Source organism: Lacihabitans lacunae (assembly GCF_042649125.1).
Taxonomy (GTDB): domain Bacteria; phylum Bacteroidota; class Bacteroidia; order Cytophagales; family Spirosomataceae; genus Leadbetterella; species Leadbetterella lacunae.
The window spans coordinates 4,901,022-5,085,467 of record NZ_JBHRYQ010000001.1; the positions used below are offsets into that span (position 1 = coordinate 4,901,022).

At 37.1% G+C, this 184,446-nt stretch carries 145 protein-coding genes, 1 pseudogene and 1 riboswitch (1 of these 147 cut by a window edge); of the genes and pseudogenes, 59 read left to right on the forward strand and 87 right to left on the reverse strand.

The features are described 5' to 3' along the window. A protein-coding gene (locus tag ACFOOI_RS20775; RefSeq protein WP_379840017.1) for a hypothetical protein crosses the window boundary here: on the forward strand, positions 1 to 413 show its 3' portion. It extends 58 nt beyond the left edge of the window; only the last 413 of its 471 coding nucleotides appear in the window; its start codon lies beyond the left edge, outside the window; the stop codon is at positions 411 to 413. Here the strand turns inward: ACFOOI_RS20775 and ACFOOI_RS20780 are convergent, their stop codons facing one another. Further along, positions 414 to 884, reverse strand: a complete 471-nt coding sequence (locus ACFOOI_RS20780) for a nuclear transport factor 2 family protein (RefSeq protein ID WP_379840018.1) — start codon at positions 882 to 884, stop codon at positions 414 to 416. It abuts the gene before it with no gap. A 127-nt stretch (positions 885 to 1,011) separates the two neighbouring features. Here ACFOOI_RS20780 and ACFOOI_RS20785 point away from each other — a divergent pair, with 127 nt between their 5' ends. Next, positions 1,012 to 2,286 carry a hypothetical protein gene (locus ACFOOI_RS20785; RefSeq protein ID WP_379840019.1) on the forward strand — a complete coding sequence of 425 codons (1,275 nt, stop codon included), beginning with the start codon at positions 1,012 to 1,014 and terminating at the stop codon, positions 2,284 to 2,286. On the opposite strand, the gene ACFOOI_RS20790 is transcribed toward ACFOOI_RS20785, so the two are convergent. After that, entirely contained in the window at positions 2,278 to 3,495 is a 1,218-nt protein-coding gene (locus tag ACFOOI_RS20790; RefSeq protein WP_379840020.1) for a hypothetical protein, read from the reverse strand. The two genes, ACFOOI_RS20785 and ACFOOI_RS20790, sit on opposite strands and share 9 nt — an antisense overlap. Before the next feature lie 116 nt (positions 3,496 to 3,611). Beyond that, positions 3,612 to 3,733, forward strand: a riboswitch (SAM riboswitch). Between the two features lie 119 nt (positions 3,734 to 3,852). Between ACFOOI_RS20790 and ACFOOI_RS20795 the strand changes: the two genes are divergently transcribed. Then, positions 3,853 to 5,139 (forward strand): O-acetylhomoserine aminocarboxypropyltransferase/cysteine synthase family protein, encoded by a 1,287-nt coding sequence (locus tag ACFOOI_RS20795; protein ID WP_379840021.1) that lies wholly within the window; start codon positions 3,853 to 3,855, stop codon positions 5,137 to 5,139. Between the two features lie 51 nt (positions 5,140 to 5,190). Then, on the forward strand, positions 5,191 to 6,210 hold the full coding sequence (locus ACFOOI_RS20800; protein ID WP_379840022.1) for a homoserine O-acetyltransferase family protein: 1,020 nt from the start codon (positions 5,191 to 5,193) through the stop codon (positions 6,208 to 6,210). Here ACFOOI_RS20800 and ACFOOI_RS20805 read toward each other — a convergent pair. The 10 genes from ACFOOI_RS20805 to ACFOOI_RS20850 all read right to left on the reverse strand — a co-directional run bounded on the left by ACFOOI_RS20805 (position 6,207) and on the right by ACFOOI_RS20850 (position 21,376). Next, the gene (locus ACFOOI_RS20805; RefSeq protein WP_379840023.1) at positions 6,207 to 7,085 is read right to left on the reverse strand and encodes a transglutaminase family protein; all 879 of its coding nucleotides are present in this window, start codon (positions 7,083 to 7,085) and stop codon (positions 6,207 to 6,209) included. The genes ACFOOI_RS20800 and ACFOOI_RS20805 overlap by 4 nt on opposite strands. Next, positions 7,075 to 9,630 (reverse strand): circularly permuted type 2 ATP-grasp protein, encoded by a 2,556-nt coding sequence (locus ACFOOI_RS20810; protein WP_379840024.1) that lies wholly within the window; start codon positions 9,628 to 9,630, stop codon positions 7,075 to 7,077. The genes ACFOOI_RS20805 and ACFOOI_RS20810 overlap by 11 nt, the downstream gene beginning before the upstream one ends. Before the next feature lie 64 nt (positions 9,631 to 9,694). After that, positions 9,695 to 13,063 (reverse strand): transglutaminase family protein, encoded by a 3,369-nt coding sequence (locus tag ACFOOI_RS20815; RefSeq protein ID WP_379840025.1) that lies wholly within the window; start codon positions 13,061 to 13,063, stop codon positions 9,695 to 9,697. A 170-nt stretch (positions 13,064 to 13,233) separates the two neighbouring features. Further along, positions 13,234 to 15,447 (reverse strand): SulP family inorganic anion transporter, encoded by a 2,214-nt coding sequence (locus tag ACFOOI_RS20820; RefSeq protein WP_379840026.1) that lies wholly within the window; start codon positions 15,445 to 15,447, stop codon positions 13,234 to 13,236. Positions 15,448 to 15,602: 155 nt separating this feature from the next. Beyond that, entirely contained in the window at positions 15,603 to 16,769 is a 1,167-nt protein-coding gene (locus ACFOOI_RS20825; RefSeq protein ID WP_379840027.1) for an aminotransferase class V-fold PLP-dependent enzyme, read from the reverse strand. Between the two features lie 102 nt (positions 16,770 to 16,871). Continuing rightward, on the reverse strand, positions 16,872 to 17,771 hold the full coding sequence (locus ACFOOI_RS20830) for a cupin-like domain-containing protein (protein ID WP_379840028.1): 900 nt from the start codon (positions 17,769 to 17,771) through the stop codon (positions 16,872 to 16,874). Between the two features lie 472 nt (positions 17,772 to 18,243). Beyond that, entirely contained in the window at positions 18,244 to 18,531 is a 288-nt protein-coding gene (locus ACFOOI_RS20835) for a rhodanese-like domain-containing protein (RefSeq protein WP_379840029.1), read from the reverse strand. Between the two features lie 84 nt (positions 18,532 to 18,615). Then, the gene (locus tag ACFOOI_RS20840; RefSeq protein ID WP_379840030.1) at positions 18,616 to 20,253 is read right to left on the reverse strand and encodes an ABC-F family ATP-binding cassette domain-containing protein; all 1,638 of its coding nucleotides are present in this window, start codon (positions 20,251 to 20,253) and stop codon (positions 18,616 to 18,618) included. Positions 20,254 to 20,460: 207 nt separating this feature from the next. Then, positions 20,461 to 20,997, reverse strand: a complete 537-nt coding sequence (locus ACFOOI_RS20845) for an MOSC domain-containing protein (protein ID WP_379840031.1) — start codon at positions 20,995 to 20,997, stop codon at positions 20,461 to 20,463. A gap of 1 nt (position 20,998) precedes the next feature. Then, on the reverse strand, positions 20,999 to 21,376 hold the full coding sequence (locus tag ACFOOI_RS20850; RefSeq protein WP_379840032.1) for a group III truncated hemoglobin: 378 nt from the start codon (positions 21,374 to 21,376) through the stop codon (positions 20,999 to 21,001). Positions 21,377 to 21,450: 74 nt separating this feature from the next. On the opposite strand from ACFOOI_RS20850, the gene ACFOOI_RS20855 reads away from it, so the two are divergent. Continuing rightward, on the forward strand, positions 21,451 to 22,728 hold the full coding sequence (locus ACFOOI_RS20855; protein ID WP_379840033.1) for a GWxTD domain-containing protein: 1,278 nt from the start codon (positions 21,451 to 21,453) through the stop codon (positions 22,726 to 22,728). Next, positions 22,701 to 23,510, forward strand: coding sequence for a 23S rRNA (guanosine(2251)-2'-O)-methyltransferase RlmB (rlmB, locus tag ACFOOI_RS20860; RefSeq protein WP_379840034.1), 810 nt, complete (start codon positions 22,701 to 22,703; stop codon positions 23,508 to 23,510). Before ACFOOI_RS20855 ends, rlmB begins: the two co-directional genes overlap by 28 nt. Here the strand turns inward: rlmB and ACFOOI_RS20865 are convergent. Together ACFOOI_RS20865 and rfbC are read right to left on the reverse strand one after the other, a co-directional pair. Then, positions 23,507 to 24,280 (reverse strand): CpsB/CapC family capsule biosynthesis tyrosine phosphatase, encoded by a 774-nt coding sequence (locus tag ACFOOI_RS20865; RefSeq protein WP_379840035.1) that lies wholly within the window; start codon positions 24,278 to 24,280, stop codon positions 23,507 to 23,509. The genes rlmB and ACFOOI_RS20865 overlap by 4 nt on opposite strands. Positions 24,281 to 24,529: 249 nt before the next feature. Continuing rightward, a complete protein-coding gene (gene rfbC / locus ACFOOI_RS20870; protein WP_379840036.1) occupies positions 24,530 to 25,072 on the reverse strand; it encodes a dTDP-4-dehydrorhamnose 3,5-epimerase in 543 nt (180 codons plus the stop codon). A 122-nt stretch (positions 25,073 to 25,194) separates the two neighbouring features. Here rfbC and pyrF point away from each other — a divergent pair, with 122 nt between their 5' ends. Continuing rightward, positions 25,195 to 26,025: an orotidine-5'-phosphate decarboxylase gene (gene pyrF, locus ACFOOI_RS20875; protein ID WP_379840037.1), complete on the forward strand. Its 831-nt coding sequence runs from the start codon at positions 25,195 to 25,197 to the stop codon at positions 26,023 to 26,025. Continuing rightward, positions 26,022 to 27,296, forward strand: coding sequence for a DUF2851 family protein (locus tag ACFOOI_RS20880; protein WP_379840038.1), 1,275 nt, complete (start codon positions 26,022 to 26,024; stop codon positions 27,294 to 27,296). Before pyrF ends, ACFOOI_RS20880 begins: the two co-directional genes overlap by 4 nt. A 7-nt stretch (positions 27,297 to 27,303) precedes the next feature. On the opposite strand, the gene ACFOOI_RS20885 is transcribed toward ACFOOI_RS20880, so the two are convergent. Further along, a complete protein-coding gene (locus ACFOOI_RS20885) occupies positions 27,304 to 28,779 on the reverse strand; it encodes a CCA tRNA nucleotidyltransferase (RefSeq protein ID WP_379840039.1) in 1,476 nt (491 codons plus the stop codon). Between the two features lie 175 nt (positions 28,780 to 28,954). On the opposite strand from ACFOOI_RS20885, the gene coaBC reads away from it, so the two are divergent. The 8 genes from coaBC to ACFOOI_RS20925 all read left to right on the forward strand — a co-directional run bounded on the left by coaBC (position 28,955) and on the right by ACFOOI_RS20925 (position 38,837). Further along, complete coding sequence (gene coaBC, locus ACFOOI_RS20890) at positions 28,955 to 30,157, forward strand: bifunctional phosphopantothenoylcysteine decarboxylase/phosphopantothenate--cysteine ligase CoaBC (RefSeq protein WP_379840040.1); 1,203 nt, start codon at positions 28,955 to 28,957, stop codon at positions 30,155 to 30,157. Beyond that, on the forward strand, positions 30,154 to 31,059 hold the full coding sequence (porD, locus tag ACFOOI_RS20895; protein WP_379840041.1) for a type IX secretion system protein PorD: 906 nt from the start codon (positions 30,154 to 30,156) through the stop codon (positions 31,057 to 31,059). Before coaBC ends, porD begins: the two co-directional genes overlap by 4 nt. Continuing rightward, complete coding sequence (locus ACFOOI_RS20900; protein WP_379840042.1) at positions 31,056 to 31,808, forward strand: SDR family NAD(P)-dependent oxidoreductase; 753 nt, start codon at positions 31,056 to 31,058, stop codon at positions 31,806 to 31,808. Before porD ends, ACFOOI_RS20900 begins: the two co-directional genes overlap by 4 nt. 623 nt (positions 31,809 to 32,431) lie before the next feature. Then, entirely contained in the window at positions 32,432 to 34,858 is a 2,427-nt protein-coding gene (gene pheT, locus ACFOOI_RS20905; RefSeq protein WP_379840043.1) for a phenylalanine--tRNA ligase subunit beta, read from the forward strand. 2 nt (positions 34,859 to 34,860) lie between these two features. Further along, a complete protein-coding gene (locus tag ACFOOI_RS20910) occupies positions 34,861 to 35,247 on the forward strand; it encodes a hypothetical protein (RefSeq protein ID WP_379840044.1) in 387 nt (128 codons plus the stop codon). 15 nt (positions 35,248 to 35,262) lie between these two features. Continuing rightward, positions 35,263 to 35,550 carry a cell division protein ZapA gene (locus ACFOOI_RS20915; protein ID WP_379840045.1) on the forward strand — a complete coding sequence of 96 codons (288 nt, stop codon included), beginning with the start codon at positions 35,263 to 35,265 and terminating at the stop codon, positions 35,548 to 35,550. An 87-nt stretch (positions 35,551 to 35,637) separates the two neighbouring features. After that, on the forward strand, positions 35,638 to 37,203 hold the full coding sequence (gene rny, locus ACFOOI_RS20920) for a ribonuclease Y (RefSeq protein ID WP_379840046.1): 1,566 nt from the start codon (positions 35,638 to 35,640) through the stop codon (positions 37,201 to 37,203). A gap of 350 nt (positions 37,204 to 37,553) precedes the next feature. After that, on the forward strand, positions 37,554 to 38,837 hold the full coding sequence (locus ACFOOI_RS20925) for a citrate synthase (protein ID WP_379840047.1): 1,284 nt from the start codon (positions 37,554 to 37,556) through the stop codon (positions 38,835 to 38,837). A gap of 53 nt (positions 38,838 to 38,890) precedes the next feature. Here the strand turns inward: ACFOOI_RS20925 and ACFOOI_RS20930 are convergent, their stop codons facing one another. The 5 genes from ACFOOI_RS20930 to ACFOOI_RS20950 all read right to left on the reverse strand — a co-directional run bounded on the left by ACFOOI_RS20930 (position 38,891) and on the right by ACFOOI_RS20950 (position 42,217). Continuing rightward, positions 38,891 to 39,238: a LytR/AlgR family response regulator transcription factor gene (locus ACFOOI_RS20930; RefSeq protein ID WP_379840048.1), complete on the reverse strand. Its 348-nt coding sequence runs from the start codon at positions 39,236 to 39,238 to the stop codon at positions 38,891 to 38,893. Positions 39,239 to 39,375: 137 nt separating this feature from the next. Further along, positions 39,376 to 39,918 carry a hypothetical protein gene (locus tag ACFOOI_RS20935; protein ID WP_379840049.1) on the reverse strand — a complete coding sequence of 181 codons (543 nt, stop codon included), beginning with the start codon at positions 39,916 to 39,918 and terminating at the stop codon, positions 39,376 to 39,378. A gap of 23 nt (positions 39,919 to 39,941) precedes the next feature. After that, positions 39,942 to 40,388 carry a DUF3299 domain-containing protein gene (locus ACFOOI_RS20940; protein ID WP_379840050.1) on the reverse strand — a complete coding sequence of 149 codons (447 nt, stop codon included), beginning with the start codon at positions 40,386 to 40,388 and terminating at the stop codon, positions 39,942 to 39,944. 1 nt (position 40,389) lies between these two features. Beyond that, the gene (locus ACFOOI_RS20945) at positions 40,390 to 41,577 is read right to left on the reverse strand and encodes an ABC transporter permease (protein ID WP_379840051.1); all 1,188 of its coding nucleotides are present in this window, start codon (positions 41,575 to 41,577) and stop codon (positions 40,390 to 40,392) included. Positions 41,578 to 41,581: 4 nt separating this feature from the next. Then, entirely contained in the window at positions 41,582 to 42,217 is a 636-nt protein-coding gene (locus tag ACFOOI_RS20950; RefSeq protein ID WP_379840052.1) for an ABC transporter ATP-binding protein, read from the reverse strand. A gap of 199 nt (positions 42,218 to 42,416) precedes the next feature. Between ACFOOI_RS20950 and ACFOOI_RS20955 the strand changes: the two genes are divergently transcribed. Next, the gene (locus tag ACFOOI_RS20955; protein ID WP_379840053.1) at positions 42,417 to 43,052 is read left to right on the forward strand and encodes a peroxiredoxin; all 636 of its coding nucleotides are present in this window, start codon (positions 42,417 to 42,419) and stop codon (positions 43,050 to 43,052) included. 55 nt (positions 43,053 to 43,107) lie between these two features. Here ACFOOI_RS20955 and ACFOOI_RS20960 read toward each other — a convergent pair whose 3' ends face one another. From ACFOOI_RS20960 to folP, 8 genes are all read right to left on the reverse strand, one after another. Next, positions 43,108 to 44,385: a type IX secretion system plug protein gene (locus tag ACFOOI_RS20960; protein ID WP_379840054.1), complete on the reverse strand. Its 1,278-nt coding sequence runs from the start codon at positions 44,383 to 44,385 to the stop codon at positions 43,108 to 43,110. 10 nt (positions 44,386 to 44,395) lie between these two features. Further along, positions 44,396 to 46,306 carry an ABC-F family ATP-binding cassette domain-containing protein gene (locus tag ACFOOI_RS20965; RefSeq protein ID WP_379840055.1) on the reverse strand — a complete coding sequence of 637 codons (1,911 nt, stop codon included), beginning with the start codon at positions 46,304 to 46,306 and terminating at the stop codon, positions 44,396 to 44,398. A 115-nt stretch (positions 46,307 to 46,421) separates the two neighbouring features. Further along, positions 46,422 to 47,357, reverse strand: a complete 936-nt coding sequence (locus ACFOOI_RS20970) for a hypothetical protein (protein WP_379840056.1) — start codon at positions 47,355 to 47,357, stop codon at positions 46,422 to 46,424. An 18-nt stretch (positions 47,358 to 47,375) separates the two neighbouring features. Then, positions 47,376 to 49,013, reverse strand: a complete 1,638-nt coding sequence (locus tag ACFOOI_RS20975) for a SusD/RagB family nutrient-binding outer membrane lipoprotein (protein WP_379840057.1) — start codon at positions 49,011 to 49,013, stop codon at positions 47,376 to 47,378. 20 nt (positions 49,014 to 49,033) lie between these two features. After that, positions 49,034 to 52,270 (reverse strand): SusC/RagA family TonB-linked outer membrane protein, encoded by a 3,237-nt coding sequence (locus tag ACFOOI_RS20980; RefSeq protein WP_379840058.1) that lies wholly within the window; start codon positions 52,268 to 52,270, stop codon positions 49,034 to 49,036. Between the two features lie 318 nt (positions 52,271 to 52,588). Next, complete coding sequence (locus ACFOOI_RS20985; protein WP_379840059.1) at positions 52,589 to 54,652, reverse strand: fibronectin type III domain-containing protein; 2,064 nt, start codon at positions 54,650 to 54,652, stop codon at positions 52,589 to 52,591. A 183-nt stretch (positions 54,653 to 54,835) separates the two neighbouring features. Next, complete coding sequence (locus ACFOOI_RS20990) at positions 54,836 to 56,623, reverse strand: T9SS type A sorting domain-containing protein (protein WP_379840060.1); 1,788 nt, start codon at positions 56,621 to 56,623, stop codon at positions 54,836 to 54,838. A gap of 103 nt (positions 56,624 to 56,726) precedes the next feature. Then, positions 56,727 to 57,575 (reverse strand): dihydropteroate synthase, encoded by an 849-nt coding sequence (gene folP / locus ACFOOI_RS20995; protein ID WP_379840061.1) that lies wholly within the window; start codon positions 57,573 to 57,575, stop codon positions 56,727 to 56,729. A gap of 38 nt (positions 57,576 to 57,613) precedes the next feature. Between folP and ACFOOI_RS21000 the strand changes: the two genes are divergently transcribed. Genes ACFOOI_RS21000 through ACFOOI_RS21010 form a run of 3 tightly spaced genes read left to right on the forward strand, consistent with a single transcriptional unit; the run spans position 57,614 to position 59,831 of the window. Further along, positions 57,614 to 58,162: a DUF1599 domain-containing protein gene (locus tag ACFOOI_RS21000; protein ID WP_379840062.1), complete on the forward strand. Its 549-nt coding sequence runs from the start codon at positions 57,614 to 57,616 to the stop codon at positions 58,160 to 58,162. A 3-nt stretch (positions 58,163 to 58,165) separates the two neighbouring features. Continuing rightward, entirely contained in the window at positions 58,166 to 59,281 is a 1,116-nt protein-coding gene (locus tag ACFOOI_RS21005; RefSeq protein ID WP_379840063.1) for a BT_3928 family protein, read from the forward strand. A gap of 25 nt (positions 59,282 to 59,306) precedes the next feature. Further along, positions 59,307 to 59,831 carry a shikimate kinase gene (locus ACFOOI_RS21010; RefSeq protein WP_379840064.1) on the forward strand — a complete coding sequence of 175 codons (525 nt, stop codon included), beginning with the start codon at positions 59,307 to 59,309 and terminating at the stop codon, positions 59,829 to 59,831. Positions 59,832 to 59,906: 75 nt separating this feature from the next. Here the strand turns inward: ACFOOI_RS21010 and ACFOOI_RS21015 are convergent, their stop codons facing one another. Both ACFOOI_RS21015 and ACFOOI_RS21020 read right to left on the reverse strand, forming a co-directional pair. Beyond that, a complete protein-coding gene (locus ACFOOI_RS21015; protein ID WP_379840065.1) occupies positions 59,907 to 61,421 on the reverse strand; it encodes a hypothetical protein in 1,515 nt (504 codons plus the stop codon). 94 nt (positions 61,422 to 61,515) lie between these two features. Continuing rightward, positions 61,516 to 62,883, reverse strand: coding sequence for a hypothetical protein (locus ACFOOI_RS21020; RefSeq protein WP_379840066.1), 1,368 nt, complete (start codon positions 62,881 to 62,883; stop codon positions 61,516 to 61,518). A 250-nt stretch (positions 62,884 to 63,133) separates the two neighbouring features. Here ACFOOI_RS21020 and proS point away from each other — a divergent pair, with 250 nt between their 5' ends. After that, the gene (proS, locus tag ACFOOI_RS21025; RefSeq protein WP_379840067.1) at positions 63,134 to 64,606 is read left to right on the forward strand and encodes a proline--tRNA ligase; all 1,473 of its coding nucleotides are present in this window, start codon (positions 63,134 to 63,136) and stop codon (positions 64,604 to 64,606) included. 28 nt (positions 64,607 to 64,634) lie between these two features. Continuing rightward, complete coding sequence (locus tag ACFOOI_RS21030) at positions 64,635 to 65,093, forward strand: FKBP-type peptidyl-prolyl cis-trans isomerase (protein ID WP_379840068.1); 459 nt, start codon at positions 64,635 to 64,637, stop codon at positions 65,091 to 65,093. An 82-nt stretch (positions 65,094 to 65,175) separates the two neighbouring features. On the opposite strand, the gene ACFOOI_RS21035 is transcribed toward ACFOOI_RS21030, so the two are convergent. Then, positions 65,176 to 66,135, reverse strand: coding sequence for a methylenetetrahydrofolate reductase (locus ACFOOI_RS21035; protein WP_379840069.1), 960 nt, complete (start codon positions 66,133 to 66,135; stop codon positions 65,176 to 65,178). Between the two features lie 141 nt (positions 66,136 to 66,276). On the opposite strand from ACFOOI_RS21035, the gene ACFOOI_RS21040 reads away from it, so the two are divergent. Further along, positions 66,277 to 66,861, forward strand: coding sequence for a hypothetical protein (locus ACFOOI_RS21040; RefSeq protein ID WP_379840070.1), 585 nt, complete (start codon positions 66,277 to 66,279; stop codon positions 66,859 to 66,861). Here ACFOOI_RS21040 and ACFOOI_RS21045 read toward each other — a convergent pair. Beyond that, positions 66,858 to 69,131, reverse strand: a complete 2,274-nt coding sequence (locus ACFOOI_RS21045; protein WP_379840071.1) for a TonB-dependent receptor — start codon at positions 69,129 to 69,131, stop codon at positions 66,858 to 66,860. The two genes, ACFOOI_RS21040 and ACFOOI_RS21045, sit on opposite strands and share 4 nt — an antisense overlap. A gap of 127 nt (positions 69,132 to 69,258) precedes the next feature. Between ACFOOI_RS21045 and ACFOOI_RS21050 the strand changes: the two genes are divergently transcribed. From ACFOOI_RS21050 to ACFOOI_RS21075, 6 genes are all read left to right on the forward strand, one after another. Beyond that, positions 69,259 to 72,468, forward strand: coding sequence for a UvrD-helicase domain-containing protein (locus ACFOOI_RS21050; protein ID WP_379840072.1), 3,210 nt, complete (start codon positions 69,259 to 69,261; stop codon positions 72,466 to 72,468). Positions 72,469 to 72,569: 101 nt separating this feature from the next. After that, the gene (locus tag ACFOOI_RS21055) at positions 72,570 to 74,162 is read left to right on the forward strand and encodes a peptide chain release factor 3 (protein WP_379840073.1); all 1,593 of its coding nucleotides are present in this window, start codon (positions 72,570 to 72,572) and stop codon (positions 74,160 to 74,162) included. Between the two features lie 80 nt (positions 74,163 to 74,242). Continuing rightward, complete coding sequence (locus ACFOOI_RS21060) at positions 74,243 to 74,989, forward strand: acyl-CoA desaturase (protein ID WP_379840074.1); 747 nt, start codon at positions 74,243 to 74,245, stop codon at positions 74,987 to 74,989. 209 nt (positions 74,990 to 75,198) lie between these two features. After that, positions 75,199 to 75,978: a glycoside hydrolase family 25 protein gene (locus tag ACFOOI_RS21065; RefSeq protein ID WP_379840075.1), complete on the forward strand. Its 780-nt coding sequence runs from the start codon at positions 75,199 to 75,201 to the stop codon at positions 75,976 to 75,978. Positions 75,979 to 75,988: 10 nt separating this feature from the next. Further along, positions 75,989 to 77,641 (forward strand): glucose-6-phosphate isomerase, encoded by a 1,653-nt coding sequence (gene pgi / locus ACFOOI_RS21070; RefSeq protein ID WP_379840076.1) that lies wholly within the window; start codon positions 75,989 to 75,991, stop codon positions 77,639 to 77,641. 178 nt (positions 77,642 to 77,819) lie between these two features. Continuing rightward, complete coding sequence (locus ACFOOI_RS21075; RefSeq protein WP_379840077.1) at positions 77,820 to 79,637, forward strand: LysM peptidoglycan-binding domain-containing protein; 1,818 nt, start codon at positions 77,820 to 77,822, stop codon at positions 79,635 to 79,637. A 90-nt stretch (positions 79,638 to 79,727) separates the two neighbouring features. Here the strand turns inward: ACFOOI_RS21075 and ACFOOI_RS21080 are convergent, their stop codons facing one another. From ACFOOI_RS21080 to ACFOOI_RS21105, 6 genes are all read right to left on the reverse strand, one after another. Continuing rightward, positions 79,728 to 80,201 (reverse strand): DUF456 domain-containing protein, encoded by a 474-nt coding sequence (locus ACFOOI_RS21080; RefSeq protein ID WP_379840078.1) that lies wholly within the window; start codon positions 80,199 to 80,201, stop codon positions 79,728 to 79,730. Next, entirely contained in the window at positions 80,201 to 81,442 is a 1,242-nt protein-coding gene (locus ACFOOI_RS21085; protein WP_379840079.1) for a pyridoxal phosphate-dependent aminotransferase, read from the reverse strand. The genes ACFOOI_RS21080 and ACFOOI_RS21085 overlap by 1 nt, the downstream gene beginning before the upstream one ends. A 4-nt stretch (positions 81,443 to 81,446) precedes the next feature. Continuing rightward, positions 81,447 to 82,388 carry a phosphoribosylaminoimidazolesuccinocarboxamide synthase gene (locus ACFOOI_RS21090; RefSeq protein ID WP_379840080.1) on the reverse strand — a complete coding sequence of 314 codons (942 nt, stop codon included), beginning with the start codon at positions 82,386 to 82,388 and terminating at the stop codon, positions 81,447 to 81,449. Between the two features lie 70 nt (positions 82,389 to 82,458). Next, positions 82,459 to 83,103: a hypothetical protein gene (locus ACFOOI_RS21095; RefSeq protein WP_379840081.1), complete on the reverse strand. Its 645-nt coding sequence runs from the start codon at positions 83,101 to 83,103 to the stop codon at positions 82,459 to 82,461. After that, positions 83,104 to 84,066, reverse strand: a complete 963-nt coding sequence (locus ACFOOI_RS21100; RefSeq protein WP_379840082.1) for a VWA domain-containing protein — start codon at positions 84,064 to 84,066, stop codon at positions 83,104 to 83,106. It lies immediately after the preceding gene. Then, on the reverse strand, positions 84,063 to 86,543 hold the full coding sequence (locus ACFOOI_RS21105; RefSeq protein WP_379840083.1) for a PIG-L family deacetylase: 2,481 nt from the start codon (positions 86,541 to 86,543) through the stop codon (positions 84,063 to 84,065). Before ACFOOI_RS21105 ends, ACFOOI_RS21100 begins: the two co-directional genes overlap by 4 nt. A 26-nt stretch (positions 86,544 to 86,569) precedes the next feature. On the opposite strand from ACFOOI_RS21105, the gene ACFOOI_RS21110 reads away from it, so the two are divergent. Next, the gene (locus ACFOOI_RS21110; protein ID WP_379840084.1) at positions 86,570 to 89,419 is read left to right on the forward strand and encodes a S8 family serine peptidase; all 2,850 of its coding nucleotides are present in this window, start codon (positions 86,570 to 86,572) and stop codon (positions 89,417 to 89,419) included. A gap of 141 nt (positions 89,420 to 89,560) precedes the next feature. Further along, a complete protein-coding gene (locus ACFOOI_RS21115) occupies positions 89,561 to 92,227 on the forward strand; it encodes a sodium-translocating pyrophosphatase (protein WP_379840085.1) in 2,667 nt (888 codons plus the stop codon). Positions 92,228 to 92,281: 54 nt separating this feature from the next. Here ACFOOI_RS21115 and fbp read toward each other — a convergent pair whose 3' ends face one another. The 3 genes from fbp to ACFOOI_RS21130 form a co-directional block, all read right to left on the reverse strand. Further along, positions 92,282 to 93,274 (reverse strand): class 1 fructose-bisphosphatase, encoded by a 993-nt coding sequence (gene fbp, locus ACFOOI_RS21120; RefSeq protein ID WP_379840086.1) that lies wholly within the window; start codon positions 93,272 to 93,274, stop codon positions 92,282 to 92,284. 124 nt (positions 93,275 to 93,398) lie between these two features. Next, positions 93,399 to 94,586 carry a BamA/TamA family outer membrane protein gene (locus ACFOOI_RS21125; RefSeq protein ID WP_379840087.1) on the reverse strand — a complete coding sequence of 396 codons (1,188 nt, stop codon included), beginning with the start codon at positions 94,584 to 94,586 and terminating at the stop codon, positions 93,399 to 93,401. A 132-nt stretch (positions 94,587 to 94,718) separates the two neighbouring features. Then, complete coding sequence (locus ACFOOI_RS21130) at positions 94,719 to 95,360, reverse strand: RluA family pseudouridine synthase (protein WP_379840088.1); 642 nt, start codon at positions 95,358 to 95,360, stop codon at positions 94,719 to 94,721. Between the two features lie 249 nt (positions 95,361 to 95,609). On the opposite strand from ACFOOI_RS21130, the gene ACFOOI_RS21135 reads away from it, so the two are divergent. From ACFOOI_RS21135 to ACFOOI_RS21150, 4 genes are all read left to right on the forward strand, one after another. Then, positions 95,610 to 95,771: a hypothetical protein gene (locus ACFOOI_RS21135; protein ID WP_379840089.1), complete on the forward strand. Its 162-nt coding sequence runs from the start codon at positions 95,610 to 95,612 to the stop codon at positions 95,769 to 95,771. Between the two features lie 197 nt (positions 95,772 to 95,968). Then, complete coding sequence (locus tag ACFOOI_RS21140) at positions 95,969 to 96,796, forward strand: 1-phosphofructokinase family hexose kinase (protein ID WP_379840090.1); 828 nt, start codon at positions 95,969 to 95,971, stop codon at positions 96,794 to 96,796. Positions 96,797 to 96,949: 153 nt separating this feature from the next. Continuing rightward, a complete protein-coding gene (locus tag ACFOOI_RS21145; protein WP_379840091.1) occupies positions 96,950 to 98,035 on the forward strand; it encodes an AI-2E family transporter in 1,086 nt (361 codons plus the stop codon). 468 nt (positions 98,036 to 98,503) lie between these two features. Further along, entirely contained in the window at positions 98,504 to 99,784 is a 1,281-nt protein-coding gene (locus tag ACFOOI_RS21150) for an NAD(P)/FAD-dependent oxidoreductase (RefSeq protein WP_379840092.1), read from the forward strand. A gap of 90 nt (positions 99,785 to 99,874) precedes the next feature. Here the strand turns inward: ACFOOI_RS21150 and ACFOOI_RS21155 are convergent, their stop codons facing one another. Further along, the gene (locus tag ACFOOI_RS21155; protein WP_379840093.1) at positions 99,875 to 100,861 is read right to left on the reverse strand and encodes an App1 family protein; all 987 of its coding nucleotides are present in this window, start codon (positions 100,859 to 100,861) and stop codon (positions 99,875 to 99,877) included. On the opposite strand from ACFOOI_RS21155, the gene ACFOOI_RS21160 reads away from it, so the two are divergent. Then, positions 100,860 to 101,744 (forward strand): diacylglycerol/lipid kinase family protein, encoded by an 885-nt coding sequence (locus ACFOOI_RS21160; protein ID WP_379840094.1) that lies wholly within the window; start codon positions 100,860 to 100,862, stop codon positions 101,742 to 101,744. The genes ACFOOI_RS21155 and ACFOOI_RS21160 overlap by 2 nt on opposite strands. A gap of 384 nt (positions 101,745 to 102,128) precedes the next feature. Here the strand turns inward: ACFOOI_RS21160 and ACFOOI_RS21165 are convergent, their stop codons facing one another. The 15 genes and pseudogenes from ACFOOI_RS21165 to ACFOOI_RS21235 all read right to left on the reverse strand — a co-directional run bounded on the left by ACFOOI_RS21165 (position 102,129) and on the right by ACFOOI_RS21235 (position 113,886). Next, on the reverse strand, positions 102,129 to 102,563 hold the full coding sequence (locus ACFOOI_RS21165; protein ID WP_379840095.1) for a hypothetical protein: 435 nt from the start codon (positions 102,561 to 102,563) through the stop codon (positions 102,129 to 102,131). A gap of 11 nt (positions 102,564 to 102,574) precedes the next feature. Further along, on the reverse strand, positions 102,575 to 102,763 hold the full coding sequence (locus tag ACFOOI_RS21170) for a CsbD family protein (protein WP_379840096.1): 189 nt from the start codon (positions 102,761 to 102,763) through the stop codon (positions 102,575 to 102,577). Positions 102,764 to 103,166: 403 nt separating this feature from the next. Then, positions 103,167 to 105,524, reverse strand: coding sequence for a glycosyltransferase (locus tag ACFOOI_RS21175; RefSeq protein WP_379840097.1), 2,358 nt, complete (start codon positions 105,522 to 105,524; stop codon positions 103,167 to 103,169). Further along, a complete protein-coding gene (locus ACFOOI_RS21180; RefSeq protein WP_379840098.1) occupies positions 105,514 to 106,563 on the reverse strand; it encodes a glycoside hydrolase family 130 protein in 1,050 nt (349 codons plus the stop codon). Before ACFOOI_RS21180 ends, ACFOOI_RS21175 begins: the two co-directional genes overlap by 11 nt. Positions 106,564 to 106,587: 24 nt before the next feature. Continuing rightward, on the reverse strand, positions 106,588 to 106,710 hold the full coding sequence (locus ACFOOI_RS21185; protein ID WP_379840099.1) for a hypothetical protein: 123 nt from the start codon (positions 106,708 to 106,710) through the stop codon (positions 106,588 to 106,590). Between the two features lie 153 nt (positions 106,711 to 106,863). Beyond that, complete coding sequence (locus ACFOOI_RS21190) at positions 106,864 to 107,751, reverse strand: MlaD family protein (protein ID WP_379840100.1); 888 nt, start codon at positions 107,749 to 107,751, stop codon at positions 106,864 to 106,866. A gap of 52 nt (positions 107,752 to 107,803) precedes the next feature. Then, positions 107,804 to 108,544 (reverse strand): annotated as a pseudogene (locus tag ACFOOI_RS21195) (ABC transporter ATP-binding protein). A 61-nt stretch (positions 108,545 to 108,605) separates the two neighbouring features. Next, positions 108,606 to 109,364 (reverse strand): MlaE family ABC transporter permease, encoded by a 759-nt coding sequence (locus tag ACFOOI_RS21200; RefSeq protein WP_379840101.1) that lies wholly within the window; start codon positions 109,362 to 109,364, stop codon positions 108,606 to 108,608. 79 nt (positions 109,365 to 109,443) lie between these two features. Next, entirely contained in the window at positions 109,444 to 110,052 is a 609-nt protein-coding gene (locus ACFOOI_RS21205) for a porin family protein (protein ID WP_379840102.1), read from the reverse strand. 101 nt (positions 110,053 to 110,153) lie between these two features. Further along, the gene (locus ACFOOI_RS21210; RefSeq protein ID WP_379840103.1) at positions 110,154 to 110,561 is read right to left on the reverse strand and encodes a low affinity iron permease family protein; all 408 of its coding nucleotides are present in this window, start codon (positions 110,559 to 110,561) and stop codon (positions 110,154 to 110,156) included. A 27-nt stretch (positions 110,562 to 110,588) separates the two neighbouring features. Next, on the reverse strand, positions 110,589 to 111,437 hold the full coding sequence (locus ACFOOI_RS21215) for a universal stress protein (protein WP_379840104.1): 849 nt from the start codon (positions 111,435 to 111,437) through the stop codon (positions 110,589 to 110,591). A 69-nt stretch (positions 111,438 to 111,506) separates the two neighbouring features. Further along, positions 111,507 to 112,085: a YceI family protein gene (locus tag ACFOOI_RS21220; protein WP_379840105.1), complete on the reverse strand. Its 579-nt coding sequence runs from the start codon at positions 112,083 to 112,085 to the stop codon at positions 111,507 to 111,509. Between the two features lie 218 nt (positions 112,086 to 112,303). Continuing rightward, complete coding sequence (locus ACFOOI_RS21225; protein WP_379840106.1) at positions 112,304 to 112,498, reverse strand: hypothetical protein; 195 nt, start codon at positions 112,496 to 112,498, stop codon at positions 112,304 to 112,306. 86 nt (positions 112,499 to 112,584) lie between these two features. Further along, complete coding sequence (locus tag ACFOOI_RS21230) at positions 112,585 to 112,752, reverse strand: Thivi_2564 family membrane protein (RefSeq protein WP_379840107.1); 168 nt, start codon at positions 112,750 to 112,752, stop codon at positions 112,585 to 112,587. 813 nt (positions 112,753 to 113,565) lie between these two features. Next, on the reverse strand, positions 113,566 to 113,886 hold the full coding sequence (locus ACFOOI_RS21235) for a hypothetical protein (RefSeq protein WP_379840108.1): 321 nt from the start codon (positions 113,884 to 113,886) through the stop codon (positions 113,566 to 113,568). 304 nt (positions 113,887 to 114,190) lie between these two features. Here ACFOOI_RS21235 and ACFOOI_RS21240 point away from each other — a divergent pair, with 304 nt between their 5' ends. The 7 genes from ACFOOI_RS21240 to ACFOOI_RS21270 all read left to right on the forward strand — a co-directional run bounded on the left by ACFOOI_RS21240 (position 114,191) and on the right by ACFOOI_RS21270 (position 121,306). Continuing rightward, the gene (locus ACFOOI_RS21240; RefSeq protein ID WP_379840109.1) at positions 114,191 to 114,541 is read left to right on the forward strand and encodes a cupin domain-containing protein; all 351 of its coding nucleotides are present in this window, start codon (positions 114,191 to 114,193) and stop codon (positions 114,539 to 114,541) included. A 51-nt stretch (positions 114,542 to 114,592) separates the two neighbouring features. Next, complete coding sequence (locus tag ACFOOI_RS21245; protein WP_379840110.1) at positions 114,593 to 115,153, forward strand: helix-turn-helix domain-containing protein; 561 nt, start codon at positions 114,593 to 114,595, stop codon at positions 115,151 to 115,153. Positions 115,154 to 115,184: 31 nt separating this feature from the next. Beyond that, positions 115,185 to 118,397, forward strand: a complete 3,213-nt coding sequence (locus tag ACFOOI_RS21250; RefSeq protein WP_379840111.1) for a PAS domain S-box protein — start codon at positions 115,185 to 115,187, stop codon at positions 118,395 to 118,397. Positions 118,398 to 118,505: 108 nt separating this feature from the next. Beyond that, entirely contained in the window at positions 118,506 to 118,940 is a 435-nt protein-coding gene (locus tag ACFOOI_RS21255; protein WP_379840112.1) for a response regulator, read from the forward strand. Positions 118,941 to 119,108: 168 nt separating this feature from the next. Next, the gene (locus tag ACFOOI_RS21260) at positions 119,109 to 119,528 is read left to right on the forward strand and encodes a response regulator (protein ID WP_379840113.1); all 420 of its coding nucleotides are present in this window, start codon (positions 119,109 to 119,111) and stop codon (positions 119,526 to 119,528) included. A gap of 141 nt (positions 119,529 to 119,669) precedes the next feature. Continuing rightward, on the forward strand, positions 119,670 to 120,047 hold the full coding sequence (locus ACFOOI_RS21265; protein ID WP_379840114.1) for a response regulator: 378 nt from the start codon (positions 119,670 to 119,672) through the stop codon (positions 120,045 to 120,047). 8 nt (positions 120,048 to 120,055) lie between these two features. After that, the gene (locus tag ACFOOI_RS21270; RefSeq protein ID WP_379840115.1) at positions 120,056 to 121,306 is read left to right on the forward strand and encodes a sensor histidine kinase; all 1,251 of its coding nucleotides are present in this window, start codon (positions 120,056 to 120,058) and stop codon (positions 121,304 to 121,306) included. A gap of 43 nt (positions 121,307 to 121,349) precedes the next feature. Here the strand turns inward: ACFOOI_RS21270 and ACFOOI_RS21275 are convergent, their stop codons facing one another. Beyond that, on the reverse strand, positions 121,350 to 122,195 hold the full coding sequence (locus ACFOOI_RS21275; protein WP_379840116.1) for a mechanosensitive ion channel family protein: 846 nt from the start codon (positions 122,193 to 122,195) through the stop codon (positions 121,350 to 121,352). A gap of 103 nt (positions 122,196 to 122,298) precedes the next feature. Then, positions 122,299 to 124,311, reverse strand: coding sequence for a M13 family metallopeptidase (locus ACFOOI_RS21280; RefSeq protein ID WP_379840117.1), 2,013 nt, complete (start codon positions 124,309 to 124,311; stop codon positions 122,299 to 122,301). A gap of 373 nt (positions 124,312 to 124,684) precedes the next feature. Between ACFOOI_RS21280 and ACFOOI_RS21285 the strand changes: the two genes are divergently transcribed. Together ACFOOI_RS21285 and ACFOOI_RS21290 are read left to right on the forward strand one after the other, a co-directional pair. Then, positions 124,685 to 124,987, forward strand: a complete 303-nt coding sequence (locus tag ACFOOI_RS21285) for a putative PEP-binding protein (protein ID WP_379840234.1) — start codon at positions 124,685 to 124,687, stop codon at positions 124,985 to 124,987. Between the two features lie 159 nt (positions 124,988 to 125,146). Then, complete coding sequence (locus tag ACFOOI_RS21290; RefSeq protein WP_379840118.1) at positions 125,147 to 125,590, forward strand: hypothetical protein; 444 nt, start codon at positions 125,147 to 125,149, stop codon at positions 125,588 to 125,590. A 159-nt stretch (positions 125,591 to 125,749) separates the two neighbouring features. On the opposite strand, the gene ACFOOI_RS21295 is transcribed toward ACFOOI_RS21290, so the two are convergent. The 15 genes from ACFOOI_RS21295 to ACFOOI_RS21365 form a co-directional block, all read right to left on the reverse strand. Beyond that, positions 125,750 to 126,622: an ISL3 family transposase gene (locus tag ACFOOI_RS21295; RefSeq protein WP_379840119.1), complete on the reverse strand. Its 873-nt coding sequence runs from the start codon at positions 126,620 to 126,622 to the stop codon at positions 125,750 to 125,752. Positions 126,623 to 127,084: 462 nt separating this feature from the next. Further along, positions 127,085 to 129,361, reverse strand: a complete 2,277-nt coding sequence (locus tag ACFOOI_RS21300) for a glycoside hydrolase family 127 protein (RefSeq protein WP_379840120.1) — start codon at positions 129,359 to 129,361, stop codon at positions 127,085 to 127,087. Between the two features lie 93 nt (positions 129,362 to 129,454). Then, entirely contained in the window at positions 129,455 to 131,380 is a 1,926-nt protein-coding gene (locus ACFOOI_RS21305) for an alpha/beta hydrolase-fold protein (protein WP_379840121.1), read from the reverse strand. 31 nt (positions 131,381 to 131,411) lie between these two features. Continuing rightward, positions 131,412 to 132,641 carry a glycosyl hydrolase family 8 gene (locus tag ACFOOI_RS21310; protein ID WP_379840122.1) on the reverse strand — a complete coding sequence of 410 codons (1,230 nt, stop codon included), beginning with the start codon at positions 132,639 to 132,641 and terminating at the stop codon, positions 131,412 to 131,414. Positions 132,642 to 132,704: 63 nt separating this feature from the next. Then, positions 132,705 to 133,820, reverse strand: a complete 1,116-nt coding sequence (locus tag ACFOOI_RS21315; protein WP_379840123.1) for an alpha/beta hydrolase — start codon at positions 133,818 to 133,820, stop codon at positions 132,705 to 132,707. Positions 133,821 to 133,849: 29 nt separating this feature from the next. Then, on the reverse strand, positions 133,850 to 135,946 hold the full coding sequence (locus tag ACFOOI_RS21320) for an alpha-L-fucosidase (protein ID WP_379840124.1): 2,097 nt from the start codon (positions 135,944 to 135,946) through the stop codon (positions 133,850 to 133,852). Beyond that, positions 135,939 to 137,396: a cellulase family glycosylhydrolase gene (locus tag ACFOOI_RS21325; protein WP_379840125.1), complete on the reverse strand. Its 1,458-nt coding sequence runs from the start codon at positions 137,394 to 137,396 to the stop codon at positions 135,939 to 135,941. The genes ACFOOI_RS21320 and ACFOOI_RS21325 overlap by 8 nt, the downstream gene beginning before the upstream one ends. 11 nt (positions 137,397 to 137,407) lie before the next feature. Further along, positions 137,408 to 138,985 (reverse strand): carboxylesterase/lipase family protein, encoded by a 1,578-nt coding sequence (locus ACFOOI_RS21330; protein ID WP_379840126.1) that lies wholly within the window; start codon positions 138,983 to 138,985, stop codon positions 137,408 to 137,410. 4 nt (positions 138,986 to 138,989) lie between these two features. Continuing rightward, on the reverse strand, positions 138,990 to 139,871 hold the full coding sequence (locus tag ACFOOI_RS21335) for an alpha/beta hydrolase (RefSeq protein ID WP_379840127.1): 882 nt from the start codon (positions 139,869 to 139,871) through the stop codon (positions 138,990 to 138,992). Positions 139,872 to 139,919: 48 nt separating this feature from the next. After that, positions 139,920 to 140,750 (reverse strand): sialate O-acetylesterase, encoded by an 831-nt coding sequence (locus ACFOOI_RS21340; protein WP_379840128.1) that lies wholly within the window; start codon positions 140,748 to 140,750, stop codon positions 139,920 to 139,922. 14 nt (positions 140,751 to 140,764) lie between these two features. Beyond that, complete coding sequence (locus ACFOOI_RS21345; protein ID WP_379840129.1) at positions 140,765 to 142,429, reverse strand: GH39 family glycosyl hydrolase; 1,665 nt, start codon at positions 142,427 to 142,429, stop codon at positions 140,765 to 140,767. Positions 142,430 to 142,436: 7 nt separating this feature from the next. Next, positions 142,437 to 143,984 (reverse strand): glycoside hydrolase family 43 protein, encoded by a 1,548-nt coding sequence (locus ACFOOI_RS21350; RefSeq protein WP_379840130.1) that lies wholly within the window; start codon positions 143,982 to 143,984, stop codon positions 142,437 to 142,439. Beyond that, positions 143,984 to 145,654: a glycoside hydrolase family 43 protein gene (locus ACFOOI_RS21355; protein ID WP_379840131.1), complete on the reverse strand. Its 1,671-nt coding sequence runs from the start codon at positions 145,652 to 145,654 to the stop codon at positions 143,984 to 143,986. The genes ACFOOI_RS21350 and ACFOOI_RS21355 overlap by 1 nt, the downstream gene beginning before the upstream one ends. A gap of 20 nt (positions 145,655 to 145,674) precedes the next feature. Further along, on the reverse strand, positions 145,675 to 148,134 hold the full coding sequence (locus ACFOOI_RS21360; protein WP_379840132.1) for a glycoside hydrolase family 95 protein: 2,460 nt from the start codon (positions 148,132 to 148,134) through the stop codon (positions 145,675 to 145,677). Positions 148,135 to 148,204: 70 nt separating this feature from the next. Next, positions 148,205 to 149,227 (reverse strand): zinc-binding alcohol dehydrogenase family protein, encoded by a 1,023-nt coding sequence (locus ACFOOI_RS21365; protein WP_379840133.1) that lies wholly within the window; start codon positions 149,225 to 149,227, stop codon positions 148,205 to 148,207. A 251-nt stretch (positions 149,228 to 149,478) separates the two neighbouring features. Here ACFOOI_RS21365 and ACFOOI_RS21370 point away from each other — a divergent pair, with 251 nt between their 5' ends. The 14 genes from ACFOOI_RS21370 to ACFOOI_RS21435 all read left to right on the forward strand — a co-directional run bounded on the left by ACFOOI_RS21370 (position 149,479) and on the right by ACFOOI_RS21435 (position 165,131). Next, entirely contained in the window at positions 149,479 to 149,838 is a 360-nt protein-coding gene (locus ACFOOI_RS21370) for a recombinase family protein (RefSeq protein WP_379840134.1), read from the forward strand. A gap of 21 nt (positions 149,839 to 149,859) precedes the next feature. After that, the gene (locus tag ACFOOI_RS21375; RefSeq protein WP_379840135.1) at positions 149,860 to 150,000 is read left to right on the forward strand and encodes a hypothetical protein; all 141 of its coding nucleotides are present in this window, start codon (positions 149,860 to 149,862) and stop codon (positions 149,998 to 150,000) included. Positions 150,001 to 150,166: 166 nt separating this feature from the next. Beyond that, complete coding sequence (locus ACFOOI_RS21380) at positions 150,167 to 150,709, forward strand: hypothetical protein (protein WP_379840136.1); 543 nt, start codon at positions 150,167 to 150,169, stop codon at positions 150,707 to 150,709. 188 nt (positions 150,710 to 150,897) lie between these two features. Then, complete coding sequence (locus ACFOOI_RS21385) at positions 150,898 to 153,078, forward strand: TonB-dependent receptor family protein (protein ID WP_379840137.1); 2,181 nt, start codon at positions 150,898 to 150,900, stop codon at positions 153,076 to 153,078. Between the two features lie 276 nt (positions 153,079 to 153,354). Further along, complete coding sequence (locus ACFOOI_RS21390; protein WP_379840138.1) at positions 153,355 to 153,546, forward strand: hypothetical protein; 192 nt, start codon at positions 153,355 to 153,357, stop codon at positions 153,544 to 153,546. A gap of 186 nt (positions 153,547 to 153,732) precedes the next feature. Then, the gene (locus ACFOOI_RS21395) at positions 153,733 to 154,191 is read left to right on the forward strand and encodes an IS3 family transposase (RefSeq protein WP_379840139.1); all 459 of its coding nucleotides are present in this window, start codon (positions 153,733 to 153,735) and stop codon (positions 154,189 to 154,191) included. A gap of 438 nt (positions 154,192 to 154,629) precedes the next feature. Further along, positions 154,630 to 155,298 carry a response regulator transcription factor gene (locus ACFOOI_RS21400; RefSeq protein WP_379840140.1) on the forward strand — a complete coding sequence of 223 codons (669 nt, stop codon included), beginning with the start codon at positions 154,630 to 154,632 and terminating at the stop codon, positions 155,296 to 155,298. Beyond that, on the forward strand, positions 155,295 to 156,665 hold the full coding sequence (locus ACFOOI_RS21405; protein ID WP_379840141.1) for a sensor histidine kinase: 1,371 nt from the start codon (positions 155,295 to 155,297) through the stop codon (positions 156,663 to 156,665). Before ACFOOI_RS21400 ends, ACFOOI_RS21405 begins: the two co-directional genes overlap by 4 nt. 65 nt (positions 156,666 to 156,730) lie before the next feature. After that, positions 156,731 to 157,438 carry a VIT1/CCC1 transporter family protein gene (locus ACFOOI_RS21410; RefSeq protein ID WP_379840142.1) on the forward strand — a complete coding sequence of 236 codons (708 nt, stop codon included), beginning with the start codon at positions 156,731 to 156,733 and terminating at the stop codon, positions 157,436 to 157,438. A 93-nt stretch (positions 157,439 to 157,531) separates the two neighbouring features. Further along, positions 157,532 to 161,860: a CusA/CzcA family heavy metal efflux RND transporter gene (locus tag ACFOOI_RS21415; protein ID WP_379840143.1), complete on the forward strand. Its 4,329-nt coding sequence runs from the start codon at positions 157,532 to 157,534 to the stop codon at positions 161,858 to 161,860. A gap of 2 nt (positions 161,861 to 161,862) precedes the next feature. Continuing rightward, complete coding sequence (locus ACFOOI_RS21420) at positions 161,863 to 163,041, forward strand: efflux RND transporter periplasmic adaptor subunit (protein ID WP_379840144.1); 1,179 nt, start codon at positions 161,863 to 161,865, stop codon at positions 163,039 to 163,041. A gap of 2 nt (positions 163,042 to 163,043) precedes the next feature. Beyond that, positions 163,044 to 163,514, forward strand: coding sequence for a hypothetical protein (locus ACFOOI_RS21425; RefSeq protein ID WP_379840145.1), 471 nt, complete (start codon positions 163,044 to 163,046; stop codon positions 163,512 to 163,514). A gap of 142 nt (positions 163,515 to 163,656) precedes the next feature. Beyond that, the gene (locus ACFOOI_RS21430; RefSeq protein WP_379840235.1) at positions 163,657 to 164,265 is read left to right on the forward strand and encodes an START domain-containing protein; all 609 of its coding nucleotides are present in this window, start codon (positions 163,657 to 163,659) and stop codon (positions 164,263 to 164,265) included. A gap of 50 nt (positions 164,266 to 164,315) precedes the next feature. Continuing rightward, positions 164,316 to 165,131 carry a sterol desaturase family protein gene (locus tag ACFOOI_RS21435; RefSeq protein ID WP_379840146.1) on the forward strand — a complete coding sequence of 272 codons (816 nt, stop codon included), beginning with the start codon at positions 164,316 to 164,318 and terminating at the stop codon, positions 165,129 to 165,131. Positions 165,132 to 165,587: 456 nt separating this feature from the next. Here ACFOOI_RS21435 and ACFOOI_RS21440 read toward each other — a convergent pair whose 3' ends face one another. From ACFOOI_RS21440 to ACFOOI_RS21500, 13 genes are all read right to left on the reverse strand, one after another. Further along, positions 165,588 to 166,730 carry an alpha-hydroxy acid oxidase gene (locus tag ACFOOI_RS21440; RefSeq protein ID WP_379840147.1) on the reverse strand — a complete coding sequence of 381 codons (1,143 nt, stop codon included), beginning with the start codon at positions 166,728 to 166,730 and terminating at the stop codon, positions 165,588 to 165,590. Continuing rightward, positions 166,717 to 166,929, reverse strand: a complete 213-nt coding sequence (locus tag ACFOOI_RS21445) for a hypothetical protein (protein WP_379840236.1) — start codon at positions 166,927 to 166,929, stop codon at positions 166,717 to 166,719. The genes ACFOOI_RS21440 and ACFOOI_RS21445 overlap by 14 nt, the downstream gene beginning before the upstream one ends. 6 nt (positions 166,930 to 166,935) lie before the next feature. Beyond that, positions 166,936 to 168,042: an FGGY family carbohydrate kinase gene (locus tag ACFOOI_RS21450; RefSeq protein ID WP_379840148.1), complete on the reverse strand. Its 1,107-nt coding sequence runs from the start codon at positions 168,040 to 168,042 to the stop codon at positions 166,936 to 166,938. 13 nt (positions 168,043 to 168,055) lie between these two features. Then, on the reverse strand, positions 168,056 to 169,336 hold the full coding sequence (locus ACFOOI_RS21455; protein ID WP_379840149.1) for a sugar isomerase: 1,281 nt from the start codon (positions 169,334 to 169,336) through the stop codon (positions 168,056 to 168,058). Between the two features lie 79 nt (positions 169,337 to 169,415). Continuing rightward, on the reverse strand, positions 169,416 to 171,512 hold the full coding sequence (locus tag ACFOOI_RS21460; RefSeq protein ID WP_379840150.1) for a bifunctional aldolase/short-chain dehydrogenase: 2,097 nt from the start codon (positions 171,510 to 171,512) through the stop codon (positions 169,416 to 169,418). Between the two features lie 29 nt (positions 171,513 to 171,541). Further along, positions 171,542 to 172,582: an L-rhamnose/proton symporter RhaT gene (gene rhaT, locus ACFOOI_RS21465; protein WP_379840151.1), complete on the reverse strand. Its 1,041-nt coding sequence runs from the start codon at positions 172,580 to 172,582 to the stop codon at positions 171,542 to 171,544. Positions 172,583 to 172,958: 376 nt separating this feature from the next. Next, positions 172,959 to 174,416, reverse strand: coding sequence for a sulfatase (locus ACFOOI_RS21470; protein ID WP_379840153.1), 1,458 nt, complete (start codon positions 174,414 to 174,416; stop codon positions 172,959 to 172,961). A gap of 62 nt (positions 174,417 to 174,478) precedes the next feature. After that, on the reverse strand, positions 174,479 to 176,068 hold the full coding sequence (locus tag ACFOOI_RS21475) for a sulfatase (RefSeq protein ID WP_379840155.1): 1,590 nt from the start codon (positions 176,066 to 176,068) through the stop codon (positions 174,479 to 174,481). A 2-nt stretch (positions 176,069 to 176,070) separates the two neighbouring features. Next, complete coding sequence (locus tag ACFOOI_RS21480; protein ID WP_379840156.1) at positions 176,071 to 177,195, reverse strand: glycoside hydrolase family 88/105 protein; 1,125 nt, start codon at positions 177,193 to 177,195, stop codon at positions 176,071 to 176,073. A gap of 205 nt (positions 177,196 to 177,400) precedes the next feature. After that, the gene (locus tag ACFOOI_RS21485) at positions 177,401 to 179,305 is read right to left on the reverse strand and encodes a hypothetical protein (RefSeq protein ID WP_379840157.1); all 1,905 of its coding nucleotides are present in this window, start codon (positions 179,303 to 179,305) and stop codon (positions 177,401 to 177,403) included. A gap of 101 nt (positions 179,306 to 179,406) precedes the next feature. Next, positions 179,407 to 181,092: a hypothetical protein gene (locus ACFOOI_RS21490; RefSeq protein ID WP_379840158.1), complete on the reverse strand. Its 1,686-nt coding sequence runs from the start codon at positions 181,090 to 181,092 to the stop codon at positions 179,407 to 179,409. Beyond that, positions 181,085 to 182,431, reverse strand: a complete 1,347-nt coding sequence (locus tag ACFOOI_RS21495; RefSeq protein WP_379840159.1) for a BNR repeat-containing protein — start codon at positions 182,429 to 182,431, stop codon at positions 181,085 to 181,087. The genes ACFOOI_RS21490 and ACFOOI_RS21495 overlap by 8 nt, the downstream gene beginning before the upstream one ends. Before the next feature lie 4 nt (positions 182,432 to 182,435). Then, positions 182,436 to 184,446: glycoside hydrolase family 3 N-terminal domain-containing protein (locus ACFOOI_RS21500; RefSeq protein ID WP_379840160.1), on the reverse strand; the 2,011-nt coding region annotated here is incomplete at its 5' end.

Here is a 184,446-nt window from a genome sequence, read left to right on the forward strand (position 1 = left end):
CACATCCGGTCATTTCTATGCCCATTGACAAATACAAACTGGTGTCGGTTTCGCCGGAACAAAACCTGAGTAAGTTTTCTAAAAAATACAAAAGAGCTAATAATTATTTTGTAATGGATTTTGATTCTGGTGAGTTTTATGGAAAATACCAAGGGACCAAATATGTAGGCAAATATGATATCAAAAAGGTTACTTCTGGTCTAACCAAAGGCTTCAATTACCAAGTTTCGTTGGTTTTTTTAAGTAAAAATGTATTGGGGCAAAATAGTAATTCGGATTCGTATTTTGATGCATTAACCAAATCTACCCGCATATTTGTATCGCCCGATAGAATAATAGACAGTCAGTATGTTTGGCTAAGAATGGGGAATGAGGAAAACTTAGAAATGTTAAAACTCTATTATTTGAGATAATTAGGGGTGTTTGGTAATGTAGTTTTCCAAAGTTTGGCTAACTGTTTTTTGAATTTTGGTTTTGAAAAATCCCGTCCAGCCCAACAAAATTCCCATAGGCCCAAACGCCTGCTTGGCCCACCTGTGAAAATCAAAAGAGTCTGTATGGGTCAAAATTTTACCGTCTTTTATGACGAATTCTGCATAGATTACATTCACTACTTTTCGGCCAGTTTTTGAGAACGTATATGTTGCCGTCCATTTTGCTTTGGGAAACGCTACGTTATCATCTGTAATTTCATAAACCATTTGCATGTCTTTGCCATTTTTTAGGAGCATTTCCCACATTTTACCAGCTTGATAACCGTTTAGGTTTTTAAAGACTTCGTCGTTAAAAGTTGCTTCTGACAGGTAACAGCCCTTCATGGTTTCACTGTCTTTTTTTTGAAAAGCAGAATAAAAGGTATCGATGAGTTCGTGAGAAAGTTTCATGACTTAAAAGTAAAAGATAGGGTATATATAATGAATTGTTAAAAATATATATTCTTTTGTGAATAAGCCAATTGTAGCTTATTTTTATTGGAAATACCTAAATCAGAAAAAGCCTAAATCCTTTATAATGAAAACACTACTCTTCTTTCTTTTTATTCCGTGCGTATCTTTTTCTCAAATTGATTATCGAGTTGATTATTATCCGTATACAAACAAAGCAGAAAATGAACTCGTAAAAGGCGATTATATCGCGGCCGTTAATTCATACAATGAAGCTTTTAAAGTCAAAGGCTCTGTTTTTGCCAAGGATTTGTATAATGCTTCTGCCGCAAAACTGTTGCAAAAAGACCCCGAAGGAGCAAAAAAGTATTTGATTAAACTTGCAAAAAAAGGAGTGCCTGCCGAATTTTTAGAAAAAAAGCCAATTGGCACCATGTTTGGCTCTTGGTGGTACGACTATAAACCCTTTTATCAGCAGGTTTTTGAGGTGTCAAAGGAAGCAAATCAGAACGAAATTTGGACAAAATTTGATAGTTTAAGCATTTTGCAATATCATTTGGAAGAGGAGACAAGTACTTTCCCATATATAATAAATGGGAAAAAAGTCCAAATAAAAGTAAAAGATTACGATCCAAAAATGTTTTCAGATTCTTTATATTTTACAAATAAAAAAATAAACTATTACACAGACACTAGTTTAATAAAGAGTGATTTCAAGGTATTTAATGATTCATTAAAAGTAGTTTTAGAAGAAAAAGAAAATGAGTTTTTTGAAATTTTAGAAAAACACGGATTTGTTTCTGAAGAGTTATTATTCGCAGCTACCAATAATAGTGCGAACTTACCTTCAAAAAGAGTTAAGCGGTATATCTTGAATTATGATAGAAACCTAGATTTAATTTTTAATACACAAGCCGATTTTCTTAGATGGTATTTGATGCCGATGTCATTTCGACTTAATATGGATTTGCCTAGGCCTGTAGTAAAAGAAAATTTAGAAATTAAAAATCAAATATTGGAAGGACTTAAAAATGGAAAAATACTTCCTGAAGTGGCAAATACCTTGCAAAATTATAATGTGGGTATTCATAGAAGCAACAAAGTTTTAATAAAAGTAAACATAGAAAACCGCTCAGATTGTGACCAAAGTGGAAGGGAGTTTGAGGTGTATTTAAAAAATACGAGTAAAGTAATATTGAGTGAGGAAGAAACGAATAATAAAAGAGCAGAGTTTGGACTGTGCAGTATTCAAAATCAATTGCTAAAAGATATATATATACATACTTCTAATATGTATTTTATGCTTAATACCGATACTGCTTTTGAAGAAACCACGGTTTCGAGCTGTGAAACCGCCGCTTTGGTGCTGAAAGATGCTGTTTTGATTAAAAACTTAAACTGATTGTTTAGTAGCTGAGCTAAAAGGATTTCTGAATTCCTGTTCGGCGTTATTGCTTCCGATTAGTTTTTCAATCCAAAGTTTAAAACTCAGTTTGTAAATGTGCTTTTTGAAGTATAAATAATTAAGCTTTTTAACAGGTTTAGCTCCCATGCTCGACTTGGCGACTTCGGCTGTTCTACCTAATTCTATTTTGTTTTGGTGTTTATTAATAGCTTCGCTAAGTCCAAAATAGAGGATATTGAAGTACAGATTATAGTTTTCGTTTTCCGTATAATCTATCCCAATATAATGAATTTCCATTTGGCCATTTCCTGAAAATATATGCGTAGAAAAAGCGATTAATTTTTCATATTTAAACACACCAAAAACTTGCAGATTGTCTCCTAGTAGCTTCTTTAATTCTAAAAAATATGTGGGTTTTATTTCGCCAAGTTTTACCGTTTGATTTTGCAAAACCTCCAAATAGAGCTCGTAAATGCGTTTTTGGTGAAGTTTTATGTCTTCAATATTTAATTCTGTAAAAGTTAAAGAATCAAATTTCGCTATTATTTTTTTGTATCTCGATCTATATTTTTTGTCTAAAACCGAAGCGTAGTCACCCATGTTTTTCCAACTCGGGTCAATGCACATTTGCATGCTGATATCTTGACTAAAAGGAATAAGTTTTTTGCTTATATCAAAAGGGGCATCGCATTCTTTTACCAATAAACCCGCAAAGTTTTTCGTTTTTTCGTTTTGTTCTAAAAACTCGACCAAAGCTTCAAATATCTGAACTCTGCAATAGCCTTCTTTTATATAAAAACCTTCTTGGTTAGATTTGAAAATATTACCACAAACCAATACGTCTAATGAGCAACTTAGGTTTTCATCGCACTTCGTAAATAGCTCTAATAGTGATATTCTTAGGTCCGAAATCTTTATTTGATTTAAAGGGAATTTGCTTTTTTGTAGGTAAATAGCCGCAATTTGCTCTTTTTTATCCCAAACAATAAAAGTTAAACTTTCTACGGAGGTATTCTCTTTATAGAAATTTATTTTATCACTTTTTAGGTGATGGTTATCGGGCAGAAGCTTGTCCCAAATAAGTAAGTTATCTTCCTTTAAATCGATTTGACTTAAGGTAAATGTACTTTTTGAGGAAGATTGACAAATATAGCCCAACATTAAAAACTTGGTAAATATGCGTTGAATAATAATACGTATTTGCACTCCAAAAGGTTCAGGATTTATTAAGGTTAACTTAATTCAGATATTTTTTTGATTCCAAAAAATGTTTTATAGCTTTGCAGCATCAATTCATTCTTCGCTTTTGCAGCTGAATGGTTGATTTATAAAGACGAGTGGAGAGAATAGGCTCTTTGAAACTCGGGCAACCTGCCGATACTTATCGAAAAGGTGCCAATACCTACCTCAGCGGCTCAACAGTAGCCTCTAGGACTTATAAACCAATCAGGCGATTTTCAAATTACTATTGGTTTTGTTTAAAGATTTCGAGAATCGAAATTTTTCGTCATGCGTTTATCGCACGCACGACGGTGTATTTTTTTATTTAAATTTTATTAAAACATGTCAGAATTAAGATTCGAAACACAACAGCTACATGCTGGCCAAGAGATTGATCCTACTACACAATCACGTGCAGTGCCTATTTATCAAACCACTGCCTATCAGTTTAAAAACTCAGAGCATGGAGCTAACCTTTTTGCTCTGAAGGAGTTCGGGAATATTTATACCCGAATAATGAACCCGACTAATGATGTTTTTGAGAAAAGAGTAGCGGCATTAGAAGGTGGAGTAGCAGCTTTGGCTATTAGCTCAGGTCATGCGGCACAGTTTATAGCCATAAACAACGTAACCTCGGTAGGGGATAACTTCGTTACGAGTTCATTTTTGTATGGCGGAACATTTAATCAGTTTAAAAACTCATTCAAAAACATAGGCGTAGAAGCACGTTTTGCAAATGGTACAGATGCCGAAAGCATAGAAAGCCTTATAGATGAAAATACGAAATTGATTTATGTTGAAACCATTGGTAACCCAGGTTTGAATGTGCCAGATTTTGAAAAAATAGCAGCAGTTGCCAAAAAACACGACCTTCCACTATTTGTAGACAATACTTTTGGTGCTGGTGGAGCTATATGTCAGCCGCTTAAGCACGGTGCCAACGTAATCGTAGAGTCTGCTACCAAATGGATTGGCGGTCACGGTACCACCATGGGCGGTGTGATTGTAGACGGAGGTAATTTTAACTGGGGAAATGGGAAATATCCGCAGTTTACTTCGCCATCGGCGAGTTATAATGGTTTAGTTTATAACGATGTATTCGGAATCGGTGGTCCTTTTGGAAACATTCAGTTTATCATCAGATGTAGAGTAGAAGGCCTTAGAGATTGGGGCCCTGCTCAGTCGCCATTTAACTCATTTTTATTGATTCAGGGTTTAGAAACCTTGTCGCTTAGAGTTGAGCGGACTTGTGAAAATGCCCTTGCTTTAGCAAAATGGCTAGAAAGCCACGAGGAAGTGGAGTCGGTTTCATATCCAGGTCTTGAAAGTCATTCATCGCATGAGCTAGCAAAAAAATATTTGACAAGAGGTTTTGGTGGTGTGCTTTCATTTAAACTAAAAGGTGGAAGAGAAAGAGCGGAAAAGTTTGTGAATAGCCTAAAACTTATTTCGCACCTTGCAAATGTAGGAGATTCAAAAACATTAATAATACACCCTGCCTCTACCACGCACTCACAGCTGCCAGAAGCAGACCAGTTGAAAGCAGGTGTAGATCCAAACTTGTTACGTATTTCGTTAGGTATAGAGCATATCGAAGATATTAAAGCAGATATAACAGCGGCACTTTAATGATTTTTTGGGGCTTAGTAAGAAATGGCTAAGCTCCTATTTTTTTGTTTTATGATAGATACTAAGATATATAAATACGAATCTCCTTTTAAGTTAGAAAACGGAGAATGGCTGCCAGAGCTCGAGTTGGCTTACACTACCTACGGTACTTTAAATGCCGACAAAAGTAATGTGGTTTGGGTGTGTCATGCTTTTACGGGCAATGCAAACCCTTCAGACTGGTGGAGTGGCTTAATAGGTGACCGCAGAAGGTTTAATCCTGAAGAATACTTCATAGTATGTGTAAATGTGCCAGGCTCTCACTATGGCAGCACAAACGCACTTTCTGTAAATCCTCAAACCGGCAGCCCATATTTTCACGATTTCCCGTTTCTTACCATTAGAGACGTTATAGAAAGTTTTATTTTACTTAGAAAGCATCTTGAAATTAATAGCATAGCCTATTTATTAGGAGGATCATTGGGCGGTCAGCAAGCTTTAGAGTGGGCCGTAATGGAACCCGAAGTAATTGAAAAATGCATCTTATTTTCTACAAATGCCATTCATTCGCCTTGGGGTGTGGCTTTTAACGAAAGTCAGCGTATGGCCATCGAAAACGACCCGACTTGGCTAGAAAAATCTCCCAAAGCAGGCCTTGAGGGCATGAAAGTGGCCCGTGCCATAGCTTTATTGTCATATCGAAATTATCAGACCTATAACCGTACGCAGTCAAGAGACGAAGGACAGATAGATTTTTTCCGTGCCAATACCTACCAAAACTATCAGGGCGAAAAGATAAAAAGAAGATTTAATGCGTTTTCGTATTGGACTTTATCCAAAATGTTTGACTCACACGATGTGGGTAGAAACAGGGGAGGGGTAAGCGAGGCGTTGAAACTTGTAAAAGCCAAAACCTTGGTAATCGGCATTAGCTCTGACATCTTATTTCCGCCAATTGAGCAATCAAAAATAGCCGAAGGAATAACTGATGCAAAGTTTTTAGAAATAGACTCTACCTATGGCCACGACGGCTTTTTGATAGAGTTTGAATCTATGGCGAAAGCAATAGCTGCTTGGGAAAAAGAACTTTAATTTTCGATTATTCTATTGAGGTCTACCTCTACTTTTAGTTTGTGACCACCTGCGGTAAACATCACGCCTTTTACGGGCACCACGTCGCTGTAGTCACGTCCATAGGCTGTTTTTATATGTTGATCGCCAGGCACCATATTATTAGTTGGGTCAAACTCAAACCAACCCACATTAGGGATATTTGCCGAAAACCAAGCATGTGATGCGTCAGAGCCCTGGAGTTTGACTTTGCCCGGAGGCGGTAAGGTTTCTATATATCCACTGATATATCTGGCCGGAATGCCCATACTTCTGATACAGGCTATAGCCAAATGGGAAAAATCCTGACATACACCTTTTCTTTCTTTTAATACTTTTTCTATTGGAGTGTTTACATCCGAAAACTTAGCATTGAACTCAAAGTCATGGAAAATCCTACTTGAAAGATTTTCAATACAATCGTAAAGTGGTGTTTCTAGCTGAAAAGACGGGGCTGCATATTTTTCAATATTTTTTGACCACGATATTTTTGGACTTTGAATCAAAAAAGGCCAAACCTCTGCTTTAATAGGCACACTTGTTTTTAGTATTTCCAATGCTTCGCCGTAAGTTATACTCGGTTTAATTTTTATCTGATCATATGAATTTTTTATAATAAATGACTCAGAACGTATCTCAAGTTCTTTGTGAGGAGAATTAATAGAGAAATAGTGGAGTTTATTTCCCCACATGTCAGTTCGCATTACAAGTTCGTCTGGTTTAGGCAAAATCGTGATTACATTACTTTGGCACGACTGATTTTCATCTGTCCTTGGCATTATACAAGCTAATCCATGATACCCCTTTACTTCGTTTGTATAGGTGTATTTAGTTTTATGAAGCAGGTTATATTTCATTATTCAAGATGTCTGTATCTGTGTATTCAACAAGAGAGTGTTGGATAAGGGTATGGGTAAAATACTGATTTGTAAGATTTTCGGTAACTTTTGAAAGTAGCTCTTCTATCTTATCTAAAAACGAATGTAGATTAAACATTTCGTGGGAGTCTTCATTGTATACGCCCAGGTCTTCTACTTTAGATAAGCGAACCATTGTTTGTGCCTCCAAAACCAAAGCCAATGTAGGTGTAAGTCTAACTCCAAATGCTTCTTTGGGTAACTTTTGGAGGTTATTGTTTAATTTGTCAATCAAAAAACTAACCGAACAAGGCAAAGTTTCGTCGAGAAGCAACATGTCTAATGTTGTTTCAAGGTTCATGAATGATTTGTAGAGTTGTCTATAAAAGACCAAAATATTGTTATTATGTAAAAGTGTTTCGAGCAACTCCTTTTCTATCTCTGAGCTTTGCTTAAGTAAGAAAATGTTTTTGATTAACACTACTTGGTTTATGGCTCTTTCAAGATATTTACCAGCTTCAAAGAAGTAATATGAGTCATCACGTGGGAAACTTTCGCTCAAAATACCATAAAAACCAAACAGTCTACTTTGCAATCTTTCTAATATTCTCTGTGTCTGATGGGTAGTTTTAATGGTACCTATCTCCTCCATGCTGTTTTCTATGGCGTTGATATAACGCTTGGTATCGTGATTCCATTTCTCATTTACAGTGGTAGCACAGTTAAGTAGATTTCTTAGGTTAGAAACCACCGTGCCCGGCATTTTTCGGGAAGAAACTACGGCTTGTATATATTTAGAATGCGTTTCTAATTTTGAAAAATCAAAATCCTCAGAACTTACGTATGTCAGTGCTTCTAAAGTTTTACTCAATATTGTAAGCGTATGAGGTTGCTGTTTAACATCCATCGAAAATTCTTCTTGAATAAACTGAAGTATTACTCTCGAAAACTTAACAGTAGTAAGTACTCTTTCTGTATTTCTTCCTGCCCAAAACATGTTTTCAGCTGCACGGCTAGGTAATGAATTGTATCTATGATTAAATTTATCAGAGTTGAAAACCAGTTTCTCTTTTTGAGGTAAAAAATGCTGGTCTACTATCCAAGTATCTTTCGAGATGCCACCCAGTTGATTCGAAATTACAAATTTTTCAGGGTCGGCAGAACTTCTAGTTAGGCCGCCATCCATAACTTTAAATGAGTCTCCATCCGAAACCAAAAAAGCACGTGTAGCCGAAAGTCGAGGAAGTATTTGGCCATTGACCAAACTAGGGGAGGTAAATAAAATACACTCCTCTTGAGCCACAAAGTCTCTCGGATTCTGCTTGATTTCTTCTTTTAATTTTGCGAGTTCGGCTTCATTTAGGGTTCTACAAAAAATCGACGAATGCCGTATTTTTCTATTTCCTTTTTTAACAATAAGTTTAGGCAGGTTTTCTAGTACATAATTAAGTTCTTTGGGTTGCCCACACCACCAAGTGGCGATGTTTGGCATCAGAAGGTCTTCGCCCAATATGGCCCTACTGGCACTTTTCATGAAGGGTAACAACATGTGATTTTCCAAAATCCCGGTCCCAGGAGGGTTAATCACAATCACATTGCCGGCACGCATGGCTTGTAGCAAGCCGGGTATTCCCAGTTGAGACTCTTTTCTTAGTTCTAGTGGGTCAGAGAAGTCTTCGTCTATACGTCTAATAATCACGTCTACTTTTTCAAGTCCTTTTACAGTTTTTAGAAAAACAGAAGAACTTCTGACTACCAAGTCAGACCCTTGTGCAAGCGTATAGCCGAAATATGATGCTAAATATGAATGCTCAAAAAAAGTTTCGTTAAAAGGTCCAGGAGTTAGATAGACTATATTTAATTCACTGCTGTTTATTTTGCCATTCTTTGTAATGGCCGTATGAAATGAGTTGAAATATGGGGCAAGTTTTTTAGGTTCTATACCTTTTGAAAGTTCAGGCAAAAAACTACTTAAAAGACCTCGGTTTTCGAGTGCATAACCAGAACCCGATGGAGACTGAGTGCGGTTGTCTAAAATCCACAAACGCTGATCTGGACCTCTCGAAAAATCAACGGCATACATGCTCAACTGATTTTTAAAAGGATTTTTTATGTCCATACATGGGGGCAAAAAACCGTCGTTTCCATAAAGCACATGTGCAGGAAACACGCCATCCTTTATCAGTTTTTGGCTTCCATAAAAATCTTTATAGATTTCATTCAACAAAACCGCACGCTGTACAAGACCCTTCTTAATTGTATCCCATTCATTAGCGTCATACAAAAAAGGAATACTGTCAAGTTTCCAAGCACGGTTTTCTCCAGAGTTTTGGGTAGAAATATTATAGGTTACCCCATTTTCTTTCAACTTATTCTTTATGTCTAAACTCCTTTGATTTAGGTTATCTAAACCTAGGTGTTGCAAATTATTGAATAAGTTGGCCCAAATGGGCTTAATATTCCCGTCTTTGTCAATAGTCTCGTCATTTTTCGAGGCTATTTTAAGATAATTTTCTAAAAGATTGGTTGAAGCGTCTATCTGCATAATGCGGTCATTTGCCCCAAAGATGGTACATTATTAATTTAATATTAAGTTTTTAATTAAATAATTACTTTACTTTCCAGAATTTTCTTAAATCTAAAGTGTTCGGAAATTCCGGATTTATTAACTCAATAGGCGTATCGATTTTTAGGTCTTTTTTGTTTTGAGAAACAAATCTCGAGATAAACGGCGTGTTTTTTACCGATGGTGCAGCCTCCAAATCTGCATTTGGCGTATGCCCAAATCCCCAGAATCTACTTATCTGTCTCGACTCAGCTTCGTACGAATTTATTGGGTAAGTATCAAAACTTCTTCCACCCGGATGCGAAACAAAATACGTACAACCACCCAAGACTCTGTTGTTCCAAGAATCGATAATGTCAAGTACTAAAGGAGCATCTGCACCAATAGTCGGGTGTAATGCCGAAGGCGGATTCCATGCTTTATATCGTATACCGGCTACCAATTCACCTTTAACTCCGGTCGGTCTTAGTGGAACACGACATCCGTTACAAAGTAAAATATGGCGACCTTCTATAAAACCACTTACTTTTACTTGAATTCTTTCCAATGAAGAATCTACAAAACGGGCGGTACCCGAGTTAGAAAGCTCTTCGCCCAATACATGCCAAGGCTCTATGCCGAGTCTAATTTCTAGCTGCACGTTATCTACCGTTATATTTCCGTATTTCGGATATCTAAACTCAAAGAATGAATCAAACCATGAAATATCAAAGTTGTAACCGGCATCTTTAAGGTCATTGACCACATCTATCATGTCTAAATAGGCAAAATGCGGCAGCATATATCGGTCATGGAGTTCGGTGCCCCATCTTATCAATTTTTTCTCATATGGGTTTTTCCAGAATTTCGCTATTAGAGCCCTAATCAATAAGGTTTGAACCAAACTCATTTGCTTGTGAGGCGGCATATCAAAAGCTCTGAATTCTAATATCCCAAGTCTGCCCGTACTTGAGTCTGGCGAATACAATTTGTCGATACAGAATTCTGCACGGTGTGTATTTCCTGTAATATCAACCAATAAGTTTCTGAATATTCGGTCCACCATCCAGAAAGGAGGGTTCTCATTCGATGAAAGTTGATCAAATGCTATCTCCATTTCATATAGAAGTTCCTCTCGGCCTTCATCTATTCTTGGTGCTTGACTGGTAGGCCCTACAAATGGCCCAGAGAACAAATAACTCAATACGGGATGATGTTGCCAATACGTAATTAAACTACGAAGCAAATCTGGTCTTCTAAGTATTGGGCTGTCTGCTGGAGTGGCTCCACCTATGGTTACGTGGTTTCCGCCACCGGTTCCAGTTTTGCGGCCATCTACCATAAATTTCTCAGTACCAAGGCGAGCAAAAAAGGCTTCCTCGTACAATGAACTTATGTTTGTTACCAATTCTGACCAGCTTTTGGCTGGATGGATATTCACTTCAATAACGCCTGGGTCTGGGGTTACACTTAGTTTTTCTATTCTGTTGTCGCTTGGTGGAGTGTATCCTTCTACCCGAACCGGCATGTTTAGTTTTTCTGCAACCGATTCGATACTTCCGATTAGGTCAAGATAATGCTCAAAATAATCAACCGGTGGTAAGAATACATACAATATACCTTCTCTTTCTTCCACCGTTAAGGCAGTAGTAAATGTCAAAAGAGAGGTTTCTTCTCCTTTTTTAGGTTTTTTGTTTATTCCTTTAGCTGATTTTCCATAACGACTTTTTAGGTTTTGATCATTGTTTGAAAAAACTGGTAAGTCTTCAAATGGACTTCTTTCTACTGCTTTTTCGCTATCTTTTTTGGATATCTCTGGAAGTTCTTTTAAAGGAAGCCTTAAACCGATAGGTGAATTTCCAGGTATTAAGAAACAGTTTTTACGTCTAAATTCCCAAGCACAACTTGACCATGTATTTTCTTCAAAATTCCATTTAATAGGTAAGGCAAAGCCAGCGGCATTATTTAGTCCTTTGGTAAGTAACCTTGTCAGTGTTTGTCGCTCAATAGAATCTTTTAAGTTGACTTTAAGTGGGTCAATATCTACTGGGAGTTTTTGCTCTTCAAGTGTCCAATAGAATGGGTCTTCATAGGCCGGAACTATATTTTTAGTGCTTATTCCTAAGGTTTTAGCCAATTCATTTGCAAAAATATCGGCTTCAATATGCGTAAACTTTGTGCTGTCTTCTTTAGCTATTAAATCAAAGTTTTTCCAGATAGGTAAACCGTCTTTTCTCCAATATAAGCCATATTGCCACCTCGGGAATAGTTCGCCGGGGTACCATTTTCCTTGACCAAAATGAAGTAAACCACCAAATGCAAATCTGTTTTTGAGTCTTAAAGCTAAATCATACGCGAGTTTTCTTTTTAGGGGACCGTCAGCAGTAGAGTTCCACTCGTCTCCTTCAAAATCATCGATGCTCACAAAAGTAGGTTCACCACCCATAGTAAGTCTTACGTCGTTTTCTATTAGGTCTTTTTCAACGTCTTCACCTACTTGCATTACATTTTCCCATTGCTTGTCGGTGTAGGGTTTGGTAACACGAGGGTCTTCTTTTATTCTAAATACTTTGTTTTCAAACTCTAGGGTAACCTGACAAACTTCGGTTCCACCCGTAACTGGGGCAGCACTTTTGTAGTGTGGTGTACAACTAAGTGGTATATGACCTTCGCCTGCCAATAAGCCTGAAGTTGGGTCTAGGCCAATCCAACCTGCACCTGGTATAAAAGCTTCTACCCAAGCGTGCAAGTCTGTAAAGTCTTCTTCAGTGCCCGATGGTCCGTCCAGTGATTTTTGGTCTGGTGTAAGTTGGACCAAATAGCCTGAAACAAAACGTGAGGCGATTCCAAAATGTCTCAGTACTTGAACGAGCAACCAAGACGAGTCTCTACATGAGCCACTTTTTATATCTAAACTGGTCTCGCAGGTTTGTACACCCGGATCCATTCTAATATTATATGAGATTGCTTTATATATGAGTTGATTTAAGTAAACTAAAAAGTCTACAATTTTCATATCGTCTTGTATCCGGTGTTCTTTGATCCAGTTATTAAGGAGAGGCCCATTTTCGTCATATTCCAAATATGGACTTAGCTCTTTTTTTAATGAATCAGGATAGGCAAACGGATAGTTTTCGGCGTATTCTTCCACAAAAAAATCAAAAGGATTGATTGTTTGTAAAACAGCTATTACCTCTACCTCTACCGAAAGTTCTGCGATTTTATCAGGGAATACTACACGGGCTTGAAAGTTACCAAATGGGTCTTGTTGCCAATTTATAAAATGATTTTCGGGGCTAATTTTTAAACTATACCCTTCTATTTGAGTTCTTGAGTGAGCGGCTGGTCTTAGTCTAAAAACATGAGGAGTAAGACGTACACTTCTATCAAAAATATATTTGGTTTTATGAGAAATGGCTACTTTTATTGACATGTATATTTTTGGTTTAAGTGATGGCTTTTCGAAGCCATATATAAAGTTTAAGTTCTACTATTTTTATAAATAATAAAACAAGGTGAAATTAAGATTTTAAGTAAAATTGTAAAAATTCAAGATTAAGTCGAGATATTACTATTTATATGAGTTTTCGAACCTTTTCATTTTTAAGAATAGTTTTTTAATATCAAGTCTTTTTTTCTGTTTATGATCGCTTCTAATCTAATACTAAAATCTACGAGGGCTTTTATTTCGGTTACACTTCCTAGTCTTTCGCTGTTTTTAATTAAGATGCCTCCCTTTCCATCAGATTCTATGTGATAGTAACTGTTACTTTCAAAAAAAAGAATCAAATCATCGGTAAAAAAGCGTCTGATTGAGAGTAGGTTTTCTCCTCTAAGTGTAAATCTTTTTGCAAAATCTCTAAATGACTTCAGCTTTATTTCTTTAAAATCCGCTAGGTATTGCATTCTTTCAAAAAAATCGCCTTTGTCAAGGGTGAATTGAGGCGTTTTTTGATTTGTTTTGATATACACCATCGTGGAGTGTAATTGCTCTTCGGCTATAAATGCCCCTTCGGAAAATTCAATATCGAATAGCTTTATGGTTCGCTCTGGACTTTGTGCAATGTTATACACGTGGTCGATCTGCCTAGTTTTGAAGTAATTAAAGCCCATTAAGAAATAGATATGAAAATCTTGTCTCTTGTTAAACTTCCAATCAAAAACGCCAGTGAAGTTACTGATTTCTTGCTGTCTACGTGTCATTCTATCAGGTAAATGAACAAACGGTACCAGCTCTAAGGCTCTTCTGAGTGCAAACGGATGGTCACTTTCGGCACTGTGGAGGTCAAGTCCGATGACTTCAAACTGCCCGCCTGACTTTTCAAATTTTTGTTCGTAATCCCAAAGGTTTTCCATCACTGTGTGGTCAACAAACCTACTCTGAAGGAAATCCACAATTACTTTTTCGTTAGGTTTTATTTTATCTAAAACTGCTTTTAACCTAAAGAAATTTAAATACGAACTAAAGTACTTTACTGTAATATGAAGCGTGCCATCGTTTTCAAACGATTCTTCGAGGTTGTTTTTCTTAAAATTCTCAAAAAATAGTTTAAAGCTATTGGTAAGGTATAAATGCACAAAAAACGTAACCACTATACCCACCGTGATTCCTGTGATTAAACTCGTGGCCAAAGTGGTTATAAGCGTCACTAGGAAAATGAAAACCTGCTCTTTTCCTATGCTCATTATCTTTTTGAAAGTGGCAGGTGAGGCAAGTTTGTAGCCTGTGTAAACCAATATGGCAGCCAAAGCTGGGTAGGGGATGTAGCCAAGCTGCTCTTTGAAAACCAAAATAAAGAGACAAAGAAACGCCGCATGGAAAAAGTTAGCAGAGCGGTTAGAACCATTGTTATTCACATTTACCGAACTCCTGGCTATTACCGTCACTACATTTAATCCTCCCAAAAAACCGGAAACCACGGTGGCAATTCCTAATGCCCTTATGTCTTTGTTTACATTTGACTTTCTTAAAAGCGGGTCAAGTTTTTCTACTCCTTTTATAGATAGAAGCGACTCGATGGCCGCAATCATTGTGATTGAAAAAACAGCTACTATAAAATCAAAGTCGGCCAATCTGTTGAAGTTTGGGACAGGGAAATTCGAAAAAATATTGTCCGGTATTTTTATGAAATATTGACTCGGAATTGGATGGTCTACACCTAGTTTATTTTCAAAAAAATGGGCTAAGCCTACCGAAATAAATACTATCCACATGGGGGCGGGTATTAGCTGGAAGTACTTACTTCTGATTTTTGCATAAAAAACCATAATTAGTAAACTCGCGATTCCGGCTATTGCTGCCGGATGTTGGCCTGGGTCGGTTATACATTCAAAGATAGATTTGGGTAAACTTAAAAGAAGCTCAAACGGTGATCCTGTGGCATTTAGGTTCCCAAAAACAATATGAATCTGTTTCGAAATAATGATAATACCTATCGCAGCTAACATTCCTTGTATGGCCGATGAGGGGAAAAAATCAGTCAGCTTACCAAGGTTTATAAAAGAAAGTAGAAAAATCAATACTCCTGAGACTATGATAGCTGCTAGGGTTATCAAATATCCCGCTTGCATGTCGCCTGCTCCAAGAGTGGTCACGGCAGTGAAAACGGCTACTACTAGCCCGTTTCCAGGGCCTGTAATGGTTACGTTTGAGCCTCCTATTATCGAAACTATAACGCCACCTACTACGGCAGAGATAATACCCGCAATGGGCGGAACACCAGAGGCTAAGGCCAATCCAAATCCAAGTGGAAGTGCAACTAACGATACTACAAACCCCGCAAATATGTTGTTAGGAAGGCTTTTTATAAAAGCCATTTTTGAATTGCTTTCTGTCATTTAGATTAAAGAAAATGCTATTTATGAAACAGTAATAAGCTAAAAAAACTTCAGATTAACAAGTTTATAGGGATTTGCTCCACTACTCAGTTTTTAATTATACTGGCCATTTATATTTTATTTTCATTAAAATGCTACAAGCATTCTTCTAAAGTTTCGGTTAGTATTTCTAAGTCTCGCTTTTCATTAAATACATTAATTGAAATTCGGATTACATCGCCTCTGTCAGAAACTAAAACATTCTTGCCTTTTAGTGCATTCAGAAAAGACTGCTTATCTACATTTTTAGGTAAGGAAATTCCAAATAAGTGCTTCGCTCTAAATGCTTCAGAAACTATTTCGCAGCCTAAGTTTCGGAGTTTTTTTATTTCAAATAAGCTAATTTCTTCTATGTAGGTTTTCATGTTTTCGGGTTTCCAAGCCAATATCTGGGTGAGGCTATCAATAAGCATCGGCATTTGGATAAATTGCGAAAACTCTCCCATGTTGTACCTTTGGGCTTTGGGACGGTAGGCCTTTGGGTTCATAGACAAAGTGGTGAAGTCGTCGCTTCCTTCACGGTTCATCCATGTTTCTTCAAGTGGGGTTCCTTCGTTATATTTTTCTCCAAAATAAGCAAAACCAATACTGTAAGGGCCTAATAGCCATTTGTAAGCTGGGCAAATTATTGCGTCTGCTTTAATTTTAGTGTTATCAAAAGGCTCTATACCAATGGATTGTGATCCGTCAATAACTAGTAAGACATCGTTTTCTATGCATTTTTTGCTTATTTGTTCTAAATCAAACTTTACACCATATTTCCAATGGATATGTGGCAATACTATAAGTGCGGTTTCGGTATTTATGGCATTTAAAATATTCTGGTTCCAGTCTTGCCCAATGTTTGCTAAACCGGGTGGTTTTAATATCGAGTTTTGTTCTAAATTAAGTTTTTTAGCAACTTTCTCAAATGCATAAAAATCATTTGGGAATTCATCTCCAATAGTCAAAATCGTTTTTTTGTTTTGGCCTTTTATTTGAGTTTCTAAATTGGCCGCAACTATAGCTAAACCATAAGAAACAGACGAAATAATCGCAACAGAGTCAGGATCGCCGCAGTTTATTAGTTCTGCAAAAAGTCCACGTGCAGTATCAGAATCTGTGAAGTGAGAAATTGAAGTTATTTGATTTGGATGCATTTTTTGTTCAATGCCTTTCTTTCCCGCCTCTGCCGATGACTTTAAAATTGGGCCATAAGCGGCACAGTTTAAATAATGTATGTTAGGGTCTAAATCGAATTTGTTTTTTTGTGAGTTCAGCATAGAAATTGTTTTTCTTATAAAGCTAAGAAAAATCTAACTGAAAAAATCAATTCTGTTAAACAGTAAAAAACAAAAGAGGCCCATTTTGGTAGGCCTCCTTGTTTATTTCTTTTGTAGTTTTTGTATCGCTCTATTTGCTCTTTCTATGGTCTTGTTTTTCTTCCAGTCGAACCATTTGCTGCCTAGTATTTTATTCGCTAGGTCGTCTATGTGAGTTTTCAGGCCAACTTGAAGTATTCCGACAACCCTGTCTTTATAGTGAGGGCTGAGCGAGCGAATCGCAAAGCCTAGCCCTGCTGTGTTATATTCGATGTGATGCCACCAACCCGAAGGCATAAAAATGGTATCTCCAGGCCCGATAGTGCAATCGATTCCTTGCACATGTGCCAATCCTGGATATTTGTCAAAATCTGGATGATTTACATCAATAGAGGTGTGCGTAGAGTACGGATATTGATAAAGTAGTTTTGAGTATTTAGGATCAAAAAGTACCACGCGTTTATATCCTGCTATTTCGGTCAAAAACACGCAACTGTTGTCCATGTCGCGGTGAATGCGTGTTTCGGCCCCTTGCCCACCAAAAAAAGCAAAAGGCAAAAAGCTTAGCACATTATCCGCAATGTTTGGAAACTTGAAATGATTGAGCAACTCTTTTTTATGCTTAAATACATTAAATAAGAACAATCTTTTTGAAGTGGGCTTTTCTTGAATTATCTGCAAGTATTCTCCAAACTTCATAGTCATAGGAGCTTTTTTGTACGATCGGTCGTCTTGTCTAGTCTCGCTCTCATCATCAAATACCCCAACCTCTAATTCTCCAAGTTCTTTTTGGAAATAGTCAAACGTCCATTTGTATACTTGGGCGTCTTTCCCGTATAAATGTTTTATTATAACTGGCTTTTGGGGTTTCATATAGAATTCCAAAAAGTCCTCACGACTGATGTTTTCTACTACATCAATTTTGCCTGTTAAATCTAGTTTTGTTGTTTCTAAAGTTTCCATTGTATTTAGTTTTTATGGTAACCAATATTCGAAATGCATAACAAATAAATAACAGTGGAGTGTTCCTGTTTAGTATCAAAATTTCGTATTTTTTTTGAAAAAAATCTTCAATGTTAGGATTAGTAATATTTTAGAAATTAAACGCTCGTTTAATAGTTATTATTTTTCTTAGAAAAGTTCAAAATAATGTCTGGCGTTATATCTGAGGTAGTTTATGAAAAAGAAAAATAAATATTAGATGTGTTTTTATAAGAAGAGGTTAAAAAAAAAAGCGGCTGAATTTTTTGTGTGATTTCAGGTTTGCGGGTGTTTTATTAGCTAAACAGAAGACACCAAAAAGTGCATTTATGGGAATAAAAATAAATTGATTTTTAGATAAAAAAATGAAGGGAGAACTTTTTGAATTTTAGTGTTTAAGACAAAAAAAGAGGTCATTTTTTAAAATGACCTCTCCCATATTTTTTCTTTAAAATTAAACCGTCAGAGACTGGAAATAATTTACGTCAAACCATGAACCTCCGTTGTAGCATTCTACACCTTGTGCCTTTAAAAAAGCTGTGGCCTGTCCGCTTCTGTTTCCTGATGCACAGCATAATATAAGCGGCATTTCTAAGTTTTTGATTTCCTCTAATCTAGCAGGAATTTCATTTAATGGGATATTTTTTGAGCCCACTACATTGCCTCCAGCAAATTCTTCAAAAGTTCTAACGTCTACAATAGTCCCTTGGTTGTTTTTGATTAAGTTCTGTATATTTTCCATTGTTTGTTTATTTTTATTTGTACAAATGTCTGGAAGATTTGATTCTTAAAAAGTGATAATCGTTACACAACCAAATTGTTGACTTTAATTTTTCCTTTCTATTTCTCTTAAGTTTTCTAGTTTTTTGTTTTTCAAGAAACCATTTATGTCTTCAAAATGCTCTTTTACTCTTTTGTTGCCAAATTCAAATACCTTTTCGGCTAAGCCCGTCAAGAAATCTCTATCGTGAGAAATCAAGATTATAGTACCTTCAAATGCATTCAGAGCGTCTTTGAGTATGTCTTTTGTTCTAAGGTCGAGGTGGTTGGTAGGCTCATCGAGAATCAAAAGGTTAACCGGTTGAAGCAAAAGCTTTATCATTGCTAATCTGGTTTTTTCTCCTCCAGAAAGCATTTTTACTTTTTTGTTTAGGTCGTCTCCTCTAAATAGAAACGCACCCAAAAGATCTTTAATTTTTGTTCTGATTTCGCCTACAGCTATCTGATCTACGGTGTCAAATATACTCAGTTCTTCGTCTAGCAAAGCCGCTTGATTTTGAGCAAAATACCCAATTTCGCAGTTATGACCTACTTTTAGTTCGCCATCAAAGTCTATTTCGCCCATTATGGCTTTCACCATTGTAGACTTACCTTCTCCATTTTTACCTACAAAGGCTACTTTTTGTCCCCTTTCTATCGTAATGGTGGCATCTTTAAACACCAAATGGTCTCCATAAGATTTGCTCACTTGGTCGGCCATAACGGGGTAGTTGCCCGAGCGGGGAGCCGCAGGGAACTTAATATTCACCGCCGAAGTGTCCATTTCGTCTACTTCTACGATCTCTACTTTTTCCAACATTTTAACTCTCGATTGTACCTGTAGGGTTTTCGAATAAGTGCCTTTAAACCTATCAATAAATTCCTGGGTTTCGGCAATCATTTTTTGTTGGTCGTTAAATTGCTTTTGTTGCTGCTCCATTCTTTCTTTTCTGAGCTGCAAATAATGCGTATAGTTTACTTTGTAGTCATAAATACGCCCCATAGTAACCTCAATAGTACGGTTCGTGATATTATCTACAAAAGCCCTATCATGTGAGATTACGATTACGGCTTTAGAGCTATTGGTCAAAAACTCTTCGAGCCACTGCACCGACTCTATGTCAAGGTGGTTGGTTGGCTCATCTAATAATATAAGATCCGGGTTTTTCAATAAGATTTTGGCCAATTCAATTCGCATTCTCCATCCACCCGAAAACTCACTCGTAGGCCTATGGAAGTCTTCACGTGCAAATCCCAAACCTTTCAGTATTTTCTCAACTTCGGCGTCGTAGTTAACTTCTTCTATCGAATAAAATTTTTCGCTTAAGTCAGAAACTTGCTCTATTATTTTCATGTACTCGTCTGACTCATAGTCGGTTCTGGTCTCAAGCTGATGGTTGAGTTCGTCAATTTGAACCTGCATGGCATTTATTTCGGCAAAAGCCTTACTTGCCTCTTCAAAAACCGTTGCGTTGTCTTCGGTCAGTAAGTGCTGTGGCAAATACGCAACTACGGCATCTTTAGGTGCCGATATTTTGCCTTTTGTGGGCTTATTTACACCCGCTATTACCTTTAATAGGGTAGATTTTCCTGCTCCATTTTTACCCATTAGGGCTATTCTGTCGGTATCGTTAATATTAAATGTAATATCGCTAAAAAGGGTAGTTCCACTAAACTCAACCGAAACACTATCTACTGAAATCATGAATTGTTTTTAAAATTAAGCCGCAAAGATAAGAAATAAGGAAATAGCTTTTGGTATGAAAAAAACACGAAGGATTGAGTTTTTTTGTATCAGCTAAAAGGTGTAGTAAACGCAGAAGGTTAAACTTTACGGTTATAGCACGTATTGGGTCGTATGTAACTATCGGTAAAGTTGATTTCTTACAACATAAGGCTAAAGATTTTGCTTTTATTTAGAAAACAGACTTTGCTGTGGATTTTCGGTTTGATTTAGTATCGAGATTTGATCGTTGATTTTGATAATGCCTTCTTCAATAACCCTACACGTAATACCTCCATGCCCACGCATAGCATTAAAACCTCCGTACCCTAGGTTTTTCTCCATTTTACTACATGGATAGCAAAAGCCCGTCATTTCTAAAGTTGCAGTACCAATCTTAAATTTTTGATTTTTTAAGGAATTTAGGTTTATTCCAGATACCACTATGTTTCTTCTGAGTAAAGCTGGGTCTATTTCGGTTAAACCCAAAAAAGACGCCACTGCCGCAATATGCTCCTTTTGGATTAGGGTTACTTGGCGTTTTCCTGTAGCTGAAGTTTTGTTTGCTCTGTCACCTTTTAGTCCATTTTTTTCTACCAAAACCTCCGAAAGGCTATCCATGGGTACCCCACTCTTGGGTCTATTGCCTATCCAAGTTACTTTTCCTGCTTGACTGAAATTTCCAAAAAGGCTCAAAAAAGGATTCTCTTCTTTATCGGGTGTCATATTAAGCGGTTGGTTTTGCGTTTAGTTTTGCATTCAAAATTTCCCCAATCTCTAAGGCTTTTTTCTTTAAGAAATCAGCATTTTTCCCTTCAAAAAACTTATCGATGGTGATATACCAATAATAGAGCCATTTCTCAAAAAGTTCGGTGGTGAGGGGATGTGTTTTGTGTCTTTGCAAATGAACAAACATCATTCCGCCTGTGTAACTCCCGGTTTGGAATAGCCAGTTTTCCCAAAAGTTATATACTCGCTCCACATGATGCGGCCATTCCTCAAGCGAGGGCTGAAAAACTGGAGCAAGGTCTTTATCGGCTAAAACTAATGAATAAAATGAATCTACTAGATTTATTACATCGTTTCGGTTTTCTATATCTTTCATAAATTTATGTATATTGCATCAACATTTAGAGGCAGCTTTACGTTATCTTTTCAGCAAAAATATTATCGCCTTACATGAAAAATTTCATAATACTTTTTATTCTTTCCTTGGTTTTTGTAGGATGTAAAGTTCCACAAAAAAAACAACTCAACAAAGAGTCTGGTTCACTTGTGAAACCTAGAAGTAAAGACTCTCGGCCGGTTATTTCTTCCATAAACGGAAAATATATATTCAAAGACTCTACTACTATTCAAGTGTTTATGATGGTAGAGGTTGGCAATATAACCGAACAAACTACTTTTAAAGACCTCGATAATATTTTCAAAATTCAATGGTCTATTCAAACAGAATATGGTACCAAAGAAAAACTTAAGTCGGGAAGATTGGAGTTTTCGGATCAAAACTTCAGTAGAAAAGGAAATGTGTTTTATTTGAGTTTTGAGGTTCCAAACCAAAAAACAGAGGAAAGTGGTGTGCTGATTTTGGATTTTATAGACCAATCCTTAGCCATGAAATTCACAAATGACCTACCGATAGACTTTAGAGCGAAAAAAGTGGACACCCGATTTAATATATACTCGGTTGATAACCTTTCGATGCCTTCATTCCAATCGTATGTTTCTTTGGGAAAGGAGTTTATGGTAAAGTCAATTTTGCCTTCGGATGAAAAACTATTTTTGAAAAGATATAAAAATGAGGTTTTGCCTGCTTTGTCGCCCATGTCATCAAGTAAGCGTGATGCACTCGACGGTTTGGAGCCTGTAGAGGTCATACAAATTAAGTCAGGGCAAATACTCAAACTAGACCTACCAGGAATTTATGTTTTAACCCAAGAGCCTGACTTTCATGAGGATGGCTATGGTTTTTTGGTGGTCGATGATAGATTTCCAAAGATGACATATCCTGATGAACTACGCAAATCATTGGTTTACATGAGTACGCCAAAAGAAATAGATGCCCTAATGAGCACCGAAAACCCCAAAGAAGCCCTAGATTTGTATTTTCTTAATGTAAGTAAAGGCAATCAAACAGTTGCTAAGCAGATCATTAAGTCATATTACAAAAAAGTGGGGGAAGCAAACAAGCTCTTTTCTACCTATAAAGAAGGTTGGAAGTCTGACAAAGGCATGGTTTATATCATAATGGGCCCGCCAAGTAGAGTACAAAGAAACAGACAAAGAGAAGTTTGGCTTTATACCCAAAATCAAAATAATTCAGAAATAATATTTACATTTTACCGAAAGTCAAATGTATTCTCTGACCAAAATTATGAATTAGTCAGATATCCGGAATACAGCACTTTTTGGTATCCTTACGTAGAAGCATGGAGAACAGGAAACGCAGTGGAGTAAACCACGGAGGAGATAATCCCAAAAAATTTTACAAAGCAGTAGTAAGACCGAACAAAGAAGATTATGTCTTTGGTATTCAGTCTGTTATTGAAACTATCAAGAGCGACAAAGAAATTGATAAAATAGTCCTTCAGAAAGAAATTAAGCTTTTTGAAGAAATAGAAAAGTTAGCAAGAGAAAGAGGTATTCCTATTCAGAAGGTTCCTTTAGAAAAACTGAATCGCATTACGATGAAAAATCATCAAGGTGCAGTGGCGTTTGTTTCTACAGTAAACTTCGCGAAGCTTTCTAACATTGTAGCAGATACTTTCGAAAAAGGGGAGGTGCCTCTAGTACTAATCTTAGACAGAGTTACTGACGTTCGTAACTTTGGAGCCATTAGCCGTTCGGCCGAGTGTAGCGGTGTGCATGCCTTGGTATTGCCCACGCGTGGAGGTGCTCAACTAAACGGAGATGCTATGAAGACTTCTTCGGGAGCCTTAAACTACATTCCGGTTTGTAGAGAAACTGAATTGATAAATACCGTTACTTATTTGAAAAACTCCGGTTTTCAGATAGTTTCTTGTACCGAAAAAGGTGAAGGTTTCTTATATTCAGGAGATTATACGCTTCCTACAGCTATCATCATGGGTTCTGAAGAAGACGGTATATCTCCATCTCTATTAGCACTTAGCGATGCTCAGGTAAAGATTCCTCTGAAAGGAAAAGTAGAGTCGCTTAATGTGTCAGTAGCTACTGCAGTTATGCTTTATGAAGTAGTGAGACAAAGAGAGTTTGTTTAAAAAATCAGTTCGTTATTTATAAGATTTTGATTTAAGGTTTTCAAATACACCGGGTTTTCTATCACCTGGTGTATTTCTTTCCACTGGTCCATGGTTTTTATGTTTGTAGCCACATAACTGACCAAATTATTCTCAACCAAAAAGTTTAGGTTTTCCTTGATCGTTTTATTTCTACAAGACAAATAAGAGGAAGTGCCTACCATAAATTTTACCCCTCTTTTTTTTAACACCGCCAGTTTTGTTTTCTGATCCAATAAAAAGGAATGTTTTTCGGGATGGGCGATTACGGGAGTGTAGCCTAGGTTTATAAGTCGTGTCAGACACTTATCAAGAAATTCAAAACCATTAGTAAAAGAGCATTCAATTAAAATCTCGTTGTTTGTGTTTTCTATAGTTAAAAGACGCTGAGGTTGCCTTATTCTTTCATAAAAATGAGTATCAACGTAGTAGTCAGCTGCTGCTTTTACCTTTATAGCAACATTGTTTTCTTTCAAATTTTGATTGAGTTCTGCAGTTAACTCCACGATGTCAGACTCCTGATAGTCATAGTATCCTTTCATAATATGCGGAGTAGCTATAATTTGCCTGAAACCTATGATTTGAAGCATTTCACAAAGCTCTATGGCGAGTTCCATACTAGCAGGCCCATTGCTTATTTGAGGTAAAATATGAGCATGCAAATCTACGGTAAGGCTTGAACCAAAGGTAGGGTTGAACTCAAATTTATTGAGTTCAGGTGGTAATATGTTTTGGTCTTTTTCCGACGCCACAACCAACAGATTTTTAGTTTTTCAAGAGAGCTATAAAATGTATATTTTCGGCAATTGTCTTTTTTTAGGATAGGACTATTGCTCTCTTTTTTTGACCACATTTAGTGCCAAAAGGTGGCTTTTTGAATTAATGTAATCTAACGGTAGTAGTGATGTGTTAAGAGTTTGCTAATGAGTGGACTATGTGGGTTCTGAATGCGAGTTTCTAAATAGAAAATCGAAAGTTTAATATTGAAATATACTAAAATACTAAACTAATGTTTTTTTCAGCTCTTCAAAGGTAGGTAATTCCATATCTTTTTCTGAAACCAAAGGTTCTGTGGCGTTCCAGTCGATGTTTAAAGTTGGGTCATTCCAAATTATGCCACCTTCAGAAGCTTTGTCGTATAGGTTGGTGCATTTGTATGAGAATATGGCTTCTTCAATCGTATAAAAACCATGAGCAAAACCTTCGGGTACGTACACCATTTTTTGGTTTTCTGCAGTTAATAAAAACGTTTCGTGTTTGCCAAAAGTAGGAGAGTTGGGGCGTAAATCTACCGCAACATCAAGCACGCTTCCTTTGATTACACGTACCAGTTTTCCTTGTGCAAATGGAGCTTTTTGAAAATGAAGCCCTCTTAATACTCCCTTTGTGGAGAAAGACTGATTGTCTTGTACAAAAGTTTCTTTTACACCATTTGCCTTAAAAAGAGTTTCTGAGTAAGATTCAAAAAAATAACCTCTGTCGTCTCTAAATATGCGTGGGCTTATTTCTAAAAGACCTTCTATGCTTGTTTTCTTGAATTCCATCTTTGTTTTAAGTATTTGTCAGTTTGGCAAAATTAGCATTAAAAAATCTATTCTTTGGTATTAATTGGCAGTCTTCTTTTAAAAAAAATAGAATTAAACTAATTTTGAGAAAAAATAAAGGAATGACAAAAACGGAGCTGTTTAATCAGATAAAAACCAAGAAATCATATTTATGTGTGGGCTTAGACACAGATATCAAAAAGATACCCAAGCATTTGCTAAGCAGCGAAGATCCCGTTTTTGAATTTAATAAAGCCATAATCGATGCCACTTCTGATTTGTGCGTGAGTTATAAGCCCAATATCGCATTTTACGAAGCCATGGGGCCAAAAGGTTGGCAAAGCCTTGCCAAGACTTTAGAATATATTCCAAAAGACTGTTTTTCTATAGCCGATGCCAAACGTGGTGACATAGGCAATACTTCGAGTTTATATGCCCGAGCGTTTTTTGATAAGTCGGCTTCAGGTATGTCGTTTGACTCCATCACGGTGGCTCCTTACATGGGAAAAGACTCTGTATCTCCTTTTTTAGAGTTCGAAAACAAATGGGTGATACTTTTAGCTTTAACTTCAAATGAAGGCGGCAAAGACTTTCAGAACTTGGAGTTAGCCGAAGGTACTGAGGTATATAAGAAGGTTTTGGAAGTGTCAAAAAACTGGGGCGACTCTGAAAGGTTAATGTACGTAGTAGGTGCAACAAGGGCCGAAAAACTGAGGGAGATAAGAGCAATTGTGCCAGATAGTTTCCTGTTGGTTCCGGGAGTAGGAGCACAAGGAGGTAGTCTTTTTGAGGTGTCCAAATACGGAATGAACGCCACGTGCGGTTTGCTTGTAAACTCGTCAAGAGGGATAATATATGCTTCGTCTGGAGAAGATTTTGCAGAGAAAGCAAGAGAAGAAGCACAAAAAATACAAACTGAGATGGCCGAATATTTAGACCAATTTCTTAAATGAAAGAAGATTTCCTGCATTATGTATGGCAATATCAGTTGTTTGATAAGTCAAATCTGAAGTGTACAGACGGTAGTGTGCTTTCTGTGCTGAAAACAGGTACGCACAATACGAATTCTGGGCCAGACTTTATTAATGCAAGGATTAGTCTCAATGAAATACTTTGGGCAGGGCAGGTAGAAATCCATATAAAATCCTCAGATTGGAATAGTCATAAACATAATAATGATGTGGCCTACGACAATGTGGTGCTGCATGTAGTTTGGGAAGAAAATCAATTGATAGAACGAACAGATAAATCGATGATTCCGACGTTGGAATTAAAAAATATAGTAAGCACAGACCTTGTAAGTCAGTACAAAGGATTGGTAGATAATTCGGAGAATATTGCATGCCGCTCATTTATAGGCGAGGCTACTGAGCTCAATAAAATCTCAATGCTTGACAACGCTCTTGCTAGGAGGCTTAACTCAAAAACTGAGTTTATAAAAGAACGATTAGCCGCCACCAATTTTGATTGGGAAGAAGTCGCTTATCAGATTTTGGGTAAAAACTATGGATTTAAACTAAATGCAGATGCATTTTTGCACTTGGCTGAAGTTTTACCGCTAAAAATCCTGCAAAAACACCGTGGCAATTTGTTTCAGATAGAAGCTTTGTGTTTTGGGCAGGCTGGTTTTTTGGAAGAAATTAAAGAAGAATATCAAACAAAACTAAAGGAAGAATATACGTTTTTGGCTAAAAAATATGGCATCGAAAGCAAAAAGGTAAATAAACAAGAATGGCGTTTTTTAAGAACACGACCGTCTAATTTTCCAACCTTAAGAATTGCTCAGTTTGCCAGTTTAATCAATAGTACGCCTTCTATTTTTTCTTTTTTTAAAGATAATGTAGACCCTAAGTTTTTGTCGATAACACTCTCAAATCCACCTTCGGAATATTGGCAAGAGCATTATGATTTCGGAAAGAAATCTGCGAAGAAAAATAAAGGCTTGGGTATAAGTTCAGTTTACAATGTTTTGATAAATACAGGGGTGAACCTGTTGGCAGCGTATTCTGATGCTACCAATAATCGCATTTTTTTTGAACAAGCCGTGGAGGTTTTGGAACACCTAAAGCCCGAAGATAACCACATTACACGCAAATGGGCCGACCTAGGAATTGAAATAAATTCGGCATTTGATTCCCAGGCACTTATAGAGCAATACAACAATTACTGCTGTCTAAAAAAGTGCCTAAGTTGCAGTATAGGAGTGGCGTATTTAAAAAACTAGTAGTTTATTAGGCGGTTTCTTGTTGGGTATTTAAACTCGCTAATATTTCGTCTAGTGACTTTAGTGGCACAAAGTCCATTTTTTGGCCCAATTCTATGAGGTAATTGTAGCCTGCTTCGTAATCGTTCTCGATTTTACAATCCAAAATGGCTTCTCTGATGTCATTTTTGAGAATACCCACTTGCTTAGAAGGTCCCAATCCAAAAACCTGCATGATGATTTCACCCGTAATAACCGGTTGGAAACTCCTCAGTTTGTCTTTTTCGTTTACTTCTATCAAAAGCTCCTCAACCTTATCGAAGTTTTTGAGATATTTTCTAACTCTGTTTGGGTCTTTTGATGTAATGTCTGCTCGGCAAAGAATCATCAAATATTCAATTTCTTCGCCTGCTTCTACCAAAAGTCTTCTGATGGCTGAGTCTGTAACGCCATCTTTAGCTAAAGCAATCGGTCTAAGGTGTAGCCTAACCAAGTTGGTGACTTTTCGCATTTTTTCGTCAAGAGGAAGTTTCATTTTTCTGAAAATTCCTTTTACCCACCGAGAGCCCAACTCCTCATGCCCATGAAATGTCCAGCCCACTTTTTGACTAAATCGCTTAGTGGCTGGTTTGGCTATGTCATGTAATATAGCCGCCCATCTTAACCAAAGGTCATCAGATTTTGCTGCGGTGTTGTCTAGTACTTGTAAGGTATGGTAAAAATTATCCTTATGTCCTTTTCCGTCTTGAGTTTCTACACCCAAAAGGTTTACAAATTCCGGAAAAATAATTTTTAAAAGTCCCGCTTGATGAAGGAGTTTAAAACCATATGAAGGAACTTTTGAAAGTATTATCTTATTCAGTTCGTCTGTGATTCGCTCTTGTGAAACTATCTCTATTCGGTGGCTCATTTTTTTGATAGCCTCAAAAGTTTCTGTTTCTATATCGAAGTTTAGCTGGCTCGCAAACCTGATTGCTCGCATCATTCGAAGGGGGTCGTCAGAAAACGTAATTTCGGGCTCTAGGGGAGTTTTAATAAGCTTTCTCTCTATATCGCCAATGCCGTCAAAAGGGTCAACCAGCTCACCAAAGTTACTTTTGTGGAGTGAGATGCCCATAGCATTTATCGTAAAATCTCTTCTTTTTTGGTCGTCATCTAATGTACCATCTTCTACCAATGGTTTCCTTGAATCCGTACGGTAAGATTCTTTTCTTGCACCTACAAACTCTATGTCGTAGTCGTCTAAGTTAAACTGTGCGGTGCCAAAGTTTTTGAAAAAATTAACCTTCGGTTGGTGTTTTATTAGTGTAGCGGTTTGTTGAGCAAGTTCTATGCCGCTTCCAAGTGTTACAAAATCTATGTCTTTGTTTGGTCTGCCTAATATTAAGTCTCTAACAAAACCACCGATTACGTAAGTTTCGTATGCTAAATTAGCAGAGGCTTCAGCCACTACCGAGAATATTTGATTGGTAGAAAGCTCTACGCTAAAATTGTTTTTCTTCATTTCGGCTGCAAGTTAGCGGTTTACTACTTTTGAATGAAATTCAGAACCTAAATTATTATTTGAAATTACATCATCATTTTTAGAATTCTATCAAATTTGAAGAAGAATACCTATGCGTATAATTTTAATAAATGCCTTCAAATACTTAGATTTACGTTCTTTAACCCATTAATAAATGTATTTAAAAAATAAAAATATAGTTTTAGGTGTGTCAGGAAGCATTGCAGCTTACAAAAGTGCATTGTTGGTGCGTCTGTTAGTAAAAGCAGGAGCAAACGTAAAAGTTATAATGACCGATGCCGCCAAGGACTTTATTACGCCACTCACCTTGAGTACTTTATCAAAGAATCCAGTTTTGTCTTCGTTTACTGAAGGTTCAAATGGCGTTTGGAACAACCACGTTGAACTCGGACTTTGGGCCGACGCCCTGGTAATAGCCCCTGCTTCTGCCAATACTCTTGCCAAATGTGCCAATGGGATTTGTGATAGTTTGTTATTAGCTACCTATCTGTCTGCTAGGTGTTCGGTGTTTTTTGCCCCAGCTATGGACTTAGACATGCTTACCCACAAGTCTACTCAAAATAACATACAGAAACTGAGAGCTTATAAAAACAATATTATTGAATCTGAAGTAGGCGAACTAGCCAGCGGCCTAGAGGGAAAAGGAAGAATGGCCGAGCCTGAGCACATATTGGAGGTTTTGGAGCAGCATTTTGGTTTTAATCAAGACTTATTTAACAAAACAGTGCTCATTTCGGCTGGACCCACTCAAGAAGACCTTGATCCTGTGCGTTTTATTAGCAACCATTCTTCTGGCAAAATGGGATATGAACTTGCCGATACTTTTGCCAAAGCAGGTGCCAATGTTAAAATTGTTTCGGGGCCTGTGGCTTTAAAGGCGTCGTCGCTAGTAGAGGTAGTGAAAGTTAGGTCAGCAGAAGAGATGTATGAGAAAATGGCAGAATTTCACGAAGACGCTGATATTGTGATATTTGCGGCAGCTGTGGCAGACTATACACCTAAGTATAAAGCGGATCAGAAAATCAAAAAGAATGATTCTGAAATGTTTATAGAATTAGACAAAACAACGGACATTGCAGCTGAGCTTGGGATGTTAAAGTCAGAAAATCAAATACACGTAGGTTTTGCTTTAGAAACAAATAATGAATTGGCAAATGCAAGTTCTAAGCTAGAGCGTAAAAACTTTGACATGGTTGTTTTGAATTCGTTACAAGATAAAGGAGCGGGTTTTCGTTATGACACAAATAAAATTACGATTTTGTATGCTAATGGCGAGCAAAATGAATACGAATTAAAATCTAAAGAGCTTGTGGCCGTTGATATTAAAAATGCGGTTTTAAAAATTCTCAATCAATGAAATATTTCTTAGTCCTGTTTTCTTTGTTTTGTTTCAATACAACTTTTGCACAAGAGCTTAATTGTAAAGTAACTGTAAACGCCTCGCAGATTCAGTCTGTCGGCACCACAGTTGATAAATCACTGTTTCCAGATATGGAGAGGGCGATTTTTAACTTTATGAATAACCAACGCTGGACAAACGACGTTTTTTCTGAAAAAGAAAAAATTAAATGTAGTCTAAATATCACTTTGGCGAAGTCTCCTGCTCAAAATGTTTTCAATGCCAAGACCCAGTTTCAAGTTATCAGACCTATTTATGGTACTACTTTAGAGACGGTAACTTTACAATATTTTGACCAAGTCTTCGATTTTTCGTATGCTCCCGAAGACCGTCAGATGATTTTTAATGAACAAAACTTTACCAATAATTTAACCTCAATGTTGGCATTTTATTCATTAATGGCAATTGCAATCGACTATGACTCATTCTCTAAGTTTGGAGGAACGCCATTTATAGAACGAGCATTCAATGTTTCTAATCTTGCTGGCAACTCGGCAGGTGGTCCTTGGATAATGGATACCGATACTCGAAATAGATATTGGTTGATAGAAAACATTAGAAGTCAGCCTTTTGTAGCTTTTAGAGAAGGCTTTTATAATTATCACAGAATAGCACTTGATGACTTTGCTACAAATCCGGCAAATAGCAGAAAAGTTATTTTAGATTTTTTGAATACCATAAAAAATGTAGCGGGACTCAAGCAAAATTCTATTATTATTAATACTTTTTTTGATGCAAAGTCTGCCGAAATAATAAATATTTTTTCAGAAGGTACCAAGCAAGAAAAACAACAGGTCTTTGAATTGGTTTCATTCTTAGATCCAGATAAAACAGAGAATTACAGAAAAATATTAAAATGAACAAAATAGCATTAATAACAGGAGCCTCGTCGGGTATAGGATACGCTACAGCAATCGCTTTGGCAGAAAAAGGTTATGACTTGATCATAACAGGTAGGAGAGAAGGTAAACTTACGGACTTAGAAAAAACCATAGACGGCAAAGTGAAAACATTCAAAATGCTTTTTGATGTTTCAGACTCAACAGAAGTAAAAGCGGCATTCGACAAACTTCCCGAAGAATGGAAGCAAATTGATGTTTTGGTTAACAATGCAGGAAATGCCCATGGTTTTGGAGCTATTCACGAAGGTGAAATAGCAGATTGGGAACTCATGATAGGAAGTAATATTGTTGGACTGCTCAACGTGTCTAAAATGGTACTTCCAGGTATGGTGAGTCGCCAAAAGGGTCATGTGGTAAACCTTAGCTCAGTAGCAGGTAAACAAACCTACGAAAACGGAACGGTGTATTGTGCCACCAAAAAAAGCGTGGAGGCCATTAGTGAAGGCATGCGACTTGACCTAACTAAACACGGCATCAAGGTGACCAATATTGCTCCTGGAGCTGTAGAAACTGAGTTTTCTAATATAAGATTTAAGGGCGATACCGAAAAAGCCAAGAAGGTTTATGAAGGTTTTGAGCCGCTATTGGCGGTAGATATTGCAGACGCCATTGCATATTGTGTAGCCGCACCTGATCATGTAACTATTGCAGACATGACCATCTATGCCAAAGCTCAAGCGGCACCCACCACAGTTTATAGAAAGTAATTAGCCGTAAAATAAAAATGGTGGGCATAACCCACCTTTTTACTTAATATTCCCATAATTAACCATAAATCTAATTCTATTAAAGAATGTTTTGTGTGTGTGAACTACTGCAGCATTTTTTCAATTTTACTTTCTAGGTTACAACACTATTTTTTTGGGTTATAAACCACTTGTTTTTATTTCATTTTTCCAGTTTTCTCCTCGACACTTACCGAACAAAAGGCTTATTTCTCTTTTTAAACTTTCAATAGTTATTTCGGAATAAAAATTGCAGAACACTTTAAATAAAACTACGACTGAGTATTGCAGCCGTAGTTTTATGCTCTTTTTAAATTAACTATTAGGAAAACACGTTGACTAGTATAAAGCCAATCTTGTGCCAGATTGGGCTTTTTTGCGGTATACTTAGCGAGCGGATACATTTAAATAAATTCTTGATTTTATTGATTCAAAAATCCTTTTTGAGGTATTTTTTGAAAGTGTGCCAATTTTTATTTTCTTTAAAAAAAAGAAGTTTTTTTTTGTGATTTATATATACTTCAAGAATAAAAATTCTTTTTAAAAACTCCATACCTATATATTATTTATCTTTGCACTTTATTTTAAACGCCCGAATATTTCAGATGAAGATATCATACTCGCACTTAAAAAAACTTATAGATTTTGATTTAGACCCAGAAGCCCTAGGAAAAGTATTAACTTCCACTGGGCTTGAGGTAGAAGGCATAGAAACCATTGAAGCCGTAAAAGGTGGTTTAAAGGGCCTTGTGGTAGGTGAAGTGATGTCTTGTGAAAAACATCCTGATGCTGACAAATTAAAGGTTACAAAGATAAATGTAGGCGGTGAAGAACTACTTGATATAGTTTGTGGTGCTCCCAATGTGGCCCAAGGTCAGAAAGTAATAGTGGCTCTTGTAGGTACCACGCTTTATCCGACAGATGGCGAGCCATTCACAATCAAGAAATCAAAAATTAGAGGTGCCGTATCTGAAGGTATGCTTTGTGCCGAAGACGAAATAGGCACAGGAAGGTCGCACGACGGGATTTTGGTATTAGATCCTAATTTAGAAGTTGGGCAACCAATAGCTCCCATATTTAACAAAGAAGCTGATTACCAAATAGAAATAGGTTTAACGCCAAATAGGGCAGATGCTGCCTCGCACCTTGGTGTGGCGAGAGACATTAAAGCTGCTTTAGATTTAGAACTAAAATATCCAGAAGCATCCACTTTTGAAATTGGAACAGCTAAGCCAAATATTTCAGTACAAGTGAATGACTCGGAAGCTTGTCCGCGTTTTTGTGGTTTAGAAATCCAAAACGTAGAGGTTAAAGAATCTCCAGAATGGTTAAAAAGATTCTTGACTACCGTAGGCGTAAATTCTATCAATAACCTCGTAGATATCACTAACTATATCTGTCACTTTTTGGGACAGCCCATGCATATTTTTGATGCAGATCAAATTAAAGGCGGACAGATAATAGTGCAAATACCCGAAAAAGGCACGAAAGTAACTACGCTAGATGGCGTCGAGAGAAGCCTTTCTGGGTTTGACTTGGCTATTTGTAATGCCGAAGAGCCTATGGCCATTGCCGGAGTTTTTGGTGGAGAAAAATCAGGTGTTACAGCTTCTACTAAAAATATCTTTCTAGAGGTTGCCTATTTTGACCCAAGTTTTATCAGAAAAACTGCCAATCACCACAGTTTAAAAACCGATGCCTCGTTTAGATACGAAAGAGGAACTGACCCAAATATGCCGCCTTTGGCTATCAAAATAGCCGCGGAGCTGATCCTTTCTCTGTCAGGTGGAACTATATGTGATTCATTGATAGACATCTATCCAAATCCAATTGCGGATTTTGATATTTTGTTGAAATACAAAAACATCGATAGGTTGTTGGGTAAAACATTAGAGCCCACGCTTATTAAAAATATTTTGAGCAAATTGGATATCATGGCAGTGTCAGAAACTGCCGAGACTTTGCAAGTAAAAGTACCTCCATACAGAGTTGATGTTACCCGCGAAGCTGACGTAATAGAAGAGATTTTGAGGATTTATGGCTTTGATAACATAGAGTTGTCAAGTCACATGAGTTCTGACTTTATCGCTGATTTTCCTGCAAAAGAAGCTGAAAATTTACGTGTAAAAGCATCAGAAAACTTAGCAGCGAAAGGATTTTTCGAGATTCAATCCTTATCAATAGTTAAGCCCGCTGACAATGCCCACGTGGTTAATCCTGAAAACACGGAGGCCGTTAAGTTGCTAAATCCGCTAAGTGAAGACCTTTCTGTGATGAGGCAATCGATGTTATTTTCGGGATTAAATGCCATAGTGTATAATGTAAACAGAAGAAGCAAAGATCTAAAGTTTTTTGAATTTGGCAGAACCTATCACAAAGTCAATAACGAAGAGAATTTTAAGATAAAAGAAAATAAACAGTTGGCGATCTGGATCACCGGAAATGTGAATGCAGAAACTTGGTCGGGGAAACCACAGAAAGTAGCCTACAAGGACCTTTATCAGGTTGTGGTAAATGTATTTGAGTCTATGCGAGTTTTCGATTTTGAAACCGCAGAAACTACAGATTCGGCATTTGCATATGGTTTAGATTTGTTGTTTAGAAAGAAGCCTTTGGCTAAGCTTGGTTTGGTTAAGAAAAACCTTTTAAAACAAGCAGATTTAAAACAAGATGTCTTTTACGCAGAAATAGATTGGGATTTACTTTCGAAGTTATACACCCAAGAGTTTTCGTTTAAAGAAATATCTAAATATCCAGAAGTTAGACGTGACCTTTCGTTGGTTTTGCCAAAAACAGCTAAGTTTGAACAAGTGAAGAAGGTTTCTAAGCAGGTGGAGAAAAAGCTACTCAAAGAGATTAATGTGTTTGATGTTTATGAAGGCGATAAGCTTGAAGAAAATCAAAAATCATACTCGGTGAGTTTTGTTTTACAAGACATCGAGAAAACATTGAATGATGCCATTATAGACAAAACAATGCAGAAACTTATTGCTGCATTTGAAAACGAACTAGGGGCTATTATTAGAAAATAAAAATGAGTAATCACGGTGATTTCCAAAAAGACAATGCATTTATACTCTCTAAATTTGAAGAGGTTGCAGGATTATTGGAGCATCTAAAATCTCAGAATAGGAGTTTGAAAAATCAAGTTATAGGTTTAGAATTTGAGAAGGAAAATCAATACAAAGAAATTCAAAACCTAAAAAAGACCAATCAACTTCTGAAAAATGATATTAAAGAATTGCAGGATAATGTAGTCAAAGAAAATATATTAATACCTCAAAACTTTAAAATTAAAAATAAAATCATTAAGATTGTATCCGATATTAAAGAAAATGAAGTAGAAGTTTCAGAATTGAAAAATTTAGTTGCTTTACTTATCGAAGAATTAGATAGTTGTATTCATCAGTTGGAAAAATAAACGAATATCTCTAAAATGGAACCAGATAAAGCAAAAGTGGTTATAAAGCTAAATGGTAAGCTTATCCCTTTTGTGGTTGATAATGCAGATGAGCCTTATTTTAGAGAAGCGAATGATATGTTAAGTGACCGCCTAGCCACATTACAAAGTGACTATTCTGCACATGCAGACACCCAAATGTTGGTGTCAGTATTAGCAGTAGAGGCTTTAGTGGATGGTCTTAAAGTAAATGAAAGGTACCAAAAACTCAGGTCGGAGGTACAAGGACGCTTAGATATAATTCAAGGTAAATTTAACGATTGATCCATACATCACTGCTTTTTCCCTTCTTTTTAATGTCAAGATGGATCTTTTTTGATCTGTTTAAACATAATTAATTTAACCAAAAAAATGTCTGGATATTTATTTTTATTTATAGGCCTTGTGGTGGGTCTTGTGGGCGGCTACCTACTGGGGCAGAGTCTACTGAAGAAAAGCCGTGTTAACCAAGAAGAGGAAGCTCAGAAAAAAGCAGATGAGATACTTAGAAACGCGAAAAATAACGCCGAAAGTATCAAGAAAGATAAAATGTTTGAAGCAAAAGAACATTTCTTAAAGCTGAAATCAGAATTTGATGAGGACTCGAATAATCGCAGAAACATCATTGCTCAAAATGAGCAAAAAGTAAAGCAACTACAACAACAAGCCACCCAGCAAGTAGAGCAAAACAAACGTCTTGAATCCGAATTGAATGCTAAAAATAACAAGTTCAATGAGCAACTGGAGATTATTACACGTAAGAAGGATGAAGTAGATAAAATGCACGCTCAACAAGTTTCTCAACTCGAGAAAATTGCAAACTTAACAGCAGACCAAGCCAAACAGCAACTCATAGATGCATTGAAACAAGAAGCTGAAACCAATGCTTCGAGTTATATCAAAAATGCAATGGAGGAAGCTAAACTTTCAGCTACGAAAGAAGCGAAGAAAATTGTAATAGAAACTATTCAAAGAACTGCAGCTGAGCAAGCCATTGAAAACTGTGTGTCAGTTTTTAATATTGAATCTGACGAAATTAAAGGTAAAATTATCGGTAGAGAAGGTAGAAACATTAGAGCTTTAGAAGCCGCTACGGGTGTAGAAATCATAGTAGATGATACTCCTGAGGCAATTGTAATCTCAAGTTTTGATCCAGTTAGAAGAGAAGTTGCAAGACTTTCGATGCACCGTTTGGTTCAAGATGGACGTATTCACCCGGCTCGTATCGAAGAGATTGTTAATAAAACAAGAAAAGATATCGATCACGAAGTGATTGAAATAGGAGAGCGTACGGTTATCGATTTAGGTATCCACGGACTTCACCCTGAACTTATCAAAATGGTAGGTAGAATGAGGTTCAGGTCATCTTATGGTCAAAATCTTTTACAACACTCAAGAGAAGTTGCCAAACTGTGTGCTACTATGGCCGCAGAAATGGGTCTTAACGTTAAGTTAGCCAAAAGAGCAGGTTTGCTACACGATATAGGTAAAGTAAACCAAGAGGAGTCAGACTTGCCGCACGCATTGCTTGGTATGGAAATGGCCAAAAAATACAAAGAGAATCCAGAAGTTTGTAATGCCATAGGAGCTCACCACGATGAGATTGAAATGACCTCGATGATATCGCCGATTATCCAAGTGTGTGATGCTATTTCGGGCTCAAGACCTGGTGCAAGACGCGAGATGATGGAATCTTATGCTAGGAGATTGAGAGACCTAGAAGATTTGGCTCTTAACTTTAAAGGTGTAGAAAAATGTTACGCCATACAAGCAGGTAGAGAACTACGCGTAATTGTAGATGCTGAAAACTGTAGCGATGACGAAGCAAACATGCTTTCATTTAATATATCTCAGAAAATAGAAAAAGAAATGCAGTATCCAGGACAAATAAAAGTTTGTGTAATTAGAGAAATGAGAAGCGTGGCTTATGCCAAATAATTTTACCAAACTTCGAATTCTATATTAGATATTGAAATTATAAATCGGTAAAGGGTAATTGTTAATTGAACTTTACCAAGAAAATCGAAACAATGCTAAACTCAAATAAGTTATTTGATTAGCATTGTTTCTTTGTTTGTGGGTAATCCCAAAATCATTAAAATTCTGTTAAAATCATACTTTATCCTATTTTTTTATTGATAATTGGTGTTTTTATTCCATTTTGTTTTGAATTCAAATTCCTTTTTAATTTTAATTCAGAAAATGTTTGTCTCTTGTACTATTTTTAGTAATTTAGGGCTGTATTCAAAGTTTGTTTAATAGGTATAATCTAAATAAAATATAATTTTATGGCTGAGTCAGTGAAATTATTAATTGATGGTAAGGAGTATGAATTCCCTGTTATAGTGGGTTCTGAGAACGAAAAAGCAATTGATATTTCAAGTTTAAGAGGAAAGACAGGATATGTCACAATTGATGAAGGTTTCAAAAATACTGGATCTACTAAAAGTGCGATTACATTTTTGGATGGAGAAGAAGGAATCCTTAGGTATAGAGGGTATTCAATAGAGGAATTGGCTGATAAAGCAGACTTTCTTGAAGTTGCCTATTTGTTAATTCATGGTGATTTGCCAACTGAGGCTCAGTATACTGAGTTTGTAGGTAAAATTACAAAACATACCATGGTTAACGAAGATATGCGTAAGATCTTCGATGGTTTCCCTGTAAATGCTCATCCAATGGGTATTATGTCAGCTTTGGTAAGTGCCATGTCTGGTTTTTATCCAGATTCATTTGACGAGAAATCACCTGAAAACCTTCAATTACATATAATTCGTTTATTAGCTAAGTTCCCAACTTTGGCTACATGGTGTTATAAGAAGTCTCAAGGGCATCCGATTAACTATCCTAAAAACGACCTTGACTATTGTTCAAACTTCTTGCAGATGATGTTTGCATTACCTGTAGAAGATTATAAAGTTGATCCTGTAGTTTCCAGAGCTCTTAATAAGTTATTGATTCTTCATGCTGACCACGAGCAAAACTGCTCTACTTCTACTGTAAGACTAGTAGGTTCGTCTAAGGCTAATATATTCTCATCTGTTTCAGCTGGTATTTCAGCTCTTTGGGGTCCTCTTCACGGAGGTGCTAACCAAGAGGTTATCGAAATGCTTGAAGCTATCAGAAACGATGGCGGCAATGTACAGAAGTACATTGACATGGCAAAAGACAAAAACTCTGGTTTCAGATTATTTGGTTTTGGTCACAGAGTTTACAAAAACTTTGATCCTAGAGCTAAGATCATCAAAAAAGCCGCAGATGATGTTCTTGAGAAATTAGGTGTGAGTGACCCTGTTTTAGCTATAGCAAAAGGATTAGAAGAGGCAGCACTTAAAGACGAGTATTTCGTTTCTAGAAAACTATATCCAAACGTAGATTTCTACTCAGGAATTATCTACAGAGCATTGGGTATCCCAACCAATATGTTTACGGTAATGTTTGCTATCGGTAGATTACCAGGTTGGATAGCACAATGGCTTGAACTGAGAGATCAAAACCAAGCGATTGGAAGACCAAGACAAATATATACAGGAGAGACGCATCGTCCTTTTGTAGAGAAAAATAAAAGATAAGTAAAAAAGCTCCGAAAGGAGCTTTTTTTTTGTGCCTTAAAGTCCTTTGCGTATTAAGCAGTCTTTATAAGTTTTGGACTTTTATCTTCTTTAATTACGCTCAAAAAATCATTTCTTTTTCTTCTACTCAACTCTATTTCAACATCATTAGAAAGCTTGATTTTGCTCTCACACTTAGTTTTGTAGTCTTTTACATGGCTAAGGTTTATCAGGTAGCTTTTGTGAGCCCTAAAGAAAGCAAACTGAGAAAACCGTGTCTCCATTTGCTTCAATGTCTTTGAAATTATTATGGATTCTCCATTTGTAAAGAAAACCTCAGAGTAGTTTGCTTCGGCTTTTAAATAGATAACGTTTTGCGGTAGGACATTCTTCTTGCCCACGAGGTGTATTTTTGGATTCATTGTTATTTTGTTAAAAGTCTGCAATAATGCAATGACTCTTTTTTGTGGAAATGGTTGGAAAGAGCCAAAAGTTTTTTAAACTTTTGACTCTATTTAATTTTTTTTATGTGAATTAAAACGCTTAAACGACCAAACTCCTACTTAATCAGGTGTAATCTAAGGCCTATGTTAGCCATTGGAGCTACAAAAAACAGACTAGGAGCTAACTCTAAATAACCACCTGCGTCTAAAAATACGCCTAAATCATTCTGAGGTATTTTGTATTCTATACCGGCATTAACCGCAGGGCCAAAAGAAAATAAGTTCTCTTTGTTATCTCTTAAACCTGTGCTGGCTTTTAAAAATTTCTTTCTGTTATTTAAGTGTGCTCCGTAACCATAATAATAATGAATTCTTTCATTTCTGCCTAAGCTTCTATGGTATTGAAATAAACCCTGTACGGTTATCCCTGCTTGGTTGTATAGCTGGTCTCCTCTGTATGTTCTGTTAGACCCGAAAAGGAATCCATAGCTACCTACATTTAGGTCAAATGCCTTTTCTCCGTAAGCAAAATACTTTCGGATGTTAATGCCTAATGGTTCACCTACTTTTAAACCCACAGCCCAATTGTTGTCATATTGTGCTATACTGGCCGTTGTAGTGATAAGAAAAAGAATAACTGTAATTTTGAAAATTTTCATATTGGGTCTGGTTAAAGTTTGGTTTAAATATCCTCTTCAGCTTTTTCTAAAATGTAGTTAAGCTCGTTGATATCGTTAGTGTTAAGATTAAAAAAACCTTTAATAGTCACACGGTCGTCGGTATTAAATCTCTTTGAGATCTTCTTGAATTTCACTGATACTACAGACTCTGGGCCTGCTTGTCCACAAAAGAAGCAAGAACTGAATGGATTTGCTGATAAAACATAATAATTGGCATCAACATCTACAGGAATCATGTAGCCTGTAAGTGAGACTTCTTTTCCTTTTAGTGCGTTTACTTTTGCACCAAACTGTGGCTCAAGTACAAACATGCCTTCAGAAGCATTCCATTTTTTCTTAAAAGTTACGTCTCTAAGTGTTTCCCATGTAATTTTAGTGCTTTTTGTTTGGCCAAAAGCAGAAATGTTTAGTGTGAAAAATGTTAGAACAAGCCACAAAGTGTTTTTCATATTATTCAGATGCTAAGGTTTTTGAGATGTCGATTTTGTATATTCCAATTGATGGAATTAACGCTGCAAAAATACCAACTAATAACGCAGCAATCAATAGAAATATTTCTTCTGTTTGTATTTGCATGGTGTCAATGCTATAATGGTAAGTATCCGATACACTTTTTGATATCAAAAATAGCCCAATTCTTGAAAATAACATTCCAAATATAAATCCAGAAAGGCTCAAAAAGATTCCTTCTAACAATAACATGAGAAATAGTAAACTCCTTTTGCCACCCATAGTCATCATTAAAGCCATTTCGTATTTTCTTTCTTTTAACGCATTGTAAAGTGTTACAAATACACTAACGCCACTTATGATAATTATGGCATAAGCGAGCCATTTAAGTACATCCATGCCTATTCCCATCAGTTCAAACAACCTGTTTATTTCTATAGAAGGTAAGGCTGCTTGCATTTTGGTATTTTGATTTATGTTTCTAGGTATTGTTAGCAAACCCAATGGCGACCTAAATTTCACTAATGCGGTGGTTATTTCTTTTGGGTGTTCTTCTACTTCTCCATCTACATGACCTTCTTCATGCATTAGCCAAATACTCGACAGGTCTGTTAATATTAAATTATCTAAAACCGAATTGTTGTATTTAAGTATTCCTACTACTTTATATTTGTTTTCGTTATGTTTTTCACCTTCTTCGTCTAGTCCGTGTGCACTTACAAATGTGTCATTTAGTTTTAAATTTAACTTTTGTGCTGATGAAGCACCCAAAACTACATCTAATTGATCTTTAAATATATGACCGTTGTCAAACTCGGCATTAAAGTGATTTAAATATTTTGGGGAACAGCCTGTAATTCTTAGGCCTTTAAAATTATCCCCCATTGAAAGTGGTAAAATTTCCTTAATTAACGGGTTTCTACCAATTGCCATGGTTTCGTCTAATGGGATATTGCCAGTAGGGGAGTCTATTTGGTAAATCCCGGCTAATATGACTTGTAGTGGGCTACCTTTTGCCCCAATCACCATATCGATGCCTGAAACATTTTTCGAAAATTTTTCTTGAATTTGTTTAGTTGTATTTATCAATAAAGAGATGACAGCAATTCCAAACGTCATCAGCAGTATACTTAAAAAACTATTAAGTTTTTTGGCGAAAATATTTTTCCAAACTATTTTTAGTAGCATAGTTTTATAACAATATTTGATTAGGTATTCTATTTTTTAGTCGCTGATCGTGAGTTACTATGATTAGTGCGGCATTTGCTTCTTTCGCTTGCTCTTCTAATAAAGAAATTACTTTTTCGCAATTGGTATCATCAAGTGCCGAAGTTGGTTCATCCGCTAATATCACAGAAGGAGTGTTCATTAGTGCCCGAGCTATACAAACTCGCTGCTGCTCACCGCCACTAAGTTCAGTTACTTTTTTGTTCAATAATTCTCCAATTCCAAGTGAGTCGGCTAGTTTAATGGCCTTTGGCTTGTCTATTTTTGCTTTGGCTAGATAGTTTGCTATGGTTAAATTGTCCAACACATTAAGTGAGTTAACAAAATATGGCTTTTGGAATATCATGCCAATGTTTTTTGCCCTAAATGTGGGTATCTCATTTTCATTTAATAACAAAGCATTTTTGCCAGAAAATAGTACTTCACCTTGATATGGTGTTTTTAATAAGGCTAAAATATTCAGAAAAGTAGTTTTTCCTGAACCAGAATTTCCCAAAATTAAAAGTGGAGAATTTTTATCGCAGAAAATATCCGGAAATTTAAATTTCATGCCGGAATCATAAGCAAATTCCAATGATTTGGTTTCGAGCATTTGCGTCATTTTGTTTAATCAAAAATACGATATAAAAAGCCCCAGTCCAAGAGGCAATTTTATTGAGGAATGTAAAAAGTTATAATTTTGATATTTGTAGGAGCTTTTTGTAAGAATGAAAAAACTTATCTGAGGTTTTTAAAATGATTTCCTGTCAAATGTTGTTACTATTTAAACACATATTTTTTAACTTAAATATATCATAGTTATGTCAATTAGATTAGGCGATATCGCACCAGATTTTAAAGCAGAAACTACGCAAGGGCCTATAAGTTTTCACGAATGGTTAGGTGATAGCTGGGGAATGCTATTCTCTCATCCAGCTGATTTTACACCAGTTTGTACCACAGAATTAGGTAAAACCGCTTTGCTGAAAGGTGAGTTTGAGAAAAAAGGAGTTAAAGTAATTGCAGTTTCAGTTGACGATTTAGCATCTCATAATAAGTGGGTTCCGGATATAGAAGAAGTGAATGGTGTTAAAATGAACTTCCCTATTATTGCGGATTCGGAGAAGGTAGTAGCAGGTTTATATGATATGATTCACCCAAATGCTTCAGAGAAAGCAACTGTAAGGTCGGTATTTATTATTGGACCAGACAAAAAAGTGAAACTTACGTTAACATATCCGGCTTCTACAGGAAGAAATTTTCAAGAATTGTTAAGAGTTATAGATTCATTGCAACTGACAGCTGAATACTCTGTAGCGACACCGGCAGATTGGAAAGACGGCGATGATGCTATCGTAGTACCATCTATCTCTACAGCTGACGCTATTTTGAAGTTTCCGAAAGGAGTAAAAGAAGTTAAACCATATTTGAGATATACACCTCAGCCGAATAAATAATACCGATTTGTTAAGTGAAGATAATAGGGTAGGTGATTATGTCATCTACCTTTTTTTATTTGTTTGAAAAAGAATTTAGCCTCTGGTAACCGATTAATTCGGTTGATCTAGCACGTGGAGATTTATGATAAATGAAAATCTCATAGCTATTATTTGTCTCTGAAAAGTCACCTTCAAATTGATTTGGATTAGTTGCAGAGGTACTGTTTTGGAGCTCAAATTCAAAGTCGTAAATACCCTGTTTTATTAAGTATGTTTTTTCGTAAAATCCCGTATTGGGGTTTATGCTCATTTGACCGTCGTTTTTGTCCCAATTATTAAATTTTCCAACTACCGATATTTTTTCGTTTTCGTCTAATCTTGGCTTGTCGGCCACAAAACTCACCTCCATATAGTCAGATCCTAATTCATATTCTTGATTGTCGTAATTGTTTATTATGAAACCACCGTCATTATCATAGGCATTGAGGTAAGCTTTTTTATTTCGAGGTCTTTGAGGTATAAGTCTTAATTTGTCCGTCTCTCCTCGTTTTATTTCTGAAACATTATCACCCTTTGAGAAATTACTGGAAACGTCACAATATCTAAATTCATTTCCAGCAGGAATCAGGTTTTCATTTTCAAAAAAGCGATAGCTCAAAACGTTATTTCCTGCTGCAAATAGCCTTTTATTATTAAGTTCAAATATCCGGTCGTTTCTGAAGTTTTGTTTTACATAAACCAAAAGCTCTTCTTGTGGATTGTAAATTGTGTATGGCCCAAAGTCTAATTTTAAATTTATTTGGTGGTCGGTTTGCCACTTTTGTGGATCTTGGGCAGGGTTTATGCTGGCATTTACCTTTACTTTGGCGTCTAATACCTCAAAGTATTTTTCAATTACTGGCGTTCCTGAAGTATATTCTTCAAACACCGCTATTTTGTATAAACCAGATCGAAAAAGGTTGGGGAGCTTAAAAATATAATGGTAATACTGTACTTTGGTATTTCGAGAAACTTGATAATTATTTATTATAAACTCATTAAACTCTTTCAGGTAATCCATTTCCGAAATATTTGACTGTGTGCCATCTATTTCACAATGAATTATTTTTACACGGTATTGGGTATAATTTGCTCTTAAGTCGTCAAATTCTAAAAAAAGAGATTGATTACTAGCCAAATTTAAAACTGGTGGATTTAGGTATCGCTTTGCAAAATCTTGATTAGGTCCGTATGGGTATAACAAAACAGTCTTAATATCTTCATTTGAGATATTTTCAACCAAGTTTTTCTGTGCAGTTCCAATGAAAGGAATTGCCAATAACCACAGAAATACGAAAGCTTTTTTAAACACTAACTAATATTTAGGATTCTAATAATAACACTTTTGCTTCCCAATCAGAATTCTTTTTTTCTAATGAATTCTTTATGTTGACATATTCTTTGTTTGTTTTTGACAAAAGCTCAGGATTAGTAAAAACGTCGCTATCAGCCAGTTTATTTTCAATTGTTAGCTTTTCTTGTTCTAAGTTTTCAATTTCTTCCTCTATCAAAGCTATTTCTTTTTCTATTTTCTTGATATCGAACGCAGTCATCTTAGACTCGTTTTTGACAGGAGTTTTGGGTTCTACCGTTTGAGTCTTTACTTTTTTAGGGCTATTGTCTGCGTCTAATGTTTTGCCATTGTCTTCCATCCAAATGACAAATTCATCATAGCTTCCTGGATATTGTTTGATTTCTTCGTCTTCTATATACCAAACCTTGTTAGATACTTGACTAATAAAATGTCTGTCGTGAGATACAATCACATAAGTTCCCTCATATTGATTTAGTGCTTGTATCAAAATATTAACCGACTGCATGTCCAGGTGGTTAGTAGGTTCATCTAGCAAAAGGAAGTTAGCTTCTGATATTAATATTTTCGCTAACGCAACTCTTGACTTTTCTCCTCCTGAGAGCACTTTTATTTTTTTGAAAACATCATCACCACCAAATAGGAAGCAACCTAAAACTGACCTAAGTTCAGTTTCACTTTTGTTAGAATCGGCGTACTTTAATTCTTCTAACATCGACTCTTCCAAATGAAGCGACTCCAGTTGGTGCTGAGCATAAAACGAGAAATTTACATTATGTCCTAATTTTCTTTCACCCTTATGTTCTTCATCCCCTGAAATAATTCGGAGCACAGTAGACTTTCCTTTTCCATTGGCACCAATAAGCACAATTTTATCTCCACGCTCTATGGTAGCATCAGTATTTTTCAAAATTACTCTATCGCCATAAGCCTTTGATATGTTTTCTAGAGCCAGCACATTCCTTCCTGGCTGTATGCCCAATTTGAATTTGAAATGAACTTTTGCAGCGTCGTCAATTACATCATCTATAATATCAAGTCTATCCAAGGCCTTAACGCGAGATTGTACTTGTCTCGCTTTTGTAGCCTTGGCCTTAAATCGCTCTATAAACTTTTCTGTTTGTTTTATTTGTGCCTGTTGATTTTCAAAAGCACCCTTTTGTATTTCATTCCTAATGGCTTTTTCTTCAACAAAAAATGAATAATTTCCAGGGTAGTAGTTCAATTTAGTATTTGCAACTTCAACTATTGAAGTACATACATTGTCCAGAAATTGCCTATCATGAGATACCACTACCACGGCATTTTCGTAGTTAGCGATGTATTTTTCTACCCAAAGTATTGAGGGTAAGTCAAGGTGGTTGGTTGGCTCATCTAAAAGTAAAACTGCAGGCTTTGAAAGTAATAGCTTTGCAAGCATTACTCGCATTCTCCATCCTCCCGAAAACTCTCTCAGCGGTTTTTTTAATTCCCAAGTTTTAAAACCTAAGCCCTCTAATATTTCCTCTGCTTTGGCTTCTATTGAATATCCATCTAATAAATCAAATTCATGCTGCATGTCACCCAGTTTCTCAACCAAATCATCTGAGTAGTTGGTCTCCATCTGATGCAAAATATCGTCTATTTGGTGCTGAAGCTCGAGTTGCCGCTCGAAACCCTGCATAGCTACATACAAAATACTGTCATCAGTTTGGTAGGATAGGAGGTCTTGATTTAAAAAGCCTATGGTACAATCACCAGCTTTTGAAATATTGCCGCCGTCAGGTTGATATTCTCCTACTATAATTTTGAGTAAGGTAGACTTTCCTTTTCCGTTTAAACCTATTAGACCTATTTTATCTTTTGGTTTTATTTGTAAGTTAGCATCTTCAAATATGGCTCTGCCTCCAAAGTAAAAAGATAGGTTATTTATAGTGAGCATGCTTTGGTTTTTATTTTTGAGGTGCAAATTTACGAATTCTATTTTATAGTATGGCTTTTAACAAAAAAAGCGAGACTGAAGTCTCGCTTTTTTTTATTTTTTTTAAAAAGATAGATTAGTTCAAGGCAGCAGGCCAAGATCCGCTAGATCTTTTCAAAGTGGTGATACCAGCATCACCGTAGTTGTTTTTCCACTTAAATTTCAGTTCAGTAGAAGTATGGCTGATATAAGTCAAACTGTAAGTTAAACCATATTGATCTGCACCCTTCATTCCTATTTTTCCACAAGAATCTGTAAATCTGATAGTTCCAGTTGCAGGGTTATCGTTCCATGCACATCCATATTGACCAAATGTTCCGTCAGAAAGCGTATATTCTCCTACTACAGAAGTAGCAGTTAATACCGCTTTGCCAGATACACTAGCACCACATGCTGCTGGGTTAGCTCCATCAGCTACTGAGCCTTCAATGTTGGTTGTAGTGTAATCGTATGTACCTGCAAGGTTTGAAGGACATACTACAGCTACTCTATAAAAGAATGGAGATGCATAGTAAGTACCACTTGAAACATCAGAAGTTAAGTTAGTATTTGTAAAAACTTTGCCTTCTTTCGTTGTTAGAACTAAACGATACTCTAAAAAGTCACCACCTTTGATATTGGTTTTAGAAAAACCAAGTTTAGTTAGTGCAGCACTAAAAGGGAAAGTAACCTTAGCTCTTGGCCATTTTGAATCAGCAGTAGTAGTAAATACAGAACCATCAACTGATCCTAATAAAACCTCTTTTGCTAGTACATTTCCTCTTCTATGATTTACATAAACTTCCACAGTTTTTACATCATTTACTTTATCTGCAGCGTGGACCTCAAGTAAAGTAGAAAACGTGGCATTGTCCATATCGAAAAAATCGATAGGAGCAGGAGCAGTTATTGTTTTAAGATATGTTCCCGTTTCGAAACCATTGTAAGGTATCGCCGGCTCAACAAAATCCGTACACGATGATACAACAAATGTTGCTATCAAAAGTGTATATATTAATTTTATTTTTTTCATTATGATCTCAATTTAGAATTATTTAATAAAGCCATCTGGATTGTTATCCCAGAATACTTTTACTTTGAAGTCAGCCTTTTGAGTTGCATTCGAGTTAGTGTTAACATAGTTTGCAGGGTAAATGAATGATCTTGGGAAGTTTCCTGCATTTGCAATCAAAGCTGGCTGCATGTTACTAGGCTTACCAGTTCTTCTGTAAAGGTTATAAGCCTCAACTCCATTACCGTAAAGAGCCAACCAATATTCTCTTGCTACTAAGTCTAATTTTTGAGCATTTGTAGTTGCCGCATCAAACTCAGTTCCTACATAAAGGACATACTTGTTTCTAACACCATCAAATGCAGCGGCTGTTTCGTTTGCATTGATCACTGCTGCCTGATTAGTTGTTAAAGACCAAGATCTAGTGAAATTGATACTTTTAGTTATAGCAGAGGTTAGTAAAGTTTTTACTGTTCCTGTGGTTCCCAAAGTTAATGCTGACTCGGCTAGCATAAAATCAACAAACGAAGCCATCATGATTGGTTCGATACCAGCACCATTTGTTGCTGTATTAGCAGATCCAGCCGCAGCTGGCTTGTTTTCGTCAAATCTATATCCAGCAGGGTATACACCATAAAGAGTTCTTTTAAGTGCATCTGGTGGAATACCTTCATTATTCAAATGGTCTCTACCCCAGTATCCTCTTGTACCTGGCAAACAGTATACCATATCTTGTGGATAATGTGCAGGCTTAAATGTACCTAAGCAAGATATCTCAGATGTTAATGTTGGGTTTGAGTTTACTTGACGGTAGAAGTAGTACTTAGCTCTAGGATCGTCAAATCCTTTGGCTTCTGTTAAGTGCCACATGTAGTAGTTAGATTGGTAATCTCCACCACCAGCTTGGGCTTGTGCAGCGAAGTCAGGGTGACGTGTGTCAGGGTCGTTTCCGGAAACGCCATATTTGAATATGAAATCATCACCATTTCCAATCAATGCATTTTCAGTTATCAATGCATTGATGGCTGAAGTACTTCCAGCTTTATCAATTAAACTTCTGTTTAAGTGATATTTTAACATTAATGTATTAACAAGCTTCGTCCATTTAGTATAATTATTCGCGTAGTAATAATCATTTGGAGTTCCGGTAGCAATTCCACTAAAGTCAGTTTTAGCTGATTGCAATAAAGCAAAAGCAGCAGCATATACATCAGCTCCTTTATCAGCTTTTGGGCTGAAGTTATTAGGGTCTAAAGCTTCAGAATAAGGGATATCTCCAAAAGCATCCACCATTATCATTAAGGTAAAGGCCTCTAAAGTTTTTGCTATTCCAGCATGTCTGTTGAATTTTTTCTCTTCAGCAATTTTCTTCATTACTTTGATGTCTGCTAAAATTCCAGCATAGCCAGTTGACCACATTCCACTAAAGCTAGTAGGTAAGTATGCAGTTTCGTAGGTGTTAGCACCCTGATTGATAATTCTCGTAAGTCTTTTTCCTGTATAACTTACATCATTAAACAAAGATCCAAATTGTACCTGTATGTTGTTTAATAGGTAGTTAGGGTCTGTACTGCTCTCGGTCACTAAGTTAGGATTGTCAAGGTAATCCAACTCACATGAACTTACTAAAAACACGCTCAGTGCTAGTAGTAAAGTATATATTTTTCTTTTCATCATTAATCTTCTTTTTAAAATTATTAGAATGTTAAGCTTAAGGTACCTCCTAGTCTTCTAGCACTTGGACCAGTTAAGTAATCAAAACCTAATCCATTACCAACTCCTAAGCTCAATACGTCTGTATCGAAGTTTACATATTTAGGCATGTTAAGTGCTCTAAACCATAGGTTTGAACCTGTGAATGTAACCGAAGCTTTTTTGAATGGTGTTTTGCTAATCAATTTAGCAGGTATAGCATAGCTTAAAGAAGCTTCTCTAAGTCTTGCGGTACTTCCGTCAAATGTAACAGCTTCGTCAGTGAAGAAGTAGTTATCAAAGAAGTAGTTAGCCGCAGTAACTTGTACTGTGTTTTTGCTTCCGTCTTCTTGTACACCAGGGAGTATTAAAGTTAAATCTCTGTCTAATTGATCAGTATCTTTAGAAAGACCTCTAGCTAGTACACCTTTTACTGTGTTAGATACTATCACACCTTTGTGACGATATTCAAACATAAATGAAAGGTTAAAGCCTTTATAGCTAAAGTTGTTAATCAAAGAGGAAGTAAACGCAGGGTTTGGATCTCCCAATGTTGCCAACTCTGAAGTTGCTTTATATTGTCCATTTGGCAATACAATTTTCTCACCGTTGGCATTTCTAGCAATTCCCGATCCTTTAATAAGGTTAAAAGGCTCTCCTGGAATCGCAAAATTTCCTAGGTTAGTAAAACCAGCAATTACTACTTGGTTTAGACCAGCACCCAATTCCATTACAATCGTTCTATATTTGCCATAGTTGGCTGTAACATCCCATGTGAAACCTGAAGCAGTTTTAACTGGAGTAACGGTTACTGCAGCCTCAACACCTCTAGTTCTAATTCTACCGATATTCAAATACGTAGTTGTATATCCTGTAGAAGGATCAATAGGTGCGTTTGTAATTAGGTCCTTTGTGTTTTTCTCGTAAACTGAGATATCATATTTTAATCTATGATTAAACATTGAACTTTCTACACCAAATTCTAATTCTTTGTGTAACTCTGGCTTTAAGTTTGGATTACCCAATGCATTTGAAATTGACTGAGTTGAAGTTAATGTTCCAGCTGCATCTGAGAAACCTCTAGCATTTTGGCTCAAAGTGTTTCTTGTATTATACGGATCTGGGAAACCTGCTGATGTACCATAGCTTAGTCTTAACTTTAGGTCGTTCAATGTAGTAGAGCTAATGTCAAATGCTGATGTAGGCAAAAACGATAAACTGGCACCTGGATATAGAATTCTTCTATTTGCTGATTCAACTGTTGAAGTCCAATCATTTCTTGCAGATAAATTTAAGAATAAATAATCGCTATAATCCAACACAATATTTGCATATGTACCAATTCTTCTTTGATTAATTTCATAGTTAAGGGCACCACCTGTAAATGGATTTCTTGACGATGTAGAAGTAAAGTTGGTATGTTTAAATAAACCAAAAGTCAACTGATTAGTACTTGCAAGACCAAATTGAGTGTAAGTATCGAATCTGTTGTTAACACCTACAATTCCAGACATGTTAATTTTGTCTGATAATTTTTTATTGTAGTTTAACATGAAATCATGATTCCAGATTGCGTTTTTAATAGAAACACTTTGATAAAATCCATTGATAATGTTAACATTTCCACCCGTAGCCCCTTTGTTATACTTTCTTTCTTGAGTCTCAGTATATGTATCATAACCTAATCTGTAAGTTAATGAAAGGTTACTGTTGATATCATAGTTTAAGGAGCTCGAAGTAAAGAATCTATCTACTTTACTTTGATCAGAGTGATATTTAGATAACCAAATTGGGTTAGTAATATCATTTCCTCCTCTATAGTAAACCGAACTACGGTCAATTGGGTTTTCGTATGGCCAATTGCCTAAGTCAACGTTTCTAGGAGTATACATTACGTTAGCAAATATTGATTGAATACCGCCATCTGGTCCTGAACCATATCCTGCGTTAAGAGGAGGCGTTTTGTAGTCAGTGTTTGCGTAGGTGAATGATGAACGTAAAGAGAATTTCTTTGTAATTTGAGAGTTCATTCCCAAGCCTAGGTTTAATTTTTTCAAATCATTACCCGGTGTGAAACCTTGCTCATTTTGATAGCCAATACTAGCATTGTAGCCTGATTTATCAGAAGATCCTGAAATTTGAACAGAGGTATTGTAAACTTGCCCTTTTCTAAAGAATGTTTTTCCGATATTTGGTTGAGCCACGTTAGGAATCTCAACTACGTTATTAACTAAAGCAGTTGCTCCATTTCCCCATGGTTTAGTTGGGTCAATCGCATATTCAGGGAAAGCGTTTCTGATATTAGCTACACCTGATAATCCATACGGATGTCTTACTGTTGGCTGATCTGCGAAATTTGCTCCCCAGTTTGAATAGAACCAAGATACAGGTGTTAATTGTTGGAAACCACCACCGTAGTTATTTTGATAATCAGGTAAAGAAGCGATAGTGTTTTGGAAATATGATTGGTTTAAGCTAACCTCTGCCTTTCTTCTTTTACCACCACCTGATTTGGTAGTGATTAAAATTACACCGTTACGTCCTTGGTCACCATAAAGAACTGTTGCAGAAAGACCTTTAAGCACTGAAACTGATTCAATGTTGTTTGGGTCGATGTCTAGCATACGGCTTGAAGTAGTTTGTCCACCAGATGTAAATCCTGCTTGGCCATTTGTTCCTGAGTTAAATGGAACACCATCTACAACGAATAATGGCTGGTTAGAGCCAGTTGCAGAAGAATAACCTCTGATGGTAATGTTTGTTCCTGAACCTGAAACACCACCTGTAGATGTGATATTTACACCCGGAGCCTTACCTTGTAAGACACGGCTAACATCAGCCTCAGGTCTGTTGTTAATTAGGTCGCTTGATACTGTTGTTACAGCATAACCAAGTGCCTTTTTTTCTCTCACAACACCTTGTGCAGTTACAACAACCTCAGAAAGGGCCTTTGCATCTCCACTTAGTACTACGTTTACGATTGATTTGTTGCCAACGGCAACTTCTTGGGTAAGCATACCCACAAAGCTAAAAACAAGAGTTTGACCTGATGCAGCTTCGATTGAATATGCACCTTCTAGGTCGGTTTGGGTACCTTTAGAAGTACCTTTAATTTGAACGGTTACCCCAGGGATACCAGTTCCGTCGTCTGCTGATGTTACCTTTCCACTTACTTTACTCTGTGCATAAGTCATTATGCTTGAGCAAACAAGTAGCACGGCAAGAAGTAAATTCTTTCTCATGCAATTTTTAGTTTAGGTTTAATAAAATATAATTTACGTAATACAAACATAATTATTTTTTAATAAAAAAAAAATATACGAACGCATAATAGCGTTATACGTCTTCTAAAAACGGAAAAAGGTCTAAAACTTCAATTCAATATTGAAAAAGTGAAAATTTGTATTAGTCCAAAGTTTTGTAAAAAATGGCAAATGTGTCGATTTAAGGCTGATAGTAGGCATAATGCCTAATTCTATATTTATTTAATGGTTTTTTGCCAAATAAAAAAGGTGAACCTCTTGGTTCACCTTTTTTTGTTAAATTGGATGTTTGTTTTATTAATACTTAAATACTTTTCTGGAAGTTTTTTCAGTATTATTCGAAATAATAACATTATACATACCTTGGCTCAATTTGCTGAAATCAATATCCAAAGGTTCATTTGCCTTCAAAGTTTTTTTACCATCATAAACTAAATAGTTATTCTTGTCAAAGATTTGGATCGTCACTTCTGAATTATCTAAAGATTCTGATGTTTTAATTTTGATGTATTCAAATGTAGGGTTTGGATAAACTGAAACCTCAGATTGTAATAATCCGCCCACTGTACCTGCTATTGTAACAGTAGCTATATTTGAGTTTTTCGATTCACCAAGAATGTTTATAGCCCTTATCCTATACAAATAGGTTTTTGCTGCAAGTACATTCTCGTCTAAGTAGGTAGTTACATTTCTGTTTAATGTAGCTACTGCAGCATAAGTAACACCGTTATCTGATGATTTTTCTAGTTTAAATGACTGTTCTCTCGAAGAGTCGTCGTACCAAGTCAAAGTAACTTTAGTGCCATTTGCCTTTGCTAACAGTCCATAAGGAGCATTTGGTATTGCAGAATAATCGAATATTCCAAAAACTAAGTTTGAAAAACCAGAATCACCTTCGGTGTTACTTCCTGCTTTAACTCTGTAATAATATTGCACACCTTCTTCAATATTTAGGTCTTTGAATTTAGTGTTGTTGAATTTTATCTTACCGATTTCTTTGAAATTAACATTGTCTGTACTTCTTTGAATTATAAAATAATCTTCGTCGTTTGATTTGTCTTGCCACTGTAGTTCAAAAAAAGAATTTCCTAATGCATCTTTATTGGTTATGAAAATCAAGTTTTCTGGTTTATATGGTGGGCCTGCTGTAGTGTCTCTTACTGAAACTATTCCAGATGCTAGGCCTTTGTCACTTACAGCTATAATACCCATGTCAACTATATCTTTGGGGTTTAAACCTTCGATTTTTATTGATGTTTCAAAAGGGTATATTCTTCTGTATTGTCTATAAAATGACTCATTTGCCAATTTTATCATTACTACATTTTCATCTCTAATATTTGTTCCACAGTCTTTGTCTTCGGTACCATTAGACCACGTTAAGGTTAAGTGGTTTCTAGATTTGTTTACAGGGTCAGACTTTAAGTTAAATGGTGCGTTTGGTGCTACATACACTTTAGTTGTAACAGATGGTATATTAGATGTTGAAGTTCCCGTGGTATTAACAGCGGTTACTTTATACCATATAGTTTTTCCCGGAATTGCCTCACTATCAAAAAAGCTTCTACCAGAGGCATCCGTTCTTCCAATTTTGTTAAACGTATTATTGTCAAAGCTTCTTTCTATAAAAATCTCATCAATATCTTCGGTTCTGCTACTGAATGTCCACTCTAACGAAACAAAAGTAGGGCAGTCTTTAGTTAGTTTTAGATTTGCTGTAGGAGGTACGTCCTTTGGAGTGGTAATAGTAACACTTGGTGACCATGGCCCAAATTCAGTGTCTTTTTTTGCTCTTAATCTAACAGAATAAGTGGTTTTAGGTTTCAGTCCTGTAAATGTATTTACGAAAACTGATCCAGCTCCAAGGTCTTTTTTTAAGGTTTCTCCACCTCCTGTAAATTCAAGTTCAAAACCGGTTTCTGAAACGTTTGAATCATTGATTCTCACAATAGCCGAAGTGGGGGTGATGTTTTGATTTTCAATTGTAATAGATGGAGCTACTAACTGAATCATTTGGACAGTTATTGGACTTGTAGCACTAGAAAAAGTTGAATCAGGTACAGGAATAGTTTCAAGTCTAAAAGACTTAATTGATATATTATAAGAAGTAGCTAGGTTTAGACTTTTTAATGTGTCTACAGTTACAGCACCAACTACTTTAGTTTTTGTAACTGACCCCTCTGTGTACGTGATTTTATAACCACTTGGAGTAGGAGATGGAGCCGTCCAAGTTAGTCTAAGTGTATTAGATAAACCCAATTGTGTACCTGCCACGCTAGTCGGAGGTGAAGGGGGGAGAATTTGGGCTATGCTTTGAATTGCCCAAAAGCACATAGCCAGAAGCAATAAACTTTTTTTCATGTTATTTTTTTTAAGGTATTGTCTTAATTCTGGTAAAAATATCATAAAATTAAATTAATTGAAAGTTTTCAAATGGCTAAGTACTCTTTTTTTTCTATTATTTACTTTTTTATGTCTTTTTAGAATAAAAAAAAGGCCCATCGCGTTTGCAATGAGCCTTTCGATTAGAAATGTCGGTTTGAATTATCTTTTGTAAAGTTTTCTTGAAATCTGAGAATCTTCAGTGCTCAATATTACATTATAAAGACCTTCCGAAAATTGACTAGCGTTAATTTCGAAGTTCTTAGAATCAACTTTAATTGTATTTGAATATACACTCATGTTGTTTTTATCTAATATTTTTACTGTTACATTATTTCCAATTAGGTCTGCTGGGAAACTGATTTTTAAGAAATCACTTGTTGGGTTAGGGAAGAAACTGATTTCGTTAAATAATAAACCAACAGTTCCTACTGCTTTAGCTTCAGCAACATTTGAATACCCTGATTGCCCTTTTGGATTTTTTGTATAAAGTCTATATTGAACCGTTTTATTTAATTCTAGACCAGCATCTGTGTAAGTAACTGTGTTTTTGGCAAGGGACGCTATTTGCGTGAAAGTTAGGCCGTCGTCTTTTGATTTTTCGACGATTACATTTTCTTCTCTGCTAGAATCATCTCTCCAAGTTAAAACAGCCGTAGTACCTGTAACCTTAGCTACTAAGTTTGTTGGAGCACTAGGAGCTTTGGTGTAATCAAACTTAACTGCAAAAGTAGTAGGTGTATAAGCAGACTCTCCCAAAATATTTCCAGCTTTTACTCTGTAATAATATTTGGTTCCTTCTTCTATAGGATATTGTTTTAAAACTGTTTCGTTAGCTTTTATTTTACCTAATTGTTTGAAGTTTAAACTATCGTTTGAATATTCAACTACATAATAGTCTTCTCTGCTTGAAACATCTTTCCATTTTACATCAAATGAAGAGTTGCCTAAGTTGTCTGTGTAGCCAACTACTATTAGGTTAGTAGGTACCGGAGGAGGTCCCCAAGTGGTATCTCTACCACCAATCCACGATGACTGAATGCCCTGTGTGCTCATGTACCAAACTCTATAATCTACAATGTCATTTTGTTTAAGTCCCTCTATAGTAGCTGAAGTTGCATTCGGGTTTAGCTCGGCTATTACTTTGTATGTTTCTTCAGAGGCTAGTTTAGCTACCAAGTAAGTAGTAGCTCTATTGTCAGTTTTACATGCCAAATCTTGGGCTGGATTATCCCAAGCGATGGTCAATGAATTAGCGGTTCTTAAGGCCGGAGATGAATTTACATTCATTGGATTCTTTGGGGCAACATAATTTGGAACTGTTACTACCAAAGGGTTTGAAAATGTCAGACCTGATACGTTTTTGGTAACTACTCGATAATATAAAGTTTTTCCAGGTACTGGGTCATTGTCAGATAAAAATCTTTCGCCTGGAAATAGGTAACCTATTGGGTTCCAAGACGCGTTGTCTGTAGATCTTTGAACTATTTGCTCTTGAACATCTTCGGGTCTTTGAGCAATGTCCCAAGAGAAACCAACTGTCATTGGACAATTGTATCCTAAAGTTAGTTTTGCTTGGCCTGGTACATCCACTAGAGTTGTACCATACGCTAGTGCTGAAAAATCACTAAATGATGAGCCATCAAATGCTCTTACTTTATAGCTATATGTTGTTTTAGCTTTTAAACCATTGTAAGGCAAATTGAATACACTACCAGGCGAAAGGATATAAGTTGTCATATTTCCGTTTTCTTCTTGAACTAACTCTAAACCTGTTTCTGAAGCGTTTGTATCTACTATTCTCACAAAAATAGAGCTTTTTGTGACGTTTTGAGGCTCAATAGTGATAGTTGGTGCGGTTAAGGCTGGAATAGAAGCATAGCTGGAATTTATACCAGATGCTAAAATGCCTATTAGTATAAATTTAATAAATAATAGACTTTTTTTCATGATTGTAGTGTTTTTATTTGAGTTAAGACTTATTAATTGTAAATATAATAGAGAATTATTTAAAATAACCCTCGATGATATTAAATAATGAATAAAAATTATTTTACGGTTTATGTGTGTCGTTTTCCAAATATGATAATAATTTAACTGTTTGTGATGCTTCTAATGCATCATGGACTCTCAAAATTTGTGTGTTTTTTAGTAACGAAAATAAATGCAATTGGGTTGTAGCTGGCAATGACTCAGCAGCTGAAATATCAAGTGCTTTGTATATCATAGATTTTCTCGAAATTCCAGTTAAAATGGGATAGTCAAATAATTTTGTTAGTTCTAGGACTTTCAATAATTGGTAGTTTTGTTCAATTGTTTTTGCGAAGCCAAACCCTAAATCTAAAATCAGGTCGGTCACACCTTCTTTTTTTAAATAATTGGCTTTCTCTAATATTTCGGTATAAACGTCGTTTGGGTAGTTTTTGTAGTCAGTTTGGTTTTGCATATCCTTGGGATTACCTCGCATGTGCATGAGTATGTAAGGAATATTGTTTTCTATAATCCACGGATGCATTTCTGAGTCGAGGGTGCCACCTGAAATATCATTTACCAATGCAGCACCTTTTGAAATAGCCTTTTCTGCCACACTTTTTCTGAATGTGTCAATGGATATTATAGCTTCTGGGAGTTTTTTGGTTAACACTTCTATTGCTTCCAATACGCGTTCAGTTTCTTCTTCTGGGCTAACATTTTCAGCACCTGGTCTGCTGGAGTATCCTCCTAGGTCTAGAATTTGAGCTCCATTTTCATACATTCTACAAGCTTTTTCTAAAAAATCTTCATCAGAAGGATTAAATCTACTATCTTTGTGGAAAGAATCTGGGGTTAAATTCATAATTCCCATGATTAAAGGATTTTCCAAACAAAGTAGTTTTCCAGAAATTTTTATTGTTTTTTTCATAGTTTTGCAAAAAAAGCTAAAAAAAACCAATTAGGTACATGCCAAGCACAGAAATTGAGTACACGTCTATAATTGAGAATTGCTTTGAGATTTTTTCAAAAAAAAATCAAGATTATGGCACTTCATGGAAAATTCTTAGGCTTCCTTCGCTTACAGACCAAATATTTATTAAAGCTCAAAGAATAAGAACAATTCAAGAAAATGGGTTTTCTAAAGTAGATGAAGGTCAAAGATCTGAATTTATTGGAATAATCAATTACTGTGTAATGGCTATTATTCTTCACGATGAAGGAAACGGAGAATCTACAGACTTAAATGCTTCTTACCACAAAGCAACTAACGATGTCAAAGAATTGCTCTTTAATAAAAATCATGACTATGGTGAAGCTTGGAGGTCAATGCGAGTAAGTTCTATGACTGACATTATTTTAATGAAGCTTTTGAGAATAAAACAAATTGAGGACAATCAAGGTAAAACCTTAATCTCAGAAGGTATTAAGTCTGGTTACCAAGATATTATAAACTATTCAGTATTTTGTCTTATCAAATTAGGTTATATTAGTAATCAACAAACTCAACAACAATAATTCATGAAATATATAGCACTTTTCGCCCGGATTTTAGTTGGTTTAGAATTTGTTTTTTCCGGTTTTGTAAAGGTTGTAGATCCATACGGAACAGGTCTAAAGCTTCAAGAATATTTTGAGGTTTTTGCAGAAGACTTGCCTGGGATGGCTCCATTTTTTCATATGTTGGCCGAAAATGCCCAGCCACTTTCACTGATTTTCTGTAGTGTGGAACTCATTTTAGGAGTTGCACTCCTCTTTAGTTTTAGAATGAAAATTACCGCTTGGGTAGTTCTTCTTTTTATGACCTTTTTTACTTTTCTGACATTTTATTCGGCGTATTTCAATAAAGTTACTGACTGCGGCTGTTTTGGAGATTTTCTAAAACTTAAACCTTGGGATTCGTTCACAAAAGATGTTATTAGTATGGTGTTCATATTGATTATCTTCTTTTACCGTAAAAATTTCTCTATTGGAGAAATGGGTACACCTATGGTTTTAATATCCACAATTATAGCTTTTGGAATCGGTATTTATGGTTTGAGAAACCTGCCATTGGTAGACTTTTTGCCGTATGCGGTAGGAAAGAGTATTCCAGAACAAATGAAAAAGCCAGATATTAAACCAATTATTTCATATGTTTTTGAAGATAAAACTACAAAAACTAATATTAAGTCAGAAGAGTATTTAATTGATACTCTAAAATATAAATACGTTTCTTCTGAAATATTAAATGAGAAAGATTTAATTCCGAAAATTTCGGATTTTAGCCTTTCCGATACTTCAGGGATGGATGTTACTGCCGAAGCTTTTGAAGGGAATAAGTTTCTTTTGATAATTAAAAACGGTAAAGGATTAGAAGGTTTAGATTTTGGACCCATGAAGTCCCTTCTAAACAAGAACTACAAAAAGAAAGTTAATCCTATGGTGCTTTCTTCTTTGCCCGTGTCGGAATTAGATGAAATATTAAAAGAAAAAAATATAAGATTCCAAACATATTCTTGTGATGAGAAAGTATTGAAGACTATGGCGAGAGCCAACCCGTGTTTGATATTATTAAAAGATGGTGTGGTAATGGGCAAATGGACCATTAACAATATTCCATCAAAAGATAAAGTCCAAGAATTATTAAACAATTAATAACAAATACCTACCATATTTAAGAATGACAACAAATATTTTTATGTTGGGGATGCCTTCTTCGGGTAAGAGTACTTTAGGAAGACAACTAGCCAAAGAATTAAATTACGATTTTGTAGATTTAGATAAAAAAATTGAGATATCAGAAGGTAAAAAAATTAGTGAAATTTTCAATTTAGAAGGAGAAGAGTATTTTAGGAAATTAGAGGCAGAAAATCTGAGAAAAATAGAACCAAACAGTAAGCTTGTGATAGCCACTGGCGGAGGAACTCCTATTTTTAGGTCTAATATGGATTACATAAAAGAAAGCGGCATTTCAGTTTTTTTAGATGTAAAACCAAATAAGTTAGAAGAAAGGATGCGTAATTCTAAGAAGAACAATAGGCCTCTTTTTAGTTTAGAAAGTGATACACTTTTGAGCACACTTACCAAAACTTACGACGAAAGAATTGAAGTATATTCTCAAGCTGATATCGTTATAGAAGGAGATACAGACGCAAATACAATAATGTGGATATTAGATGCACATTTTGCAAAAATGACAAAGTAAAACATTGGGTTGTTAAAAAAAAAGGGGGAAATTCATTTGAATTTCCCCCTTTTTTTTGATTTAGGTATTTAAAATTTAAAAATAAGTACCTAAGCTTATCGCTACAATTCCTTGATTCTTATTATACCCTACTGATGAATAATCTGCAGTATTGCTTAAAGTATATGGTGTGTAGGCTGCTGATGTTTTAGATCTTGAGTATGATACATCGCCATAAAATTTAGCGGTTTTTACTCCCGCACCTAAGGAGCCAACCAAGGTATTACCTGTATTAAAATCATTTGAAACTCTAATTGGGTCACCTAAATAATTAACTCCACCTCTAACACGGGCTATTCCAAATCTTAGTTCTGCACCTGCTTTTAGGTTGATTACATCTTTGAATTGGTTTTGAATTCCTTGTTTCTGATCAGAAGACCATCTTTGGTCCTGCTTGTCTTTTACGTTCATTCGTGAATAACCGATATACTCAGTCTCTATGTTTACTACTCCAATTTTATTTGGCAAAAATACAGCTGCACCTACATTGGCTTTAAGGGGCGAGGTGATTCTGTAAGTGAAATCATTTGGTACTGTACTGATTGTAGGATAATCTGTAGTGAAAGTGTTTGGTTTTTGGTTAATAGTTACAGTTGATTGAAAAGTTTCGTTTACTTTCATAGCAGTGGGACTTGTTAAGTTGGCTCCGATATTAACATTGTTAGAAACTTTAAAAATAGCACCAACACTTAAGTTTATGCCGCTTCCTTTCACATATAGATCGTCAGAGTTCCTGAAACTATTGAAAATCTCACCATTGGGGAAGTTTTCGGTGTGATCTGTCAACTGTGCGTAGTTCAAGTTTTGAATACCTAAAGAAGCTCCAACGTATGTTCTGTCATCAAAATTGGCACCGTAGCTAACGTTAATTTGGCTCAATGCTCCTGATTCGCTCACTCTGCCATTCTGAGCTACAGGTATTGAAAGTTCAGATGCTCTATAACCGCCACCATCAATTGGGTCAATCAAAAATGCCTGATAATACATAGCGGTAGAAGTCTGCGTTTGTCCTGTTTGGGTATTAAACTCTTCATTTAATGCCGTAGATGAAACACCTCTTTGAGTGGCTTTTTCGGCATAGTAATCAGTTAAAGAGCTTCTTTTGTTTGAGCCTGAATAAGTAAAGCTGTTATTGAAATTTGCTAATGTATTGTAAGTTATACCCCAAGCAGATCTTTTCTTTCTGGTTCCCACACCGTTACTACTAAAAATAGCTCCAAGTTGGCCAAGTTTAAGCCCAGAAGAAGAAAGTGTATTGTTTTCCCCTAAATAGTTACTATTTGTAGTTTGGTTTACAAAAACCGGACTAAAACTAAATTCTGATTTGTTATAATATCCTAAGCCAGCTGGATTAAGAAATGCGTTACTCATATCACCACCTAAAGCTGTAAATGCACCTCCCATTCCTTGGACTTTAGCTGAGCCCGAATTATTTGAAGTATAAAACTTAAGTGCGTCTTCGCCGTAAAAATGGCCATTTAAGGTAAGTTGGGCATTTGTATTGGAAATGCCAAAGGAGCCGATAAGTATTCCTAAAAGCAATTTTTTCATTTTATTTTTGGTTTGATTTGGATAAAAAAATCCCCGCCAACAACTATTGGTTTATTAGCGGGGTGATATTTTGAATTATAAAAGTTTAGATAAATTATCTCGGTCCTCTTGATGAACCGCCGCTGCTTGAACCACTGCTTGAACCTCTGCTACTGCTTGATGAAGACGAACCGTTTGAATAACTTGGGCTCGAGCTTCTTGTTGGAGCCGAATAACTCGGAGAGTTTGATCTTGAGTTATAGTCAGAAGAATTTCTATATCCGCTACTTCTAGAACTATTTGAACTGTTGTTATAATTGCTTGAGCGGCTAAAAGTACCTGAAGAACTTCTGCTGTATCCAGTATTGGAAGATGAAGAGCCCGAATATCTAGACGATGAAGAACTAGGAGTGTAAGTGCCACTAGATCTATTAGAATTTAGATATGATTCGTAAGTGCTTGGTCTTCTTGAGTTAGGGTTGTAACTTTCAGAACCCGAAGTGCTTTTTGCCCTGCTGTACGAAGAGTAATCTGTACTTGAGTTTGGAGAATTACCCACCCATGAGCCACTTTTTCTATCTGCCAAAGCTCTGCTTGATTGTCCTGAAGCAGAAGCTGTTTGACCATTAGAATTATATGCTGATCTACCTGAGGAAACTGAAGCAGATGGTCTGCTAGTGTTTGTAAAATTTTCGTTATATCTAGAAGAACTTCGACCTGCATCTCTAGCTCCATAAGTTCTACTACCGTTATTATAAGCGTTAGCCAATACAGCTGATTGAGAATTTCCGAAAGATCCATAGTTGCCGTAACCATAATATCTATTCATGCCATAGAAATCATAAGGATTGTAACCGAATGGAGAATAGAAGCTATTGTATCCATATCCGAAAGGAGAATAGAAACTGTTAAAGCCATATCCAAATGGTGAGTACATGCTGTTGTAAGCCATCATAGAGTTGAAACCCCATGGGTTGTAAAATCCACCAAAACCACCACTGTAAGGTCCGTATCCGAATGAATTTCCGAAAGACATCATGAAGCTAGTTCTGAATGGAGATATAGATCCAAATCCATAGGGATTATAAGAGAACATATTAAATGGGGTGTTCCAACCCATAGGTTGGCTCCATGCGTAGTCTGTCCATCCTTGACTATAACCGTCAGAATATCCATCGTTATATCCTGGTCCAGAGGTTAATTTTCTTTTTATATCTCTAGAGGTAATATAATCTTCATTATAGTATTCATCTGTAGCTTGCATTTGTTGGTCAGCCGGAGCTGGATCGTAAGAGTCATCGTATGGTATAGTTTGCGGAGCAGGGTTAGGCTTTGAAGCATAAACTTTACTTGCCACGGCTGCGTCAGCAGATGAACCATACATGTCGTCATATTCACCTTTGGTGTTTATTGACTTATTTGTACAAGAGGAAACCAATACGATTCCGCCAAGGTAAAATAAGATTGATTTAAGATTCATCATTTTTTTAATATTTTAGGTTTTTAACTGCCTTATGTTATTTAGATGCTTTTAGACGTTGGAAGGTTGCGTCAATATGAAAATATTTTTTTTTCACAGTTCTTTAAGCATTTATATACTTACAAAAATAATATTAAAACTTATCTTTGCAACTAATTCCTATATGATTAACAGATATTTTAACAATTATGTTGCTTTGTTTAGGATAATTTTTCAATAGATAAATTCAATTTTTTAAAATTTCATAATAATAATGTCTAAAGGACTTCCAACTCGTAGTGAGAATTATAGTGAGTGGTATAACGAACTAGTAAAAAAAGCAGATTTGGCTGAAAACTCGGCAGTTAGAGGCTGTATGATTATAAAGCCATACGGTTATTCAATTTGGGAAAAAATGCAAAGAGCATTAGATGACATGTTTAAAGAAACTGGTCACCAAAATGCGTATTTCCCGTTGTTTATACCAAAGTCATTTTTGTCAAAAGAAGCATCTCACGTTGAGGGTTTTGCCAAAGAATGTGCCGTAATTACCCATTATAGATTAAAAAATGACCCCGATGGTAATGGTGTAATAGTAGATCCTGAAGCAAAACTTGAAGAGGAACTTATAGTAAGGCCAACCTCAGAAACTGTGATATGGAGTTCTTTCAAAAACTGGGTACAATCGTATAGAAACTTGCCTTTACTTATTAACCAATGGGCTAACGTGGTCAGATGGGAAATGAGAACACGTATATTTCTAAGGACTTCTGAATTTTTGTGGCAAGAAGGGCACACTGCTCACGCCACTAAAAAAGAAGCGGAAGAGGAAACTGCACAGATGTTAGAAATCTATGCGAAGTTTGCTGAGGAATGGATGGCTTTGCCTGTAGTAAAAGGAAGGAAAACAGCGAATGAGCGTTTCGCGGGGGCTGATGATACGCTTTGTATTGAGGCTATGATGCAAGACGGAAAAGCATTGCAAGCGGGTACTTCTCACTTTTTGGGTCAAAATTTCGCAAAAGCCTTTGATGTGAAATTTCAAGACAAATCGGGTGCTTTGGAGTATGTATGGGGAACCTCATGGGGAGTAAGTACGCGTTTGATGGGTGCCTTAATTATGGCCCATTCTGATGATTTAGGATTAGTTTTACCTCCGAAGTTAGCTCCAATTCAGATAGTAATTGTGCCTATTTTTAAAGGTGACGAACAGCTTGAAAAAATTGCCGAAAAAGTAGCTCCGATTGTAAAAAGTCTAAAAGCAAAGGGTGTATCAGTAAAATTTGATGATGACGATCAAGCTAGACCAGGATGGAAATTTGCCGAATATGAACTTAAAGGTGTGCCACTTAGAGTTGCTATAGGTATGCGTGATTTAGAAAATAATACCGTAGAAATTGCAAGAAGAGATACTTTGACAAAGGAAACTGTAGAATTAGACGGAATAGAGGCATATTTAATAGAGACACTTGATAAAATTCAAGAGAATATTTATAAGAAAGCATTGGACTTTAGAACCGAAAATACAAAAGAAGTGAATTCTTGGGATGAGTTTTTGGTTAAAATAGAGGAAGGCGGCTTCTTGATGGCACATTGGGATGGTACATCGGAAACTGAAGACAAAATTAAAGACCTCACAAAAGCTACGATTAGGTGTATTCCTTTAGATTCAGAAATGGAAGAAGGGAAATGTGTTTTGACTGGAAATCCGTCAAAACAAAGAGTGGTTTTTGCGAGATCATACTAAGAATTAATAACTAAATAATATAATAGAAATGGTAAAAGCAGGAGATACAGTGTCTCTACACTACAAAGGAACTCTTAACGACGGAACTATATTTGACTCATCTGAAGGTAGAGAGCCTTTACAGTTTGAGGTTGGAAGCGGTATGGTTATCAAAGGATTTGATGACGGCGTAATGGGCATGCAAGTAGGTGAAAAAAAATCAATACACATTGGTGTGGATGAGGCTTATGGTCCAGCTAATGAGCAAATGATTTTTAAATTTGACAAAGCGGGAATTCCGGGTGATATTCCCCTTGAAGTAGGTGGAACTCTAAACATGCATGATGGGCAACAAACTGTGCCTGTGATTATTAGAGAAGTAGAAGACGCTCATGTGCTTCTAGATGCTAATCACCCTTTGGCAGGTCAAGAACTTAACTTTGATTTAGAAATTGTTAATATTACTGAAGGTGGTAAAACCGCAGTAGAATTTGAAGAAATTGCTTAATATTTCTTTTAAAAATAGCATAAAAAAAAGAGGAAATTTGATATTTCCTCTTTTTTTATGCCCAATACTTAAATTCACGTATTTAAAAAATCTCTTTTGCTACAGCTAATGTAGTAGTAGACTTACTCATGGTATAAAAGTGTAAAGCAGGCACCCCAAATGCCATTAATTCTTTACATTGGTTTATACACCACTCTATGCCTATTTGTCGAGCTGCTTTATCGTCATTTGCTTTTTTTACATCATTGGCAAATGTCTCGGGTAAGTCTAAATAAAAAATCTTAGGTAGAATCTCAGACTGTCTTTTGGTAGAAAGAATTTTAAGACCCGGAATAATTGGGATATGAATATTGTTTTCTCTGCATTTTTTAACAAAATCAAAATATTTCTGATTGTCAAAAAACATTTGAGTTACTAAATAGTCAGCACCAGCATCTACTTTTTTCTTTAGATTTTCGAAGTCAATATCCAAGCTAATAGCCTCGTAGTGTTTTTCAGGGTAAGCTGCTGCTCCGATACAAAAATCACTTTTGCTCAAATAAGTAGACTCTTCGTGAAGATAGATGCCCTTATTCATATCCGCAACTTGCTCAATCAACTCAGATGCGTACGAATGTCCGTCTTTTTTAGCTTTAAATTCATTGAAAGGTTTTGCTGTGTCACCTCTAAGGGCTACCACATTTTCAACTCCAAGAAAATTGAGGTCTATCAAAAGATCTTCGGTGTCTTCTTTTGTAAAGCCACCGCACAAAATATGCGGAACAGGGTCTACATTAAATTTGTGCATGATAGCGGAACAAATACCCACTGTGCCTGCTCTTTTTCTCTTTTTTATTTCCTTTTGAGTACCATCAGGCATGGTTTTGTAAACATATTCTTCTCGCTGATAGGTAACGTCAATAAATGGAGGTTTTAGTTCCATCATGGGTTCTATATCATTGAGTAGTTCGTCTATTTTTCCGCCTTTTGCTGGTGGAATAATCTCTATCGAAAAAATAGGTTTTTCATTTGCCTTCGCTAAATGTTCGGTTACTTTGGCCATTTATTTTTCAGAATCATTTTTTTTCTGGGGTAAAAATAAGTCAAAAATATTTTTTTTTCTTAAATGAATGCAATAAATAGAAATGCTCGGTTAAATTTGGATAAATTATCTAAAAATCAATTAAATATCAACCTTAAAAAGATGAAAAAACTATTATTAAGCTCTGCTTTGTTCTTGTTTTCAATTGCAGTATTTGCTCAAACAAAAAAGATTGCTGACTATTCTGGTAAATTTAAAATGGAAGGAGCTCCGTTTGAAAGCCTAGTGGTGACAGTAGAAGGTGAAAGTCTCATGGCTGATGCCCCCGGTGTAGGCAAAGGTGAAATTTTTAAAACAGATCAAGCGGATACTTTCAAAGAGCCGAACAATGATGCTCTGATTGTTTTTAAAAGAAACGACGCCGGAGTTGTAGTTGAGCTTGTGATTCAAGTGCAAGGCTCAGAACTTATTGGTAAAAAAGAAATTGCCGATCAAAGCGAGTTTGTCGGCAAATTTATTTTTGAAGAAGGTGCTCCTATTCCTAGTGTAAATGTATTAATCAAGGACGGTTTGCTTTATGGCGACACTGAGCAAGGTGGTGCAGAGTTAAGACCAACCAACAAAAAAGACATTTTTGATGTAATCGGTTATGACGGTACTGCCGAGTTTTCGAGAGACAGTACCGGAAAAGTAACCGTTGTTATTTTGAATGTACAAGGAATGTCAATGAAAGGAAATAAGAATTAAAACTCTATTCTGTAGTTTATCATTGGAATCATGCCGAGCTGGTTTTTAACCACCACTTTATCTAAAAATGCATCATAATATTGATACGCCGTATTTTTGTAGTTGGCCACATTTTGGATATCTAGCGACCATGTCCGCGTAGTTTTGGTTTTTGATTTCTTGAAATATACCCTCAAATCCGGTCTGAAAAAGTCCGGATTTTTGTTTGTTAGAGGTTTTGAATAATCATAAACGGTAGTCTTTTGAGCTTTAGACTCCGCTAATTTGATTTCATAATTCCTGAAACCGCCTATCCAAGCTATTCGCGTATTAAGTCCGATGATTTTCCCGCTAGTTTTTTCCCATTCTTTGCCCAAAGTAAGGTTTACGATATGGTTTCCGCTAAAGCGAGTTTCGTAAAACTTGTTGTCAAATGCCTTAAATTCTGATTTGTATAAAGTGGTATTAATCAAGGCAAATGTTCCTTTGCTCAAATATTTCTTATAGTTTAATTCTAAGCCATAGTTTCGGCCTTGTTTGCTGCTACTTTGAGTCAATGTTTGGTCGGTATAGCCAAGGCCATCAGTTCCGTTTAGAAGTGAAATGTATTGGTTTGAAAAGCCTATGCCGTTAAATAAACTCTGGTAAAATACTTTCGCAGATAGTTCGCCTTGGGTTTTTAGGTTATAGTTGGCTCCTAAACCAAACTGATGAGACCTGATAGGTGTAATGGCGTAGTCAAAAATAAACCTTGAATTGAGCTGTTGGCTATGTAGGCCATAGCTTAAGTTTATCTGAGTTTTTTCAGATGTTTGGTAGGCAATTGCCGCACGTGGTTCTACATAAAATGATTTACTACCCGAGTAATAAGGAGCTTGAATTCCGATATTGTAACTTAGTTTTTTTGCAGCAGAACTAAATACTTTTACGTTTGGCTGCACTATTACTTCGCTGTAGCTATAAAACCTCGTTTGGCTGTTTATGATGTTAAATTCGTTGTAATATTGAGATGCCGTTACGCCAACAGATATATTTTGGTTTTTAACTTTCCCTGTAAGGTTAGAGGCAAACGAAACAATGTTTCTGGCTTGGTAGTCGTAGTCGCTATTTACGGCTTGTGTTTTGCTGTAAATAGACCTGAGATTTTCAAGGCCTGAGTTAGCCAAAGTAGATTTCAAACTCCAATTATTGTTTATGTTTAAGGTGTGTTTTAATCCAATTACGCCCATTCTACTATGGAAATCTATATTGGTAAGGTCTTTTTGTGATTCCCAAAGGGTGGCATCTTCGTTTGGTTTAAAAACATTGTTTGAGTTGCCTCCCATTCCAAATATATTAAAAGTACCCAATTTTTTTGTAGGGAAGTTGAAATTAAAAGCGAGGTCTTGGAAGTTTATGCTTTCTCCGCCGAAGTCGATTCCCATTTTGCCCAATAAGCCAGTAAACGAATATCTATAGTTTATCAAATAACTGCTGCCTTTCTTTTTGTTTATTGGTCCTTCTGAGGCTATGTCAAGCCCGATTAATCCTGCTTGAACTATGTGCTCATGTTTTTCATTATCACCTACTCTAAATCTCATGTCCATCACACCCGATAGGGCATTCCCATATCCGGCAGGAAATGTTCCCGTCAAAATATTCATATTACCGAGCATTTGAGCCGAAAGTATATTAGTTCCACCACCAGTTTCTGTTGGTTTGTCCGAAAATGTTCCGGCATTACTCAAATGGTTCGGATTCACTATTTCTACGCCTTCTAGTCGCCACTGTATACCTTGCGGAGTGTTTCCTCTTATACTCATGCCGTTTGCTTGGTCATTGTTGTTGGCCACACCCGGCATAGACATAGCCAATCGTGCGGGGTCAAAAAACGTAGCTGGGAATCTGAATATTTGTTCGGTTGTGATTGCATATACGTCGGTAAGTGCTCCCGATTCTATTTTTGACGCAGCCGTAACTTGTAATTCTTTTAGGCTATTTAGCTTTCTATCTAACTGAATACTAATAGATAGACTTCGCGATGATTCCAGTAAAAGTTCTTTTACAATAGTAGAAACGTAGCCAACAGAGCTAATTTCTACTTCAAAACGCCCGATAGGAACATTTTCGAAAATGGCGACGCCTTGAGAGTCTGTAGTAGTAGAAAGATTATATTTTGGAATTTTAACGGTTGCAGACTCAATGGCCTGGTTAGTAGACTTTTCTAGAATTTCGATTCGAACTTTTTGAGTTTTTTGAGCAAATAATAAATTTGAAATGCACAATAGAACTCCGATTAAGGTGATTTTCATTTTTTTGATAAGGCTTTATTTTTTGTCAAATATACACGATTCCGAATGGATTTTTGAGTTTTAAATCTCATTTTCGTTCAATACCATTATCTTTGGTTTTTAGGCAGTTTTTAAATTACAAAAAGGTATGTCTCTTTTCAAAATATTTAGTTCTTCGGCAGGTTCAGGTAAAACTTTTACCCTAACCAAAGAATATTTAAAGTTGGTGCTGAGCCAAGAAGACCCGAAGTATTTCAGGAAGGTGCTTGCTATTACATTTACAAATGATGCCGCAGACGAGATGAAAAGCCGAATACTCAAGGCCTTAAAATCTTTTACTGAAGAGGGTGGAGAGATAAGTTTTCTCTTTCAGTTAATACTTAAAGAACTGAATGACCTTAACGCAGAAACGCTAAAAGCAAGGGCAAAAGCCATATTTTCAAATATTTTACATGATTATGGCGATTTTTCGGTTAAAACAATTGATAGCTTTATTAACCAAATAGCAAGTGCCTTTACATCAGATTTAAATCTGCCTTACAACTACGAAATTCAGCTCGACTCAGAGGAAATATTAAAAGAATCGGTAGACCTTTTATTAGAAAAGATCGGCACGCCTGGTTTTGAACAAATATCAGAACTCGTCTCAGATTTTATTTTTACAAAATTAGAGGATAATAAAAGTTGGAGTTTGGTAAGCCAAGAGCTAAGTGATTTTTCGAAATCGATGCTTGACGACGAAAAGTTGTATTATTTAGAAAAAAATAAAGATTTAACCGTTTCTGATTTTAGAACTATCAAAAAGCAAATCAGGGCTTTTAATACCAAAGTATTAAAACAAATAACTGAACTGGCAGACACGGCATTTGAACTTATAAAATCGGTTGGTTTAAGTGTAGAATCCTTTACGAGAGGCAAAACCGGACCAATGGGTTTTTACCTAAAAATGGCTGAGAAACCCGAGGTGCTTTTTTTTGATGACTACGATAAAGTGTATAACAAGAATATCCAAAAAGCAATAGAAGAGGATGTTTGGCTAACTAAAACCGCAGGATCAGAAACCGTAAATGCTGTAGACCAAATAAAAGGCCGCTTAAGAGATATAGCCAATCAAATACTTGAATATAATACGTATAAAGAAAAGATATTGGTCTTGAGCGAAATAGAGCGAAATGTGCTTAAAATACCACTTTTGGAATATATAAAAACCGAAATGGAAACGCTTATGGTTTTCAGAAATGAGGTTTTTCTTGCACATTTTAATAGGTTGATATTAAATGTGGTGGTTAATGAGCCGGTGCCGTTTGTGTTTGAGCGAATAGGGGAGCGGTATAACCATTTGCTGATAGACGAGTTTCAAGACACATCTAATTCTCAGTTTTATAATTTATTGCCTTTGCTTGATAACGCCCTTGGAGACGCTAACTTTAACATGATAGTGGGCGACCCCAAACAGTCTATTTATATGTGGCGTGGGGGTAATATTCAGTTGATGATAGATTTGATTCAAAAGAATGTAAAAAGCCTGAAATTAAACAAGGAGACCTCGGAGATTCAACATAGTCAGATTGACCATGTCAGTAGTTTTACTCAAAAGGAAAACCTAAATACTAACTATAGAAGTTCTAAAGAAATCATTAATTTCAATAACCAAATATTTATCTTTTTGAGGGAAAAATACCAAAGCGAATATCCGCATATTTTTGAGGTTTTTGAAGATGTGGAGCAGCTTTGGCCTGACACCGTAAAGGTTGGCGGGCATGTTTCTATAGATTTTATAGCGTATGACAGAGAAGGCGAAGTGGTGCTAGATACGCTGATTTCTCATGTCAAAGACTCGCTTACATTGGGCTATGACCTTTCGGATATTGCTATTTTATGTAGAAAAAAAAGTGAGGCCGTTAAAGTTGCCGATTTTCTCAAAAACAACGGTTATCAAATTTCTTCTGCGGATTCACTAAAGCTTTCTTCATCGGTTTCTCTTGAGTTTTTAAGTGCTCTTTTGAGTCTACATCACCAGCCATCTGACCCATTTTATAGGTTTTTAGTTTTGGAGTGTTTTTATAAAATCAAAAATATTGACCTCGAAGCTGCATCGGAAATTACCCGGTTAAAAGACCTCAATTACGCTTTATTCTTAAAGTATTTCGCAGATTTTGGTTTTAATGTAGATTTATCTGATTCCAATAATTTTTACGCTTTGTGCGAAAGCTTCGTAGATGGCTTCAAGCTTTTAGAAAACAAAGCCGAGGTGCCTTACATTTACTGTTTTCTAGATATTTGCTTAGATTTTTATCAAAACAAAAGTCAGGCACTGATAGATTTCCTTGAAAAATGGAGCAAAATAAAAGGCAAAACCAGTATTCAGTCTAAAAGCCAATCGGCTATCACGGTTACTACTTTACATAAGTCAAAAGGCCTCGAGTATCCGGTTGTTATCATGCCATTTACTAACTGGGACTTTACGCCAAGAGCAGACTCTGAAGTATGGATGGACGTGGAAAACTACGATTGGGAAGAGTTGATTTCGGATGGAAAAAAACTAAATGCAGCTCCGTTTAGACTAAAAAAAGCTTTCGAAGAGACTAGCCTTGGGCCAGAAGTTAAAAGGCAAAATGAAATGCTTTTTATAGAAAGCCTAAATATGATGTACGTGGCATTTACGCGGGCGGTGGACCGTCTGTATATATACTGCCCAGACAGTCATTTTAACAAACCGAAAGGCGTGGCAAATTGGATAGGCGAATACGCCTTATCTAAAGGTGTAAGTGCCGATTCGGGTTCTACTTTTATGGTTTCCGAAGGGAGTATCATTCCTAAGAGAAAAGAATTAAAAGCCCCGGAAGAGACGATTTTGATTCCTAAAGTATACGAATTTGCTAAAAAAGACAGAGAGCTTTTAAAACTAAAGGCTGAGGTTGAGTTTCAAAATAAATATACCAAAAGAGGGAATTTGATTCACAGTGTATTTGAAAATTTAAAATCAGCGAGCAACCTGCATGAGGTTTTGTATTTGGTGGCTTTACATAACAATATTTCTGTGGAGGAAACCGAGGTTTTGAAAAAACAGATATTGGAAGTTTTAAATCATCCCGAACTAAAAAAATATTACACAGAAGGCCTTGACGTACTCACTGAGATAGATATTTTAGGAAATACCTCCGAACTAAAACGACCAGACAGAGTAGTTTTTATGGAAAATGAGGTGGTAATTATCGATTATAAAACAGGTGAAAAAAGTATAACACATAAGTCTCAAATAAAAAATTACGCATACTTGTTTCATCAAATGGGATACAAAAACCTTAAAAATATTTTAGTGTATTTTGACCCGATAGCTATCGAAATAGTTAGTTAATTGAAGTTTTCTTGAAATATTTAAGTCTTAGGTCTCATTTAATTAGAAACTAAAGTTCAAATCTTTGTAAATTGCGTTCGCAAACATAAATTTTTTAAAAAGTGTCTTTTACTGAAGAACTCAAACGCAGAAGAACATTCGCGATTATTTCACACCCCGATGCGGGTAAAACTACCCTGACAGAGAAATTACTACTATTTGGTGGTGCTATTCAAACTGCCGGAGCGGTGAAGTCAAATAAAATCAAAAAAACAGCCACTTCAGATTTCATGGAAATAGAAAAGCAGAGAGGTATCTCTGTGGCTACTTCCGTTATGACGTTTGACTACGGCGGCAAAAAAATAAATATCCTAGATACTCCAGGTCACAAAGATTTTGCTGAAGATACTTACCGTACGCTTACGGCTGTCGATAGCGTAATATTAGTGATTGACTGTGTAAAAGGGGTGGAGGAGCAAACACAAAGACTAATGGAGGTGTGTAGGATGAGAGACACACCCGTGATAGTTTTTGTAAATAAAATGGATAGAGAGGGGAAAGATCCATTTGATTTGTTGGACGAACTTGAGCAAACCCTCAATATTAAAGTCAGACCTATAACATGGCCAGTAAATATGGGTTCTAGTTTTAAGGGAGTTTATCACATGCTGGAGCATCAAATGAATTTTTTCAAAATAAACAAAACTAAACTTGAGGGCGACGTTAAGAAAATTCTTCTGGATTCGCCTGAGTTAGATAAAAGTGTTGGGGACAAAGATGCTGCTCAACTTCGTGAAGATGTAGAAATGATAGACGCTATTTACGAAGAATTTGATGAAAATAGATATAAAACCGGCGAAGTGGCTCCCGTATTTTTTGGAAGTGCTGTTAATAGTTTTGGTATCAAAGAATTGTTAGATACTTTTTGTGATATTAGTCCAGAGCCAATCGCACGAACCACAGATGTAAGAGAGGTGCTTCCAACTGAGGCAAAATTTAGTGGTTTTGTATTTAAAATACACGCGAATATTGACCCAAGACATAGAGATAGAATCGCCTTTTTAAGGATTTGTTCGGGTACTTTTGAGAGAGGAAAGTTTTATAAACACGTAAGGCTTGGAAAAGATATGCGTTTTTCTAACCCATATATGTTTATGGCGGATTCTAAAAACGTAGTAGATGAAGGCTACCCAGGAGATGTGGTTGGGTTGTATGATACCGGTAACTTTAAGATTGGAGACACACTCACCGAAGGTGAAAAGCTAAACTATATCGGAATACCTAGCTTCTCTCCTGAATTGTTTAGAGAGGTCATTAATACCGATCCGCTTAAAAGCAAGCAACTCGAAAAAGGTGTTTCTCAACTTGCCGAAGAAGGCGTTGCTCAGTTATTTACGATGCAGCCTGGTAATCGTAAGATCATCGGAACAGTTGGAGAGCTTCAGTTTGAGGTTATTCAGCATCGTTTGCTCAATGAATATGGTGCCAGTTGTAGGTTTGAAAGTAAGCCGTATTCAAAGGCTTGTTGGATCACAGCGGCCGATCCGGAGAAGCTCAATGACTTCATCAGGTTAAAGTCAAACTATATTGCATATGACAAAGACGAGAACCCCGTGTTCTTGGCTGAAACAGATTGGATATTAAGAATGAACAAAGAAAACAATCCTGATGTTATATTTCATACTTCATCTGACTTCAAAGTAGCGGGGGTATAATTTTTTTTTTAATCTGACGGGTATCATATTCTTATATGAATTCGTTTAATATTTTTGCCAAAATTTAAATTTAATTGTTGATGGCTATTTTAATTTTCTTTGTAGCACACTGGTATTTATCCCTATTTGCTCAAACATTCTTTTTACACAGGTATTCAGCTCACAAAATGTTTACAATGGGGCCTATTACCGAAAAAGTTTTCTATTGGTTAACCTTTATTTTTCAAGGTTCGTCTTTTTTAAGTCCGTATGCTTATGGTGTTATGCATCGTTTACACCATGCTCATGCTGATACCGCCGAAGATCCGCACTCACCAAGTTTCTCAAAAAATCTATTTGATATGATGTGGAAAACCAAAAACTATTATCAAGAAATAGTTAACAAGGTTGACCATATTGAAGCGAAGTTTAAGAAAAATGTACCTAACTGGGCATTTATGGAAAAACTAGGCGACTCATGGGTTTCGCGTTTAGGCTGGGGTGTGGCTTACATTATGTTTTATTACTATTTTGCTGAAAGCTATTGGGTCTTTTTATTATTACCGATTCACTTCCTTATGGGGCCAGTGCACGGCGTAATTATTAATTGGTTTGCACATAAATATGGTTACAGAAACTACGATGTAGACGATACGGCTAAAAACTTATTGCCGATTGATTTTCTTATGATGGGAGAGTCTTATCACAATAATCACCACAAATTTGGGGGGAGAGCCAATTTTGGTATCAAATGGCACGAGTTTGATCCAACTTATCCGGTTATTAAGTTATTGTCGTTTTTGAAAATTATTAAGTTAAAACCAAACAATGATCTTAATTACATGTAAATATCAAATTAAGCAATTCATTGTTTTTTAATATTAAAAGCCACTGCAAAGTGGCTTTTTTCGTTTTATTTCTTCCCAAAATAATCAGAAAGGTATTTTTCTTGGGATTTGAAAGATATTACTCGCTTTTACAATTTGATATACCTGAAGATAATGTTAGATTTACGAGTTGAAGAACAAGTAGCTTTCATAATAATATTATAAATCAGATGGCTCTAAAGCATCTTATGCTCAAATATTGGAAGTCTTTTTATGTATCGCTGTTGATCTGGCAGTTGGTTTTTATACCCATTTATGTAAGTGATGGTCAAAGCACTAGTTTTAAAGGTAGTGTTGATTTTCAGTCGCCTTTAGAAAACTACATTGGAGGAATAGATATTTCAAAACATAACGGAGCCGTAGATTGGGAGGAGCTGGAAGCACACAGAAAAACCGAAAATTACCCGCATTTTGTATTCATAAAAGCCACCGAAGGAAGTGATTTTAAAGATGTATTATTTGAAGAAAACTGGGAACAGGCTAGAGAACATAACTTTGTGCGAGGGGCATATCATTTTTTCTCATTAATTTCCGACCCAAGAAAACAAGCCCAATATTATTTGAAAACCGTAGATTTTCGGAAGCAAGATTTTTTGCCGATTCTTGATTTTGAGACCACGAGCGGTTCGCACAAAAGCTCACAAAGAATTGCCGCTGATGTGAAAATTTGGTTAGACACCGTAGAGGAAAATCTTGGAGTAAAACCCATTATATATACCAATACACCTATGTATAAGCGTATCGTGAAGAAATATTTTCCTGATTATCCACTTTGGATATCTGATTACGATTCGCCTAATATTAAAGATTTTGACTCAAAAGAATTATTGATTTGGCAGTATAGTCAATCAGGTAGCGTAAAAGGAATAAAAGGAGCAGTAGATTTAAATGTATTTATTGGCACTCCACATAAATTTCAAAAGTATCATTTAAAAGAAAATAATAATTAAAATAAACAGTATGATTGCATCCGTAAAATTTGATAAAACCAACGCTTTTAAAAAATTAAAAAGCCATCATAAAACTATTTCTAAAAGTAAAATCAAAGACCTTTTTGAAGCAGACAAGAACAGATATTCTAAGTTTACGCTAAAGTTCACTGATTTCGTAATCGATTATTCTAAAAATAATATTACGGGAAGAACCATGTCATATTTGAATGATTTGGCTGTAGAATGTAAACTTGAAGACGCTATTCAGGCTATGTTTGCTGGTGAAAAAATAAACGTAACTGAGGGTAGAGCGGTATTGCACACAGCCCTAAGAAATAGATCAAACACTCCCGTAATAGTAGATGGCAAAGACGTTATGCCGGATATTAACGCTGTTTTGGCTCAAATGAAAACTTTCTCTGAGCAAGTTAGATCAGGCGAATGGAAAGGATATACAGGTAAAAAAATTAAAGATATTGTCAATATTGGAATTGGTGGTTCTGACTTGGGTCCTGTGATGGTCACAGAAGCACTTAAAGCTTATGGTAAAAAAGGTCTGAATGTACACTTTGTGTCAAATGTAGACGGTACACATATAGTGGAGGCACTAAAAGACTTGAGTCCCGAAACTACCTTGTTTATGGTGGCTTCTAAGACGTTTACTACGCAAGAAACCATGGCAAATGCCCATACGGCTAGAAATTGGTTTTTGGAAACGGCTGTTGATCCTGAATATGTAAAAAAGCATTTCGTGGCTATTTCTACCAATGCAGACGGCGTTGCAGCTTTTGGAATTGATACCCAAAACATGTTTGGTTTTTGGGATTGGGTAGGCGGAAGGTACTCACTTTGGAGTGCTATTGGTTTATCTATTGCTTGTTATATCGGTTTCAATAATTTCGAATTGTTACTTGACGGTGCACACCAAATGGATTTGCACTTTAAAAACGTACCTTTAAAAAGAAATGCTCCAGTTATATTGGCACTTTTGGGTATTTGGTACAATAATTTCTTCAATGCTCAGTCACATGCCATTTTGCCTTATGATCAGTATATGCACCGTTTTGCAGCGTATTTCCAGCAAGGAGATATGGAGTCAAATGGTAAATATATAGACAGAGACGGAGATAAGGTGAAGTATCAGACGGGTCCAGTTATTTGGGGTGAGCCGGGTACTAACGGGCAGCACGCGTTTTATCAGTTGATTCATCAAGGCACAAAACTCATTCCTTGTGATTTTATAGCTCCTGCTAACAGTCACAACCCTACCGGTGATCACCATAAAATGTTGCTTTCAAATTTCTTTGCACAAACTGAAGCCCTTATGAATGGCAAGACCAAAGATGAAGTGGTAGCTGAGTTTAAGAAAATGGGTAAGTCGGCAGAAGAGATAGAAGCTTTGGCTGCGTTTAAAGTATTTGAAGGGAATAGGCCTACGAACTCTATATTGGCTAAAAAGATAACCCCTAGAGTTTTAGGTTCGTTATTGGCTATGTATGAGCACAAAATATTTGTTCAAGGGATAATCTGGAATATTTATTCATTTGACCAATGGGGAGTGGAGCTTGGAAAACAATTGGCCAACAAAATATACCCTGAATTACAAAATGACGAGGTAATTGCAAGCCATGATAGCTCTACAAACAATTTGATAAACACATATAAAAAGTGGAGAAAATAAGGCCTCGGCCTTATTTTTTTATAATTGTACTTTCAATATATTTTGAAAAAATAAAAATTTTAAAATATTTTGGTAGTTTATTTGGAAATATAAATTCAATAAAATAAATTTGAATCATCAATTAGAACGTAGGCAGTTAAATAGTCTTTGAATTGGTGAGGAGTGAATCAAAAAAATAATGGACTTACGTGCTTTTAAATATAAATCCAAAAAGCGGCACTTATTTATTGCATTAATTAGTGTCGTATTTTTTGTTGAGGCGAATGGTCAAAGCCTTCCGAAAGGGGAGGTTGCTATTCCCTACCAAATTAAGTTTGCAGATGTGACCTTTCAATTCAATGATGTGTCACGCTATTTATTGGCTCAAGAAGTAGGGTCTTTAAGTAAAAACGAGGAGCAAATTAATGAATATTTGAAGAAGTTTTCATTGATTTATCCGACTATAAAGCCAATTTTAGAAAAGGCGAATGTACCTGAAGACTTTAAGTTTTTAAGCCTTTATAATAGGTATCAGAAGAGCTTAAACGCAGCGATGCCACTTGATCCAAATGTATTTTGGGTGATGGAGAGAGAAAAAGCAGCAGATGTAGACCTACGAATTAACAATGAAGTAGACGAAACTAAGCACTTGATCTTGGCCACAAAAGGGGCTTTGGTTTGTATAAAACGAAATCAGGTGTTGTATCAAAACTGGGCTACCACGCTTTTTGCTCACATAGCCAGCAGAGACGTTATTAAGTTATTAGAAGTAAATAAAAAATGGTCGGGCAAGTTTGTGGTAATCGATTCGCCCGCGTATAGTTCTTTGATACAGTTTTTGGCGTTTAGGTTGGTTTTAGAAAACGCTTTCGCACATTATAAAAACCCCAATCCCGATATTATTTATGAATATGCCTTCGGAAAAGGTAAAAGCCTTAATCTGATAGCGGCTGATCTTAAATTAGAGCCGAGTGAGTTACTTTCATTTAACCAATGGTTAAAAACCAATAAAGTGCCAGATAGTGAAGCCCAGGTTTTGGTGGTTACAAAGGCATCGAGGTATCACGAAATTCGTATGCTTTCGGAGCTTTCAAGAAATGTGGGTTTGTCAAATGTGGACTTGGGTTTTCCGATAGTGAAACCAAATCCTCAGTTAAATAAAGGTAAAGGAGGCGTATTTTATTTGATAAACAACCTAAAAGGTATTCAAATTGAAATGTGTGATAATGCAGTAAATGCTGCATACAAAGCGGATATTTCATTGTCGAAGTTTTTGGAATATAATGAAATGAAAGAAGCTGACATCTTGAATGTCGGTGAAGTTTATTACATAGAATCTAAAAAATCAAAAGCAGATATTCCGCATCATATCGTCAGAAATCAAGAAACACTTTGGGATATCGCCCAGATGTATGGCGTAAAATTGAAGTATTTGCTGAAGTATAATCGAATGGAAACACTCACAAGGCTACAGCCAGGTAGGGTTATTTGGTTACAAACGAAAAGACCTAAAAAGAAGCCAATAGAGATTATTGAAATTCCGGAGCAAAAGGAAATTAAAATGCCTGATATGCCGAGGTTTCAAGATGATTTTATAACAAGACACGAGGCTTCAGATGAGGAGCTGGAACAAGAATACAAAACTGAAGGCTTAAAAAGAGAACCTGAAGTGTTTAATTCGGGCGTTTTAAATAAGAATGAAAATGTGTTGGTGATTGCACCAAGAGAAAATATTGTGGTGCCTAAAGAGGTTACTCCAAAGCCCAAAACGGTTAAGAAAGAAGTTAAAGTAGAGGTAATTCCGGAAGAGCAAACATACGCTCAAAACCTAAAAGAGGCTGTAAATGCAAGCACAGGAAGCGAGCCCAAATACGTAGTGCACGAGGTGAAAAAAGGAGAAACCTTATATAGGATATCGGTAAACTATAGAGTAAGTGTAGATCAGTTGTATAGATTGAATAATCTAAAAAACAACATAATAGAAATTGGAGACAAAATAATAGTTAAGAAATATTAAGAGGTTTTATCCTCAAAAGATAGTAATAAGTAGTATAGATTCACTCGATAGCTGGATTAGCTCTGATTAATGATCGGGGCTAATTTTTTTTTAAATAAAGAGGTAATAAATGGTTGTGATTAGCATAGAAATGCACAGGAGAGTTTTTCCTAAGATGCCCGCTAATAAACCCAAAAATGAGCCGAATGCGGCCCTGAATGCTTTGTTGTGGTTTTTGTCTGAAAGATATTCACCTATAAACGCTCCCACAAAAGCACCAATAAATAATCCGAAAGGCCCAAGAAATATACCGACAAGCAAGCCGATAGCCGAACCATAAGCTCCCCATTTCGTACCACCGAATTTTTTAGCACCCCAAATCGGAATAAAATAATCGAGCACAGTTATGGTTAAGGTTACAATTCCAAAACCATACAGAACTTCATCACTAAAATTTATTCGGTCGCTTTGTTGAGCGGCGAGCATACCGAGGAAACTCAATGGCGGGCCAGGAAGTGGTAAAACAGCTCCGGCAGTACCTATTAGTATTAAAATAAAACCAAGTACTATCCAGAATATTTCCATTAGGCTTCAATTAGTTTTTGGGTTTTTATGCGTCTATCATTTAGAAACTCAGCGATTCGGTTTGTGGCTAAATCTAAGGTATCTGTAGCAGGTAAAAATACCGCTCTAAAGTGCTGCCCGTCGGGGTAGTTAAATCCTTTGCCTGATACCACAAATACTTTTTGTTCCGTTAATAAATCTAACGTAAACTGTTCATCGTTTTCGATGTCAAATTTTTTGAAATCTATTTTCGGGAAAACATATAAAGCTCCCTTAGGTTTTACACATGTAATGCCTGGTATGTCGATCAGTTTATTATAAATTAAGTCGCGTTGCCTCTTTAGTCTCCCACCTTCAGCTACAAGGTCGATTATAGACTGATAGCCTCCCAAAGCGGTCTGAATGGCATATTGAGTTGGCACATTGGCACATAAACGCATAGAAGCCAATAGTGTCAAACCTTCTAAAAATGATTTTGCTTTGTTTTTAGCCCCACTTGGTATGACCCATCCCCCTCTAAAACCTGCCGCACGGTAATTTTTAGATAAACCTCCAAATGTCATAAAGAAAACGTCTTCAGAAAGTGTCGCTGCTGGCACATGAACGTTTCCATCGTAAAGTATTTTATCATAAATCTCGTCTGAAAACACAATTAAATTATGTCTTTCTGCAAGTTTAATTATTTGCTGTAATATATCTTTCTCGTAAACGGCTCCGGTTGGGTTATTGGGATTTATGATTACGATACCCTTTGTTTTAGATGTGATTTTAGACTCCATATCTGCCACATCTGGATTCCAATCTGACTCTTCGTCGCAAATATAATGTACGGGTTTGCCCCCTGATAAACCTACCGCGGTAGTCCATAACGGATAGTCAGGCGAAGGAATAAGTATTTCGTCACCTTCGTTTAGTAGGGCTTGCATGGTCATCACGATTAGCTCTGAAACGCCATTTCCAACAAATATGTCTTCAATGTTTACATCTTTGATGCCAATCTGCTGCGTATAGTGCATAATGGCTTTTCTAGCAGAAAAAATACCTAAATGATGCGAATACCCTTGGGCATTTCGCAAATTAAGTATCATATCTGAAACTATTTCGTCAGGTACGTCAAAACCAAAAGGGGCGGGATTGCCTATATTTAAGTTTATGATTTTCTGTCCGAGTGCCTCCAGTTGTTGGGCTTTTTCGAAAACAGGTCCTCTGATTGCGTAACTTAAATTATTTAATCTGTCGCTTTTTTTAAATTCGTTTGACATAATCTTATAGTCCTTCTAAAAAGGTATTTACGTTTTTCTCAATTCGGTTTACGATATCTTCTGTGCTCGATTTTTCGAATTTCTCGCCAGTTACGGATTCGTATAACTCGATGTAACGATTACTTATTTCTTCAATTTTGCTGTCGGTCATTTCTGGTATAACCTGTCCGTCTTTTCCTTGAAAGTTATTGGCAATTAACCATTCTCTCACAAACTCTTTTGAGAGTTGCTTTTGAGGAAGATTTTGATTTTGATTTTCCTCGTAATTTTCAGAGTAAAAATACCTAGACGAGTCAGGCGTATGTATTTCGTCTATCAAATATATTACCCCATCTTTTTCACCAAATTCATATTTTGTGTCTACAAGAATCAATCCATTTTTGGCTGCCATTTCGGTACCGCGTTGGAATAGTTGCAGCGTATATTTTTCTAATTGTTCGTATTTAGACTTTTCAACTAGTCCTTTTGCGAGTATTTCTTCTTTTGAAATATCTTCGTCATGCCCTTCATGAGCTTTTGTAGTTGGGGTTATTATGGGTGTTGGTAGCTTATCGTTTTCTTTTAAACCTTCTGGTAAACTTACGCCACACACTGTTCTTCTGCCTGCTTTGTATTCTCGCCAAGCATGACCAGCCAAATATCCTCTTACCACCATTTCCACAGGAAAAGTCTCACATTTTACGCCAAAAGAAACACTTGGGTCTGGCGAAGCCAAGAACCAATTTGGAACTATGTCGGCTGTAGCCACAAGGTTTTTAGCAGCAATCTGATTTAAAACTTGACCTTTGAAAGGAATCGCTCTTGGAAGCACCACGTCAAAAGCCGAAATTCTGTCAGAGGCCACCATAAGTAGTTTGTCGCCAATGCTGTATACATCTCTAACTTTGCCTTTGTAAAATCCGGTTTGACCTTTAAAATTAAAATGAGTTTCCTTGAGACTGTTCATGTCTTTTTAAAAATGATTGTTTTAGAGAAAAATCTATGTATTTAAAACTGAGGTGCAAATTTCGGTTTTATTACCAATCTTTTTCTATTTTTTTGCCACTATTTTTATTCGGAATCAAAATTTTTGATTCTGAATACCTCAAATCCTCAAGTAATTGCAGTGCTTTTTCTTTTGAAATGTTGTCAGACTTGTATTCATCAAGCTCATCCTCCTTTTTGTCAGAAGCTTCTATTTTTTGATTTTGCTGCTCTTCCTGATTTTTTGAAGAGGGGGGTGGAGACTTTGGTTTATAAAGGCGGGCTATGAGTTCGTAGTTAAATCGAGCCTCTTGTGAGTTTACGTTTTTCTGAATGGCACTTTTAAAAAAAGTCAAGGCCAAGGCACTATCGCGACGCAAAATGGCCAAGTTGCCGAGTTGATTAAGTGCATGAGCCGACAGCTTGATGTCTGGGGTTTCTACGGCCAGTTCGTAGTTCAATCTGGCACTTAGGGTATCTTTTAAAATGTAATACGCATTTGCGGCATCAAGTCTAAGTTCGGGTTCTATGAGCCTACTTATGTTTTCTATTTTCTCAAAGGACTCAATCGCTTTGCCGTAGTTTTTACTTTTTTGATATTGATTAAACTCTTCTTTAAAAATATTTTTCTGCTCAATATTTGTAAAATACTGAGGATTAATAATTAAAAACAATATTTGGTATATAAACTGATACATTTAAAGTTTTATGATATTTACAGAGACTAAAAAGTCTACACAAATCAAGAGTAAAGCTAGTATTAAAAAATAGCTGTATTTGTTATAGGTTACTAACTGTTGATTTAGATTTTGATTTTCATTTTTTAACGTATTTATATATGCCAAAAGTTTGTCAGTTTCTACATTTCTTTGATTGACCATAAAATAAGGCTCTTTTGAAATTTTACTCATCCTTTGCATTAAATCGAGGTCGGTCTTGGTAACTACTTCTTGGCCGTTTTTATCTTTTTTGAAACCATTAATAAGTGGTATTTTGCTGCCGTCGCTGGTACCGATTGCAAAAGGCAAAACATGAACCTTAGCTTTTTTGAGTGCTAAAAGTTCTTTTTCATTTAGTCCATAAAATTGCTCACCGTCTGTATTGATTATCAGTACTTTGTTTCGGTTGCTGTTATTGTTTAGAATATCAAATTTTTCTGAACACAAATCCAAAACGGTATTTATATCGCTGCTTCCTTTGGGCAGTATGGATGTTTTTAGAGACTGAATATTTTTCTTAAGTATCTCTTTGTCAAATGTTAAGGGAGTTTGGATAAATGCTTCGGAGTTGAAAATAATAATTCCGAATTTGTCAGAAGGCATTTGTTCAACTAAAAATAGCATTTCGCTTTTGGCCTTTTCTAACCTCGACGGTTCCACATCGTTGGCGTTCATAGATGCCGATAGGTCAAACGCCAAATAAATGTCTTTCCCTGATGAAAGTGCTTCGGTTTCTGATAAGCCAAAGTTTGGTCCCAAAAGCCCCACGATAAGTAGTCCGAAATACCCTGTTCTTATAAAAAACTTTATAAAAACGGAGTTGGGACTCGTTTGGAATTTCTTAGAAACTATAAATATTTTAACTATATAGAAAACATATATCGATACGAATATCGATATAAATATTATCTCTGTAGTTGAAATTGACCTACTCCAATTCATTTTCCTAATGAAATCAAATTACTCATTAGCCTATACGCTCCTGGCACTCCGGCTGGCAGCTGTCTAAACAACGAAAGACCTGTAAATACATAGTTTCCTTTGCCATATTTGGCTACTAAAAGAGAGCCTTCAAGAGGTTCTTCACCTTCGTCGTTCATAGCCAAAATTGGCGTGTATTTGTCTGAATATTTATCTCCGAAATACAATCCTCGTTCTTGTATCCATCCTTCAAAATCTTTCTGCGTGATTTTGTTTGGAGTGTTTAGTATTGGATGATCTTTTTGTAAGAAAGTTACGGCAGCATTTTCGTCAGTAACTCTTCCTCTGCCTACACTCAGTGGATATGGTCCAAGGTCTTTGGTTTTTACAGTACCATAAAACGCCTGCGTTTGATATTGAACAATCAAATTACCACCATTTTTAACATAATTAAGCAAAAGCTCTTGGTTGGCAGCCAGCCAATCTTGGGTGTTATATGCTCTAACGCCTATTATGATCGCATCGTATTTCGCTAGGTTTTCATTGATATTTCCAGCCGTAATCATGGAAACTGTATAGCCAATCTGACGCAAAGCACTTGGTACTTCGTCGCCAGCTCCTTCTACGTATCCTAGGTTTTGACCTTTCTTTTTTATGTCTAGTTTGTTGGCTACCGCTTTAGCTTCTGGGAATGTATTTAGCTCAGGTATGTGCTCATAGCTTATTGTTTTTAGTCCGTGCGTATATACACCATGACTTGTTTTTGCTACTACTTTTATTTCTATTTCTGATTTTGTGGCAGGAGGCGTAACGGTAAAGTATACTTGCTTTTCTTGGTTTTTTTCTTCAAAATTTACCTTAATCTCATTTGGAGATGAAATCCAGTTTTTGGGAAGGTCAAGACTAATGGTAGCATCTAAATTTGCAACAGTGGCTTTGGCCGAAATACCCACCTTTTTAGGTAGATTGTCTGCAAAAACTAGCACCTTTTGGTCTACGTTAACCATTATTTCAGGTCTGATTTCAAAGTATTTGTAGATTTCCCCTCTAGCTGGTTCTGTATATTTATATTTGATAGCCGAAGTGAACGGTATTTTAACGCCTTCTATTTCAAAGAAAAAGGTTGCCTGAAGTGCATCGGGTGCCATCGGCTGACTTCTAAATTTCTCGTCTGACAATACATACGTTCCTTTTTGGGCTTCCTTTTGTAACCAATACGGTTGTGTAACAGCTGCGTTTTGAGGAATGGTTATGTCAAATACTAAATCGGTGGATTTGTTAAAAGGTAAAGTAATTGGAGAAATTATGCTGTCTTTATTTGTCTCTCCAGAAACCGAAATGCCACTAAATTTAATGTCAAGCATTGATCGTGTAGTTACTGTTCCGAATATTTTCAAAGATTGCCCTGGTGCCGCAAAATTTACCGAAGGATTCGCCTCAAAATATAAGCCTGAACATTGGGCTATCAAGTTTTTACATTCTTCTAGTTTGTTTTCGGTATAAACCGTTTTTTCTAAACCATCTATTAACTTGTAGATTTCTAAAAGCTCTTTCACGCTTTTTGAAGGGTCTTTTAAGTCATATTTAGCAATTATTCCATTTAGCTTTTCTCCGATTGACTTACCGCCTGCTATTCTATTCCAAGTACGGTCTAGGCCGTCAAAGACATCATCAACTGCTGGTTCACCTTTAATATGTACCATGAAGTCATATCGCTCATTGCGGGTAGGAGCAGAGCCAAAACCCTGACTGCGGTGTTTTGATCTCGCTTCGGCTGCTATTTCAGGATATGATTTTCCTAATAGCGGATTGAAGTCGCCAAGAGAAACCTTTACGAAGTTTTTCTCTTCAGGAGTGGAATTAGTAAAGCCACGGTTGTATGAGTTCCAAACCAATCTTTTGGCTTGCCAAACGGATACTAATTTTAGTTGCTCGGGAAATTTGGTCGGATCTGCGGCTGCATCAAATGCTTCGGCTGATAGTACTGCTGATGCCGAGTGATGCCCGTGTCCGGCTCTTTCGTCAGGCGGAAATCTATTTATTATTACGTCAGGTTTAAGTCTTCTAATTTGGAAAACTAAGTCGCTCAATATTTGTTCCCTTCCCCAGGTTAATAAGGCCTCGTCTGTTTTTTTTGTAAAACCAAAATCAATTGCTCTTGAAAACAATTGCTCGCCACCGTCTATTTTTCTCGCTTCTAATAATTCGTGTGTTCTGACTAGCCCAACGTATTCGCCTTGTTCGCTTCCTATTAGGTTTTGGCCACCGTCGCCACGAGTCATTGCAAAATATGCAGTTCTGGCTTTTTTCTCTTTGGCAAGCCAAGCAATCAATAAGGTGTTTTCGTCATCAGGGTGAGCGGCCACGTACATGGCGTTACCTACTGTGTTGAGTTTTTCTATTCCGTGGAGAATCTCGCTACTTGTTAAAGGCCTCGTTTGTGCGGAGACACTAACTGTACAATAAAAAAGGAGAATAAATAGCCAATTTTTTTTCATATTTTTGTCTCTAATGGTATGAATGTATGAAGAAATACTTCGGGTTGTTTTTAGTTTTATTTTCGTTTTCTAGCACTTTTGCTCAGAAAGATTCCTCTAAATATTTAGAAGGGGAACTTTATATTAGGCTTAAGTCTAGTAAAGTTTCTACAAAATTTACGTCTCTAAATCGAATTTCTATATCAAAAGATTTACCTTCTTTAAACAGTAACATAAAGAAAGGGAATTTCTCAGTTGAAAAAATTGAAAAATCTTTTAATTCTGCCAAAAATAAGGATTTAAAAAATATCATTCGGTTAAAAATAAAAGAAAACGATAAAATAGAAGAATTGATAGAGGAATTAAAAGCCAGCGGTGAATATGAGTACGTTGGCCGAATTCCGAAAAGGACCATAATTGCAACCCCAAATGACCCTTCGTTTAGTCAGCAATGGAGTTTATCCAAAATTAAAGCCACCGAAGCATGGGATGAAAACTCAGGTGCAGCTTCCGTAATTGTAGCCGTGGTAGATAATTCTATCCAAACCAACCATCCCGATTTGGCCGCCAATATGTTGCCCGGGAGAGACATGTCTGTAGACGGTGATTTTGATCCTAATCCGCCAAATGTAAATTTTGCACATGGTACACACGTGGCAGGGATATTATCAGCAGTTACAAATAATGCAATAGGTATAGCTGCTGCCGCTAATAATAAAGTAAAGATATTGCCCATAAAAGCCACCAGCGATTTTGAGAGTTATAATAACATTTCTTATGGTTACGAAGGGATTGTGTGGGCGGTAGACAATGGTGCTAAAATAATCAGTTGCTCGTGGGGTGGTGCTACCTACGATGAAATAGAAAAAGCAGCCATAGATTATGCTTATGCCAATGGCGTAATAGTAGTGGCGGCAGCTGGAAACGATAATACTGCTGATCTGAACTATCCGGCGGCTTATGATCACGTGATTTCTGTGGCTAGTGTGGGCCAAACAGATGTGAGAAGCTACTTTAGTAGCTACGGGAGTAAGGTTGATATTTCTGCACCCGGCGAAAGCATTTTGAGTACTTTACCTTTTGGTGCATATGGCTCCTACTCAGGAACTTCTATGGCTACTCCGCTTGTGTCTTCATTTTTGGGGTATTTGCTTTCTACATTTCCCACCATTACCAATGCCGAATTGGAAAACTTAATGAAGTCAACCTCAGATGATATCTCATCACTTAATCCGGGATTTGAGAATTCTTTAGGTTCAGGTAGAATAAATTTACTTAATGCAGTTTCGTGCAGAACCCAAAACTTAGATACTTTAAGTCTAAAAATCAGTGCAAGTCGGTATTTCTGTGCTGGAGATAGTGCGTATCTTTTTACTAAAAAAATAAATGGACTGAGCCATTCTTGGTATAAAGACGGTACTTTGTTGCCCAGTACAACTGATAGTATTTGGGTGAACCAACCTGGCGTATACAAGTTGAAAATTCAGAAAGGAAATTGTTCCAGAGTATTAAATACGATAAAAGTTTTAGAAAACACCTTGGTTTCATTCCCATCTTTAGCTTTAAATAAAGAGGTTTTTTATTGTGCTACAGTGGCAGATACTTTGGTGCAAATCGCACAAATGTGCTCACAACCAAGTTTTTATGAAAAGACTTATTCAGGAGGTACTGTCGGTTACGACAATTTTGTAAAAAGTGGTGCGGACCCAACTGTGGTTTTTTCTGGTATTCCGGGCTTTGTGGATTCACTTGAAGTAACCATTCAGTGGCAAAAGAAAGATGGCGGTAATTTTAACTCGTGTGGAAACACTGACGGTGGCAGTATTCCGTATAATGAGGAGGTAGCTTTTTCTCTGCAAAGTCCAGAGGGTGAAACTGTAGAGTTAATAGGTTTTGGTACATATCAAAGAGGAAATACTACGAGTGGCTTAGTCACTCAGGTATTCAAATTGGGAGTTGCTGGAATACCCGTAAATTCGCTTCCTGCAAATGGAACATTTTCTCCTTCCGGAGATTTTTCTAAATTGATTAACGCGGTACCAAACGGCACATGGACCTTATTGCCGCAAGATAACTCTGAAATTGACCCACTCTGTGTTTCGGGTTTTTCTATAAAAATATATACAAATTATGTTTCTAATGTACCGAGTCTTTCTTGGTGGGACAGCCCTATGGGTGGAAACAAGGTGAGTGACTCTTCTAAATTTTTATTGCCAAACCTAAGTGTTGGAGAGCATCTATATTTTGCTCAAAGCAAGTGCAATGAATTTTGCCCATCGGTAAGAACTCCTACACGTGTAACTGTGAAAACGGTTCCTGAAATCGTTGGGTTTTCTTTTGATGATGTGATTTTGAGTCGAGCTCAGGTGATGGCTATTATGGCAGCCCAGAGTTACAGTGTTAGAAAAAGCAGTGCTAACCTATATTATGTGGAAGGTTTGGATCAAAACGGGCAGTTTTACAGTTATCAAATTTCCAATAAAGGACCTTCGGTTTCGCCAGTGAGTGTGTGTAGTTCGGCAGATTATGTTTTGGTAGCCACAGGGTGTACGGGTACTGTATCATGGAGCAATGGCGAAACCAACTTGGGTATTATTTTGCAAAATCTAAATCAAAATATGCAGATTACAGCTAGTTGCAATCAAACGTCGGCATGTGTACCGCCGCCGCCAAGTATATTTAGTTTTTCTTTGGCTACTTCACCCCAAATTCTAACAGGGACATTGAGTCAAAACTCAATTCAGAGTTTCTACGGGAGTAGCCTTGAGTCTACCCAGAAAATAAATCCTACTTCACAAATTAATTATAAAGGAACATCTTCTGTGGAGCTAAAGCCCGGTTTTGAAGTAAAGCAAGGCAACGTTTTTTCTGCCCAAATCGGCAATTGTAACAATTAGAATTTTAATTTGTATTCTTCTTAGGGTCTATTTTAAGAAAAGTTTCAATTTTTTGAGATTTAATTGCATAATACTTTTTTATTGTGTCCATCTGCAATTAAATTTGTTCAAATCTTATTTTTAAAATTTAAACCCTATTATATGAACTCTATTGTTTATCTAGTGCCCTTATTTGGTCTAGTGGGCTTAATCTACACCGCGATTAAGTTTAACTGGGTTTCCCGCCAAGATGCTGGGGACGAAAACATGCAAAGGCTATCCGGCTATATTGCTGACGGTGCCATTGCATTTCTTAAAGCCGAGTGGAAAGTATTGGCAATGTTTGCTATTCCAACGGCCATTATTTTATTTTTCTTAGGGTCAGATGAAGGAACGCCCGAAAATCCAATTCACTCATCACCTGTAATCGCATTAGCGTTTATTATTGGAGCCGTTTTTTCTGCATTTGCAGGATATATCGGTATGAAAGTAGCCACCAAAGCAAACGTAAGAACGGCTCAAGCCGCTCGTACTTCACTTGCAAAAGCTCTTAATGTTTCGTTTACAGGAGGTTCTGTAATGGGAATGGGAGTTGCTGGTTTGGCTATCTTAGGTCTTGGAGGTTTGTTTATATTGTTTTATAACTATTTCGCTCAAGGCAAAGCCCTTACTTCTATGGAAATGAGAAAGGCTATTGAGGTTTTGGCTGGTTTCTCTCTTGGAGCTGAGTCAATTGCTCTTTTTGCTAGAGTAGGTGGTGGTATTTATACCAAAGCAGCCGACGTAGGTGCTGACTTAGTAGGTAAAGTAGAAGCCGGTATTCCGGAAGATGACGTTAGAAACCCTGCAACTATTGCAGACAATGTGGGTGATAACGTAGGTGACGTAGCGGGTATGGGTGCTGACCTTTTTGGTTCGTATGTGGCTACTATTTTGGCTACCATGGTTTTGGGACAAGAAATTAGTGTTACAGACAATTACGGTGGTTTTTCACCAGTTTTATTGCCGATGCTTATTGCCGGTGTAGGTCTTTTGGCTTCTATGGTAAGTACGTTTTTTGTACGCGTTAAAAACGAAACTGATTCTGTTCAAAACGCCCTTAATATGGGTAACTGGCTTTCTATCGTTATTACGCTCGTGGCTTCTTATTTTTTAGTAAAAAATATCCTCCCAGAGACCCTTTCACTTCGTGGTTTTGAATTTACTTCGAATGATGTTTTCTATGCTATTGTAGTTGGCTTAATAGTGGGTACCTTGATGTCTATCATCACAGAATATTATACAGCTATGGGTAAAAGACCTGTAGACTCTATCGTTCAGAAATCAGGCACAGGTCACGCTACGAATATTATCGGAGGATTGGCAGTAGGTATGGAATCTACCGTTCTGCCTATTATAGTATTGGCAGCGGGTATCATTTTCTCATATGCGTTTGCGGGTATCTATGGAGTTTCTATAGCCGCAGCAGGTATGATGGCCACAACGGCTATGCAGTTGGCTATCGATGCTTTTGGACCAATTGCGGATAACGCGGGAGGAATTGCCGAAATGTCTCAACTTCCAAGTGAGGTTCGCGAAAGAACAGATAACTTAGATGCAGTAGGAAACACTACAGCGGCAACAGGTAAAGGCTTTGCAATTGCTTCGGCGGCATTGACTTCACTAGCTTTATTTGCAGCTTTTGTCGGCATTTCAGGTATTGACGCGATTGATATTTACAAAGCACCAGTATTGGCTGGTTTGTTTATTGGAGGTATGATTCCATTTATATTTTCTGCCCTTGCTATCTCTGCGGTAGGTAAGGCAGCCATGGAAATGGTAAATGAAGTTCGTCGTCAGTTTAGAGAAATTCCAGGTATAATGGAATACAAAGCTCAACCTGAGTATGAAAAATGCGTTGAGATTTCAACCAAAGCATCACTTAAAGAAATGATGTTACCAGGAGCTATCGCTCTATTGGTTCCTGTTTTAGTTGGTTTTGGATTTAAAGGCGTATTTGCTACAACTTCATCTGCCGAAATATTAGGAGGATTACTAGCAGGGGTTACTGTTTCAGGTGTATTGATGGGGATTTTCCAGTCAAATGCAGGTGGAGCATGGGATAACGCCAAGAAGTCTTTTGAAAAAGGAGTTAACATAGATGGGGAGTTTTACAAAAAAGGTTCGGAGCCGCACAAAGCCGCCGTAACTGGAGATACTGTAGGTGATCCATTTAAAGATACTTCGGGTCCTTCTATGAATATTTTGATCAAATTAATGTCAATCGTTTCGTTGGTTATAGCACCTTATATCGCTGTCAATAGCGAAAATAAAATGGGAGCAACTGAGGAAATCGTGATGACAGAAATGGTTGAAGAAGTGGCTGCCGATATGCCAAGTGTTAGTAAAACACTTTCGTCAGGTGTTAGTCTTGATTTTGTTTCTGGTGGTATCGAAGATAAGCTGATAAACTTCATCGAAGACCCAAGCTCAGAGGCGAGCAAAGACAATTGGTTTAATTTTTCAAACCTTAACTTCAAAACAGGAAGTGCAGTTATAGATGAGTCTACTATGAAAGAGGTAGATAATATCTCTGAGATTCTAAAGGCATTCCCTGCTGTAGGAATTAAAGTAGGTGGATATACAGATAACGTAGGTAATCCGAATAACAATTTGGCTTTGTCGGTACAGCGAGCAGATGCAGTAAAAGCTGCTTTGGTTTCAAAAGGAATTGATGCTGCGAGAATTGAAGCGGAAGGTTACGGTGAAAAACACCCGGTAGCATCAAATGATACGCCTGAAGGTCAAAAACTGAACCGTAGAATAGCAGTCAGTGTAAGGAAAAAATAATTCATTTTGTTTAAGTACAAAGGTCAGTTCATTTTGAGCTGACCTTTTTTTGTATCAATGCAGCTCCATAAGTTCTTTAACCATCAGCTCAGATCCAACATATAGCGGACTCCTTTGATGGAAACTCGTGGCTTCTATGTCGAGTATTTCTTGGTAGCCGTCTGTGGCTCTTGCTCCGCTATCTTCGGCTAAAAACGCAAGTGGGTAGCATTCGTAAAGTAACCTGAGTTTTCCTTTGAGGTGTTCATTTGTGGGTGGATATAGATATATGCCACCTTTAAATTGGTTCCTGTGGAAGTCGCCCACCAAGGAACCAATGTACCTGCTAGAATATGACCTGTCTAAACAAAGCGACAGGTATTTTTTTATAGGGGCAAAAAATGAAGTGTAATTGCCATAATTTATTGAAAATATGTTCCCGTTTTTGGGAGCTATAACATTTGTGTGCGACAAGAAAAACTCTCCCAAAGAGTTTTCGTAAGTAAAACAGTTTACGCCTTTGCCAGTAGAATAAACTAAAATAGTAGATGAGCCATACAAAATATAACCCGCGGCTACTTGGCTTCTGCCACCTTGCAGAAAATCGGCCTCGTTTGCGAGTGTTCCTTCAGGGCTTATGCGGTGGTAAATAGAAAAGATGGTGCCTATCGAGACATTTACGTCAATATTAGAGGAGCCATCGAGCGGGTCTAGTGCCACCACATATTTGCCTTCGTTGTTTCCCGTATATATGATTCCTTCGTCTTCTTCAGTGATGATCGCACACACTTCGCCGCCGTTTTTTAGGGCTCTTATTAACCGCACGTTGGCTATTACGTCTAGTTTTTGCTGAGCTTCGCCCTGTATGTTTTCGGAGTCTGTGCCGCCTGTTAAATCTATTAAGCCTGCTCTGTTTACCTCGCGGTTAATAATTTTGGCAGCAAGGCCAATGTCTCTTAAAAGTTGAGAAAGTTCACCAGACGCACCTTTAAAAGCACTCTGCTGTCTTTTTATAAATCTGTCGAGGGTTACGCCAACCGGAAGTGTGAGAGTTTCGTCAATAGACATCTTTTTTTTGTTTGATGCCTCAAATCTATTCTAAGTTTTTGTAAAAGAAAAATATTTTCTGCGAAATTTCGCTAAATGTTAAAAATTAACAAAAAGTGTAATTTTCACAATTATTCGCATTGGTTTAAAATACTTCTGTCACGTTGATGAAGAAGCCCCTCGAGCCATTTTGCCCAAAGCCGTAGTCAAGACATACATTTGTGTCTGTAATCTTATTGAGTTTTAATCGAAGACCTAAGCCATAACCTGGCTTTAGCGTAGTAAATGTGGAAGAAAGGTCGCCAGAAAATTTTTGTAAATTATAAAAAACGACGCCTCGAAGTAAGTCATTTTTTAGGATTTGATACCTATATTCTGTTTCAAAATAAAACATATTTCGTCCCCTAAATCGGCCCTGAATATATCCTCGGCCTGTGTTGTAAGAATCGTCCCAACCGGTGCTAGGCAAAATCAAATAAGGCGGAGAGTCCTTGCTAGTGGTGAGCCAATACAAGTTCCAAAACGCAAGCACATTGTGCGAATTCCTCGGGAAAGTAACATACTTTCTAAGGTCTAAAATTAAAGATTCCCAGCTTTGGTCGCTACCCAAAAACTGCGGATTTACGCGGTAAACTATGTTTGCATAAATTCCCTGGGTGGCACTTACGTGATTTTCTCTGGAGTCGTATATTAATTTAAAAGCCAAGCCAGAAGCGAGTTCTTTGGTATTGAGCCTGTTTTTTAGTTCAGAAGCTGTAGCTGTTGATAAAGAATCACTGGCTTTAATATTCCAAAACGTATCAAAGTAATATCCAAGTCCTGTAAAAAGATTCGGAGCTACTTTTTTCATAACTGTTTGATGGAATTTTAAACCAGAAAAATCGGTCTCAATTCCTAAGTTTGGGTCTACTTTTTCGCCCAAACCATATATTAAAGAAGGATATTTGATATATCGAAAGTCTGTAATTAGGTTAAAACTGTTGTCTTTTGTCCAAATACTAGCTTGAACAGGTACTATTATTTGGTTGTATTGGGTATAGTTTATGCTGCCATTTATTATGGATGGCAATTGATTGGCACTTTTACCTAAATTGAAACTTACATTCACTATTCCAGAAACAGCCCAACCTGTCTGAAGTGTGTATCCCACCGCAGGAATAGCCCCAATTTGGATTTTTTTAGGTGCATGTTCTTGCTTTTTACTTTTAAAGAAATCTCTAATATCGATTTTTTCTATGGAGTCGGCAGTGCTTTTTTGTAAACTATCTAAGCTTTGAGCATTTAGACTAAAATTCAGAAAAAAGAAGAGGAAAAAAAGATTTTTGAAAGGCATATAATTGAATTTTCTCAGGCTTTTATTATTTGCCGAAACGATGTAAACGCTAAAAACAAAATAATAATTTATCGCTTGGGTGTTTTTTTGTCAAAGCTTTTCAACCTCAGGTTTTTAAAAAGTAAAAAATTATTAGAATCCATATTTCTCCCAGACTTTAGGAGGATTAATTTCGAAAGTTAATAACTCTTTGTTTTTAGGGTGAAAAAAAGCGAGAGCATACGCTTGCAAGAAAATACTACCGTCGGGACTACTTCTTTTGAACCCATATTTCAAGTCGCCCAAAATTGGGCTTCCTATTGCAGCCAATTGACATCTGATTTGATGAAAACGCCCCGTTTCTAAGGCAATTTCTAACAAATGATACCTTTCTGAACTTTGTAAAACTTTATAAGAAAGTACTGCTTTTTTAGCACTTTCTGATTCTGTTTTTGATGTTTTTGCCTTACTGTTAGTTTTGCTTAACCAATGCATTAGCGTCTGTGACTCTTTCTCTGGTTTTTGGCCGACTATTGCTTTGTACTTTTTAATTATTTGCTTTCGCTTAAGTTGTTCGCTTAGGTTTGCCGCCGATTCTGGATTTTTTGCAAGTAGCACCAGGCCACTTACACGTCTGTCAAGTCGGGTGATAATATGTAGTGGGGGGCTATCAGGAAATAACTCCAAAAGGCTGTCTTCATTGGAGTTTTCTTTTTGAGACAAAACGCCACTTGGTTTTACACAAACCAAAATCTCGTCATCTTCAAATATTATTTCGGGTGATATATTTTCCAAAAAGGGTGAGTTTTTAAAGGGCAAATTAAACAAAATAAAATGCTCGTTTCAGAATTTATATTAACTTTCTATGCATTTACTATTTAAATTTCAAACTCCAGAATTTCAAAACGCACGCTCATTTCCACCCAAACGTGTGAATTATATAAGTTGTCTGGATAATTCTATAACACAATTTCTTTGAGTAAAAAGCACCTTTACGTCTTAGAAAATAATAAGATATTTAAGTTAAACCTAAATGCGAAAATTATGAAAACACACTCAAAAAACACAAATCCAGTTTTTACCCAATTTCAGATTCTAAATATTGAAAGTTTTTCAGGATATCCACTTTATCCACTCAATAAAGACATTTACAAAAGACCCAGCAAAATATTGGACATAGATTTTGAAGAAATTCCCAGTAAATAAACTTAAGTTAACTCCGCTACTATTTCCAAAAAGAAAACCAGCTATTTTTTTTAAGGAAGGACTTTTTGCTCTTTATTGTAAAGAAATTATACTTCTCTATTCGGTTACAATTATTTAATATTCATTCAGGTTTTTAAAGCTATCAAAAAACACTAAATTCATTTTTATTAAAAAGTCATTTCAAAAAAAACAACACAATGTCAAAGATTGTAAGCATTACCTTTAATCCTGCTATTGATAAAAGTACGTCTATTGATTCATTAATTCCCGATAAAAAACTAAGATGTGCTTCCCCGGTTTTTGAACCGGGCGGAGGCGGTATAAATGTAGCACGTGCCATCAAAAAATTAGGTGGCGAGGCTTCTGCAGTTTATTTAGCTGGTGGATATACGGGAGTGAAATTTACCGAATTATTAGAAGAAGAAGGCATACCGTGCCTAGTGACCCAAACAAAAAATAACACACGCGAAAACTTGGTTGTAGTAGAAGAAAGTACAAATAAACAATTCCGTTTTGGAATGCCAGGTGCGGAGGTTTTTGAAACCGAATGGCAGGCTTGTCTGGAAAGTATCGCCAATATCGAGCAAGTTGATTTTATTGTGGCGAGTGGCAGCTTGCCCTTAGGTGTTCCCGTCGATATATTTGCGAGGATTGCTCGCATTGCCCAAGATAAAAAAGCGAAATTTATAGTAGATACTGCTGGTGAAGCCTTAATAAAAGCAGTAGAGGCGGGTGTTTTTTTAATAAAGCCCAATTTGGCTGAGTTGAGCTCTTTGGTAGGTAAAGAAGAATTAGATTTAGAATCGGTAGAGATAGAAGCCCGGAAACTCATAGAAAACGGGAAATGTGAAGTGGCTGTGGTTTCGCTTGGCCCAGAAGGAGCCATGCTCGTGACTTCAGACGTGCAGGTGACCATAAAACCTCCAAAAGTAGAAAGGAAAAGTACGGTAGGTGCTGGAGACAGTATGGTAGGGGGGATAGTTTTTTCTTTGGCAAAAAATATAAGTTTGATAGAATCTGTATAATATGGTGTGGCTTGTGGCACAGCCGCAACCATGAATGAGGGCTCAGAGTTATGCCGAAAAAAAGATGCCGATTGGCTCTTTGAGTTAATCAAAAGCATTAATGCTTAAGATTCATAAAAAAGTAAAAAAAAGTGCGTTTTTAATAAAAATACAATGACCATAACCTCAAACTCTGTACTCAAAAAAACGCTCTTGTTAATCCTTTTTATTGGGGGCATTTATTACGGAAAAGTGTTTTTTATGCCGCTTTGTTTCGGGGGTATTTTGGCTACCCTATTTTTGCCTTTTTGTCAATGGTTAGAAAGGAAAGGAATTCACAAGGCAATAGCCGTTATTATTTGTCTTTTATCTATTATCGTCGTTATAGGGTCTTTTGTTTCGCTATTTGGATGGAAAATTTCGGAGCTTGTAAGCCAAGCACAGCAGTTTAAAGAGAAATCCATTTTAGTCATAAATACCATTCAGGAATATATTTTTAGTCAGTTTGGCCTCACTAAGGCTGATCAAATGGTGCTTTTAAAACAAGAACAGCCTTCGTATGGCAATTTGATTCAGAGTATGGCAAGTGGTGTTTCGGCTTTGCTTGCCAATTTGGTATTGGTAAATCTTTACTTCATATTTTTATTGTATTATCGGGGTCATATCAAACAATTCATGCTTTTGCTTTCACCCGAAAGCCACCGCCCCGAAATGGAAAATATTATCCAAAATACCACAAAAGTTTCTCAACAATATTTGGTTGGTCTTTCTAAAATAATCATTTGTTTGTGGTTTATGTATGGCATTGGTTTTAGTTTAATTGGGGTAAAAAACGCGATATTCTTCGCTATTCTCTGTGGGTTTTTAGAAGTGATACCTTATTTGGGAAATATCTTTGGGACTTTCATTACTATTTTTGTGGCGGCCATACAAGGTGGTGATATTTCCTTGTTGGTGGAGATTGCCATCGTTTATGGCACCGTGCAAACCATACAAGGATGGCTACTAGAACCGCTGATTTTGGGGCCTCAAGTAAAAATCAATCCACTATTTACGATTATCGTGCTCATTTTAGGTCAATTGCTATGGGGTATTCCGGGTGTTATATTGGCAATACCGCTCACGGCAATGTTTAAAATAGTGTGTGATCATGTGGAGTCTTTAAAACCCTACGGTTTTTTGATAGGCGAAATAGTGGAGCAAAATCCGAAGATATCGCCTTTTCAGAGAATATTAAAAAGGCTCAGAATAAAAAAGTGAGTTTTCTTAATCCCTTTTTGGTTCAAGACCTATTTTAGGTATTTATCTTCTTTGATTTTTTCAAAGCGGGAACAGTTTTTTTACGAGGAAAAGTGTGGCGTTTTACTTTTACGCACATTAAAATCTTTTATGTCGATTTAGGATTAACGGCGTCCGACTAAAGTATTCTTTATTAACAAATAGACCCCGAATTGCAATTCAAGCTACTTTTTTGCCTTGAGTAAAAATGACCCTCTATTTACTTTGTGTCGGCTGCCGCCTAGGCCTTCATTTTTTTTCAAAAAAAAAACGAAGCAAAAAAAACAGCACCCAGCAAACTCACGCACTCAAAATTCTTTTAATCAGTAGTTTATAAAAAGACTATTTTTGAAAAAGAATTTCGATTGCGTTCAAACAGTGCTGGCTGATATAATGAACAAAATTTATTTATTTTTATTCGGATACCAGAAATTTAGAATAACATTTAAAATGAAAAATAAGAAACATATCGTAATCATAGGTGCTGGTTTTGCGGGTCTAAAATTGGCCCGAAGGCTAAATAACCACCCCGACTACCGCATTACACTCATAGACAAGAACAATTACCATCAGTTTCAGCCTTTGTTTTATCAGTTGGCAATGGCGAGTTTAGATGCCAGTAATATTTCTTTTCCGCTGCGGCACATGTTTAAAAAAAGCAGAAATGTCAGTATCCGCTTGTCTGAGGTAAATAGCATAGATACCGCAAATAACCTAATAGAGACATCAGGAGGCAGGTATAGCTACGATTATCTGGTGATAGCGACTGGTGCAACCACCAATTATTTTGGAAATAAAAGTATTGAGGAGCAAGCTTTTCCTATGAAGTCTACCTGGGAGGCCTTGCAAATACGCAACTCTTTGCTTCAACATTTTGAAGATGCGGTTTCCTCTAAAGTGGCAAAAACCGAGAAGCTATTATCTGTGGTAATAGTGGGTGGTGGGCCCACAGGTGTAGAGCTAAGCGGGGCCTTAGCCGAAATGAAAAGAGACTCTTTGCCAAACGAATATCCAGAGTTAGATTTTTCAAAAATGAAGGTCTATTTATTAGAGGGTAATTCTAAGCTGTTGGGCAATATGAGTGAAGCCTCCTCAAAAAAGTCAAAGGAATATTTAGAAGAAATGGGCGTTACGGTAATGCTTAATACTATAGTGAAAGACTATGACGGTGAGCGAGTTAAGTTACAAGATGACACCGAGATAGCGTCTACTTTGTTGATTTGGGCGGCTGGCGTAAAAGGCAGTATACCCAATGGTGTAGACGTGTCTTTACTAACAAAATCTAATCAAATTAAGACAGATTTATTTAATAGGGTCCATACTTTAGAAAATGTTTTTGCCGTTGGCGACATAGCGTTTGTTCAGACGCCTGAGCATCCAAAGGGGTTTCCACAGTTGGCAAGTGTGGCCATAGACCAAGCCATAAATTTGGCTAATAATTTTAAGTTAATAGCTGCTGATAAGGAAATGAAGCCATTTGAATATGTAAATAAAGGCAGCATGGCAACAGTAGGCAGAAACAAAGCGGTAGTAGACTTAGCGAAACCAAAACTAAGTTTTCAGGGATTTTTTGCATGGCTAATCTGGATGACTTTACACTTGTTTTTACTCATAGGTTTTAAAAACAAGCTAATCGTATTTATCAATTGGATTTATAAATATTTTACGCATCGCCAATCTCTTTCGCTATTGTTTGAGCCTTTGAGAAAAATGCGTGATAAAAAGGAATAAAAATAGGGTAGAACTTATTTGCTATTATTGATTAAAAACAGAATGTTTATTTCGTTGAAATTTAGACGAAAGGCTTTAAGTGCCTTGTTATCAATTGAGTAAGCCAATTGTTTTGGCATGTAGAATAGCCTCGTCGGTGTGTTTAAATTGGCAGGTGAATACGTTTTTGTTTTCGATTGATTCTAAAAGTTTGGTAGTAACAGCTTCTTTTTTTAGGCTAACATTTCGAATATAAATAGCAAAAATACGGTCCGAATATTTATTTACAATGGAGGTATAAATGACAGGGTCGCTTTGTGAATTATCGCCTAATAATATAAATTTTTGCTTAGGAAATGCTTTTAATATCCGCTCTGTTCGGGTCAGTTTTCCTTCATGTTTTGTTTTTCCGGTGCTTAATAGTTGGTACCATTTCTTTATTTCGTTTAGCAGGAAAACTCCTTTTGGCAAGCCATTGTGTTTAAAAAACTCATTTAGGTCGTCGTACAAATTCCATTCGCTGCTAGAAACGTAGAAAAAAGGATTTGGCAAGTTAGCTTCGGTGTGGCTCTGGGCCAATAAATTGTATAATCTAACCACGTCGGCAAATGTTTTGCGGCTTCTAGGGTTTTTAGTGAGCATTACTCGTAGTTTTTTTCCGGTATTGGCCGAATGTGAAACCAGAACGGTGTCGTCGATATCAGAGATAAAACCAAATTGGGTAGAATTGGGCACAAAGAGTTTTCCCTCGGCAGAATTTATTTCATGGTCTTTGTTATCAACTAAATGCACTTTTACCAAATGCCAACCGGCTGCTACTTCGGTGTTTGATTGCCATTCAAATTTAAAAAAACCGTCGGGAGCGGATGTGGTATAAAACGTTTGATCTCCCCACTGCAATTTTAACTTCGCATTTGGAATGGGTTTTATAAAGAATAGCTTAATTAAATGAACGAAATTAAAGAATATGTTATCACTGAATTTGCTTGGGAATGATTTTTTACCGGCTAATACATGGCCATATATAACCAAGTTGTCTGTATGCCCGTAGCCATGGTATACGTTAATAGTTGCCGAAATATTATTATTTTTATTCATGAAAAACGCTGAAAATAAGCTCATTTTACTTTTTGTAATCAATCCCGGTTCAGGAAACAACCAAATAAATTGGGCATTGGAAATTACAAATTATTTTGCTCAAACACACCATACAATCGAACTTTATACGCTTTCAAAAGAATTTAAATTGGGGCCATTGAAATCCAAGATAAAGTCTCTGTCGCCTGACCAAGTGATAGCCGTAGGTGGCGACGGAACCATTAAATTAGTAGCCGAGTGTTTGATGCATACAAACATAAAAATGGGCATGCTGCCTGCGGGTTCGGCAAATGGCTTGGCAAAAGAACTGGGCATAAGCGAAGTGCCTTCAGAAGCCTTAGATGTGGTGCTTAAGGGCTACTCAAAAAAAATTCACGTGACCGAAATCAACAAGGAGATATGTATTCACCTGAGCGATATTGGCCTAAATGCCTATGCCATTAAAATGTTTGAAACCCAAGGCATACGCGGTATGTGGGGATATTTGATGGCTACCATAAAAGTACTTTTACAGAACCCAATCTTAGAGGTTGAGATGCGTATTGATGGAAAATTGATAAAAACCAAGGCTGCCATGATCATCGTGGCCAATGCCACCAAATATGGAACGGGCTTAGAGGTTAACCCCATTGGAAAATTAGACGATGACTTGTTTGAGGTTATTGTGATTAAAAAGATATCCCCACTCGAGATATTTAAAAGGGCTTTTACAAATGAAGATTATGATTCCGAAAAAACGGAGGTGTTTCAAACCAACGCTTTAACAATGACTTCCAGAAAAAAAGTACACTTCCAAATCGATGGGGAATACCTCGGAAAGGTGACAAAAATCAAAGCCAATATTTTGATAAATGCACTCGACATAGTGGTGCCAGAATCATAAGACGGCTTTTCATTATTTGAGAGTTTTTTTATTATTAATATTAAAATAAAAGCTAATTATTGCTATTAAATAATTGATTGTAAGTAGTTTGTTAATGTTTACAATTATCCACAAAAAACGCCGTCCTTATAAAAGACGACGTTTCTAATTTACCCTATATATCCACTATAACTTAATTTTGATATTTATTTGAGTTTTGCATTTTCAATCCACTTTTCATTAAGTTGTAAGACCTAATCGATTTTTTCAATAACATCTGAGATGTTTTTTTCGACTTCCTTTTAGTAAGTAAAGTGTACAATAGGTTTCCACCTATTATAATTAGTGCTGCGATTGAAATTATTTGAATAATCATGGCTATAAATTTTAATAATTTATAATGTGTTATTTAACATTTTTAACTGTCAAGTCTTTAAATGCCTTTCCTAGTTCGTCCATATCATGCGAAAACTCGATTTTAAATTTGTCCCAGTTTTCTTTGCTGTCGGCTTGGTAGACTTCCATCTTCATTTTCAAGTCCGAATTTTTTGCCTCGAGAACCGCGATATCTTTAATGTATTGGTCTCTTGTTTCTTTCTTCTCAGTTTTTACCCTGGCATTAAACTCGGCAATACTTTTATCGTTTTGAATGATTTTGTCTGCTGTTTCTAGCTTGTATTTTTCTACTTCTAGTAGGTAGTCATCGTTAGCTTCTTTCAAGTCATCGCCTGCTTCTACCACCTGTGAAGTAGCTTCATCTACTTTATCCTTGTCGCTTTTGCAGCTTGTGGCACTTAAAACTGTAGCTATCGCTACAATAGTCAAATATGTAATTTTCATTTTGGTAATTATTACAGATTTGAAATAAGCGTTTGAATCTCTTCTTTGGTCTTACCAAGTTTTTTTTGCAGCCTTCCCATCAGTTCGTCTTGTTTGCCATCTGCCAATAATAAATCGTCGTCAGTGAGCATCGCAAATTGTTGTTTCAGTTTGCCTTTTGTCTCGTTCCAGTTTCCTTTTAATTCTGTTAGATTTGCCATTTTATATTTGTTTTTTAATTAATAATCAAAGGTCATTTATTTTGCCTTCTGTAGTCTTACAGAATAATGGTTAAAGTTTATACAATTCACACATGGTGTTTTAAAATATTGGTATACATTGTTTTACGTTTTGTGCTGATACTGAAAAGGGGCATTTTTTAAAATGTTTTACCTAGTGTGAATAGTAAATAGTAAAACTTCTTATGAGATTTTGTGTAAAAAATATGTACCCTAATTTTATCAAGAATAGATGTCCAAATATTTCCCCAATAGTGTGGAGTTTTTGAGAATGTTTTTAAACACATATTATATCTTATAGAAAGTCCATCGTCTTTTTTCGAAAGAAATTAAAAGTTGTGTCATTCAGCATTGTATCAATCGATTGTTTTGACTAAAGGTGTATTCAATAAAACTCAGCTAATTCAATCGCTTTTTTGACCGAAAGGCCTTTTTGAATTTTAATGTTTTCCATTGTTAAGCTTGCCATAAGGTAACTCACCGTAGACTCTGCCCCTTGGTTTATGTTAACGTAAGTGTCTTCTAAACCGTCGTAGCAGCCGCCTGTGCAGGGGTTATAAATGATCTGGTGGAGGTGGTTGTTTCCTAAAAACCAACTAAACGCCACTTGCATTTTTTCTTGATAATTGTTTTCATGAAAAACTCCTCTAAATTTTTCTAAAGCCAATATCGTATACGCTACATCTATGGCTTGTTCGCCACCTTTTTGGGTTCTGTTTGCTTCCTCGCCCCTAAATAACCAGCCGTTGTTTGATATCACGGTTATGGTTTCGTCGGTAAATATTTTAGACAACAGAAAATCGAAACTTAACTTTGCTATGTCTTTATAAATAGGCTCATTGGTTACCAAATACGCACACAGCATAGCCTCGGGCAAAATACTGTTTCCATACGTTAAATAGCTCTCAAACCAGTTCCAGTCGTTTTTTGACTCGTGATAATACATTTGCACCAGCCTGTTTCCCAATTGTGATATCAGGATGACATCACTAAGTTTTTTACTCACCGTATTTCTGTAATACAAGCCTTTGATAATAAAAGCCATGGCTCGCGATGAGTGTATTTCTAAGGCGTTTGTAAGTGCAAAGTCGAAGGCTTTTTCGGCTTTAAGAACCAATGCCTCAGGTAAGTTGGCAGCATTAGATATCAAATACCCTAAGGCCCAAATGGCCCGCCCATTAGAGTCTTCGAGGTTGGTTTCATAGTTTTGAATCGTAAACTGCTGCTCTTCGTTTACATAGTTTAAAAAACGGGTGTCGTTTTGTAAACAAAAAACTATAAAGTTGAGGTAAATCTTAATATATGCTAAGTCCTCAGCTTCATTGGTTTTTTGGTAATGCATACAGGTTGCCACCAAGGCCCGGGCGTTATCGTCAACGGTATATCCCGAATCTATATCTGGCTCGTTGATTATAGAAAACTGGATTAAGCCAAAATTGGTCGTTAGTTTTTTAAGATAATCGAGATTCATTTCCGGAGTTTTATAGTTTAAAAGTAGTTTCTTGTCCGATAATTCTTGAAACAAAAGTGCATGAGCAATGGCGGCGTTTTCCCAGGCAGTGGGTGCCATGCTATGCAATCCGATTGACCTAATTTCCTTTCTGAGGGTATCGCTTTTGAGCAATTTGTTTATCTCGGTGGCCAATTGTTTGGAATCTCCAAAATCAAAAGTCACACCTGCACCTTCTTTCAATACTTCAACCGCATGCGGTATGGGTGTAGACACGATCGGGCAGCCACAGCTTATGGCGTAAGAGAATGTACCGCTTACGGCTTGGTTGGGGTCTTTTGATGTAAAAACATAAATATCAGTAAGTTGTAAGTATTCGAGAAGGTCAGTCAGCGGCAAAAAATAGTTAATAAACCTCACGTTTTTGGTTAGTCCCAATTTCTCTACTCTATAAATGAGCATATTTCTATACTTCTCACCTTCTTGGTTTGCTACGTTTGGGTGAGTTTTACCTATAATCAAAAACATTACGTCTTTATTAGCTTTTACTATTTTGGGTAGGGCATCTATAGTAGTTTCTATGTTTTTTCCTGAGCTTATTAAGCCAAAGGTAGAGAGTACTTTTTTGCCTTGTAGGTTATATTTTATCTTTAAAAGGTCTTTGTCAAGGTGCTGCACCAAGTGAGTACCATGCGGTATTACTTTGATTTTTTCTTGTAAAATACCATAGTCTTCTACCAATATTTTCATAGAAGAGTTTGTCATCACCACTATGGCCTCGCTTTGAGCGGCCAGTTTGATCACGTTTTGTTGCAATGCCGCGTTTGGATTTGGCAATACCGTATGAAAACCCATAATGATAGGCTTATGGAGTGCAATCAAAAATTGCTGAAACTCCAGTTCTTTTTTATTATAAAAACCAAACTCGTGCTGCACCATCACCATAGAAATGGCTTTGTCTTGGTTTATTTTATCTGCCAATTTGGCAAATGAACCGGGCTCGTCGGTGTTGAGTTTATATTTTACTTTGGGACCATACGGGTGCTTTTCGGTATTCGACTCTAAGGCACAAATTCTGATTTTAAATGAATCCTGAAATTTGTTTTTCAAGGCTTCCACAAGGTCTTTTGAGTAGGTGGCTATACCACACTCGCGAGGAGGGTATGAAGTAAGGAATAGGATTTCGGGTAGCGAATCGGAGCTTTCTGACTCAGGTTTGAAAGCGTTAACCATATTTTGTTGCCTTTCAAAACCAAAGATACTGTTGTGATTAAAAAGCGTTTCATTTCTCATTTTGTATTGAATTTTTCTTTAGTTCAAGTAATAATTCTGATAAACTTACCGATGCGTAGCAAATGCGTTCGTCTGCCGCACCGTAGTAGATATAAAGCGTGTCTCCGAAAAGAGCTGTTCCCGTAGGAAAGCAAACGTTATTCACTTCGCCATTGATTTCCCAAATTCGGGTGGGTTCAAAAAGCGGATATGGCAATCTGCCAATTTCTTTTTGTGGGTTTTCGAGGTCTAGTAATGCCGCACAGGCCGAATAGATATAACCATTTATAGAATCTCTGACTCCATGATAGATTATGAGCCAACCGTCTTGGGTTTCTATAGGCGGACATCCACCTCCGATGTAGCTTATTTCGTGATCGTATTTTGATGATAAAACCACGTTTTCCTTAAAGGTTGAGAAATATTTCACCCAAAACTGCTCTGTCAGTTCTTCTAACTTTTCTACACCCACAAGTATCTGTATGTCAGGCTTTATACGGTGCAGGAAATAGAATTTTCCATTTAACTTTCTTGGAAAAAATATTAGGTTTTTATCCCAAAGCAATACCTCTTTCTCTGTAGATGATTGCAGGTGGTTTTGGTCATTAAACCTTACATATTTGTTGTCATTGTGGATGTTTTCTTGCGGCACTAGTAGATTAAACTCATCGTAAGTAATTTGTGGAACTATGATGCCTTTCTTTTCCCAATGAATGAGGTCAGTCGAAACTGCCAATGCTCCAAGTGCATTTATGCCGTCATAAGCCGTATATGTCAAATAATAAAGGTCATCTATTTTTACAATTCTGGGATCCTCCAAGCCATGAGACTCATAATCAAAATCAGGAACTATTATGGCAGTTTGGTTCCTTTTTACTACGGTATGTGGCCCTTCCAATTTGCAATAGCCGATACTTGAGTAATTGTAAAAACTTACCGCCCTATAAAACATATGGACAAATTCGCCCTCTTTTATGGTGGCAGGATTGAGCACTCCACTGTTTTCAAATTCAATGGGTGTTTTCTCTATTAGAATTCCTTTTTTTATTACTTCTATCATTTCGTTATACGGTTTTCGTTGAGTTTATACGGAGGTTTGGCCACGTTTTTCGTTACGTTTCGCTGCTTTTTCAGAGCGTTTTTCTTTTAGACTTTTGGCGGGAGCTTTTTTGCCCGACTTATCTTTTGTATCCTTATTATCTGACATTTGACTTATTTATTTATAGTTCAAAGGTCAAGATTTCACCTGCAAAATGTGTTACAGAACTCTTGCAGTTTGTTATAACATTCACACATTTTGGGCATAAAAAAAACCATCTGATAAGATGGCGTCTAAGAGATAGGAGAAGTACGGTTTGTTTTATGGTTTTATACTGTCTTTTGGTGTTAAAGTTGGCGTGGAGGTGCTTACTTTATTCACTATCTCATTTAGTTTTTCTTCTTCCTTTTTTATTTCATCATCTTCTTTTTTATTAAAATAACCTCTCAGAAAAATACTGTTTTTGGCGGCTTTTATAATTTCATTTAACCCGCTAGAACCCGTCTTAAGGTTCATCATGGTGGAGTCAAGCGTACGGCTAAATTTTTCGTCTATCACTACTTTTGCTAAGGCACCATTCCCGTTGTTCATTTTTTCGGTAAATTCCGCAAATTTCCTAGAGCTGGTCTGTAAATTATTAAGAGTACCCTGGAGATTCTCAGAAAACTCTTCGTCTGATATCATTTTTGAGAGGGCTCCATTTCCATTGTTTACTTTGTAACTAAACTGAGCCAAGTTATCAGAAATCAAGTTTATATTGTCGATGCTTTTTTTCATGCTTTGCATCAAATCCTCTATTTCAATGGCTTTTTTAGAAACCAAAAAATCGTTGTCTTTTACCGAATTTCGATTAATATTTCCTGGCCAAATCATCAGCACTTTTTCGCCCATTAGACCATCTGAGCTGATACTCACCTTGGCATCAGATTTTATAAAGGCCTGGGCATTTTTTTCAATAACAATTTCTACAATAACCGAAGTGTCAGACGTCATTTCGATGCTCTCTACCGTTCCGATGTTTATTCCCGAAAACTGTACATTGTTCCCGAGTTTTAGCCCACTTACGGTTCTGAAATGTGATTTTAAATGAATGTTAGCTCCAAAAAGGTTTCTTTGTTTGCCCACATAGTAAATTGTAGTCGCAAAAAGTACGATTCCGATGGTAACAAATAGCCCCAGTTTCCATGTAAATCCCGATTCCTTATTCATTTAAATTTATATTTTGTTGATATTCTATTTCTTAATATTGGGTTTTAGTTTTTTAAGGGAAAAAAGACCTCACCCAGTCATCTTTACTAATTTCTAGTTCTGCGTAAGTTCCTTCTGCATAAGCTATTCCGTTTCTCAAAATTATGATTCTATTGCTTGTGAATTTGGCACAGGCCATGTCGTGTGTAATGATAATAGAAGTGGTTTTGTACTTTTTTTGAATATCCAGTATCAGTTCGCTAATCTCTTTGGAAGTGATAGTGTCTAAACCTGTAGTAGGTTCGTCGTAAAGCAATATTTCGGGTTTGAGTATAAGCGTTCGGGCCAAGCCTACTCTTTTTCGCATACCGCCTGACAGCTCCGAAGGCATTTTGTTAATGGCTTCAAGTAAACCTACACTTTCCAAAATATCTTTGATGGCAGTTTCCACCTCTGAGTCGCTGAGTGCCGGCTGGTGTCTTCGCAGCGGAAAAGCGAGGTTTTCGCTTACCGTCATGGAGTCGTATAAGGCTCCGTTTTGAAACAAAAAACCTATTCTGAGTCTAATTTTATTAAGTTCGCCTTCGTCTAATTTGGTTATGTCAGTACCGAAAACTTTTATTTAGCCGCTGTCTGCTTTTACCAATCCTACCAAACACTTGATGGCAATGGACTTGCCTGATCCAGATTTGCCTAAAACCACCAAATTTTCTCCATTTTTTACACTCAAATTTAAACCAATCAATACATCCTTGTCTTCACCAAATGATTTGTAAAGGTCTTTAATTTCAATTACTGGAACATTGTTTTCCACTTAAGTGATTTGATTTTAGGGTGTTATATTCTTGTGAGAGCTTAATTAGTTTTGAAAGATTTTAGAAAAAAAGATCGGTCAATTGTACGGCTAACATGTCAATAATAAAAATAGCCAATGATGCATATACAACCGCCGAATTGGCTGCTTTGCCTACGCTTTCAGTACCGTTTGCGGCAGTGTAGCCCATGTAAGAGCCAATGGTGCCAATAGAAAAACCAAAGAAGAATGTTTTGATGGTGGCAGGTAAAATATCCACATAACCGAGTTGTTCGAAAACCAAGGAATTGTACCTCACCATGTTTAGTTTGCTGTGGATGTTAAACCCTACAAAGCCTCCAAAAATACCGATGCCATCTGCAAAAACTACCAAAAGTGGAATCATGAGTGTGGCTGCAAGTATGCGGGTAACCACCAGATATTTAAAAGGATTGATAGCCGAAACTTCCATGGCGTCTATTTGTTCGGTTACTTTCATAGAGCCCAACTCGGCCCCAATGCCAGACGCCACCTTGCCAGCACAAATGAGTGCTGTTATCACCGGGGCTATTTCTCTGATCAGCGAAAGAGCCACCATGCCCGGCAACCACGACTCCGCACCGAATTTTGACAGTGTGGGACGTGATTGCAAGGTGAGTACCATACCCATAATGAAACCCGTGAAGGCTACCAAAGGCAATGATTTGTAGCCAATTATATAGCATTGCTTTAAAAATTCACGGCCTTCAAATGGCGGCTTAAAGACTTCTTTAAAAAAACGTATCGCAAACTGAATGACTTGTCCAAAATCGCTAAAGAACTTTTTTAAGTTTAACACCATAATACTATCTTTTTTGAAGGATTATCAATGCCGGTTTTAAACTTTCGAATCTAAAGCCTCTTGAAATTTTATGTCAAACTTAACCTTTGCCTACAGGGAAACTTACGCCTACATTTAAACCAAACGATTGGTTTTTGTAAACTACCCCTGGTGTTTTGTTTATGTTTATAAATCCTTGGCTAAAACCTAAGTCTGCATTTAACCACGTACGTGACTTAATTCTGTAGTTAAATCCAACCCCGATTACTCCACCAACGTCAAGTTTTTCGTGGAATGGCTCACCGTCTATTGTCGTTATTTTTGTGCCGTCTTTTACTGTAGTTTTTAACAATCTACCCACATATGGTCCTGCATATATTTTGGGTCTAAGCTTATCGCCTGATTCGCCAAAATAGTAAATACCCGTAATAGGCAATTGTATGTAATGCAATCTGTTTAAATGGTCTGTATCATTAAAGCCACTACCTAACTGCGAATACAAAAGTTTTGCTCCAATGCCAATGTGCTCGTTTACACTATAATTTCCAAAAGCTCCGATAGCCAATCCTGCGATACTTTTAGTGTTTGGTTGTCCAGTAAAACGTGAAGCATTTACACCTATCATAGGGCCTACTGATAAGGTTTGGGCATTAGCAACTCCAATATGGATGCTTAATAATGCAATTAGAACAAGAATAGATTTTAACATTTTCTTAGTGTTTTGTTTTTTATTAATTGAAATGTAAAGGTCGTGTGGTTTAGGCGTTTTATGTTACAGAATTATGTGGTGGACTTACAAAATTCACACAATTAGGCTTTTTTATCGATTTTGGTTTCTTTCGGTTTTTGTATTTGATCCGCCAGTTCGGTGTATTCTTTTTGCAGATCATGAATTTCTTTTTCAGACTTTGATTCTACGTTTATCACGGCCTTGTTGGCTGTTTTGGTTGAAACCACCAGTTCGTTTACTTTGAGGTGCAATGAACCCGAAAATCTGCTAAATTCTTTTTGAATAACAAATAAGCTTAAAAATGTAATGCCGTGAATCATATCTCTCAATACTTCGTTGGTGTCAAGAGTTTCAAAATCTCGGTTTAAAAACCAGAAAATAATCATCATAAATGCTAGAAAAAATGTAATGGAACTCCCTAATATAGAGGTAATAGCAAATGCTATTTTCTCAAAAAACGCTTCGAGGTTTTGATAGGTATTTTTCATGTTTTATTTACTTTTTTCAAAGCCTATTTAAATTTTTTCTTTTTTAAATACCAAAAGCGGCGTATTGGCTTTTTCTACAAAATGCGTGGTTATACTGCCTAAAAATAGGTTGCTAAAAAAAGATTTGTCATATATGGCGAGAGCTAAAACATCCGGTTTGTGCGTACTTACATAGGCTTCTATACCCTCCACCACTTCTTTTCGGTTTAACTCTTTGAATGTGATATTTTTGCCAGAAAACTCTGACTTGAGGTTTTTGATGGTGGCTTTACTTGCTTCGTTTACTTCTTTGTCAAAATACTCGTTGATGTGAATCACTTTGCATTCGGCTCCAAGCGGCGTAGCAAAATCCAGTAAGGTTTGAGTAGCGTTGGTTTCGTTTTCTTCCAAATCAGACGCATATAAAAATGTCAAAGGAACATTAAGACATGCCGTATAAGGCACCACCCAAACAGGACGTTTAGCAGATTTTACTACGCTCTCTGCATTCGAACCTAGCAGCTTGTCTATCGCATTAGTAACGCCTTTGGTTCCTATCACTATCATGTCAGCTTTTACTTCTTCTGCGGTGCGTACTATTATATCAGTAACGATTCCCACCGCAAGTTTTTGTTCTACTTGTACCTTCGGAAGGTTACAAATTTGAATAAGTTTATCCGAAAAATCGCATAGGTTTTTTTCTGCATTTTTTTCAAGCTGATCATCTAATATGACGTTTTGGGCCATCAGCTGCGATTGAGAACTAAGCGATATTATGTGAGTAAAAACATGTAATATCACAAGTTTGGCGTCAAATTTCCTTGCTAACATGCCGGCGTATTGAGCCGCATGTAGCGAGTTTTCACTAAAATCTGTTGGAAAAAGAATAGTTTTCATAGTATTATTTTTTAAGCGAATATGCTGCGTATTAAATAGGATAGTTATTTCAAAAGCATGGCAAAGCGATTATTCCTTGGCGTTGTCAAGTTCCATTTTAAGGTCTTCAAAACCTACGTTAGTCACTTCTATGTCGCACGTGATGGCTATGTCGTCGCCCACCATAATTCCTCCAGTTTCCAGGGCGGTGTTCCATGTTAAGCCCCAATCTGCTCTTTTTATTTTTCCTGTTACCGAAAAACCCGCTCTTTCATTGCCCCAAGGGTCTTTTAGTAATCCACCAAATTCTACATCAAGTTTCACGTTTTGTTTGATGCCCACTATGGTAAGTTCACCCCAAAGCTCGTGCATATTTTTTTCGTCCATTTTGCCAATGGTGCTTGCTACAAACGTTATTTGCTTGTGGTTTTTTACATCTAAAAAGTCCAAGGCTTTTAGGTGCTCGTCGCGGTCTGTATCGCCTGTAGTTATAGATGAAGCATCTATCCAAACGTCTATTTCGGCGGTTGCAAAGTCTTTGCCGTAGGTATAAATATTTGCATCAAAGGTTTTAAAAGAGCCCTTTACGTGGGCAATCATCAAGTGTCTGACTTTGAATGTAATGTCACTGTGTGCTTGGTCAATCGACCATTTTGTTTTTTTTGTCATGGTAGTTTTCATTGTTATTGTGAATGTGTTTTCACAGTACAAATGTCTGACAAATGGCCTTGCCGAGTGTTACATAAATATGTGTAAAAGTTTCAATATTCACAGATTTGGAGGTAAAAATATCATCTTGTTTTTAAAAATATTGGGGTTATTTAAACTAACAAGAAAAAGAAGTTGTGCGACAATTTTATTGATTTACCTGTAAGCTTTTAAGCTTTTCATGATTCGTCTTTTGTGGTTTTTATCAGGCCTATTCCCGATATAAAAAATATGATTCCGATGGTACCATAGGTCAATAAGGACTTCACGTTTCGGGTGCTGTTTGTGGTGTTCACAAACAAATAGGCTCCATATATAAGCCCAACGATGCCTAAAACTGTAAGTAAGGCACCAAAAATTCTTTTCAAATTCATAGTGATAGTGTTTTTTAGCATTTTTTAATGCTATGTTTTTTTTTAATAAATAGGGAGGAATGCGTAACAGATGGCTTAAGGAAGCCTTAAATACTGATAATACCGAACAGTTTTAATAACCAAATGATGGTAAAAAGTACCACTACAAAATTCAATATTTTCTTGATTTTTCGGTCCATGGGTAAGTAAGTATTAACTAACCATAGCAAAAAACCAATTACAATTAGGCTGATTATCGTGTTAAAACTAAGCATGATATAAAGGGGTTTATTTTATAACAAAGTTATAAGTTGCAGCTTGGTGGTGTGTTGTATAATTATGGTAAACTCTTACAAAATTCACACATTTAAGGCCTTTGAGGCCGTTTTTAGTTGTATTGCTAATAGTTTTACTGCTGCTAGTTTATTTGACTTATCAAGTTTTTTTTGAATGGTATAAAAAATAGAAAATATCAAGCCTAAATTATGAGCGGAATATTTCCATCCAAAATCTACACCTGGCACTTTTTCTTTATAAAAAATTACGATTGACTTTGACTGCGAGGCTTAATCATAAAACAATCGTAAGTCTTTTTCTACGGACCACACACCCGGGTCACTCCATGCCATTCGGGCGGCTTCTTTTTTTTATACTTATTTAATGAATTAACTGAGGGATTTAAAAGTTTGAAAAAAGCAATTGAGGGGGGATAAGGCAAATCCTTTTAAAAAGACAATAGCCAATTGGCATACACGATTTACCATGTATGAAAATTGGGCTTAAGAAGGGATTGAAACTTCGGATTCTTATCAGATTTGTTTCTAAATATTTTATTCAAAAACTAGAGGAGAAGCTTTTTAAGAGTAAGGCTTTATGAGCATTGACCCAAAATAACCCAAATGATAATAAAAACGATTACTGTGCCAAAGCAACCGCCACCAAGCTTTTTGGCACCGTATCCTGCTATTAGGCCTTTAAATATGTTATTCATGTTTTTGAGAGAGTTAAATTGTTATGATAGCCCTATTTGTAGATACAAAGTCGTGATTTTTTTATTTCAAAAAAAATATTGTGTGGTATTTATAGTTTTATAAGATCAATATCAAAAGTAAAAGAATGATAATAATAGCACCTGCCGATAGGTAAATGCCATTCCCCAAGTCTCCCAAGGTTGTTTTTAGAGCCTTTACTTCTTGTCTCAATTCCTTTTTTTGACTTCTGGTCATGTCTGATTTGTCAAGGGCTTTGATGGCTTCAATTCTCGCTATTATCACTTTAGCTTCTTCTGATTCTTCTTTTTTGGTTTTTTCTGATGAAGAAATAGCAGATGGCTCAGCTTTCAAAATTGGAACAGGAGCAACGCTGAATAACAATACAGACGCAAGTAAGAACATACTGATTTTTTTCATTGAGGTATTTTTTTTTAATCTCACAATTGGCGAGTCAAGTGTGAAATGATTTTCACCTTGCAAAGGACACCTATTTGAGCTGCGTAATTGTTTCATAATTTTTTGTTTAACTTACATAATTCGCACATTCTTACAAGTAATGGAGGGTAAGAGAAAATTTGTCTCTTTAATTTTTACGCTTACGAACTAGTTTATGACTAACTATTTCAAAATGTGTGAATTATATAAGTTTTTTAAATAACTATATAATCCTTTTTCATTTTAATATCCTCACTTTTATAACTTTTAAACAAAACCCTTAAAAATGGAATCAAAGGAAACTACTGAATTGGAAAAAGGAAAAGCCCACATTACCGTTGAAATTATACAGTACCTTCCCAATTCTGTGGTAAGTAAAACTATAATCAGAAAAATAACGGGAAATATTACCGCTTCATCTTTTGATGCTGGCGAAGAGCTAGCCGAAAAAACCGCTCCATTTGATAACTACATACAGATAATAGACGGTGAAGCTGAGCTCACTATTAAAGACAAAAAATTTCGCCTTAGCAAAGGAGAGGGCATTATTATTCCGGCTCATTCCTCTCATTTTTTTAATGCCAATAAGCAGTTTAAAATGATATCGACCGTGATAAAGAGCGGATACGAAGTTTAGTTTTTAGTCCATACTACCCCTTCGTTTGGGTTTAATTTTATGTAAATATATATGAAGCTATACATCAAATACATGGTAAGTACACGTTGCAAAATGATAGTGAAAGAAGAATTGAAAAAACTTGGGCTTCACTTTATTTTGGTGGACTTGGGCGTGGTAGATATCATGGAAAATATTACAGATGTGCAACGCCAGTCTTTAAAAGTGGCACTGCTGGCCGATGGCCTTGAGCTCATGGACGATAAAAGAGCCATGCTGATTGAGAAAATAAAGAACGTGATAGTGGAAATGGTGCATTATGCTGAGGAAATGCCCAAGATAAATTTCTCACATTTTTTGGCCGAAAAACTTAGCTACGATTATACCTACTTGGCCAATTTATTTTCTGAAATTCAAGGCACTACCATTGAGCAGTTTATTATTAGCCACAAAGTAGAACGCATCAAAGAACTCATCATTTACGATGAACTGAACATTACCGAAATAGCCTATAAAATGAACTATAGTTCGGTGGCCCACCTTTCTAGTCAATTTAAAAAGGTAACGGGGCTTTCACCCTCACACTTTAAAGGATTAAAAAACAAACGTAGAAGCCCAATTGAGGATATTTAACCCGGAGTTTTAATACTTCCAAATTTTAAAAATGATAACGCTTATTAAAGAAAAAATAAAAATTTTCTATGTTCTAATAGTCATACTGTTGGTGATCTTGCTGGGCTTTTTTTACAATAATTTTCAAAAAGTAAAATCATCTGCCGACTGGGTAGAGCACACCCAGCAGGTGCTTCTCATCAGCAACGAGGTCATTTTAGACATAATCACTACCGAAGCCGCGGCAAGGGTTTATGTTTTAACAGGCGATGAAAGTTTTTTGAAGCGTATATACGCTACGCTTGATGATATTCAAACCGACTTAATTACCCTAAAGGCCATCACAAAAGATAATCCGAAACAGGGTAAACGTGTGGATGACATGATTAAAAAAGGTTTAGCTAGGCGTTTGGTTGTTTTGAGGGTTATAAATGCTCAAAAAAGCAAGACCTTAAGTGAAATAAACCGGAACAAATATATAGTAGAGAGTTTGGCTTTAACTACGCAAATAAGAGAGGAGATTTCTAACTTCGATAAAGAAGAATTTAGGCTATTAAAGCTAAGGAAAGTCGAAACAGAAAAAATCAATAGGAATTCAAATTACTTGTTTTTGATATTGCTCTTTTCATTGCTTTTTATTTTTGCTGTGGTGGTTTATATCATCAAGGCCCAACAAAAGAAAATCATATTTGACGAGAAAAACAAAGAAACTGAAAGGCTATATCATCAAAACCAAGCACTTATCAATCTCAAAATTCAGGAAAGTGAGAATCATTTTCGATCAATGGCGGAGCTTATGCCCGAAAAAGTTACCAATGCTACTCCTGACGGCCACGTGATGTTTTTTAACCAAAGCTGGCAGGATTTTACGGGAGTAAGTATGGAAGTGCTGATAACCGAAGGTTGGTGGAAATGGATTCATGAAGAGGAACTAGAAGAAGCCACCTATCGCTGGCTAAAGTCAGTAGCCTCTGGTGATGATTTTAACATGGAACTTCGAATTAAAAACTTTGCGGGCGAATACCGTTGGCACAGCAGCAAAGCCCGAGCCATGAGAGACGACAACGGCCAAATAAAAATTTGGGTGGGCTATAACACAGATATCCACGAACAAAAAACACACAGAGAAAAACTTGAACAAGCGGTAGATATAAGAACCCGTGAACTGGAAAATACCAACGAAACCTTAATGCACAAGGTTATTGAGGTAGAAGAAACCCGAGCGAAATTATTAAACGAGTATTCACGTAGCTTAATAGAAGCCAGTCATGATCCGTTGTTTACCATCAGTCCCGAAGGCAAAATAACCGATGTAAACATAGCATCTGCAAACGTAACGGGGGTGCTGCGAGAAGATTTGATTGGGTCTGATTTTATAAAATATTTTACCAACCCCGACAATGCTAAAATAGGTTACGAGCGGGTGTTTGAGTATGGATTTGTCGTAGATTTTCCGTTAACCATTAAAGATCATAAACTTACAGATGTGCTCTTTAATGGGTCTATCTATAAAGATGACCATGGAAATGTATTAGGGGCTGTAGTGGTGGCCCATGATATAACAATGCAAAAAAGAATAGAGAATGAGCTAAATGAAGCCAAGGTTTTTGCTGAAATGGCGACCGAAATGGCCGAGATAGCAAGAGAAAAAGCAGAGAAAGCAACGGGAATAGCCGAAAGGGCAACCGAAATAGCTGAAAACGCAGTAAAGGCAAAACAGCAGTTTTTGTCAAATATGAGTCACGAGATTCGTACGCCAATGAATGCCATCATTGGATTTACGAAAGTGGTGCTAAAGACCAACCTGACGGCGAAACAAAAAGAGTATATGTCTGCCATAAAAATGAGTGGAGATGCTCTAATTGTGCTCATAAATGATATACTCGACTTGGCCAAAGTAAAAGCGGGTAAAATGACGTTTGAGCTTACACCATTCAAACTCGCCCTTTCAATAGATGCCATGGTGAATCTTTTTGAATCAAAAATCCAAGAGAAAAACCTTGTTTTAACCAAAAAATACGACAAAAACATACCCGATATCCTGATAGGTGATTCGGTGCGTCTGCACCAAATTATAATGAATCTGCTGAGTAATGCTTTAAAATTTACCTTAAAAGGTAAAATAAATATTGAGGTAAAAATGATTGAGGAAACGGACGATTCCGCAACTATTCATTTTGCCATTTCTGATACCGGCATAGGTATAGCAGAGGATAAACTCGAAGGTGTTTTCGAAAAATTTAATCAGGCTACTGTCAGCACTTCGCGACTATATGGCGGCACAGGCCTCGGCTTGGCAATAGTAAAAGAGCTAGTGGAAGGCCAAGGTGGCAATGTGGTTATAAACAGTGAGGTAGGCGTAGGTTCCACCTTTAGTTTTACACTTACGTTTGAAAAAGCCCAAGAAGAGGTGGTATTGGAACCGGAAATAATGGAGCTTGACCGCGAAATTGGTGATGTAAAGGTTTTGGTGGTAGAAGACATGGCCTTAAACCAATTGTTGATGAAAACTCTCCTCGACGATTTCGGCTTTGAGTGCGACATAACTTTTAACGGCAAGTTGGCGGTAGAAAAGTTGGAGCTAACCTCAGAAAACTCAAAACTGACAGCCAATGAAAAAAAAGCCATTAAGCCCTACGATGTCATTTTGATGGATTTACAAATGCCAGAAATGAATGGTTATGAAGCCACAACTTATATCAGAAATGTCATAAAGTCAGATATCCCGATAATAGCCCTAACAGCTGACGTTACCACCGCCGACGTAGAAAAATGTAAAGCGGTGGGCATGAACGACTACATTTCAAAACCTGTAAATGAGCGACTTCTTTACAGCAAAATAATGGCTTTGGTCAAAAAGCCTGTGATTTTGATTACTACCGAAAAAGAAGTAGCAAAAGGCATAAAACCCAAAACTGTAGATCTTTCATATCTCTTACAGCGGACCAAGTCTAACCCAAAGCTGATGGCAGAAATGATCTCGGTTTATTTAGAACAAACGCCGCCCTTGCTTTTTGCAATGAAACAAAGTCTAAATGACAAAGACTGGAAACTGTTGGAGAAGGCCGTTCATAAAATGTTGCCCTCGTTTTCTATAATGGGCATGAGCACAGATTTTGAAAGTATGGCACGTAAAATTCAAGAATATGCCAAAACGCAACACATGACAGAGGGAATAAATGAACTTGTAAATCAAGTGCAAGAAGCCTGCCTAATGGCCTGTGAAGAGCTTGAAATTGAACTAAAAAAATATAAAATTGCCTGATTGTTTTTAGTTATTTTTTTTAGAAATAATAGCCTTTAATTAGCAAGGAAATTAAAAAAAATAAAGAGTCAGAAATGCAGATTTTGAAAAGAAAAAAACAATACCAAAATGAATAACGACAATAAAATAAAACTGTTTCTGGTAGATGATGACGCGGTTTTTTTGAAATCTTTAGAAATTGAATTTCTCGATAATGCCGATTTTGAGATTGAAACATTTTCAACAGGAGAAAAGTGTATTGAAAATATTTACAAACAGCCTGATATCATCATCCTCGATTATCATTTAGACGGCATCATTGCAGGTGCCATGAACGGTATTCAGACTATTGACAAAATCAAGGAAATAAATGCCAATATGCCGATTATAATGCTCAGTTCGCAGGATAAAATAGACGTGGCTATTAACTGTATGCACCATTTGGCACACGATTATGTGGTTAAAAGTGAAACGGCATTTTTGCGACTACAGAAAATTATCACGAATATTTTTTCATTAAAAAAAGTGGAAAAAGAACTCAGTTGGTACATGGAGCGGATGTAATCAATTACGCGATTTTCAATACTGATATCATACGAATAGAATTTGACTGTGTAGGTTAAATAAAAAGAATTAGAATCAAAAAAAGAGGCATAGTACAGAGCCGTCCTAATTGTAATTTAGGAGAGATTGGAATCAAAAAAAATATAAATATTCGTATTCAATAATTTAATGAAAAATAATAATACCGCCGTGCATATTCTTCTGGCGGAAGATGACATAGATGACCGTTTTTTTTTCGAAAAAGCACTCAAATTAATACCGATAGAAACCAAACTTACTACAGTAAATGATGGAGAAAAACTGATGGAGTATTTGGCTAATAATCAGCTAAACCTTCCAGATATAATTTTCCTTGATATAAGTATGCCTCGCAAAACGGGCATAGAATGTTTGCAGGAAATAAAAGAAAATGAAGTGGTCAGTAAAGTGCCCATTGCGATGCTATCAACCTCGTATACCAAAGACGATGCCTTCGAAAATGGCATAAAGAGTATGTTGATACGAATGGGAGCCGAAAGATTTATCAGAAAACCCAATAGTATAGAGGAGCTCAAAACAATACTAGAAGAAATATTAATAGCGATTTAAACCTAATTAATTATTCACATCCATATTTTACTCATTATTTTTAAAATAATAGCATGAAAAGTGAAAACGGAAACTCTTAATATCCTGCTTGCTGATGACGACAAAGACGATCGTTTGTTTTTTTAAATGGCTTTGGAGGCTTTGACGACACCAATAGAACTAAAAACGGTGGTTGACGGCGAACAATTGATGGCTTTTTTGAAAGTGAATAAGCTTCCGGACGTACTTTTTTTGGATTTGAATATGCCGCGTAAAAACGGCTTCGAATGTTTGACCGAAATTAGGCTGAACACTACGCTAGACGACTTGCCTATTATTATATTTTCTACTTCTTTTGAGCAAGAGGTGGTCAATCGACTTTATTTAAATGGGGCAAAATACTTTATACTGAAGCCTGCTGAGTTTTCACAATTTAAAAACATAATACATAAAACAATCCGGTTAATTTTGGAAGGAAATATTCCGAATCCAAGCAGTGAAAACTTTGTACTTACACTTCAAAGTCCTTTGTTTAAATAAGAAAAAATATGGCTAAAATAAACCGAAAAGAAGTAGACGAGCTTGTAATTGTACATAAAGAACTGGCATTTGAAAAAGAGGAAAAAGGCAAACGTGCGGATGAACTGATAATAGCCAACAAAAAGTTGGTGTTTCAGAATGAGGAAAAAGAAAAGCGGGCCAAAGAGCTAATTATAGCCAATGAAGAGCTTTTGTTTCAGAATAAGGAGAAAGAAAAACGTGCCGAAGAACTTGTGATTGCCAATAAAGAATTGGCTTTTCAAAATGCCGAAAAAGAAAAGCGAGCTGAGGAGTTGAGCATCGCCAACAAAGAGTTGGCTTTTCAAAACGCAGAAAAAGAAAATCGTGCGGTGGAGTTACGCATAGCGAATAAAGAGTTGGCCTTTCAAAATGCCGAGAAGGAGAAGCGTGCGGTGGAGTTACGCATAGCGAACAAAGAGTTGGCTTTTCAAAACGCCGAAAAGGAGAAGCGAGCAGAAGAATTGAGCATTGCGAATGAAGAACTGGCTTTTCAGAACAAAGAAAAGGAAAAGCGTGCGGCCGAATTGATAATCGCCAACAAAGAGTTATTGGCGTTTACGTACATATCGAGCCATGACTTGCAGGAGCCTTTGCGTAAAATTCAAACCTTTGTTTCTATTATTTTAGACAAAGAAGTTTTGACAGAAAGTGGCCAAAACTACTTCCAAAGGATGCAGCTGGCAGCTAGCAGAATGCAACAGTTAATCAATGATTTACTTGAGTTTTCACGTATTAGCACCACCGAACTTAACTTCGAAAAGATAGATTTAAATGTAATAGTAGAAGAAGTGAAAGCTGATTTGAAAGATACGATTTCGGATAAAAAAGCCAACCTAGAGGTTCGGGAACTTTGTTCGGTAAATATAATCGCGTTTCAGTTTAGGCAGTTGATGTATAACCTGATTAGCAATGCACTCAAGTTTTCGAAACCCGATTTATCGAGCCACATTCAGATTTCAAGCCGAACAATCAGTGGCAGCAAATTAATGTCAGAATCGTTTTCTCCCGAAAAAAAATATTGTCACATTACTGTCAAAGACAACGGAATAGGCTTTGAACCTCACTTTAATGAGCGGATTTTTGAAGTATTCCAAAAACTTCATGGCAAAGAAGTTTATGCCGGCACGGGTATTGGTTTGGCCATTGTGAAAAAAATAGTGGATAACCACAGCGGCATTATCACCGCCACGAGTGAACTGAACAACGGTGCCCAGTTTGATATTTATATACCAGATTAAAGTAAAATATGAGAGGTTGAATAAGTTAGGTTTTCGATTTAATTCATTTTTCTTTTTCTGTAACGTTAGATTTCAAATGTAAGTCCATTTGAGGGAAAGGTATGGCGATGCGGTTTGTCACAAATTTGCTGTTTATACTTCTTCTGATATCGCTTTTTACTCTGCTTATTCTGAATATTTGTTCGCTAAAAAACAACACCTGAAAATCTAAAGAGGAGTTTCCGAAATTTACCAATCGGGCTTCGGTAGACACCTTGTCTGAAATCGCCGGATGCTCGTTTGCACTTTCTTCTAATGTCTGTATCACCAGGTCTACATCGCTGCCATAGGCCACGCCTACGTCTATTCTAAAACGTGCCTTGCTGGTTTGGTGACTCCAGTTTATGACTTTGGTGGAGGTTATCAGGGAGTTTGGAATAATGATAGAAACATCGTCAGTGTTAAAAGCCTTGGAGGTTCGCAAACCGATGCTTTGTATTTTGACTATGTCGCCGTCTATTTCTAAAACATCCTCAATTTTTATGGTTTTTTCTGAAAGTAAAATTATCCCCGAAAGTATATCATTAAAAGTCTGCTGCAAGCCTAAGCCAACACCCACCAATAAGGCTGCCGAACCCGCAATGAGGACTGTTAGTTGTATGCCCAGCGTTTCTAGTCCCAATCCGATGGCAATTACCCATACTACGTATTTGATGATTTTAAGCAGAGCGTAATTTGCTCCAATGTCTTGTTTGGTGTGTCTTTTTCGGTATAGGGCTTTTTTGATTAAAAACAATACCAATTTAGTAGTAAGGTAAATGCCTAAAATGTTGACTAGCGTATAAACTTTTACATTAAATTCTCCAATGTGGATGAGTTCTAGTTCGAAAAATTGTTGTATTGTTTCCATATTGTATTTTGCATTTGCAGCCGCATCACCATACCTTGCCCAAGGCTAAAGTATGGTGACTAAAGCAGCCGCTTTTGAGGTACCTTTTTCCTAAAAATAGGACTTACCAAATCTTAATTCGTTCTTCAGTTGATTTGTAGTTTTTGTCTCCCGGTTTCACGTTAAATACCTCATAAAAAGGCGTAAAGTTAGAAAGCGGTCCGTTTACACGCCACATTGGGGGCGAGTGCGGATTATTTTTTACATAATTTCTTAAGTATTCATCGCGGGTTTTAACTCGCCAGATTCTCGCTATCGACATAAAGAACCTTTGGTCGGGCGTGTAGCCGTTTATTTTTGTGGTGTCTTGGCCTTGTTTGGTCATTTTGAAAGCGTCGTAAGCAATCGAAATGCCGCCATTGTCGGCCGTGTTTTCTCCAACTGTTAGTCCACCTATGAGGTGTAAGCTGTCTAAAACCGTGTAAGAACTGTATCTGTCAATTATGAGTTGAGTTTTAGCTTTAAACTTCACATAGTCTTCTTTGCTCCACCAGTTTTTAACGTTTCCGTCTTTGTCAAATTGAGCCCCTTGGTCGTCAAAAGCATGAGTAAGTTCATGCCCGATTACCATGCCTATTCCGCCGTAATTGATGGCATCGTCTGCTTCTAAATCAAAATAAGGGAACTGCAATATCCCTGCCGGAAACACGATTTCGTTCATCGATGGATTGTAATAGGCCGTAACTGTAGCCGGCGTGGTGTGCCATTCGTCTCTATTTGGAGCTTTTTTTAGGTTAGCCAATTCGTATTGATAGTCGTTTTGTCTCAATGCTACTACATTTTCAAAATACGTTTCTTTGGCTATATCAACGTTATCATAGGTTCTCCACACGTCTGGGTAGCCTATTTTTTTGGTAATTGCATATAGCTTTTCTTTTGCCTTCACTTTGGTGCTGTCGCTCATCCAGTCAAGCTGATTTATTCTGTTTTCAAAAGACTTTTGAAGGTTGTTTACCAAGTCCAAAACACGTTTTTTCGACTCTTCGTTAAAGTGCCTTTCTACGTACAGTTTTCCGAGTGCAAAGCCCAACTGCCTATCTACTTTTTGTACCATTAGTTGCTCTCTCGATTTCTGAACAGCTTGGCCTGAAAGCACCTTTTCGTATTGGAAGGCGGCATTTTCAAAAGGTTGGCTCAATATATCGGCATAGTTGGTCAATACATTGGCTTGCAAGTATGTTTTCCAATCTGCGATGGTTAAAGTACCTAAAAGCGTATTTAATTTTTGGTAATATGCCGGTTGGCGAATATCCACTGAGTCAGCTTCTGCTCCAAGGTTTTTGAGTAAGGCACTCCAGCCAATGTTGGGTTGGCTTTTGTTTAGGTCTGCTACCGCCATTTTGTTGTAATTGGCTTTTACATCTCTCTTTTCAGTTCGGGTTCTATGTGCTTGAGCCAGTTGGGTTTCAATATTATATGTTGTGGCCGTGTTTTCTACGGCAAGGTCGCTTCCTGTAAGTTTAAAGAGTGTAAACAAATATTTTTTATAAGCTTCCTGAATCTTAAACGTAGATTCATCTGTTTTAAAATAATAATCTCGATCGGGCAAGCCCAAGCCGGTTTGTCCAAAATGCAGGATATTGACACTGCTGTTTGCGTTGTCAGGAGATACCCCTACACTAATTAAAGAGCCGTTGCCAGACTTAAACTCGCTAGCCACAAAAGCCATCAGGTCAGATACATTTTTTATATTATTAATTTGACTGAGTAGTGGCTGAATAGGCGTGAACCCTCGGGCATTTATTCGAGAGGTGTCCATGCCTGAGCGATAAAAATCACCCACCATTTGGTCTGCGGTGCCTTTTTTGTGAGTGCCGCTCGAAACCTCCGTTAATATATCTTGCAAAAGTTTTTTCTGCGGAATATTCAAGAAACTATACGAGCCTACCCCTGATTCGTCGTCTGCTATGACGGCTTTGTCGTACCAAATCTTATTTACATGGTTAAAAAAGTTATCTCCTGGTTTTATACTTTGGTCTATGCCGTCAAATTCGAATTTGCTGACTTTTGAATTCTTCTCAGAGGCACAAGAAGCAAGTGTAATTGCGGAGATTGCGAACAATACAAATTTTTTCATTGGGCAATTAGTTTGTTTTTAAATATCTATGAATATGGTTATTTTTTCGTAGACTTTTATTTATTCGGTGTTTTTTTTATTGTTTCAAATGAACTTAGATTTACTTTTAGATAATGTTTGTGTATTAAATAATGTTTGGGTTTAGGAAATTCCGGGTCAATATTTTCACATAATTAGAGATTTTTTCATTAAAGATTTTCTGTTCGGGAAAGTCCATTTTTAGTTTGTTCTTGAAAAAGTACAAAAGTTTTTTTTACTATCAAAAGTGCTATTTTTGAGTATTATAGGATTGGTTTTTGAATAAAAAACATGTTTTCAAGAAGCATGGATTTGTGAAAAAGTAAAAGAAAATTATTTTGGCATAAAGTTTGGAATTGATGGATTTTCTATTGGGTCAAATGACCTTACCCAATTGGCACTTGGTGCCGACCGAGATTCGGAATTGCTAAGCGAAATATTCTCGCCATTTGACCCCGCCGTTATGGAGCTTATTCGCATGTCTATTACAAAAGCAAAAGTTGCTGGAGTAAAAATAGGTTTATGTGGTCAAGCCCCTAGCGACTACCCCGAATATGCCCGTTTTTTGGTTGAGTGCGGTATAGATAGTATATCATTCAACCCAGATGCCTTAATGGCCGGAATAAACAATATAAACGAAGCCGAGAAAAAATCATAAGATTGTAGAATAAGTTACTTTTGAGCTACCGAAATAGCCTAAATTATATACATATTTAGAGACCAAATACGAGTTATATGTTTGGTTTTTATAAGATATATATCATATTTATTTACGTATATGCAGGTTAAATTCGTGTTAGAATTAATTAACATTACAATGAAGAGAGAAGAAGTTTTAAATAGAATTATAGAAGAGCATACCAAGGTAATTGAAAATCTAAAAAACTCAGTGAATCGATTCCAGTCAGCATCAGATTTGGACGAAAATGATACTTTGGATCCAGACGATTTTGCGAGACAAACTGAGGCAAAAGACCTGCAACTGCGGTTTAAGCAAATGTTAGATGAGGCAGAAAAAGTACATGTTTTTGCTTTAGCCGAAAAAAACAAAGAACATGATGTAGTAGAAGACGGTGCTATATTAGAAACCGACACCACTTTGTTTTTTATAGGACTTTCCCTTCCACACTTCACTTTTGAGGGTAAAGAGGTTTTCTGTATCACAAAAGATGCGGCAATCTACCAAAGTATTTTAGGTAAAAAAGTAGGAGATAAATTTGAATTGGGAGAGGAAACTTTACAGATAGTGGCTATTTATTGATTTTTCGAGATCGAATTAAGAAAATATCAGAAATGCCGTGAGCTTAATTTCAGCCGCATTTTATTTAAAAAAGAAAGAGGCCGTCTCACAATTAACTTGAGGCGGTCACTTTTCATTTAATATAATTTGTGGTGATTTTACGATTTTTAAAAAATGGCTCTATGCTGAATAGAGTGGGTAATTAAATTTGAGTTTATCAGCGATGAAGTAAATCATATTGATAAAATTGTTTTTGTTTCTATATCCTTTAGCCCTTGCTTTAGCTAACTGAATTTTACTGTTTGTACCTTCTAAAATTCCGTTTGAAATATGATATTTAGAATAATTTGTAATTCCTTTCCAATGCTTCATAACTGTGTTTACAAATTTTTCAAATTGAGGTATCATTGCTTCTTTAGCCATATCACACCAATAGGCTAAAAAAACTTGTGCATCTTGAGGTGATTTTATAGACCCAAAGTCGTCAAATAGTATTTTTAAACGATAAGCTGTACCTAACCTTGGTAAGGCTTCTAGTGATATATCTCGCTGTGATTTTTGTGATACTGTCATGTTCTTCTCATTTTTGAGAAACAAGTACTTTTGCCCTTTAAGCATTAAGTAAGTTTTTAATTCTTGTTTTCTTAAGTCGTCCATACTTTTATTCAATAATGCTTTAACATGGTACCTATCAAATACTATTTGAGCATTAGAAAATTCTGATTCAACTCCACTAATAAAAGAGGGTGACAGGTCAATACAAACCTGCTTAATAGCCTCCCTTTTTGTATCTGTAGTTTCCAGATAATCAGCAATTTTTGTAATAGTTTCTGCTCCTTTACCTTCGGTGGCATGTACAACCCTTGAAGTCTTCATATCAACGGCAACGGTTATATAATTATGCCCTCTTTTAGAACTGGTCTCGTCTATTCCCAATGTTGAAATATTATTATGCTCTGCATCGGAATAAGCAATTCCGAGCCAATAATTAAAGATATTCCCAATACGGTTGGGGTACACGCCAATCACTTTACCAACCTTATTTACGGGCATTTCTTGTTCAATTAACAACATACTAAAAGCCTCAAAAGTAGTGTAAACCCACTTCCTTCCCTTCCCCAAGGGACCTCGACTTGTTTTACTTTATTATCTAATGTTTTTAAGCGAGGAACAAGGCAGTGTAAGAAACATTTATGCTCGAAAAAATTTAAATGTCTCAAAGAACGTTCAACTCTATCGTGTACGTTACTTTTCTTATTTGAGTCAATAAAATACCCTTTTTTGAAGTCGATAGTTAAATGCAACTCTCGGCCTGACTGAGACTCAAGAAATTCAGCTTTTGACACATACCATGGCTCTTGAAGACCTAATGCAAGTTGAAATATTTGTTCGCTATTCATACCACAAATATCAAAATCTATTTATTAAATTTAAATACACTTTTAACAATTACCCACTCTATTCAGAATAGCACCAAAATAAATTTAAAATAGTTAGTTATTATATTTTGTTTTTTTATTCATTGCTGATAATTCGTATTTCCGTAAATCGAGGTGTTGTGTAATTTGACATTACTCTAATTTTTAAGCTTATTTGCTCAGCTTTTGGAAGTTTTAAGCGTATTGTTTTGCTATTATTTGAAAAGACTTCTATTGAGATACCATTAATAGTAATCTCAAGATTCTCCGTTTTAAAATCATCCAAAGAACTGATTTCAATATAAGTACCACGTTGGTCTTTATTCAGAAGCTGATATGAAATAAATGACCTCGTATTTCTCCAAAATTGCTCCTCGTCATAACCCGAATTACTTTGCTCTCCAATGTAATTATGATCTACTTCGGGCTGTTGTTCGCCACAGTTTATTTTGTCGACCGTCCGTGCCTCCAGTGCCATTAAGGCCTCTTCTGTTTGTTTTTGAATATCTTTTTGCTTTTCGTATTCTTCTTTGGTAAATGTTTGAAAATACATTTGATAGCGAGCATCATGCAAATCAAAAAACGGTTGAAGATGCAAGGAATCTAAAGTGAAATTCAAATTATCAATCGGTTTTAGTTTTGACAAATAGTTACCCGATTCATCTACTAAGGCGTAGGCCTTATTGATAGGAAAAAGCTTACCTTTGGTTTCATGTCCCATACGGCTGTCGTCTGCAAAAAGCCCTCTTAAGTCTTCAGTAGATGTTTTGGCAGCCAAAACTATAGGGCCACGAACAAATGCCGCCCAATTTGACCCATCTGGCAGGTATTCAAGTCGAGTTTTCATCCCAAATTCTATTGAAATCTTATCCCCATTTCTCCATTTTCTATCCAAACTGATATATTCAGAAGGCTTTTTGTTTATTTTTTGGATTTTACCATTTACAGTAACCTTAGCACTTTCAGCCCACTTTGGATACCTGATATTGAGCGAAAACGATTGATTCTTAGGTAATTTCATAACCAATTCCGTAGTGTTTATATAAGGAAAATTGGTGTTTTGAATTATCTGAATCCCTTTTTCTTGCCAGTTTAATTCCGAAGGAATAAAAAGATTGACAAATACATCATTGTGGGTGTGGCTGTAAATCAATTCGCCGTATTTAGTATGATTTTCTAAGCCTGATCCCACACAGCACCACATGCTAGTTTCGGGTTGTGAATATACGCGGTAATGATTGGGGCGAATGGGTGTAAAATAAACAAAGCCCCCTTTTTCGGGATGTTGGCTCGAAAGTATGTGATTGTAAAGCGTACGCTCATAAAAATCAAGATAGCTGACATCGTTTTTGTCTAAAAACAAAGCCATACTTAGTCTAAGCATATTAAAACTGTTACAGGTTTCGGGACCTTGATTGCTTACTAACATTTTATTGAAATCGTCAATCGGATTAAAATGTTCACGAAAGCTATTGCCGCCGAACGCCACACTTCTGGTCTGTGTTACATTTTGCCAAAAATATTGTGCCGCACCTGACCAATCGGCATTGTTTGTGAGCTTTGCTATTTTTTCAAAACCTATCACTTTTGGTATTTGGGTGTTAGCGTGTAATCCCGTAAGTTTATCTTCTTTGGCGAGCAAAGGTTTCAAAATACTTTGGTGAGAAAGTCTTTGAGCTGCAGCCAAGTATTTGCTTTCATTTGTGATGATATATAAATCAGCAAAAACTTCGTTCATGCCTCCATGTTCGGTGCGTAAAACCTGTTGGACCTGTTCATTGCTGAGAGGTTTTATCAGTTCTAAAAACCAATCGCCCAATCCAATAAGAATATTCTTTGCTTCTTGATTTCCAGCTATTTGATATGCATCACGTAAGCCTGCAAAAAGCTTATGAATGTTATATAAAGGCACCCAAGTGTTATTTAGCCCAAAGGTGCTCCCATCAATATCTCCCTTATGAATCCTTTCCCAAAACACTTTACCGTTAGGTATGCCGCCCACATATCCATTTCCATTTTTTGCTTGGCAGCGAGCTAGTTCGCTCACCATATATTCCAAGCGACTTTTCATTTCGGGGTTTCCAGTACTGGCATACATCATGGCTAAAGCAGATAAATAATGCCCACCTATGTGGCCGTCTAAACCCGAGCTTTCCCAGTTGCCATACCGCTCAGCTTTGAGGGGCAAATCAGAATCAATCAAATAAGGTGCAAGTAATTTATCTGGATTTAAGGCCAACATGTATTTTAGATCTACCTCTTGTGCGTTTTTAAATACACCTGCAGTCAGTTTCACTTCCTGCAATGGGAAAGGCTGCATTTGTGCCCATGATAGGCTAGAATGTAAAAGGAGAATCAGTATTGTCTTTTTCATTTTTTTCTAAATTGAATTTAGGTTACCTGAAGCTTTAACCGTTTTTAGCAATGTGCCAAAATCTGTTAAAGCCTTTTATTTTTAAAGGCAATTTTACTTAAATAATAACTGCGAAAACATATACAAATCATGACGCCAAACTGGCCAAGCATGTCCGCCTGCATATTCACTATATTTGTATTTGATACCCATGGCGTCAAATTTTTTCAACATAATCTGGCAGTTGGCGTGAGCAATGTCTTCTTCACCCCCTTGCGAAATCCACAATTCTTTCAAATTTGCGTTAATCGTGCTCACATTTTTTTGCATATATTCATATTGTGGGTCAGAAAGCTTGGTGTTGTTTGCCCACCATCCTGAGCTGAATACGCCGAGATAATTAAATAAATCTGTATTTTTCAGTCCTGCGTGTAAAGTTTGTAAACCTCCCATAGATAAGCCTGCTAAGGCTCTATTCTTTGCGTCTGTTTCTGTTCTAAAATTATTTTCTACAAAAGGAATAGCTCCCATTTTGAGCTCGTTTTCAAAAGCTCGAAGTTGTTGCTCTCCAAAGCTCGCAATACCACCACCGCTGCCAATATTGCCGTCTAGCATGGCAATAATCATAGGTTTTGCTTTTTGATCAGCGATAAGGTTATCCAGTATTAAATCTGTTTTTCCTTGGGTCGCCCAGCCACGTTGATCTTCACCACCTCCATGAAGTAGATACAGAACGGGATATTTTTCTGATGATTTATCGTAGCCTGGCGGGGTGTACACGTACATTTCTCTCCACGAATTACTAACTTTTGAGAAATATTTCTTTATCCGAATATCGCCATGAGCTACATCTTTTAGTGCATAAAAGCCCCCTTTTTTATATGGAATTTCAATTCCGGATGCCATACGACTCATGCCATAGAAAGTTTCGCTCGCTGGGTCTGCTAAAGCAACTCCATCAATGATTAATGAATAATAATGAAAACCTCGACTTATCACATCTGTAGTAATATTCCAATATCCACTAGTATCTTTTACCATATCATACTTTTTACCTAAATCTATCTGTACTTTCAGTGCTTCAGGTGCTTTTACTTTAAAAACTACTCTGTTGTCTGGTAAAATTTGCGGATATTTTGCATTGCGAACATTTGTGATGGCAGGTGTACCCAAGACCGTATAGTTTTCTAAAGTAGTGTTATCAATAGGTTTAAACAAAAACTGAGAAAACATATATAAGCCATTTTTCCAAACCTTAAAATCATGACCTCCAGACTCTAAATAGTATACATGCGGCACTTCGTTTTCATACAGGTAATCGTGGGTGCGTTTACTAAAGCTAAGGAGTCCATCTGCATCGCCGCATGAAATCCAGAGCAATTTAAGTTTTTTCTTAGTTTCCATTGGGTTTGGCACTAATTCTTCAGGTGTTTTTGTATTAGGGGCTGAAGAAAAACCGCCTACCCAAGAGAATTTATCTAAGTTACCCAGGCCAAAATTAAGCGACTGCCCACCACCCATAGAAAGTCCCGCAATGGCCCGATTATCTTTGTCGGTCAAAGTTGGATAAGTTTTTTCTATAAAAGGAATAAGGTCGTTTAAAAGGTCGTTTTCAAAATTGGCAAAAGCTTCTACTTTATCTTTTTCAAAAATATTTCCTATGGCTCTATCATCTTTCATTGCTCTGCCGTTAGGCATAACCACTATCATGGGTTGGATTTTGCCTTCGGCATACAAATTATCCAAAATATTTTGGGGATTTGCACCAATAAACCATTCCAAATGGGTACCTCCTATGCCATGGAGTAAGTATAAGACGGGATACTTTTTCTTTTTATCGAAATTTGGAGGCGTATAAACAACGGTTTTGCGTTTACTTCCAACCGTTTTAGAGACATACAAAACCGTATCTATTTTGCCTTTAGCTATGTCTGACCTCTCAGATTCATAACCATTTGGCATTTCTTTTTCCATTTTTTGAGAGAAAACCATATTCTCACAAAAAAACAGTATGGCTAATACAGTTAATAGTTTTTTCATTTTTTTAGATTTTAAAGGTTGAATATTAAGGTTATTTTTGAGGTTGAATTATCTTGTAGTTACCGCTCAAATGCATTAAGTTAAATAGATACATAAGCCCATCGAAATAAGGGTCAAAATATCCGTCATCGTAAGGTTCAAGTTTAACATTCCAAATGGCGTGAACAAAATCATTGCTTTCCTTTCCTTTGTTAATAAGGGCTGTAGATGCAGCAGTTGAGACCAAACCTATAGAATGACGAAGTTTTTTTACGGGCCCTGCTTGTAATATAAACTCTGGCTTGGAGCCGTCGAGATTAAACTGGTCGTCATAGCTTTCTAAACCTTTTGATCTGAGAAACCTCTGAAACCTTTTGGCATAGTCCAGTTGCCATTTTTTGTCTTTGCCATACCAGGTATAATCCATCGCGATATTCATTGGTACTCGCCAAGAGTCATACCTAAAACCTGGCTGCATCCAGCGGGTAGGATGTGGAGCACCGCTAAACTCAGTATAGTCGGAGTTAAGGCCAGTTACTGGGTGGCAAGCTCGATGCAAAAACACACGAGAGGTGTCAGCACATGCTTTATAAAATTCCTCATGGCCGTCTTTGGCATATTCAGCCCAAATTTCATAAAAAGCAGGTATGTGATAGGAAGGGTCTGTCCACTTATAGCCATCACCTTCAGGCACAAAACTTATTTGTTTATGTTCGGTATTGATGACATTATAAATGTTTCCAGTGCCGTCTTTTTTCCACATAGCATCCAAAATTCTCCTGGCTTCTTTGTAGTAATTTATTCCCGTGTCATTTCCCCATTTGTTAGAAGCAAATAATAGGCTGGTAACAAAATAAAGTTCACCATCGGAGGCCGATCCCAATGAATTTTTCTTTTTTGTGATGGGGTCAATACTCCATGCAAAGTATGCTTCTCTTGGTCCACTCTGGTGCTGTGAATATTTAACCGCCCACCGCCAAATATTATCAAATATTTGTTTTTTATCCAATTGGACTGCTACCATCATTCCATAGGACATTCCTTCTGAGCGAGCGTCTTTATTTTTTACGTCTGAAACATAAGCGAGTGAATCCCCTTCTTCAAAATAAACTTTGTTTGGCCCTTCAAAAACATCGAAATATGCTTTTTTTAATTTGTTGTCAATTTCTGCTTGGCTATAACCCAACTCTTTAAAAACATTGCGATAGCGAACCTTTTGGGCGTTTACAGTGCAGAAACAGAAAAGACCAAATAAAACCAGGGTATTCCTAAATTTTTTCATCGATTTTGATATTTTTTTTTAAATAATTTTGACTTGAGTTTTAATAGACGGAATGCCTTAAATTTATTTAAAAAGCAATGGTGCTAACTCATGTAAACTTCTTCTCCATGTTTGGAATTCATGCCCTGTATTTTCGGAAACATAGGTGACAGTATTAAATCCCGCATTCTTTAATTTTGTGGCCGCATCTAAAATTCGCTCAGGTCTTTCTTTGCTTCCACTGCTTAGAAATATCATTTTTACTTGGGATTTTTCTTTGATTTCCTCTGGTAGATAAGTACCCCCACTTAACAAAGCATAATATCCAAAAACTTCAGGTTTGTTAAGGGTAATGGTATGGGTTTCCATACCACCCATAGACAGCCCAGCCATGGCTCTTTTGTCTTTGGTGGCGAGCGTTCGGAAATTTGAATCAATGTATGGAATCAATTCATCTACAAGCACAGTTTGAAAGGGTTCAATTTTGAAATCTTTCATTCCTCCCCATTTGATTTCATTGGTCATGCCGTAAGTATTTACAATAATAAAAGGAATAATTTTTCCTTCGGCAATAAGATTATCCATGATAAGGTTAGCATGGCCTTGGTTCATCCAAGCGGTTTCGTCTTCGCCCCAGCCATGTTGTAAGTACAATACTGGATATTTGCTTAGGCCTTTTTCGTATGCAGGGGGGGTATAAACAAATGCTCTGCGAGAAGAATTAGTACTTGGCGAAGGAAATAATATTTGTTGCACATTTCCATGCGGAACATTTTTTAAAGCATAAAAATCTTGATCATGTGCGGGTATTTCTATGCCACTCTCCCAACGGGTGGAACCGTAATAATTCATAGCTCCTGGATCGTTAAATTTTCCACCATCAATATTTACATTGTAATAATGAAAACCTTCGTCCATTGGGACTTCTGTAGTGCCCAACCAGGTGCCATCTTCCGCTTTTGCGAGTTTAGTGCCGCCTTTGCCGCCCAATCCTAAACTTACTCTTACGCTATCCGCAGCAGGAGCTACTATTTTAAACCGGGCATATCCCTGAGAGTTTACCATTGGGTATTCCTGCTGAGGCTGGTTTTTAGAAGATGGCTTAAAGTCTTCAAGCACAGCCTTATTCTGTGCATCTACACTGATTACTCCAAAAGCCATTGAGGCTATAAGGGCAGTTTTTAAAATTGTTTTTTTCATTTTTTCTAAAAGGTTGAATATTTAAAAGTTCACTTGGTGATTATATCTATTTCGGCTATCCCTGCATTATTGTTATTACCGACTGTTTTGAGTGCTTTCAATTTTATATATCTGGCGGTTAAAGGATTAAATACATTCACCTGCCATGTCGGATTGTTTTTAATGTTAGAAAACTCTCCTTCGCTTACCAATTTCCAATCTAAGTTGTTTTCAGAAATAAAGAATTGGTATTGGGTAATAATGGAAGTTTCTGCCCACCAATGTTGGTCTGGCAAATACCTAAAACCACTAATGGTCTCTAATTTGCCAAAATCAATAATCAAGTCAATGGGAACTTTATCGTTTTGCCAAGAGGTGAATTCGTCACCATCTATAATATTTAGGATATTGTCATCCGCTACACCAAGTACCTTCCACTTTTTACGCGAAATTTCAAAATTTTCTTCACTAACTTCACTAATGGACTGGTTAGTGGGGTCATAGGCTATGGCCTTAACCGTAATTTTTCCATCGTGCGTTGGAAACCACCTTTGGTATTTAGACGATTTTGAGCTTGGCAAACTACCATCTAAAGTATAATATACCTCAGATTCCGAGTCGCTTGATTTTATTTGTACTTCGCCTGCCTGATTTCGAGAAATGATTGGGGGGAAAAGAATAATAGGTGCTAAATACACTTCCAAATTGCTAATGAGCGGACAGGCTTTGGCGTCCGTTATGTTTAGTCTAATTTCTGTGGCAGTGGTGGTTGGAAACCTCAAAATTCGTTTATACCCTATCGTAGTTTCTTTTGCGATTTCTTTCCAAGAACCTTGTATTTTAGCTTCTAAGGTAAAAGATTTAACCCTTTGGCCTAGTTGAATAGGCTCTTGAACCAAAAAGCGATTGAATGTGATAGGTTTTGCAAAACGCAAAGTCAAGGTGGCATCTTTGGTATTATCATTGGTAGCCCAAAAAGATTCTGGATCGTCATCTACCGCCATTAGAGAATTGAATGTAGAGCTTTTACACCTAACTTCAGATGCAGAAGCAATAGCGTTTTTTGTCAGATTATTGGCAAACGCCTCTTTACGTGCTTCTGCAAAAGCTAAGACATTTTTTTCATCGGTAGGATGAATAAGACCATTTGGCATAATGGGAAAATTGAGCAACAAAGTGCCATTTCTTCCAACTGAATTATAATAAGTATCCATTAGTTGAGGAACATTTTTCACCCTCCCATCTTCTTTTGGGTGGTAAAACCATTCAGGTCTGATAGAAGTATTTACTTCGCCAGGTACCCAGGCGTTTCCATTTTCAACACCATGACGCAGCATGTCTTCGGGCACATCGCCAGTGGAATCCAGTAAACTCCAGTTGGTTTCGCCAATATACCCCGCCTCTGTGCCCACCCAGCGAAGGTCTGCACGGTCACCACCATCATTCCATATGACGATATTGGGTTGCAGGTCTCTCACCAGTTTATAGGTGTTTTTCCAATCGTAATAGGTTTCTCGGTCTATTTTCCGGTTTTCATTAGCACCGCCGTAATAACCAGTGCCACCGTTGGCTCCATCAAACCACACTTCGAAAATCTCACCATAATTGGTCAATAGCTCCGTGAGCTGATTTCTGAAATAGGTGATGTATTCGGGTTTACCATAGTCAGGATGGTTTCTGTCCCATGGAGAGAGATAGATGCCAAACTTCAGTCCGTACTCCTTACAAGCTTCGGCCAGTTCTCTTACCATATCGCCTTTTCCATCTCGCCAAGGGGAGTTTTTCACAGAATATTCGGTGTATTTTGAGGGCCAAAGGCAAAAGCCGCTGTGGTGCTTAGCCGTAAAAATAATGCCTTTCATGCCTGCTTCTTTGGCTATTCTGGCCCATTGTCTGCAGTCTAATTCCGTCGGATTAAAAATCTGTGGATCTTCATTTCCAAAACCCCAAGCCATATCTGTATACGTGTTTACAGATAAATGCACAAAAGAATAATACTCCATTTGCTGCCAGCCGAGTTGGTTCGCATCTGGAATCGGCAAAACTGGCTGAGGTGCAGAAACCTGAGCGAATACGCCAGTAGAACAGAGGATTGTGAAAATAAAAAGTAACTTTCTTGAGCGTAAAAAATGATTTGTTTTATCCATTGGTCAATGCTTTAAGTGCTTCCTTGTCAGTTATTTCGTATGTTCTTCTATCAAATATCCCTGATCCTGTTTCAAAAACTCCGGTATCCCAATAGAATGGAATGAAGTGATTTTCAAGGCATTTTTTAGTGACATATTCCAAATAATAATTTCGTGATTTTATGTGAAGTGCCAAATCTTGACCCGTCAATTGCAGCCTCCTTACGGCATTAAATTCCCCGATAATGACAGGAATGTTTTTGTCAATAAACTTCTTTTTCATGAGGCTAAATAATTGGTCTACCGTGGCCTCTTCGCCCCAAGTTGGATTTCTGGAAGGGTTAGAAACTGAGTGATTATTTTTGCCCCAAAAGAAAAATTGATTACCCCAACTTTCATCTTTTTCTAAACCACAGAAATTCCAGGGCGTATAGAAATGAACCTCAGCCATCAGTCGATTTGGCTCGCTATCTTTTGGCCAAGTGTTCATCAAATTATTGGTTTTGTCAATGTCCGTACTGGGGCCTTGTATCACCAAAACCCGATAGGCGTTTTTACCTCCCGTTGCCCGAACCGCATCCACAAAAGCCTGGTGATAAGCATCCAAAACCTTCATTTGCTGAGCATTTTCTACATTAGGCTCATTGGTACCTGCAAAAAGGAGATGTTCGTCAAAGTCTCTCAAATGCGTAGCGATTTGTTCCCAATAAGCCGTTTGTTTCTCAATGTTATCCTCTTGTTTTTCGGGCGTAACGTTGTTTTCGAGCCAGCCGCCATCCCAGTGGATATTCAAGAGCACATAGACGTCGTTTTGCACACAGTATTGCACCAATTCTTTCACTTTATTGAGCCAATTTTCATTTATTTTGGCAGTGTTTTTATCGGCATATTGGTCCCATGAGCAGGGAATTCTAATGGCATTGAAGCCATTGGCTTTTACGGTTTTGATCAGTTCATTGGTGATCTCAGGATTGCCCCATGCCGTAATGCCTCCAATGGCCTCCATGGTGTTGCCAGCATTCCACCCAAACTTCATTTTAGCAGCCAATTCAGTAGCATTGCTGCCCATTCCTACCTTATCTGGAGCGGTGGGTGAGGTGTTAAAACTTTCATAAGTGCGGCCCAATTGTTTGACAGAAATAGCCTTGCTAGCACCATTTTTTGTGGTTAGCGTTATGTTGGCTGTACGAATATCGGAGCTTGGGTTTTTGGAAGCTGAGATATTGATAAAGGTATTGCCCGATGAGCCTTTTGACCTATCTACGCTGATCCAATTGGCGTTTTGAGGGATATCAATACTCCAAGAATCAGCATTGGTATTAATAGACAATACCTGCCCTCCGCCCGTCTTCTTGAACTCAAACTGCTCTTCAGAGAGCGTAATTGTTTCAATAGTCATCTCTTTTTCACACCCCAATGAAAACAGGAGCATGAAAATTATTACAACATGTGCTTTAGTGTGATGCTTCATTTTTATTAAAATTACTTGGCCCATTCCATACCCTCGGCGGTACGTCTCCAGTCGAAATACTTATCGAGTACTTTCATAGCAGCCTCGCTCGGAATCCCACCCATTTTGGGTTTGTGATGAAAGTACATGGCTTCATGATTTTCTTTGGTGAAAGGTTTCCACTCTGGTACGCCATTGCCATTTGGATGTCCGTATTTGGCAAAATTGGTCCAGTAGGTCATGATGGCCTCAGAGAGTGCAGCATCTGAGGGAGCTGCCTGCTTGCTTTCAGGATTGGTATGGCCAAAAACATAAGCAACATCTTGACCATGAGGGGAGCCCGTGCCATGGAGTGGGGAGTCTTCGGGGTAGTCGGGGTGCTGGTCAAAATAATAGTAGTACACCAGAGACTTGCCCGTTTCAGACTGCAGCTTGGCCCAGCTCCAAGTTTGCCAGCCAAAGGCCGCATCTCGGGCCAAATCACGGGCTGTTTTGGGTACTTTTGTTTCTCCTACAGGATATGCTTTGATCAAATCATCGGCAAATTTCCCATAGCGTTTTTCTACACCTGTGATGTAATCTGCAGGCGTTTTGGGCGGTTGAAAACTCAATCCTTCATCAGAATTATAGCCTACTAAAATCGGAGTGTCATTGTATTTTCCTTGCTCGTATAGCCTGTGTTGATCAGCAGGAATCACGTATCCGTCAATAATGGGCCAGCCGCCCGGCATCCCAAAACCCATCGGCAGTTTATCTGCAGGAATGGCCCTTAGTTCGGCCAAAGTTTTTACCCCTGCTTTTTCCATGTATTCTATGCCCGATTTTTCGGCATAAGCCAGTAATTTTTGATTTTCGCCCGGATAGGTTGTCTCTCTGGGTGGACCGAAATTGCCACCACTTTGAGAAATGGCTCCATGGAATAGCCCTTTGGCCAAAGGCGAGGCAGAAAGCATACTTACGGCAATACCACCCGCTGATTCGCCAAAAATGGTCACTTTATCAGGATCACCGCCGAAGGCCGCAATGTTGTTTTTGATCCATTGTAAACCTGCAATCATATCCAGTAATCCGTAATTGCCAGAAGTTTTTTGAGGAGTTTCGGCACTTAATTCTGGATGGGCCAAAAAGCCTAATTGACCCACTCGGTAAGGGATGGAGACATAGACCACACCTTTAGCAGCCAAATTTTCTCCTGTATAACCCGGCTCTGCAGTAGAGCCAAAAGCAAAGCCACCACCGTAGATCCAAACCAAAACGGGTAGTTTTTCAGAGGGTGTTTTAGCTGGGCTCCACACATTGAGGTAAAGACAGTCTTCACTTTTTCCGGCTGCGGGCGTACCACCTTGGAACGGACTCGGGCCATAATTGGTAGCCATTCTGATACCTACCCAACTTTCGGCGGGTTGTGGTGCTTTCCAGCGGTTTGCTCCACCTGTGGAGGCTCCAAAGGGAATGCCTTTGAACACCTGTTGGCCTTTTACATAAGTGCCTTTTACTTTGCCATACTGCGTCTGAACTGATTCCCAGGCTTGAGCAAAAACTTGGCTTAAGGAGAAACCAAGGACAAAAAATAGGAGTGTCAATTGTTTTTTCATCAAATTGAATTTCATTTTTTTAGAGCAGATTATTGCGTTTAAACCAAGCAAAAAGCGGCTCCATCCAGCCTGGATGTCTGAAGATAAAGCCGTGATCGCCTTTGGGATAGATATGCATTTCTACTTCCACCTTATTTTTTCTGAGTTTTTCAAAATAAATGATGCTATTGTCTACATCTACCACTTTGTCGTCAGCAGCATGGGTAAGCCAAGTAATGGGTGTGTTTTCTTTGACCTGTAAATCATTCGAAAAGAGCTCAATATCTGCCTCGCTTGGGTTTTTGCCTAAAAGATTATCGCGTGAGCCTCCGTGGGTCATGCCATTTTCCATGCTGATTACAGGATACACCAATAGCTGAAAATCAGGTCTTAGGCTGGTATTGTTTGGGTTGTCAATGACTGACTTTTCAAAATGAGTAGCGGCAGTACTGGCCAAATGCCCACCTGCACTAAAGCCCATCACCCCAATTTTGTTGGGGTCAATACCATATTTCTGGGCATTTTCACGCAAATATTTGATGGACTGCTGCACATCTTGCAAAGGGCCAATGCGTTTGTCCTCCATGATTTCGTCGCTGGGTAGACGGTATTTGAGCACAAAAGAAGAGATGCCTTTTTCGGCTAAAGACTTAGCAGAACCGAGCCCTTCACCATTGTATACTATAACCCCGTAGCCTCCACCCGCTATGACTATCACAGCTGTGCCATTCGGATTTTCTGGTTTGATGTATTCCAGCGTAGGATTGGTGATCCCTTTGTAAAGACCCCTTTCGGCACCAGTTTCTTTTATCTCACTGGGTTTGGAATTAGGCACTTCTGAGGGGTACAAGGTGATGATTTCTTGAGCTGCTACAGAGAGCTGAATTAGGATACTCAAGAGTACAAAAACTGACTTTTTCATAGAAGGGTTGAATAGTATAATAAATCTAAGTATTTTATTGGCAATAGCTTAGGGTTTTAAAAGCCCGAGCATGGTTTCGGCATATCGTTTCCCAAATTCACGTATTCCAGCCGTGCTAAAATGAAGTTTATCCGGTACGGCTGGTAAGCCTTCAGAAGATACCACATGAGCCATGGGAATGACCTGAGGCAGGGTAGCGATGATCTTATTCATGCTGGCACATTTACCACCTTGGTCTTCACCCACCAGTTCCCCTGCCAATAGCGGAATGCTGTTTGGAGCTAAATTCAGATCGACTAAAAGGTCATCATAGATTTTTTTGACTTTCTGCGGCCACAGGACATCACCCGTATTTGATTCTCCCTGATGCAGCAAAATTCCTTTGATCACCCCTTCTTTTTGGGCTTTTTGGGCCAATTCTACCAGCCTCTGGTAGGGGTTATAACCGTATTCATTGGCCATATTGATCATCCAAGGTCGCTCCGCAGCAGAGGTATCAAGGTATTCCTTGTATTTTACTTTGTCAAAAATCTCAATTTTACTACCTGCTACAGCCACATTTACCAAGCCTACTTTAACCTCAGAGGGTAGGTTTTCTACCAATGTTTTTCCAAAATAATCTGCAGGAGAAAGCCGGGTATTGCAGCGAAAAAGTGGCGGCACGGCAGTTATCCATTCTCCTTGTTTTCTTCCTAAATCTGGGCAATCTACCGCTGCTAACATTTTAAAACGCTCGTTAGGTATTTGATCTTGAGGCTCTATGGCGGCAGGGCCTTCCATATTTGACTGACCTATGCAAAGGTAGATATGGAAATTAGGGTCCTGAGCTTGAAGACTTGTGAAGCCCATAAAGAGCAATAAGTTTAAAAGTAATTTCATCGTTTATTTTTAAATTAAGGTTGACTAATATGAATAAGGCTTATGCCATGAGAAGGCAAGTCAAAATTCAATTCTAACTGATTTTTGGTAATGTTTGACCAGTAAGGCGAGGTCAATAATTGCAGTTGCCCTGCTTGCTCCAATGTTTCGAATTGACGCTCATTTACATTTTGTGGGCTGCCCATGGCTTTCCATTTTTCGTAAGAATTACTGAAGTTCTCATCGATTCTGTAATGAGAAACATGGGCTTTTTGACCCGTCAAATTTTGGATTTGCAAAGCAACATTTGCGTTTTCCATGTTTGTAATATCATCATGATAATTCCAGACCATGACCCAGATATCTTTTCCGTTTTTGGAAGCGATGGCATTGATGTTATTTTGTTCTTTGACCCCATTTGTGATGATGTCATTTACCATAAAACTTGAAGTGCTATTTACAGAAAGTCGCTCTCCCTGCATCATGCCAAACATTCTGAAGACGTTCAATACGGGTTTGTCAATGCCATTGGTGGCCAAATCACGAAAACTGGCAAACCAAGGTTGGTTCTCAAACTCAAAAGACCAGCTCACTGCACCTTGCAAATTGACTTGAGCTTTGTCCATCAATTCATAAATGCGGGCAAAAGATGCTGCAGTATAACTGGCATACATGGTGCCGTTTCTATAACCGTATTTGGGCTCTCGTTCTTTAGAGCAAGCGGCACAGCCTTCAGGGTCACATTCGCCTATGATGACCGGAATATTTTTAAGCTCAGGAAAAGAATTGACTGCTTCAAAAGCCCGTTGAATGTCTCTGAGTTGTGCTCCCATATTCATCTGAATGCGGCCATCTACCAGCTCAGGAGAGCCTTTTGCATGGAAACCAATGTACTCCAAAGGCGTTCCTTTTTTGCCCGTGGCGTAGTTTTGACCTCTCAGGCAATGCTCTATAAATTTAGTCAGATAATTATAGGCTTTGTCACTTCGGGGGCTGGTGGTGTGTGGACCACCAATGGTGCATTCAGGACAGGCTTTTTTAAGCCCATCTGCAGCATAATCATACATTTTGCAATACTCCTCAAAAGTACCTGACCAGTAGGCGATGTCTGGCTCATTCCACACTTCCCATAACCAGCTCTCTACTTCTGCTTTTCCATATCTTTCTACGGAGTGTTTGGTCCATTGGAATACCAGCTCTCGCCATTTGTCATAGTCGTTTGGTGGGTAAGTCCAGCCGGTCCAAAGATTGCCGCCCGTGCTCCAATAATGCTCGTAGGGTTCGGGTTTGGAAGATAAGGCTTTTGGCATAAATCCGATTTCCATCAAAGGTTTCATGCCGAGAGAAATGTAAGTATCAATGATGCTATCTACCACCGTCCAATTATAAATGGGATTGCCATTTTTGTCTTCGGTATAGGCATCTGTAAAACCCCATTTCAAATCTGGACCCGGGCTATCGCCTCTGGAGGTGAGCAAATTATGGGCTCTTACATATACTGGTACGGGACTCAAGGCGGCCAGTTCTGAGAGTAATTTTTGACCGTCTGGTTTGGTCGTATTATTAGGCTCATCATAGCCGAAATAGGCCCAAAAGGGTTTCATTTCACCAATATTACTATTCGCATCTATTTGAATATTTGTTTGAGCATAAATGGGCTCCACAAAAAGTAAAAACAATAAAAAGAGGTAATTTTTCATAGTACTTTTAGTAAATTGAATCTGAAATTCTAAACCAGTCAAAATCTGCATAACCGCCAGTTTGCTGGGTAGCGTAATTAAATAAGCCAAAACGATAGCCCATAAAGTGAGGTAAGGTGTAAGGCATTTTCATGGGAGCACCCACGGCCGTCCAGTTTTTGCCATCCAAGCTACAATAAAACTGAGCTAAATCTTTACCTTCTTTGAAGTCACAATCGGCTTTGAAGAATACTTTCTTTTTGGTCAATGGAATTCGAATTTCTTCTTTGCCCGCCGCCACACTTTCCATCACAATGTATTTTTGACCATCCTGCATTTTCACACCGACCAAGCCATAGTTTTTTTGTAATAAACATAAACCGGCAAAGTCACCATTTTTCATTCCTTTGGTACTTAGTAGGGTGCTTCCACTGCTTTCTGGGCCTATGGTTCTTTGGGTCAGCGTATTTTTGGCAAACACAAATGCCGTATCTACTCTACCTGTTTTGAGTCTTAAATAACCTTTTTGAATTTCCCAAAGCGAATTATCAGGGTTGTGATTCCACTGCCATTGCAAGGGTAAAGTCTTTGTTTTTCTATTAAACTCATCCGAGTTCACGAGTGTAGGAATTAAACTTTTGTTGGCAGGTAAATCAAGCGTCATTGGCACTTTGCCATTTTCGCCCAAAACTGGCCAATCATTTTCCCACTTTACAGGTACCAAATAAGGAATACGACCTACACCGCCATTGTCTTTAAACAAATACGCGAACCATCTGCCGTCTGGAGTGTCTATCAAGCCTCCTTGTGCCACGCCTTTGTCCTGAAGTCCAATTTTACCTTCCCATGGTCCATTGATGTTATCAGCTCTGTGAATCACCACGGTTCGCATTCCTCCACGTGGCCAAGTGATATTGAACATGTAATACTTGCCATTGACCTTAAATAACTGTGAGCCTTCCGCCCCAAGCATGATATTGTCACCTGCTGGAGCACTGGCGTTTTCTATTAATACTTTCTCTTCTACGCCGGGCATCAAGCCCGATAAATCTGGTTTGAGCTCCAGAATTTTGAGTCTGCCAGCGGCATAGATCATGTAAACTTTGCCATCGTCATCAAAGAAAATGGTTTGGTCGTGATAGGCAGGTTTAAAAGTTTGCTCAGTCCATGGTCCTTTGATGTCTTTCGACCTGAAATTGTGCGTTTTGCCAGAGGTGGCCGCAAAGGTATTGATGATAAACTCCCCATTGTGGTAGCGAATACAGCTGGCCCAAGAGCCGCGGCCATAGGTGCTTTGACCTTTATCGAGGTTCATGGCGTCATTATTCACCAGGGTATCATAGCAATAACTTTCTAATTTCCAGTTGATTAAATCCTTGGAGCTCATCACGGGCACACCAGGACTCATGTGCATAGTGGTGCTGCTCATGTAATAAGTATCACCTACCCGCACCATTGACATGTCAGGCACATCGGCATGTATGATGGGGTTATGAGCTTGGGCGAAAACTGAAGATTGAAAAATCATTCGCCCAAACAACAAACAACTAAATACTATTTTTTTAACTGAATTCATTATTTCAAAACAGCATCTTCGCCGCTGTATTTCAAGTACTTAAATGTGGCTTTGTTATCCGATTTTTCACCATTGGAAGTGGCGTACACGGCAAATACGTTCCCAATAAAACCACCAGAAACTTTGGTAGATAAGTGCTTGCCATCTTGGTCTTTGGCCAAAACTTTGAAATCTTTTCCATCTTCTGAAATTTCAAAATGGCATTTATCTGCATTATTGGTGATGCGTAACACTAATTTCCCATCATTGACAGGTAAAGTATTGATCAGTTCCACATCTTTTTTGCGATGCACACTCTTATATAATTCTACCTGTGTTTGGCCATCTTTGATCGATTTTGCCAAGAAATAATAATGACTTTCATCTTGAAAAATGACCAATCCAGCTTTCTCATTTTCAGCTTTTGGCGAAAAAACAAGTTCAATTTCGGCCGTACTATTCATGTGTTGTTGGCGTTTTGCCACAAAAGACGGATTCCCTTGCTCTGAAATGGTTTCAGGCTTAAGGTTAAGCGTTAGGCCTTTCTTGGAGGTTTTGAAAGAAGTATAATCTACCGTACGCAAGTGCATCATGGATAAATCCAGACCTTTTTTGAATTTCATGGTGTATGAAAAATTGCCATTTGTTGGCAAAGCCCCTTTTTGTTTTACCTCTTTGATATTCGTTTGGTACTTGTATTCAATGGCTTTTTCGCCGTGTTCGATCATCGGCCAGTCATTGACCCAATTAAGTGGTGCAATAAACATTTCACGACCTGTATTATAGTAATCTCCTACATAAGGACGTACAGCCAAGAATATAGAATACCAATTACCATCTGGACCCTCTATAAATTGGGCGTGCCCCGCTGAGGTGATCGGATTTGGACGATCAGCTGGTAATTCTCTTTGAGTCAAAACAGGATTTCCTTCATAAGGCACATATGGCCCCCAAATATCTTTGCTACGCAAGGCCACTTGTGAGTGATTGACCGAGGTGCCACCCTCGGCACAGTATAAAATGTACCAATCGTTTCTTTTCAAAATGTGTGGCCCTTCAATCCAAACTGGTTTTTTTGTGATATCCACGCCGCCGTTTATCAATTGTTTTTTCTCGCCAATAACTTTCAAGTTTTTATAGTCAAATTCATACATTTGAACCGTACGGTGACCAGGATAAAGTGGCTTATTATCAGGAGCATCGCTATTGTACACGACGTAGGCTTTGTCGGTAGCGTCATCAAAATAAATCGATGGATCTATGCCTCTAACTTGTGGTAATTTTACAGGATCGCTGTAAGGCCCGGCAGGATTTGTGGCCGTAACTACAAAGTTTCCATCATGGTCAATATCAGTACAAGTCACATAATAAATGCCCTTGTAGTAGGTAATGGCAGGGGCAAATAAGCCACGACTCATACGCTCACCCATGAAATCCATTTGCGAGGGACGGTCAATTACATTCCCAATTTGTTTCCAGTTTTTCAAATCACGGCTGTGCATGATAGGCAAGCCTGGGAAATACGAAAATGTGGAATGTACCGAATAGTAATCTGCACCCACCTTTACGATACTTGGGTCTGGGTAGAAACCAATGAGTATTGGGTTGGTCAATGTGACTTGTGCAAAAGCAACATTTACACTACAAACCAGTAAGATGATCTTACAAATTTTTGCTATTGTTTTTAACATTGTAATCTTTATTTAATTCGTTAGTTTTTAATTAAGAAAGTGATTGTTTGACCTTTTTGCGTGGCTATGTCATACAATTTAGTTACTGCCAAACTTGGGCTTTTTATACTTGCTTTTTCAGAAATCAAAGGTTTGGCGGTTTCGTCTAAACTATAAAAAGGATTAGGGTTGTTGCCATTTGCCTCGTTTAGTTTGATGCTTGTGCTTTGCTTCAATTCATTCGGTGTACGTAGTCTAAGATTTCCGCCGAGATGAGATTTTACGACCAATTTCACCAATTTGGCATTTTCCCACACCATTTCAACGATTTCAAAACCTCCAATTGCCTTTAAGCCCGAAATTTTTCCAGAAGGCCAAACATCTGGCAGGGCGGGTAGTAAGTGTACGGCACCATCGCTGCTTTGCATCAACATTTCGGTGATGCCCGAGGTACAGCCAAAATTTCCATCGATTTGGAATGGAGGATGAGCATCAAAAAGGTTATTATACGTACCGCCGCTGCCTCTTTCGTTGCCAATGGGGGTCAATTGATTTTGAATTAATTTATAGGCATGGTTCCCATTTTGAAGTTTGGCCCACCAGTTCACTTTCCAGCCCATACTCCAACCTGTTGAGACATCTCCCCGATAAATCAGAGAGTTTTTAGAAGCTTCAAAAAGTTCGGGCGTACGATAAGCCGAAATTTGATTTGAAGGATAAAGACCGTAAAGGTGCGAGATATGGCGGTGTTGGTCCTTAGGATCATCTATGTCATCGAGCCATTCTTGCAATTGATTGTGCTGCCCAATATGCATAGGCGGCAGTCTCTCTCTCAATGTTTTAAGAGAATCTACGAAAGATGCATCTTTTTTAAGAATTTGAGCTGCATTAATGGCCTTACTAAACACATCAAAAACGATCTGATTGTCCATCGTGACACCCGCATCGAGGGAAGAGCCATCGTGTGCAGCTGGAGCGTTTTCAGGCGAATTTCCTGGATTTACCACCAGCCAGTGATTTTTGGGATGCTCCACAAGAAAATCAACATAGAAAAGGGCTGCACCCTTCAATATTGGGTAGATTTCAGTCAAAAAGGACTTGTCACCAGTGTATAAATAATGCTCCCAAAGATGCTGACTTACCCAGCCACCACCAGCGGTCCACATGCCCCAGAAGGCACCATCAATAGCCCCCGTAGCTCTCCAAATATCTGTATTGTGATGGGCCATCCAGCCTCGGGCACCATACATATCTTTGGCCGTTTTTTGACCAGTGATGGAGAGTTCTTTCACCATTTGCAAGAAAGGCTGATGCAGCTCGGATAGATTGGTTTTCTCTGCCGGCCAATAATTCATCTCTGCATTGATGTTGATCGTGTATTTGCTGTCCCACGGTGGCTTGATTCGGTTGTTCCAAATACCTTGAAGATTGGCCGCCTGTCCACCCGGTTGCGAAGAGGAAATGAGCAAATACCGGCCATATTGATAGTATAGTGAGACCATCTGAGGGTCGTTGACCGAATTGAAATTCCGCAAACGCTCATCGGTCGGTTTATTCATCTCAGATGTTTCTCCCAAGTTTATTTTCACCCGATTGAAATACTTTTGATACCCAGCTATGTGCTTACTTTTTTGAAGTGCAAATGACTTTTGAAAAGCCTGATTTAGACAGGAATTGGCTCTTTTGCTGGCATCGCCACTCACGTCATTGTAGGCATTGAAATTAGTGGCCATGGCTATGAAAATGGTAGCAGCAGTAGCATTTTGCACCGTCAAAGAAGTATCGGTTTTGCTGAGTTTTCCTCCCTCGAGTTTAATGCGGGTAATGGCCTCAAAATTTAGGACACTTTCTACTACTTCATGGTCGCTGGTTTTGCCTTTGAGTACGAGGTTATTACCTATGACAGACGCATTTTTTCTTGTATGTAGACTGCTATAATGGGCTGAAAATGAAACATTTGAAGGCTTCGATGCCGAGATACGCATCATTATCACTCTATCGCCAAAAGAGGCAAAGGTTTCACGGGTGTAAGTGACTCCATCTACTTCATAAGTGGTTTTGGAGATGGCTTTTTCAATGTCTAGTTCGCGGTAATAATTTTGGTAGTTTTGGTGCCCAGCAAAGCTGAGCTCCAGATTGCCGACTGGCTGAAACATCTGCCCATGAGATTTTTTGCTGATGATGGCTTCGTTGGCCAGCTTTTCGGCTTCTTTGTGATTACCCTCCCAAATCAATTTTCTGATTTCTGGCAAAGCCTCCAATGCTTTAGGATTATCATTTCGATTTGGCCCACCGCTCCAAACGGTATTTTCATTCAGTTGCAGCGTTTCATTAGGCACATTCCCATAAACCATGGAACCCAAAAAACCATTACCTATGGGCAGGGCATTCTCCCAAGTAGTGCCAGAAGGTTGGTTGTACCAAAGTTTCAGGTTTTGACTATTTTGAGCATAAGCCACCACAGACACTAATAATAGGCAAATTATTAAGGACTTTTTCATATTTTTAAGGTTGAATATCTAAATCGCTAAAATCAATTTTGAAACCGATTGAAAATTTCTATAGTAACATTTACATCTCAATCATCGCTTTTATTACACCGTTTTTAGGATCTAACCAGCTTTCAAAATTTTCAATCACTTGGTCAAACTTCGCTATATGCGTAATATAATTTGTCGGATTTATAAGTTTTCTGTTCAGGTTATCAATCACATGTTCGAAATCTGCTCGGGTTGCATTTCTACTGCTCATTAAAGTCGCCTCTCTTTTATGAAACTCAGGATGACTAAAAGCTATTTCTCCTTTCTGTAGCCCTATCATTACAAAGCGTCCTCCATGAGCTAAATATTGGAAAGCATTGTTGATGGCTTTTTGGCTACCAGTAGCATCTACAACTAAAGTTGGCATATCACCATTGGTTATTTCCATCAATTGCTCAGTTACATTATCTGAAAGAGCATTTATTATGAAAGGAATTCTAAGGTTTTCTTTACAAAAAGCCAAACGGTGTTTATTGATATCTAACGCTATAACTTGCCCTCCTGCGATTTTGGCAAATTCCATAGTTCCTAAACCGATTGGACCTGCTCCAATCACTAGAACAAATTCATCTTTATAGACTTTTGCACGGCGAATTCCGTGAGCCCCAACTGCCAATGGCTCTAATAATGCCAATTCATCTAAACCTAACCCATAGCCATGAACTAAGGAATCAATTGGAACTGAAAGGTATTCCACCATACCTCCGTCAGCATGCACCCCGCAGACAACTATTTGCGAACAACAATTAGCTTTCCCATTGCGACATACTATGCATTTATTACAGTTAAAATACGGTATTATCGTAACTGATTCTCCAACAGTAAACTCATCTTGATTTTTTAAATTATCAATTGCAATTAAAACGCCTGAAAGTTCGTGGCCTAAAATTCTGGGATAATTAAAAAAAGGCTGATTTCCTTCAAAAGCATGTAGGTCCGTTCCACAAACTCCAATTCTTTTTATTTGAATTATAGCATGACCAGGTTTTATTTCCAAAAGTGGAAGTTCTTGATAATCAAACAAACCCGGTTTGGTACAAACTAGAGCTTTCATTCAATGGAAATTAAATTTTATATGTGTCATATCTACACAAATATATAAAATTTAATTATTATTATATTATTTATAACATTTAATGTTTGATTTTTAATAAACTAGATACAATCAAAATTTCAAAAACAGCATTATTTTAATTAACATTGAACTATATAAAACCATTTTGATTCTGAAGTATTGAAAAATAGTAAAGGTTTTAAGTGTTGTGGAGAGAAAAATGGCAATTGTTAAAAATCACTAATTTCATTATGCTTGTAGGTTACGCCAGAGTTTCTACCCTTGACCAAAATCCCAAATTACAAACAGATGCCCTTAAAATCGCGGGGTGTGAGAAAATATTTATAGATAAAATCTCAGGAACAGTTTCAGACCGACCTGAACTAAAAAAACTTAAGGAACACCTACGCAAAGGAGATACTTTGGTTGTTTGGACATTGGATAGGCTGGGAAGAAGCCTAAATGATCTGCTGAATTGGATGGCCGAACTTGAGACGCTAGAGGTATCATTTAAAAGTCTACATGAAAGAATTGACACCTGTACACCAACAGGAAAGCTTGTGTTTCATCTTTTTGGATCATTATCCGAATTTGAAAGAAGCTCAATTTAAAAGTGAACAAAACCCGGACTAATGGCAACAAGAGGTCGGGTAGGAGGGAGGCCAACTAACCTCTCAAACAGAAAGCAAGAAATAGCTAAAGATATTTACTACTCCAAAAAGTATACAATTCAAGCTATTTGTGATGAGCTTGGTATTAGTAAGCCTACTTAAATAATTTAGGTCCAATTGATTTTATCCGAAAATTTGTGCTAACTTTTTAATGGTTTTTCAACTAAAAATGCCAAATATCATTTTTTTCATACTCTTAAATTCATAGATTTGAAATTGACTAAAGTTTTAACAAAATAAGTTTTTATTGAGAAAATTCTCTTCCATATTGTTTTTAGGATTACTATTCTTGAATGTAATCGGGTATTCAATATTAACTGCTTGGAATTGTTGGGAGAATGAAATAAGTTTAAACTGCCATAAACAACTTGAGATAAAAGGCGATACTTTAATATTTAAATATCCTATTTCTTTGCCTTATAATGGAAATTTTAATCAAGAAATTTCTGAACCAGAAACCATTATTTACGAAGGCGAATATTATCAATCTTCAATATTTGAATACATAAGTGATACACTCATAACATACTACCTATCAGTAAATTATTCAAGAGAAAATGTTATTTCAATCATAAATAATTTTAAGAATAGTATCACACAAGATTTTTCAAAAGAAAAAGATAGCTCCTCCCAAAAAGCTTTAGAGTTTTTTAAGAAAATGTCGAAAAAATATTTAAGGCAAAACCTCGTATTGACAACCTTGTTTTGGATAGAATTTAAACCTAAAAAAAGCGTTTTCGTTTCTGAAATTTATTCTAATCCTTCTATTGAAGTCAATCTATTTCCCCCTGATTCTTTGAGTTTAGGATAAACTTATAAAAAACATCTTGTTTTTTATAAAACCTCAATCCACTTTTCTCTAAAAGGAGTGAGGAAAAGAAATTAATAGCTTATTTAAGAGTCTTTGTAATCTCTAAATATGTGTTATGTATATCAATTTGGTATGATTTTGCACAATATTAGAAATGTACTTATTCTTCTCAAAATCAATACTTAAAAATGAAAAAAATATATTTTTCCTTATTAGGTCTGATAGTCTGTTTAAAATCATTTTCACAGATTAGGCCTGATTCTTCAAAAGTTCTTTACTTAGATGCGGTAAATGTATCTGAGCAACAATACAAATTCAATATTCAAAACATGCCCAAGACCAAAGGCACATTTTTATATTCGGGCAAAAAGACAGAAGTAATAAATGTAGTAGGCTTAGATGCTAATATAGCGGAAAAAACACCTAGACAAATTTTTGCAAAAGTACCGGGTGTTTTTGTGTACGACATGGATGGTTCGGGAAATCAAATCAATATTTCGACACGAGGCTTAGATCCGCATCGCGGCTGGGAATTTAATATTAGAAAAGATGGCGTAATGACGAATACCGACATTTATGGTTATCCGGCAAGTCATTATTCTATGCCGATGGAGGCTATTCAAAATATTGAATTGATAAGAGGTACTGGATCACTCCAGTATGGGGCACAGTTTGGTGGAATGCTCAATTATATCGGCAAAAGTGGTGATTCTACGAAAGCGTTTGATTTTCAAAGTACCAATAGCATTGGCTCTTTTGGGCTTTTGAGTTCTTATAATGCCGTTGGAGGACAAATAGGCAAAGTGAACTATTACGCATATATCAGCAAAAGAGTTTCTGATGGGTATCGAGACAATAGCCACAGCGATTACCAAGCACAATCTGCCCAGATCACTTACCGACCAAGTTCAAAATTCTCAATAAATGCAGATTTCTCGAGGTCAAAATACATTTTCCAACTGGCTGGACCTCAAAACGATGCACTTTTCAAGACCCATCCACAAGCCTCAATAAGGTCCAGGAATTACTATAGCCCGGACATTTATGTGCCCTCAATATCTTTAAACTACGATATAAATCCGAATACTAAATTATCATTGGTAAGCTCGGCTGTACTTGGCTCTCGCAGTAGCGTAATGTTTGATAAACCATCTGACGTAGTAGATAAAATAGACCCAATAACACTTCAATATGCCAATAGACAAGTAGATATTGACAATTATCACAGTTACACTACCGAGCTCAGAATGCTCCATTTTTACAAAGTAGCAGGTTTAAGTGCAATTCTTGTAGGTGGGGTGCAATATATGAACAATGACTTACACCGAAGACAACAAGGAAAAGGAAGTACACATAGTGACTTTGACCTAAATATTGAGGGTGATTGGGGTAGAGATATGCATTTTAAGACGCGAAACTATGCTATTTTTATAGAAAATCACCTTAGTCTTGGAAAAAGGTTGTCGATAAACCCAGGCTTAAGAATAGAATCAGGGGAGTCGAAGATGAGTGGTTTTATTAGCTATTTGGACCCAACAAAAATACCTAATCTGATCGTTCATAAATTTCCTCTATTGGGTGTAAATACTGAATATTTGATAAATCAAAACCAGAATATTTATGCTGGAATTTCTCAAGCGTATAGACCCGTGATTTTTAAAGATATAGTGCCTGGCTCTATTTATGAAAAAACATCAGATAACCTTAAAGATGCCTATGGATACAATGCCGAAATAGGCTATAAGGGCAATTTTGAAAACATGAAAATGGAGTTTACTTATTTTCAGCTCTTATACAAAAACAGACTCGGAACTTTAGCTCAAACCGATGAAAACGGTAATTTTCAAATTTTAAGGACGAATATTGGAGATTCATTTACAAGGGGAATTGAAAGTTTTGTTGAGTATTTTGAAAGAATAAATAGTAAAGCTAACTTCTCGATTTTTACATCTACTTCTGTCATGAATGCCAAATATTTAAGGGCTGAAATAAGGTCAGGAGATAGAAATATCGATATTGAGGGAAATTATGTAGAAAGCACTCCAAGACTTATTTCTAGAAATGGACTAACGTTTAGATTTAAAAAACTAAGCATAACAAGCTTGTACAGTTACACAGCAAAAAGTTTTGCTGACGCACTGAACACCGTAAAGCCAAGTGCCAATGGAAGCGTAGGTTTGGTACCCTCATACGGCATTTTAGATTTTAGTGCTACATACAGAATTTCAACAAAATGGATTCTAAAAGGCAATCTGAATAATGCCTTAAATAAGCAATATTTCACAAAACGTCCACAGTTTTACCCTGGCCCAGGCATCTGGGCTTCCGATGGGAGAGGTTTGGGTTTAAGTGTTTCCGCTAAAATATAAACGGTGTTAAACAATTATTAATTGAATAGTCTGTCTCAATTTATTTTGAGACAGCGTTTTTATTAATTTTCAATAGGATTTTATTATTAAGTATGAAGATAGCGGTAAGCTAATAGTTCGATTAAAACATTGACACAAAACTAAGTTAACAATTAATTAGATTTGTGTATGTCATAGCATCGAAAAACATAATCGCATCCAGAGAAGAAGAAAATAGTTGTTCATTCTATTCAACATGTCGGTAGTGAAGCTTCCAGCGAGTTTGGGGTTTCAACAGTGATTATTTACAATTGGAAAGAGAAGTTAGAGAAACTGGATAAAAGTGGTTTGCAATCGGGAGCGAAAACTGATTCGGAGCGAGAACTAAAGTTGTTACGTCATGAAAATGAAGTTCTAAAAAGTATTGTGGCTGAGAAAGAATTAGCTATTCAGATTAAGGATTCCCTTTTAAAAAAAGTCAATCAATAAAGAAATGAAAATCATGGTAATTGATGAGTTTTTGGAGCAAGGTAAGCCTAAACACTTGGTATTGAAACATGCTGGACTATCATGAAATAGCTATTATTATTCCTCTGCTGGTACTGGGACGAGACCGGATAAAAGGCATCTCGATTTGTATACGACATTGAGGATAATAAGCATGACTTAAATTTTGTGATAAAAGAAATCAAAATACTATTAAATGGGGAGTACGTTGATTATGGCTATTACAAAACATATAGTTACTTAAACCAAGAAAAAGGCTTGAAGATTGGGGCTTATAGAACTTATGAGCTTATGAAAGAGCATAATTTATTAAAATTTCAACGAAGTAAATCTAAAAAGACAAATAGGAATTGGGTAAAAGATTTGGTTCCAAACGTTCAAAGTGATTTTAGCTTTTTAGAGTTTGATATTAAATATGTTTACATTCAAGGCACACACAGAAACGCACAAGTATTGACGATTTTAGACGTAGATTCAAGATGGCAATTAGGACAATATATGGCAAATTCAATTAAATCAGAAGATGTAATTAACCTATTCGAGCAGGTTTTTAATACTTATCCTATGCCTAAACAATTCATCGTCAGAAATGACAACGGATCACACGGGGGCGACCTTTTGCTTTGAAGCAACAATTGTACAAGAGTACTTAATAAAAAAGGGCGTTATTCAGGAGTTTACCAAACCTGCAACACCAGAACAAAATGCTCATTTTGAGTCATATCATTTAATTATGGAAATCGGTCCGCCGATGCGGTACTGTTTGTCAGCGATTTGAATTTGACAATATAAAAGATTTTAAACAAACAATGACGAGATGGAAGAAATTTTATAATTTCGAAAGAATTCAAGGCGGATTAGGCTACAAAAGCCCAAGCAAGTTCCTTCAATCAATTGGTGTTAAAATTGACCCAAAATGGGAAATATAAATTACGTGCGTGACCAAAGTAATTGCGTTTAAGACAGTATTAAAATAAACACTTCAAATATTACCTTATACAATCTTAAGCTAATCTTAAGAATTTCTTAAATATTGTTTAATAATTTTATTTAGATATTTGTAGCATGAGAATTTTAATTGTAGAAGATGAGCCTGGTATTTCGTCCTTCCTAAAGCAAGGGCTTGAGGAGGAGTCTTATGCTGTAGATATAGCATATGACGGTAAAACAGGTTTACAAATGGCACTCTCGGGTGAATATGATTTGTTACTTTTGGATTGGATGTTACCAGGGCTTAGCGGTATTGAGATTTGTAGACAATTTAGGAAAGCGTTTACAGAAACACCAATTATATTTTTAACCGCAAAAGATACCCTTGACGAAACAGTTTTTGGGCTACAGTCAGGTGCAAATGACTTTATAAAAAAACCTTTCCATTTTGAAGAACTCTTGGAACGTGTAAAAGTTCAACTTAGGCCAAAGTCTGGTGCCCATTCCATTTTTGTTTTAGGCAATATATCTTTGAATACAGAAACGTATCAAGTTCATAAAGATGGGCAAGAGGTGAATTTAACTCAAAAAGAGTTTGCCCTTTTAGAATTCCTAATTAGAAATAAAGGTAAAGTTTGTCGTAGGTCTCGAATAATTGAGAGTGTATGGGACATACATTTTGACTACAACACCGGTGTTATAGATGTTTATATTAATGCTTTACGGAAAAAGTTGTATTTGACTGAAGAAGAAAATTATATACAAACTGTTCGTGGAGTAGGCTATATCGCAAAAGAAATATGAGTTTAAGTTTTAAAAATAGAGTTGCTTTTCACTTTATGATTGCTACTTCTATTATTATGGCAATAGCTTTTGTTGCCATATACTTTGTGGTTAATGAGTCTGTTTTTAGAAATTTAGATAGCGACCTATCTTTTGAAGCTCAAAAACATACGAATGAAATAAAAATTAATGAGGACAGCATCAAATTTAACAACAAAGCGGAATGGGAAGAACGAGAGCATCGAGAAGTTCAAGTTAACCCAGTTTTTGTTCAGTTGATTGATAAAAAAGGAAGAATTACAGAAAAATCACCAAACCTCAAACAAGACTTTCTAACATTCAAGAATGCTGAATTTGGGGGGCATTTCAATTCTCAAATAAGCCAACGTGCAATAAGACAATTACAACTTCCTATAGAACAAGACGGGAAAATAAAAGGGTATATTATTGCTGCAATTTCTTCAGAGTCAGCAATATCAACGCTTTTTAAGCTAAGAAACGTTTTAATAGTTTCTTATTTTCTGACTTTGTTGGGGCTCTATTTTATTTCAAGATATTTATCTGGGCAAAGTATTAGCCCAGTTAAGCAGGTAACTGAAACTATAACCCGCATCACTAAGTCCAATCTTAAAGAAAGGGTAGACCTTCCTCAAAATAAAGATGAAATTTATGTACTTGCCACTAGCTTTAATTCTTTGCTAGATAGAATAGAAAATACACTTGAGAGAGAAAAGCAGTTTACCTCTGATGCCTCTCACGAGTTGCGAACTCCTTTGGCGTCTTTAAGAGGAACCCTAGAAGTACTCATTAGAAAACCCAGAAGCCAGGAGGAGTATGTAGATAAAATTAAATTTAGCCTCACTGAAATTAACAAAATGGCTAGCACACTAGAGCAATTACTGCTGTTAGCACGTTTGGAGTCTAATTCAACTCCAAAAGATAAAATTATGGTAGCTCTGCCTCGGATTTTGGATAAAACCTTGGAGCGGTTTAAAAGTCAAATACGCGATAAAAATCTTAAAATTAATTTTCTATTTAGCCCTAGCAAAAAGCTTATGGTGCCACAATATTATACTGAACTTATCATCGAAAACTTGCTCAGCAATGCTATTAAATACTCAAATGAAAATTCAGAAATTAATATAAATATTGATGAATTAGATTTTAAGGTCCAATGTACTATTCAAGATTATGGATGTGGAATTAAACAAGAAGATTTAGCCAATGTTTATGATAGTTTTTTTAGGTCAGATGCACTTAATCATAAACAAATTGTGGGTAATGGACTAGGGCTTTCTATAGTTAAAAAGTGTGCAGATGCTATAAATACGAACATAAACATTGAAAGTGTTTTAGGAAAAGGAACAACAGTTACAATCACTTTTTAGCACTTAAGAAATTTCAAAATACCTCGTGATTTAGTCAATAAAGTTTTAATTAATATAAAATAAGAATGAAAGCATCAAATGATAATTATTTAGATAACCATTACATCCATCGTAGTAATTGGTTAAGAGCTGCAGTATTGGGTGCAAATGACGGTATATTATCAACAGCTAGTTTGGCAATAGGTGTTGCAGCTGCAAGTGATTTACGAGAACCAATTATTTTGGCCACCCTAGCAGGTTTGGTTGCAGGTGCCTTGTCTATGGCAGCTGGCGAATACGTTTCTGTAAGTTCGCAAACAGACGTGGAAAAAGCTGACAAGGATAGAGAAATTAAAGAGCTTAAAGTAATGCCAGAATTTGAATTAGAACGGCTAACTGAAATTTACGAGCAACGTGGATTAAGTAGAAAAACAGCCGTTATTGTAGCAAAAGAATTGACAGAATATGACGCTTTAGGAACCCACATGAGAGATGAACTAGGCATAAACGATGTAAGTCAAGCTAAACCACTCCAAGCTGCTTGGGCATCGGGTGCTGCTTTTTGTGCAGGTGGTGTTCTGCCTTTGCTGGTAGTTTTATTTATGCCTGTAAAACAAATGGAGTATTATTTATATGGGTTTGCCATTTTTTTCTTAATCATCTTAGGTGTTTTAGCTGCCAAAACTGGAGGTTCTAGTGTCTCAAAAGCCATTATACGAGTAACATTCTGGGGTTCAATTGCAATGGGACTAACAGCACTTGTTGGCCATCTTTTTGGTGTAAATCTAGCTTAAGTTAAAAATCTTAAGCCAATCTTAAGAAAGGCTTGAGAAAACCTTTAGGATACCCCTTCTACATTTGATGCATAATTAAAATCATTAGTATCAATGTTAGAAAGAATAATTTCATACAGTATTCATCACAAGTTAATAGTACTCCTATTTTCATTGGGGATTATAGGTTTTGGCTTATATTCTCTTTCTGAAATTCCCATTGGAGCTGTTCCTGATGTAACCAACAACCAAGTACAGATTATCACTACCTCTAGAAACCTTGGCACAGAGGATGTTGAAAAATATCTCACTTATCCTGTAGAGCTAGAAATGGCCAACTTGCCAGATGTAAAAGAAATTCGTTCAGTTTCTAAATTTGGCTTATCTGTTGTTACAGTAGTTTTTAGCGATAAAATAGGTACTTTTTTACCTAGACAGCTGATAGCAGAAAAAATAAAAGCTGCAGAATCTAAAATCCCAGCTGGTTTTGGAAAACCTTTTATGGGCCCTATTTCTACGGGCTTAGGAGAAATTTATCAATACGTAATTGAAGTAGATTCTGCTCATATAAATGATTATTCTTTATCCGATATTAGAACCATACAAGACTGGGTAGTAAGGCGGCAACTATCAGGAATACCTGGAGTGGTGGAAGTGAATACTTGGGGAGGGTATTTAAAAGAATATGAAGTTGCACTTAATCCAGAGAAAATAAGAAGTTTAAATTTATCTATATCTCAAATATTTTCAGCTTTAGAAAAAAATAATAGTGTTGCTGGCGGTGGTTATATAGAAAAAACCAATCAGGCGTATTTCATTCGAGGGGAAGGTCTTGTGGGCTCTTTGGAAGACATAGAAGACATTGTAGTTGAAAACCGAAATGGCGTACCCATTTTCGTAAAAGATGTTGCAACAGTTGGCTATGGTCATGCTACTCGTTTTGGTGCTATCACTGGAAATGGAGAAGGCGAAAAGGTACTAGGGCAAGTCATGATGCTAAAAGGAGGAAACTCCAAAGGCGTTATCGATGCAGTTAAAGAAAGGGTTGCTCAAATCTCCCCTTCTCTTCCTCCAGGGATTAGTATTAACCCCTTTTTAGAGAGAAGCGAACTTATAAACAAAACAACTTTTACAATAGCAGAAAACCTCATCTTGGGTTGTTTAATAGTGATTTTTGTGGTGGTACTACTACTTGGTAACTTTCGTTCTGGTTTAGTAGTGGCCTCTGTTATACCTATGTGTTTACTCTTTGCTTTATCACTCATGTATATTTTTGGAGTTGATGCTAACTTAATGAGCCTTGGTGCTATTGATTTTGGAATTATCATAGATGGAGCAGTTATTATTGTAGAATTCATTGCCTTTAAAATCACATCAGAAGGAGCTCAGTTAATGGCAATGCCAAAGAAGGAAAGGCAAAGCTTTATTGACAATATCACCCAATTGGGAGCAAGTAAGATGATGCATTCGGCGGTCTTTGGCCAACTCATTATCATAATAGTGTTTATCCCTATACTATCTTTGGTAGGTGTTGAGGGTAAAATGTTTACACCTATGGCTATGGTATTCTGCTTTGCACTTATTGGAGCAATGATTTTGTGTTTTACCTACGTTCCTGTAATGGCATCTATATTTATAAAGCCAGGTGACCCAACAAAAAAGACAATTTCATCTCGCCTTATAAGTTTTTTAGAAAACAAATATAAACCTATCATTACCTGGGCACTTGAAAGTAAAAAACTTGTGTTGAGCTTAGGTGGCATTCTACTATTAGCCGTAGGTTTTCTTTTTACAAGAATGGGTGGAGAATTTGTACCGACTCTAGATGAAGGTGATTTTGTTTTACAACCTGTATTAAAAACAGGTACATCCTTAAGTAACACAGTTTTAGCTACAACAAGAATTGAAAGTATACTTAAAAGGTTTCCTGAAGTAGAGCAAGTTGTGAGTAGAATTGGAGCAGCTGAGTTACCCACTGACCCAATGTCTATGGAAGAAAGCGATGTAATTATTAAACTAAAGCCAAAGGAAGAATGGGTTTCGGCAGAAAGTAAAGATGAGCTAGCAGATAAATTTAAAGAAGCTTTGTCCGAAATACCTGGGGTTGATTTTGAATTTACACAGCCTATTGAAATGAGATTCAATGAGCTTATTACAGGTGTGCGTGCCGACTTGGCCATAAAGGTTTTTGGTGAAGACTTAGATATCATTTATAAAAAAGCCGTTGAAATTGAAAAAGCTATTCAAGGAGTAGATGGAGCCGCAGATATAATCGTAGAGAAAGTTGCCGGACTACCTCAAATGACTGTAAAATATGATAGACGTAAAATTGCCAAATACGGTTTAAATGTGGAAGACCTTAACAATATTATTACCCTTGGCTTTGCTGGGAAATCTGCAGGAATGGTATTTGAAGGCGAAAAGCAATTTGACTTAGTTGTTAGGTTCGATAAAGAACACCATGGCGACATACAAGATATAGAAACAGCTACAGTACAATTACCCAATGGTAGCCAACTTCCTTTGAGCGAGTTTGCCACCATTTCATATACTAAAGCACGAGCAAAAATTTCTAGAGACAACACTAAAAGAAGAATTGTAGTAGGAGTAAATGTTAGAAACCGTGATTTAGAGTCTGTTGTAAAAGACGTACAGCAAATTATTGACTCAAAAGTAAAGCTGCCCACGGGCTACACTGTGGAGTATGGTGGTCAATTTGAAAACCTAAGAACTGCCAAAGCCAGATTGATGATTGCCGTACCCATTGCACTTATTTTGATTTTTGTGCTTTTGTATTTTGCTTTTGACTCTGTAAAAGAAGCCCTCATTATCTACAGTGCTATTCCTATGTCTGCCGTTGGGGGTGTTATGTTTCTTTACATGCGTGATTTGCCATTTAGTATTTCGGCAGGAGTAGGTTTTATAGCCTTGTTTGGAATTGCAGTTTTAAATGGGATTGTACTTATTGAAGAGTTTAAGGAACTCAAAGCTCATGGTGAAGACGACATCAATAAACGAATACTGCTAGGGACTAAAAACAGGTTAAGACCCGTACTTTTAACAGCAGCTGCTGCTGCACTGGGTTTCTTACCTATGGCTATATCAACCTCGGCTGGGGCCGAAGTTCAGCGGCCATTGGCAACTGTAGTGGTAGGTGGACTCATATCAGCAACAGCCCTTACACTTATCGTTTTACCAGTATTATATGCACTCTTTGATAGAAAGGGCAAAATTCCAAAGATTAAAATTCCGGTCTCTGCCTTGATGATTTTAATGTTCTTTGGCTTTCCTTATATGGCCCAAAGCCAAAAGAATGAAATATCGGCTGACCAAGCTGTAAAAATTGCTCTAGAAAATAATTTAGGGCTAAGAGCTTCATCACAACGAATTGACCAAAACGTACAATTAATTGGTAGTGCAAAAGATATTGGAAAAACAGATTTCTATTTTAATAGAGATCAAAATAACATTGCTCCCAACAATCGTGCTTTAAGTGTTTTTGGCGTAAGTCAAGCCTTTATGTTTCCCACTGTTTATGGTACACAGCGAAAGATATTAGAGGGTAAGTCTCAATTATCTAAAGATCAATATCAAATAGATAAACTTATGCTTAGTAAAGAAGTGCAGAAAGTATATTATGAAATAGTGTATTGGCAACAAATACTTAAAAACTATCATTACCTCGATAGTCTTTATACTTCATTTGAAACAGCTGCAGTAAGAAGGTTTGAGCAGGGAGAATCTAACTATTTGGAGAAGTTAACCGCAGAAACTAAGAAGAAAGAGATTTCAATACAGCTTAGTCAAATAGCGGAAAGCATAAAGAGAAATTATATTGTGCTCAACCAATGGTTACAGGTAGATACAAGCTACATTATTAGTGACCAACAACTCAAAAGAGTTCAATTAAAGACTTTTGACTATGAATTGCATCCCACAATTGGCTACTTTAATGATGCATTAAACCTTTCTCAACATCTACAAAAACTAGAGAAGCAAAAGCTTTTACCAGACATCAATGCCTCACTTTTTCAAGGCCTTAATAATGGGATAGGGAAACAGTTTTATACAGGTGTACAGCTAGGCGTGGCAATTCCATTGTGGCGTGGCAGTCAGAATTCAAAAATTGCAGCTGCCAGAATCGGTGAAAATATTCTCATGACAGAAAGTGACAACTACAAACTACAGCTACAATCAAAATACGAAGCCTTATTATCGGATATAAGGCAATATGATGAAGGTTTAAACTACTATGAATCTACAGGTAATAAACTTTCAAAAGAAACCCTTTTCTACGCCAATGAAGCTTATAAAAATGGAGAAATAAATTTTCTTCAATACATACAACTATTAGAAAATGCGAAAACAATTGAATCAAACTATCTAAAATCACTCTTCCAGTATAATATGACGGCCCTGGAGGTGAACTTCTTAATAAACTAACATTGAAAAATTATAACAAAAAAAATATGAAAAAATATGCTGCAATTGTCCTAATGGGTATTCTCATTCAAGCAATGACCTCTTGTTCCACAAAATCAGATATTAAAGGTACAAAGGAGGAAGCTGTTGTACAAGAATTAAAAAATAAAACAATTGAACTTACGAAGTTGCAATTTGAGTCTTCAAAAATGTCTCTTGGGAAGAAAGAATTAAAGGATTTCCATGAGGTTGTTAAAGCGACAGGGATGTTTGATGTTCCACCCGAAAACCGAGTTTCTGTTAGTTCTTACTATAGTGGTACTGTGAAGGAAATAAAGCTATTACCTGGCGAAAGGGTGAAAAAAGGGCAATTATTATTTACTTTAGAAAATCCAGAGTTCGTTCAACTTCAACAAGATTTCTTAGAGGCGAAAGGACAGTTAATTTACTTACAGTCTGATTTTGAAAGGCAAAAAAATCTATCACAAGATAACGTTTCCTCTCAAAAGACATTTCTAAAATCAGAGTCCGATTATATGGTTACCAAAGTAAGAATGCAGTCTCTTAGTAAAAAATTAGCTCTAATGAATATAAATGCCAATTTACTAACACTAGATAATATTCGCTCAACAATAATTGTAAACTCACCTATTAGTGGATATGTAACCCAAGTTGATATTTCAAAGGGAGCCTTTCTAAATACCTCACAAACAGCTATTAATATAGTAAATACCGACGAGCTACACCTTGAGTTAAAAATTTTCGAAAAAGATCTTTTAAAAGTGAAATTAGGCCAGGCTATTAAATTTAGAATACAAGAAGACAAAAGTAATAGCTATGATGCAAGCGTTCACCTAGTAAATAAAACAATAGACACTAAGGATAGAACGGTTGGGATTCATGGTCACTTAGAAGGCACAAACATGTCAAATAAGTTTAATCCCGGCATGTATGTCGAAGCTGAAATTTATGCTACTAGTTCTCAAAAACTGGCTTTGCCTGAAGATGCCTTAGTAGAAATTGACGGAAAATACTTTGCACTAGTACTTAGCAATTCATCCAATAAAGGCTATACATTCGTCAAAAAAGAGATTAAAGTTGGGGCAACGAATGATGGCTTTGTTGAAGTGCTTAACGCTATGGACTTTGACGAAAACACACAATTTCTTACTAAAGGAGCATTTAACCTAATAACAGAATAACCATGAACAACGCTCATTTTCATTTGATTGTTAATCATTTGCCCATAGTGGGCATTTTGATTGGTCTTTTGGTATTAATATCTGGCTTATTGCTCAATAAGTCAGATATTAAGTTAACCGCTTTCGGGATTTTTATTTTCAGTGCATTCGCATCTGCTCTTGCTTTCTTTTCTGGCGAAGGTGCAGATGAAGCAATAGAAAACATCTCTGGCATTAGTGAAACACTTATTCATAGACATGAAGAACTAGCAGAGAAATTTTTCATAGTAACAATAATATTAGGCTTAATTTCACTCATAGCCCTAATCGCTGAAGTTAAAAGCATTAAAATTGCAAAGTTTTTGGTTACGCTTATTTTAATCATTGCAATTACAAATGTCGTTTTAGCCAAATACGCAGGTACTAGTGGTGGAGAAATTAGGCACTCGGAGATTCGAAAATCAACTAACTGTATTAGTATAAACAATAAATAGTTTCGTAAAACTTTCAATATTAATAACGCAAAAAATAATATTGATTATTTATTAAAATATATAAATACATGTTTTTTTAACTTTTTAATATACTTAGAGGAATGATGTCATTTTTTAAAATATTTTTTTTACATATCTTTTTATAGGAACTTTACAAGCTTTCCCACAGAATACAAACTGGAAGTTTGTGAAAGAAAGTAACGGCGTAAAAGTGTATTATAAAACCGTGGAAGGGTCGGACATAAAAGAAGTGAAAATTACCACAAGTTTTAATGCTTCCATGAATGCGATAATCTCGGTTTTGACTGATGTAGAAAATTATCCAAAATGGGTATATGGAGCGGTAAAATCTAAAGAAGTGAGTAGGCAGTCAGCTCAAGATTTAAACTATTACAACAAAATTGATTTTCCGTGGCCGCTTTCTGACAGAGATATCGTGATACACACACACATAACGCAAGACCCCAAAACCAAAGTTGTTCATTCGGTTTCTAATGCCAATTCGAGTTTGGTGCCACTAGAAAAAGGATATGTAAGAATGACCAAATTTAACTCAAAGTGGACGTTTACGCCCAATGGGAACAATATAAAAGGCGAATATGAGTTTAGCTCAAATCCGGGTGGGAACATACCCTCGTGGATGGTAAATATGGCCCTTGACGAAGGCCCCGTGAAAACCATTCAAAACCTCAAAAAACTTATTTATAGTTCGGAAAGTTCAAATAAAAGTGAGTTGGTTTCATTGGAGTAAGTTTCAGTTAGTCAGATACTTGACCTATTATTTTTTTAATATTTTTAGAAATGAATACAATCTTTAATTTTTTCAATCAAAATCACCAAAATATTCAATCGGGAATATTCGTGGCTGTGTTTTTAGTGTGTTGGTTTTTGGAATATTACGTCTCAGATAGTAGCTTTTTTCCGAAGAAAAAACATGTACTCAATAATTTCCTTTTTTCGCTTTCAGGAGCCGTGATTCAGGTTTTGGTAAGTGTAGTTTTTTTGAAGATAATATTGTTTGAAAACGCTAACAATATCGGTTTGATACCTTATTTAAACTTCAAATCAGGCTATTTGAATATTCTTTTTGCTTTTATTTTCCTTGATTTTACCTATTGGTTATATCATTTTTTAATGCACAAAATTCCGGTGCTTTGGCGTTTTCATTCGGTGCATCATTCAGACAGCCACCTTAATGTCAGCACGTCACTTCGCGAGCATCCATTTGAAACCATGATTAGACTTGGACATTATGTTTTGGCAGTGTCGTTTTTAGGGCCAGCCCTTTGGATCATCAGTTTGCATCAGTTTATTCAGATTATCAGCAAAATTATCATTCATGCCGACTTGAGATTGCCCGAAAAAACAGACAGGATTCTCTCATTTTTGGTATTGACACCCAACATGCATCAGGTACATCACCACTATGTTAGGCCATACACAGACAGCAATTACGGCGATCTTTTCAGTATTTGGGACAGGATGTTTAAGACCTTTTATACCCTCAAAAAAGAGGAACTAAAGTTTGGTTTAGATCAATATCCTGAAAGTGTACAACAACCCGAAGCATGGTATAAAATGCTAGTAAGACCCTTTATTAATTCAAATTTTAAATAACCCTATGCCTCAACAATTTATCGTCAGATTTAATAACGAATCGCACGGGGGCAATCTACGCTTTAAAGCAACAATTTTACAAGAGTACTTATGAAAAAAGGGCATTATTCAAATGTTTACCAAACCTGCAACACCAGAACAAAATGCTCATTTTGAGTCATATCATTCAATTATGGAAATCGGAGAGTCGATGCGGTACTGTTTGTCAGCGATTTGAATTTGAGAATATAAAAGATTATAAACAAACAATGTTGAGATGGAAGAAATTTTATAATTTCGAAAGAATTCATGGCGGATTAGGCTACAAAAGCCCAAGCAAGTTCCTTCAATCAATTGGTGTTAAAATTGACCCAAAATGTGAAATATAAATTACGTGCGTGACCAAAGTAATTGCGTTTAAGACAATTAATTTATTTTTCCTACCCCTTTTGTTACTTTAAACAATGTAAAAGTTCCTCAAACCTTAAACTTATAAAAGTCTTCGGTTTTCTGACAGCATACTTGTTCCATTACTTGGTTTAGCTGTGTTTTGAGCATACTGATGGTGTGATTGCCGCCTTGTTTGCCCAATGCGGCCACGCCGTACATAAATGCCCTTCCCATCAAAGCAAATTCGGCCCCACTGGCAAGCGTACGTGCTATGTCTGGCCCTGACTGTATGCCACTATCCATCATAATTTTTATTTGACCTTTGTATTTTTCCACAATTGGCTCTAACGATTTTATCGAAGACTGTCCTGCGTCAAGCTGTCTGCCGCCGTGGTTTGAAACGATTATTCCGTCTAAGCCAAGTTTTATGGCCAATCTTGTGTCTTCTTCACTGGCTACCCCTTTTAAGACAATTTTTCCTTTCCATTTATCTCTTATCGCCGATATTTTATCCTCATTTACTCTTCCCGAAAAAGTCTGGTTCATATATGCTCCCAATGCCTTCATGTTTAGGTTTTTGGGCATATACTTTTTCATAGTTGCAAACTCAGGCTGTCCATGAAAAAGCGTATTTAACGCCCATTGGGGTTTGCCAAAAATCTGAATAAAGTTTTTGATTGACATTTTGGGTGGCATAGCCAGGCCATTGCGAATATCTCTTGGCCTAAATCCAAAACTCGGCACATCACATAAAATACACAGCACCTCGCAACCGGCATTTTCGGCTCTTAATAGTATATCGTCTCTTAGACTATTTTCTGCTGGGTGGTATAGTTGAAACCAAAATTTACCATCCGTTACTTGCCCAATTTTTTCAATGCTTGAGGTGGTAACTGTACTTAAAATAAACGGTATATTATGTTCTTTGGCTGCTTTTGCTAATATTTCTGGGGCATTGGGCCACATCAAACCTTGTAGGCCTACGGGCGATATTCCAAAAGGTGCATCATAAACATGACCGAAAAGTTCGGTTTTCATGCTTGAGCCAGCGTGTTTGTTTAGATAAGTAGGCTTAAGCTCAATTTGGTGCAAATCTGAAGTGTTTTTAATTAAATTTACGTCTTCGTTGCATCCTCCGTCTAGGTATTCAAATGCAAATCGAGGGATTCGCTTCTCGGCCTTTTTTCTTAAATCAGCAAATGATGGATATTCTGGATTATAGGTATACATTTTCGATTTTTTTTAATGAAACTAATTGTTCAGGTAAAGGTTTTTTATTCCAAAATGGATGAATGACCACTGCAGCACCTAGTGAACTTGCTTGCGAAATATCAGAAGCATAAACAGCATTCTCGGGAAAGGCCTTCGCTAGTAAATGCATGAAAATCGGATTCTTGCTAAAGCCTCCGTCTACATATATCGTTTTAATTAACTTTTAGCCTATAACCAATTTTGAGGAGGCCACTTGTTGGTGTATGATGTCTTTAACTAGCTGGTGATAAGCTATCTCATAGGTTTCGAAAGTGGATAAGTCTCGGTTTTTAAACTCGACTTGACTTATACTTTTAAGGTTTTTTAAAATAGCTTCATCGCATTTAACGGACTTATATGTATCTTTTTGGACATTAAAAAAGTCGGCTAATCTAGCAGTTTGAATTTCATGTTCATTTCCTGCAAATAGCCTTGAGGCCTTCACCGGTTTTTCTTTATAGTTGAGGTAATACAGGCAATCGTTTTGTATAGCTTCAGCCCTTGGAATAAATTTGGCAAATGGATTAAATGTGATGTTCCAAGTACCCGTAGAAATCAAAATAAATGGCTCTTTAAAACTTGCTAAATATGGCACCAAAGCAGCGGAACTGTCATGCAGACCAACTCCAACCCAAATTTCTTCTTTTAGCTTTATTGGGTATTCTGAAAAATGAAATGGAGGGAGTTTTTTGTTTATTTTTTCGTCTGTAATCCACCTGTGATATTTCATTTTGGTAAAATCCCAAAGGCTGGTATGGCACCCAATACTGGTTGAGTCGGTATAAAACTGACCCGTAATAAGTGAACTCAGGTATTGCGGTAGGTGTAAGAAATATTTTGTTTTGTTAAAAATATCCGGTTTCTCCTGCTGCATCCTAAAAATCTGCAAGCCAGAGTTTAAACTTCCCATTTCAGGTGATGAAGTAATATTTTCGAAGGTTTCTTTGCAATCAAACTTATCATAAAACTGCTTTTTAAGGTTCTCAGGGTAGGGTTTTAGGTAATTATATAGTGGAGTTAGCGGGGTATTTGAATCATCTATAGCCACTATACTCGCCCCATACGCACTAAAATTTACTGCTTTTAGGTTATATTCTCTTGTACTAAGAATGCTATTGTACGTTTCTAAAACCCAATCTGTAAGTAAGTTTAGGTTTTCAGAGGGGAATCCATCCTCATCTTTAATTTCTAAAAATGAGGTGGATTGTTCCCAAACTATTTCATAATTCTCATTAAAAAGAAGTACTTTTTTGTTTGTTTTTCCTACATCGAAAATTGCAATCACATTCATAAAAACCAATTAATTATAGTCCAGTTGCAAACGTTTTTGATCCTCTCACATTAACCAAGTTCTCTCTTACTTTGAGATTTCTAAATAATTGAATTGGGCTTAATGCACATTCAGTTCTTAGCCTAGCTTCGGCCACAAGAGCTCTAACGTCAGTACGGTAAGCACGCTGTAAAATCTCCTGAGCTTGTGCTACATCGTTGTTTTCTCTGGCGTTTTCAAGTGCTATGGTATCTACCAAAAGCGACTGGGCATAGGCAATCTGAATGGCTTCTACTGATTGAAGCAAATCCTCCAACGGATCTTTGATATTATGCGAAGCGTCTATCATCCATCCGAAATTAGAACCTTTTTCAAAAGGGGGATTGTTCGCTTGTATACCTTGTGTTAATTCATTGAAAATCAAGAATAACTGGTAAGGTTTTATACTTCCTACAGTGAGGTCGTCATCGCCATATTTGGAGTCGTTAAAGTGGAACCCACCAAGTTTGCCTTCCATCATAAGTAGGCTTACAATTTGCTCTATGTTGGCATTTGGCAAGTGATGACCCAAGTCTACCAAGGTGTATGCTTTTTTACCTAATTTATTTGCGAAAAGAAGGGATTGGCCCCAGTCGCCAATGGTCATAGAATAGAAATTAGGCTCAAATGCTTTATATTCCACCAGTAATTTCCAGTCATCAGGCAAAGCCGCATAAATCTCTTGTAAACTTTCTAAGGTATTTTCAAATGCCTTTTTGAAGTTTAATTGCCCCGGAAAGCATGAACCGTCAGACAGCCAAACCGTAAGCGATTTTGAACCCAAGTTTATGCCATGTTTGATAACGTCGATGTTATGGTCAACGGCTTGTTTGCGTATGGCCTTGTTAACGTTTTGAAGCGACCCAAATTTATAGCTATACTTTTGATCCGCTTGGTCTTGAAATGTATTAGAATTTACGGCGTCAAAAGCCAAGCCGTGCTGAGCAGCAAGGGTTTTTATCTCAGCTGGGTTGGTGGGTGTGTCCCACGGAATATGCAAAGAAATGGCGTTTGAGGTCTTATCTAAAGCTCTTAGCAAGCCCACATCTTCTATTTTTTCTTCTAGATTTCGAGGTTCTCCACCTCCTGGGAATCGGCCAAAACGCGTGCTGCCTGTGCCTAAGGCCCAAGAGGGTATCGCAATGCTGAATTGCATTATTTTTTGTATAATCGCCTCTGCGTTTTCGACTTCTGAAAACGTAAAGTTTAATTTATTTTGATGACTTGCAAAAAACTGTTCGTTATGATTAGAAATTTGCTCTTTTGATATTTGCATTTGTTTATACGCTTTAAGGTTTTATTGATAGATTTTTCTATAATATTTAAGAAAAATGAGTTTTTAATTCCATTTTAAATTATCTATAAAAACCCATTGCAACTCCACCGTCTACGTTTATGGCGTTTCCGGTCGACTTATTGAGCAAGCCGCCCACTAAGGCAAAGCATGCATTTGCGATATCGTCTGGAAGGATGATTTCATTTAACAAAGTCCTTTTGGCGTAATATGCAGGAAGTTCCTCAACCGTAATTCCGTATGCTTTTGCACGGCCTTCGGCCCATCCGCCTGCCCAAATATTTGAGTCTGAAATAACGGCATCGGGATTCACGGTGTTTACTCTGATTTTGTCTACCCCTAACTCCGCGGCCATTAGTCTCGTCATGTGTGCTTGTGCTGCTTTTGCAGAACCATATCCCGGGTTATTTGGTCCCGCCACTACGGCATTTTTCGACGCAATATTTACGATATCACCGCCAATATTTTGCTTTTTCATGACACGCACCGCAGCCTGACTTACGATAAATTGTCCTTTAACCAAAATGTCATATAGTCTATCCCACTCTTCAATCGTGTGTTCGGTAATAGATTTTGAAATACTGATTCCAGCATTATTTACTACTAAATCTACGCCTCCAAAAGCAAGTGCAGTTGCATCGAAAGCGGCTTGTGCTGAAGCAGTATCCGTTACATTTAACAATGTTGATGAAACGGCATCTTTGCCAAACAAGGCTATAAATTCAGCAGTGGCTGCGTCTAGCCTCTCTTGGTTTATATCATTTAAAATTACACAAGCTCCTTCTTCGGCAAATTTCTTAGCAATCGCCTTTCCGATTCCGCCCGCACTTCCTGTTACCACCGCTATTCTACCCGAAAGGGCCTTTGGCTTAGGCATACGCTGAAGTTTGGCTTCTTCTAGCAACCAATATTCTATATCAAATGCTTCTTGGTGAGGTAGCGAGGTATATTCTGAAACCGCCTCAGCACCTTTCATTACGTTGATGGCGTTGGTGTAATATTCCGACGCCAAACGTGCCATGGTTTTATCTTTGGCAAAAGTAAACATACCCACACCCGGATAAAGGATAACCACCGGATTGGGGTCACGCATAGCAGGTGAGTTTGGATGTTTACATGCGTCGTAATACGCTTTATATCCAGCTCTATAGGCTTCAAATACACTTTCTAAATAGGCTGCGTCTTCCACTTTGGTTGGATCTAATACCAAAGGAGCAATCTTTGTTCTTAAAAAATGATCGGGACAAGAGGTGCCCAAAGGTGCCAACTTAGCCAAGTCGTTTGAGTTGATAAACTCTAACACTCTGGCATCGTCTGTGAAGTGGCCCACCATTTTTCGTTCTGAAGAGCAATATCCTCTAAGCGTAGGAGCTAAACTCGCCGCTTTGGTTTTTCTATCTGCTTCTGCTAAACTTGGTGCTTTTTCTCCTCCAAAAACTGGACGTTTTTTGCCGTAGTTTTCTTCCAAAAATTCTGCACACTTTTCTGTAACTTCTAAGGTGTTGATATAACTGCTGTAGGCGGTGTCTCCCCACGTAAACAAACCGTGAGAACCCAACATGATTCCTTTCAGTGCGATTCCTTTTGCGGCTGCTTCTTGCAGGCAAGCCCTAAGCTTTAGTCCTAAATCAAAACCTGGTCTTTGCCACTCTACCCAACCGATTTCGCCATTAAATAGCTCGTCTGTGATTTTTTTGCCGTCTTTGGCGGCTGCTATCGCAATGGCAGCATCAGGGTGCAAGTGGTCTATATGTTTAAATGGCAAAAATCCATGCAAAGGTGTATCTATCGAAGGTGCTTTTGAAGCTAAATCGAAAATACAGTGGTTAAAAAGTTCCACCATTTCGTCTTCTTGGGCTATGCCTTTGTATACTTTTTCGAGATTAAGTAAACGCTCCATATACAATGCCGCACAACCCGATTTTTTCAAAGTACCGATATCGCCACCAGAGCCTTTGATCCACATAACTTCGGTTTCTTGGCCAGTTAGTGGGTCTTTGTCGGTGATTTTTACAGACGTGTTTCCACCTCCATAATTAGTTAATCGGAGGTCTGCTCCTAATAAATTAGATCTATAAATAAACAATGCGACTTCGTCACCGGCCATTGAAGCGGCTTTGGCGTCATCCCATAGATAGCTTACGTGTTTGAAATTCATATTCTTAAAAGTTTTATTTTAATAATTTATTAAATTGAGTTTCCAATACCCACAAGGATAATAGAGAGTAATATTGCGGCTATTCCAAGTATAAAAGTTCTGAAGGTTTTGCGGTTTACGCCCTGCCATTCTTTTAGGTAAAGGCCCCAAAAATTACCTGTTAAAATTATGGTGGCCATGTGTAAAATCCATGAGCTTGCTCCGTTGCCTAATTTGCTTTCGCCCATGCCATAAAAGAAAAATTGCAAAAACCACAAAGTACCTCCAATAGCAGAAAATAAGACGTTTGAAGCAATAGGAGTGTTGGGGTTTGTGTAATCTACGAATGATTTGTTTTTGAAATTGAGGTATATGCACCAAATGAAATTTGTGGTTAACCCTCCCCAAAGGAGTACTATATAGGTTACGTTATTTTGAAACAAAGGGTTATAGCCCAACCTAACCGCCTCATCTGCTAGGGGTTTGCCGGCTTCAATGCCGTAGTTAAAAAATGCACTTAGAATACCCGATAATATCGCAATTATTAGGCCTTTTACTAAATTAAATTCGTCTTGGAATTCTTTTTTAGCATTATTTTCTTTCATTACACCTGCTTTGCCTGATATGGCAATGCCAATCAGGCAGACCAATACGCCTCCCAATACCAACTGTCCGCCATTAGAGCTGATCATTTGGCTAAAATTTACTTTGCCTTCCGATGGATAAAAATTATAATAAATAGCCGGTACTATTGCCCCAAAAGCAGAACTGAAACCTAAAACGATGGAGTTTCCGAGCGACATGCCGAGGTATCTGATTCCCAAGCCGTAGGTGAGGCCGCCAATGCCCCAAATGAGCCCCATGCTAAACGTAATATATAAGGTTTTTGAGTCTTCAGAAGTAATAATACTAAGAAACTCAGGAATGGTGATATAGGCAGCTATAAACGGAACTATTAGCCAAGAAAACAATCCGCCTACAAGCCAATAGCTTTCCCAAGACCAGTCTTTTACTTTTTTTAAAGACATATAAAAACTCCCAGAAGAAATTCCTCCAATGGTATGAAAAAAAAGGCCTAAAATAGTATGCATATTATTCGGTACGCTTTGATTTGAATAAATACTAAATTGTATCTATTTGATTTTTAGTAGGACAAAGTTCTGATATTAACGAGTCATAAACTTTAAACAAATTGATAGTTTAATAGTACATTTTGATAATATGTAGATTGGTTATATATCAAATTTGGGCTAGTATTTGAAATAAAGCATAACAGATTGATATGAGATTTAGGCAATATTTGGCCTCATTTCACACTAAAAAAATGCAAATGGGCTTTTAATAAAAAATCTAAGTTCTCTCTCCCAAATAGTAGTAACTCAAATCTGAAAAACTAGGTGCTTTTTAACCTTAATTAATCCGAAAAATGTTGAACTTGAATTTTTAAATAGTTAGAAAAGATATAGTTTATTTCGAGTTTGATTTTTCAATAAAGTATGCGTTAAATGTATATTTAGAAAAAGGTGAATTATCGGCCCATTTTTCAGGGATAGAGGTTTTTAGCTTTTTTATTTTCTTAAAATATACTTTTTTAGACGCCAGATTTTTCCATTCATTGGGATCTTTATTTAAATCATAAAGTTCATTTGAACCATCCTCATACTGAATGTATCTAAACGATTTATCTCGTATTGATACATTGCCGACACCATAAAAAGACAGGGCCGCATATGGCCAGTTTTTTGTGGTTTTGTTAATTAATCCTACCAAAGAGTGGCCTTCGTTCATTTTGTTTGCGGGAAGTTTGCAAATATCTAATAGGGTAGGGTAGATGTCGAGAAGTTGAACAGGTTCGTCCACATTTTGTGCTTGCGAAGGGTTTCTTTTATCGTTAATAATAAGTACCGTGCGGGTGTCTCTTTCCCATAGAGCTTGTTTTGCAAATCTGTTTTTTTCGCCAAGGTGGTAGCCATGGTCTGCCCAAAGTACAATTACCGTATTGTTGGCATATTTTGAATTTTCTAATTGGTCTAAAACCTTCCCCAATTGAGCATCAACAAACGCTACACAGGCCGAATAAGCCTGTATGACTTCCGGCCATTGTCCGTTTTTTATGAGCATTTCGGTTGTTGGCATCATTGGTGCATCTGCCACTCGTATGCCCATCGCAGGTACGTCGTCAAGGTCTGACTTTAGGTATGGTGGAGTTTTGATTTTTTCTATTGGAAACATATCAAACCATTTTTGTGGTGCATATAAGGGCACATGAGGTCTTACAAACCCTAAAGCCATAAAAAAGGGCTTATCATGCTCTTTTTTTAATTTTTCAATGACCCACTCTGCACTGATATAGTCCGTCATCAGGCTGTCAGCATCCGGATAAGGCCCCCAGTCTGTTTGGGTCATTTCCACCCCTTTTTTAGGAATTGGGGCGTATTTAAACCTCGTTTCTGGTTTGGGTCCCATCAAATCTTTTATGTGGCTTGTGCCAAACTCATCAAAAACTAATGCTTTGTCTCCTTGGTGAAAAACTTTACCTGCTCCGAAGGTTCGGTAGCCATTTTGTTCAAAATAATCAGGCAAAAAAGTAGCAGATTTAATTTTTTCATTCGACTTTTTGATGTCTTTGTCGCTGACTTGCAGATAGTTTCCGCTACTTGTTGGATACAAACCTGACAAAAGACTTGCTCGCGAAGGCCCACAAATGGGAGCTTGACAGTGTGCATTGGTGAAAAGAGTACCAGACTTAAGGAGCCTGTCAATATTGGGAGTAGGAATACGTATAGAACCCTCCATACATGCAATGTAATCGTTTAAGTCGTCTATTGAAATAAACAGCACGTTAGGTTTTTCTTGAGCTATTGATTGTTTTTGGATTAAACAAAAAAACAGGTAAATTATAAAACTTAAAATTGATTTATTCATCTTTCCAAAGCTGCTTGAGAGTTTAAAAAATTAAGAATGGTTTATTATTTGGTTCTGTTTTTTTAATCTTTTGTAAATTTACTGTCCCACCAATTGTCATTTGGTTTAAATGATTTATTGAGGAAATCTAATCGTTCTTTTTCAAGTCGCGGCAAAAGTACCTCTTCGATGTTTTGGTGCCTTTTTTTTGCTTTTTCTGCATTGTATTCTGGATCTTGGGTAGGATAATGAGCGTTTACACTTATTAACCAATCCGATAGTTTTTTTGCCAAAAACTTCACTTTCTTTTTATTTTGGTTGGCGATATTTTTTTGTTCGTAAGGGTCAGTGCCTAAGTTATATAGCTCATCGTGACCGTCTTCCCAATAGTGTATCAGTTTGAATTTTTTTTCTATGATTATGGAGTTGGGTTGCCCACCTTGATTGCCGTAGTGTGGATAATGCCAATACAAGGGTCTTTGAGGAGGTTTTTTTCCTTCAATAAGCGGCTTTAAACTTTGGCCATCTATATGCTGAGCTGGGAGCAATGGCAGCTGGGCAAAATCCAAGAGCGTAGGAAAAAAATCTGCTCCAGTAACCGGATATTCGCTGGATTTTAGCTGGCTGCTTAACTTAGGAAATTTTATAAAATAAGGCTCTCGTATACCACCTTCCCATTGGTAGCCTTTACCCCCTCGATAAGGCAGATTAGCCGTAGAATAGGAATCTCCAGAGGCTACGCCTCCATTGTCTGAGGTAAAAACGAGTATGGTGTTTTCTTGAAGGTTCAGTTTTTCGAGTGTTTGTAGTACTAGCCCTACGGCATCATCCATGGCCTCTACTAAGCCTGCATAAATAGGATTGTCTTGCACTTGCCTTATAGGTAGGTCGTGCTCCATAATATATCCCGTTTTTGCTATTCCATTTTGCTCTACTTTTTGCCGATATTTCGCCCATTTCTCTTCAGTGGTTTGGATAGGCCCATGTACCGCATAAAAAGATAGAAATGCGAAAAAAGGTTGGTCTTTTTGTGTTTTAGTATGTGTGGTAATAAAAGCTGCGGTTTCTTTTGCCAGACGCATGGATAGCTCTTCTCCATTTTCGATGTTTGGTAAGCTTGGGTTTTGCCAAGGAGAAAAATAGCCACCATTGGGTGAGCCAGCTTCCCAGCCTCCTTTATTGATATCAAATCCGTGGTCTTCAGGATAAGAACCAAGCTCACCCAAATGCCATTTGCCTGCAAAAAAAGTTTTATAACCACCAGCCTTTAATGCTTCGGCCAGCACGATATCCTCCTTCGGTAATTGATGCTGGTAATAGGCTGGCAGGAGTTTGGAGCTGCGATTTAAGGATCTCCAATCCGTCCCAGATTTTGCTCCAATCCAATCTGTGATACCGTGCCTAGCCGTAAACTTGCCAGTCATTATACTCGCTCGTGAAGGACTACAAACACCGCTACAAGCGTATCCATTGGTAAATACAGTACCTTGGCTCGCGATCTTATCCACATTCGGAGTTTCATAGAACTTACTTCCCATGCAGCTTAAATCATTGATCCCTAGGTCATCTACCAAAATAAAAACGATATTAGGCTTGGTGGTTTGGGCATATGATTTATTAAATACTGATAGTACGATCAGGGATATTAAGAGCAAGTAGCGATGTGGTTTCATGGTTATTTCATTTTAATGATTTCACTTCCTGCCAACAGAAATGCCCCCGTTCCGAAATTAAACCACGAGTCTTTGTCGGCGGGTTTAGGGTCAAAACCAATCGTCTGTACCCAGCCTACCATGCCATTGGATTGTTGGCAATTAGCCAATGATTTCCATGCTTTTTCCACTACGGGTTTATTGGTTTCTTTTGGTAATAATCCTTGGTTTACACCCCAAGCCAAAGCAAACGTGTAAAAACCACTACCGCTTGCTTCGCCGTGTTCAAAACCTTCTGGGTTTAGTAGACTAGTACGCCAAAGGCCATCTTGCGGTTGAAGTTCTTTTATACGTGCCGCCATTGTTTTGTAAAGGTTTTCATAAAATGGGCGGTGTTTGTAGTTTTTAGGCATATCGTCTAGTATTAAGGCCAATCCTGCCAATACCCAACCATTTCCCCTCGACCAAAATACTTTTTTGCCATTTGGCTCTAACTTATCACTGCTTTCACCTTTTATAAAAAAACGATTGTCTCTATAAAACAGTTTTTCCTCCTTATCGAAAAGATAGGCATACGTTTGTTGGTAATAGGTATCCATTTCGTCGAGGTAGGTGTTGTCATTTTTTAAAGTGGCATAGTTTACCAAAACCGGAGGAGCCATAAAAAGGGCGTCGCACCACCACCAAAGCATTTTTTGTTCGCTATTTCCTTTTCCTTCTTTCCAGTCGTGTGGTTTGTTAAGGTGATCATTTATCCATGCGTCCGTTGGCCCTAGGTCCACTTCTTTGTTTCCCAGTTTTTTTAGGTAAATGTAAGCAGCAGAGATCGCAATGTCATCGGCATGAAAGTATCTGTCGTGCGTTTTCCAGTTTAACCTTCTACCCATATCTACCATGGCTTTTTCAAACAATGGATTTTTGGTTGCCATGTGTGCCCGCATTACGCCTGTGTAATAGGCTCCATTTGTCCAGTCGGTTGGGCCTTTTCCAAACTTTTCGTGTTGCTCCTGCCACTGCATGGCTTTTACCATTGAGGTTTCTATTTGGATTTTTTCTGGGGTTTTAGTCGGAGCTTTGGTAGTACAAGACTGCAATGTTATTAGACTTCCTAAAACCAATAGACCAAGTTTTTGGGTAATTTTATTCATAATTAAAATTGTTTTATTTGATATTATTCTAGTTTAAAATTGAGTAAGTTTTTATTTTGGATTACTTCTATTTTTCAAAATCGTTTTAGTTACCAGGGATTATTTTAACTGTAACTAATTCTTTGTCATTGGGACTGATTTTATGTAAGAAATAAACAAGGAAGCTAAGAGTATTTTTAGTGTTTTCATTTTACTTAGATTTGAGTTAGCTTACCAAAATAGTACAAATAATTTCATGAGCACTTTCGTCGAAATGTGCAATTACAGGTACCGCCTCAATGCCAGGCACAAGGTTAAATACCCTACTTTTAGTAGTTTTTATAATCTCTAATGGTACATTTGATTTAATCAAAAGAGTGCCATTTTTCTTTTTAATCTGTATGCTTTTTGCGTCTAATTGTGTTACTTTTTCTTCGGATTGGCAGGCGATTGGTAAAACCAACTGAGCCTTTTGTTGTTCTTTGCCTTTTTTAGTTTTTTTTGCTGTAATACTAAATTTCCCCTTCTCGAATTCATATTTCAATTCATAATTTGAGTCATTATTTGTCAACTGTTTTCCCTCTTCATTTTTTAATTTTACTTGAGCAGAAACCGTAATTTTATCTTTATTAGTTTGATGTGAAACCTTAGCTTCGAGGTCGTAAAGGTTAGTAAACCAGTTGTTTTCTTCGAATAGTTCTATTCTTGGAGTTAGAGCAAAGTCAATATCGTCGGGGTTTTCTTGCTGGTTATAGATTTCCACTTCTCTGTATTTGGCCATGCTTGCCGTAAAAATTGTGCCGATTTTTTGATGGTATAAAAAACCAATACTCCCGCCGGTAGCCTGTTGTGAGTTTTCGGTGTAAACAAAATCATACGATGAAATACTCGCTCGCCAGTTTTGGTGACTCACCAGCCAAACATCTACCTCAGGCATGTGTTTTATTCCATAATTGGTCTCTATTGGTAATTTGGCTGTGGCATTTATCAATTCTAAATTTTTGTTTTCATTGAGTAAGGAAGCCAAAGTTTTAGCATGACAAAACGTGTGATGAATACAAGGCTTTACGCCATGCGAGATATAATGTGGACCTCCGTGAATTAGACCATCTTTTGTGCAACTTTTTAGCAACATGGTGTTTTGGTAAACTGCCCTGCCAAATGCTGAATTCCGGTCTGCCAAAAGTGTGTAGCCTATTTGACTGCCATCGGTGGTTCTGCTACCCCAATAGGACCATTTATATTGGCGACTTCCCCAGCTGTTGTCCCAAGCACCGTCTGGAAACATAAATTCTAAATGTCCTTCCAGTGATGCCTTTAGCAAGGTTATAAGTTCTTCATCTTTAACTTCTACAGCGTATTGCACCACCGCATTGATGGTTTCTTCTACATTGTAGCCCAAGTCTACGCCGTATAAGCCTTTCGCACTTTTTTTAGTACTTGGTTTTCCTTCTCCTATTATTAATTTGTTAGGCTCCGAAAGCCAGTTTTTTATGTCTTTTGCTAACTCGTGGCTACGTTGCGTATATGATGGGTTATTTAGCACTTGGCCAAACAGGTGAAGTGCATAAATAGAAGTAAATCCGTAGTTGATATTGGTAAAAGTTAAATCGAAGGTTTTGAAAATATATTCACTAACGGCTGTTAATCTTTCTGTCCATTTTTCTTTGGTTTTTTGAGGTAAAATATCCCCGTGATATTTGAGTGTTTCGGCCAAGGCTATTCCACCAAAAACAGAGATGCCTTTCCAGCTGTTTGGGTTTGGCATTACCGTCCAACTTCCATCTGCCGAGGTCACGTTTTTAGACCATTCAAATACCGAGATTCCGGCCTTTAGATATTTGTCGTCTCCGGTGGTTTCTGCTAAATACAAAAAAGGCAAAACTGCATCCATACAGCGTCCGTGTATTTCGCCACATGAAGGACACATAAGGGCTCCGTGGGTGGTTTCATCGCTTGGGTTATCAATTTGATTGGCTAACATGCCATCTCCCCAAGTTTTTAACAGTTCACTTATAAATACCTTGTATTCAGTGGCTTGTTTATTATTTAGTTGCCAGTTGATAGGCCTTAAAAATGCCAAAGTACCTAGACCTAAACTTCCATTTTGTATAAACTCACGTCTCTTCATTTCATATTGTTTTTGTCATTCTCATGTCCTGCTTCTTTGTATTTCCAAAAGCATTTTTTTTGAAAATAGTATTCTGATTTTTTGAGAAAAAGTTTTTCATTTTACTCTGATGCTTTGTTTTCAAAAAAAGCTTTGGCTTCCGGCAGACTAGTTTTGTCGGCATTATAAAACACAATGTAGTCCACACTAAATCTTTGAGAGCGTCCGGCCAAGGTTAGGGTATAAGTTTCTCCTTTTTTTAGTTTATAAACCAAATCAAAAAACTCGTGTCTGCCTCTTTCGGCTCGTTGAGCCCAGTGCCACTCGTTTTCAGGAGTATTTGTGCTGCCTTCTTGAAAATATTTCAGGTAATTTTCTAAAGTTTGCTTGTCGAGGTTGGTTGCACTTTCAAAATCTCCTTTTAGTTTCACATAGGCGTCATTGCACCAGTCACCACGGTCTCCTTCTAAGCGTTTGCTACTCATCATCAAGAGTCTATAGTTTCCATCAATAGGTACTTTTACTGTATATTGTAGTGGAGAGTTTGGTTCGCCTATACTTGGGGTATTTCCCATAAACTCTAAGTAGGTTTTGCCTGAGGCATTTGCTACGTAGTTTTTATTTTTGCTAGTTATTTTTAGCCATTTGCCTAATGGAGATTTTGTGCTTTCTGCTTCTATTTTTATGAAATCTTTGCTAGTGAGTGTTTCACTTTTAGTTCCTGTTATTTCTTTTACTTTATTAAAAAAAGCCTTTTTTGTCTCCGAATTTATTCCCCAATCTACGGGTATAGTTTGAAACCCATTTTTCAGGTCAGTGTCTCCTTTTTTTCGATAATCAAAAAATCCCCAAGAGATGTGATTCTTTAAAGCGATATTAAAATGTGAATTCTCTGCTTCAAAATCATGATTGTCGTCTTCATTTATTACAATAGGTAGTTTTCGGTCACCTACTGCTTTTTTTACTTTGGCTATGTGGTTTTCATAATCTTCGGTTTTTCGAAGTGCATTACAGTGAAAAAGTATAAAATCAGCCACTTTTATCACGTTTTCGGTGGGTACAGTTTGTGCCGCAAAACTCACACTGACGTTATATCTAAAACCATTTCGTTCGATATTTTTTGCCAATACAATGAGTTCATGTACCCTTTGCATGAGCAATATTTCGTGGTCATAATGCTTTAAATCGGCTTGGGTTTCATTATTTATTTCTAAAAGTACGTTTCTATATTTTTTGTCATGAAGCCAGTTAACTAGTTCCGTTACGGCTCTTTTTATAGCCGTTTCATCATAGAGTCTTTGATCTTGCCCAAAATAAAACATCCCCAATATCACTACCATGCCTAGGTCATCTGCCTTTTTCAAAATTCTGTCTAGGCGGTTCATGTACCCGTAGTTTAGCGAGCCGTCTGCATTAAAACCCGGGTTGTAAAAATCAAAATTACCATACCCAAAAGGGCTTCCCCCTTGCATGTTTACTGTGATGGCATTTAGGCCAAATGACTTCCATTTGGGCATGGCTTCTATAAACTCCAAATTGTTTCGTTCGGGGTCCCATTTTTTAGTGTCAGCATACGCAAAAGTGTCTCTTGTGGCCACATTGAGGTCATCAAAAATGCCTTGGACCATTCGCGAGTTCATCAATAGGCCTTCTATTTTGTTTCCTCTCCACTGCCTGCCTTCATAGGTAAGTTTTCCGTTTATATAAAACTGCTCACCCACAATAGTCACCGTAGTTTTTTGTGAAAATACGTTCACCAATGGCGAGAAGATTAGCGAAAATAATAAGATGTATTTTAGATTATTCATAGCTTTTTGATACTTTATAAAGGTACATCAATACGGGTTTTACGGGTGTTTCTACTTTTTCATAAAAACGTCTTTTGCCTAATGTTTCCCATCGGAAAGCATAGAAATAGCCCTTTACTTGGTTTGCCATTTGCCATTTTGGGGTCATGCCGGCTGTGCCTGATAGGGCTCGGTTTAGTTCTGTTGGATAAATATTTTCCTCTTCTGATTTTGTCTCAAAATCGCTAATTGTTTTTAAAGTTTTAAGGTCTATCATTACTTGTCCATTATTTCTTTTTACATGCCAATAATTGACTTTGATGACTTCTTGTTCTGTTATTTGAGCAGAAGTTATTTTCAATTCGCCCGTTATTGAACCTGGGCCTTTAAAATCCCAGCGGTGGTTCCAGTCAGACACTTGGGCTATTTGCCACGTTTGTTTGTCTGATTTTGCTATGTACATTTGGCTAAAACCATTTTTGTCATATTTGTGATAGGCAAAAAACGGATTGTGATTTTTATCAAAAAACATCTCAAAACCGCCGTTTATTATGCCGCCGCCCGCTGGCACAGGGTCAACAATAAATTGCTTGTTTAGCGGACTTATGGGCAATTTCCCTTTTTGGCCGTCCATAGTTTCCCAGTTTACTAAATCTTTACTTTTGGCATACGAAAGGTCGTGGTTGGTTTCGCTGTGTGGCGTATCTCTCCATACCCAAGCCATATGAAAATACCCGTCTTTCCCGAGTTTTGGGGCCGTGCTGTAGGCACTCATTTGATTCATGCCATCAAACAAAAAATCTGTACTTAGGCGGCTAAAGGATTTGTTTTTTTCGTCATAAGCTATATTTATGGTGTTTCCGTTTCCGCTTCCTCCTTTGCGATACATAAATATCAACTTTCCCTTGGCATCTTTTATAAAACTGGGGTAGGTGCTGCTAAGCTCATCTTTGGCATTGACAAGTGGAAATATTTTCTCAAATGTGGTTACATCAAATGGTTTTTGAGTTTTAAAATAAATGAGGGAGTCGTTATGCATATTGCCACTTACGTGGAGGCAATTGTCTCGATCTAAGGCCAAAACTATGCTATTGTGGCTATCCCAACCAACTTTGGTAGGTAATGTCTTTATTTTCCAGTTGGTTTCAGATTCTTTTTTGCCTGCTACAGTGAGGCTTCGGTCTTTGTTGTAGTAGGCTATAAACTGCCAATCTTTTTTGGCTGTAAAAGCAAAGTTTACCGGAAAATCAGAAACGACAGAATCAACCGGAATTGCCTCTAAAATTCTGCTTTGTGAATGTGCTTTTAGTTGAATTATTACAAAACAGAGCATAGTTATGACTTTTATGGTAAGTTTCATTGCCTTATTTTTTAGGTAAAATGAGTTTAAAATTCGCTTTTAGTCCGGTTTCTGAAGAAGTACCCAACATGACCTCGTAATCTCCTGCTTCCAATTCTTTTTTCATACGGATGGTTGTAAATTCTAACATGGCGGGGCTGATGGTAAAGGTGATGTTTTTGCTTTCACCTGCTTTGATAAATACCTTTTGAAAACCCTTTAGTTCTTTGTTTGGGCGAGTCACAGATCCAATAATATCTTTCAGATACATTTGCACAACTTCTTTGCCGTCGTATTTGCCCGTGTTTTTTACATTTACACTAACAGTTATGGAGCCTCTGTCAGTTAGCGAGTTTTGAGAAAGTTTAATATCTGAATATTCGAAATTGGTATAGCTCAAGCCAAACCCAAATGGATACAGCGGGCCATTTTCAGTAAATAAATATCCTTTTTTGTAGTTAATTTCTTTTTGGCTGTAATGAAATGGCAGTTGCCCAATGCTTCGTGGAATCGTTACAGGAGATTTGCCTGAAGGGTTCGCCATTCCAAATATTATTTTAGCTACAGATTCATTTCCAAATTCGGACATGTCCCAACAGTCAAGGATAGCGTCTGCCGAATTTGAAATTTCGTTTATGGATAATGTTCTGCGGTGTTTTAGCACTACTATAACCGGCTTATTCAAGGCTTTTATTTTGGTCAAAAGCTCATCTTGCCTGTTTATAGGGTCAATGCTCAGTCTATCGCCATAGGCATTTGCAAAAAAACCTTCCTTTGCTTCAAATTCGTCTCCTCCCAAAAAGAGGATACAAAGGTCTGATTCTGCTGCTTTTTTAAGCATTCTTTGCATTCCCTCTTCCGTGTCTGGGTTTAGTTTGGGAATAGCCTTGTTTCCGTCGGTTAGTTCATATCCTTTTTCTTCCACGAACTGATATCCATTGCCCGCTACTTTTTCAAAATCTGCCTTTGCACCTTCTGAAAGTACAGGCCCTAAAAGAGCTATTTTTTTGTATGTAATGTCAGTTTTATTTAGAGGCAATAGTTGACCCTCTGTAGTTTTTAAGTTTTTCAATAAAATAATACTTTCAAGGTCGCCGTTTTTTGCCAATGCTAGTGCTTTGTCAGTTCTATTCGCATTTTTTATTTCGGTAAATGGACTGTCGAATAAGCCTAGCGTAAACTTTGTTCTTAAAACTCTAGCCGCCGCCATGTTGATATTTTTAATGAGCTCGGGATTAGTTTTTACCATTTCTGGAAGCAGTGCATACGCCACATCGCTATACAAATCCACGTCCATTCCTGCCTCCAAAGCCATTCTAGCGGCGTCTTCGGGCGTTTCGGCTACGTGCATAAAAAAGTTAAGCCTTGCTATGTCATTTGCGTCAGAAACTGTGTACCCCGTAAACCCCCATTGGGTTCTAAGTATATCGGTGAGCAAAGCTGGATTGGCATGACTTGCGATGCCGTTCAGGTCGCCATGAGAAGCCATTATTCCCAAAGTTTTCGCTCTTTGAACTGCAGCTTGAAAAGGCGGCAAAATTTCGTCAGCAAGGGTACGTGGCGATATCTCGATAGCAGCAAAGTTTTTGCCACCCAAAATCTGAGCATAACCAGCAAAATGCTTAGTTACAGCACCTATATGTGTTTTTTTTAGGCCTGTATAATCGCCCTGCACACCGGTTACGGCACTCACCACCATTTCGGTTGTAAGGTAGGTGTCTTCACCAAAAGTTTCGCTCATTCTTCCAAATCGGGGGTCACGAGCCAAGTCAGCCTCAGGCGAGTGGCACATATTAAAACCTCTTGAGCGTGCCTCTTGACCCACAATGTCCCATATTTGATGCACCAAATCTGTATTAAAAGAAGCCGCTTGGGCCATTGGCCTACCAAACTTGGTGGAGCCGTGGGCATCGATGCCGTTGTATGCTTCGCCAATAAAAAGTGCAGGAATACTGAGTCTGTTCTGTGAAATTATATATTCCTGCAGCTGATTGTTTAGTTTGGCCGAAAGTTCAGGTTCTATCAGTTCTCCCGGG

Excerpts from the sequence above, each read along its gene's own strand:
- ACFOOI_RS20780 (WP_379840018.1), bottom strand. The coding sequence starts at position 884 with ATGAAACTTTCTCACGAACTCATCGATACCTTTTATTCTGCTTTTCAA.
- ACFOOI_RS20785 (WP_379840019.1), top strand. The coding sequence starts at position 1,012 with ATGAAAACACTACTCTTCTTTCTTTTTATTCCGTGCGTATCTTTTTCT.
- ACFOOI_RS20795 (WP_379840021.1), top strand. The coding sequence starts at position 3,853 with ATGTCAGAATTAAGATTCGAAACACAACAGCTACATGCTGGCCAAGAG.
- ACFOOI_RS20800 (WP_379840022.1), top strand. The coding sequence starts at position 5,191 with ATGATAGATACTAAGATATATAAATACGAATCTCCTTTTAAGTTAGAA.
- ACFOOI_RS20805 (WP_379840023.1), bottom strand. The coding sequence starts at position 7,085 with ATGAAATATAACCTGCTTCATAAAACTAAATACACCTATACAAACGAA.
- ACFOOI_RS20810 (WP_379840024.1), bottom strand. The coding sequence starts at position 9,630 with ATGCAGATAGACGCTTCAACCAATCTTTTAGAAAATTATCTTAAAATA.
- ACFOOI_RS20815 (WP_379840025.1), bottom strand. The coding sequence starts at position 13,063 with ATGTCAATAAAAGTAGCCATTTCTCATAAAACCAAATATATTTTTGAT.
- ACFOOI_RS20820 (WP_379840026.1), bottom strand. The coding sequence starts at position 15,447 with ATGGCTTTTATAAAAAGCCTTCCTAACAACATATTTGCGGGGTTTGTA.
- ACFOOI_RS20825 (WP_379840027.1), bottom strand. The coding sequence starts at position 16,769 with ATGCTGAACTCACAAAAAAACAAATTCGATTTAGACCCTAACATACAT.
- ACFOOI_RS20830 (WP_379840028.1), bottom strand. The coding sequence starts at position 17,771 with ATGGAAACTTTAGAAACAACAAAACTAGATTTAACAGGCAAAATTGAT.
- ACFOOI_RS20835 (WP_379840029.1), bottom strand. The coding sequence starts at position 18,531 with ATGGAAAATATACAGAACTTAATCAAAAACAACCAAGGGACTATTGTA.
- ACFOOI_RS20840 (WP_379840030.1), bottom strand. The coding sequence starts at position 20,253 with ATGATTTCAGTAGATAGTGTTTCGGTTGAGTTTAGTGGAACTACCCTT.
- ACFOOI_RS20845 (WP_379840031.1), bottom strand. The coding sequence starts at position 20,997 with ATGACACCCGATAAAGAAGAGAATCCTTTTTTGAGCCTTTTTGGAAAT.
- ACFOOI_RS20850 (WP_379840032.1), bottom strand. The coding sequence starts at position 21,376 with ATGAAAGATATAGAAAACCGAAACGATGTAATAAATCTAGTAGATTCA.
- ACFOOI_RS20855 (WP_379840033.1), top strand. The coding sequence starts at position 21,451 with ATGAAAAATTTCATAATACTTTTTATTCTTTCCTTGGTTTTTGTAGGA.
- rlmB (WP_379840034.1), top strand. The coding sequence starts at position 22,701 with ATGGAGAACAGGAAACGCAGTGGAGTAAACCACGGAGGAGATAATCCC.
- rfbC (WP_379840036.1), bottom strand. The coding sequence starts at position 25,072 with ATGGAATTCAAGAAAACAAGCATAGAAGGTCTTTTAGAAATAAGCCCA.
- pyrF (WP_379840037.1), top strand. The coding sequence starts at position 25,195 with ATGACAAAAACGGAGCTGTTTAATCAGATAAAAACCAAGAAATCATAT.
- ACFOOI_RS20880 (WP_379840038.1), top strand. The coding sequence starts at position 26,022 with ATGAAAGAAGATTTCCTGCATTATGTATGGCAATATCAGTTGTTTGAT.
- ACFOOI_RS20885 (WP_379840039.1), bottom strand. The coding sequence starts at position 28,779 with ATGAAGAAAAACAATTTTAGCGTAGAGCTTTCTACCAATCAAATATTC.
- coaBC (WP_379840040.1), top strand. The coding sequence starts at position 28,955 with ATGTATTTAAAAAATAAAAATATAGTTTTAGGTGTGTCAGGAAGCATT.
- porD (WP_379840041.1), top strand. The coding sequence starts at position 30,154 with ATGAAATATTTCTTAGTCCTGTTTTCTTTGTTTTGTTTCAATACAACT.
- ACFOOI_RS20900 (WP_379840042.1), top strand. The coding sequence starts at position 31,056 with ATGAACAAAATAGCATTAATAACAGGAGCCTCGTCGGGTATAGGATAC.
- pheT (WP_379840043.1), top strand. The coding sequence starts at position 32,432 with ATGAAGATATCATACTCGCACTTAAAAAAACTTATAGATTTTGATTTA.
- ACFOOI_RS20910 (WP_379840044.1), top strand. The coding sequence starts at position 34,861 with ATGAGTAATCACGGTGATTTCCAAAAAGACAATGCATTTATACTCTCT.
- ACFOOI_RS20915 (WP_379840045.1), top strand. The coding sequence starts at position 35,263 with ATGGAACCAGATAAAGCAAAAGTGGTTATAAAGCTAAATGGTAAGCTT.
- rny (WP_379840046.1), top strand. The coding sequence starts at position 35,638 with ATGTCTGGATATTTATTTTTATTTATAGGCCTTGTGGTGGGTCTTGTG.
- ACFOOI_RS20925 (WP_379840047.1), top strand. The coding sequence starts at position 37,554 with ATGGCTGAGTCAGTGAAATTATTAATTGATGGTAAGGAGTATGAATTC.
- ACFOOI_RS20930 (WP_379840048.1), bottom strand. The coding sequence starts at position 39,238 with ATGAATCCAAAAATACACCTCGTGGGCAAGAAGAATGTCCTACCGCAA.
- ACFOOI_RS20935 (WP_379840049.1), bottom strand. The coding sequence starts at position 39,918 with ATGAAAATTTTCAAAATTACAGTTATTCTTTTTCTTATCACTACAACG.
- ACFOOI_RS20940 (WP_379840050.1), bottom strand. The coding sequence starts at position 40,388 with ATGAAAAACACTTTGTGGCTTGTTCTAACATTTTTCACACTAAACATT.
- ACFOOI_RS20945 (WP_379840051.1), bottom strand. The coding sequence starts at position 41,577 with ATGCTACTAAAAATAGTTTGGAAAAATATTTTCGCCAAAAAACTTAAT.
- ACFOOI_RS20950 (WP_379840052.1), bottom strand. The coding sequence starts at position 42,217 with ATGACGCAAATGCTCGAAACCAAATCATTGGAATTTGCTTATGATTCC.
- ACFOOI_RS20955 (WP_379840053.1), top strand. The coding sequence starts at position 42,417 with ATGTCAATTAGATTAGGCGATATCGCACCAGATTTTAAAGCAGAAACT.
- ACFOOI_RS20965 (WP_379840055.1), bottom strand. The coding sequence starts at position 46,306 with ATGCTCACTATAAATAACCTATCTTTTTACTTTGGAGGCAGAGCCATA.
- ACFOOI_RS20970 (WP_379840056.1), bottom strand. The coding sequence starts at position 47,357 with ATGAAAAAAATAAAATTAATATATACACTTTTGATAGCAACATTTGTT.
- ACFOOI_RS20975 (WP_379840057.1), bottom strand. The coding sequence starts at position 49,013 with ATGATGAAAAGAAAAATATATACTTTACTACTAGCACTGAGCGTGTTT.
- ACFOOI_RS20980 (WP_379840058.1), bottom strand. The coding sequence starts at position 52,270 with ATGAGAAAGAATTTACTTCTTGCCGTGCTACTTGTTTGCTCAAGCATA.
- ACFOOI_RS20985 (WP_379840059.1), bottom strand. The coding sequence starts at position 54,652 with ATGAAAAAAAGTTTATTGCTTCTGGCTATGTGCTTTTGGGCAATTCAA.
- ACFOOI_RS20990 (WP_379840060.1), bottom strand. The coding sequence starts at position 56,623 with ATGAAAAAAAGTCTATTATTTATTAAATTTATACTAATAGGCATTTTA.
- folP (WP_379840061.1), bottom strand. The coding sequence starts at position 57,575 with ATGAAAAAAACAATAAAAATTTCTGGAAAACTACTTTGTTTGGAAAAT.
- ACFOOI_RS21000 (WP_379840062.1), top strand. The coding sequence starts at position 57,614 with ATGCCAAGCACAGAAATTGAGTACACGTCTATAATTGAGAATTGCTTT.
- ACFOOI_RS21005 (WP_379840063.1), top strand. The coding sequence starts at position 58,166 with ATGAAATATATAGCACTTTTCGCCCGGATTTTAGTTGGTTTAGAATTT.
- ACFOOI_RS21010 (WP_379840064.1), top strand. The coding sequence starts at position 59,307 with ATGACAACAAATATTTTTATGTTGGGGATGCCTTCTTCGGGTAAGAGT.
- ACFOOI_RS21015 (WP_379840065.1), bottom strand. The coding sequence starts at position 61,421 with ATGAAAAAATTGCTTTTAGGAATACTTATCGGCTCCTTTGGCATTTCC.
- ACFOOI_RS21020 (WP_379840066.1), bottom strand. The coding sequence starts at position 62,883 with ATGATGAATCTTAAATCAATCTTATTTTACCTTGGCGGAATCGTATTG.
- proS (WP_379840067.1), top strand. The coding sequence starts at position 63,134 with ATGTCTAAAGGACTTCCAACTCGTAGTGAGAATTATAGTGAGTGGTAT.
- ACFOOI_RS21030 (WP_379840068.1), top strand. The coding sequence starts at position 64,635 with ATGGTAAAAGCAGGAGATACAGTGTCTCTACACTACAAAGGAACTCTT.
- ACFOOI_RS21035 (WP_379840069.1), bottom strand. The coding sequence starts at position 66,135 with ATGGCCAAAGTAACCGAACATTTAGCGAAGGCAAATGAAAAACCTATT.
- ACFOOI_RS21040 (WP_379840070.1), top strand. The coding sequence starts at position 66,277 with ATGAAAAAACTATTATTAAGCTCTGCTTTGTTCTTGTTTTCAATTGCA.
- ACFOOI_RS21045 (WP_379840071.1), bottom strand. The coding sequence starts at position 69,131 with ATGAAAATCACCTTAATCGGAGTTCTATTGTGCATTTCAAATTTATTA.
- ACFOOI_RS21050 (WP_379840072.1), top strand. The coding sequence starts at position 69,259 with ATGTCTCTTTTCAAAATATTTAGTTCTTCGGCAGGTTCAGGTAAAACT.
- ACFOOI_RS21060 (WP_379840074.1), top strand. The coding sequence starts at position 74,243 with ATGGCTATTTTAATTTTCTTTGTAGCACACTGGTATTTATCCCTATTT.
- ACFOOI_RS21065 (WP_379840075.1), top strand. The coding sequence starts at position 75,199 with ATGGCTCTAAAGCATCTTATGCTCAAATATTGGAAGTCTTTTTATGTA.
- pgi (WP_379840076.1), top strand. The coding sequence starts at position 75,989 with ATGATTGCATCCGTAAAATTTGATAAAACCAACGCTTTTAAAAAATTA.
- ACFOOI_RS21075 (WP_379840077.1), top strand. The coding sequence starts at position 77,820 with ATGGACTTACGTGCTTTTAAATATAAATCCAAAAAGCGGCACTTATTT.
- ACFOOI_RS21080 (WP_379840078.1), bottom strand. The coding sequence starts at position 80,201 with ATGGAAATATTCTGGATAGTACTTGGTTTTATTTTAATACTAATAGGT.
- ACFOOI_RS21085 (WP_379840079.1), bottom strand. The coding sequence starts at position 81,442 with ATGTCAAACGAATTTAAAAAAAGCGACAGATTAAATAATTTAAGTTAC.
- ACFOOI_RS21090 (WP_379840080.1), bottom strand. The coding sequence starts at position 82,388 with ATGAACAGTCTCAAGGAAACTCATTTTAATTTTAAAGGTCAAACCGGA.
- ACFOOI_RS21095 (WP_379840081.1), bottom strand. The coding sequence starts at position 83,103 with ATGTATCAGTTTATATACCAAATATTGTTTTTAATTATTAATCCTCAG.
- ACFOOI_RS21100 (WP_379840082.1), bottom strand. The coding sequence starts at position 84,066 with ATGAATTGGAGTAGGTCAATTTCAACTACAGAGATAATATTTATATCG.
- ACFOOI_RS21105 (WP_379840083.1), bottom strand. The coding sequence starts at position 86,543 with ATGAAAAAAAATTGGCTATTTATTCTCCTTTTTTATTGTACAGTTAGT.
- ACFOOI_RS21110 (WP_379840084.1), top strand. The coding sequence starts at position 86,570 with ATGAAGAAATACTTCGGGTTGTTTTTAGTTTTATTTTCGTTTTCTAGC.
- ACFOOI_RS21115 (WP_379840085.1), top strand. The coding sequence starts at position 89,561 with ATGAACTCTATTGTTTATCTAGTGCCCTTATTTGGTCTAGTGGGCTTA.
- fbp (WP_379840086.1), bottom strand. The coding sequence starts at position 93,274 with ATGTCTATTGACGAAACTCTCACACTTCCGGTTGGCGTAACCCTCGAC.
- ACFOOI_RS21125 (WP_379840087.1), bottom strand. The coding sequence starts at position 94,586 with ATGCCTTTCAAAAATCTTTTTTTCCTCTTCTTTTTTCTGAATTTTAGT.
- ACFOOI_RS21135 (WP_379840089.1), top strand. The coding sequence starts at position 95,610 with ATGAAAACACACTCAAAAAACACAAATCCAGTTTTTACCCAATTTCAG.
- ACFOOI_RS21140 (WP_379840090.1), top strand. The coding sequence starts at position 95,969 with ATGTCAAAGATTGTAAGCATTACCTTTAATCCTGCTATTGATAAAAGT.
- ACFOOI_RS21145 (WP_379840091.1), top strand. The coding sequence starts at position 96,950 with ATGACCATAACCTCAAACTCTGTACTCAAAAAAACGCTCTTGTTAATC.
- ACFOOI_RS21150 (WP_379840092.1), top strand. The coding sequence starts at position 98,504 with ATGAAAAATAAGAAACATATCGTAATCATAGGTGCTGGTTTTGCGGGT.
- ACFOOI_RS21160 (WP_379840094.1), top strand. The coding sequence starts at position 100,860 with ATGAAAAACGCTGAAAATAAGCTCATTTTACTTTTTGTAATCAATCCC.
- ACFOOI_RS21155 (WP_379840093.1), bottom strand. The coding sequence starts at position 100,861 with ATGAATAAAAATAATAATATTTCGGCAACTATTAACGTATACCATGGC.
- ACFOOI_RS21165 (WP_379840095.1), bottom strand. The coding sequence starts at position 102,563 with ATGAAAATTACATATTTGACTATTGTAGCGATAGCTACAGTTTTAAGT.
- ACFOOI_RS21170 (WP_379840096.1), bottom strand. The coding sequence starts at position 102,763 with ATGGCAAATCTAACAGAATTAAAAGGAAACTGGAACGAGACAAAAGGC.
- ACFOOI_RS21175 (WP_379840097.1), bottom strand. The coding sequence starts at position 105,524 with ATGAGAAATGAAACGCTTTTTAATCACAACAGTATCTTTGGTTTTGAA.
- ACFOOI_RS21180 (WP_379840098.1), bottom strand. The coding sequence starts at position 106,563 with ATGATAGAAGTAATAAAAAAAGGAATTCTAATAGAGAAAACACCCATT.
- ACFOOI_RS21185 (WP_379840099.1), bottom strand. The coding sequence starts at position 106,710 with ATGTCAGATAATAAGGATACAAAAGATAAGTCGGGCAAAAAAGCTCCC.
- ACFOOI_RS21190 (WP_379840100.1), bottom strand. The coding sequence starts at position 107,751 with ATGAATAAGGAATCGGGATTTACATGGAAACTGGGGCTATTTGTTACC.
- ACFOOI_RS21200 (WP_379840101.1), bottom strand. The coding sequence starts at position 109,364 with ATGGTGTTAAACTTAAAAAAGTTCTTTAGCGATTTTGGACAAGTCATT.
- ACFOOI_RS21205 (WP_379840102.1), bottom strand. The coding sequence starts at position 110,052 with ATGTTAAAATCTATTCTTGTTCTAATTGCATTATTAAGCATCCATATT.
- ACFOOI_RS21210 (WP_379840103.1), bottom strand. The coding sequence starts at position 110,561 with ATGAAAAATACCTATCAAAACCTCGAAGCGTTTTTTGAGAAAATAGCA.
- ACFOOI_RS21215 (WP_379840104.1), bottom strand. The coding sequence starts at position 111,437 with ATGAAAACTATTCTTTTTCCAACAGATTTTAGTGAAAACTCGCTACAT.
- ACFOOI_RS21220 (WP_379840105.1), bottom strand. The coding sequence starts at position 112,085 with ATGACAAAAAAAACAAAATGGTCGATTGACCAAGCACACAGTGACATT.
- ACFOOI_RS21225 (WP_379840106.1), bottom strand. The coding sequence starts at position 112,498 with ATGAATTTGAAAAGAATTTTTGGTGCCTTACTTACAGTTTTAGGCATC.
- ACFOOI_RS21230 (WP_379840107.1), bottom strand. The coding sequence starts at position 112,752 with ATGCTTAGTTTTAACACGATAATCAGCCTAATTGTAATTGGTTTTTTG.
- ACFOOI_RS21235 (WP_379840108.1), bottom strand. The coding sequence starts at position 113,886 with ATGAAAAAAATCAGTATGTTCTTACTTGCGTCTGTATTGTTATTCAGC.
- ACFOOI_RS21240 (WP_379840109.1), top strand. The coding sequence starts at position 114,191 with ATGGAATCAAAGGAAACTACTGAATTGGAAAAAGGAAAAGCCCACATT.
- ACFOOI_RS21245 (WP_379840110.1), top strand. The coding sequence starts at position 114,593 with ATGAAGCTATACATCAAATACATGGTAAGTACACGTTGCAAAATGATA.
- ACFOOI_RS21250 (WP_379840111.1), top strand. The coding sequence starts at position 115,185 with ATGATAACGCTTATTAAAGAAAAAATAAAAATTTTCTATGTTCTAATA.
- ACFOOI_RS21255 (WP_379840112.1), top strand. The coding sequence starts at position 118,506 with ATGAATAACGACAATAAAATAAAACTGTTTCTGGTAGATGATGACGCG.
- ACFOOI_RS21260 (WP_379840113.1), top strand. The coding sequence starts at position 119,109 with ATGAAAAATAATAATACCGCCGTGCATATTCTTCTGGCGGAAGATGAC.
- ACFOOI_RS21270 (WP_379840115.1), top strand. The coding sequence starts at position 120,056 with ATGGCTAAAATAAACCGAAAAGAAGTAGACGAGCTTGTAATTGTACAT.
- ACFOOI_RS21275 (WP_379840116.1), bottom strand. The coding sequence starts at position 122,195 with ATGGAAACAATACAACAATTTTTCGAACTAGAACTCATCCACATTGGA.
- ACFOOI_RS21280 (WP_379840117.1), bottom strand. The coding sequence starts at position 124,311 with ATGAAAAAATTTGTATTGTTCGCAATCTCCGCAATTACACTTGCTTCT.
- ACFOOI_RS21290 (WP_379840118.1), top strand. The coding sequence starts at position 125,147 with ATGAAGAGAGAAGAAGTTTTAAATAGAATTATAGAAGAGCATACCAAG.
- ACFOOI_RS21295 (WP_379840119.1), bottom strand. The coding sequence starts at position 126,622 with ATGCCCGTAAATAAGGTTGGTAAAGTGATTGGCGTGTACCCCAACCGT.
- ACFOOI_RS21300 (WP_379840120.1), bottom strand. The coding sequence starts at position 129,361 with ATGAAAAAGACAATACTGATTCTCCTTTTACATTCTAGCCTATCATGG.
- ACFOOI_RS21305 (WP_379840121.1), bottom strand. The coding sequence starts at position 131,380 with ATGAAAAAACTATTAACTGTATTAGCCATACTGTTTTTTTGTGAGAAT.
- ACFOOI_RS21310 (WP_379840122.1), bottom strand. The coding sequence starts at position 132,641 with ATGAAAAAATTTAGGAATACCCTGGTTTTATTTGGTCTTTTCTGTTTC.
- ACFOOI_RS21315 (WP_379840123.1), bottom strand. The coding sequence starts at position 133,820 with ATGAAAAAAACAATTTTAAAAACTGCCCTTATAGCCTCAATGGCTTTT.
- ACFOOI_RS21320 (WP_379840124.1), bottom strand. The coding sequence starts at position 135,946 with ATGGATAAAACAAATCATTTTTTACGCTCAAGAAAGTTACTTTTTATT.
- ACFOOI_RS21325 (WP_379840125.1), bottom strand. The coding sequence starts at position 137,396 with ATGAAGCATCACACTAAAGCACATGTTGTAATAATTTTCATGCTCCTG.
- ACFOOI_RS21330 (WP_379840126.1), bottom strand. The coding sequence starts at position 138,985 with ATGAAATTCAATTTGATGAAAAAACAATTGACACTCCTATTTTTTGTC.
- ACFOOI_RS21335 (WP_379840127.1), bottom strand. The coding sequence starts at position 139,871 with ATGAAAAAGTCAGTTTTTGTACTCTTGAGTATCCTAATTCAGCTCTCT.
- ACFOOI_RS21340 (WP_379840128.1), bottom strand. The coding sequence starts at position 140,750 with ATGAAATTACTTTTAAACTTATTGCTCTTTATGGGCTTCACAAGTCTT.
- ACFOOI_RS21345 (WP_379840129.1), bottom strand. The coding sequence starts at position 142,429 with ATGAAAAATTACCTCTTTTTATTGTTTTTACTTTTTGTGGAGCCCATT.
- ACFOOI_RS21350 (WP_379840130.1), bottom strand. The coding sequence starts at position 143,984 with ATGAATTCAGTTAAAAAAATAGTATTTAGTTGTTTGTTGTTTGGGCGA.
- ACFOOI_RS21355 (WP_379840131.1), bottom strand. The coding sequence starts at position 145,654 with ATGTTAAAAACAATAGCAAAAATTTGTAAGATCATCTTACTGGTTTGT.
- ACFOOI_RS21360 (WP_379840132.1), bottom strand. The coding sequence starts at position 148,134 with ATGAAAAAGTCCTTAATAATTTGCCTATTATTAGTGTCTGTGGTGGCT.
- ACFOOI_RS21365 (WP_379840133.1), bottom strand. The coding sequence starts at position 149,227 with ATGAAAGCTCTAGTTTGTACCAAACCGGGTTTGTTTGATTATCAAGAA.
- ACFOOI_RS21370 (WP_379840134.1), top strand. The coding sequence starts at position 149,479 with ATGCTTGTAGGTTACGCCAGAGTTTCTACCCTTGACCAAAATCCCAAA.
- ACFOOI_RS21375 (WP_379840135.1), top strand. The coding sequence starts at position 149,860 with ATGGCAACAAGAGGTCGGGTAGGAGGGAGGCCAACTAACCTCTCAAAC.
- ACFOOI_RS21385 (WP_379840137.1), top strand. The coding sequence starts at position 150,898 with ATGAAAAAAATATATTTTTCCTTATTAGGTCTGATAGTCTGTTTAAAA.
- ACFOOI_RS21400 (WP_379840140.1), top strand. The coding sequence starts at position 154,630 with ATGAGAATTTTAATTGTAGAAGATGAGCCTGGTATTTCGTCCTTCCTA.
- ACFOOI_RS21405 (WP_379840141.1), top strand. The coding sequence starts at position 155,295 with ATGAGTTTAAGTTTTAAAAATAGAGTTGCTTTTCACTTTATGATTGCT.
- ACFOOI_RS21410 (WP_379840142.1), top strand. The coding sequence starts at position 156,731 with ATGAAAGCATCAAATGATAATTATTTAGATAACCATTACATCCATCGT.
- ACFOOI_RS21415 (WP_379840143.1), top strand. The coding sequence starts at position 157,532 with ATGTTAGAAAGAATAATTTCATACAGTATTCATCACAAGTTAATAGTA.
- ACFOOI_RS21425 (WP_379840145.1), top strand. The coding sequence starts at position 163,044 with ATGAACAACGCTCATTTTCATTTGATTGTTAATCATTTGCCCATAGTG.
- ACFOOI_RS21435 (WP_379840146.1), top strand. The coding sequence starts at position 164,316 with ATGAATACAATCTTTAATTTTTTCAATCAAAATCACCAAAATATTCAA.
- ACFOOI_RS21440 (WP_379840147.1), bottom strand. The coding sequence starts at position 166,730 with ATGTATACCTATAATCCAGAATATCCATCATTTGCTGATTTAAGAAAA.
- ACFOOI_RS21450 (WP_379840148.1), bottom strand. The coding sequence starts at position 168,042 with ATGAATGTGATTGCAATTTTCGATGTAGGAAAAACAAACAAAAAAGTA.
- ACFOOI_RS21455 (WP_379840149.1), bottom strand. The coding sequence starts at position 169,336 with ATGCAAATATCAAAAGAGCAAATTTCTAATCATAACGAACAGTTTTTT.
- ACFOOI_RS21460 (WP_379840150.1), bottom strand. The coding sequence starts at position 171,512 with ATGAATTTCAAACACGTAAGCTATCTATGGGATGACGCCAAAGCCGCT.
- rhaT (WP_379840151.1), bottom strand. The coding sequence starts at position 172,582 with ATGCATACTATTTTAGGCCTTTTTTTTCATACCATTGGAGGAATTTCT.
- ACFOOI_RS21470 (WP_379840153.1), bottom strand. The coding sequence starts at position 174,416 with ATGAATAAATCAATTTTAAGTTTTATAATTTACCTGTTTTTTTGTTTA.
- ACFOOI_RS21475 (WP_379840155.1), bottom strand. The coding sequence starts at position 176,068 with ATGAAACCACATCGCTACTTGCTCTTAATATCCCTGATCGTACTATCA.
- ACFOOI_RS21480 (WP_379840156.1), bottom strand. The coding sequence starts at position 177,195 with ATGAATAAAATTACCCAAAAACTTGGTCTATTGGTTTTAGGAAGTCTA.
- ACFOOI_RS21485 (WP_379840157.1), bottom strand. The coding sequence starts at position 179,305 with ATGAAGAGACGTGAGTTTATACAAAATGGAAGTTTAGGTCTAGGTACT.
- ACFOOI_RS21490 (WP_379840158.1), bottom strand. The coding sequence starts at position 181,092 with ATGAATAATCTAAAATACATCTTATTATTTTCGCTAATCTTCTCGCCA.
- ACFOOI_RS21495 (WP_379840159.1), bottom strand. The coding sequence starts at position 182,431 with ATGAAACTTACCATAAAAGTCATAACTATGCTCTGTTTTGTAATAATT.